The organism is Natronococcus roseus (assembly GCF_043677095.1).
Lineage (GTDB): Archaea > Halobacteriota > Halobacteria > Halobacteriales > Natrialbaceae > Natronococcus > Natronococcus roseus.
Window position 1 is genome coordinate 337,448 of the sequence record NZ_JBHLJR010000002.1, and the last position, 227,039, is coordinate 564,486.

215 protein-coding genes, 1 tRNA gene and 2 pseudogenes (2 of these 218 running past the window's edge) are annotated in these 227,039 nt (G+C 65.1%); 110 read left to right on the forward strand and 108 right to left on the reverse strand.

Annotated elements, in window-relative coordinates; genetic code table 11:
- Positions 1-92, forward strand: partial view of a universal stress protein gene (locus ACFEMD_RS06270; protein ID WP_394740112.1) — the 3' portion only. It extends 22 nt beyond the left edge of the window; only the last 92 of its 114 coding nucleotides appear in the window; its start codon lies beyond the left edge, outside the window; its stop codon occupies positions 90-92.
- A gap of 367 nt (positions 93-459) precedes the next feature.
- The gene (locus tag ACFEMD_RS06275) at positions 460-723 is read left to right on the forward strand and encodes a hypothetical protein (RefSeq protein ID WP_394740113.1); all 264 of its coding nucleotides are present in this window, start codon (positions 460-462) and stop codon (positions 721-723) included.
- Between the two features lie 1,704 nt (positions 724-2,427).
- Here ACFEMD_RS06275 and ACFEMD_RS06280 read toward each other — a convergent pair.
- From ACFEMD_RS06280 to ACFEMD_RS06290, 3 genes are all read right to left on the reverse strand, one after another.
- A complete protein-coding gene (locus tag ACFEMD_RS06280; protein WP_394740115.1) occupies positions 2,428-3,723 on the reverse strand; it encodes a hypothetical protein in 1,296 nt (431 codons plus the stop codon).
- A gap of 1,045 nt (positions 3,724-4,768) precedes the next feature.
- Positions 4,769-5,218 carry a hypothetical protein gene (locus ACFEMD_RS06285; protein ID WP_394740116.1) on the reverse strand — a complete coding sequence of 150 codons (450 nt, stop codon included), beginning with the start codon at positions 5,216-5,218 and terminating at the stop codon, positions 4,769-4,771.
- 739 nt (positions 5,219-5,957) lie between these two features.
- A complete protein-coding gene (locus tag ACFEMD_RS06290; RefSeq protein WP_394740117.1) occupies positions 5,958-6,692 on the reverse strand; it encodes a hypothetical protein in 735 nt (244 codons plus the stop codon).
- Between the two features lie 247 nt (positions 6,693-6,939).
- On the opposite strand from ACFEMD_RS06290, the gene ACFEMD_RS06295 reads away from it, so the two are divergent.
- Entirely contained in the window at positions 6,940-7,089 is a 150-nt protein-coding gene (locus ACFEMD_RS06295; RefSeq protein WP_394740118.1) for a DUF2080 family transposase-associated protein, read from the forward strand.
- Positions 7,090-7,092: 3 nt separating this feature from the next.
- Complete coding sequence (locus ACFEMD_RS06300; RefSeq protein WP_394740119.1) at positions 7,093-8,322, forward strand: RNA-guided endonuclease InsQ/TnpB family protein; 1,230 nt, start codon at positions 7,093-7,095, stop codon at positions 8,320-8,322.
- Positions 8,323-8,921: 599 nt separating this feature from the next.
- Here ACFEMD_RS06300 and ACFEMD_RS06305 read toward each other — a convergent pair.
- The 3 genes from ACFEMD_RS06305 to ACFEMD_RS06315 all read right to left on the reverse strand — a co-directional run bounded on the left by ACFEMD_RS06305 (position 8,922) and on the right by ACFEMD_RS06315 (position 11,429).
- Positions 8,922-10,154 carry a thiol-disulfide oxidoreductase DCC family protein gene (locus tag ACFEMD_RS06305; RefSeq protein ID WP_394740120.1) on the reverse strand — a complete coding sequence of 411 codons (1,233 nt, stop codon included), beginning with the start codon at positions 10,152-10,154 and terminating at the stop codon, positions 8,922-8,924.
- Entirely contained in the window at positions 10,151-10,801 is a 651-nt protein-coding gene (locus ACFEMD_RS06310) for a hypothetical protein (RefSeq protein WP_394740122.1), read from the reverse strand. The genes ACFEMD_RS06305 and ACFEMD_RS06310 overlap by 4 nt, the downstream gene beginning before the upstream one ends.
- Before the next feature lie 280 nt (positions 10,802-11,081).
- A complete protein-coding gene (locus ACFEMD_RS06315) occupies positions 11,082-11,429 on the reverse strand; it encodes a hypothetical protein (protein ID WP_394740124.1) in 348 nt (115 codons plus the stop codon).
- Positions 11,430-12,454: 1,025 nt separating this feature from the next.
- On the opposite strand from ACFEMD_RS06315, the gene ACFEMD_RS06320 reads away from it, so the two are divergent.
- Positions 12,455-13,549 (forward strand): glycosyltransferase family 4 protein, encoded by a 1,095-nt coding sequence (locus ACFEMD_RS06320; RefSeq protein ID WP_394740503.1) that lies wholly within the window; start codon positions 12,455-12,457, stop codon positions 13,547-13,549.
- A 243-nt stretch (positions 13,550-13,792) separates the two neighbouring features.
- Here ACFEMD_RS06320 and ACFEMD_RS06325 read toward each other — a convergent pair whose 3' ends face one another.
- From ACFEMD_RS06325 to glmS, 3 genes are all read right to left on the reverse strand, one after another.
- Positions 13,793-14,041 carry a hypothetical protein gene (locus tag ACFEMD_RS06325; RefSeq protein ID WP_394740125.1) on the reverse strand — a complete coding sequence of 83 codons (249 nt, stop codon included), beginning with the start codon at positions 14,039-14,041 and terminating at the stop codon, positions 13,793-13,795.
- Positions 14,042-14,602: 561 nt separating this feature from the next.
- Positions 14,603-15,682 carry a mechanosensitive ion channel family protein gene (locus ACFEMD_RS06330; protein ID WP_394740126.1) on the reverse strand — a complete coding sequence of 360 codons (1,080 nt, stop codon included), beginning with the start codon at positions 15,680-15,682 and terminating at the stop codon, positions 14,603-14,605.
- Positions 15,683-15,892: 210 nt separating this feature from the next.
- Entirely contained in the window at positions 15,893-17,680 is a 1,788-nt protein-coding gene (gene glmS, locus ACFEMD_RS06335; RefSeq protein ID WP_394740127.1) for a glutamine--fructose-6-phosphate transaminase (isomerizing), read from the reverse strand.
- Between the two features lie 450 nt (positions 17,681-18,130).
- Here glmS and ACFEMD_RS06340 point away from each other — a divergent pair, with 450 nt between their 5' ends.
- Positions 18,131-18,586, forward strand: a complete 456-nt coding sequence (locus tag ACFEMD_RS06340; RefSeq protein ID WP_394740128.1) for a hypothetical protein — start codon at positions 18,131-18,133, stop codon at positions 18,584-18,586.
- 634 nt (positions 18,587-19,220) lie between these two features.
- Here the strand turns inward: ACFEMD_RS06340 and ACFEMD_RS06345 are convergent.
- Positions 19,221-19,445 (reverse strand): hypothetical protein, encoded by a 225-nt coding sequence (locus ACFEMD_RS06345; RefSeq protein WP_394740129.1) that lies wholly within the window; start codon positions 19,443-19,445, stop codon positions 19,221-19,223.
- 294 nt (positions 19,446-19,739) lie between these two features.
- Between ACFEMD_RS06345 and ACFEMD_RS06350 the strand changes: the two genes are divergently transcribed.
- Both ACFEMD_RS06350 and ACFEMD_RS06355 read left to right on the forward strand, forming a co-directional pair.
- Positions 19,740-20,909: a mechanosensitive ion channel family protein gene (locus tag ACFEMD_RS06350; protein ID WP_394740130.1), complete on the forward strand. Its 1,170-nt coding sequence runs from the start codon at positions 19,740-19,742 to the stop codon at positions 20,907-20,909.
- Between the two features lie 128 nt (positions 20,910-21,037).
- Positions 21,038-21,490, forward strand: coding sequence for a hypothetical protein (locus ACFEMD_RS06355; RefSeq protein ID WP_394740131.1), 453 nt, complete (start codon positions 21,038-21,040; stop codon positions 21,488-21,490).
- A gap of 170 nt (positions 21,491-21,660) precedes the next feature.
- On the opposite strand, the gene ACFEMD_RS06360 is transcribed toward ACFEMD_RS06355, so the two are convergent.
- Positions 21,661-23,013 (reverse strand): polysaccharide deacetylase family protein, encoded by a 1,353-nt coding sequence (locus ACFEMD_RS06360; protein WP_394740132.1) that lies wholly within the window; start codon positions 23,011-23,013, stop codon positions 21,661-21,663.
- A 553-nt stretch (positions 23,014-23,566) separates the two neighbouring features.
- On the opposite strand from ACFEMD_RS06360, the gene ACFEMD_RS06365 reads away from it, so the two are divergent.
- Positions 23,567-23,767: a DUF7835 family putative zinc beta-ribbon protein gene (locus tag ACFEMD_RS06365; protein ID WP_394740134.1), complete on the forward strand. Its 201-nt coding sequence runs from the start codon at positions 23,567-23,569 to the stop codon at positions 23,765-23,767.
- Positions 23,768-23,885: 118 nt separating this feature from the next.
- Here ACFEMD_RS06365 and ACFEMD_RS06370 read toward each other — a convergent pair whose 3' ends face one another.
- The 3 genes from ACFEMD_RS06370 to ACFEMD_RS06380 all read right to left on the reverse strand — a co-directional run bounded on the left by ACFEMD_RS06370 (position 23,886) and on the right by ACFEMD_RS06380 (position 28,177).
- Entirely contained in the window at positions 23,886-25,190 is a 1,305-nt protein-coding gene (locus ACFEMD_RS06370) for an acyl-CoA thioester hydrolase/BAAT C-terminal domain-containing protein (protein ID WP_394740136.1), read from the reverse strand.
- Positions 25,191-25,344: 154 nt separating this feature from the next.
- Complete coding sequence (locus ACFEMD_RS06375) at positions 25,345-26,766, reverse strand: O-antigen ligase family protein (protein WP_394740137.1); 1,422 nt, start codon at positions 26,764-26,766, stop codon at positions 25,345-25,347.
- A gap of 181 nt (positions 26,767-26,947) precedes the next feature.
- A complete protein-coding gene (locus ACFEMD_RS06380; RefSeq protein WP_394740138.1) occupies positions 26,948-28,177 on the reverse strand; it encodes an outer membrane protein assembly factor BamB family protein in 1,230 nt (409 codons plus the stop codon).
- 709 nt (positions 28,178-28,886) lie between these two features.
- Between ACFEMD_RS06380 and ACFEMD_RS06385 the strand changes: the two genes are divergently transcribed.
- Together ACFEMD_RS06385 and ACFEMD_RS06390 are read left to right on the forward strand one after the other, a co-directional pair.
- Entirely contained in the window at positions 28,887-29,867 is a 981-nt protein-coding gene (locus tag ACFEMD_RS06385) for a TackOD1 domain-containing metal-binding protein (RefSeq protein WP_394740139.1), read from the forward strand.
- Between the two features lie 636 nt (positions 29,868-30,503).
- Positions 30,504-30,640, forward strand: a pseudogene (locus ACFEMD_RS06390) (IS6 family transposase); the annotation flags it as partial.
- 38 nt (positions 30,641-30,678) lie between these two features.
- Here the strand turns inward: ACFEMD_RS06390 and ACFEMD_RS06395 are convergent.
- The 3 genes from ACFEMD_RS06395 to ACFEMD_RS06405 all read right to left on the reverse strand — a co-directional run bounded on the left by ACFEMD_RS06395 (position 30,679) and on the right by ACFEMD_RS06405 (position 33,169).
- Positions 30,679-31,353, reverse strand: coding sequence for a hypothetical protein (locus ACFEMD_RS06395; protein ID WP_394740141.1), 675 nt, complete (start codon positions 31,351-31,353; stop codon positions 30,679-30,681).
- A 51-nt stretch (positions 31,354-31,404) separates the two neighbouring features.
- Positions 31,405-31,674, reverse strand: a complete 270-nt coding sequence (locus ACFEMD_RS06400; protein ID WP_394740143.1) for a hypothetical protein — start codon at positions 31,672-31,674, stop codon at positions 31,405-31,407.
- A 274-nt stretch (positions 31,675-31,948) separates the two neighbouring features.
- Positions 31,949-33,169, reverse strand: coding sequence for a Cdc6/Cdc18 family protein (locus tag ACFEMD_RS06405; protein WP_394740144.1), 1,221 nt, complete (start codon positions 33,167-33,169; stop codon positions 31,949-31,951).
- A 171-nt stretch (positions 33,170-33,340) separates the two neighbouring features.
- On the opposite strand from ACFEMD_RS06405, the gene ACFEMD_RS06410 reads away from it, so the two are divergent.
- On the forward strand, positions 33,341-33,484 hold the full coding sequence (locus ACFEMD_RS06410; protein ID WP_394740145.1) for a hypothetical protein: 144 nt from the start codon (positions 33,341-33,343) through the stop codon (positions 33,482-33,484).
- 204 nt (positions 33,485-33,688) lie between these two features.
- Here the strand turns inward: ACFEMD_RS06410 and ACFEMD_RS06415 are convergent, their stop codons facing one another.
- Positions 33,689-33,943: a MarR family transcriptional regulator gene (locus ACFEMD_RS06415; protein ID WP_394740146.1), complete on the reverse strand. Its 255-nt coding sequence runs from the start codon at positions 33,941-33,943 to the stop codon at positions 33,689-33,691.
- A 231-nt stretch (positions 33,944-34,174) separates the two neighbouring features.
- On the opposite strand from ACFEMD_RS06415, the gene ACFEMD_RS06420 reads away from it, so the two are divergent.
- Together ACFEMD_RS06420 and aglM are read left to right on the forward strand one after the other, a co-directional pair.
- Positions 34,175-35,215 (forward strand): hypothetical protein, encoded by a 1,041-nt coding sequence (locus ACFEMD_RS06420; RefSeq protein WP_394740148.1) that lies wholly within the window; start codon positions 34,175-34,177, stop codon positions 35,213-35,215.
- Positions 35,216-35,725: 510 nt separating this feature from the next.
- Positions 35,726-37,012 carry a UDP-glucose 6-dehydrogenase AglM gene (aglM, locus tag ACFEMD_RS06425; protein WP_394740149.1) on the forward strand — a complete coding sequence of 429 codons (1,287 nt, stop codon included), beginning with the start codon at positions 35,726-35,728 and terminating at the stop codon, positions 37,010-37,012.
- Positions 37,013-37,186: 174 nt separating this feature from the next.
- Here the strand turns inward: aglM and ACFEMD_RS06430 are convergent, their stop codons facing one another.
- The 4 genes from ACFEMD_RS06430 to ACFEMD_RS06445 form a co-directional block, all read right to left on the reverse strand.
- Positions 37,187-37,363 (reverse strand): hypothetical protein, encoded by a 177-nt coding sequence (locus tag ACFEMD_RS06430; protein ID WP_394740151.1) that lies wholly within the window; start codon positions 37,361-37,363, stop codon positions 37,187-37,189.
- The gene (locus ACFEMD_RS06435) at positions 37,360-37,617 is read right to left on the reverse strand and encodes a hypothetical protein (protein WP_394740152.1); all 258 of its coding nucleotides are present in this window, start codon (positions 37,615-37,617) and stop codon (positions 37,360-37,362) included. The genes ACFEMD_RS06430 and ACFEMD_RS06435 overlap by 4 nt, the downstream gene beginning before the upstream one ends.
- Before the next feature lie 139 nt (positions 37,618-37,756).
- Complete coding sequence (locus ACFEMD_RS06440; RefSeq protein WP_394740153.1) at positions 37,757-38,077, reverse strand: DUF7344 domain-containing protein; 321 nt, start codon at positions 38,075-38,077, stop codon at positions 37,757-37,759.
- 41 nt (positions 38,078-38,118) lie between these two features.
- Entirely contained in the window at positions 38,119-38,250 is a 132-nt protein-coding gene (locus ACFEMD_RS06445; protein ID WP_394740154.1) for a hypothetical protein, read from the reverse strand.
- A gap of 292 nt (positions 38,251-38,542) precedes the next feature.
- Between ACFEMD_RS06445 and ACFEMD_RS06450 the strand changes: the two genes are divergently transcribed.
- The 5 genes from ACFEMD_RS06450 to ACFEMD_RS06470 all read left to right on the forward strand — a co-directional run bounded on the left by ACFEMD_RS06450 (position 38,543) and on the right by ACFEMD_RS06470 (position 41,513).
- A complete protein-coding gene (locus ACFEMD_RS06450; protein ID WP_394740155.1) occupies positions 38,543-38,668 on the forward strand; it encodes a hypothetical protein in 126 nt (41 codons plus the stop codon).
- 154 nt (positions 38,669-38,822) lie between these two features.
- A complete protein-coding gene (locus ACFEMD_RS06455; RefSeq protein ID WP_394740156.1) occupies positions 38,823-38,975 on the forward strand; it encodes a hypothetical protein in 153 nt (50 codons plus the stop codon).
- 731 nt (positions 38,976-39,706) lie between these two features.
- Positions 39,707-40,270 carry a DUF7342 family protein gene (locus tag ACFEMD_RS06460; RefSeq protein ID WP_394740157.1) on the forward strand — a complete coding sequence of 188 codons (564 nt, stop codon included), beginning with the start codon at positions 39,707-39,709 and terminating at the stop codon, positions 40,268-40,270.
- Complete coding sequence (locus ACFEMD_RS06465) at positions 40,267-40,713, forward strand: hypothetical protein (RefSeq protein WP_394740158.1); 447 nt, start codon at positions 40,267-40,269, stop codon at positions 40,711-40,713. The genes ACFEMD_RS06460 and ACFEMD_RS06465 overlap by 4 nt, the downstream gene beginning before the upstream one ends.
- A gap of 323 nt (positions 40,714-41,036) precedes the next feature.
- Positions 41,037-41,513: an FKBP-type peptidyl-prolyl cis-trans isomerase gene (locus ACFEMD_RS06470; RefSeq protein ID WP_394740159.1), complete on the forward strand. Its 477-nt coding sequence runs from the start codon at positions 41,037-41,039 to the stop codon at positions 41,511-41,513.
- A 95-nt stretch (positions 41,514-41,608) separates the two neighbouring features.
- Here ACFEMD_RS06470 and ACFEMD_RS06475 read toward each other — a convergent pair whose 3' ends face one another.
- The 3 genes from ACFEMD_RS06475 to ACFEMD_RS06485 all read right to left on the reverse strand — a co-directional run bounded on the left by ACFEMD_RS06475 (position 41,609) and on the right by ACFEMD_RS06485 (position 44,398).
- Positions 41,609-42,757: a glycosyltransferase family 2 protein gene (locus tag ACFEMD_RS06475; protein ID WP_394740160.1), complete on the reverse strand. Its 1,149-nt coding sequence runs from the start codon at positions 42,755-42,757 to the stop codon at positions 41,609-41,611.
- 677 nt (positions 42,758-43,434) lie between these two features.
- Positions 43,435-43,686 (reverse strand): hypothetical protein, encoded by a 252-nt coding sequence (locus tag ACFEMD_RS06480; RefSeq protein ID WP_394740161.1) that lies wholly within the window; start codon positions 43,684-43,686, stop codon positions 43,435-43,437.
- Between the two features lie 310 nt (positions 43,687-43,996).
- On the reverse strand, positions 43,997-44,398 hold the full coding sequence (locus tag ACFEMD_RS06485) for a ribbon-helix-helix domain-containing protein (RefSeq protein ID WP_394740162.1): 402 nt from the start codon (positions 44,396-44,398) through the stop codon (positions 43,997-43,999).
- Positions 44,399-44,672: 274 nt separating this feature from the next.
- Between ACFEMD_RS06485 and ACFEMD_RS06490 the strand changes: the two genes are divergently transcribed.
- From ACFEMD_RS06490 to ACFEMD_RS06500, 3 genes are all read left to right on the forward strand, one after another.
- Positions 44,673-45,050 carry a hypothetical protein gene (locus ACFEMD_RS06490; RefSeq protein ID WP_394740163.1) on the forward strand — a complete coding sequence of 126 codons (378 nt, stop codon included), beginning with the start codon at positions 44,673-44,675 and terminating at the stop codon, positions 45,048-45,050.
- A 116-nt stretch (positions 45,051-45,166) separates the two neighbouring features.
- Positions 45,167-45,451 (forward strand): HalOD1 output domain-containing protein, encoded by a 285-nt coding sequence (locus ACFEMD_RS06495; RefSeq protein ID WP_394740164.1) that lies wholly within the window; start codon positions 45,167-45,169, stop codon positions 45,449-45,451.
- A 212-nt stretch (positions 45,452-45,663) separates the two neighbouring features.
- Entirely contained in the window at positions 45,664-45,801 is a 138-nt protein-coding gene (locus ACFEMD_RS06500) for a hypothetical protein (RefSeq protein WP_394740165.1), read from the forward strand.
- Positions 45,802-46,169: 368 nt separating this feature from the next.
- On the opposite strand, the gene ACFEMD_RS06505 is transcribed toward ACFEMD_RS06500, so the two are convergent.
- The 4 genes from ACFEMD_RS06505 to ACFEMD_RS06520 all read right to left on the reverse strand — a co-directional run bounded on the left by ACFEMD_RS06505 (position 46,170) and on the right by ACFEMD_RS06520 (position 49,379).
- Positions 46,170-46,475: a HalOD1 output domain-containing protein gene (locus ACFEMD_RS06505; protein WP_394740166.1), complete on the reverse strand. Its 306-nt coding sequence runs from the start codon at positions 46,473-46,475 to the stop codon at positions 46,170-46,172.
- Positions 46,475-47,641: a DUF7344 domain-containing protein gene (locus ACFEMD_RS06510; RefSeq protein WP_394740167.1), complete on the reverse strand. Its 1,167-nt coding sequence runs from the start codon at positions 47,639-47,641 to the stop codon at positions 46,475-46,477. The genes ACFEMD_RS06505 and ACFEMD_RS06510 overlap by 1 nt, the downstream gene beginning before the upstream one ends.
- A 223-nt stretch (positions 47,642-47,864) precedes the next feature.
- On the reverse strand, positions 47,865-48,719 hold the full coding sequence (locus tag ACFEMD_RS06515) for a VOC family protein (RefSeq protein ID WP_394740168.1): 855 nt from the start codon (positions 48,717-48,719) through the stop codon (positions 47,865-47,867).
- A 165-nt stretch (positions 48,720-48,884) separates the two neighbouring features.
- Positions 48,885-49,379, reverse strand: a complete 495-nt coding sequence (locus ACFEMD_RS06520; RefSeq protein WP_394740169.1) for a polymer-forming cytoskeletal protein — start codon at positions 49,377-49,379, stop codon at positions 48,885-48,887.
- A 778-nt stretch (positions 49,380-50,157) separates the two neighbouring features.
- Here ACFEMD_RS06520 and ACFEMD_RS06525 point away from each other — a divergent pair.
- The 4 genes from ACFEMD_RS06525 to ACFEMD_RS06540 all read left to right on the forward strand — a co-directional run bounded on the left by ACFEMD_RS06525 (position 50,158) and on the right by ACFEMD_RS06540 (position 52,934).
- On the forward strand, positions 50,158-50,613 hold the full coding sequence (locus ACFEMD_RS06525; RefSeq protein ID WP_394740170.1) for a DUF7575 domain-containing protein: 456 nt from the start codon (positions 50,158-50,160) through the stop codon (positions 50,611-50,613).
- Between the two features lie 93 nt (positions 50,614-50,706).
- Positions 50,707-51,873: an acyl-CoA dehydrogenase family protein gene (locus ACFEMD_RS06530; protein WP_394740171.1), complete on the forward strand. Its 1,167-nt coding sequence runs from the start codon at positions 50,707-50,709 to the stop codon at positions 51,871-51,873.
- Between the two features lie 105 nt (positions 51,874-51,978).
- A complete protein-coding gene (locus ACFEMD_RS06535) occupies positions 51,979-52,500 on the forward strand; it encodes a DUF7342 family protein (protein ID WP_394740172.1) in 522 nt (173 codons plus the stop codon).
- Positions 52,501-52,502: 2 nt separating this feature from the next.
- Complete coding sequence (locus ACFEMD_RS06540) at positions 52,503-52,934, forward strand: hypothetical protein (RefSeq protein ID WP_394740173.1); 432 nt, start codon at positions 52,503-52,505, stop codon at positions 52,932-52,934.
- Positions 52,935-52,947: 13 nt separating this feature from the next.
- Here ACFEMD_RS06540 and ACFEMD_RS06545 read toward each other — a convergent pair whose 3' ends face one another.
- The 3 genes from ACFEMD_RS06545 to ACFEMD_RS06555 all read right to left on the reverse strand — a co-directional run bounded on the left by ACFEMD_RS06545 (position 52,948) and on the right by ACFEMD_RS06555 (position 56,373).
- Complete coding sequence (locus ACFEMD_RS06545) at positions 52,948-53,493, reverse strand: hypothetical protein (protein ID WP_394740175.1); 546 nt, start codon at positions 53,491-53,493, stop codon at positions 52,948-52,950.
- A gap of 369 nt (positions 53,494-53,862) precedes the next feature.
- Positions 53,863-55,638, reverse strand: coding sequence for a PAS domain-containing protein (locus ACFEMD_RS06550; protein ID WP_394740176.1), 1,776 nt, complete (start codon positions 55,636-55,638; stop codon positions 53,863-53,865).
- A 105-nt stretch (positions 55,639-55,743) separates the two neighbouring features.
- Entirely contained in the window at positions 55,744-56,373 is a 630-nt protein-coding gene (locus tag ACFEMD_RS06555; RefSeq protein WP_394740177.1) for a cupredoxin domain-containing protein, read from the reverse strand.
- A 123-nt stretch (positions 56,374-56,496) separates the two neighbouring features.
- On the opposite strand from ACFEMD_RS06555, the gene ACFEMD_RS06560 reads away from it, so the two are divergent.
- A complete protein-coding gene (locus ACFEMD_RS06560) occupies positions 56,497-57,432 on the forward strand; it encodes an alpha/beta hydrolase (protein ID WP_394740178.1) in 936 nt (311 codons plus the stop codon).
- Positions 57,433-57,473: 41 nt separating this feature from the next.
- Here ACFEMD_RS06560 and ACFEMD_RS06565 read toward each other — a convergent pair whose 3' ends face one another.
- Entirely contained in the window at positions 57,474-59,087 is a 1,614-nt protein-coding gene (locus ACFEMD_RS06565; protein WP_394740179.1) for a sodium/phosphate symporter, read from the reverse strand.
- A 374-nt stretch (positions 59,088-59,461) separates the two neighbouring features.
- Between ACFEMD_RS06565 and ACFEMD_RS06570 the strand changes: the two genes are divergently transcribed.
- The 4 genes from ACFEMD_RS06570 to ACFEMD_RS06585 all read left to right on the forward strand — a co-directional run bounded on the left by ACFEMD_RS06570 (position 59,462) and on the right by ACFEMD_RS06585 (position 65,173).
- Entirely contained in the window at positions 59,462-60,808 is a 1,347-nt protein-coding gene (locus tag ACFEMD_RS06570; RefSeq protein ID WP_394740504.1) for an RNA-guided endonuclease InsQ/TnpB family protein, read from the forward strand.
- 80 nt (positions 60,809-60,888) lie between these two features.
- Positions 60,889-61,659, forward strand: coding sequence for a CPBP family intramembrane glutamic endopeptidase (locus ACFEMD_RS06575; protein ID WP_394740180.1), 771 nt, complete (start codon positions 60,889-60,891; stop codon positions 61,657-61,659).
- Between the two features lie 173 nt (positions 61,660-61,832).
- A complete protein-coding gene (locus tag ACFEMD_RS06580) occupies positions 61,833-63,539 on the forward strand; it encodes a hypothetical protein (protein ID WP_394740181.1) in 1,707 nt (568 codons plus the stop codon).
- Positions 63,540-63,622: 83 nt separating this feature from the next.
- Positions 63,623-65,173, forward strand: coding sequence for an outer membrane protein assembly factor BamB family protein (locus ACFEMD_RS06585; RefSeq protein ID WP_394740182.1), 1,551 nt, complete (start codon positions 63,623-63,625; stop codon positions 65,171-65,173).
- Between the two features lie 299 nt (positions 65,174-65,472).
- On the opposite strand, the gene ACFEMD_RS06590 is transcribed toward ACFEMD_RS06585, so the two are convergent.
- Positions 65,473-66,147, reverse strand: a complete 675-nt coding sequence (locus ACFEMD_RS06590; RefSeq protein WP_005558310.1) for a helix-turn-helix domain-containing protein — start codon at positions 66,145-66,147, stop codon at positions 65,473-65,475.
- Positions 66,148-67,018: 871 nt separating this feature from the next.
- Between ACFEMD_RS06590 and ACFEMD_RS06595 the strand changes: the two genes are divergently transcribed.
- From ACFEMD_RS06595 to ACFEMD_RS06615, 5 genes are all read left to right on the forward strand, one after another.
- Entirely contained in the window at positions 67,019-67,306 is a 288-nt protein-coding gene (locus tag ACFEMD_RS06595; protein ID WP_394740184.1) for an HPr family phosphocarrier protein, read from the forward strand.
- A gap of 2 nt (positions 67,307-67,308) precedes the next feature.
- Positions 67,309-69,009, forward strand: coding sequence for a phosphoenolpyruvate--protein phosphotransferase (ptsP, locus tag ACFEMD_RS06600; protein WP_394740185.1), 1,701 nt, complete (start codon positions 67,309-67,311; stop codon positions 69,007-69,009).
- A 259-nt stretch (positions 69,010-69,268) separates the two neighbouring features.
- The gene (locus ACFEMD_RS06605; protein ID WP_394740186.1) at positions 69,269-71,110 is read left to right on the forward strand and encodes an outer membrane protein assembly factor BamB family protein; all 1,842 of its coding nucleotides are present in this window, start codon (positions 69,269-69,271) and stop codon (positions 71,108-71,110) included.
- 179 nt (positions 71,111-71,289) lie between these two features.
- Entirely contained in the window at positions 71,290-72,105 is an 816-nt protein-coding gene (locus ACFEMD_RS06610) for a hypothetical protein (RefSeq protein ID WP_394740188.1), read from the forward strand.
- A 101-nt stretch (positions 72,106-72,206) separates the two neighbouring features.
- Entirely contained in the window at positions 72,207-73,601 is a 1,395-nt protein-coding gene (locus tag ACFEMD_RS06615; protein ID WP_394740190.1) for a hypothetical protein, read from the forward strand.
- Positions 73,602-73,609: 8 nt separating this feature from the next.
- Here the strand turns inward: ACFEMD_RS06615 and ACFEMD_RS06620 are convergent, their stop codons facing one another.
- From ACFEMD_RS06620 to ACFEMD_RS06630, 3 genes are all read right to left on the reverse strand, one after another.
- On the reverse strand, positions 73,610-74,875 hold the full coding sequence (locus ACFEMD_RS06620; protein ID WP_394740191.1) for a carboxypeptidase-like regulatory domain-containing protein: 1,266 nt from the start codon (positions 74,873-74,875) through the stop codon (positions 73,610-73,612).
- 90 nt (positions 74,876-74,965) lie between these two features.
- Entirely contained in the window at positions 74,966-76,858 is a 1,893-nt protein-coding gene (locus ACFEMD_RS06625; RefSeq protein ID WP_394740192.1) for an N-acetylneuraminate synthase family protein, read from the reverse strand.
- Positions 76,859-76,908: 50 nt separating this feature from the next.
- Positions 76,909-77,841, reverse strand: coding sequence for an NAD-dependent epimerase/dehydratase family protein (locus tag ACFEMD_RS06630; RefSeq protein WP_394740193.1), 933 nt, complete (start codon positions 77,839-77,841; stop codon positions 76,909-76,911).
- Positions 77,842-77,951: 110 nt separating this feature from the next.
- On the opposite strand from ACFEMD_RS06630, the gene ACFEMD_RS06635 reads away from it, so the two are divergent.
- On the forward strand, positions 77,952-78,656 hold the full coding sequence (locus ACFEMD_RS06635) for an acylneuraminate cytidylyltransferase family protein (RefSeq protein WP_394740194.1): 705 nt from the start codon (positions 77,952-77,954) through the stop codon (positions 78,654-78,656).
- Positions 78,653-79,972 carry a polysaccharide pyruvyl transferase family protein gene (locus ACFEMD_RS06640; protein ID WP_394740196.1) on the forward strand — a complete coding sequence of 440 codons (1,320 nt, stop codon included), beginning with the start codon at positions 78,653-78,655 and terminating at the stop codon, positions 79,970-79,972. The genes ACFEMD_RS06635 and ACFEMD_RS06640 overlap by 4 nt, the downstream gene beginning before the upstream one ends.
- Here ACFEMD_RS06640 and ACFEMD_RS06645 read toward each other — a convergent pair.
- The 4 genes from ACFEMD_RS06645 to ACFEMD_RS06660 form a co-directional block, all read right to left on the reverse strand.
- Positions 79,960-80,940, reverse strand: coding sequence for a glycosyltransferase family 2 protein (locus tag ACFEMD_RS06645; RefSeq protein ID WP_394740197.1), 981 nt, complete (start codon positions 80,938-80,940; stop codon positions 79,960-79,962). The genes ACFEMD_RS06640 and ACFEMD_RS06645 overlap by 13 nt on opposite strands.
- Before the next feature lie 187 nt (positions 80,941-81,127).
- Positions 81,128-82,027: an O-methyltransferase gene (locus tag ACFEMD_RS06650; RefSeq protein ID WP_394740198.1), complete on the reverse strand. Its 900-nt coding sequence runs from the start codon at positions 82,025-82,027 to the stop codon at positions 81,128-81,130.
- Positions 82,028-82,201: 174 nt separating this feature from the next.
- The gene (locus tag ACFEMD_RS06655; RefSeq protein ID WP_394740199.1) at positions 82,202-82,474 is read right to left on the reverse strand and encodes a HalOD1 output domain-containing protein; all 273 of its coding nucleotides are present in this window, start codon (positions 82,472-82,474) and stop codon (positions 82,202-82,204) included.
- 148 nt (positions 82,475-82,622) lie between these two features.
- On the reverse strand, positions 82,623-83,489 hold the full coding sequence (locus ACFEMD_RS06660; RefSeq protein WP_394740201.1) for a hypothetical protein: 867 nt from the start codon (positions 83,487-83,489) through the stop codon (positions 82,623-82,625).
- 121 nt (positions 83,490-83,610) lie between these two features.
- Here ACFEMD_RS06660 and ACFEMD_RS06665 point away from each other — a divergent pair, with 121 nt between their 5' ends.
- The 3 genes from ACFEMD_RS06665 (at position 83,611) to ACFEMD_RS06675 (ending at position 87,259) form a co-directional block, all read left to right on the forward strand.
- Positions 83,611-84,549, forward strand: a complete 939-nt coding sequence (locus ACFEMD_RS06665; RefSeq protein WP_394740202.1) for a hypothetical protein — start codon at positions 83,611-83,613, stop codon at positions 84,547-84,549.
- A complete protein-coding gene (locus ACFEMD_RS06670; protein WP_394740204.1) occupies positions 84,546-85,397 on the forward strand; it encodes a hypothetical protein in 852 nt (283 codons plus the stop codon). Before ACFEMD_RS06665 ends, ACFEMD_RS06670 begins: the two co-directional genes overlap by 4 nt.
- Positions 85,398-85,471: 74 nt before the next feature.
- Positions 85,472-87,259: an ABC transporter ATP-binding protein gene (locus tag ACFEMD_RS06675; protein WP_394740205.1), complete on the forward strand. Its 1,788-nt coding sequence runs from the start codon at positions 85,472-85,474 to the stop codon at positions 87,257-87,259.
- A gap of 75 nt (positions 87,260-87,334) precedes the next feature.
- On the opposite strand, the gene ACFEMD_RS06680 is transcribed toward ACFEMD_RS06675, so the two are convergent.
- The 5 genes from ACFEMD_RS06680 to ACFEMD_RS06700 form a co-directional block, all read right to left on the reverse strand.
- On the reverse strand, positions 87,335-88,246 hold the full coding sequence (locus ACFEMD_RS06680; RefSeq protein WP_394740207.1) for a glycosyltransferase: 912 nt from the start codon (positions 88,244-88,246) through the stop codon (positions 87,335-87,337).
- A gap of 789 nt (positions 88,247-89,035) precedes the next feature.
- On the reverse strand, positions 89,036-89,341 hold the full coding sequence (locus ACFEMD_RS06685; RefSeq protein WP_394740209.1) for a hypothetical protein: 306 nt from the start codon (positions 89,339-89,341) through the stop codon (positions 89,036-89,038).
- A gap of 467 nt (positions 89,342-89,808) precedes the next feature.
- Complete coding sequence (locus ACFEMD_RS06690) at positions 89,809-90,840, reverse strand: hypothetical protein (protein ID WP_394740210.1); 1,032 nt, start codon at positions 90,838-90,840, stop codon at positions 89,809-89,811.
- A gap of 242 nt (positions 90,841-91,082) precedes the next feature.
- The gene (locus ACFEMD_RS06695) at positions 91,083-92,705 is read right to left on the reverse strand and encodes an outer membrane protein assembly factor BamB family protein (RefSeq protein ID WP_394740211.1); all 1,623 of its coding nucleotides are present in this window, start codon (positions 92,703-92,705) and stop codon (positions 91,083-91,085) included.
- Between the two features lie 294 nt (positions 92,706-92,999).
- The gene (locus ACFEMD_RS06700) at positions 93,000-93,434 is read right to left on the reverse strand and encodes a universal stress protein (protein WP_394740212.1); all 435 of its coding nucleotides are present in this window, start codon (positions 93,432-93,434) and stop codon (positions 93,000-93,002) included.
- Positions 93,435-93,579: 145 nt separating this feature from the next.
- On the opposite strand from ACFEMD_RS06700, the gene ACFEMD_RS06705 reads away from it, so the two are divergent.
- From ACFEMD_RS06705 to ACFEMD_RS06715, 3 genes are all read left to right on the forward strand, one after another.
- A complete protein-coding gene (locus ACFEMD_RS06705) occupies positions 93,580-93,885 on the forward strand; it encodes a DUF7577 domain-containing protein (protein WP_005558290.1) in 306 nt (101 codons plus the stop codon).
- A gap of 131 nt (positions 93,886-94,016) precedes the next feature.
- Positions 94,017-95,768, forward strand: a complete 1,752-nt coding sequence (gene ggt, locus ACFEMD_RS06710) for a gamma-glutamyltransferase (protein ID WP_394740213.1) — start codon at positions 94,017-94,019, stop codon at positions 95,766-95,768.
- A 201-nt stretch (positions 95,769-95,969) separates the two neighbouring features.
- A complete protein-coding gene (locus ACFEMD_RS06715; protein ID WP_394740214.1) occupies positions 95,970-96,197 on the forward strand; it encodes a hypothetical protein in 228 nt (75 codons plus the stop codon).
- Positions 96,198-96,315: 118 nt separating this feature from the next.
- Here ACFEMD_RS06715 and ACFEMD_RS06720 read toward each other — a convergent pair whose 3' ends face one another.
- Together ACFEMD_RS06720 and ACFEMD_RS06725 are read right to left on the reverse strand one after the other, a co-directional pair.
- Positions 96,316-97,659 carry an RNase J family beta-CASP ribonuclease gene (locus tag ACFEMD_RS06720; RefSeq protein WP_394740215.1) on the reverse strand — a complete coding sequence of 448 codons (1,344 nt, stop codon included), beginning with the start codon at positions 97,657-97,659 and terminating at the stop codon, positions 96,316-96,318.
- 215 nt (positions 97,660-97,874) lie between these two features.
- Complete coding sequence (locus ACFEMD_RS06725; RefSeq protein ID WP_394740217.1) at positions 97,875-99,347, reverse strand: hypothetical protein; 1,473 nt, start codon at positions 99,345-99,347, stop codon at positions 97,875-97,877.
- Between the two features lie 228 nt (positions 99,348-99,575).
- On the opposite strand from ACFEMD_RS06725, the gene ACFEMD_RS06730 reads away from it, so the two are divergent.
- Together ACFEMD_RS06730 and ACFEMD_RS06735 are read left to right on the forward strand one after the other, a co-directional pair.
- Positions 99,576-100,949: an LVIVD repeat-containing protein gene (locus ACFEMD_RS06730; protein ID WP_394740219.1), complete on the forward strand. Its 1,374-nt coding sequence runs from the start codon at positions 99,576-99,578 to the stop codon at positions 100,947-100,949.
- Positions 100,936-101,292: a hypothetical protein gene (locus ACFEMD_RS06735; protein WP_394740220.1), complete on the forward strand. Its 357-nt coding sequence runs from the start codon at positions 100,936-100,938 to the stop codon at positions 101,290-101,292. The genes ACFEMD_RS06730 and ACFEMD_RS06735 overlap by 14 nt, the downstream gene beginning before the upstream one ends.
- Positions 101,293-101,376: 84 nt before the next feature.
- On the opposite strand, the gene ACFEMD_RS06740 is transcribed toward ACFEMD_RS06735, so the two are convergent.
- The 3 genes from ACFEMD_RS06740 to ACFEMD_RS06750 form a co-directional block, all read right to left on the reverse strand.
- The gene (locus ACFEMD_RS06740; RefSeq protein ID WP_394740222.1) at positions 101,377-102,573 is read right to left on the reverse strand and encodes an MFS transporter; all 1,197 of its coding nucleotides are present in this window, start codon (positions 102,571-102,573) and stop codon (positions 101,377-101,379) included.
- Positions 102,574-102,651: 78 nt separating this feature from the next.
- Positions 102,652-104,010 (reverse strand): polysaccharide deacetylase family protein, encoded by a 1,359-nt coding sequence (locus ACFEMD_RS06745; RefSeq protein WP_394740223.1) that lies wholly within the window; start codon positions 104,008-104,010, stop codon positions 102,652-102,654.
- A gap of 197 nt (positions 104,011-104,207) precedes the next feature.
- Positions 104,208-105,437, reverse strand: coding sequence for an outer membrane protein assembly factor BamB family protein (locus ACFEMD_RS06750; RefSeq protein WP_394740225.1), 1,230 nt, complete (start codon positions 105,435-105,437; stop codon positions 104,208-104,210).
- 268 nt (positions 105,438-105,705) lie between these two features.
- Here ACFEMD_RS06750 and ACFEMD_RS06755 point away from each other — a divergent pair, with 268 nt between their 5' ends.
- The 4 genes from ACFEMD_RS06755 (at position 105,706) to ACFEMD_RS06770 (ending at position 111,462) form a co-directional block, all read left to right on the forward strand.
- Positions 105,706-107,421: an aldehyde ferredoxin oxidoreductase C-terminal domain-containing protein gene (locus ACFEMD_RS06755; protein ID WP_394740227.1), complete on the forward strand. Its 1,716-nt coding sequence runs from the start codon at positions 105,706-105,708 to the stop codon at positions 107,419-107,421.
- A gap of 429 nt (positions 107,422-107,850) precedes the next feature.
- Positions 107,851-109,113: a four-carbon acid sugar kinase family protein gene (locus ACFEMD_RS06760; RefSeq protein WP_394740228.1), complete on the forward strand. Its 1,263-nt coding sequence runs from the start codon at positions 107,851-107,853 to the stop codon at positions 109,111-109,113.
- Positions 109,100-110,140 (forward strand): 4-hydroxythreonine-4-phosphate dehydrogenase PdxA, encoded by a 1,041-nt coding sequence (gene pdxA, locus ACFEMD_RS06765; RefSeq protein ID WP_394740230.1) that lies wholly within the window; start codon positions 109,100-109,102, stop codon positions 110,138-110,140. Before ACFEMD_RS06760 ends, pdxA begins: the two co-directional genes overlap by 14 nt.
- Complete coding sequence (locus ACFEMD_RS06770; RefSeq protein WP_394740231.1) at positions 110,137-111,462, forward strand: DUF362 domain-containing protein; 1,326 nt, start codon at positions 110,137-110,139, stop codon at positions 111,460-111,462. The genes pdxA and ACFEMD_RS06770 overlap by 4 nt, the downstream gene beginning before the upstream one ends.
- 4 nt (positions 111,463-111,466) lie before the next feature.
- Here ACFEMD_RS06770 and ACFEMD_RS06775 read toward each other — a convergent pair whose 3' ends face one another.
- Complete coding sequence (locus ACFEMD_RS06775; RefSeq protein ID WP_394740232.1) at positions 111,467-111,904, reverse strand: universal stress protein; 438 nt, start codon at positions 111,902-111,904, stop codon at positions 111,467-111,469.
- Positions 111,905-112,029: 125 nt separating this feature from the next.
- On the opposite strand from ACFEMD_RS06775, the gene ACFEMD_RS06780 reads away from it, so the two are divergent.
- Positions 112,030-113,397, forward strand: coding sequence for a GntP family permease (locus ACFEMD_RS06780; RefSeq protein WP_394740234.1), 1,368 nt, complete (start codon positions 112,030-112,032; stop codon positions 113,395-113,397).
- 39 nt (positions 113,398-113,436) lie between these two features.
- Here the strand turns inward: ACFEMD_RS06780 and ACFEMD_RS06785 are convergent, their stop codons facing one another.
- Together ACFEMD_RS06785 and ACFEMD_RS06790 are read right to left on the reverse strand one after the other, a co-directional pair.
- A complete protein-coding gene (locus ACFEMD_RS06785; RefSeq protein WP_394740235.1) occupies positions 113,437-114,213 on the reverse strand; it encodes an IclR family transcriptional regulator in 777 nt (258 codons plus the stop codon).
- A 273-nt stretch (positions 114,214-114,486) separates the two neighbouring features.
- Positions 114,487-115,719, reverse strand: a complete 1,233-nt coding sequence (locus ACFEMD_RS06790; protein WP_394740237.1) for a hydroxyacid-oxoacid transhydrogenase — start codon at positions 115,717-115,719, stop codon at positions 114,487-114,489.
- Positions 115,720-116,065: 346 nt separating this feature from the next.
- On the opposite strand from ACFEMD_RS06790, the gene ACFEMD_RS06795 reads away from it, so the two are divergent.
- From ACFEMD_RS06795 to ACFEMD_RS06805, 3 genes are all read left to right on the forward strand, one after another.
- Positions 116,066-116,827: an IclR family transcriptional regulator gene (locus ACFEMD_RS06795; RefSeq protein WP_394740239.1), complete on the forward strand. Its 762-nt coding sequence runs from the start codon at positions 116,066-116,068 to the stop codon at positions 116,825-116,827.
- Positions 116,828-117,055: 228 nt separating this feature from the next.
- Positions 117,056-118,630, forward strand: a complete 1,575-nt coding sequence (locus ACFEMD_RS06800; RefSeq protein ID WP_394740240.1) for a sodium:solute symporter family protein — start codon at positions 117,056-117,058, stop codon at positions 118,628-118,630.
- A gap of 85 nt (positions 118,631-118,715) precedes the next feature.
- Positions 118,716-119,294, forward strand: a complete 579-nt coding sequence (locus ACFEMD_RS06805) for a hypothetical protein (RefSeq protein WP_394740241.1) — start codon at positions 118,716-118,718, stop codon at positions 119,292-119,294.
- Between the two features lie 13 nt (positions 119,295-119,307).
- Here ACFEMD_RS06805 and ACFEMD_RS06810 read toward each other — a convergent pair whose 3' ends face one another.
- On the reverse strand, positions 119,308-120,081 hold the full coding sequence (locus ACFEMD_RS06810) for an SDR family NAD(P)-dependent oxidoreductase (protein WP_394740243.1): 774 nt from the start codon (positions 120,079-120,081) through the stop codon (positions 119,308-119,310).
- Between the two features lie 129 nt (positions 120,082-120,210).
- Here ACFEMD_RS06810 and hisD point away from each other — a divergent pair, with 129 nt between their 5' ends.
- Positions 120,211-121,512: a histidinol dehydrogenase gene (gene hisD / locus ACFEMD_RS06815; RefSeq protein ID WP_394740245.1), complete on the forward strand. Its 1,302-nt coding sequence runs from the start codon at positions 120,211-120,213 to the stop codon at positions 121,510-121,512.
- Between the two features lie 308 nt (positions 121,513-121,820).
- Positions 121,821-122,777 (forward strand): 3-hydroxyacyl-CoA dehydrogenase family protein, encoded by a 957-nt coding sequence (locus tag ACFEMD_RS06820; RefSeq protein WP_394740247.1) that lies wholly within the window; start codon positions 121,821-121,823, stop codon positions 122,775-122,777.
- A 38-nt stretch (positions 122,778-122,815) separates the two neighbouring features.
- Here ACFEMD_RS06820 and ACFEMD_RS06825 read toward each other — a convergent pair whose 3' ends face one another.
- From ACFEMD_RS06825 to pdhA, 5 genes and pseudogenes are all read right to left on the reverse strand, one after another.
- Positions 122,816-125,071, reverse strand: a complete 2,256-nt coding sequence (locus ACFEMD_RS06825; RefSeq protein ID WP_394740248.1) for an NADP-dependent malic enzyme — start codon at positions 125,069-125,071, stop codon at positions 122,816-122,818.
- A gap of 526 nt (positions 125,072-125,597) precedes the next feature.
- Positions 125,598-126,544, reverse strand: a pseudogene (locus ACFEMD_RS06830) (ABC transporter permease).
- Positions 126,545-126,682: 138 nt separating this feature from the next.
- Positions 126,683-126,913, reverse strand: a complete 231-nt coding sequence (locus ACFEMD_RS06835) for an ABC transporter permease subunit (protein ID WP_394740250.1) — start codon at positions 126,911-126,913, stop codon at positions 126,683-126,685.
- A 188-nt stretch (positions 126,914-127,101) separates the two neighbouring features.
- Positions 127,102-128,070 (reverse strand): alpha-ketoacid dehydrogenase subunit beta, encoded by a 969-nt coding sequence (locus tag ACFEMD_RS06840; protein WP_394740251.1) that lies wholly within the window; start codon positions 128,068-128,070, stop codon positions 127,102-127,104.
- Positions 128,067-129,149 carry a pyruvate dehydrogenase (acetyl-transferring) E1 component subunit alpha gene (pdhA, locus tag ACFEMD_RS06845; RefSeq protein ID WP_394740252.1) on the reverse strand — a complete coding sequence of 361 codons (1,083 nt, stop codon included), beginning with the start codon at positions 129,147-129,149 and terminating at the stop codon, positions 128,067-128,069. The genes ACFEMD_RS06840 and pdhA overlap by 4 nt, the downstream gene beginning before the upstream one ends.
- 397 nt (positions 129,150-129,546) lie before the next feature.
- Between pdhA and nasA the strand changes: the two genes are divergently transcribed.
- Complete coding sequence (gene nasA / locus ACFEMD_RS06850; RefSeq protein WP_394740253.1) at positions 129,547-131,655, forward strand: assimilatory nitrate reductase NasA; 2,109 nt, start codon at positions 129,547-129,549, stop codon at positions 131,653-131,655.
- Positions 131,656-131,692: 37 nt separating this feature from the next.
- Here nasA and ACFEMD_RS06855 read toward each other — a convergent pair whose 3' ends face one another.
- Complete coding sequence (locus ACFEMD_RS06855) at positions 131,693-132,208, reverse strand: hypothetical protein (RefSeq protein WP_394740255.1); 516 nt, start codon at positions 132,206-132,208, stop codon at positions 131,693-131,695.
- A 272-nt stretch (positions 132,209-132,480) separates the two neighbouring features.
- On the opposite strand from ACFEMD_RS06855, the gene ACFEMD_RS06860 reads away from it, so the two are divergent.
- Positions 132,481-132,705: a hypothetical protein gene (locus ACFEMD_RS06860; RefSeq protein ID WP_394740256.1), complete on the forward strand. Its 225-nt coding sequence runs from the start codon at positions 132,481-132,483 to the stop codon at positions 132,703-132,705.
- Here ACFEMD_RS06860 and ACFEMD_RS06865 read toward each other — a convergent pair.
- Positions 132,702-134,024 (reverse strand): MFS transporter, encoded by a 1,323-nt coding sequence (locus ACFEMD_RS06865; RefSeq protein ID WP_394740258.1) that lies wholly within the window; start codon positions 134,022-134,024, stop codon positions 132,702-132,704. The two genes, ACFEMD_RS06860 and ACFEMD_RS06865, sit on opposite strands and share 4 nt — an antisense overlap.
- Positions 134,025-134,331: 307 nt before the next feature.
- Positions 134,332-135,132 (reverse strand): hypothetical protein, encoded by an 801-nt coding sequence (locus ACFEMD_RS06870; protein WP_394740260.1) that lies wholly within the window; start codon positions 135,130-135,132, stop codon positions 134,332-134,334.
- A 171-nt stretch (positions 135,133-135,303) separates the two neighbouring features.
- On the opposite strand from ACFEMD_RS06870, the gene ACFEMD_RS06875 reads away from it, so the two are divergent.
- From ACFEMD_RS06875 to ACFEMD_RS06905, 7 genes are all read left to right on the forward strand, one after another.
- Complete coding sequence (locus ACFEMD_RS06875) at positions 135,304-135,660, forward strand: hypothetical protein (protein WP_394740261.1); 357 nt, start codon at positions 135,304-135,306, stop codon at positions 135,658-135,660.
- A gap of 122 nt (positions 135,661-135,782) precedes the next feature.
- Positions 135,783-136,133: a cupin domain-containing protein gene (locus tag ACFEMD_RS06880; RefSeq protein WP_394740262.1), complete on the forward strand. Its 351-nt coding sequence runs from the start codon at positions 135,783-135,785 to the stop codon at positions 136,131-136,133.
- 132 nt (positions 136,134-136,265) lie between these two features.
- Positions 136,266-136,424: a DUF7563 family protein gene (locus ACFEMD_RS06885; protein WP_394740264.1), complete on the forward strand. Its 159-nt coding sequence runs from the start codon at positions 136,266-136,268 to the stop codon at positions 136,422-136,424.
- A 97-nt stretch (positions 136,425-136,521) separates the two neighbouring features.
- On the forward strand, positions 136,522-137,409 hold the full coding sequence (locus tag ACFEMD_RS06890) for a DMT family transporter (protein ID WP_394740266.1): 888 nt from the start codon (positions 136,522-136,524) through the stop codon (positions 137,407-137,409).
- A gap of 90 nt (positions 137,410-137,499) precedes the next feature.
- Positions 137,500-137,841, forward strand: coding sequence for a CBS domain-containing protein (locus ACFEMD_RS06895; protein WP_394740505.1), 342 nt, complete (start codon positions 137,500-137,502; stop codon positions 137,839-137,841).
- A gap of 46 nt (positions 137,842-137,887) precedes the next feature.
- A complete protein-coding gene (locus ACFEMD_RS06900; protein WP_394740506.1) occupies positions 137,888-138,292 on the forward strand; it encodes a hypothetical protein in 405 nt (134 codons plus the stop codon).
- Positions 138,293-138,880: 588 nt separating this feature from the next.
- Positions 138,881-139,825 carry a glycerophosphodiester phosphodiesterase gene (locus tag ACFEMD_RS06905; protein ID WP_394740268.1) on the forward strand — a complete coding sequence of 315 codons (945 nt, stop codon included), beginning with the start codon at positions 138,881-138,883 and terminating at the stop codon, positions 139,823-139,825.
- 468 nt (positions 139,826-140,293) lie between these two features.
- Here ACFEMD_RS06905 and phnE (ACFEMD_RS06910) read toward each other — a convergent pair whose 3' ends face one another.
- The 8 genes from phnE (ACFEMD_RS06910) to ACFEMD_RS06945 all read right to left on the reverse strand — a co-directional run bounded on the left by phnE (ACFEMD_RS06910) (position 140,294) and on the right by ACFEMD_RS06945 (position 148,380).
- The gene (gene phnE, locus ACFEMD_RS06910; protein ID WP_394740270.1) at positions 140,294-141,091 is read right to left on the reverse strand and encodes a phosphonate ABC transporter, permease protein PhnE; all 798 of its coding nucleotides are present in this window, start codon (positions 141,089-141,091) and stop codon (positions 140,294-140,296) included.
- The gene (phnE, locus tag ACFEMD_RS06915) at positions 141,091-141,915 is read right to left on the reverse strand and encodes a phosphonate ABC transporter, permease protein PhnE (protein WP_005558226.1); all 825 of its coding nucleotides are present in this window, start codon (positions 141,913-141,915) and stop codon (positions 141,091-141,093) included. The genes phnE (ACFEMD_RS06910) and phnE (ACFEMD_RS06915) overlap by 1 nt, the downstream gene beginning before the upstream one ends.
- Positions 141,916-141,947: 32 nt before the next feature.
- On the reverse strand, positions 141,948-142,781 hold the full coding sequence (phnC, locus tag ACFEMD_RS06920; protein ID WP_394740273.1) for a phosphonate ABC transporter ATP-binding protein: 834 nt from the start codon (positions 142,779-142,781) through the stop codon (positions 141,948-141,950).
- Positions 142,782-142,817: 36 nt separating this feature from the next.
- Positions 142,818-143,936, reverse strand: coding sequence for a phosphate/phosphite/phosphonate ABC transporter substrate-binding protein (gene phnD / locus ACFEMD_RS06925; protein ID WP_394740276.1), 1,119 nt, complete (start codon positions 143,934-143,936; stop codon positions 142,818-142,820).
- Positions 143,937-144,046: 110 nt separating this feature from the next.
- Entirely contained in the window at positions 144,047-144,739 is a 693-nt protein-coding gene (locus ACFEMD_RS06930) for an NHL repeat-containing protein (RefSeq protein WP_394740279.1), read from the reverse strand.
- A gap of 80 nt (positions 144,740-144,819) precedes the next feature.
- A complete protein-coding gene (locus ACFEMD_RS06935) occupies positions 144,820-146,064 on the reverse strand; it encodes an MgtC/SapB family protein (RefSeq protein ID WP_394740281.1) in 1,245 nt (414 codons plus the stop codon).
- Complete coding sequence (locus ACFEMD_RS06940) at positions 146,061-146,858, reverse strand: HAD-IIA family hydrolase (protein ID WP_394740283.1); 798 nt, start codon at positions 146,856-146,858, stop codon at positions 146,061-146,063. Before ACFEMD_RS06940 ends, ACFEMD_RS06935 begins: the two co-directional genes overlap by 4 nt.
- A gap of 1,081 nt (positions 146,859-147,939) precedes the next feature.
- Entirely contained in the window at positions 147,940-148,380 is a 441-nt protein-coding gene (locus ACFEMD_RS06945; RefSeq protein WP_394740284.1) for a hypothetical protein, read from the reverse strand.
- A 184-nt stretch (positions 148,381-148,564) separates the two neighbouring features.
- Here ACFEMD_RS06945 and ACFEMD_RS06950 point away from each other — a divergent pair, with 184 nt between their 5' ends.
- A complete protein-coding gene (locus ACFEMD_RS06950; RefSeq protein ID WP_394740286.1) occupies positions 148,565-149,929 on the forward strand; it encodes a TIGR00341 family protein in 1,365 nt (454 codons plus the stop codon).
- A 408-nt stretch (positions 149,930-150,337) separates the two neighbouring features.
- Here the strand turns inward: ACFEMD_RS06950 and ACFEMD_RS06955 are convergent, their stop codons facing one another.
- The 6 genes from ACFEMD_RS06955 to ACFEMD_RS06980 form a co-directional block, all read right to left on the reverse strand.
- Positions 150,338-150,715 carry a PhlB family protein gene (locus ACFEMD_RS06955; protein ID WP_394740287.1) on the reverse strand — a complete coding sequence of 126 codons (378 nt, stop codon included), beginning with the start codon at positions 150,713-150,715 and terminating at the stop codon, positions 150,338-150,340.
- The gene (locus ACFEMD_RS06960) at positions 150,712-151,881 is read right to left on the reverse strand and encodes a thiolase family protein (protein ID WP_394740289.1); all 1,170 of its coding nucleotides are present in this window, start codon (positions 151,879-151,881) and stop codon (positions 150,712-150,714) included. Before ACFEMD_RS06960 ends, ACFEMD_RS06955 begins: the two co-directional genes overlap by 4 nt.
- Positions 151,878-152,465 (reverse strand): HTH domain-containing protein, encoded by a 588-nt coding sequence (locus tag ACFEMD_RS06965; protein ID WP_394740292.1) that lies wholly within the window; start codon positions 152,463-152,465, stop codon positions 151,878-151,880. Before ACFEMD_RS06965 ends, ACFEMD_RS06960 begins: the two co-directional genes overlap by 4 nt.
- Positions 152,452-152,685: a helix-turn-helix domain-containing protein gene (locus ACFEMD_RS06970; RefSeq protein ID WP_293033240.1), complete on the reverse strand. Its 234-nt coding sequence runs from the start codon at positions 152,683-152,685 to the stop codon at positions 152,452-152,454. Before ACFEMD_RS06970 ends, ACFEMD_RS06965 begins: the two co-directional genes overlap by 14 nt.
- Before the next feature lie 287 nt (positions 152,686-152,972).
- Complete coding sequence (locus ACFEMD_RS06975; RefSeq protein WP_394740294.1) at positions 152,973-153,638, reverse strand: ABC transporter ATP-binding protein; 666 nt, start codon at positions 153,636-153,638, stop codon at positions 152,973-152,975.
- 90 nt (positions 153,639-153,728) lie between these two features.
- On the reverse strand, positions 153,729-156,785 hold the full coding sequence (locus tag ACFEMD_RS06980) for an FtsX-like permease family protein (protein ID WP_394740295.1): 3,057 nt from the start codon (positions 156,783-156,785) through the stop codon (positions 153,729-153,731).
- A 163-nt stretch (positions 156,786-156,948) separates the two neighbouring features.
- On the opposite strand from ACFEMD_RS06980, the gene ACFEMD_RS06985 reads away from it, so the two are divergent.
- The 4 genes from ACFEMD_RS06985 to ACFEMD_RS07000 all read left to right on the forward strand — a co-directional run bounded on the left by ACFEMD_RS06985 (position 156,949) and on the right by ACFEMD_RS07000 (position 159,710).
- A complete protein-coding gene (locus tag ACFEMD_RS06985) occupies positions 156,949-157,251 on the forward strand; it encodes a HalOD1 output domain-containing protein (RefSeq protein ID WP_394740297.1) in 303 nt (100 codons plus the stop codon).
- 85 nt (positions 157,252-157,336) lie between these two features.
- Complete coding sequence (locus ACFEMD_RS06990) at positions 157,337-157,618, forward strand: hypothetical protein (protein WP_005558196.1); 282 nt, start codon at positions 157,337-157,339, stop codon at positions 157,616-157,618.
- Positions 157,615-158,709 (forward strand): DUF4350 domain-containing protein, encoded by a 1,095-nt coding sequence (locus ACFEMD_RS06995; protein WP_394740299.1) that lies wholly within the window; start codon positions 157,615-157,617, stop codon positions 158,707-158,709. Before ACFEMD_RS06990 ends, ACFEMD_RS06995 begins: the two co-directional genes overlap by 4 nt.
- Positions 158,706-159,710: an AAA family ATPase gene (locus ACFEMD_RS07000; protein WP_394740301.1), complete on the forward strand. Its 1,005-nt coding sequence runs from the start codon at positions 158,706-158,708 to the stop codon at positions 159,708-159,710. Before ACFEMD_RS06995 ends, ACFEMD_RS07000 begins: the two co-directional genes overlap by 4 nt.
- A 241-nt stretch (positions 159,711-159,951) precedes the next feature.
- On the opposite strand, the gene ACFEMD_RS07005 is transcribed toward ACFEMD_RS07000, so the two are convergent.
- The gene (locus tag ACFEMD_RS07005; protein WP_005558186.1) at positions 159,952-160,377 is read right to left on the reverse strand and encodes an EamA family transporter; all 426 of its coding nucleotides are present in this window, start codon (positions 160,375-160,377) and stop codon (positions 159,952-159,954) included.
- A gap of 513 nt (positions 160,378-160,890) precedes the next feature.
- Here ACFEMD_RS07005 and ACFEMD_RS07010 point away from each other — a divergent pair.
- A complete protein-coding gene (locus ACFEMD_RS07010; protein WP_394740303.1) occupies positions 160,891-161,556 on the forward strand; it encodes a helix-turn-helix domain-containing protein in 666 nt (221 codons plus the stop codon).
- A 138-nt stretch (positions 161,557-161,694) separates the two neighbouring features.
- Here ACFEMD_RS07010 and ACFEMD_RS07015 read toward each other — a convergent pair whose 3' ends face one another.
- Genes ACFEMD_RS07015 through ACFEMD_RS07025 form a run of 3 tightly spaced genes read right to left on the reverse strand, consistent with a single transcriptional unit; the run spans position 161,695 to position 164,626 of the window.
- Positions 161,695-162,657: a hypothetical protein gene (locus tag ACFEMD_RS07015; protein WP_394740305.1), complete on the reverse strand. Its 963-nt coding sequence runs from the start codon at positions 162,655-162,657 to the stop codon at positions 161,695-161,697.
- On the reverse strand, positions 162,654-163,166 hold the full coding sequence (locus tag ACFEMD_RS07020; RefSeq protein ID WP_394740306.1) for a hypothetical protein: 513 nt from the start codon (positions 163,164-163,166) through the stop codon (positions 162,654-162,656). The genes ACFEMD_RS07015 and ACFEMD_RS07020 overlap by 4 nt, the downstream gene beginning before the upstream one ends.
- Positions 163,163-164,626 (reverse strand): DUF58 domain-containing protein, encoded by a 1,464-nt coding sequence (locus tag ACFEMD_RS07025; RefSeq protein WP_394740308.1) that lies wholly within the window; start codon positions 164,624-164,626, stop codon positions 163,163-163,165. Before ACFEMD_RS07025 ends, ACFEMD_RS07020 begins: the two co-directional genes overlap by 4 nt.
- Positions 164,627-164,718: 92 nt before the next feature.
- Between ACFEMD_RS07025 and ACFEMD_RS07030 the strand changes: the two genes are divergently transcribed.
- Positions 164,719-166,818, forward strand: coding sequence for a hypothetical protein (locus ACFEMD_RS07030; protein ID WP_394740310.1), 2,100 nt, complete (start codon positions 164,719-164,721; stop codon positions 166,816-166,818).
- 50 nt (positions 166,819-166,868) lie between these two features.
- On the forward strand, positions 166,869-167,957 hold the full coding sequence (locus ACFEMD_RS07035; protein ID WP_394740311.1) for a DUF1616 domain-containing protein: 1,089 nt from the start codon (positions 166,869-166,871) through the stop codon (positions 167,955-167,957).
- Positions 167,958-168,343: 386 nt separating this feature from the next.
- On the opposite strand, the gene ACFEMD_RS07040 is transcribed toward ACFEMD_RS07035, so the two are convergent.
- The 3 genes from ACFEMD_RS07040 to ACFEMD_RS07050 form a co-directional block, all read right to left on the reverse strand.
- Positions 168,344-169,663 (reverse strand): polysaccharide deacetylase family protein, encoded by a 1,320-nt coding sequence (locus tag ACFEMD_RS07040; RefSeq protein ID WP_394740312.1) that lies wholly within the window; start codon positions 169,661-169,663, stop codon positions 168,344-168,346.
- Positions 169,664-169,809: 146 nt separating this feature from the next.
- The gene (locus ACFEMD_RS07045) at positions 169,810-170,676 is read right to left on the reverse strand and encodes a UbiA family prenyltransferase (RefSeq protein WP_394740314.1); all 867 of its coding nucleotides are present in this window, start codon (positions 170,674-170,676) and stop codon (positions 169,810-169,812) included.
- 215 nt (positions 170,677-170,891) lie between these two features.
- A complete protein-coding gene (locus tag ACFEMD_RS07050) occupies positions 170,892-171,014 on the reverse strand; it encodes a hypothetical protein (protein WP_005558169.1) in 123 nt (40 codons plus the stop codon).
- A 161-nt stretch (positions 171,015-171,175) separates the two neighbouring features.
- On the opposite strand from ACFEMD_RS07050, the gene sucC reads away from it, so the two are divergent.
- The 3 genes from sucC (at position 171,176) to ACFEMD_RS07065 (ending at position 173,916) form a co-directional block, all read left to right on the forward strand.
- Entirely contained in the window at positions 171,176-172,327 is a 1,152-nt protein-coding gene (gene sucC, locus ACFEMD_RS07055; protein ID WP_394740316.1) for an ADP-forming succinate--CoA ligase subunit beta, read from the forward strand.
- Complete coding sequence (sucD, locus tag ACFEMD_RS07060; protein ID WP_394740318.1) at positions 172,324-173,196, forward strand: succinate--CoA ligase subunit alpha; 873 nt, start codon at positions 172,324-172,326, stop codon at positions 173,194-173,196. Before sucC ends, sucD begins: the two co-directional genes overlap by 4 nt.
- A gap of 564 nt (positions 173,197-173,760) precedes the next feature.
- Positions 173,761-173,916 carry an FmdB family zinc ribbon protein gene (locus tag ACFEMD_RS07065; protein ID WP_394740320.1) on the forward strand — a complete coding sequence of 52 codons (156 nt, stop codon included), beginning with the start codon at positions 173,761-173,763 and terminating at the stop codon, positions 173,914-173,916.
- A gap of 5 nt (positions 173,917-173,921) precedes the next feature.
- Here the strand turns inward: ACFEMD_RS07065 and ACFEMD_RS07070 are convergent, their stop codons facing one another.
- Entirely contained in the window at positions 173,922-175,691 is a 1,770-nt protein-coding gene (locus ACFEMD_RS07070; protein ID WP_394740322.1) for a GMC family oxidoreductase, read from the reverse strand.
- Between the two features lie 72 nt (positions 175,692-175,763).
- Complete coding sequence (locus ACFEMD_RS07075) at positions 175,764-176,771, reverse strand: gluconate 2-dehydrogenase subunit 3 family protein (RefSeq protein WP_394740324.1); 1,008 nt, start codon at positions 176,769-176,771, stop codon at positions 175,764-175,766.
- Between the two features lie 156 nt (positions 176,772-176,927).
- On the opposite strand from ACFEMD_RS07075, the gene bioB reads away from it, so the two are divergent.
- From bioB to bioD, 4 genes are all read left to right on the forward strand, one after another.
- On the forward strand, positions 176,928-178,049 hold the full coding sequence (gene bioB / locus ACFEMD_RS07080; RefSeq protein ID WP_394740326.1) for a biotin synthase BioB: 1,122 nt from the start codon (positions 176,928-176,930) through the stop codon (positions 178,047-178,049).
- A gap of 28 nt (positions 178,050-178,077) precedes the next feature.
- Entirely contained in the window at positions 178,078-179,130 is a 1,053-nt protein-coding gene (locus tag ACFEMD_RS07085; protein WP_394740327.1) for a transcriptional regulator, read from the forward strand.
- A 77-nt stretch (positions 179,131-179,207) separates the two neighbouring features.
- The gene (locus ACFEMD_RS07090; RefSeq protein ID WP_394740328.1) at positions 179,208-180,416 is read left to right on the forward strand and encodes an aminotransferase class I/II-fold pyridoxal phosphate-dependent enzyme; all 1,209 of its coding nucleotides are present in this window, start codon (positions 179,208-179,210) and stop codon (positions 180,414-180,416) included.
- Positions 180,413-181,099 (forward strand): dethiobiotin synthase, encoded by a 687-nt coding sequence (gene bioD, locus ACFEMD_RS07095; RefSeq protein ID WP_394740330.1) that lies wholly within the window; start codon positions 180,413-180,415, stop codon positions 181,097-181,099. The genes ACFEMD_RS07090 and bioD overlap by 4 nt, the downstream gene beginning before the upstream one ends.
- Positions 181,100-181,106: 7 nt before the next feature.
- Here the strand turns inward: bioD and ACFEMD_RS07100 are convergent, their stop codons facing one another.
- Entirely contained in the window at positions 181,107-181,292 is a 186-nt protein-coding gene (locus ACFEMD_RS07100) for a hypothetical protein (RefSeq protein WP_394740331.1), read from the reverse strand.
- 98 nt (positions 181,293-181,390) lie between these two features.
- Positions 181,391-182,887 (reverse strand): replication factor C large subunit, encoded by a 1,497-nt coding sequence (locus tag ACFEMD_RS07105; protein WP_394740332.1) that lies wholly within the window; start codon positions 182,885-182,887, stop codon positions 181,391-181,393.
- Positions 182,888-183,358: 471 nt separating this feature from the next.
- On the opposite strand from ACFEMD_RS07105, the gene ACFEMD_RS07110 reads away from it, so the two are divergent.
- The 4 genes from ACFEMD_RS07110 (at position 183,359) to ACFEMD_RS07125 (ending at position 186,381) form a co-directional block, all read left to right on the forward strand.
- Positions 183,359-184,543: a S8 family peptidase gene (locus tag ACFEMD_RS07110; protein ID WP_394740333.1), complete on the forward strand. Its 1,185-nt coding sequence runs from the start codon at positions 183,359-183,361 to the stop codon at positions 184,541-184,543.
- A gap of 99 nt (positions 184,544-184,642) precedes the next feature.
- Positions 184,643-185,398 (forward strand): competence/damage-inducible protein A, encoded by a 756-nt coding sequence (locus ACFEMD_RS07115; RefSeq protein ID WP_394740334.1) that lies wholly within the window; start codon positions 184,643-184,645, stop codon positions 185,396-185,398.
- An 80-nt stretch (positions 185,399-185,478) separates the two neighbouring features.
- Complete coding sequence (locus ACFEMD_RS07120; RefSeq protein ID WP_394740335.1) at positions 185,479-186,189, forward strand: helix-turn-helix domain-containing protein; 711 nt, start codon at positions 185,479-185,481, stop codon at positions 186,187-186,189.
- A gap of 3 nt (positions 186,190-186,192) precedes the next feature.
- Positions 186,193-186,381 carry a hypothetical protein gene (locus tag ACFEMD_RS07125; protein ID WP_394740336.1) on the forward strand — a complete coding sequence of 63 codons (189 nt, stop codon included), beginning with the start codon at positions 186,193-186,195 and terminating at the stop codon, positions 186,379-186,381.
- A gap of 13 nt (positions 186,382-186,394) precedes the next feature.
- Here ACFEMD_RS07125 and gcvH read toward each other — a convergent pair whose 3' ends face one another.
- Together gcvH and gcvT are read right to left on the reverse strand one after the other, a co-directional pair.
- Entirely contained in the window at positions 186,395-186,778 is a 384-nt protein-coding gene (gene gcvH / locus ACFEMD_RS07130) for a glycine cleavage system protein GcvH (RefSeq protein ID WP_394740337.1), read from the reverse strand.
- 2 nt (positions 186,779-186,780) lie between these two features.
- Positions 186,781-187,878 carry a glycine cleavage system aminomethyltransferase GcvT gene (gcvT, locus tag ACFEMD_RS07135; protein WP_394740338.1) on the reverse strand — a complete coding sequence of 366 codons (1,098 nt, stop codon included), beginning with the start codon at positions 187,876-187,878 and terminating at the stop codon, positions 186,781-186,783.
- Between the two features lie 147 nt (positions 187,879-188,025).
- Here gcvT and ACFEMD_RS07140 point away from each other — a divergent pair, with 147 nt between their 5' ends.
- From ACFEMD_RS07140 to ACFEMD_RS22050, 5 genes are all read left to right on the forward strand, one after another.
- A complete protein-coding gene (locus tag ACFEMD_RS07140) occupies positions 188,026-188,481 on the forward strand; it encodes an NYN domain-containing protein (RefSeq protein WP_394740339.1) in 456 nt (151 codons plus the stop codon).
- 69 nt (positions 188,482-188,550) lie between these two features.
- Positions 188,551-189,402, forward strand: a complete 852-nt coding sequence (locus ACFEMD_RS07145; protein ID WP_394740340.1) for a TatD family hydrolase — start codon at positions 188,551-188,553, stop codon at positions 189,400-189,402.
- A 75-nt stretch (positions 189,403-189,477) separates the two neighbouring features.
- The gene (locus ACFEMD_RS07150) at positions 189,478-190,059 is read left to right on the forward strand and encodes a DUF2150 family protein (RefSeq protein ID WP_394740341.1); all 582 of its coding nucleotides are present in this window, start codon (positions 189,478-189,480) and stop codon (positions 190,057-190,059) included.
- Between the two features lie 175 nt (positions 190,060-190,234).
- Positions 190,235-191,572, forward strand: coding sequence for a hydroxymethylglutaryl-CoA synthase (gene hmgB, locus ACFEMD_RS07155; protein ID WP_394740343.1), 1,338 nt, complete (start codon positions 190,235-190,237; stop codon positions 191,570-191,572).
- Between the two features lie 199 nt (positions 191,573-191,771).
- Complete coding sequence (locus ACFEMD_RS22050) at positions 191,772-192,152, forward strand: DUF7344 domain-containing protein (RefSeq protein WP_449560118.1); 381 nt, start codon at positions 191,772-191,774, stop codon at positions 192,150-192,152.
- A 285-nt stretch (positions 192,153-192,437) separates the two neighbouring features.
- On the opposite strand, the gene ACFEMD_RS07160 is transcribed toward ACFEMD_RS22050, so the two are convergent.
- On the reverse strand, positions 192,438-192,887 hold the full coding sequence (locus ACFEMD_RS07160) for an ester cyclase (protein ID WP_394740344.1): 450 nt from the start codon (positions 192,885-192,887) through the stop codon (positions 192,438-192,440).
- 134 nt (positions 192,888-193,021) lie between these two features.
- Here ACFEMD_RS07160 and dpsA (ACFEMD_RS07165) point away from each other — a divergent pair, with 134 nt between their 5' ends.
- Together dpsA (ACFEMD_RS07165) and dpsA (ACFEMD_RS07170) are read left to right on the forward strand one after the other, a co-directional pair.
- Entirely contained in the window at positions 193,022-193,597 is a 576-nt protein-coding gene (gene dpsA, locus ACFEMD_RS07165; RefSeq protein WP_394740345.1) for a DNA starvation/stationary phase protection protein DpsA, read from the forward strand.
- A gap of 2 nt (positions 193,598-193,599) precedes the next feature.
- Complete coding sequence (dpsA, locus tag ACFEMD_RS07170) at positions 193,600-194,169, forward strand: DNA starvation/stationary phase protection protein DpsA (RefSeq protein WP_394740347.1); 570 nt, start codon at positions 193,600-193,602, stop codon at positions 194,167-194,169.
- Between the two features lie 18 nt (positions 194,170-194,187).
- Here the strand turns inward: dpsA (ACFEMD_RS07170) and ACFEMD_RS07175 are convergent, their stop codons facing one another.
- Positions 194,188-194,409, reverse strand: coding sequence for a hypothetical protein (locus tag ACFEMD_RS07175; RefSeq protein WP_394740348.1), 222 nt, complete (start codon positions 194,407-194,409; stop codon positions 194,188-194,190).
- A 209-nt stretch (positions 194,410-194,618) separates the two neighbouring features.
- On the opposite strand from ACFEMD_RS07175, the gene ACFEMD_RS07180 reads away from it, so the two are divergent.
- The 5 genes from ACFEMD_RS07180 (at position 194,619) to gcvPB (ending at position 202,247) form a co-directional block, all read left to right on the forward strand.
- The gene (locus ACFEMD_RS07180) at positions 194,619-195,413 is read left to right on the forward strand and encodes a sulfite exporter TauE/SafE family protein (RefSeq protein ID WP_394740349.1); all 795 of its coding nucleotides are present in this window, start codon (positions 194,619-194,621) and stop codon (positions 195,411-195,413) included.
- A 3-nt stretch (positions 195,414-195,416) separates the two neighbouring features.
- Positions 195,417-197,891 (forward strand): heavy metal translocating P-type ATPase, encoded by a 2,475-nt coding sequence (locus ACFEMD_RS07185; protein ID WP_394740351.1) that lies wholly within the window; start codon positions 195,417-195,419, stop codon positions 197,889-197,891.
- 137 nt (positions 197,892-198,028) lie between these two features.
- Positions 198,029-199,288 (forward strand): AI-2E family transporter, encoded by a 1,260-nt coding sequence (locus tag ACFEMD_RS07190; RefSeq protein WP_394740352.1) that lies wholly within the window; start codon positions 198,029-198,031, stop codon positions 199,286-199,288.
- Between the two features lie 131 nt (positions 199,289-199,419).
- Positions 199,420-200,757, forward strand: a complete 1,338-nt coding sequence (gene gcvPA, locus ACFEMD_RS07195) for an aminomethyl-transferring glycine dehydrogenase subunit GcvPA (protein ID WP_394740354.1) — start codon at positions 199,420-199,422, stop codon at positions 200,755-200,757.
- Positions 200,754-202,247 carry an aminomethyl-transferring glycine dehydrogenase subunit GcvPB gene (gene gcvPB, locus ACFEMD_RS07200; RefSeq protein ID WP_394740356.1) on the forward strand — a complete coding sequence of 498 codons (1,494 nt, stop codon included), beginning with the start codon at positions 200,754-200,756 and terminating at the stop codon, positions 202,245-202,247. Before gcvPA ends, gcvPB begins: the two co-directional genes overlap by 4 nt.
- 8 nt (positions 202,248-202,255) lie before the next feature.
- Here the strand turns inward: gcvPB and ACFEMD_RS07205 are convergent, their stop codons facing one another.
- Positions 202,256-203,107 (reverse strand): thioesterase family protein, encoded by an 852-nt coding sequence (locus ACFEMD_RS07205; protein WP_394740357.1) that lies wholly within the window; start codon positions 203,105-203,107, stop codon positions 202,256-202,258.
- A 251-nt stretch (positions 203,108-203,358) separates the two neighbouring features.
- Here ACFEMD_RS07205 and ACFEMD_RS07210 point away from each other — a divergent pair, with 251 nt between their 5' ends.
- A complete protein-coding gene (locus ACFEMD_RS07210) occupies positions 203,359-203,880 on the forward strand; it encodes a DedA family protein (protein WP_394740358.1) in 522 nt (173 codons plus the stop codon).
- 24 nt (positions 203,881-203,904) lie between these two features.
- Here ACFEMD_RS07210 and ACFEMD_RS07215 read toward each other — a convergent pair whose 3' ends face one another.
- A complete protein-coding gene (locus ACFEMD_RS07215; protein WP_394740359.1) occupies positions 203,905-205,602 on the reverse strand; it encodes an inositol monophosphatase family protein in 1,698 nt (565 codons plus the stop codon).
- A 124-nt stretch (positions 205,603-205,726) separates the two neighbouring features.
- Positions 205,727-205,891 (reverse strand): DUF7838 family putative zinc beta-ribbon protein, encoded by a 165-nt coding sequence (locus ACFEMD_RS07220; protein WP_394740361.1) that lies wholly within the window; start codon positions 205,889-205,891, stop codon positions 205,727-205,729.
- A 107-nt stretch (positions 205,892-205,998) separates the two neighbouring features.
- On the opposite strand from ACFEMD_RS07220, the gene ACFEMD_RS07225 reads away from it, so the two are divergent.
- From ACFEMD_RS07225 to ACFEMD_RS07250, 6 genes are all read left to right on the forward strand, one after another.
- Positions 205,999-206,532 carry a cob(I)yrinic acid a,c-diamide adenosyltransferase gene (locus ACFEMD_RS07225; protein WP_394740362.1) on the forward strand — a complete coding sequence of 178 codons (534 nt, stop codon included), beginning with the start codon at positions 205,999-206,001 and terminating at the stop codon, positions 206,530-206,532.
- 65 nt (positions 206,533-206,597) lie between these two features.
- Positions 206,598-206,672 (forward strand) — tRNA-Val (locus ACFEMD_RS07230).
- A gap of 542 nt (positions 206,673-207,214) precedes the next feature.
- Positions 207,215-207,679 carry an HTH-type transcriptional regulator Lrp gene (gene lrp, locus ACFEMD_RS07235; protein WP_394740364.1) on the forward strand — a complete coding sequence of 155 codons (465 nt, stop codon included), beginning with the start codon at positions 207,215-207,217 and terminating at the stop codon, positions 207,677-207,679.
- A gap of 415 nt (positions 207,680-208,094) precedes the next feature.
- Positions 208,095-208,769 carry a helix-turn-helix domain-containing protein gene (locus tag ACFEMD_RS07240; RefSeq protein WP_394740507.1) on the forward strand — a complete coding sequence of 225 codons (675 nt, stop codon included), beginning with the start codon at positions 208,095-208,097 and terminating at the stop codon, positions 208,767-208,769.
- A gap of 133 nt (positions 208,770-208,902) precedes the next feature.
- A complete protein-coding gene (locus tag ACFEMD_RS07245) occupies positions 208,903-209,667 on the forward strand; it encodes a pirin family protein (RefSeq protein ID WP_394740365.1) in 765 nt (254 codons plus the stop codon).
- 575 nt (positions 209,668-210,242) lie between these two features.
- Positions 210,243-211,313, forward strand: a complete 1,071-nt coding sequence (locus ACFEMD_RS07250) for a DsbA family protein (protein ID WP_394740367.1) — start codon at positions 210,243-210,245, stop codon at positions 211,311-211,313.
- Between the two features lie 186 nt (positions 211,314-211,499).
- On the opposite strand, the gene ACFEMD_RS07255 is transcribed toward ACFEMD_RS07250, so the two are convergent.
- From ACFEMD_RS07255 to ACFEMD_RS07275, 5 genes are all read right to left on the reverse strand, one after another.
- Positions 211,500-211,838, reverse strand: a complete 339-nt coding sequence (locus ACFEMD_RS07255) for a DUF7853 family protein (RefSeq protein WP_394740368.1) — start codon at positions 211,836-211,838, stop codon at positions 211,500-211,502.
- A 118-nt stretch (positions 211,839-211,956) separates the two neighbouring features.
- Entirely contained in the window at positions 211,957-212,241 is a 285-nt protein-coding gene (locus tag ACFEMD_RS07260) for a hypothetical protein (protein ID WP_394740369.1), read from the reverse strand.
- A complete protein-coding gene (locus tag ACFEMD_RS07265; protein ID WP_394740370.1) occupies positions 212,241-213,044 on the reverse strand; it encodes a succinylglutamate desuccinylase/aspartoacylase family protein in 804 nt (267 codons plus the stop codon). Before ACFEMD_RS07265 ends, ACFEMD_RS07260 begins: the two co-directional genes overlap by 1 nt.
- A 110-nt stretch (positions 213,045-213,154) precedes the next feature.
- The gene (locus ACFEMD_RS07270) at positions 213,155-214,255 is read right to left on the reverse strand and encodes a sensor histidine kinase (protein WP_394740372.1); all 1,101 of its coding nucleotides are present in this window, start codon (positions 214,253-214,255) and stop codon (positions 213,155-213,157) included.
- Positions 214,256-214,295: 40 nt separating this feature from the next.
- Positions 214,296-215,744, reverse strand: coding sequence for an ATPase domain-containing protein (locus ACFEMD_RS07275; protein WP_394740508.1), 1,449 nt, complete (start codon positions 215,742-215,744; stop codon positions 214,296-214,298).
- 204 nt (positions 215,745-215,948) lie between these two features.
- Here ACFEMD_RS07275 and ACFEMD_RS07280 point away from each other — a divergent pair, with 204 nt between their 5' ends.
- Both ACFEMD_RS07280 and ACFEMD_RS07285 read left to right on the forward strand, forming a co-directional pair.
- The gene (locus ACFEMD_RS07280) at positions 215,949-217,010 is read left to right on the forward strand and encodes a zinc-dependent alcohol dehydrogenase family protein (RefSeq protein WP_394740373.1); all 1,062 of its coding nucleotides are present in this window, start codon (positions 215,949-215,951) and stop codon (positions 217,008-217,010) included.
- An 841-nt stretch (positions 217,011-217,851) separates the two neighbouring features.
- Positions 217,852-218,067: a hypothetical protein gene (locus tag ACFEMD_RS07285; RefSeq protein ID WP_005558092.1), complete on the forward strand. Its 216-nt coding sequence runs from the start codon at positions 217,852-217,854 to the stop codon at positions 218,065-218,067.
- 33 nt (positions 218,068-218,100) lie between these two features.
- Here ACFEMD_RS07285 and gvpM read toward each other — a convergent pair whose 3' ends face one another.
- The 8 genes from gvpM to ACFEMD_RS07325 all read right to left on the reverse strand — a co-directional run bounded on the left by gvpM (position 218,101) and on the right by ACFEMD_RS07325 (position 222,592).
- Entirely contained in the window at positions 218,101-218,394 is a 294-nt protein-coding gene (gene gvpM / locus ACFEMD_RS07290; RefSeq protein ID WP_005558090.1) for a gas vesicle protein GvpM, read from the reverse strand.
- Positions 218,391-219,296 carry a gas vesicle protein GvpL gene (gvpL, locus tag ACFEMD_RS07295; protein WP_394740375.1) on the reverse strand — a complete coding sequence of 302 codons (906 nt, stop codon included), beginning with the start codon at positions 219,294-219,296 and terminating at the stop codon, positions 218,391-218,393. The genes gvpM and gvpL overlap by 4 nt, the downstream gene beginning before the upstream one ends.
- Complete coding sequence (locus ACFEMD_RS07300) at positions 219,293-219,637, reverse strand: gas vesicle protein K (RefSeq protein WP_394740376.1); 345 nt, start codon at positions 219,635-219,637, stop codon at positions 219,293-219,295. Before ACFEMD_RS07300 ends, gvpL begins: the two co-directional genes overlap by 4 nt.
- Positions 219,638-219,640: 3 nt before the next feature.
- Positions 219,641-220,153 carry a gas vesicle protein GvpJ gene (gene gvpJ, locus ACFEMD_RS07305; RefSeq protein ID WP_394740377.1) on the reverse strand — a complete coding sequence of 171 codons (513 nt, stop codon included), beginning with the start codon at positions 220,151-220,153 and terminating at the stop codon, positions 219,641-219,643.
- 134 nt (positions 220,154-220,287) lie between these two features.
- Positions 220,288-221,208 carry a hypothetical protein gene (locus ACFEMD_RS07310; protein ID WP_394740378.1) on the reverse strand — a complete coding sequence of 307 codons (921 nt, stop codon included), beginning with the start codon at positions 221,206-221,208 and terminating at the stop codon, positions 220,288-220,290.
- On the reverse strand, positions 221,205-221,708 hold the full coding sequence (locus ACFEMD_RS07315; protein ID WP_394740379.1) for an Hsp20/alpha crystallin family protein: 504 nt from the start codon (positions 221,706-221,708) through the stop codon (positions 221,205-221,207). Before ACFEMD_RS07315 ends, ACFEMD_RS07310 begins: the two co-directional genes overlap by 4 nt.
- On the reverse strand, positions 221,709-221,963 hold the full coding sequence (gvpF, locus tag ACFEMD_RS07320; protein WP_278302653.1) for a gas vesicle protein GvpF: 255 nt from the start codon (positions 221,961-221,963) through the stop codon (positions 221,709-221,711).
- 2 nt (positions 221,964-221,965) lie between these two features.
- Positions 221,966-222,592 (reverse strand): GvpL/GvpF family gas vesicle protein, encoded by a 627-nt coding sequence (locus ACFEMD_RS07325; protein WP_394740380.1) that lies wholly within the window; start codon positions 222,590-222,592, stop codon positions 221,966-221,968.
- A gap of 232 nt (positions 222,593-222,824) precedes the next feature.
- Between ACFEMD_RS07325 and gvpA the strand changes: the two genes are divergently transcribed.
- The 5 genes from gvpA to mutS all read left to right on the forward strand — a co-directional run.
- Positions 222,825-223,109 (forward strand): gas vesicle protein GvpA, encoded by a 285-nt coding sequence (gene gvpA / locus ACFEMD_RS07330; RefSeq protein WP_005558079.1) that lies wholly within the window; start codon positions 222,825-222,827, stop codon positions 223,107-223,109.
- A 5-nt stretch (positions 223,110-223,114) separates the two neighbouring features.
- A complete protein-coding gene (gvpN, locus tag ACFEMD_RS07335; protein WP_394740382.1) occupies positions 223,115-224,167 on the forward strand; it encodes a gas vesicle protein GvpN in 1,053 nt (350 codons plus the stop codon).
- Positions 224,168-224,171: 4 nt separating this feature from the next.
- Positions 224,172-224,729 carry a gas vesicle protein GvpO, halophile-type gene (gene gvpO / locus ACFEMD_RS07340; RefSeq protein WP_394740383.1) on the forward strand — a complete coding sequence of 186 codons (558 nt, stop codon included), beginning with the start codon at positions 224,172-224,174 and terminating at the stop codon, positions 224,727-224,729.
- Positions 224,730-224,837: 108 nt separating this feature from the next.
- Complete coding sequence (locus ACFEMD_RS07345) at positions 224,838-225,170, forward strand: CHY zinc finger protein (protein WP_394740384.1); 333 nt, start codon at positions 224,838-224,840, stop codon at positions 225,168-225,170.
- Positions 225,171-225,232: 62 nt separating this feature from the next.
- Positions 225,233-227,039, forward strand: partial view of a DNA mismatch repair protein MutS gene (mutS, locus tag ACFEMD_RS07350; protein ID WP_394740385.1) — the 5' portion only. The gene runs 884 nt beyond the window's last position; only the first 1,807 of its 2,691 coding nucleotides appear in the window; the start codon lies at positions 225,233-225,235; its stop codon lies off the right edge, out of view.

Here is a 227,039-nt window from a genome sequence, read left to right on the forward strand (position 1 = left end):
CGGGCTTCGAGCGCTACAGCCTCGGTCGTGTCGCAGAGAAAGTGGTCCGAACATCACCAGTTCCGGTCCACATCGGGGATCGCGATGGCTGAGGGATGCAAGTACGCCGTTTGTGGATGTAGACTGAAGAGGGTGGGGTTCCGGTGCAGTACTTTCGTGGCACCTTGGCCCTCCCTCTGTCTGCTGCCTTTCGCGTGAGAAAGCCATAGCCCCGTCAAACCGTTCGATACCCATGAGATCAACCGCCGTGTGCCGACAGTACAGAGTCACCAGTCCCCGTGAACCCAGCTGGTCCCCTCAGCCTCGGGTCGTCCTCGCTGAGCACTGTCGCCGGGCGCTCGCGGGAGTCTCATCCGTGTTCGGGAGGGTTGGGACACCGCACCAAGGGCCTGTGTGTAGGATCCTAAAACTACTGTATTTATAATAGAGAGACCACCTGTGCAGTGGTGGGAGCCGACAATGAGCAAGGAAGGGGCCATGTTCCAAGAAACGGTAAAGTTGACCGATGCCGCCCGCCATTCTTTCATATCCCGTGAGTTCTTAGCTCAACGTAGGTGGGGGATCCTCTTGCTCGGCATTACGTACGCCATCATAGTCGCTCTACTCCCGCTCGCCGTTATCTCTGACTTCTGCCGACTCTTGACCTACGGGACAAATGCCGCGCAGACGGACGACAGTCTTCCCTCCAGGAAGTCGGGTGAAATCATGGGTGAATCGGACTGAGACGATATCAATACCGTCTACACTCCGATCAGTCACCTCATGTGTCCGTTCCTCTCCTGCTCGAGAGGCAGTAGGGGAGAAGGCGATACTGGCGAGGCAATCAAGAAGCCGTGATCTGCACCGATATGCTCCTCTATTCATGTTAGTAGTAACATATTAGTCGGTGAGACTGAGATGGTTACATGGCTGGTAGGTCCTACTATCCCACTAGCACCCCTGGGGAGTACTACTGGCTTGCCTGATCCCTTCAGGACATGATAGGTTGGTCTCCCTACCCACCAACCTCACACCGACGTGATCTCGTGGACGTCACGAGGGCCAGACTCACCCTCTGGCCTTCCCATTCCCCTGCATTCGACGGCGTGTGACCCTCTCTGTAGGGGGTCTGGTTGGTTGTTGTACCACCACCAGTACTGACGTCGAGCAGCCGGGGGACGGACACTCGTCGGTCTCGACGGCGTTACTCTCGGTCAGACGACCGCGATCAGACGCCGACTACGTCGGCCTTTTGGATAGGAGTTGAAGGTGTGTTTTCACTTTGCATGCGGGGTGGAGGAACTAGGAGCCCTACTCCCCGAGCGAGTGTTGAGCAACGCCGCGAGACGGATGGTGCGCTTCGATCCGTTCAGTGCAGCGCTCGCACAGTTGGTCGGCCTTGAGCGTTCGTCCCGACGGTTCGGTCCACAGCGGTGGTACTCCGCTCTCGGCCGGACCACCTGAGCCGAGCGTCAGATAGAGCGAGTTTCCGAGCGTCTCGGTCGGCTCATCGACGACGGACGCCCAGAGCAGCGGGACACCGTTGTCGGAGCGAATCTCGAGTTTAACTCGATCAGTGGCATGTCGATGACCACACTCGAGCGCAACCGCATCGTGACGTGCTCCCACGACTAAAGTCGTGGGTTTCCCACCCGGTGTTGGCCGGGCAGGTCACTCCTGAAGGTTGGGAATCTACGCTTTGTGACCGACGGCACTGGCTCCGCCACGAAGCCGGTACTCGTACCCCGTGTGGGGCTTCGAGGTATCTTGTTTTGTGGCGGTCGGCGCGGTCGGCTCACTTGTTTGATTCCGGCTTTCGCCGTGGCAAACACCGAGTCAACTGCCAGTTTTCCGCGCACAACGACTGTTACGGTCGGTTGACCAATCAAGCTTACGGCGCGTATCCCACGACTGAAGTCGTGGGTTTTGCGCCTGCTTCACGCTATAACGTGTTCCGCGTCGACGACGAGGACGGTGGGCTCGACTGGATCAACGAGTGCCACGACATGGTCGACGCCCTCGGCCACGAACTGGTCTTCGCCACTCGATCGGCGTGTGGCTCGTCGGCGGACTGGTGGTTTGTTGCTAGTATTCTACATTGGGAAATTATTAGTAGTGCAAGCAGAAAGCCGTCGGACGTCGGAGGTAGCGACGTGTCTCCCGTGACACTTCCTGCACCAATTGCCACCTCTGACACGTCTGGTCGCCTATCAGTTAGCCACAGAGTGTAGGTTACTTGCCTGTCATTTCCTCAGTTCAGGTCCTGCAATTGTCATACACAGACGGATAGCGAAACCGCAGTCCGTAGGCATGCATCGAGTGGACAGAGGTGATCTCACGCAGCGGGGAACATGAGCGGGTATCTGAGCGTGTGTTGAAGTGAACGCACACGGGTACTCTCAGTAATCCGATGAGGTAGCCACCATCAGTCGTATCGGTCAGATCGCTCTACACGGATACGTCACTGCGGTGGGCGATGCTGAGCGAAAGCCGGTAATCAGCTGCCTCATCGCATCCGTATGCTTCAAGATGGCCACTTGAAGACTCACCAGGCGCCAAAAACGCCATATCATCCATATTACTAATCACTCCGCCGTTTTCATCCAGCAGCTCCCCTGCGTAGTGAACGTTCATCTCTTCGGAGTCGGACACATTTTCAAGCGAATAGTTGATCAGACAATCGTCTTGTACATCGGAATCGGCCCACTCTATCCCGTGGTCAGTAACCTCAAGCACCTCTTCGTCCTCGGCATCGGTGTACTGAATCTGTCCCTCCATGTCTTCGGGCGAGATTCCAGTACCAGTGTCTTCAGCGGAGTCGTCGTCCTCGCTCTCCTCGTCGCCGCCGTCTTCATCCGAGTCCATGTCTCCTTCCTCGCCCTCATCGGAGTCATCCGCTCCGTCCTCATCCGTCTCCTCATCACTGTCGTCCCCACTCTCGTCACTCTCCTCTTCGTCGTCTGTCTCTTCAGAGTCCTCACCTTCTTCGTCCTGCTCTTCCGACTCGGTCTCCTCTTCTGATTCCTCCTCGTCTTGGTCCTCCTCTCCCTCGTCCGTTTCTTCAGAGTCCTCGTCTCCTCCGTCCTGCTCTTCTGGTTCGGACGCCTCTTCGGACTCTTCGCCTTGGTCCTCCGACTCGGTCTCCTCTTCCGATTCCGCTTGGTCCTCTTCTTCGTCGTCTGCTTCTTCAGGGTCCTCATCTTCTTCGTCCTGCTCTTCTGGTTCGGACGCCTCTTCGGACTCTTCGTCTTGGTCCGCTGGCTCCTCCTCGGACTCTTCGGTTGGGTCCTCCGTTTCCGACTCCTCGTCTTCTGTCTCGTCGGGTTCTTCGTCTTGGTCTTCTGATCCAGCGTCCTCATCTTCTTCGTTCTCAGACCCGTCAGGTTGTTCCTCAGAGTCTTCACCCTCCTCTTCGGAAGCGGGCTCCTCATCGTCTTCTTCTGTCTCGTCTCCTTCCTCGGGCCCATCTTCTTCGGGTTCGTCTTCTTCTTCCTCCGGGGGCTGTTCTTCGTCCTCTCCTGGTTCTTCGAGTTCCTCTTCTTCCGTTTCAGATCCGTCATCTGACTCTTCGTCGTCTTCCTCATCACTCTCGAGTTCCCCTCCAGAATCGTCGGTAGATCCGTTGTCTTCGTCATCGCCTGTACCCTCACTCTCCGACTCATCGTCATCAGATAGTTGAGAGCACCCGGCAAGAGTTGCAGAAACCACAACACCAGACCCAGTTAGAATAGTTCGTCTGTGCATAACTCATATCTAGCGTACTGTCCGATAATCCTAGCCCCAAAGCATATTGGGAGACATTTGTATTGCTAATGCCATTTTTGAAATTGAAATTCAAAGGCACAGTCAAGCAAGTTCACATTTAAATAGAGGGTCCCATACCAACGACGGCTGATCTATGAGTCAGTCGTACCCTCACCGACAGACCCAACAGTTGGCATAGATCAGGGGTTGGTCATCGGGGCTGTACGAACTCGAGGTGGCGCTGGATCGTCGACACACTCGATAGCGCTCCGCTGACGGACTCGGGGGCTGATTTATGCGCGGCGCCGACGGACGCCGTGTCCGGTCCGGTAGGCAACGGCGTAGTTGACGACCGTCAACCCGACCCCAAGGCTAACGTTGCCGACGAGCAGTCGTACGAGCACGTCGGCGCCGGCATCGAGCCCGCTCTCGACGTGGACGGCCCCGTCTCCATCGTGAACGTCGCGGGCGCCACCGACGGCTCGAGCGGGGTCGACCGTCTGTGTGTTTGGTCGGTCGGGGACACCTCGAGGGCTACCGCCCCGCGGTCACGGCCGGACTCGCTCAGGCCTCCCCCTCCCCACGTCGATGGGCCCCGGTCCGTTCGGCTTCACCATCCCGACGAAAAACCGTGAATTTTAAACGATTGGACTCGAAAGATACGGATGGCGTGCGATGGACCGATCCACTGCGCGCTTCCTTCCCTCATCCCATCGCTGCAATACTGAGCGAGAGTGTTGACGACCGATACCGCCGTGTTCGACCCGCGACGCCTCGGTCGATCAGCCGCTGTGTGGTGTCTCGGCCCGTCCGCAAGTGAGCGCGAAGAGCCACTACAGAGAGCGAGCACACTCGCCAGCCACTCCTTCGGTCCGCCGTCTGTTCGTCGGGATGACTCATCCTCTGGTAATCCTGCCCTGCAGTGGTCGCTCTGGATGGACCGACTCCCGTCTCGACTCGGGAAGCTCCCTGGTTACCACGTCAGAAATCTGCAGCCGCGTGGCCCCCCTAACACGGCGGCCATAAATTGAGGGGCCGCTACTGATTATTCGTCCTCGTCGTCGAAGGCGTCGTTATCCTCATCGAGGGCTTCGTCCTCATCGTCCTCGTCGTCTTCGAGGTCATCGTCGCCGTTCTCGTCGAGGTCGTCGTCCTCCTCAAGGCCGTCCTCTTCGTCGTCGTCCATGGCATCGTCGTCCATAGCGTCGTCGTCCTCTTCGAGGTCGTCCTCGTCGTCATCCATGGCATCGTCCTCGTCGTCACCGTTCTCGTCGAGGTCGTCCTCGTCGTCATCCATGGCATCGTCCTCGTCGTCACCGTTCTCGTCGAGGTCGTCGTCACCGTTCTCGTCGAGGTCGTCATCGCCGTTCTCTTCGGGATCGTCCTCCAGGTCCTCCTCTTCTTCCTCTTCATCGCCACACCCGGCCAGGGCGACCGCAGCACCGGTACCAGCGATCGTTACGAACCGTCGTCGATTTAACGAGTTCTCTGACATATTCCAATCGGAGAGATATCGAGATGATATATATAGATGCACGTCTGACGGACCGACCAGTGCCTTTATGTATGGCAGACAGATTCCTGGTCGTAAGCGTTCACCCGAGCGGCTCTCGGGTGGCCAACTGCTGATGGAGGATAACCCAAAAGGGAGAGAGAGAGCGCGCCCACACCCGCTTCAGCACCTCGCCGTTGTCCTCCATATCGTCGGTGCTGGCAGTGGCTCCCGCTCACCGGGTGATGTACTCGAACGCGTGTCGACCGTCGGCGCCTCGAGTCCGAGGGATCGCCGACGTTCCATGTCAGTCGCCGTAGTGGTCGGCCGCAACGAACACGTCCCTTGCCGGTCGTAGCAGCGACGAACCCGCGTCCCTCGAAGCGCTCGCCGGGTTTCGCCGGCAAAACGGGACCTGGTGCGTCGGTTCCATCCGACTTAGGCGATCTATCGACCGTTCGTGCGTGTCGAACCACGAGTTCTCATGGGGGCCTCCCGGCCGACTCGGACACCTGAAGTGATGGGATGTGTCCCGACCGCCTCACAACGTGTCGAATCGCCGAGAGCGTCCCGCTCAGCCCGGTGTCGGCTTCCGTTGCGGCCACTGATCGCACTCGAATCGGGGTCGTCACACGCGCTAGCTCGTTTGCCCGCCCGTTCGACACCTCGGGCACCGGTGAGGTGGTCTACCAACACCTGAAAAGAACCGCTACAGGTGACCGGATGGTTCGAGTCGCCTCAGCTAGCAGTCCTTCTTTCGCCCGCGGGACTTCCGGCCGTACTTCTCGGCTTTCTCCGTGTACTTCGTGGCCTTGCGGCCGTACCTCTCGGCCTTTTCGGCGTGTTTGCAGGCCTTCTTTGCGTACCGCTCGGCCTTCGTCGCGTACCTGCAGGCTTCGCCGCCGTACGTGCGCTTCTTCTCGGCGTACTGAGCTTTCTTCTCGTCGTACTTCTCGGCCTTCGTCACGTACCGCTCTTTCTTCTCCGTCTTGCACTTCTTGCCGAGATACTTCTCGGCCTTCTCGGCGAACGCCCGTGTTTTCTCGCCGTACCGGTCGCGCTTCTCAGCGTAGCCACCAGCCTTCTTGGCGTAGCCATCGGCCTTCTCGGCGTACTGTTCCGCCCTCTCACCGTACCGATCGGCTTTCTCGGCGTGTTTTCGTTCCTTCCGTTCGTACTTGTCGGCCTTCTTCGCGTACCGGTTGTGCTTGCGGTCGTCTGCTTTCTCGTCTTTGGCGTCCTTGTCGTCCTTCCCGCCGTCGGCTTTGTCGTCCTTCCGATCGTCCTCTTTGTCGTCTTTCGCGTCTTTCCGGTCGTCGGCTTTGTCGTCTCCCCGATCGTCGTCCTTGCCGTCCTTCCGATCGTCGTCTCGGCCGTATCCGTCCTTTTTGTCGGTCTCTGTGTCCTTTCGGTCCGTCGCGCTGGCAGCCGCAGCGCCGCCGAGCGCCAGTGTCCCTGTTGCCGCCAGCCCCTTCACGTAGGATCGCCGTCCGAATCGGGAGTCGTCAGCCCGTTTACCTAAATCGAGGCGCTAATGCCCCTTCCTCAGCGAGCGTCGAAGACGCGAGCAGGGAGGGGATACAGCGTCCCCAGAAATCTCCGATTTCTGGTGTGCGAACGAGACGCTCTGCGTCTCGTCAACGCCGCAAGGCCTTCTTGGACTGTTCTACAGCAGGCCCACGCTATCGGCAGCTTTACGAGTATCTACCTCGCAGATACACTCAATGGATCGGTACGAAGTCGAAGGACACGAAGTCCTCGAAGCCGAAGTCAAACCGACCGGCAACGGCGCGCACATCTACGTCCCGAAAGCGTGGACTGGCGCGACCGTCAAAGTCGTCCGCGTCACCGATCCAAGCGACGAAAACGAGTAGATTATGCGCTACAACTACAGGTATCGCCTCAACCCGACCAACGAAATCCACGAACGGTTAGCGTGGACTGTCGATACCTGCAGACAGGTCTACAACCACTTCCTGCACCGACTCAACCGAGAGGACGGCACGTCAGCCTACTCCGAGCAGTCGGTGCTCCCCAACCTCAAGGACTGGTGGACCGACCTGAAGCAAGTCCATTCGAAGGTGCTGCAGAAGGTCGTACAGCGGCTGTATGACAATCTCTCGACGTTGAAGGGCCGAAAGGACAACGGCTACCGCGTCGGCGAACTCAAGTGGAAGGCCCCGCAGGAATATCGCTCGATCAAGTACAGTCAAACCGGCTTCGAACTCAACAACACGAGTGGCCGTACTGTGCTTTCTCTTTCAAAAATCGGCGATATTCCGATGATCTACCACCGCGACGTTCCCGACGAAGCCACGATCAAAGAGGTCGTCGTCAAGCAGGAACCCACCGGCGAGTGGTTCGCCGTGCTCGGGATCGAAACTGAGGACGACGCACCGCCGAAGCCCAAGAAACTCGAGGACTGTGTCGGGATCGACGTGGGTATCCTGAAGTACGCCCACGACACCGACGGTACCGCAGTCGAACGTCCCGGCTTGTCCGACGAACGCGACCGGTTGGAACGCGAGCAACGCAAACTCTCGCGGAAAGAACACGGGTCGCAGAACTACCGCAAGCAACAGCGAGTCGTCGCCAAACGTCACGCCGACCTCCAACGGAAACGCTGGGACTTCCTGCACAAGCTCTCGAACCACTACGCTCGAGAGTACGACCTCGTTGCAGTCGAAGACCTCGACGCGAAGGGGCTAATTGAACTCCCGTCGAACAGCCGCAACCGCGCCGGGGCAGCGTGGGGAACGTTCCTCCGAATGCTCGAGTACAAGTGCGAACGCGAAGGGGCGCACTTCGTGACTGTCGATCCGGCCGGAACGACCAAAGAGTGTGGGGCCTGCGGTGCCGATTCAGACAAGCCGCTGTGGGTCCGCGAACACTCCTGTCCCTCCTGTGGATTCACGGCCGACAGGGACTGGAACGCGGCCTACAACATCTTGGTGCGCGGACTGAAGCAAGTAGGGACGGGCTGTCCCGAATCAACGCCTGCGGAGACTGCGCTCCCTACGGGAACCGATTCGGTTCCTGCAAAGCGCGTCGTGGAAACAGGAAGCCCCACCCTCAAGGAGCGAACGGCGCGAGCCGTGAGCGAGTAGGGTGGGTGGATGTCACCGTCTGGTTTTTCTGCCATTGCAGTTCTCACAAATTCCGGTTGTTTGTATTGTAGTGAGTCGTCTACTATACATAAGTTCAAACTACTGAGAGGATAAATACTGCCTGTAGCTATCATCTCTCCGCGACGCGAGCTGTGTTCGACCGCACAATGGACCGACAGGCTCGAGCGCTAGAAGAGGGGCCGGATCGTGGCTATGGAAATCCACTCTTCGACGGGCAGCTTCGCCACCCAGAAGAATACACGTTTATGTAGAAAGGTTCGCCTTCTCGGAACGTCGGGAGGAGACGGCGTGCTCGAATCTTCCGTGACACACCACATCGGCCCATCGAGCCGTCGTGACTCCCCTCCCGACGCGGTCTACGATACGGCGTGTTGGTACCGCTCCAGTTGGTACGAACAGGCGACCCGGTGTTCAGTCGCTCTCCCCCTAACAGCTCCGGCTGCCCGGAACCACCGCTCTCGAGTCCGAATCGAAGGGAGACACGACTGCCGTCTTGCCACCAGCGGACCTGCACAGGTGACATGGAGAGATCCACTTGGTGAGTCAATCTGTGCTTCGACTGGCGTATCCGGTGTGCGTCAGTCGGTCTCGTCGACGAGGGATCGAGTCCGAGCGGGAGCCGCCGCCGCATAGAGTCGCGTCCCCAGCGCTCTAACTGGCGGTGTCGCCATCGCGACCGCCAGCGGGGCACACAGCCGAAACTGGCTCAGCAGTTGGCGACCCGCCTCGTAGCCATGGTAACCCGTTCCGTCCCGTACGAGCACCAGTCCCTTTTCCCGGTCCGTCAGGGCCGACGGCGCATCCGACTGCGGGACGAACTCCACCGAGTCGGTGACGTCGAGATGAGCCAGGACGGCAAGCGTCCGCACACAGCCCGACCAGTGGTCGTCGTAGCCCACCCGAACCGGCTCGTCGGCGGCCGCCACAAGCCGCCGGTAGGCCCCGTCCCAGGCGGCAAACAGCGAGAGGACGAGAAGCATGTCGATGAAGTACAGCCCTAGCGTGAGGATCACCGAGATGTGAAAGCCGAGTATCCCGAGAATCGGAAGCGTCACCGAGACGCCGAACACAACGGCAGCGAACAGTGAGACCTGTATCAGCGCGGTCCCGACAAACCCGACCCACGCGAGCCACTCGTGTTCGACGATCGGGGCGCCGAGCGCTCGGTCGATGCCGGTCAGCTCTCCATAAAAGAGGATGTCCCGCTGGAGTTCGGCACCCGAGAGCCAGATCTCGAGTGGGCCGTTCAGCGCCTTCCCCCAGGCCGAGCCGACGTAGATGATCGCAACCGCGAGCAGTCCCCACTTGAGCGCGCGCATCCGGTAGGCCCGGTCGGTCCCATCGGTCAGGACGGTGTTCAGCTCCGCGAGCGAGCGCTCGCCCGTCCGGCGAAAGCCGTCGACCGACAGCGGGTCGTCCTCGGCGAACAACGCAAAGAGAAGGAGCAGATACCCACAGATGAACAGCGACTCGACAGTTCCGGCGAGGTAGATCGTTGCCTTGACCGACAGCATATGCATCAACAGGAGACTTGCGAGGCCACCGGTCCAGCGGGTCCGGTAGCCAACGATAAACAGCACCAACAGGGCGGTGACGACCCACTGTTGGTAGGGCAACAGTGCGAAGAGGAGGTCCTGGTGGAGAAAACCGATCGTCTCGTCGACGTGGAAGTCCGGCCACTCACCGTAGGCCGCCCACTCGAGGGAGAGTACGCGCCAGATGACGTACGTCCCCAGCAAGACGCGGACGACAGCGAGGTTCAGCGGTGACCCGCGTGCGTCGTCGGCGACGTAGTTGACGAACGCGCTCATCGGCTCTCCTCGTGGTCGGTAACCGTGCCGTCGGTCGGATCGATCGTCACCCGAGGCCGCTCCTCGGTCGAGTCGACCGCCGTGTTGTCGTCGCTGTAAACCACCGTGTGCTCGTAGATCCGGATCGCCTCGAACGCCTCGTACTCCTCGAGCTCGGCGGCGGTCCAGGCCCGGTCGTCGACGTAGCGCGGCGGCTGGAGCCGGTCGGTCACCGATCGCTCGCCGGCCTCGACCGTCTGGCGGTGTTCCCTGACGTTTTCGAGGTAGAACTCACCCATCTCGAGGCGCTGTTCGTCGGTGTACTCGTCGGCCAGCTGTCCGCCAACCGTCGACGTTCGCGTCCCCGTCACCGGCGGCGTCGCGCGGTCGTCGACCCGGAGCTCCTCGCCCGACGCGTCGACCATCCGAATCTCGTAGTAGGTTTCTTCCTCCTCGGACGGCTGGGCGAACTTATGCATATCGACGACCGGCAACAGCGGCATGCCCACCAGCGTGACCGCCAGCAGCGTCGTAAAGAACCCCGCGAGCCAGACCTCTCGAGCGTATCGACGACGAGCGACCGCCAGAATCCCGAGCGTGCCCAGAAAAAACAGTACGTACACCACCGGAAAGAGGAGTCGCGTTCCCTCGGAGAGGACAGCTACCAAGGCGTCGTCACTCCCTTATATTTCTATAACCTATCACATATACTTTTGGGCTGCTAACTTCGCTGTATGAATAATCCGCCCTGCATTAGAAAAGAAGCCCGTTTTGAACGCTGCCAGTCGGCGGACGAACGGAGGGTAGATGCTCTGTGAACGGCAGACGTCGGACACGCGTCGGTTTTCTGCTCTCGATGGCGGTCCAACCAACGGAGGTGCCGGCAAGAAACAGTGGAGAGATGAGTTGATCTGTATGGGTTCTGGGTCAGTAGCCGCGTAATCGAGCTTACTCGGATCCCAGAAACGCTTTCCACTGGTCGATCTCGTCATCCGAGAACGTCCCTTGCTCGTTCATCTCGAGCAGGAAGGGCTCCATCTCCTCGTACGTGATATCGGCAAAGAGCTTCTCTTTATCCAGTTGCCCGGTTTTGATGTACTCAGCTTCGGCTTTCGAGACAATCCCCTTCATTCGGAGAACTGCGGTCAGGCGATTGATCTGCTCTGCCGCCTCGGTCGCCTCCTGTCGTTGGTCGAGATAGTCCATTGTCTCTCCGAACCGGTCGGAGGAGTCGCCGTCGTCCTCCAGGATTTCGACACCAGTGTCGTCGCCTCGAGACTCGCTCTCGTTGGCCATACCCAGCGTTTCGCGTACTCCTTCAAAAATCTTCTTTAGAACCTCTCTTGTCGTGGTAGCAGTCTGTCTTCGCAACTAGAAGCCGTTGTCGAGTTCAACGGAGGTTTTTAAATAGATTTAGTACGCCCCGCTGCTCCGCTTTATGAGATACATCAGGCTGCTGCAGTGAGGGTCCCATCCGAGACGGTATGGTGGACCTATGGACCGGGTTCGTCGTCGGAGCAACTGTCGTGGTTTTCTCTATGGGGGTTCGAGTCGGTCTCTCTGGATGGTCTTAGCGTCTTGGTGGTCACGATTATTACGGGATTCGTAGCGTCCGCTCTTACGATACCAAGACCGGTCGCGGAACAGGTCGTTCCCCCGGTTGCGCTTATCGGTGGCTGTGTTGGCGTTGCGCTAATCCGCTGTACACCCCCCGATCCCGGTCGGTGCCATGCTCAGACAGACCAGCCAACAGGTCGGACTCGCCTGTTTCGTGCTCATCGGCTTTGCAGCCGTGACGTGCGCCCGGTGTACCGTCGGTGGTGACGGCCCTCGCAACTGGCGGCCCCCGTCGTTGCTCTGCCGGTCTAGTATCGTATCTGTCGGTGTCGGACTCGGTCCCGTCGTATCCTTGTTATCGGCGACGAGTCGCGGTTGCTCGAGTCGGCGACGATCGGTACCGGCGTCACCGGGCTCGAACCCGAGACGAAACTCGGGTACATGCGACAGCGATCACTCTGGTTCGATATCAAACTCGTCTGCCTGCAGCTCTGGCTGATCGTCGCGGACGCAACACCGCTTAGGCCACAGTGCGGGCGTACCGATGAGGACCCCGAGCGGCGCCGACAATAGCCCTACGAGTCAACCGACCCCGACGGACAACACTCGGTAAACACCTACCGCCTGTACGATCACTAATAGAGTGTCGATGATTTTTTCACAGTTCGCATGAATTTAGACATGGTTCAGTTCCGACGCCTACCGCTGATAGAGCAAGTGAGACGGGACCGATGACAGACGAACCATCCACAACAGATCGGCAGCTGCGAATCCTTCGGGTCGCACAGACCACATACCCGGATGTGAAGGGCGGCGGTGCCTATCACGTCCACGCGCTGAGTCGCGACCAAGCAGCGATGGGACACGACGTCACAGTACTGACGATCCGTCGCGATCCCGATACGCCATCCGTCGAAGAGCGCGATGGGTACACCGTCGTCCGGTACGACCCGTCGGTAACGCTGCTCGGGAACGAAATCTCAGCCGGTGTCGCTCGATATCTGAAGAACGCTGCCGGGTTCGACGTCGTCCATGCCCACTCACATCTGTACTTCTCGACGAACCTGGCGGCACTGAAACGGCGGCTCGGAGACGTTCCACTTGCCATCACTAATCACGGTCTCTACTCCCAGACCGCCCCGGAACGAGTGTTCGAGTGGTATCTGAAGACGATCGGACGATGGACGTTCAATCAGGCGGACACCGTCTTCTGTTATACGGATGTCGATAAACGGCGGCTCCGCGAGTTCGGCGTCCAGACGGAGATCACGGTCGCCGCGAACGGCATCAACACCGAGCGTTTTACCCTGGAGGGGCCAACGAGCGAGCTGATCGACGCGGACGGACCGGTGGTGTTGTTCGTCGGCCGACTGGTCGAGGGCAAACGACCACAGGACGTCCTCGATGCCGTTGCGACCGTTCGTGAGGACTACCCCGAGCTGACGGTGTACTTCTGTGGCGAGGGGCCGTTGCGCGACGAGCTCGAGCGGCGGGCGAGTGAGACGGTCGACGACAGCGCCTCCTTTCTCGGCCACGTCCCGTACGACGAGATGCCCCGGATCTATCGCTCGGCGGACGTGCTCGTTCTGCCAAGTCGCGCCGAAGGCGTCCCGCGAACGATCCTCGAAGCGATGGCGTCCGGAACGCGCGTCGTGTGCTCGGACCTCGAGCAGGTCGCCTCGGTTGTCGGAGACGGTGGCGCCGTGGTGCCCGTCGGCGATGTCTCGGGGTTCGCTGCCGAAATCCGGGCACAACTCTCACACCCAATGCGAGGGGATGGCGGCGTCACACCGAACTACGACTGGCGGACGACTGTTGCTGCTGTTACGGAGACACTCCAGCAACTCACCCAGCCCTGACACCCCCCGCGACAACGGAGGCGCCTTTCGTCGTTCGTGTTCCTGTCTCGCCGGATCAGGACTGACAGCTCCCGTCGGCGCCGTCGAACGCAACCGTCGCTGCCAGGACACGATGATTTAGGCCAAAGTGGTCGTCAGCTCTCTGCCACACGGTCGCCCGCGACCGGTGAACACAAATCCGACGAGTGGTAGCAGACGGTTCGTTCGGTCACAGAACAGCTGCATCGAATTGTTGACCCGTAACTAGGGGATCTGGTTTGTCCCCTCTCTTTCCGCAGTTTGGGAAGTGTCGGGAGAGACCGTCGGCAGCTCGCGCCGTTTATACGCGTAAGCAACGACGATTCCGAGCCCACCGAGTGGGACGAGGACCCCAAGTTCGTACCGCCCGGGATGCTTGAGTTTGCGCTTTTTGGCATCGAAGTAGACCATCGCTGATGCCGGAATTTGCAGAAAGAAAACAACAGCAAGAACGAGGTAGATGAGCGGGTCCATTGGCAGATAGCTGGCTACTCAAGTGTAAAAGGATGTTCATTTTGATGACTCACTGAGAGAGAGCGTCTTGCAACACACACCATACGCCCGAGGGACCCGACGCAGCAGCTAGCAGTGAGAGCGATCCTGTCGGTGCGGACAGAGCGGACGGTTCCATGCGCTGTCAGGAAAGGAGATCTACGGCATGCGCCGGTTTCTACCGCCTTCGGTCATATGGAGTGATATCTATCAATGCGTTTTCATTTCATAACAGATCATCACTTCTACTGTAACCTCCTACAATTGCTTCAACGTACAAGAGATGTATACTACCAATTCAAGATAGACAATTTAGATATACTGGCCAAGTATTAATACACTAGGGAATAGGGAAAAAGGTATGAGCGAGGTGATCCCTCCGCAGTGTCCGGAATGCGGCTCGACGAATCTCGAACTCTCGCGTGTCTCACCGAGTGAACACAGCCGAGGCGACGAGTGGGTTACACACGCAGCATGCGAACACTGTGACCAGTACACGGAGTGGTTCGACTGACAGCCGCGCTCGAACATCGGTGGCCACCCTCACTCGGGTGGTGGGTTCTGTGATGGGACCGTGTCCCCAGTTGAGGACTCCGACCGTCGGTTCGGCTCCCCTTCTTGCTCGAGAAAGGAGAGTTCGCGCTGTGGGAACGGGATCGCAATCCCTTCCGCTGCAAATCGGTCATAGATGCGCCGGTTGAGCTGATCGATCGCCGGCTTTTCAGTGAGCGGATGAGCAACGTATACCTGCACCTCGAACAGGAGTGCGGAATCACCGAACTCGGTAAACAGGACGCGTGGCCGTGGCGAGTCCCGAACCATCGGGGCCTCCTCACAGACCTCGTTGGCGATCCGCTCGACGGTCTCGTAGTCGGTCCCGTACGCTACAGAAAGGGGAACGTCAAGCCGGATGTGTCGCTGTGGTGCCGACTGGTTGACCACCTGGGTCGAGTTCAACACTGCGTTTGGGACGGTCACCATCGTGTTATCGGGAGTCAGCACGCTCGTTGACCGGATCCCGATATTCGTGACGGTGCCCCGCATGTCGTCTTCGAGTAAGACGACGTCGCCGGGATGATACGTGTGGTCGAACGAGAGCGAGATCCCGCCGATCAGGTTTCTGATGGCGTCCTGAGCGGCAAAGCCGATAACCACACCGAGAACACCAGCAGAGGCCAGAAACGGCGTTACTTGGACGTTCCACACCCCGATGACGAACAGCACTCCAACGACAACGACCGTGATCGTCCAGAAGTTCTGGACGATCGGTGCGAACTCGTAGCGCTGTTCGCGCTCGTTTGCGACCTCGAGCCACTGTTCTCCGACCCGGATCGCAGCGCGTGCCCACACCACAGCCAGCGCCGTCAACACCATGTTGCTGAGGAGTGATCGCGACGTGATGAGGCCGAACGTCTGGAGTGCAAGGGAGACGCCGACAAACAGAACCGAGAGCGAGAGCGGCGTATAGCTCTCCTTCGCAATCACCCGCCGCAGCGATGTGGACTCGTTGGTCGCCGACCGGCGAAGGTACCAGCGACCACCCCAGTGGACGAGTCGCGACAACAGATACGTCGTCAGCAGAACCAACGAGAGCACCAGCCACTCCCATTCGGGTAGTGCCACTGTGAGAACGCCGGAGCCGAGCGAATCGAGCCACAGAGACCGTGAAGGAAGTGGACCGAGCATTCGAACCGTCTCACTGAGTGTGTCGACCAGTGGACTGTTGTTCACTCTATCCGTATATGAATTAACCGGAAAAGTTCATAGCGTTAGTCAGTTTGGTGGAGAGCAAACAGCGACGAGATCACACGGCGCTGGCTGTCGCTGGTGTCCTTATTCGACGGTGACGCTCTTTGCGAGGTTCCGTGGTTTGTCGATCGAGCGCTCCAGGCGGTTCGCGATCCAGTACGACGCCAGCTGCAGCTGAATGTTGGCCAGAATCGGCGTCAGATGGGGATGCGTGGAGGGCACCTCGAGGACGTGGTCGGCCGAGTGACGAACCCGATCGGGGACGTCGGTGACCGCGATGACGGGGGCACCCCGGGCCTGGACCTCCCTGACGTTGCCCAGGGTTTTCTCCAGACACGAGCCCGCGGTCAACAGTGCGAACACCGGCGTCCGTTCAGTGACCAGCGCCAACGGGCCGTGTTTGAGCTCGCCGGCAGCGAACCCCTCGGCGTGTTTGTACGTGATCTCCTTCATCTTCAGGGCGCCCTCGAGGGCGACCGGAGCGGTGTACTCCCGGCCGATGAAGAAGTAGGCGTCGGCGTCGACGTAGGCGTCGGCGATCGCCCGCGCCTGGGAGTCGCCGAGGACGGTCTGGATCTGGGCGGGCAGCTCGGCCAGGGCATCAAGCAACGCCGGGTCGGGGGTATCGACCAGCGCGTTGGTAACTAGCACCAACGCGACCTGCTGACTCGCAAACGTTTTCGTCGCCGCAACACCGATCTCGGGGCCGGCTCGGATGTAACAAACGTGATCACACTCGCGGGCAGCCGAGCTCCCGACGGTATTGGTCAGTGCAAGCGCCACCGCGCCGGCGCTGTTCGCCTCCCGGAGCGCCCGCATCGTGTCGGCGGTCTCGCCGCTCTGGGTGACGCCGATGACGAGCGTCTCGCCGCCGACCGGGACGGTCTCTGCACGGTACTCGCTGGCGAGAAACGCCTGGGCCGGGATGTCGTGTTCGCGCAACAGTCGTGCTCCGTAGCGGGCGGCGTGATACGAGGTCCCGCAGGCGACGAGCTGGACTCGGCTGGGCGCCTCGAGGTCGGCCAGTTCCTCGAGGGTGAGGCGACCCGCGGCGGCGTCGACCCGGCCCCGCAGGCAGTTCCGGATTGCACGGGGCTGTTCGTGGATCTCCTTTTTCATGTAGTGATCGTAGCCGCCCTTGCCGGCGTCCTCGGGTTCCCAGGCGACCTCGTCGACCGTTGGCTCTACGACGGCACCCGACGCGTCGGTGACGGTGACGCTGTCGGGCGTTAGGGTCGCGAACTCGCCGTCATCGAGGTAGATCACGCGGTCGGTGTACTCGATGAACGCGGGGACGTCACTCGCGAGGTAGTTCCCCTCGTCGCCGAGGCCGATGACCAGGGGCGACTCGTGGCGTGCCGCGTAGATGGTGTCAGTATCCTCGAACACTACCGCGACGGCGTAACTCCCCTCGAGGCGGTCGACGACCTGACGAAACGCCGTCTGGCGGTCCGCGCCCGCGGCGAGCCGCTCCTCGATCAGGTGGGGAATAACCTCGGTGTCGGTCTCGCTGGTGAAGGCGTGGCCACGCGCAGCGAGCTCGTCCCGAAGCGTCCGGTAGTTTTCGATGATCCCGTTGTGGACGACCGCGACGCGGCCCTCGCAGTCGGTGTGGGGATGGGCGTTCTCGTCGGAGGGCGGTCCGTGGGTGCTCCAGCGGGTGTGGCCGAGGCCGGCCACCCCGTCGAGTCCCTCCGCGGGGAGGGCTGACTCGAGCGTTGCGACGTCGCCCTCGCGTTTGGTGACGGCTATCGGGTCCGCCGCGAGGGCGACGCCCGCCGAGTCATACCCCCGGTACTCCAACCCGTAGAGTCCCGTCAGGAGGACCTCACGCGTGTTTCCCTCCCCGGTGTAGCCGATGATCCCACACATTAGCTCTCCCTCTGTGAATTAATTGGCTCCCCACTCATGATAAGATGTAGGTCACAAATAGTCTGCACACTCGACATACTATTACCAACGGGAGTGTTCCTGTTTATTTGTTTTGATCAGTACTGAGTGAAGTATTTCCGTCGGCAAAAGCGAGCGAGCGGGAGTCGGGTAGAGCGTTGTGCCCCAGTGGCGAAACAGGACCCCGATCGGATTCAGTCTCGTTGCGCTGACTCGTGGACGTTTCGGGCGCCAGCGGCTCCATGAGCGGCGGGCATCCTCCCCTGGAACTGTCGTTCTAATGTGTGTGCCAAGACTGTCTCGAGACTCGACAGCGTACTAGCTGGCGAGAATCGGTCGACGATAGCTCGCCCGTCGACTGACAACTGGTCGACGGTAGTCACCTCTTTTCTAGACAAGTTTCAATAGCACCCAATCAAAACAACACGAGAGATGCGACGGCTCGTCTCTCGGCTGTTCTCTGGGCTGCGTAGATCGCGAACCGATGGAGCAACCGAGACGAAGTCGTCGCAGCAGACGAGCTTGGTCGAGGAGATCATCCGAGAGCAGTTCGGGTTTGCTCGGATCGAGGAACAGCCCTACACTCGTCCGACCCATGCGATCGCCGACGTCAAACAACTTAAGCGTAAAAGACGTCACGGCGAAGCCGAGGAACTACTTCTGTGGTGTATCGATTTTGTGGAGGCGGAAGCGGAGGGGAAGGGGTACGACACGCCATCACACAGCTATTATCGGCATCTGGCGATCATCTATCGGAAGGATTTCCGATACGACGACGAAATCGAACTTCTCGAGCGGTATCTACGAGTCTGTGAGAGCCTCGGCGGCGAGCCGTCGACAGTGATGCTCGAGCGCCTCGACCGTGCCCACGAACTGGCCGTCGACTAGACCGCAAACCGAAAACGGGTGGTAGGCCGTAGGAGGTGTGGGTGGACCTGAGATGGTACCGCCGGAACCCATCCTGTGACTGTCCGCCGAACACCCGGTCGCGCCGCTTGATCCGGACGACGCCCGACAGCTGCCTGGGAGGCCCGTAGACGGGCCCCTTCGAAACGGACCCCGATCGGAACGACCCGCTGTGATCGCGGGCTTCGATTCGGTGACGTTCGGGTGATTCGACGAGCGATCGCGAACCCAACTCAGGGACCACGGTAGGTATCGACGCCGTGGTCGCCGCGAGGGTCCCGTGGTGGACACTCGAGTCGTACGTCGGTGACGAACTCCTGTGTAACGATTTGCCAGCTCCCGTCTTGGCGCTTCTTTTGGGTGCGAAGCCATCTCTCACCCTTCTGTGGTTCAAAAACATATCGCTGACTACAGGTATCTTCGGGAGACCACTCGATAATAATTGTCTCGTTCATTCTACCTTCTCCTTCTATTGAGTCTATACTTCTGAATACAGTTATTATTTTGGTTATTATTATCTATAGAATTGGCTTCCACGGAGTTAATTCTGCCACCAGTCATATGCAACTATTACGACTGGAGGATAAAATAAGTATTGGAAAGGAGGAGTCCCTGTCTAAGCTTCTCCCTCAGTCCGGTCCGTTCGTTCGCCGGTGGGCCCACCGTCGTCCTCGGTATCCGGTTCCCCCTCGGCACCGACGGGTGTGGCTGGGAACTCGGCGTTTGGTCTCTCGTCCGCCGACTCTGAATCGCCCCCCCAGAGGTACGCAGCTCCCATCCAGAGCAATCCGACGATCATAATCGCGATACCGAGCGCCGCCAGTCGTGGTTGCTCGATCATGGCGGCTGGCAGGAATCGCAGTGGGGGTGGTCGTCGCACAGGGTTCGCGTCGAAGGTGGGTACAAGCTGTGGCTGCACTATCATCGAAGCGACATATAGCCGTTACTATCCGCGACGCACAGTCGGTTTCTCGCCGCCGGACCGCCCCGTAGCTCCCAGTCGTTTCACCGTCGGCTGTGGGTGGAACACGGGCCAGTCGGCGGTCAACTCCCCACACGGATCGTCGCCGGGAGCGCGCCATCCCAGTCACTTCGTTTCAGTAGATGTTTGGGGCTGTGACTGCTACCGCGGCCAATGAGCGATAGCGGTCAGACAATCGCCGACGAGACGGTCTCCTCCCTGCCGTTCGTCACGACCCAGGAACAGCTCCTCGGTCTGACGGTCGCGGTCCTCCTCGTGACGGGGCTCCTCCTGGCGGTACTTCCGCGTGGCATCCAGCGGCTGAAGGCGACACTCGAGAACGCAACTGAACGTGAATGGGGCGAGACGCTCGAGGGCTATCTCCCGGTCGGCCGGCTCACCCACGCGATCGTGCGGCTCAGCCAGCTGGCCGTCGTGGTCGGTGGCACCGTCGGCGTGCTTCACCTCTGGGGGTACGAATCCCCCATCTGGTACACGATCGAGATCCTCACCGCCATGTGGCCGACCCTCTCGCGGATGGTCGCGAGCGGGGTCGTGCTGATCACGGCGTATTTCGGGGGGTTGGCGGTCTCCTCGTGGATGGACTCGCTTTCGGCGAACACCCCCGGAATCGATCGCCACGACCGGGAGATCATCACGCGGGTCCTCCAGCTCACGCTGTTGCTCACAGCGGTGCTGTTCGTTCTCACCCTGTGGAACTTCGATATCTCGGGACTGCTCGTCGGCGCGGGCGTCATCGGAGTGATTCTCGGCTTCGCCGCACAGGAAACGCTCGGCTCGGTCATCGCGGGGTTTATCCTCATGTTCTCGCGGCCGTTCGAGATCGGTGATTGGATCGTCGTCGGCGACGACCGAGGGATCGTCACCGACATCACGATCGTCCACACCCGGATCCGGGGGCCAAACGGCGAACACGTTATCATCCCGAACGAGGTGGTCGGCAGCCAAACGATCCGCAACCGCAGCAACGAAAACCGGCTCCGGTTCGCCGTCGATGTCGGTGTCGACTACGACGCCGATCTCGAAACCGCCCGCGAGGTCGCACGGGAGGCGGTCGACTCGCTCGAGATCGTCGAGGAAACCCCGTTTCCGTCGGTCCGCATCGAGGAGTTAGACGACTCGTCGGTCGTCCTCCGAATCCGGTTCTGGGTCGATAGACCCAACACCGAAAAGATGTGGAAGGCCGAAGACGAGGTGCTCGAGGCGGTGAAAACGGCGCTCGAGGACGCCAGAATCAACATTCCGTACCCACACCTCCGCTCGGTCACGGACGCGAAACCGACGAGGGACAGGCAGATGGTCTCCAGCTACGAACAGGATTGAGGCTACGGCTATGAGGGCGGTCACACCCTGGTGACCACAGTTGGTTCGCCATACTATCTGCTAGGATATGATGATTAATTCGATTACCAGAAGAGGATTAATATATATCGACATTGAACGGGCGGTCAATGCCAGTTGACGTCGAGTCGGATCGGTGGGCACAGAGTACGCGAGTCGATACGCTGGAGGTAGAACTCGAACGGTTCCTCCGGGCACGGTCGGAGATGGCGTACACGCCCGCAGAGATCACGGAGTCCCTTGTAGAGACGACACCCGAGGTGTTTCCGGACGCGTTGCTCGCCGAGGACGCCACCACCGCATCGCGGATCGCGCTCGTGGCGTGTCGACTGGAAAAACTCGCCTGGCACGAGCGTCTCAAAGTCCACTCCCTCGACGGGACGCTGTACTACACCGACTGCGAGGGCGGGCAGTTTCCGGTCGCCGACCTCGAGCGCAAGATTCCCGAACGGTTCATTGGGGTCGAACAACGAATCGAGGAACTCGATGCCGAGGTGGACCGGCTCCGCCACGCGTTACAGGCACCCGATGAAGAGCATCCTGACAACGCGGACCTCCAGTAGCGACTGCCTCGCTCCACCCGTCTGGCTATCGGGGTGACCGACTGCTCGAGTGCTGTCGTACACACGACCGGATACCTGACTCTCCTGTGGTCGCTGTCCACCAGCGACGGTCGTCACCTCGTGTTTGTAGTCGTCGGGAGACGGCTCGGTCGGTTCTGAGCCGCCCCGTTTTAGTGTCCTGCTCGGCGCATTGCCCAGAGGTCGTCGAAGTCGATGGCCTCGACGCCGTCGGTCTCCGCGATATACTGGACCAGGTCCTCGTAGTCGTCGGCGTCCATCGTGTTGTCCTGATCGAAGGCATGGAAGTTCAGGATCGTACACTGCCGGTGGGCGACAGCGGCGTCGACACACTGTGCCGCGATCTCGAGGTCGTGGCCGATCGTCCGCGGGAGGACAAGCGGATCGTAGCCAGTGACGCCGGTGAGGTTGACGTTCCCGGCCTGGTTGAAGCCACCAGCATAGTAGTAGTCCGACACCAACTCGAGGACCTCCCGATTGAAGTTGTTGTGAGGGAACACGAGGTAGTGGCCGCCCTGGAACTCGTTCTGGACCGCCCAGTTCTTGTCGATCTCGATGGAGTCGCGCAGCTCGTCGGGCTCCATGTCGGCGAACTCGGTGTGAGTGCCGTGGGCGACGATCTGATCGCCGACCTCCTGGCGCTCGAGGAGCTGGTCGGTCGTCATAATGCCGTCACGTTGATCGCGGGTCCACTGACGAACGGCCGCCTGGACCGCGGTGACGTCGTACTCGTCGTGGATCGGCCCCGCCGGCTCATAGAAGTCCTCGAACCCATCGTCCCAACAGAGGATGACGTACCCCTGGTCGGGCTTCTCGTGTGTACGAATATCATCGACCCAGACCTCGGCCTCGTCACCGGTGTTGTGAACCACGACACGCAGTTCGTCGATCGCGTCCTGTTCGACGGGGGTCGTGCTCTCGTCGGCGAAACCGGGGCAGGTTCGGAACCAGCCGGGTTCGTCGCTGCCGTAGGAGACCGACTGCAGCATGTAGCTCGCGTAGCCACCGTAGATATCCCGAAGCTGGATCTCGAGGGCGATGTTCGCCGGCGTCGTCGTCCGGACCGCCATCGAGACGTCACGGTCGCTCAGATCCGTCGCCTCGAACTCCGTCGCCACGACGGCGTTGTCCTCGTCCTCGGCGGTCAGCCGCAGGCTCTGGCTCCCCTCGAAGACGACGTCCGTCTCGGCGTCACCCGAGCCCTCCAGTAGCTCCCACTCCTCGAGGTTCTCGAAGTCGACGAACGCCTCGCCGGGCTGTCGGTACTCCTCGCGGCTGTTGTACTCCGTCTCGACGGTAAGTTCGGGCGAGTCGACGTCGTCGGAGTCCGCACTCTCGGCGTCTTCGGTCTCAGTCTCCCCCCCGTCGGTCTCGTTCGACGACTCGTTGCCCTCGTCGTCCGAAGAGCCGGAACTGATCTGATCCATACAACCGGCCAGAGCCATCCCCATTGTCGCACCGGACGCTGCCAGAAACTGTCGTCGGAACCGCGAACGTTCCACCATTGGATAGGTGTTAGGAGATGTATTATTTTAGTATTTTGGAATCAGAATGAAGATTGAAAGAGTGTGTCCTTGAGCAACCGGGAGAGAACGACCATCGAGAACCCGACCGTCGCCGGTCGGAGTTCTGCTGCAGGCGTGTCCACTCCTCACGAGTGGAAGTCCGACCGGAGCCCGGTGTCGTCGAGTCGACACGCCTGTCGCAGTGTTGGTGCCCGAGGGCGAGGGATCGACCGCAATCCCTCGCTTTCGGACCTACCTGACAGGGTAGTCGGGGGCGGATCGCCTGAACAGGCACCGACACCCCGACAGTATACACTCTACTCGCTCTTACACTAATAACTTTTGTAAGAAACGAATATTAATCTTGTACTTACAGACGTATCCTGAACGCTATTTATCGGAAGAATCTATCGACCAGGTGGGAACGGACGGGACCTCCCTAACCGAGATTTGTTTCCGCTGCATCTCATCCTGGTTCGTATACGATGGTTCAATTATAGATATCTGTGTCCTAAAGAAACACTCATATTTGTTCGGCCGAAAGCTATCGACAATGGCAACAACGGATCACCCTTTCGATGGGCTGACAGAGTACTGTATGCGGTGTGACCGTGAGACGCTCCACAGTGTGTCCATCCAGATCCGCACTGAGAGCACAAAACAGCGGAATACGGCGTTTTCTCGAGAACCGTACCGCGTCAGCGAGTGCCAAGAGTGTAACGCACGAGAGAGCCAACGGATGAACAACGCCTGACCGATCCACTGACGGCACTCGGTCGTGACCTGCCCGCGTCTATACGGGGCAAACACAAGATCCACGACGTTCGTCGTGAACACAGCATTCCCAGGGAGCTCGTTCCACCAGCGGGTGGCTACGGGAGTGTCGAGAGCGCCCCGAGGACACGCGGCCAGTGGGCGTGTGCAGCCTCGGCGTTGCCAGCGAGGGTGCCGCCGTACGTTGGCCCTGTTGTCCCTCGAAGAGGGAGGTAGGGCTGCAGGATCTGTCGGCCCGCGTCGGCGTACCGGAGGTGGTCGAACGAGGGGTGGCCGCGTGCCGCGAGGCGGTCGGCTGCGAGGGCGTGAAGGCGCGCGCTGGGCCAGACCCCGTCATCGTCGCCCGAGACGAGCAACACCGGTCCATCGATCCGTTCGACCGGGATCGTTGCAGTCTCGGTCTCGAGCTCGCCGGCAGCCCCGAGCGCCTCAGCGTAACGCGTCGGGCGGTCCGCACCCTCTCCCGTCGCCACTGAAAGATACGACCGCGAGCTATCGTCGACCGCCCAGGCAGCGGTCCCCGTTGGGCGACCACGCACCGCCCCACCCTCCCAGAGGATTCCGCTGCCGCCGACCGAGACGACCGCCCCAACCCCATCGTACAGACTGCCCGCGAACAGTCCGAGCTCACCACCCCGCCCGATCCCCCAAATCCCGATCCGGTCGCCGGTGACCCGTTCGCGGTCGCGCAGCCAGTCGATCGCGGCCTTGACGTACGCCATCGGGACCTCGACGACCGCCTCCGGGAGTCCCGGGCCGCCGACGTACTCGAGGGCAAACGCCGTAAACCCGTGTCTGGCTAGTAGTGCGGCGACGTGTTCCTGGGGTGTGCCGTCCGCGCCGTGGAGGACGAGCACGCCAGGTCCGGGTCCACCGCTCGAGGGTTCGAAGACCCGGCCGACGAGGTCGCCCGCGGGTTCAACGACGTTCGTAACGGGACGCTCTCGGGAGAGGGTCAACGCACCGATCGATCGGTCGTCGGCTACGAGATGGTAGGTCATGCTGGTCTCGGGGGGCCACCGCTCCGGGTCGACAGTCTCGCCGGCGTACGCCGCCCACGGGATGTCGGCGAACTGGATCAGGGCCCCCGTGGTTGGAACGTCGAGCCCCGCGGGGACGTCGCCGCCGACGATCGGCGCCTCGTTCAGCGACAGCGTCGACGTCTGGGCTTCGACGGTGACGGTGGCGCCGAACGTCTCGCCGGTCGTGTACTCGCCGTCGAGGACGACCTCGAGTTCCGATCCCACGGGGACGCCATGGAGCGTCAGCTCGATCGGTTCGTCGACGCGAACCGGCGCCGGGTGATCGACCGCCAGCGACTCCTCGGGAGCCAGCGTCCCCCCGGTGAGCGCAACGCTGGCTGTCCCACCTAGCAGCGCCAGCACCTGGCGCCGCGAGCGCACACGCCGCGATTCCCTGCCGGTCGCCGGTGATCCGTCGCTGGGCATCGAATCACAGATCCGTCATCGATTCGTTCGTACCGGCGACGGTATAAGGACTTTTTGAACCACTATCATACTCGAAAATAGACAGCATCTGCGGACTTGTAAAACTCGACTAGCTCGCTCGCTCCCCGAACAGCAGGTACCCGACCGAGAGGGTAACCACCACCGAGCCCAGCGACCAGTGAAACATCGTGTACGACTCGAACAGCTGGTGGATCGCCCAGCCGGTCACGAACGCGAGCATCGCAGCGTCGAGTTCGCCAGTGTCGAGCATTCCGGCGACGATGCTGCCGCCGAGGAGGCCTATATAGGCGAGCCCGCCAACGAGGCCGGTCTGGATCACGACCGACAGATAGGAGTTGTGCGGCGACGGTGCCGTCTCGGTTGCGAGATAGGGCTCGATCACAACGCTGGCTGGGCCACCGCCGTGGCCGATCAGCAACGGCCCGTCACGGATCGCCTGCAGGCTCGCCGACCAGAGCTCGAACCGGTTCGCCGAGGAGATATCGATGAGGCCGACGGCCATCCCCGCAAGCACGGCGACCACGCCAAAGACGGTCGAGGCGAGCGTAAGCGCCCCGAGACGGCGTCCACCGAGGACGTATCCCGCATAGACCACGACGACGACCATCGCGGCAAGTATCGAAGCCCGGGCGTTCGAGAGCAAGACACCGAGTCCACAGAGGCTTCCGGCGACGATCGCCAGTCCCGCTCCCAGAGGTCGCCGGGCGACAAGGGACCGGTGGAACTCGACGACTGCTGCGACGAACCCGGCAAACGACAACAGCCCGAAGCCGTTCGGATTCGGGAATACCGACTGGAGCGTCGTGTCGACACCGGGAATCGGCGGCGTGCTCGACCACTGGCGGACCTCGAAGATCCACACAGCGTACTCCCCTATCCCGTAGGTGGCCAGCCCGAGGAGGACAACGAGTGAACCCAGAGTGGACAGCAGCCAGAAGAACACCCGTCTGGGGACGAGCCGTGGAACGACCAGCAGATTCGTCCCCATGACGAATAGAGCCCAGATCGGCCAGCGAGACTGCGAGCTCGAGGGGTCGAACGCGAGCGTATGGACGAGATAAAGCATCGAAAGCGTCATAAAACAGCCGATAGCGCCCCACTGGACCGGCGTATACCGGCGGGGGCCAGTTACAGCCAACAGGAACGACAGAAACAGCACGAAGACGACGGTGATCGCAAGCGGCCGGCTTGGCCCGAGGCCGAGACCGGGCGAACTGCTCTGGTAGATCATGGCGAACACGGCCAAGGCAAAGCCGAGCACCGACAGGAGTGCAGCCTGGCGGTGCTCCGAGTCCCGATAGCGGTCGACGGCAAGACGAACACCAAGCACCGCCCCCAGCAGGACGGCAACCGCCGCGAGCTGCCACGCCAACACCAGGTCGGTCGCGTACGCGACGATTACGAGCCCCAGATACAGCCCGAACAGCCCATAAATCACGCCGGCTACGAGCCGGCTTACGCTCCGGTGGCGCCCCTGCGACGTCCCTGGTCTCCGTGTGACCGTTCCCATGAATGTACTAGTCAGAAGTCTTGGGTAAAGGTTTCCTTTGGCCACCGAACGAGCTATCGGGAGTCACCGCCCCACCCCAGACACGAGCCGGGTAGCGTCGACGGAGATCGGACGCCACAGCGCTGTTGGCCGCACACGCTATCGGGGCGATCGCGGTGTGATCCGGAATCAGTGGGCTGTCCTACTGGGAGCGCTTGCCACGCGGGCAAAGCGCTGTCAGCCCTCCGTTACGGTCGACGTAGACCGCGTCCTCAGTGACGAGACACTCCTCGTTGAACCCATCGGACCACTCGGTCTCATCGAAGGTGAAACACCACTCCTCGTGGCCGTCCTCGAGACAGTAGCCGACGACCTCGTCGGGACTCGACGAGCCAGGGTTGCTGTGGGCGACGACGACCGTGTCGTCGATGATCGCTGGCGGACCGTACGCGTGCGATCCGTTCTTACACCACTCCGACTCGGGGCCCGTCATCTTGAGTTCGTACCGGCCACGGGTGACGGTCCGGTCGCCGACGGCTGCGGTCGTCAGCGCATCGGAGATAAACCCCTCGCGCTCTTTCGTATCGTCGAGGCTGGTAACGCCTTCTTCTCCGCTGTTCTCGATAAGCAGCGCCTCGTCGGTCGCCGCAAGCCCGTTTCCGAAGTCGCCGGCTCGAAGCTGAGCCGAACGCTGGGTCGTCCCCGACAGTGGGTCGAACGCCGCGACAGCGTCAGCGTCGATCGACTTCTCGCTCCGGCGGCCGTCGAGCAGTGCGATCACCGAGCCGTCGATCGCGGCGATCGTGGAGGGCTGCGTGCTGAACACGTAGCTGACGGTATCTGAGTCATCGGTATGTTCCGGCGTGACTCGGACGGTCTCGCACGTCCACCGAAGTGAGCCATCGTCCGCTGCGAAGGCATAAAGCGTGCCGTCGACGGTGAGATAGGCCGAATCAAACGCAGCGACCGGCGCCGACGTCGCAACCTCGTCGTCGAGTTGTTTGCTCCACTTGACGTCCCCGCTGTCGGCGTCGATCGCGGTGAGCCGGGAGCCGGCAACGAACACGGTCCCGTCGGCGACCGCGGGCGTTCCTGCGGCCTCGATCCGTTCACAGGTCCATCGACGCTCCCCGGTTGTCGCATCAAGCCCGTGAACGCCCGTTCCCGTTCGGAGATAGACCATCTCGTTGGTTGCGACTGCGTCCCCGGTTTCGCCGTACTGCCAGTCGATGAGATCCGGTTCCTCGAACCCGTCGTTCGCGGCGACAAACCGGGTATTTCCCGTGTTCCCGGCGTAGGATGACCACCCCTCGGGCTCCGCGAGCGGCGTTTTCTCCGTTGAGTCTGTCCCGCTCCCAAGCGAGGCAAGAAGCCCACCAGCCGTAAGCGTTGCACCTGTCGCCAGTACCGATCGACGTTGCCAGTCTGCCATCTCCTGTTTGACACCTACTGAGTATCTGTTTCTCTAACAATTACATAATACTTGTGTCTGGTCGTCAGCTAAAACTGATTCTAAGAAGAAGTCGATATTTAGAACGGTCCACGCTGAACGGAACCAGCCGTGGCACGGCTGTGCCGAAAACGGCTCCCAAAAGCTCCCGATGTCGGTAGATTGGCGAGTCTCCACTTCGGGTTTCGGGGACGATTGAGCGAATCGTTTTGCAAGAGGGACACCGCAGCGGGAACCGACACCCTCGGTCTAGAACGGGCCGGTAACCAATAACACCTGGAAGGCCAGTGTGTGTCTCCGCAGACAGCGCTACTGAGAGCGGACCACCCAGATATGTACGAGTCAGCAGCTATACCATAATGGGAATGGCCGGAGGTGGTCAGCTCGTTGGGGGGTGAACGGGTGTGCCGGAGAGAGGGCACGCTGTGTCCTCCAGCCGTATGAAGTATTATCGTAGGAGTATTAATATTTTTCTATTGATAGTATAGCTTAGAGTAGATTTATTCTGGAAAGAGAGCTTCATCCACGCGGGTCGTCCGAGTGACCGTCGGCCGGTTCCCGAGGCGTGTGCCGAATATTTTTGGGAGATAGCGTCGGAACGGGTCCTCCATGACTATCGGCAGACTGTAATTTGTAGCTTATATCTAAGAAGAAAAATATATGCTGGTTCAGTAGAGAGTTACCTCAACCGATGGCTTCACCAGGAGAACTTCGTCTGATCGAACGACTGACCAGCACTGAGGCGTTCGAACCAGAGATCGCCGACGACGGCGCCGTGAGCTACAACGACGCAGACCAGTGTCTCGATGCAACCGACGACGAACCGGTGGCCGTCCTCGAGCGGTTTACCGCCCGTGGCGTGCTGGCAGACGAGTTCATTACGAAGGTGTACGTCTGTCCGGACTGTGCGACCGAGGGGCTCCAGTATACGACCGCCTGTCCGGCCTGTAAGGATCCCCACGCGGTCCAGACCTCGTTGGTCGAACACAGCTGTGGACATACGGGACAGGAGTCGGAGTTCGAGACCGACGACGGCTACCGCTGTCCCGAGTGTGAACAGGACCTCAAATCAGTCGATATCGAGAAGAAACACCAATACGTCTGTAAGGCGTGTTCCGAGCGGTTCCAAACGCCCGATGACCGACTGCGGTGCCGGGAGTGTACGAACCATCTCCCGCCGCTGGAGGCGATCGAGCGCGTGCTGTACCGCTACAGCCTCACCGATAGCGGCAGGCAGTGGCTCGACCGGCAGAAACGGGCCCGACAGACCGCCAGGGAGACACTCGAGGAACGACGGTTTACGACGGAGGTCGACACGACGGTGACCGATGGGGGAACGTCCCAACCGGTCCACCTTCTGGCTCGAGACGAGTTGATGGGTGAGCAACGAGTCGTCTCGATCCACGAGACGCCGGCGATCGACGACGTTGACAGGTTCTGTGCGTTCGCAAACGAGTCGCTCGATGCTCTCCCGGTCGTGATTACGACGTCGGGAGCCGTCGAAACCGACGTCGCGACGCGGGCCGAAGAGACCGAGTTGACGGTGCTCGCGTTCGACGGGGACGGGGAGGGGACGCTCGAGGCTGAGTACGAGACCGTCGAGAACGCGCGTGCCCACGAAAGCGGTCTCTTCCAACGCCTGAGTGCGGTGCTCGAGATTCCTAGCCGATAGCGAACTACCTCGGAGTCGACCCTCGTGACATTCAGCTTGCTTTTTTCATTTGAAGGAACAGTATCGCGCAGCAAGACACGAAACTCAGTCATGTCCTATGCTACTACCTTACAGCAACATTCGCTATTGTAAATAGGGCGATGGTAAGATCGACAAAAATCTTTCCGGAATTGACATCAGCCTGAGTGTGGCAATTAACAACAGTATCGCACTGAGGCCAGCGGAAGCGAAATACCAGTTACTGACCTTTTGCTTGTCAGAAGCTACCGTACCAGAACCGAGCACTGTTCACTTGACTAGGAGGAATCCCGAGATACCAAGGGAAGACATCTAACTGTTCAGTTGGCTCCGCAAGCCCTATGGTCGAATCGAATCGGATAACTCCTGCTTGATCAAGTGTTGGGAGATAGACTGATAGAGTGTGGTATAGGCACGTTGACACTGCACCTACGTCATGTCGTTGACAGAGATCTCGTGTTCAGTGCTGCAACGTATTTGGCGAGTTTTAGCAACTGAGTTTAAGGCCTCGTTTTGAGTGAATACCGAATTACTTCTTATCGACGACTGGTGCTCAATAGAAGCACTGTCTAATTGAATCAGTTTGAAAAGAGCAAGTCGTTGAATTGATTTCCACTAATGCTCGTAAACCTGCTCAGCAAGAGCAACAACGCGAATTTAGAAGAATCTTGGGAGAACGAACGGACGGCGATTGCCACAGGGTGTTCACTGTCCGCCTCCATCAGACCGGTCATTCGCTTCAAGAGACAACAACGACTTTCCTGAATTAGACGCTAACTCGGCAGGTCGTGTACTATACTTCCCACGAAGGAGAAGTGTCATTCCCGATGTCCTCAACAATATCGTTCCAGAGGTCGACATATTGTTCATAACGGGTCGTTGTGACCTCATCAAGCGTTGTCCAGTCATCACCTTCTGGCTCAGTTTTGGAGTTGTTCAGTTCCTCTGTCGCGAGTTTGCGCCGTGTAGGGTCCGCAAGGATCTCGTCAATAGTTTCTCCAACAGACGGCCCGTTCGGATGTGAACCAAACCATGTTTTGATATTGACTCCAAAAATATCTTTGGCAAATCGGTCGTAGGCATGATACTGCGTATGTAATTCGACAAAGAGAAGATTGATTTGCTCGGTATACTCACAGGATTGCTCGAAAGACGCTTCACTGATTGCTTCCTCGGCGGATAGCTCGTTTATTCGCACCGCTTGCTGCATCATCTTCTCCAACTGGTACTCTAAGAGACAGGTATGGAGCTCATAGAGTGCATGTAAGCGGAACTGCAACGCGATCCAACCGCGCTTAGTATACGCCGAGTGATCGTCCCGAGGAGTAGACTCTTGGAGCAACTCCATCCACCCTTCGTTACTCTCGTTCGCTGCCTTCAAGAACACTTCGAGGCGCTCTTCAGGAGAGAGTGTTGTGAGATTTTCACGGTACTTTTCCAACTGCCGTTTGATCTGACGCTTTGTCATTTGGCACCTCGTTCGGAGTTGGTCTGTGAGCGTACCTGCACGAGTCGTTGATTAATCATTAGATTGAGCCTCTTCAGCTAACTGAAGAAAATCCAGTTCATCTTGCATTTCGTCAATATCCTTGTCTTTTGTCAGCAGCCGATATTGTCCGGAAAGTGATCCAAGTGTGCGCATCCACTTGATAGCAAGTTCCTCGTCCTCTCTCGAATCTAGATCCATTTCTTCAAGATGTTCGTGAGTGAATTCAATTTGTGCAAAGAGGAAGGAGAGAATCTCCTCACGGTCACTTTGATCGTTCGTATCCCCAAACTCAGCACTCATAGGCACCCATCTATCGAAAGCAATGGTGATTGAGTGGTACTTTTTTCGAGCAGAGCCAATTCTTCAATGAGAGCTATAGATATCGTACAATATGGATTCTCCATATCTATCTGAAACTATTATAGCGAGTGTGGATAAAAACTTGCAAACCACAGCGGAAGTAATCGAATAGTAAACTAAGAGCGCAGATACCGGCATGAGAGCCCTCGCTTACGATAGTTCCTGGTGCAGAGTCGCGATCCAACGCGTATAGAAAGTCTATTTGCTCTAAGATCTACAGATTGATAACGGACGCAAGATACGATGATTCACTTAAATATTCGTCTACTGTATCGTGAACTAACTGTGGATCAAACGCCGTCTCAATCTGCTTTACTCGTCCTCTCCGTCCCTTCGAGTTAATCCAGGTATTGACAAGACCCATCGTCTCAAGATCGGTGATGAGACTGCGGATTGTACGTTTACCGATATGGAACTCCTCTGGGTGACTATCTTTACAAACATATTCGTGAATCTGTATAGTAGTCACAGGTTGTTCGATCTCATCACCCTGTTGTCGGGCGGTAATCGCGATCAGCACCAGGAAGTGGTTGAACGGCAGGTCGAGCAGCGTCTTGACGGTCGCTTCGCGATCCGCTTCCTCGAGGTTCGCCGCGACACACTCCCTTGTCACTTCCTCGAGGCCGCGCTCGCTTGCGGTCTCGCCGGCTTGCCGAAACAGGGTGAGCGCCTTTCGCGCATCGCCCCACCGGCGGGCGGCCTCCCGCACTCCGTACTCGAACGCCGCTTCGGATACTGCCCCCTCCCGGAACGCTCGTTCGAGGCGGGCCTCGAGAATCGCCTCGAGTTCGTCCTCGCAGTAGGGCGAGAAGAAGACGGCCTCGTCGCTCATCGCGCTCTCGACACGGCTATCTAACCGCAGATCGACCTCGAGCAGCTCGTTGCTCACCAGCCAGACCGAGAGGTTGATCCCCCGTTGCAGTTTCCCCTCGCCGCGCAGCAGTCGATAGAAGAAATCGCTGGGGTCGTAGTTGGTGTCCTGCCGAATATGGTCAATCTCGTCTAACAGCAACACCGTCCACGCGGGGTAGTCCTCGAGAGCTTCCCAGATGCCCTCGAACACCCCATCCAACCCCTCGTAGGCGCCCTTCTTCTCGTCGGCGAGCTGAAAGAGGATCTCGTTGGCGGCGCTGAACAGCGTGTGACATCCTTTTAGGTTCACGTACTCGACGGCGACCGACTCGGTTCTGGCGGTGAACTCCCGACAGACCCGTCGCGTCGTCAGCGTCTTCCCGGTCCCCGGCGGGCCGTAGATTGAGACCGTCGGCGGGAGATACCCGTCGTGAACACCGTTCAAAATCGTCGCCAGCTCGCGTTCTTGATCGTCGCGGGCGACGATCTCCCGGGCGTCGGCGAGCGGATCGAGCGCGCCCTTGTCGGTAAAGAGGCTCTCACCCGGCGCCGTCTCGTCGAACAGGTCGTCGTACTTGTCCATGTTTCAGCAGAACTACGTGTATACCCGTCTCAGCGAGAGACCCATAACGGTTCGGGAGCCCAACATCGTCGGTCCAGCGGTCTCGAACCGATACTGTCCTCGAGTCTCCAGCAAGTGGGGCCCTTTGCCCTCGAGGTGTTCAGACGGGGACGAGAACGACCCCTGGGGCGTGTGAATCCCCGCTACGTGATCGACGGGATGGAACTCGAGAAGCACACCGCCGAGTACTACCCGCGACGGCTCCACGACACGAGCTGGATCCGAAAGGCGAGTCGCGGACGCGACGAGGTCGTCGAGGATACTCGAGAATCGTAGCTCGATTCCCACACCACTACTGCCCGAACCATCCCATCACCTACCGACTACAGCTCATCGACCAACCACCACGGGTGGGAATGAAAGGGGCTGGCGGTGTAGGCTCGCGCGCCTCGCTGCGCTCCTCGCTTCGCTGCGGTGCTTATGTCGGCGTGCTTCGCCTACACCGCCAGGGGCTTTCGGAGTGTCTGCGTTCCGAACGCGCTACTCCTCGAGGGCACTCCCATCGAGCTCTCCGTCCAGATACGCCTCCCCAGACTCAGACAACCGATAGAGTCCAGTATCGACCGACTCGAGCAATCCGGCCTCGACCAACCTCCCACATCGCTTGCTCAGATACTGCCGATCGTACTCGATGTTCGCAGCGAGAACTTTCGGAGAGACCTGGATCGGGTGCTCGTCGAAAAAGAGCATGATCTCGTAATCGACGGGCGACATCCAGGAAACCCGTTCTACCATTCGTGGTGCTGTGGTGCTCGCAGCACGGAAAAAGCAGTACTATCTCCGATACGCAGCACTACGAGCGTAGAAACTAAAACACGACGTACGTAGTCAAGATTTATGTCGCGGGAGCCACCTATTCGTACCACGGACGCTACGCACGGCTCTCGAGCACTGAGAGTCGCAGAATAGCGGATCGGTGTTGAGGCCACCGAATCCGCGCGAGCCTCCGTATTCACCTACGGAAGCATGCATACAGACGATTCACGGGCTAATGAAACTCCCGACCGACAGGACGCACCGACAAACGACCACACCCTCGAGGACGTCCTCGCCGAACTCCGCGAGCTCCGAGCACAAAACGACCGGCTCACGACGCGCGTAACCAATCTCGAGAACGAGATCGACGACCTCGAGCGTCACGTCGAGAAACTAGAAACCGAACGCGACCAACTCACCGAACAACTCGAGTGCCACGAGTCCACGCTCGACGAACAGCGGTCGACCCTCGAGACACACGACTCGACCCTCGAGACGGCCACGAACCAACTCGAGGCCCACGACACCACCCTCGAGAGCCTCGAGACGACCACGAACGAACTCGAGACGACCACCGACAACGTCAAAGCGCTCACCGAAGCCATCGGAAACCGAACCGGAGCCAACAAACAAAGAATCGAGGAGCTCCAGGCCCGCGAGCTAGAAAAGGGCGCCCACCTCCGCGAGTCCAACGTCAACCCCCACGACCTACACCTACAACAAGCCCACCTCGAGCGGTTCACCAAGACCGACGGACCCTACTACAGACTCCCCGACGCCGAGGACCCCCTCGAGCGGACCGACACCACGCTCGCCCACGGCGACCTGCTCCCGATCCAGCAACTCGCCCGACTGGACGAGGACATGCGCCGATCGACGACCAACGCCCTCCCGACCAGACTGGCCGCGAAGCTCTGGAAGGCCCGCACCGACTCGACGGTCGGCGACGATCCCTGGACGGACGGCTGCAAGAACGTCCAAGCCTACGTCGCCGCGAGCGACCTGAAACACTGGATCCGCCGGCAGGAAAACGGCATCAGCGACAGCTACGCCAAAAAGCTCGTCTCGAGGACGATCGACGCGGTCCTCGAGCTCTCCAAGAATCGCCTCGCGGTCCACAGAACCTCCCAGCGCAAGAACGGCCTTTCCTACACCGAACGACGGCTCGTGTTGCCGACCGACGCCGACGTCCCCGGCGACCCCGCCACGACACCGACGCCGGAGACGGCCGACGTCCACGGAGAAACCTGAACCCACCTCGAGAACACACCCGCACCACCGAACGCACACGCTCGAGCGAGCACACACCCGCTCCCAACGCACCACCACCGCGACACGGCCGCCGTGAACGACTGGACGAGTAGCCGTAGGACCGTCCTCGATCGGTCGTCGTCGGTCCGAGCTCGAGACGGCCCCGACTGGGCCGTCCGAGGACACCAGCTGTCACCGGACGACCGCCCCCACACGCGTTGCAGGTCGACTCGTCGTTCGTTCTACTCTCCCTCCAGTGCCAACCGGATCGCCGAACGGGTGTTCCTCGAGGACGCCCGCTGCCCTCGAGACGCCCCGACCGCCAACCCACCGCGGGTGGGACTGAAAGGGGCTTTCGAGGTGTTCGCGGACCGACGAGTCGTCGATCCCGCACTCGAGACGACACCCCCTCGAGCCAGGACTCGACGCTCCCTCGAGCGCACTCGAGACGACCCCTGCGAGCAACCCGGTACCAGAACGTTCTTACAGATTCGCGCGGGCAATCAACCCATGCACATCTCCGTTATCGGCAGCGGCTACGTCGGAACGACCGTCGCCGCCTGCTTTGCCGACCTGGGCCACGAGGTCACGGCGATCGACATCGACGAGGCCGTCGTCGACGCGCTCAACGAGGGCACGGCCCCGATCGACGAACCCGGCCTCGAGGAGCTCCTCGAAAAACACGCCGGCGACCGACTCGAGGCCACCACGTCCTACGACGCGGTGCCCGAATCCGACGTTACGTTCCTCGCGATCGGCACCCCCTCGAACGAGGACGGCAGCATCGACCTCACAGCGTTAGAAGCGGCCGCCGAGGCCACGGGCGAGGCCCTCGCCGATAAGTCCGAGCGTCACCTCGTCGTGATCAAGAGCACCGTCACGCCGACGAGTATCGAACGAACCCTCGAGCCGGCGATCAAGCGAGGCGCCAGCGACAACCCCAACGTCGAGGTCGGGATGAACCCCGAGTTCCTCCGCGAGGGGACCGCCGTCGAGGACTTCATGCACCCGGACAAGGTCGTCTACGGAACCAACTCCGAGTGGGCGACGGAACGACTCCACGAGGTGTTCGCCCCGCTGCTCGAGGAACACGAGGCCGATATCGTCGAGACCGATCCCGCGACGGCGTCGATGATCAAGTACGCCAACAACGCCTTCCTCGCCTCGAAGATCAGCCTCGTCAACGACCTCGGAAACATCTGCAAGGAGTTCGGGCTCGACGCCTACGAGGTGATGGACGCCGTCGGCCTCGACGACCGCATCTCCGAGCAGTTCCTTCGCAGCGGCGTCGGCTGGGGCGGCTCCTGTTTCCCGAAGGACGTCAACGCGATCATCGCGGCCGCCCGAGACGCGGACTACGACCCCGCGCTCCTCGAGGCGACCGTCGAGGTCAACGACCAACAGCCCGATCGCCTGCTCGCCCTCCTCGAGGACCACGTCGACCTCGCCGACGCCCGCATCGCCGTTCTCGGCCTTGCGTTCAAACCACAGACCGACGACATCCGGAACTCGCGGGCCATCCCGACTATCGAAAAACTCCAGCAGCGCGGCGCCGAGGTCGTCGCCTACGACCCCGTCGCCGCCGACAACATGCGCGAGCGGTTCCCCGAGCTCGAGTACGCCGCCTCGGCGGCCGACGCCCTCGAGGGCGCCGACGGCGCCGTCGTCGTCACCGACTGGGACGAGTTCGCCGCCCTCGACGAGGCGTTCGACGCGATGGCCGACCCCGTCGTCGTCGACGGACGCAGAATCATTCAGCGACGCGACGGCCTCACCTACGAAGGGCTGACCTGGTAACCCACCCTCGAGACCGACTCACGACGTTCGACTGCCACGAGATCGACGCGTTTTCGCAGCCGCTATCGACCGCGTCCCGATCGGTCCGCCGCGAGCGGGACTGAAGAGAGCTTTCGGAGTGTCCCACTCCCCAACCACTTCTCTCTCCTCGAGACCACCTACCAGCGCGGCCAGCTACGCCCCGCCTTTCGAACGAACCGCCCCCTCGAGCGGGTCGTGGGAGTCGACTCGAGCGGGGAAGCGCCGGCTGCGTCGGCGGTCGCGTTTGGGTTCGCAGCCCAGGTCGCTGGCGACCGACTCGAGGCGATCGTCGGCCCCCTGCTCGCGGCTCCGATACGCGTCGAGCGTCACGACCGGTTCCGACGAACGGCGTGTGCGGTCCGGTAGGCGACGGCGGCGACGAACGCGACCTTGTTGGCCCAGACGAACCGCTGGCTGGCCCACGCGAGCACCGGCAGCCCGGCGCCGAGGGTCGGAAGCGCCGTGACGAAGATCCCGAGGGCGAAGCTGCTCGCGATCCACTGCGGTGGGTGATCCTCGGTGAACGCCACCCGGAACGCGCTCCGGACGCGGAGTACCGGGCGCGTGACCCAGCTGGAATCCATCACGGTGGTCGCCCCGAACGACGCTGAGCTACAAAGCCCTGTGCACCGGTAGAGCCGGATGCGACGTGATAGCTCGAGGAGGGGCCCCAGCCCCTCGCGACCCACGGCACATCTCGATCGCCGCACCCGAACTCGTCGCCTACGAATCGAGCGGGATCGTCCGCTTTCGCGTCGGGTCGGTCAGATACGGCTCGAGGTCGGAGACCTCCTTCAGGACGACCTCGCCGCTCGCGCGGTCGTACGCGAGGACGCCGTGGTCGGCCAGCCGCGGGAGGTGGTTGTGGAGCAGCCGAAGCTCGGCGCGCTCGCGCTCGAGTTCGTCGGCGTGGTTTCGCCGGCGAGCGGCGAGCTGGTCGGCCAGGATGCCCACCGTGGAGCGGCCATCGTTCTCGAGCAGCTCCGTGACGATGTGCTGGCGGTCCGTGTCAGCCAGGATGGCGAACGCCTCGTGGGTGTCCATACCCGTCCTGGGGACAACGCGGCCAAAAGGCCCGCTCCAAATCACGTGGGACCCGTCAGCGAGACGATCCAGCTCGCGATCAGGTCCGCCACCACAGCGCCGACCAGTCGGCCGTGTCGGTTCGTCTCGGAGGGGTCGTGTCCGCAACCAGGCGCTCGAAGGGACGGTGGCATCGGCGAACTCCTCGCTTCCGCTCGTCTCCAGCGGAACTACGTGTGTCCGTGTCCGAACCACGACGAGTACAGCGGTTCGCAGAACGGGCCGATCCGCGGCTGCGACGGACTCCCGGTCTGGATCGACGAGCCGAACCGTTCTCGAGGTTCAGGTGGCACCGAACCGGATTCCCCGAGGGACTCCACGACCCCTGTGTGTCGACACCTGCTGCAGCGTGCGGCGGGCGCTCCTCGGAGCGGTGACCATCACCACCAGACCTAAGCGTGATACTATCTAGCATGGAAACGCAGTATGACACTCCCACCCATCCACACGGACAAATCGGCGTTCGACCGAGTCCGAGAGGCGATCCTCAACCGCGAGGATCCAAGCGAGAACGACGCGCCGACGGGGCCCGACTCCCCTACACCCGGCTGAGCGGGACCCGAAGCGAGACTCGATGGCTCGGTTTCACACCCCCGTTTTTCCCGGAACGGTTCGAACTCGAGCGCTCGAGGCCGACTCCGCGCTCGTTCTCACCGTCCGGAATCATGCCATCCTGTTACAAGGGTCCCCGAGGAACGAACGGGAAATGAACGAGGCCATCCCCGCCCAGTGTCCCGACTGTGGCGCGACGGAGCTGAACCTCGCTCGCGTCCCGCCGACCGACCACGATCGCGGCCAGGAGTGGGTGGTCCACGCGACGTGCGAGCGCTGTGACGAGTACACCCAGTGGTTCGAGTGAGTTTCGGCCACTTCGATGACGGTCCGATCTCCGTTCGGCGTTCGACCGCCGACAGCTCTCCGCTCGCCTCGGTCGCCGAACGACGGCTCGAGACGGTTGCTACTGGCCTGGTTTCGATACCGACCCCGACCCTTCGATACGCCGCGACCACGTGACAGGAGGCAACCCAGAATCGACAGCGAAACGGACAGTCGGTAACGGCGATCTATGACACGTTTCCAAACGACCGCTTCTGCCTGCCGAACCCAGGTCGCCCGGTCGTACCGTCTCGAGGCGTACACTAAAGCCTACATGTTTCGTCAAAGGTTGTGAGAATCGGGGACGCGGGCCGAGAGACGGTTTCGTCCGTTCCGGTCTCGGATCCGTCCCTCCAAGTACCGTCCCGTGGCAGTGGACGGCACTCCGAGTTCGACTCGACCTCGAGCATCGAGACGAACTCGAGCGACCGGGCAGCGAAGCACGGAGGAGGTGTCCGCTCCCGCCGAGACCCGCAGCACGGCCCGTCTCGAGCGCCAGACGACGCCGAGCGAACGACGCGACCGAAGACGAAGCGACGATACCGCTGTCGGTCGTGCTCGAGGCTCCCCTCGAAAGCGGATACGGAGGGTCGGAGAATCGCCTGACAGAGCGGTATCACCGATCCAACTCCGTCTCGAAGCAGCCCGCGTCGACCAGCGACGGAATAATCCGTCCTGGAAAGAGTTATTCCGCTCAAGACCGAGAGGAGGAGTATGAAGGACCCCCATCCCGAACGGCAGACGGATGCCGAACCACCGACGTTCGACGCCCTGACGTCCCCCGACGAACTCGTCCGCGGGGATCGAACGCGAGACGACTTCTTTGACGCGGTGCTCGGACTCGAGACCCCGGCCACGGCCGGAGAGGTGGCGGAGCGGGCTGGTCACGGGGTCGACGCGGCCAGGGAGTATCTCGAGTGGTTCGGCCGAATGGGAATCGTCACGCGGGTTACCGAGTCGCCCGCGACGTACGAGCGCAACCAGGCGTACCTGAACTGGCGACGCGTACAGCACCTTCGGGACGAGTACTCGAGCGAAGAGCTCCTCGAGTTTCTGCAGGCGGAAACGGAGCGTGCCGAAGGGATCGCCGAGGCGTTCGACGGAACGTCGCCCGACGAGATCTCGATCACGGACCACGCGTCCGAAACGGGACAGTCGGTCGATGACGTCTGGGAGCGGGTCACCGACTGGAAGACGGCTCGTCGCCGGATCGCGCTTCTCGAGCGAGCGCTGACGAGCGAGTCCGGCGACGCTGCCGACCAGCGGCCCGCGGTATGACCGGCGAGGACGAAGCGACCGCGCCCGACTCGGTCGACGGCGCGCCGATCGATTTCGACCGACTCGAGCTCATCGAGAAGCGGCTTTCGACCGACGAGCGGTTCGCACGGATAGACAAACGACCCGATTTCGCGCCCGATCGGCTCGTCTGTCGCTACGAGCAGCGATTCTATCCGAACAGCGTTCGGGCGGCTCGTCTGGAGATCGTCTGGTTCGAAAACGGAGATTTCTCGCTTCACTACCACGAAGATCATACCGACGGAACGTTCGATCATCGGTGGGATCGCCATCCGTCCGATCACAAGGCCCGCGACCACGTCCACCCTGGACCGAACGCACCGACGCCTGGTGATGACGCGTCTCATCCAGTGGACTGGCGAGACGTCCTCTCGAGGATCCTCGAGGAGATCGAAGATCGACAGCGGGCCTTCTGGGAGGGGTAGCCGACGAGTCGGAACGGGACGATCGGATCCGTTCTCGTCCCCGTACTGTCTCGAGACGTTCCTCGAGGCCGACAGCCGACCTCGAGAGTCGACCCGGAGACATCGCGACGACGACCCGACCGACCACCACGGGCGGGAGTTTCGGGGTATCGACTCTCCCTCGAGTCTCCGCTATCCACTTCGAGCTACCACCAGCTACCTCGAGCACTCTCCTTCCACCTCGAGCATCACTTCTCTCGAGCCTTGAGCCCATCACTCGCACTCGCCGACCGCGATCGACTCGGCGTCGAGCCCTTTATCCGCCCCAACGCCGACGATTACCCATGTCGATCGAAGCCGGCGACTCGGTCACTATCGAGTACACGGCCCGGTTCGCCGACGGCCCCGTGTTCGATACGACGGACGAACAGGTCGCCGAGGAGACGGGGCTGGTCGAGCACCTCCCCGACCGCGAGTTCGAGCCGCTGACCTTCGCGGTCGGCGATAGCGAGCTCATCGAGGGGGTCACCGACGCGCTCGTCGGGATGGACGAGGGCGAGGAAAAGACGGTCACGATCCCGCCGGAGAAGGCCTACGGCGAGCGACGCGACGACCGGGTTATCGAACACAACACCGTCGAGTTCGACCGGATGCTCGAGTCGGAGGGGCGCTCCCTCGAGATGGGAACCCGAATCGAGACCAAAGACGGCAGCGTCGGCGAGGTCACGCACATCGATCCGGAGATCGTCCGCATCGACTTCAACCACGAGCTAGCGGGCGAGACCCTCGAGTTCGACCTCGAGGTCCTCGAGATCCACTGAGTCCCTCGAGGGCACATCCACAGCAGAACGGCGAGCGAACCGGCACGACGAGTCCGAGAGTTCGACGAGCCCGACCGAGCCGAGAAACGGACGCGTTACTCGCTCGAGGACGCCGCCCGGACGACCCAACGGGAAACCGCCGCGACGCTCACCACCGCCGCGCCGAGCGCCCCGTAGAACAGCGCCGGTCGACGCTTGGGCATCGATCTGGCGAGAAACAGCGCGACGCTGAGGCCGTGGTGGACCGGGTTCAGCGTCTGCCCGTCGACGTCCTCGTACCGGACGTCGATCGGACGCTCGGTGATCTCGAGGTCGGCGTCCTGGGCGTCCATGATGAGCTCGCTCTCGACGCCCATCCCGGTCGTTTCGATCGAGAGCGTCTCGACGGCGTCCCGCGAGAACGCGCGAAAGCCGCTCTGGGTGTCCGAGAGCTTCGTCCCGCTCGAGCCGAACGTGAGGTAGTCGAGCACCTGCTGGCCGACGCGTCGGTACCTCGGCGTCTCGTCCTCGTCGGCCTCGAGGTATCGGCTGCCGATGACCATGTCGGCGCCGGCCTCCTCGACGGGTTCGGCGACCGTCGGGATCTCCTCCGGGAGGTGTTGGCCGTCGCCGTCGAGGATCACGAGCGAGTCGCAGTCGGTCGTTCGGACGTACTCGAACAGCGTCCGCAACGCCGACCCCTTCCCCTGGTTGTGGTCGTGCTCGAGCAGCGTCGCGTCGGTTTCGTCGACGACCTCGACGGTGTCGTCGCTGCTCCCGTCGTCGACGACGACGACCTCGGCGGCGAACTCGGCTGCCTGATCGACGATAGCTTCGATACTGGCCCCTTCGTTGTACGCCGGAATTCCGATCAGACGGTCGGAGTCGGCCGAAGACGCCGTGGTGACGGCCTCGGTGCTGAACGACGACGACGCGATGCTCCGATGGCGGCTCGCGTCGAGGTCGACCCGGTCGCCGCTTCCCGTGACGACGAGTCCGTCACAGCCGTCGGTCTCGGCGGCCGAAGCCAGCTTCGACCGCCGACTCTCGCCGTCGTCGGGGGACTCGAGGACGGTGGCCCCCAGCTCCTCGAGGGAGGAAACGAGGTCGGCCTCGAGGCCCGTGTCGAGGACGAAGACGGCGTAGTTGCTGGCACGTGCTCGGGAGACGGTCCGGAGCGAGACCCGACCGTCGTCGGGAATCAGTCCGAGACCGAGCTGTGCTTCTGGGGACGCTATCGGTGAGTGCTGTTGTGGGGTGATCATTGGGTGAACGAGATGTGCTCTGCGTCGGCTGCCGGGTGTCGGAACGATCGCTTCGAGACAGTTGGCTGGCCGTACCGCGGTTTCGTGAGACCGTCGACGGCGATAAAGCGGCTCTCGACCCCGAGACCCGATCGGAACGCGAGCCGGATACGTGGAGGTCGGTTCTGTATGCCGCTGTACACTTTCTCTCGGTGCCCATTTTCTGCACAACCGGTAAATAATTACTGCTTTAATTGATCAGTGCTGCATCATAGTTATATTTCGTCTATCGATTTGTTGGTACACTGCAAAAATAACTGGATAAGATATATTTCAATATAACCTACTATTTCCGATGTCTGACACCCGAATCGGTCGCCGGTCCCGCTCCTCCACCCGTAGGGGCGCGGGCCCGGACACCGCGCTTACCCACGAAAGCGGAGAACGGGAGGTCGATACGCACTGTCGTTAGACTGCCAACAACCTCCTGACGGACCTCGGCGACGGCTCGCTCTCGAGCGTCTCCGGCTGTACGGTTCGTTCACGAACCCCTCCACTCGAGCCCGTCACTGTGGGTCGATCACGCCGTGGGCCTCGAAACGCGCTCCTTTCGAACCGGCGTCGAACCACGGGATTCGGCGATAACTAGCCGCTCGAGCACGGGAGATCCTCGACGCCGATCCTGCCGCCGACTCGTGTCAGAGGCGAGTATCGTTCGAGTGGTCCTCGGATCTGAGCCCGATCTGTCCCGGATGGAACTCGATGGTCGCGCCCTCGGGAACCTGCTCGGTGATGACGTCGTCATCCTGGAGGAGGCGGACGACGTCGTTGTCGGTCTGGTAGAAGGCGATCGTCTCCTCGGAGATTCCCGCCGCTTTCCGCAGTACCGTGATCGTCGTGTTCTCCCCCACCAGAATCTCCTCCCCGTTGACGATGACGGTCTGTGGCATACGACGTGTGAAACGCCTGTCAAGTAAAACGTTTCTATTGCATGTCACTACTCGAGAGTGGCCGAGACGGGAGCAGAGTCCGAGACAACACGCTCCGGAGGAGGGGGACGAGGTCAGAACAACGAGAACGGTATCGCGGAATCGATCGGATCTGAGAGCGACGAGAACGATGCCGGGAAACGATCGAACTGGACCCGAGGAGACGACACACTGTACCGAGTTAGACCCAGTGTCGGGCTTCACCGACCGGGTAGCTCGTCGGACTGACGGCGTCGACGGTACCCCACCGACTGCAACGGCGCGTCTCGTCTCACTCGCCGCGAACCCGGTTCGGCGTCGCTCCCTCGACGATCAGGTCCAGCAACATCGCCTTCGGACTCGAGGGCGGGTACCGCGTATCGATCAACTCCCGCGCCGTCTCGAGGTCGCCCCGGACCGCACACTGTCGGACGCGACCCGCCGTTCGCAGGAAGTCCGACGAGTCGGCCTCGTCGATGTACTCGGTTGCCTCGGGGACGGTCGGACCGAGCGCCTCCCCCCTGATCTCGTCGAACTCCTCCAAGAGCGGGTCGTACTCGTCTTCGAGATGGGTCAGCAGGTACTCCACGGCGAAGCGCTGGAACTCCGATTTGTTCGCGAACGCCCCCTCGTCGATGTGCTGCTGGACGATCTCGAGGACCTCCTCGGGGAACCGGACCGTCGATTTGACCATAGTGTCACACGTTGCGAACGAGTGGTATATCTTTGGGGGTACCACGCAGCCCCGTCCGCCGAGGAGTCGGACGCCGCCGACGCAACCGTTGTCTCGAGCGCTCGAGGGTACTCGTCCCGGTTTCCGCGAGGGAGAGCCACGACGTGTCACACGGGCGTCTGACTGAGATTGATGAGCGTCGCGCGTGATGGAAACGGTATGACACCCTCCACGCGACCGCCCGAACCGACCAGCCGCGACCGCCCGCGACCCGGTACGCGGAGGCGGTGACCCGATGCCGTCGACGCGACCCCGGACGCTGCTGTCGCGGGGAACGGACGTCGCGACCCGAAACCGAACCTGGCCGGCGTACGCACTCGCCGTCGTGATGCCCGGTGCGGGACACCTCTACGCGGGCCACTGGCGGCGCGGACTCGTCTGGGCCGTGCTGTGTGTCGCCGCCCTCGCGTTCCTCAGCACGGGCGCGATACTCGTCGAGCGCACGGCCGCGGAGCCGTTCCTCCTCACCGCGCTTCGCCTCGAGCACGCCGGCTTCGCGGACGTCGCGTTCCCGCTGGCCGTGCTCGTCCTCAGCGTCGTCGACCTGTACGGGCTCGGCGGGCTCGAGGACGCCGCGGTCGACGCCCCGCTCGCGAACCGAACGCGGTCGTAGCCCGGCCGCGGGCGATCCGGCGCGAACGAGCACGCGAGCTCGCGCATCGGTCCCACCGTTCTCATCGCGAGCATGTCTGACTGAAGTTCAAGTGTTCGGTCGGGGTGGGAACCGGTATGGCCCCTGCAGAACTCGGCGTCGAGATCGCGCGACGGATCGCCGCCCGCGAGGGTGTCGATGCGACTGCACTGGATCCGCCGTTGCACGCGGTGATCGACGTCGACGCCCTCGAGTCCCTGGTTCACCCGCGACCGGACGAGCGTACCGACTTCACCGGCGTCGTCTCGTTCGCCTACGGCGACTACACGGTCACCGTCGACGGGACGGGGACCGTCTCGATCACCCCGGTGGAGAACGCGGATTCGAACCCCGACCGACAGTTCGAGTACAATCCGCAGTAGGACACACGGCCGTCCTACCGCCGTTCTCACGGCTCGCTCCTTCAGCCACTACCGAGCGATATCGTCCGCCCTCCAGACCGATCGGCCCTCCAGACCGGCTGCCGCCCTCGGTATGCACTACCCCGATACACTTTCACAATAACGATTGTTTGTTTCGGTTTCCACCAACTATTATTGCGAATATGTAAATAGCCCCGGACCCAAACAAGTGTATGAACGACGCCGAACCCAGAGAAGCCGTGACGGACGTGCCGGTCGACGCCGCCGAACCCCCGCTTCACCTCCCCGGAACGCCGACGACCTCGTTCGCGAGGACGCTCGAGCGCCTGTACAGCCGCTTCCTCCGCTGAGCTGAACGCGACGCACTCGATACCGACGGCAGAGTCACGTCACTCGACTCTCATCGCATCGACGAAACGACAGCCACGCGGGCTCTTCCTGGCCGACAAACGGGAACGACGAGCGGTGCCGGTAGCGTCCGACTGTATGAGGCTGGTTCTCGAGCACCCGACGCTGCGAGCGGACGCCCCGCGGCGACGCCGTCGACCAGTCCCTTACCTATGCCGTCGACCAGTCTCTCACCCATCTCACCGTCGCTCGAGACCGCTCGAGCGGAACGGTCGCCGTCGCTCGTTCCCGAGTGACCCGCCGTCCCGGTCGAGACGAAGGTGGCCCTCGAGCCTCCTCACCCCGACGAGCGAACGCGACCCGCCGACCGTCACCCGCCGTCGCACTTGTCGCCGCCGTCGCCGTCGCACTCGAGCGCGCGGACCCGAACGGCGTCGCTCGTTACCGTGATCGTGTAGCCGGCGTACTCGAAGGAGACGTGGTCGGTCGCAGTCTTGCCGGTGAACGCGGCGTCTAAGGCCTCCGGATCGATCGTTTCCGCAAGCGACGGGAGCTCCGGCGGCGGGCAGTCCTCCAGTACGGCGACGACCGACCAGACGCCGCGGCTCGGAGATTCGTCGGGGGCCAACCGGTACTCGTGTGCCGCCGCCGAGGGGGGCCGATCGGTGTCGCTCATCAGAAGGGGATCTCCTCGAGGAAGTCCGCGCTCTGTTCGTCGAGGTGATCCAGGCGCGAACCCAGCAGCTCGCGGACCAGCATGACGAGGGCGTTGTCCTCGCCGGCACCCGTGATCGCGGTCTCGTTCTGAATCCCGTGGTCGTTGTGTTTGCTGAGCGTGCCGAGCATGATCGCTTCCCGGTCGGCGAAGAGCAGTCGGCCGACCTTCTCGCGCTCGGGCGAGATGTTCATCCAGTCGCGCTGGGGTTCCCACAGCGTGACGCCGGGTACCTGCTCGCGGACCCGATCTCGGATCGCCGGGGTCTGCGTGCCGACGTAGACGTCGACGCCGCGGTCGACGGCGTCCTGCAGACACCGGAGACACGCCGCCTCGATGAGGTCCTCGTCGGTGTACAGCAGGAACAGCTCGTCGTCGGCGTACTCACAGAGCGCGCGGCAGTGCTCGATCACGTTCGCGCGCCCGTCGAGTCGCCAGATGTCCTGTGAGGGCTCGGCGACCGAGAGGACCGCTCGCGGCGCCTCGGGAAGGTGTAGGTCGAACCACTCGGTGTCCTCGATGAGGGGATGGCCGCAGTAGCTGACGGCGCCGCTCCGAGCGTCGTACGAGGCGAGGCCGGCCGCCGCGAGCTTCGGAAGGTGGACGTGATGGAGGGCCGCACAGCAGTTCTCGACCGGATCGGCGTCGGCGGTCTCGACCGTTTCGGTACCGGGTTCCCGCTCGACGACCGCGCGAGCGAGGGCGACCCGGGACAGCGCCGTGTCGTAGTCGGCAAGCACCGACAGAGCGATGCGCCGTCGGCGGTGAACGAGTGCCCCGAGGATCTCGTCCCAGTCGACTCGGTCCGTCTCGAGGATGCGCTCGAGCGTCGGGCTCTGCAGCGCCGGGTGCGTCGAGACCGCGACGGCGTTCGTCTCCCCGCCCCAGTCGATCAGTCCCGCCTCCTCGAGTACCGGAAGGTGAGTCTGCTGGAGGGAGACGCGCCACTCCGCCAGCTCACCCTCGGTGACGTCGAGCAGTCGCTTCTCCGCGTCCGCGGCGGCGAGATGGATGGCTACCTCCTCCTCGGAGATCGGCTCGGTTCGGTTTCGGAGGAGCCGCAGGACGGCCCGACGCCGTCCGTCGCGTAACGCGTGTAGCACGTCGTTCGTTTGCTCGCCTCGCATTCTTGTTGATAGCTTGTCGAGTTAGGAGCTGATAAAACTCCCGGTAATAGCTATCTACTAGCCGATCCCGGAGAGTATCCGTTCCTGACGAGTTCACATCTCCGACGAACGAGCGCGGAATCGATCGACGGGGACGGCGACACGCGGCCTCGCGTGAGCGCCCCTCTCGGCTTCGGCGCCGTACCGTTCTGCCGCGACGGGCACTCGCAGTCCACACGGGCGATCAGCTGGGGTCGTCCCGGCGGAACCGAAGCTCGATCCCGTCGGGATCCGTCGTCTCGAACGCGCCGTCGTCCCGCGCGCTCGAGGTCGCGTGTCCCGCCTCCTCGAGCCGCGTTCGAAGCGCGGCGAGCCCGTCCTCGTCCGGAACGACGACCTCGACGCGCTCGAGCCCGCGTCCCTGCGGCGGTGCCGACCGACGCCGCCAGACGTTCAGCCCCAGGTGGTGGTGGTAGCCGCCGGCGGCGACGAACAGCGCACCGTCGACCCGGTGTTTACACCCGAAGCCGACGGCGTCGACGTAGAACTCCCGCGCGTCGGGAAGCGACGACACCTCGAGGTGGACGTGCCCGACGGTCGTCCCGTCCGGAACCCCGCCCCGACCCCGTCCCGCGCTCCGAACGCCCTCGACGTCGAGCGGTTCCGTGCCGATGCCGACCGTGCCGTCGTCGGCGACGGGCCACTCCTCGCGCGGTCGATCGCGGTAGACCTCGATCCCGTTGCCCTCCGGATCGGAGAGGTACAGCGCCTCGCTCACGACGTGATCCGCCGTCCCCTCGAGCCGCCAGCGCCGTTCGATCCGCTCGAGGGCGTCGCCCAGCGCCGCTCGAGACGGGACGAGCAACGCCGTGTGAAACAATCCCGTCTCGTCGTCCCGTCGCGGCCGCGCCGTCGACTCCTCCCGGAGCACGACGAGCGGGGTCCCGCCCGCGGCGAGCACCGTCCGATCGTCGCCGACCGCTCTGGCCTCGAGTCCGAGCACGTCCTCGTAGAAGCGAGCGACTCGCTCGAGGTCGCTCACTCGGAGCGAGACCCGTCCCATCCGCGTTGCCGTCGGTAACATCCCTGCCGTGGTCATGGCCGGTGTTGGCGTCCAGTACGGGAGACGGTTCCGGCCCGAGTGACACTTTTCTGGAACTACGAGATGCGTCCATCTGCCCTTTCTATTTTTTGCGGGGCGAGTAGCCAGCAGCCGCTCCGAACGGGCGCGAACCCTGAGAACAGGAAAACCCCGCTCGGACCGTCAGTCGTTCTCCTCGATCTCGCCGTCGACCTCGGCGTCGCCGCTGACCTCGACGGTCGCCCCGGTCGCGTCGCCGTCGATTTCGGCGTCGTCGCTGAGCGTAATGTCGCCCTCCGCGGTTACGTCGCCCTCGACCTCCGCGTCGTCGCTCATCGTCACGTCGCCGCCGGCATCGACGTCGCCCTCGACTTCCGCGTCATCTTCGAGGGTGACGTCCCCGCTGGTCGAAATATCGCCGTCCTCCTCCTCGTCGCCCGACAGGGTGACGTCCTCGTCGTCGTCGTACTCCGCTTCGGCATCCTCGTCTTCGTCCGCGTCGCCGTTCTCGTCGTCACCGAGGTCGCCGTCGTCCTCGCCGTTCTCGTCGGCACCGTTGTCCTCGGCCGCGTCGTCCGTCTCTTCGTCGTCATCGTCGTCGGCACAGCCTGCCAGGCCGACCGCTACTCCACTGCCGAGCACTGCCAGATACTGTCGTCGAGTCGCCGGTCGTTCCATGGTTACCCCTCGAGATCGGAGTCACTAAGAAACGCGAGTAGGAGTAGTGTTTTCCTGCAGGGAGTGATTTTAAACAAACTTCCGGTCTCAGCCCCGGGCCACTCCTCGAGCCGTCGGAGCTCCCGTCGTCGGAGCTCCCGTCGTCGTCGGACCGCAAAGCGTGTCCCGACGGGGTTCGTTCCTCGAGTTCGACGCTGCAGTAGACTCTTCCGTCTCGACGCCGCCGCGAGCAGTCTCGCCCGGAGTGGTCGACACGGGCACCGTTCAGACTCCCCCTTTCGGCCTCGCGAGTCCGCGCTCCGCGCGGAATCGTTACGGCGCAAAACGAGGTTTACGCCAAACCTCGCACGAACAACTCGCCTCCCCACCGACTGCGACGAGATTCGTCCGACGGCTTCCGCACTCGCCTCGAGCCAACCGGGTCCTCATCCGTCGATCTCGCTGGGTCTCCACTCGGCGATCCCACTCCGGGAGCGTGACACTCGAACCGTCCCGATTGTACGACATCCAAACCGTCTCAACGGCTCGAGGCTTCGGAAACGGTGGGGTGTCCGTTCGAGAACGTCCGTAGACATCCTCGCTCGAGGGTTATCGCGGAACCGCAGTATCCGAGACGTCCGAGCGGATCGAAATAGACGACTCCATCGCTCTCGACGCCGATCGCTTCAGGACCGGCGTGTAGTCGATTCGGCCGCGACGGCGTCCTCGATCCGACCGCCGTCGGCGCGGATCGAACCGAAGGGAGAGCACTTATCCTTACTGACCGTCTAGTCAGGACATGTCCCAGTCGACGTCCCGGAAGCGACCGTGGCTCGCAGCGCTCCTCGCAGCACTCGTCACCGGGCTGGGCCACCTCTACCTCTGGCGGCTGCGTCGCGCCGTCGGCTGGCTCGCCGCATCGGTGCTCGTCACGTTCCTCCTCGTCGACCAGGCGGCCTTCGAGACCCTCGCCGGCGGGAACCCGGACACCGACGCACTGCTCGCCGTGTGGCCGATGTACGCCATCGTCGCGCTCAGCGTCGTGGACGCGTACCTGATCGCCCGGCGGCCAGCCGCCGGGAGCGAGTCGTCCGCTCACGGCGAGCCGACCGCCCCCTCCGCGGACGAGGACGCCGCCCCCTCCTGTCCACACTGCGGGAAGGAGCTGGATCCCGACCTCGAGTTCTGCCACTGGTGTACGACCCAGCTCAAGGCGGGCGAGGACGACGAGGAGGCGAACGACGCCCCTCGCTGAGAGCGGCCCCTCGAGCGCCGTGTCGGAACGCTGGCGATCCCGCTGCATCCGGTGTGGCACAGAACTACGTCCGCCCGCCCGCAACGGGAGGGCGTGAACGCGTTCGAGACCACCATCGCCGACAGCGTGCTCAGCACCGAACACCGGATGCTCCGGGACGAGACCCGAACGTTCGTCGAAAACGAGGTCCGTCCCGAGGCCCGCGAGCGCGACCCCGACGGCGAACGCATGTCCGACGACCTCGTCCGCCAGCTCGGCGAGATGGGATTTTTCGGGATCCTCATCGACGAGGAGTACGACGGGCTCGGCCTGGACCTGAAGGCCTACGCCGTTCTCGCGGAGGAGCTGTCCCGCGGCTGGCTCAGCGTCGGGAGCATCATCGCCCGCGGGCAGAGCCTCGCCGGGGCGACCGAGGCCCAGAAGGAGCGATACCTCCCGAAGATGGCCCGCGGCGACCTGCTCAAGAGCATCGCGATCTCCGAGTCGGACGCCGGCTCCGACGTCGCGAACATGCGCACCCGCGCCGAGAAGGACGGCGACGAGTACGTCCTGAACGGCCAGAAGATGTGGACCACGTTCGCGAAGGGCTCCGACTTCATCCTCACGTACGCCGTTACCGATCCCGACGCCGACCCGGCCCACGCCGGAATCTCGGGGTTCATCGTCGAGAAACCCGCCGGTACCTTCGACCGAGACGGGTTGAGCGGGCAGCCGATCGACAAGATCGGCTACCACGGCTGGGACACGTGGACCGTGAACTTCGACGACGTGCGAGTCGGCGAGGACAAGCTCGTCGGCCGCGAGGAGGGTCAGGGGTTCTACCAAATCATGGAGTTCTTCGAGGAGGGCCGCGTCCACACCGCCGCGCGGGCCGTCGGCCTCGCTCGCGGCGCCCTCGAGGACGCCGTATCCTACGCCAAAGAGCGCGAGCAGTTCGACCAGCCGATCGCGGAGTTTCAGGCGCTCCGATTCAAGCTCGCCGAGATGGCGACCCGGACCGAGGCCGCGAGGGCGCTGACGCTGCTCGTCGCGCAAGCGGTCGATCAGGGCGAGCGCGCCGACGCCCAGGCCGCGATGGCGAAGCTGTTCGCCACCGAGGTCGCCGAGGAGGTCACCAGCGACGGGATCCAGGTCCACGGCGGCTACGGCTATACGACGGAGTTCGACGCGGAGCGATACTGGCGGGACGCCCGCCTCACGAAGATCTTCGAGGGGACGAACGAGATCCAGAAACGCATTATCGCCGATCGGTTGCTCTGAGCGCTCGTTCGGGGCGCCTCGACGTCGGCATAGCAAGTCAGTGAACGCGATCTAATTATTTGACTTCCAAGAAGCTTTATTGAGGTATCGATCGTAGGAGGGAGCATGTCCGATCCGGGTCCCGGTATCGAAGCGTGGAAGGAGCACACGAGTGCGTTCGATCGCGTCCAATCGATCGCCAGCACAGTCTCGCAGCCCCGTTCGGCGTCGGTTATCGCGGACGAGGCAGCAGTCGCGGAGAACACAGCTCGAGATCATCTCGAGCGACTCGTCGATCTGAACGTGCTACTGAAAAGCGAACGAGCGGGAACGACGCACTATATGCCCGACCCGCTCCACACGCGGATGCAGACGCTCCGAGAGCTGCTGGACCGATACGATCACGACGAACTCGTACAGCTGAAAGCTGACCTCCAATCCGAGATCGAGGGGTGGCGCGAGGAGTACGGCGTCGACTCGCCTGTCGACCTCCGTGACCGCGCTGCGGACACGGAAACCGCCGAACAGACGCGGGAGATTCGGACGACTGCAAGCGACTGGGAACTCGTGGCATACCGGCTCACTATCGTCGAGGACGCGATCGAGAACTACCGGACGTACAGCCAAGACTTCCGCGCATCGGCGTAGAGATGGGTGACACGTACGACTCGGCGGCGGCATCTCACCGGGCGCTTCGCGCCATCCAGCAAGAGCTCGAACGCCACCCGATAGTCACCGAGGTGCGGGGGTTTCCAGCGGGCGAGTTTACACGGGTTGTCGCACGGCTGGAAACGAAACGATGGGGGCGCGACAGCGAAGACGCCACGTTCACCGTCCGCTGGTTTGCAGGGGAGACTGCCGACGCCATTCCCGAGTTCTCGTTCCACTACAGCGACGCGACGGCCGATTTCGGATGGCACCATGAACCGAACCCGCACGTCGACGGATGGGGTCATTTCCAGGAACGAAACGCTACCGGAACGGCGTATTCGTACGAACCACATTCCTTCGGCTCGCTCACCCCTGCACGCCTCGTCTGGGAGGTCATGTCTCTCACTTCGTCGAGGCTGAAAACGACGTGACTCCGAATCGGGTTCAGAACTCGTCGCGCTCCTCGAGCTCGCTCAGCTTCTCGATCGCCGTCATCGCGACGGCATCGTCCGTTTCGTCGGCTCCGAAAAACACGATCACGTGCTCGTCGTCCGGCTCGGCGACCTCGACGGAGTCCTCGAGTACCCGGTCGTCGAGCGTGTCCTCGTCCCCATCATCGCCGAGTGCGTCCTTGTCCCCGTCCTCGTCGTCGAGTTCGAGCGTCACGGCGTACTCGCCCGAGTCGGTCAACACGTCGTCGTACGTAGCCTGTGCGTCCTCGCCGGCGTCGTCGCCGCCCGGAGCGAGATCGAACCGATCCTCGAGGACGAGCGAGCCGTCGGGACCTGTTACCTCGACCGAGCCGGCGAGACCCTGCTCCCCGCCGTTCAACACGTTGACGTCCTCGAGAACTAGCCCCGCGAGGAAATCCACGGCGGTCGAGCAGCCGGCAACGGCTGCCGTTCCGACGGTAGCGCCGACGGCGAGATACCGACGGCGGCTCACGGGAGGCGTCACCGGAGTACCCGTTCCGGTACGATTGGACGTCATCGTACGCAGCCACTCGAGTCGGCAGATAAGTGCTTTGTGCGGTGCGAACGCGGTCCGCTCGGCCGTCGCGTCGGTCGTCGGTCCGGCGATCGGAGTCACGCTCCGGCGAACTCCCGATCGTGGACGGTCCTTTCAGGGAGTGAGTGCAGACGATAGTTTCAACGCCCCGTCCGAAATAGGTGGGACCGAGGGGATCTCGACGCGCGGTGGCACAGACGGGGTGTGTCAAAAACCGTCGCGTTCCCGCGCGAGGACCCTCGGTCCCTATTAATAGTTATCGTTCAGTCGGCATAAGTTTCTTGATCGACTCGAGGGGGCCAGCGCAGGCGAACCGACAATCCACGTCGAACGCCCAGCATACCCGAGAACTCAGTTTCGGACGGAGCGGACGCCGTCGACGTCACACAGGATGTCGAATCGAGCGCCGTCCGAACCGTCGCCGAGCCGAACGTCCCAGCCGTGAGCGTCGGCGATCCGCTCGACGATCCGCAGCCCGAACCCGGTTCCGCCGTCGCTCGTCGAGTAGCCGCCGGCGAACACGTCCTCGCGCCGGCTTTCGGGTATCCCCGGGCCGTCGTCCTCGAGGTAGAACCCCCGATCGGTCGTTCCGACGGTGACGGTCACGTCCTCGCCGCCGTGGTCGATGGCGTTCCGGAGCAGGTTCTCGAGGAGCTGCTGGAACCGGTCGCCGTCGGCCTCGACCGTCGCCGAGGCGAGATCGTCGTCGTAGCGAAGCTCCGCTCGGTCGGTTCCGTCGGCGACGAGCTCCCAGGCGGCGTCGACGGCGTCGCGGAGCCGAACGGCGTCCCGGGAGCCGATATCGCGTCCCTCGCGCGCCAGCCAGAGCACGTCCTCGGTGATCCGATCGATCCGATCGAGGGCGGTCTCGATCCCGTCGAGGTGCTCGCTGTCGCACTCCTCTCGAGCGAGCTCGAGCCGTCCCGTCGCGACGTTCAGCGGGTTTCGGAGGTCGTGACTCACGACGCCCGCGAACTCGTCGAGTCGGTCGCGCTGTCGTTGCAGCGCCTGCTCTCGTTCCATCAGCTCGGTGATGTCCCGACCCTCGGGGATGAGAAGCGTCACGGTCCCCCGTTCGTCGGTCAGCGGTCGCATGGAGAAGTCGATGATCGCCTCCCGATCGGCACCCCGTACCGGAAGCTTGTGTCGAACGAACTCGCCGTTTGCCGCCCGCTCGACGGCGTCCCGCGCTCGTTCCCGGGTGTCCGCCGAGTGCTGGAACCACGCCGTCTCCCACATCTTCTTCCCGACGACGTCGTCTCGCTCCAGCCCGCCGAACTCGAGTGCGGTCTCGTTCGCCTCGACGAGCGTGCCGTCCGGTTCTAACAGCCCGGTGAACTGGTAGGTGTTCTCGAACACCGCGCGGTAGCGTCGCTCCCGTCGCTTCTGTTCGGTAATATCGTGAAAGAGAACGGTGAGTCCGTTCTCCGACGGGTAGATGTGTTCTCTGTACCACCGGTCCCACGGCTCGAAGTACTCCTCGATCGTTCGGGGCTCGTTGGTAGCCTTCGCCTCCCGGTAGTGGTCGTAAAACGGGGTGTCCGTCGCCTCGTCGAAGGTTTCCCACAGCGAGTTGCCGAGCAGTTCCTCCCCGGCCGTTCCGAAGACGGCTTTCGCCCGTTCGTTGACGTACACGACCCGCCAGTCGTCGTCGAGCGCGAGGAACGCGTCGTCGATCCGCTCGAGGATTCCCAGCGGATCGTGGCTCGTAACCCGTTTGAACCGTCTCGCCGTCGACGCCGTCACCGTCTCCTCGATCCGGTTCGCCAGCGTGACGTACTGACTCGCTCCACCGTCCTTCCTGACGTACTCGGTCACGCCGGCCGAAATCGCCTCGCTGGCGATTGCCTCGTTACCATCCTCGGTGAACAACACGAACGGGAGCGCCGGATACTCCTCGCGAACCGCGTTCAGCAGCTCGATCCCGGTCCCGTCGACCAGCTCGTACTCCGAGACGACGCAGTCGACGGTCGCAGTCGAAAGCCGCGCTATCGTCGCCGCAACGCTCGACGCCGTCTCGACCGCGAGCCCGTCGGCAGCTTCCTCGAGCGCACTCGCGATTGTTTCCGTGGCGTCCGCCGCTCCATCGACGTACAGCACGTCGACCGTGTCGGAAAGCCCTCCCATCACGGCTGATACTATTCAGTAGTTCGAATCTGTGAATATAAATTCCTTGCCTCACAGACACCGTCAGGGCTCGCGGTCTCGAGCACCGCACGCGTTCGAACCTGATTAGGGGTGCTCGATCTCGATCCGCCCGCGCTTTTGCCACCCGGCGTGGATCTCGCAGACGTACTCGGCCATCTCCGCGGACGCCTCGAACTCGAGCGACTGGATCGACCCCTCCGTCTCCATCAGCTCGGTCCCGTAGTCGTCGACGCGCTCGCCGTTCTCGTCCCAGATCTCGATGTTGTGGGGCTGGCCGTCCTCGTTTTTCCAGCTGAGGACGTACTCTCGGCCCTCCTCGAGTACGATGGACGGATTCTTCTCGCCCTCGATCGGCTCCGGTTCGACTCCTTTCCATCCGGCGGTCGTAGCGCTCAGTACGATCTCGTCGACGTCGGTCCACGCCTCGCTTCCGTCGCGGGAACCATCGTCTTCGTCCTCGTCGTCGGTGTTCGGCTCCGACGTCTCGGCTTCGTCCTCGTTGCCTCCGTCTATCGGGCCCTCTCCGTCGTCACTACCGCTATCGGGCGCCTCGGTCCGACTCTCGTTGCCGTCGTCGCCGGAGTCGTCGTCGACGTCCCCGTTTTCGTCGCTCGTTTCTCCCCCACCGAGACAGCCGGCAGCGAGAGCGGCCATCGCCGTTCCACCGGAGAGCCCCAGCGCCTGGCGTCGGGAACAGTCTACTGATTGTCTCATAATGTGAGTTTCAGTTTTCGCTACTATAGATACCATGCAGATAACAGCCGGTTAACAAGTCACCAACCACAGCACGAACGCCCGAATCGGAACACCTTCCCTCGAGTCGACGAACGATCGGCTATGCACGCCGACCGGATCGATCCGCAGGCGAAGGCGGCGCTCGAGCGCCAGAACCGGTTTTCGCTACCGCACAGCCGTCGCGGCCTGAAGCTCCTCCGATACGTCACCCGCGTGACGATGTGGGTCGAGAACCGAAACCCGCCGCAGGTGGGACGAACGGTCGACCGGACGATTCCCGGACGCGCTGGCGACCTCGACGCTCGTCTCTACCTGCCCGAGGCGGACGGACCGTTCCCGACGATCGCGTTCTTCCACGGCGGCGGGTACGTGCTGGGGAGTATCGCCACGCACGACTGGCTGTGTCGCCAGCTCACGCGGGAGAGCGGCTGTGCCGTGCTCTCGGTCGACTACCGCCTCGCCCCCGAGCACCCGTTTCCCGCGGCCGTCGAGGACGCTTACGCCGCCGTCGAGTGGGCGGCCGCCAACCCGGACGCCATCGCCGGCACCGGACGCCTCGCGGTCGCGGGCGACTCCGCCGGCGGAACTCTCGCGGCCGTCGCCGCGCTCATGGCCGCCGAGCGCGACGGTCCCGAGATCGCCCACCAGGCGCTGCTCTATCCGAGCGTCGGGATCGATCCCGATCAGCCCTCGATGCGAGAACACGCGGGGATCGTGCTCGAGGCGGAAGATATGGAGTGGTTCCGGAACTGCTACTACGAGAGCGACGTTCACGAACGAAACCCCTACGCCGACCCGACGAACGCCGGCGACCTCTCCGGCGTCGCGCCGGCGACGATCGTCACCGCGGGGTTCGATCCCCTTCGTGACGGCGGGAAGGCCTACGCCGAACAGCTCGTCCGTGACGGCGTCGCCACACGCTACGAGAACTACGAGGCGATGGTCCACGGGTTCATGACGATGCGCGACGTCGACCGTACCCACGAGGCTATCGCCGACGTCGCCGCGGATCTCGCCGATGCGTTCCGATCCGACTGACTGCGGCAAGCTACGGCTGCCGTGGCACCTCTCAGATCCGATCAGCAGGCCACCGTTCCCGTCGGCACGACAATCGTCACCGGATCGCTCCCGGTCGTCGCGTAGATCGCGTGTCCGCCGTCGATCGCCGCGTCGTACGCCGGCTGCGAGATCGTAACCGGCGCCTCCGGATACTGCTGGGCGCCGACGGTCTGCCACGACGACTGCAGGGCCGTCGGACAGTGCAGTTCGCCACCCCCTTCTCGCAGCCAGTCCGCGGCCGGCTGGGACGACCCGCCGGCCTCGTAGTAGTTGCCGGCGATCCGGGTGAGGTGATCGTCGCTCGTCCACTCGGCCTCCAGCGTCGTCGTCGCGAACGTCGCGGCCGCGAACTCCTCGCCGGTCGTCGTCCCCTGGTAGGACAGCGCCTCGAGCCCGAGGAACGCGATCGGAAGCGAGGCCAGCGCACACAGACAGAGGACGAGCGCGAGCGAGACGGCGACCGTTCGCCGCGCTCGAGGGCTCGCACGGCCGACGAGGTCGACAATCGCGACGCCGGCGCTGACGACGACGGCGAGGTGGGCGAACGTCTGCCCGCGCTGGACGAAGATCTCGATGGCCGGGTCGACACCCCGCGTGAGCGAGAACCCGACCCAGACGAGCGGGGCGAGCAACAGCGCCAACACGACCGCTCGAGGGCCATATGGCCCGGTCGCGCTCGGAACGCCCCAGCTTCCGAGCGCGGCGAGCACGACCAGTGGCGCGAGGAGAACGAGCAACAGCGACGGCGGTGCCATCGTCCCCGGGAACACGCCCCAGACGGCGTCCGCGACTACGACCGCGAACCCGAACAGCAACCCCCCGCCGACCGTCCCGCGAACGACGGCCGGAGCCGCGGTCGACAGCCAGTACGCGAGCGCACACAGCAACACGATCCAGGCGACGAACAGCCCGTACTGCTCGACGGGTTCGCCCGTGTACGACGGGTCGACGACCCAGTAGTACGCGCCGACGTAGGCCCACACGACGACGAGAAGCACCACACTGAGCGCCCGACGCCGCCAGGTTCTCAGTCCGGCCAGCACGCAGACGGCCGTCAGCGTCAGCGCGGCCACGATCGCGCTCAGGTGGTGCGTGATCGGGAGCACGAGCAGGAACGCGCCCGTCACGAGCCCCCAGCGCCGCCGCTCGGTTCGGAAGAAACGGTACGCCGCGATCGCCACCAGCGGAACGAACAGGATGCCCAGGACCTCGTAGCTCACGGCCACCGTGCGCCGAAGGAACACGCCCTCGAGCGCGAGGGTCGTTCCGGCCGCCAGCGACGCGACGGCGGTCACCGAGGGCGTGGTCCCGCGCCGGTCGGCGATCCGCCAGGTCAGCACCACCGCGATCACCGACGGGACGGCGCCGACGAACGCGATGGTCGGCTGTGCGATCCACAGCGGTGCGACCGCGGTGACGAGCGCGACGATCGAGAGCAGCGTCGGGAACGTGTAGCCGTAGGGCTCGACCGTCTCGACGAGCGAGCCGGCCGCGATACTGTCGCGGGCCTGGGCGGCGAACACGAACCCGTCCGGATTGAACGGGTACGGCGTCCACAGCGTCGGCGCCATCCGAACCGCGAACGCGACCGCGAAAACGGTGAGGGCTACGATCGCGAGTCGCCGACGGACCATCCGACTGTACGCGGTCGCGGTACCGAGTTAACGATTCCGACTCCGGACCGGAAATTTATTCGAATGCTCGACAGCCGTCTCGAGCTCTCGTCCGGCGCGGATCTAACTACCTTTCAACAGCGAGAGAGTCCCGCCGTTCACGGCGGGCGTGAATCGCGTAAGCTCCGGTGAGAAACCACCGAGTTACTGCTGCTCTTGAGTCTCCAACGAATCAAGGCCTGCTTCGATAACTTCTCGGTACGCTTCTTCGAGGGTTTGATCCTGTTGCTCGGCATAATCTTTCACCCTCCCGTTTAGAGTATGTGAGATGTCGATGTTCGGTCTCATCTGTGTCCAAAAGACATTTAGACATAGGGGCACAAATGTCTGTTGTCGTGAAGCGTACCAACACGTTCGCAGTCCGCCCGCTTTCCGAAACCGGAGAGCAACTGCTACGCGATCTGTTGGACGCTTCCGCCGCTCTCTGGAACGAAGTCAACTATCAGCGACTCATGCGGTACAACGACGAGGACGGCTTCGAGGGCGACGTATGGGACGCGGACACCGGGCGACTCGAAGGCCGATACAAAGGCGTTCTCGGTGCGTCCACTGCCCAACAGGTGATACGGAAAAACAGCGAAGCGTGGCGCGGGTTCTTCCGCCTGAAAGACCAGTACCACGACGAGTCAAACACATCGGTTACTGAACACCCGGAACCGCCGGGATTCCGTGGTAATGAAGACGATGGACGGCAACTCAAGACCGTCATCCGCAACACGTCGTACACCGTCGAATGGGGCGACCGCTCCCGACTCGAAATACTGGTTGGAAGTGAACTGAAAGACCGCTACGACCACACCGGACGACTCCGGCTCGAAATCACTGGCAACCCGAGCTGGCCCGAGTACGAGAAACAGGGCCGACTTGACCTGTGGTACGACGAGACAGACAGTACCTTCCGAGCTTCACAACCCGTGACTGTTTCTGACGAAACACGGGACGCTCCACTGGCCGACGAGAAGGCCGCTCTGGATATTGGTGCAAACAATCTCGTCGCCTGTACCACGACGACCGGCGAGCAATACCTGTACGAAGGCCGCGAGCTGTTTCACAGGTTCCGCGAGACGACCCGAGAAATCGCCCGGTTACAGTCCAAGTTGCGGGAAGGCCGATACAGTAGCGAGCGTATCCGGCGGCTGTACCGGAAACGAACTCGCCGCCGCGACCACGCTCAGGAAGCGTTGTGTCGTGACCTGGTCGAACGGTTGTACGCCGAAGGCGTGGATACTGTGTATATCGGTGGCTTGACCGACATCCTCGGGACGCACTGGTCGGTCGAAACCAACGCGAAAACGCACAACTTCTGGGCGTTCAAGCAATTCACCGAGCGACTGGCCTGTACCGCCGAGGAATACGGCATCTCGGTTGAAGTTCGGTCGGAAGCGTGGACCAGTCAAGAGTGCCCGCAGTGCGGTTCAACAGACCGAACGACAAGGAATCAGGACACGCTCACCTGCCCGTGTGGATTCGAGGGGCACGCCGATCTCACAGCGTCAGAAACGTTCCTGAGACGGCACACAGAACAGGCAGTCAGGCCGATGGCACGGCCCGTGCGGTTCGAGTGGGACGACCATGATTGGTCGGAGTCACCACGCTCTCATCGTCCCAAAGAACAGCGCACAGACCCGAGTACCGTCCACCGTGACGGGAATGTTGCCTCCGGGGAATCTCAGACTGTCTGAGACTCCCACGTCGGAGAGGAAACCCCGTCGTTCACGACGGGGAGGATGTCAGTTTGCTGCCGGATCGCATACAAGGAGGTGTGGGTACCGAAACGGACTCGAGCGCCGACCGACAACCGACTGGAGAGGACCTGATCCGCCGACGGCGTCGCCTCGAGGAGACGGTCGAGCCGCTGGCGGACTGCTCCCTTCTCCGTGCGACCTTCCTCCCGCTGGTGGCGATCCTGACCGCTGCGCTCGTGCTGACCATCGGGATCGCCGCCCACCGGGGTGCGGATCCTGGCTGGCCGGACTGGACGTCACTGGTGCCACTCGGTGCAGCGTACGTCGCCGTCGTTGCCGGGCTGTACTGGCGGTGGGACCGGACGACCTGGCGGGCGGCCGCGGTCGTCCGCTCCCCGACGCCGCAGGAACTCGGCGTTGCAGTAGTGGCTACAGCCGTCGGGGTCGGGATCGTCATCGTCGGGAACGTCGCCGCGACGGCGGTCGGTCTCGACCCCCACGCCCGCGCTCCGGTGAGGAGCACCGCCGGGATCGCGGCCCTGGTTCTGACGTCGCTCGTGATCGCCCCGGTCGCCGAGGAGATCCTGCTCCGCGGACTGGCTCTCGGTCACTTCCTCGCACGCGGGTACGGTGTGGTGACTGCGAGCGTCCTGTCAGTCACGCTGTTCGCGCTCGTCCACGTCTTCGTGGCCGGCGCGGTCAGCATCGCCATCACTGGCGCGCTCGGCGTCGTACTGACGGCGCTTCGGCTGTGGTACGACAGTCTCGTCGCGCCGTGGCTGATGCATCTCCTCGTCAACGCCTGGGGTCTCACGGTGACGATCGGGTTGGTACCAACTCCGTGGTGACAGCTTAGTAACCAGTTAACGCCGGGTTTGGTCTCGAACTCTCGCTTGCAGCCGACCCTCGACGCGAGTGACGGGTGACGGTATTTGAGCCCGGGGCTGGTACTCCGGAGCATGCACTACACAGGACCGACAGTCCGTCTCGAAGCATCGCCTCGCGTGCGTTCGTCCGACCGATGGACGGCCCGCCGGACGTGACCGCCGACGCGCTGTTCGGTCGGAACGACGAGGCCGCTTTCGACCGGCTCGAGGACGCGCTGGAACTCGGCGAGGATCACTCCCTTCCAGACGAGCGCGGCGCGGGTCGAATCGATAACCCGAACGGGGTCCGAATCGAGCCCCGCGAGGACCTGCAGGGGCTCGTCTGCCGACTGTCCGAAACGCTCGAGGAACAGCTTCGAGCCCGCCTCGTCCACGAGGGGACCGTCCTCGAGCGCCAGACGATCGGGACGCTCGCGGCCGGCGACGCGTTCGCGTTCCGGACGCCGCTTTCGGCCGGCCAGCAGTACGACGTGCTGATCGACGCCGGGGCGGACCGCGAGTACACGCGCGGGCGCGCCGAGGTCGAGTATCCCGTCGAGGGCGAGCGACTCGCGGCCGTCGCGGGCGTCTACTCCCGCGACGGGGCGACCAGTGACGCGTACCGGTACAACGTCGCGGCGATCGCCCCGCTCGAAACCCCGTACGACCCGGTCGCGGACGCCGATTTCGACAGACCCGCGGCGACCGAAACGGTCGACGTCGTCGAGAGCGACGCGATCGACCACGACGGCGATCTCGCCGCCGAGATCCGGGCGTACGTCGGGACCGGGACCGAACCCGTCGCGTTCGTCCTCCCGGCGGGGAGCTACGACTGGTCTTCGGGGCTCGCCCTCTCGCAGCCGATCGAGTACGTCGAGATCCGCGGCGACCCCCGGGCCTCCCTCGAGGTGCGATCCCACGAGCCCGACGCCGCCTTCGAGTTCGGCGAGTGGGACGCCTCGGATCCGCCACAGAAGGTCGTCGTCAGGAACGTCGACGTCGACATCGCGGACGCCGAAAGCCGGGACTGCGGGCTAATCCTCGCGAACGTCGGACGCGCGGTGATCGACAACGTCGAACTCGTCGGCACCCGGTGGCGCCACGGCCCCGACGGTGGCGATCGCTATACGCTCCTGGTCAACACCTGGGACGCCGACGCCGAGAGTCTCGTCCGAAACGTCTCCCTGCCCGACGGCGCGGTCGCCGACGCCGAGGAGGGGTCGGTCGGCCACGAGATCGGGTTCAGCGCCGATCCGCCTCACGAGGGACGCAACGTCTGGCAGCGGTGTTTCGTCGCCGGCTACGTCGACAACGGGTTCTACACGGCGAACTCGCCGGGCGAGAACGTCCTCGAGGAGTGTGTCGCCGCGAACTGCGGGAACGGGAACGTCCGCCCGGGTATCAACGACGCGGTTCGGGACTGCAGGATCGTCCTCGATCGAGGCTCCGATCAGCGCTACCCTGGGGCCGGCCTCTGGCTGAACGGCGGCCGTCCCGTCGCCGAACGCATCACGATCGCTGCGCCGGACGCGGGAAACGACGTCGTCCGGGTCAACAGCGGCGCCGACGGTGGCGTGATCACCGATCTCGACGTCGCGACCGGTGCCGACGCGCCGTCGCCGACGCTTCGCTGTACGGCCACGTCGGAGACCGATCCCGCCGGCATCCGAATCGAGAACTTCGTCCTCGAGGACGCCAGCGCGGTCACGACGACCGACGACGGCGATTCCGTTCCGTCGGCCCGGATCGCCCGTCCGGACGTCGAACTCGCCGACGGGGTGATCGAAGCGGTCCACCGGGACCCGATCGGCGGCGATCGCGATCCCGTCCTCGAGAACGTCGACGTACGCGAGGGTCAGTAGCCCGATGGTTAACACAGTTGTAGAGTAAGCAATTCTGATATATACGGTCGATAGTAATGCGCCCGCTCCGGATTCGAACGGGTATGGAAAACTGGAACCGGCGATCCGTGCTCGCGACCGGCGCGATCATCGCGGTCGGAACGGGTGTCGCGACGGCGAAGCCCAAACGTACCGACGACCTACCGACGATGGGGGAAAGCGACGGCTGGTCGTCGGTCGATGGCGGTCCCGGGAACGCCCGTCGCGCGGACGCGAACGCACTCGAGGCGCCAGACACCGTCGCCTGGCGGGACGAGGGAGGCGGCGAACCCGCCGTTGTCGATGGAACCGTCTACCTCGCTGGCGACGAGGTTCGCGCGCTCGATGCGGCCGACGGCTCGCTCGAGTGGGAGACGGCGATCGGCGGGCAGAGTCCGACCGTGACCGTCGCGGACGACACCGTCTACGTCGGCGGCGAGGAACTGGTCGCACTCGAAGCGGAAACGGGGAGCAAGGAGTGGTCGACGACGGTGGGCGACAACTCGGTATCGGCACCGCTCGTCGCGTTCGGGACCGCGTACGTCCTTTCGGAGGGAGCGTTGTACGCGTTCGATTCGACCGACGGCTCGCTTCGCTGGGAGCGCGAGTCCGTCGACGTCGACGGCTACGGCGGCGGACCGATGGCGTTCCAGACCCACCAGAGCCAGGTCGTCGCGACGGACGACGCGGTCTGGGCGGTCCTCGAGGGAGCCGGGCAGGACGGGCTGGTCGAACTCGAGCCCGCGACGGGCGAGACGCGATGGAGCGGCCCCGTCGACGCCGGCACGGGTAGTCTCGCAGCTGCCGACGGAACGCTTCTCGTTCAGAACAACAGCCTCGAGAGCGTCTACACGTTCGACGCGGAGCAACGAGAGACCGAGGAGAAGCTCAGCGACGCCTACGTGCTGTCGATCGACGACGGCGTGGCGGTCACGCAGGGGCGGTACGATCTCCAGGCCGTCGCGCTCGACGACTCCGGGCGGACGACCGGGTGGACCCACAGCGGGTCGTACACGTACGGGCTCCCGGTGATCGTCGGCGACACCGTCGTCGTCACACACTCGAGCCCGGATCCCGAAGCCGACGACGACGCGATCCTCGGCCTCGACCTCGAGGACGGCAGCGAGAGCTGGGCGTACGAGTTCGATGACGACGAGCGCTGGACCGACGGCGCCGACGCCGGGTTTCTCGCGGTCGAGAACGGGACGGTTTACGCACAGCGGGGGCAGGATCTCGTCGCGATCCGACCGACCGACTGGGAGGAGAGCGGCGACGACGAGGAGGGCGACGAAACTGACGACGGGAACGACACGAACGGCGACGACGAGGAGTACGAACCGGACGAGGACGACGGCAACGACTCCGAGGGGAACGAAAGTACCGGCAACGAGTCCGACAGCAATCAGTCGGATGGCGACGAGAACGGTGGGCTCGAGGATGACGATGGTAGTGACGACGGCAATGGCGACGATGCGAGCAACGAGACCAGTGAGGACGACGGCGACGACGCCGACGGGATGCCCGGATTCACGGCCGGTGCCGGGATCGCCGGCGGCGCGCTCGGTCTCGAGTGGCTGCGCCGGCGCGCAAACGTAGAGAACGATCTCGAGGGCTGATCACGGAGTCTCCGTCTCGGGCGCGACGGTTCGCTAATCGGACGGAATTAACTCGGCCGGTCGGAACGTGTTCGGCTCGGAGAGCGTCACGATCGTGTGTCCCGTCTCGGTGAAGTGATCGATCGTTTCACGCGTTCGCTCCTCTTTCGGCTGTCTCTCTGCGCTGCGAATCTCCCAGTTACAGTTCAGACACCGCTTTTGCATTGTCCGCGGTAAGCGGGGCTATCGAAATCAGTTCTCGGGTTCCATTTGCAGGGTTGCCGACTCCGAGTGAACGCGGGACCTCGATCCGCCGGCGGTTAGTCCGAGAGCGTCGACGAGGGCGTGGGCTCTGCTTCCTCCGTCGTGACGTCGAGCTCCGAGGTAACCAGCGACCGGTACGCGCGGCGGAGTCGCTCGGAGAGCGCCTGGTGGGAGACCTCGAGCTCCTCGGAGAGCTCCTGCATCGAAACCTCCCGCGGGATCTCGAAGTAGCCGTGGTTCGCGGCCGCGACCAGGGTCTCGTACTGTCGCTCCGTGAGCCCCGCCTGCGAGCGGTTGCCGTTATCCGTTTCGTAGAGACGGATGATTGTCGGCTCGAGCTCGCGATCCTCCAGTTCGTCGTAGATCGAACTCGCGTCGCTTCGATCTTGGACTCGAATGTTGAGGACCCACGAGCCGTCGACGGCCGAGGCGTCGAGGATGGTGCCGTCTTCCTCGAGAACCAGCTCGAAGAGGTCGGTAGTCTCCGAACTGAACCGAACGTTGTACAGCCACTCCTCCTCGCTGCCGTTGATTAGCGTGTACTCCTCGATCGGCGAGGCCGCCTCGAGGCCCGCCTCGAGCTCCGATCGCGATGCTCCGGAAAGCCACAGGTCGTATCCGTTCGAGACGATAGCGGCCTCCGCTTCGCAGGTGAGCGACGGGACGGCGTCGAACAGTTCCGCCAGTCCGGTCCCATCGCCCGAAATCTCGAGGTTGACGATCGAGGTCATGAGTTGATTCTACCAAGAGTGTGAACCGGCATAGTCCCGTTTCCAAACTAATTGGGAGCCGTAGTAGAGAATGTATTATTATAGTATGAATGCCGTACTGGGTATTTGAGAAGATCGGTACCGGCACTGACTCGACCCCTTGTTTCAGGTCACACTGGAAGCGTCTCGAGCCCTCTCGGGTTCGATTTGGTGCGTCGTATGCTGTGAAGCACCACCTCTCACACAAATTATGTGCTCTAAGGGTTACGATGGCGCTGATGAGCGGGATTCGATCGGACCGGGACGGCCGAACGAGCGCTCCCGCGTCGGGGGCGTCGCCGAACCGGGTCTTCGGCTCGGGGCCGGCCCTCGGTTTCCTTTCGGTAGCGTGGCCCGATTCGATCCGTCACCGCGACTCCGTGCGGTCGTTCCGACGGTCGGATTACCACCTGCTGATAGCCCAGTTCGGCAGGAAGAAGACGACTACTGCCGCCACGAACAGGAAGCCTGCCGCGAGAACTGCGAGCATATCCCATCCAACAACGTGTCCGGAAACCAGTACGTCTTTCGCTCGGACGAACCGACGAACGCGGCTACCGGTCGAGTCCGTCGCGGGTGGTTCGGTACGAGATGGGTACGGACGATACTGTTTAACCCGACTGCGTACTCCGTTCCATCGAATGCGACAACCAACCGAGATACCGTTCGTACGGGGCGAGGGGATGCCCACCGTCAGACACGATCACGGGCCCGACGCGTTCGACGACGTTCCGAAGCGGCCGAATCCGCGAACGGTCCTCGAGAGAGGGACTCGCGATGCAACAGTCCGGTCGACGCGTCCCGGCACGGAGACCTCGGTTCGGGGTCGGGCCGTGTCGAGGGAGGTGTCGACATGAGCAGCGAACGCACCGTGACGATCGTCCCCGAGGCGGGACTGCACGCCCGTCCGGCCGCGAAGTTCGTCCAAACGGTCAACGAGCATGACTCGGACGTGCAGGTCGCGTACGGCGACGACGACCCGATTTCCGCGGGCAGCATGATCGCGGTGACGAGCCTCGGCGCCGAATCCGGCGAGGACGTTCGGCTCGTCGCCGACGGTCCCGACGAGGAGGCGACGCTGGACGCCCTCGAGCGCGTCCTGACCACACCCGAGGACGAACTCGCCGGCGCCGAGGAGTGACGATGGCCGAACGCACGCTCACCGGCACCGGCGCGACGCCGCGCTCGGGCGTCGGGACCGTCGTCTGGTACAGCCCGGACGCCGACCTGCCGGATCCCGAGGACGAGACCGTCGATCCCGAGGCCGAACGCCGGCGGTTCGCGGACGCACGCGAGACCGCTCGGACCGAGCTGGAGGCCGAACGCGAACGCACCGCCGAGCGCGTCGGCGAGCAGGAAGCCGAGGTCTTCGACGCACACCGCCAGTTCCTCGCGGACCCGCAGATCGAGGACGGCGTCGAGAGCGCGATCGAGGACGGACTCCCCGTCGAGCACGCCGTCCAGCGGGCGTTCGCCGATCCGATCGAGCAGTTCGAGGGGATGGGCGGACGTACGGCGGAGCGAGCCGACGACCTCCGGGACCTCCGGGATCGACTCGTTCGGATCCTCGCCGGGGACGATCGGGTCGACCTCGGCGAGCTACCCGAGGGTTCGGTCGTCCTCGCCGAGCGACTCACGCCGAGCGATACCGCCCGGCTGGATCCCGATCGGGTCGCCGGCTTCGCCACCGTGACCGGGGGACGAACTTCTCACGCCGCGATCTTCGCCCGATCGCTGGCGCTCCCGGCCGTGGTCGGCGTCGGCGACGACCTGCGCGACGTCGCCGAGGGAGCAACGGTCGTCGTCGACGGCGAGACGGGCGAACTGGTCGTCGGCCCGAGCGACGAGCGCCGCGAGGCCGCACGCGCCACCCGCGACGTCGAGATCCGCGAGGAACCGGTGACGACCGCCGACGGCGTCGACATCGAGGTCGCCGCGAACGTCGGTCGGCCGACCGAACTCGAGGCGGCGAAAGCCCGGGGCGCCGACGGCGTCGGACTCTATCGAACCGAGTTCCTCTTCCTCGATCGCGACGCACCCCCCGACGAGGACGAGCAGTACGAGACGTACCGCGAGGCCCTCGAGACGTTCCCGGAGGGCCGCGTCGTCGTTCGAACGCTCGATATCGGCGGCGACAAACCGATCCCCTACCTCGAGCTGCCCGACGAGGAGAACCCGTTTCTCGGGGAGCGCGGCATCCGACGCTCGCTCGGCCCGGACGCGGACCTCTTCGAGACGCAGCTCCGGGCGCTGCTCCGGGCGGCCGTCGACGGGGAGGGACGGCTGGCGATCATGTTCCCCCTCGTCGCGACGCCCGAGGAGCTGACCGACGCGCTCGAGACCGTGAGCGCGGTCGCCGACGCGCTCGACGAGGAGGGCGTCGACTACGCGATCCCCGAACTCGGCGTCATGATCGAGACCCCCGGCGCCGTCTTCACCGCACCCGAACTCGCCGCGCAGGTCGACTTTCTTAGCATCGGGACGAACGACCTCACCCAGTACGTTATGGCCGCAGCGCGCGAGAACGAGCGCGTCGCCGAGCTCCGGGAGCCGCGCCACCCCGCCGTGTTGCGAGCTATCGCCCGAGCCGTCGAGGCGGCCCACGAGCACGACGCCTGGGTCGGCATGTGCGGGGAGATGGCCGGCGATCCCGAGCTGACCGAGCTCCTCGTCGGGCTGGGACTGGACGAACTCAGCATGAGCGCGGTCACCGTCCCGGAGGTCAAAGCCGCGGTCCGGGAGGTCGACACCGAGGACGCGGCCGAGCGCGCGTCGGGCGCGCTCGAGGCGGCGACCAGCGTACAGGCTATCAAACGTATCGAATCCGGCGCCACGAACCGGTGACGTTCGTTGCGGTCACGTCCCGTCCGACGTCCAACCAGTGTCGCACGTCCGCGGCCGCTTCTCGAGTCCGGGCTGTAGTAGCCTGCAGGCGATGTCCCGGCAACTCGATCGCCATCTCTCGTTTTCACGATCCAACCCTCGGTCCCGGAAAGCGACGTGTCTCCCTTCGATTCTACCGATTTGCTGCATCGGCCGAGGTTCAAGTACGATAATGATGTATAGCCTGAAAGTATTTGTAGACTACATAATATGAGAGCGTATGAGCGATTGGAGCCGGCGATCGGTACTGACGACGGTTGCGGCGCTCTCGGCGGGGACGGTCGCGTCCGCGGGAGCCGTCGGCGTCGATCAGGGGGAAAAACTCCCGAATCCCGATCTCGAGGCGACCCCGAATTCGGACGCGAGCTGGCCGTCACACCGCGGCGGCGCCGGACACGCCAGGTTCGTCGCGGACGGCCCCGAGTTCGAGGGCGGGACGCTCGAGGCGGCGTGGTCGATCGACCACCACGACGAGGTCGCCGTCGCCGACGGGACCGTGTACGCGACGATCGACGACGGCGTCGTCGCGCTCGACGCCGCGGACGGGGCACTGGTCTGGGAGAACCCCGACGTCGCGGCGACCGCGCCCTCGGTCGACGGCGAGCGGGTGCTTCTCACCGGAGCGGAGGTCGTCGCGCTGGACCGATCGAACGGGCGGGTACGCTGGCGAACGGATTTCGGGACGGACGAGGCGGCCGCCTGGCAGACGGTCGCGTACGGCGGCGTCTACGTCGTCGTCAACGAGGTGCTGTACGCGCTCGAGCCCGAGGACGGCTCGGTCCGGTGGGACGTCGCCTCGATCGACGAGGACGGCGACGGGAGCGGGTTCGTCGCCGGAACCGCGGCGGCGAACGGCGTCGTCTACGCCGCGACCGAAAGGACGATGCTCGCGTACGATCCCGACACCGGCGAGGAGATCTGGCGCCGCGAGTCCGACGGCTCCGCTCGCGGCTCGACGATCCAGGCGAACGCGACCGCCGTCGTCTCCGCAGCCGGTTCGGACGGCGACCGGCGACGGTACGACGCGCGGACGGGCTCGGTTCTCGGTACGAGGACGGCAGAATCCGACGACAAGGTCGCGCTCGGCGAGTCGGTAGCCGTCACCCGGACGGACGACGCGTACCGCGGCCGCTCGCTCGAGGACGACGGGACCGTGTGGACCCTCGAGGCCGACGACACCTACGGCTCGGCCGCTGTTGGCGGCGATACCGCGTACGTCGCGATCGCTGCGGACGGCGAGGAGGGACGACGACGGCTCCTTGCGCTGGACTCGAGTGACGGCGGCGAACGGTGGTCGGTCGCGGACGACGAGGTACCGATCGGACCGATCCAGGCCCTCACCGAGGACGCGATCTACGTCGACAGCGACGGCGAACTCGTCGCGCTTCGAGGGCGATCCGCGGCTGACGATGACGGTCGGGACGACGATGGCGACAACAGCGATGACGACGAGAGACGGGACCGCGACGACAGCGACGATGGCGAGGACGACGCGGACTCCGGCGACCGGGACCGCGACGACGGGAGCGAACACCAGCCCGATGACAGCGAGGAGACGAACGGCGATTCCGACGACGAAGAGGCGAACGGCGACTCCGGTGACGACGAGGGGACGGACGGCGAATCGGACCAGGAAGAGACGACGGACGAAGACGGGAGCGACGGCGATACCGACGATAGTGACGAGACAGTCGGCGATAGCGACGACGAGACGGCGGTCGACGACAACGAGACCGACGGCGACGACGATCGAGACGACGGAACGGAGACAAACGAGACCGACGACGGAGCCGACGGAAGCGAGGACGACGGGAGCGAAGCCGAATCCGAGTCGACGGACGAAGGCGGGAACGACGGCAACGGTATCTCCGAGTCCGACGGGGACGACTCGGACGACACAGCCGAACCCGCTTCGAACGGAAACGGAGCCAACGCCGACGACCTCGAGGACGACGCCGAGGGAATGCCGGGGTTCACCGCGGGGGCCGGAATCGCGGGCGGCGCGCTCGGCCTCGAGTGGCTTCGCCGTCGTGCGGGTGCTGACGACGAACTCGAGGGCTGACCGGTCGGGCTCGAGCGCACCCTGTGGTCGAATCCTCGACGAACCCCTGAGGGGACTCCCTCTCGAGTTCGACGTGTGCCGGAGACGGACCCTAAACGAGGCGAGGCGGGCCGAACGTGGTGGTTCGGACGCTGCTTGCTCCTCAAGACTTTTGCCGGTGTGCGGACGAACGGCGCGTGATGAGTGAGTCGCCGCTTCGGCGAGGGTATCGGACGTTCCGACGCGACGGACTGCGGTGGCTGTCGGTCCGCGGGCTCGGCTACGCGGTGTTCGGACGGGAGGGCTGTCCCGAACCGGTCCGCTGGCGACTCGGACGTCGGTACTACAGACGAGCGATGTCGTTCGACACCGACGAGTACGCCGCGCCGCTCGACCCGTTCGAGATCACGTACGTCGACCCGTCGCGCATCACGCACACGACGATGCGCGAGTACCCACCCTGGGGGAGCAAGGAGCGACTGTTCGGCGCCGTCGAAGACGGCGACTGGGACCGACCCGATCCGGACGCAAAGCTCCCCTACGAGTTCTGCGAGCGGCCGATCTACCAGATCTTCCACGCTCGGTTCGAGGAGGGGAAGGCGTGGGCGGAGATCGACGGGATTCAGCGCCGGCTGCGGTCCGTCGAGGAGGGGAAGTCGACGTGGCGGAACTGCACCTCCCGCGAGGACGTGTTCCGACGGTGTGCGTACTGCGACGCGCTCTACGAGAGCCTCCGGGCCGAGGGCTGTCGAACCCAGCGCGAGCTCGGTCCGCGCGACCGAGAACCGGGGTTCATGCCGGCGATGGGCGAGGAGATCCTCGTCGATATCGGCCGGAACGGCGAGTTGCTCCACGTCGGCGGCATGCACCGGCTCGCGATCGCCAAACTCCTGGATCTCTCCGAGATCCCCGTCGCCGTCCTCGTTCGCCACGCCGAGTGGATGGCGTACCGTGATCGGGTCTACGAGCGCGGTCGCGCCTCCGACCATCCTGATCTGGAATCGCTCGCGAGGTAGCGACGATACCTGAGAAGCGGCGTCCGTCCCCGGATCCCACTCCGCGGGCGATCCGCCGCCGGACCGAGGTATTTTCCTTCCGGCGCGTTCCCATTGAATCGATGGAGTATCAAGCGGTCCACGAGCGGTTTCTCGAGCTGGAGGCCGAGCTCGACCTGTTCTCCCGTCGGATCGACGGCGTCCCGTTCTGGGAACGGGTCCGCTTCGAGGTCCACAAGACGGTCGTCCGCGAGACGACCGCCTTCGGGCAGGCCCACGCCGACGTCGGGCTACAGCACGGCCGCCTTCGAAAGCTCTCCGGACTCGTGCGCAACCTCTTCGTTCGCAACCCCTACCTCTCGCCGCAGCGAGAGATCGCCGTTCTCGGGCACGGCCGCCGGAAGCAACGCGAGGACGGCCAGTGGTGGGATCTCTACACCGATCCGATCCTCGAGGCGCTCGAGCTCGACTCCGTCAGCCTCGAGAAGCCCCACCAGCACACCCACCGCAAGCCGGCCAAAACGGAGTCGCTCCGGTACCTCGATCTGGTCAAGTACGGCGGGGATCTCCGCCGGAAGGTCGCCGCGCCGACGGTACTGACCGACGGCGACGAGCGGTTCCTCGAGGACGTCGCGGACGCGTTCGAAGCCGAACTGGGCGTCGACCTCGATCTCGCCGAGCGGGTTCGAAACGAGCTGGTGACGCGACGCTGTCGGCGCCCGCTCTACCGTCGGCTGTTCGAGCGGATCGATCCCGACCTCGTCCTCGTCGTCGTCAGCTACGTCAGAGAGACCGCGATCGAGGTCTGCAAGGAGCTCTCGATCCCGGTCGCCGAACTCCAACACGGCGTGATCAGCCCCTACCACGCCGGGTACGCATTCCCCGGCGAGCGTCCGAAGACGACGTTTCCCGACTACGTCCTCACGTTCGGCGAGTTCTGGGGACGAACGGTCGAGTTCCCGATTCCCGAGGAACGGTGCTACCCCGTCGGCTACCCGTACCTCGAGGCGCAGGCGACGGAGTACGACGAGCGGACCGAGGACCAGCTCCTGTTCGTTTCCCAGGGGACGATCGGGGCGGAGCTCTCCCGGTTCGCGGTCGAACTCGAGGCGCTGGTCGACGACGACGTCGTCTACAAGCTCCACCCCGGCGAGTACGACCGCTGGCGCGAGGACTACCCGTGGCTGGTCGACTCCGACGTCGACGTCGTCGCCGACGCCGACCTCTACGAGCTGTTCGCTCGCTCCCGCGCGCAGGTCGGCGTCTACTCGACGGCGATCTACGAGGGGCTGTACTTCGGGCTCGAGACGTACCTGCTCGACTGTGCCGGCGTCAGCCAGTTATGGCCGCTCGTCGAGGAGGGAGCCGCCACGGTCGTCGACTCCCCGTCCGAGCTCGCGGATCGGCTCGCCGTCGACGCCTCGAGCCCGACCGTGGACGTCGAGCGGTTCTTCGAACCGAACGCGATCGACAACGTCGCGAGCGCGCTCGAGCGGATTCGACGCGAGACGCGGTAGGCGCCGCATTACTCGACGTCGAGCCGCAGCTCGTACGATTCGAGTTCGGCACAGATGCGGCTCCCGGCGTTGAACGAGCGCTCCTCTCCCGGCTCGAGGTCGACGTCGAACGAGCTCGATTCCGTCTGTGCCCCGTCGACATCTGTTACACCGGCGCCATACATCACGATCTCGATGAGTCCCGTTATCTGTTCATCGGAGTCGTTTACCGTGTCGGCGCTGACGCGACACTCCGACTCGTCGAACTCGTGGTCCTCGACCACGAAGACTCCCTCCGCCTCCGGGGTCGTCGTGATCTCCCCGTCGACGGCGCCGTCCTCGTGGTCGACCTCCTGGGCGTTCCACAGTTCGAGCGTGATCCGCGTCGCCTCGGTACACGGATCGAGATCCTCGAACTGCGCCGAAAGATCCCTGCTACTGTCCGCGTCGATGCTCTGGGGAGAGGCGGTTTCGGCTACCACGTCGGCGCCGTCGTAGGCGGTGAACCTGTAATCGAACTGTAAGTAGCCCTCGTCGGCGTCCTCGCGGGAGATCGGGACACCCACTCTACAGCCCCGAACGCCGTATCCGTCGTACGTCTCGAACTCCGATACCTCGAGTGGCGTTTCGTTCACGATCTCGGTTTCGTACCCCTCGGCCTCGAGTTCGACCGTGAGTTCGGTCTCGCCGTCGTGGACGTGCTCGACCGTCGCCGAGTCGTAGTCGGGATGGTCGACCGTGATCGTGTACTCGTTTTCGTAGATCGGCGTCGAGGCGACGCCGTCCTCGTCGGTCTCCGTATCGAACTCGAGGGGGATGTCGGCCTCGTGTGGCTCGCCCTCGCCGTCGATCTCGGCCCCTGAAACCGGTTCGTCCGCCGTGTCGGTGACTCGAATAGTGATCTCGGCGGTCGGCGGCTCCTCGGCGTCGCTGCCGTCCGTGTCTTCGTCGTCCGTCTCCTCGCTGTCCTCGTCGTCTGTCCCCTCGTCGTCTCCGTCTTCGCCATCCGTCGCCTCACCGTCCGCCTCTTCGCCATCCGCCTCCTGGCTGTCCTCGTCTTCGTCGCCCGCCTCCTCGTCGTCGTCAATATCCCCGTCCGTCCCGTCGTCCGCCTCGTCCTCGCTCGACTCGGTCCCGCCGTCCGCTGGTTCCTCGTCGGATTCCGACTCCCCATTGTTGGCGGTCCCGTCGGTCTCGTCCGCCGTGTCGTCCTCGGACCCGTCGTCCTCCGTACACCCGGCGAGGACACTCCCCGTACCGACGCTGACTCCGGCGATGAACGTCCGTCGCTCCATAGCGATTATCGACAAACCCCGTCCTAAAGTCTACTCATTGATGTGTCGGCTCAGTTGGAAGCGATGCTCGACGAACGGGAACGAGACGGGCTACCGAACGTGCTGGCGAATCTCGCTCAACCTCTGGGCGGCTTCCTTGAACCCGGCGCCCCGGCGCTCGTGGCCGCGCCAGATCTCGGTGATGATCGGGCCGTCGAAATCCTCGTAGACCGGCATGAGCCGCTCGAAGTCGATCTCCCCGTCGCCGATCTGGAGCCCCTCGCCGTCGACGCCGGCCGCGTCGGCGACGTGTAAGTACGCCGTGTAGGGCCGGAGGGCGCGGGCGTGCTCGACCAGGTCCACGCCCGCGTAGTTACACCAGAGCTTCGCGTGGGAGGTGTCGTAGCAGATCCGGCGTCCCGTCCGCTCGCAAAACGCCGCGATCTCGTCGGCGCCCATGAAGTTGTTGTGGTACTGTTGGCCCCCGTAGAGCCACGGCAGCGGAGGCATGTTCTCGACGAGGACTTCGACCCCGTCCTCGTCGAGTTCGTCGAGGCTCCGCTCGAGCGCCGCGTTGAGCTCGGGGACGTCCTCGCGGTGCATCGCGTCCCGCGTGACCCCGCCGGGGTGGACGACGATCGGCGGTCGCTCGGTCGCCGGGAACCGGGGACTGATCTCCTCGCGGGTCAGGTCGATCGTCCGCTGGACGATCTCGACCGCCCGTTCGCGGGCCGCCTCGTCGGTCGCACTCGGATCGACGAGTCCGTGACCCACCTGCTCGGGGGCGTGGATGCCGAGCTCCTGGGGGTAGGTGTCGAGATCGAACTCGGCGTCCAGATCCGCCCCGTTGACCCGGAACTCGAAGAGGTCGGGCTCGCCCCAGTCGTGATCGTCGATATCCGAAAAGCGGACGACCACGCCCCAGCCGTCGAGCTCGGGATCGTACGTCTCATCGACGCTGCGATCGAGGTCGTCCCACTGGAGGGTCTCGTCGACCCCGATCGGTCGGGACGCCGTCGCTCCGACGACCCCCTCGTACTCCTGGGGCGAGATCCCCTTCGCCGGGCTCTTCGCGGTGAGGTCCTCGCGAGCGATCGTCTCGCCGGCGTCGACCGCGCGGGTCGTGACGAGACTCTTCGCCAGCGAGACGCGGTTGTTGTACTCCCCACGGGTCAGATACCGCCGGCGGCTGCCACGGCTCGCCTCGACGGCGCGGACGTCCTCGACGAGGGCGGCGAACTCGTCGGGTTCGAGGCTCGCGTCGTGGTCGGGGCCCTCGAGCTCCCGGTCGAGGGTGAGGTGGCGCTCGAGGATCGTCGCGCCCATCCCGACGGCCGCCGCCGAGACGGCGGTGCCGCGCTCGTGACCCGAGTAGCCGACGGGCACATCGTAGCGGTCGTCGAGTTCCTCCATAAATCGGAGATCGAGGTTGTGAAACGGTGCGGGGTAGGTGCTCCGGCAGTGCAACAGCGCGTAGTCGGCGCCTCGCTCCTCGAGGACGTCGACGGTTCGGTCGATCTCGGACTCCTCGGCCATCCCGGTCGAGAGCACGAGCGGCTTGCCCGTCTCGAGGACGCGCTCGAGCAGAAACAGGTTCGTCAGATCCGGCGAGCCGATCTTGTAGGCGGGGAGGTCGAGCGTCTCGAGGAAGTCGACGCTGGCCTCGTCCCACGGCGAGCAGAGGAACTCGAGGGACTGCTCGCGGGTGTAGGCCGCGAGCTCCCGAAACGCCGCGTCCGAGAGCGTGACTCGCTTGAGGTTCGAGACGGTGTACTCGACGCCCAGCTCCGCCCGCGAGGGCCGTTCGACGACGTCCTCGCGGTAGGTTTCCGGGAGCGATCGCTTCTGAAACTTCACGGCGTCGACGCCGGCGTCCGCGGCGGCGTCGACGAGCCGTTTGGCCCGGTCGAGACTACCGTTGTGGTTGATACCGGCCTCGGCGATTAGATACGCGGGTTCCCCGTCGCCGACCGCCCGCCCGCCGAGAGACAGCTGCGAAGACATAGCTTCACCCAGTAATTCTCGCTACAAAACAGTTCTTGGATCGGTCGGGCTCAGGCCTCCGGGAGCGTCTCGAGGTACGGCCCACAGACTCGGCGAACGCCCTCCTCGAGGTCGATCTGTGGCTCCCAGCCCGTCTCGGCGGTCATCTTCCCGGCGTCGGCACACGTGTCGTGGACGTATACTGACTCGGGAATCGGGTTCTCGACGTACTCGGGCTCGACGTCGGTGCCGAGTTCCTCGTTGAGCAGGCCGACGAGCGTGTCGAAGTCGTGTGCCGTCCCCGTCCCGAGGTTGTAGCGCCCGTGTAGCTCGTGGTCGGCTGCCAGCTCGAGCCCGCGGACGACGTCCTCGACGTGCGTGAAATCCCGCGTCTGGGTTCCGTCGCCGTAGATCGCCGGCCGGCGCCCGTTCGCGAGGTCGTCGGCAAACTGCGCGATCACGTTCGCGTACTCCTCCTTGTGGGCCTCGGCGCCGTTGTACCCCTGGTAGACGGAAAACAGCCGCATCCCCGCGAGCGACAGCCCGTAGTGGTTCCGGAAGTACTCGGCGTACCGTTCCCGGGCGAGCTTCGAGCTCTCGTAGCCGGTGTTCGCGGCGATCGGCGCGTCCTCCGCCGACGGCCGCGCTCCGTCGTAGATCGAGGACGTCGACGCGTAGACGACGGTTTCACAGCCGTCCTCGCGGGCCTGCTCGACGACATTGACGAACCCCTCGACGTTGACACGGGCTCCCTGCGCGGGATCGTCCTCGTGCATCGCGTACGAGGACAGCGCCGCGAGGTGAAACACCGCGTCGACGTCGGTCGGGAGGTCGTCCTCGAGGACGCTTCGTTCTCGGAGATCGACGGCCGGCTCGAGGTTCGACGGCGTCCCGAGCGAGCAGTCGTCGACGACGACGACGTCGTTGTCCTGCACGAGATGGTTCGCGAGATTCGAACCGATAAACCCGGCGCCGCCGGTTACGAGAAGACGCTGGTCGTTCACGATCATTCGTGCTCGCTGATGTTTCATAAGTTTCCCGCTCCGCACACGAGGCGGTCGGAGTATGTTGCCGGGCTTTATGTTGCCGCTCCGAGGACCGTTGTTCAAACAGTATGATCGCCGCCATCATTCCCGCTCGCGGTGGCAGCAAGGGGATTCACAAGAAAAACATCGTCCCCTTTCTCGGCTCACCCCTGATCGCCCATACGATCGTACAGTCCCTCGAGAGCGACCTCGTCGATGCAACCTACGTTTCGACCGACGACGACGAGATCGCGACGACGAGTCGCGAGGCCGGCGCGAGCGTCATCGAGCGCCCGGCCGAGATCGCCGGCGACCGCTCCCCGACCGAGGCGGCGCTCCTTCACGCCGTCGAGGAGCTCCGGGCCGCCGAAACGGAGCCCGATATCGTCGTCTTACTCCAGTGTACCTCGCCGCTGCGCCGACCGACGGATATCGACGAGACGGTGGCGCTGCTCACCGAGGAGGGGTACGACTCGGCGCTGAGCGCCTGCGAGGACCACGCCTTCTTCTGGAAGGACGGCGACGGCGGCGCGGAGCCGATCAACTACGATCCGGCGGATCGGCCGATGCGCCAGGAGATGGACGGCTGGTACCGCGAGAACGGCTCGATCTACGCGGTCCACACCGACCTCCTCGAGCGCGAGGCCTGCCGCCTCGGCGGCGAGATCGGGATCCACGAGATGCCGCGACAGCTCAGTAGCGAGATCGACACCCCCGAGGACCTCGAGCGCCTCGAGGCGATCGCCCGGACGAGCGGGTTCGAGCCGCTTCTCAGCGGGGCGCCGTCGCAATGAACGTCTTCTTCGTCAACGACACGACGACGAGTTCGAACTGGGGCTGCCGGGGGACGACCCGCGCGCTGCGGCGGATGGTGACGGACGCCGGCGGCGACATTACCCACACGCTGCAGTTAGAACGGATGGACGACCCCCGTCGACTGGGCGAGGCCGTCACCGAGCCGGGGGCGTTCCCCGCGCGGTTGAGCAAGTTCGCGTTCCAGCAGGCCGGCGTCAGGCCCAGAGCCCTGCGCGCGCTCCGGGCGCTGCCCTCGAGCGACCGCCGCGGCGCCTACAAGCGGTACAAGTCCCTCGTGGGGCGGTGGGACGACCTGCCCGTGACGTTCGAGGAGTACCCCGACGCGGCTGACGCGGTCGACCGCGGCGAGCGCTTCGAGCGCGAACGCGACGCCATCCAGGCCTGCGACGTCGTCCTGATCAACGGCGAGGGGAGCATCTACGACCGACAGCGGAAGGGTCGGATGATGTTCTTCCTCGCCTACCTCGCGACCCAGCGCTACGATACGCCCTGCCTGCTGGTCAACCACACTGCGGACCTCCACGATCCGGTGATGCGAGAGCTCGCCGAGAACGTGTACCCAATGCTCGAGGACGTCGTCTTCCGCGAGCCGTACTCGGCGCGGGCGGCCGAGCCCTTCCTGCCGAACAGCGCCGAGGACCACCTGGGCGCCGACGCGGCGTTTACCTACGACCCGGTCGCGGATCGCGAGCGGTGGGCGTCGGTGGTCGGGCGCGAGGGGTACTTCGACGTCTGGCCCGACTCGGCGAGCGGGTTCGACCCGGGCGAGCCGTACGTCTGTGTCGGCGGGAGCTCGATCTTCAACCGTCCCGACCGTCCTGCGTACGATCCCGAGCCGGCCTTCGAGGAGCTCTGTGCGCGTCTCGAGGAGGAGATCGCTCCCGTCGTACTGACCGCGTCCTGCTCGAGCGACGCCGAGCTGTTCCGCCCGATCGCAGAGCGTCACGGCTACCCGTTGATCGGGCCACACACCCCGGTTCGGCAGGCGATCGACGTCCTCTCGCAAGCCGAACTCTACGTCAGCGGGCGGTGGCACCCGAGCATCTACGCGCTCGTCGGCGGGACGCCGATCGTCACGCTGACGGCGAACACCCACAAGACGATGGGGCTGATCGAACAGGTCGGTCTCGACGCGCCGACGTTCGACGCCCTCGAGCTCCACGAACACGTCGAATCCATCGTCGAACTCGCCGAGTCGTACGCCGAGGAGGGTGAGGATCGTCGCGAGGAACTCGCCGAGCGCAGCCGCGACCTCGCCGATATCGCGCGGCGAAACGTCCGTTATTTCGAGTAACCGAGCCCGAACCGGCGTTTCAGCACGTCCTTCACGCCCTCCGGAAGCACCCGGGCGCCGACGCCCTTCGCGTGCTGTATCCCTTGCTCACTCAGTTTCTCCCGTCTACTCGTCCGCTCGAAGCGCTCGAAGTACCGCCGTTCGTACTGGCGGTCGGGCATGACGTGGCCCGGCCCCTCGTACCACGGCGTGTGTTCGTACCGCGGGATCTCGGCGAGGTCGGAGTCCGGATCGGTCGTGTGAATCCCGCGCTCGTCGAACCCGACGTTCGAGACGAGGTTTTTGGAGGGGATCACCGAGAGCCCGTTGTTGACCGTGATCGCGAAGCGCCAGGGCTTGCTCCAGGCGATCGAGCTCCCCTCGTACCGTTTCTGAAAGCGCTCGTACTGGTAGGCGAACTGCTCGTCGTCACAGACGACGTCCCGAACGCGGTCCCTGACCTCCGGCTCCGCCCACTTGCGCATCTCGGGATCGTACTCCTTCCAGGCGCGCCGCCAGGTCGCCCACCCCCACACCCCCTGGTAGGTGACGAAGTGGTAGTCCTGGCGATCGTCCTTCCAGGTCTCGAGACGGTTCGTCCCGTTGACCGACATAATCCGCTCGTCGTCCCGGTAGCGCTCGAGCATCGCCTCACAGAAGGTGAAAAACGAGTCGTTGGGCACGCAGTCGTCCTCGAGGACGATCGCCTCCCGCTCGCGCCCGAACACCCAGTCCAGCCCCTTGGCGACGCTCGAGACGCCGTGGTTGCGATCGCGGTACCGGCGGTGGAGCTCGCAGGGCCAGTCGATCCCCTCCTCGACGACGGCGCGTGCGGCCCGACAGCGCTCGGCGTCTTCGGCGTCGACCGGCCCGTCGGCGACGACGTAGACGGTTTCGGGTTCGACCGCCGCGAGCCGCTCGACTACCTGTGCCGTCGTATCCGGTCGGTTGTAGACCAGCAAAACGACGGGGGTCTCGCAGTCACTCACCGTTTGCCCCGGGAGTTCCTGTCGGTCCGGCCTCCGCCGTTTGGCCACTCATCGTTCATCGGTACTGGACATACAGAGCGACCGGAACTAAACGATTACCATGAGCGACGGCCCCGAGGGAGCTCCCGCGTGGTCTCGGCCACCCCCTTCCGTTCAGTATCCGCGTGGTCCCACCCACCCCGTCCGCTTAGTACGGCAGCGAAACCCGCTCGGCTTCGGAGATACTCGAGTTTACGACGGCGAACCCGACCCTGTCCGTCAGCACCGAGAGATCGACCCGCGGATCGGCGCTGATCTCGTCCCACGCCTCGTCCATCCCCGCCGAGTAGTCGTTCACGTCGTCGAAGACGACGATCGCGCCCTCGTTCGCGACGTCGTACAGCGCGTCGAAGTACTCGAGAGTCGCCTCTTTCTGGTGGTGGCCGTCGAGGAACGCGACGTCGAAGTTCGGCACGCTGCCGTCTCCCAGCAGGACATCCTGAAAGAGGCCCTGTCGGACCGTCACTCGCTCCTCTAACCCCAGCTCCGAAATCGTCTCCCGGGCGATCTCGACCTGTGGCTCGCCGGCCTCGACGGTCGTGAGGTGGCCGCTGTCCAGCCCCGTCCCGATGTAGGCGGCCGACGTCCCGAGACAGGTTCCCAGCTCCAGGACGCTGGGAGCGTGGTACTGCGTAAGCAGCGCCGTCAGCAGCCGTCCGTACCTCGCTGGGCAGTGTGGAAACGCCGAGACGGTGACCGTGCTGTGTCGGCCCTCGTACGTCTCTTCTGTCAGCCCTTCGTCGTTCGGCCCGTGAAACGAGTACGTAACCTCCGTCTCGTCGCTTTGCAGCGCGGACGTGCGCTCCGAAATACGCTCGAACGTCGCCCGCTGCTCGGCGGTGAACGAGTCCCGTAGTGCGACCCGGAACCCGTCGGCGATCCGCCGGGCGGATCGGTCGTCGACCGCCTCGAGTTCCGCGAGCGTCCCGTGGATTCGGCGTCTGCGGATCGGCTCAACGGCACGGCTCTTTGCCCCCTCGAGCAGCTCGTCGTACTCGCCTTCGCTGGCTAACCGCCTCGCCTCGAGCAGATCGGATCGGAGGTCCATCGACTCGATATCGTTTCATACGGTTATTTTCCTGGCGGTTTCAAACTCGAACCGCCGACCGACAACGAGTAGAGTCGATAGCCAGATCCAGGTCTGCGAGCCGACCGAGATCGACCTCTCGTGAGCGCTCCAGGTGTCCCTCGCGTCAGGCGACGCGTAGCTCGGACGCCGACCTCAGGCGGTCGAGGCCACGCTGATATCGCCGTCGCCGGTAACCGTGACGGTGTAGCCGCAGTACTGGAAGGAGATCGTCCGAAGCGCTCCGTCGTGGCCCCCGGCGACGAGGTCGTTCAGCGCGTCGGTGTCGATCACGTCGTAGAGCGGTGGGAGGTCGACGGGGTCCGTATCCGAGACGTCCGCGACCGTGTAAACCACGTCCGTCGTGAGTTCTCGTTTCGTCGTGCGTTCCGCCGCAGTGCACTGATCGGAGATCCGTGTCTCAGTCATTGCACTCTCTTCCACCGTCGGCACCCATATTCCTTGACCATGATGTTGAACCGTCGGCGACGGTAGTGGCCGCTTACTAACGTACCCGTTCCACTCTCGCCCACAGCGAGGGATCCAGCAGGATAATCCGATCGCGTTTCCCCACCGGTCAGTGGGATGGCCCCCTTCTACGAAGCGCTCGAAGATCGGGATGCGCTCCGGCGGCGGCCTCACCACTGGCGACGCGGTCCCGATAGGTCATCCAGTTGGGGTGTCGAGCCAGGAACAACACCGGGACGTGACTCACGCCGAGCAACGAGGCGACAGTAAAGCGGTGTTTGCCACACACCAGGAACAGTTCGCCGTCCCGACCGACGTCGACGGCGATCTCGCCGCGCAGCCAGGCCGGAACCGTCAGTCCCCCCTCTCGCTCGAGTCGGGTGTACGCCGACTCGAGACCGTTCTCGGCGACGTCCGCGTACAGCTCCGCTAACTCGGCGAAGCGATCGTGGAGCTCCGCCTCGGACCGACAGCCGTGCCAGACGTGTCGGCGATCGCCGGTCTCGAGCAGCTTCCGGGTGGTCTCGTACAGCGGCGTCTCCGTCCATGCGGCGTCCTCGACGAAGCGCTGGCGCAGCGAGCGATACAGCACGGATTCCGAGAACCGGTCCGCGACGAACAGTTCCGCGGGGGCGCCGTCGTAGGTCGGGTCGATCGGCGGGCGATCGCGTCGGTCCCAGTCCCCGGGGACCACGGATCCGAACCGTCGTTGCCGGTGCTTGTAGGGCGGGTAGGTCCGTCGAGTGTGGCGAACAATCCGGTCGGTCCGCACCCACTCGAGTTTGAACGGGTCCGGCGGGGCGTCGTACGGCGCTCGATCGGCGGCCGTCCGCGATCCGTAGTACCGGCGGCCGAGGCGCCAGTGAAGCGCTTCCGACGGGCGTGGCTCCCGAAGGTACCACTCGATCGTCTCGCGGGCCAGTCCGTCGACGCCGCCGTCTCGGAGGTTCTCGTAGGCGGTTCGAAGGCGGCTCACGCTGGCCTGCCTCGAGTTCCGATCCGTTCGCGATCACGCGTTGCAACCATCACAGCTATCAGTCACCAACGACAGATATTCAAACCATACGATACAGCTCCTCGCTCCGTATGCAACCGTCATGCTCCACTCAAAGTACAACCTCCACAACGTTCGGAAAGCGATCAGGGACCCCTCGCTGCTGTTCGTCGAGACACAGCGGTGGGCCAGACGGGCGAATCACGCGATTCACGACCGCTACTCCCGTGAGGAAGCCACTCGAGTGATGGACGAGGACTGGGACAGCCTGGTGATCCTCGACGGCTGTCGGTACGACGCCTTCCAAGTGCGATGCGAGATCGACGGTCGCCTCGAGAGTCGACGCTCCCTCGGCAGTCACAGCGAGGAGTTCCTCCAGCAGAACTTCCCCGAAACGTACCACGATACGATCTACGTCACCACGAACCCCTTCGCGCCAAGTATCGTCGACGACGACACGTTTCACGCGATGGTTCCGCTGCTCGAGGAGTGGGACGCCGACTACGAGACGGTCCACCCCGAAACGGTGACCCGCCGGGCGAGCGAGATCGCCGAGGCCTACCCCGACAAGCGGCTGATCGTCCACTACATGCAGCCCCACTACCCGTTTATCGGCGATATCGGGGATCGACTCGACCACCGGGGACACAACAGCCGGATGGACGACCCCGCCTTCGAGACGCCTTCGATCTGGAAACGGCTGCGAAACGGCGAGGACATCGATCTGGAGCTGGTGCGAGCGGCCTACACGGAAAACCTGGACATCGTCCTCGAGTACGTCGAGGAGCTCCTCGAGGCGCTGTCGGGTCGAACCGTGATCACCGCGGACCACGGCAACCTCATCGGCGACCGGATGTCGCCGATCCCGGTCAGGGGCTACGGTCACGAGCGCGGGCTTCGATCGCCGGAGCTCGTCGAGGTTCCGTGGCTGATCGTCGACGATGGGGCCAGACCGGAGATCCGCGCCGAGGAACCCGAGCGACGCGATCGGATCGAGGACTCGGTGGTCGAGGAACGCCTCGAGAGCTTCGGCTATGTATGACCGGCGCCGCGCTTCCGTCGCCGATCGATCGCCTCGCGGAGCGCTACCGCACCGACGGCGCCCGCGCGGTCTGCCGGCTGACCGGTCGCCATCTCGCCGACCGCTACCGGGATGAACGGGCCCGGCTTCGGTGGAAATGGGCGAAACAGGTCGCGCGGGAGCCGATCGCGGAGCCGTCGCTGATCCGAATCGATCCGAACGACGTCGACCACGTCCTCGCCCACTACCCCAGCGGCGTGGACGGACACTACCCGCTCGGTGTCTTCGGCGGGCCGTGGGATCGGGATCGAACCCGGATCGACGCGCTCGCCGTCTACCGCGCGCTGCACGTTCACTTCGGCCAGGACGTTCCCTGGGTCGAGACCGACGGGTACCGACGGGCCCGCCGCCGGATCGAGAACGGTGGTACCGGCTGGAAGGGTGCCGAGACGGTCGCCGAGCTCGACGAGCGCTGCGCCGAGACGGATCGGCTCTACGAGTCGATCCGAGACGAGGGGTACCGCTCGCAGGCCGATCTCGACGCGGCCGTCCGAGCGGGGGAGACGGTCCCGTCTCACGGAACCTCGACTCAGGATCCGCGCGTTCCCGACGAACTCAAACTCGCGATCGGCCGAAACGGCGTCCCGATCCGAGCCGCGGGCGGGAAACACCGGCTCGCGATCGCCCGGCTGCTCGACTGCGAGGCGATCCCCGCGGCCGTGATCGTCCGCCACTCCCGGTGGGAAGCGATTCGAGCGGAGGTCGCCACAGCCAACTCGCTCGAGGGGTTGAGCGATCGAGCACGGATCCACCTGGATCACCCCGACCTGCGGGAACTCGTTCCCGGTTCGTGGGTCAACGGCCGATAGCGGTGGGTCCCCGGGAGCGAGATAGATTGATAATCTTATAGTAGCTCGGTAATCAATCGATTTGCAGTAACCGAATGGATACGCAAGATCTTTCTCGTCGGGAGAAGCTTCGCGGCCTCTACAAGGTCGCGACGTTTCGCCCCTTACTTACCGTGGCCATCATCCTCGCCAGCGTCGTCACCGCGATGCTCGAGGGGATCGGGATCAGCTTCATCATCCCGATCGTCGAGATCGTTCAGTCCCCGGGCGATCCGGCCGCCGACGCGAGCGGAGAGGTTGCCGTCTTCGTCGCGGTGTTCGAGTTCCTCGGGATTCCCTTCGAACTCGGCACGGTCGTCCTCGGCGTGATCGCCATCATGGCGGTTCGTTTCGCGACGACGTTCCTCGTCGAGTGGCTCCGGATCGCCCTCCAGACGCAGTACGTCCGCTACCTCCAGACCGAGGCGTTCGAAAACGCCCTCGACGCGGAGGTCGCCTACTTCGACGAGGAGGGGTCCGACGACATCCTCAACGCGATCGTCACGCAGGCCGAACACGCGGGCAACGTTATCCGAGACACGATCAAGTTCAGCAAGGAGCTGCTTCTCTCCGGGGTCTATCTCGGGATCGCGCTCTACCTCGCACCGACGCTGACGCTGGCCGCAGCCGTGTTGCTCGGCGGGCTGACGCTCTTCGTCAGGAAGATCGTCGAACCCGGCTACACGATCGGTGACCGGGTCGCCCAGGCCAACGAGGAGATTCAGCGGTCCGTCCAGGCGGGAACACAGGGGATCCGGGACGTGAAGCTGTTCACGCTGAGCGACGAACTCCTCGAGCGGTTCTCGACCCATATCGAAACCTACACCGAGTCCTCGATCAAGCTCGGCCGCAACGAGGCGCTCATCGACAACGTCTACAACTTCACCGCGGCGGCGATGGTGTTCGGGCTCATCTACGTCGCGATCGGGTTTACCGGACTCTCGTTGGCCGCGCTCGGGATGTTCCTGTTCGCGATGTTCCAGCTCGCGCCGCGACTGAGCCAGGCGAACAACTACTTCTACCGGGTCGAGGGCAGGTTCCCACACCTCATTCGGACGCAGAACTTCGTCGAGGAGCTCGAACGGCGCGAGGAACCGACCGGTGGCGATCGACCGGTTCCGGACAGCCCCTTCCCTATCACCTTCGACGACGTCTCCTTCGCCTACGACGAGGAACCCGTGCTTCGGGACGTCTCGTTTCGCATCGATTCCAACGAATTCGTCGCGTTCGTCGGCGCCTCCGGAGCCGGGAAGTCGACGGCTGCGGTGTTGCTCGCGCGGCTGTACGACCCCGACAGCGGACAGATCACGGTCGCCGGCAGACCACTGGAGGAGTACGACCTCACCGAGTGGCGCTCCCGAGTTGCGGTCGTGCGCCAGAAGCCGTTCCTGTTCAACGACACCCTCCGGCACAACGTGACGATCGGCAACCGGGACGCGACCCAGAGCGAGATCGAGCGAGCCTGCGAGATCGCTCACGTCAACGAGTTCCTGGACGAACTCCCCGAAGGCTACGACACTGAACTCGGAGACGACGGCGTCCGCCTCTCGGGCGGCCAGCGCCAGCGCGTCGCGCTCGCCCGCGCGCTGTTGAAGGACGCGGACCTCCTCATCCTCGACGAGGCCACCAGCGACCTCGACTCGGGGATCGAGGACCGGGTCCACACCGCGATCGAGGAGATGGACCGGGACTACGCGATCCTCGCGATCGCCCACCGCCTCTCGACCGTCCGCGGTGCGGACCGGATCCACACCCTCGAGGACGGACGGATCATCGAACAGGGCGACCACGGCGAGCTCCTCGAGGAGGACGGACGGTACGCCGACCTCTACGCGATGCAGTAACGACCGCGATCCGCTCGTCGCACGCTGGTTCTCCTTTCGAACGCGGGCGCACGCGGCAGCTCTGAGACGAAGTCCCTACTCCGATCCGGCCGTTCGATCCCGTACCTCCCGAAGCTGGCCCGCTCGCTTCGAGAGATCGAGCACGTAGCGCAGCCCGAAAAACAGCAGCTTCTCGAGGGCGGATAGCTCCGTCCAGACCTCGAGCAGTTCCGCGCGAACCGTCGACGGCTTCGGCGGGAGGTACTGGCGCGGATTGGTAAGCCCCCGGCCGTGATCGAGTTCGGGGTGAAGGCGACGTTTTTGCTCGATACCCCGCCCGATCCGAACGTACTTCTGGACCATCGACCGGAGCGTCGATCGGGGTGGGTGGAAAACGGCGACGCTCGGTTCGTAGTGGAGCTCCCAGCCGGCCCGTCGAACCCGACGGCCGAACTCGAGGTCGCCGCCCGAGACCAGCCGCCGATCGAAGCCGCCGACGGACTCGAGGACTTCACGACGGACCAGCAGACAGGTCGTCGGGGCGTACCCGACCTCACGGACGTACCGCTCGACCGGGAACCCGGTCAGCCGATTGTAGCGTGCGATGATGCCCTCGTCGGCCTCCCGGGGGATCTCGACTCGACAGCCCATGTAATCACTCCCCTCGTCTTCCATCGCGGCGACCGCGCGCTCGAGCCAGTCGTCGTCGACGGTCGTATCGGCGTCGAGGAAGGCGAGGATCTCGCTCTCGGAATCGGCGGCCCGGACACCGGCGTTTCGGGCCGCGTACGAGCTCTGAATCTCGGATTCGGTGACCAGAGTAAGCAGGTTCGGGTACGAGTCCCGGTACGAACGGGCGGTGGTCGGGGTGGCGTCGGTCGAGCCGTTGTCGGCGACGACGATCTCGTAGTTGGCGTACGTTTGATCGACGACCGCCTCGAGGGTCCGCCGGAGCCCCGTCGAGTCGTTGTAGACGGGAACGATCACCGAGACTCGAGGACCGCTCATAACTGGGCGAGGGCGGTTCGTTCGCTTTCGGTCGCTTCGTCGTCACTGATCACGACCGGTGTCTGGTCGTTCGCTGTCCGAACACCGGATCCGTTCGCAAGCCGCGCTGTGAGACCAGAGCCGACCTCTCTGAAAACGCTGTGCTCGTTACACCCTTCGTTCGATACGTGGTTGTCGCCAAAAGTACCTCCCGTAACGGGCGTTTGGAGGAAACGCGGGGAACCCATACAGGACGTTCAGGTCTGCGGGACAATAATATTACGTTCAGAACACCCCTGCGAACAAAGGATCGAGTTCGAGGGATAGCTCGCTTCTCGACCGGGACGCCCCCCTGTCTCGAACGGCAGCTATCCGCACCTGGTTGTTATCGACCGACACTATGTCTGACGAAAGTATTTACGGTAGAGTGTCCGACTGTCAATCGGCAGATCGGTACCATCGGTGGGATGCCTGTTACTATCGCCGCGTCCCGGCACTCGAGAGTCGTGGTGGGCTTGCTCGAGGTCGGTTCGTACGGACCGGTCGAGGATTCCGATCTCGGTCGGTTTCGCCACCCGCATATCTGTTGCTCGAGCCATGTGTTCACCTGAACTCCGAGCCGACGTTTCGAGACGAACTCGACGACGACGCACCAACTGACTCTCGGCAACGGGACCACCAGTTCTATTCATTCTATAGCTAACAGAAAGTATTTATCGAACCGCTCCGGAGTCGATACTGGCCGGCGGAATATGCTCGACAGCCATAGTACGCGGACTCCGGTCCGGCCCTCAGCCCTTTTCGGTGACGCTACATCTCGACACTCTCGAGCAGCGACTCGAGAGCCGCGGGTTCGTTCGTTCGATCCAGCCGATCGACGACGTCGTTGTCGCCGTCCCGACGTATCCGCCGAAGGAGAAGCTTCGACTCCCGAATTTCGACGACGTAACTCACTTCGGTAGTGCCCTCGAGAACGTCGAAGAGCGATTCGTGGTACACTACGGCATCGACCGTCCCCCACGTCCAGTTCGGATCGTATCGCCACCCCATCGGAAGATCGGTCGCAGAGAGTCGCTCCCGGATCTCACCCCCCTGATCGGAATCTGAGCCATCCATTATTGATTATTGCATTCTCCGACTACTACATAAATGGTTCATACTGAGACGGCGGTTCTTGCACCGGTAGCGGAAGCGTCGGAGTTCACCCGTGTCGCGTTCGTTTCGAGGACGATAGGAACACTGAACCTGCCGCCACCACGTACTCACGGTAGAGAACGTATTTATCCCCTCTCTCTATAGAAATCAGCCGGAGGGTCCCGCCGCTGACGCTCTGTCGTTCGCATGCGTCTCCGACTACCCTACTCGTCCAACCCAACTCTCGGATTTTCGAGTTCTGGTATTCAGGTGTGGTCCGGTCCACTCACACCGTACAACAGCGGCACGACGCCACCGACGAATGCGTTCGGCGTCCGAAATCCGTCCGACCGCCGAATCTCGAGTCTCGTTCCGAAGCCGAGACACTCGCCTCGCATATTTGTAGTCCGGTGTGCATCGAGTCGAGGGGATTCCGTTCCGAGGAGCCCTTACTGATCGAAGACGTCGCCGCGAAGCTCGTAGGCACGAACCTCGCCGCAGTTCTGTGCGCCGAACATGATCGTCTCGGTATCGCCGGCCTCGAGATCGATCTCGGTACTTTCGGTTTGCTCGTCACGGTCGCCCCGGAGACCGACCCAGACGAAGCCCGTGATCTCGCCGTCCGTCTCGTTGTACACGTCGACCTCGACCTGACAGTTCTGTCCGTCGAACGCGTGAGACTGGATCGAGAAGACGTTGTCCGTTCCGCCCTCCATGCTGACGTGTCCGTCGACGTCGTTGTCGGCGTCACGGTCGATCGCCTCGTAGCCGTGAAGCTCGAACCCGTAGTGGGTCGCCTCGTCACACCCCTCCAGTACGGCAGTTAGCTCGTGGCTCGAGTCGTCGCCGTCGAGTTCGTACTCGTTGTTCCGGGACTCCGAGAGGATCTCGTCACCGTAGTAGACGACGAAATCGTACTGAATTTCGGCGGTCTCGTCCTCGGGTCGGGTGATCCTTGCGGTCAGTTCACAGCCACCTTCGGCCCCGAACTCCGCAACCTCGAGCGGGCTGTCGTTGGCGATTTCGTCCTCGTAGTCGTCCGGATCGAGTTCTTCGGTTTCCTCGTCGTCGCTGTCGTCGTCATCCTCCTCGTCGTCGCCATCGCCGTCATCGTCATCATCTTCGTCATCGCTGTCGTCGTCCTCCGAGTCGGTTTCTCCGTCTTCGTCGTCGGTTTCGTCCTCGTCGTCGGCCTCTTCGCCACCGAACTCGTCCTCGTCGTCGGCCTCTTCGCTATCGTACTCGTCGTCGGTCTCGTTGCCGTCGTCCTCCGTTTCGTTTCCGTCGTTCCCGTTCTCGTCGTCGGCATCGTCCGTCTCATTGCCGACGTCGTCGCTTTCGTCAGTGTCCGTCGTGTCGTCTTCGTCCGCTGCGCCGTCGTCCTCGGGCGCGTCATCGTCGCCGTTCTCGTCGTTGTCGCTACAGCCGGCCACCACGGCTGCTGCACCCGTTGCACCAATTAGGAACTTTCTCCGATCCATGAAAACAATGGATGTTCCTGGATAAAAAATATACCGGTGATCTAGTGAATAAAGGGTGCCGGTCAGCTACGTACGACCGTTCGCTGCTCGAGATACTCCGCGCTTGCCATCCGGTATGAAGGGAACCCCACAGCGAAGAGAGCGACGATAACTGTGGTCCGGCGTCCTTGAAAGGTGAAGCTGCGGCCTCGGCTCGGAGTTCTGTCCAGACAAACGGCCTGATCGAGGGTACCCGGTGGCCGTCAGTCCTGTCGTTCTTCGGGGCTCGCACGTCGGCGTAGCCACTCGAGGCCGAGCACGCCGCCGGCGATCCCGGCGCCAGTCGTGAAGCCGGGTGTGCCCTCGGCGTCGTCCTCGGCTTCGGGGTCGCCGTCGTCATCATCGTCCTCGTCGGCATCGTCGTCCCCCGTGCCATCGTCGCTCGCGTCGTCGGTTTCGTCCGTGGGGGAGTCGTCGCTCGCGTCGTCCTCCGTTCCCTCTCCCTCGGCTTCTTCCTCGTCTTCTTCTCCGTCGTCAGCGTCTTCGTCCGGCTCTTCCGCTCCCTCGTCATCCTCGTCGCTTTCGGATTCCTCCTCTGGCTCGTCCTCTTCTTCGTCACCGTTTTCCTCGCCGTCTTCTGGCTCGTCCTCTTCCTCGCCGTCTTCCGGATCGTCGTCCTCCTCACGCTCCTCGAGTTCGGCCTCCGAGCGGATCGCGAGCAGTCGGTCGCGGCTTCGTCCGTAGACGGTTCCCTCGACGAGGGTCGCGTCCAGTCGGGGTACCCCGTTCTCATCGTCCGGGACGACGGACCACTTCACGGCGCCGTCCTCGTCGAACACGAACAGGCCGTGCTCGTCCTCCTCGTCGAAATCCTCCTGGCTGCCGTCGATGCCGACGTAGATCCCGTCGTCCGCGACGACCGGCTGCTGGGCGTGTTTGATCGGTTGGTCGGGCTCCCACACCCGTTCGCCCGTTTCGCGATCGAAGCCGGCCGCGTCGTACGTCGGGTTGGTGTAGACGCGATCCTCGGTGATCGTCGCGGGAACGTTGCCCTCGTACCGCTCCCCTTCCTCGCCGGTTTCGGTATCGTACAGGACGACGTCGCTGGGGTACGGCCCCTCGCCGTCGTCCATGGCGACGGCGACGGAGCCCTGGCCTGCGACGATCGGGTCGTGGCTGACGATCCCTACCATCTCGTCGGAAATCTCGGTCGTCCAGCGCTCGGAGCCGTCCTCGAGTTCGCGTGCGAAGACGTACGACTCGCTGCACGCGAAGACCGCCCCGTCGGCGACGGGCGGGGCGCCGTTCGTGTAAAACTCCTCCTCGGCCTCGAAGCTCCAGCGCTCCTCACCGTCCGAATCGAACGCGTACAGCGCCGCCTCGGAGAGGGTATACACGTCCCCGTCGGAGACGTTCGGCGGCGTGAGCTCCCCCTCGTCCTCGAGGTCGGTCTGCCAGCGAACGCTCCCGTCGTCGGCGTCCAGCGCGGTCAGCGAGTCGCCGCCGACGTAGAGGGTCTCGGCGTCGATCGCCGGGGTCCCGGAGGCACCGACAGCGTCGCTCTCCCACAGTATCGACCCGTCTTCCGCGTCCAGGGCGTGAACCTTCTCGTCTGTCGTCTGGTACACCGTCCCGTTCCGAACCGCGATCGGACCGCCGTGGTCGCGTTCCCAGTCGACCGCGACGGGCGCCTCGGGCCCGGACCGATCGGGGAAGTAGGCGTTGTTGTTCGGCGCTCCTCTGCTCGAGGTCCAGCCGTCTTCGGACTCGACGTCCGGTTCATCGCTCTCGGCTGTGGCGGCCGTTCCGACCGACCCGAGAATCCCGCTAACGGCGAGTGCTCCGCCGCTCGCCGCGAGCAGCTTTCGGCGCGTTGACGACAACATACGTCGGGTGTCTGTGGAGACCGATCATAATTACCGGGTGGATAGACTCTTTTCGACTCGAAACGATCGGGCCGGACGGTCGTGTCGTCGATCGAACGGGAGACGATCGCCCGGTTACGGCGAACCCGTCCCATTGAGGCCGATCGAGTCGAGCGACGAGAGCCTACCTTCGTCGCCAGCGGGGCGCTCGAGGAACGGTACCCTTCGACGGACCGTCTCCGCAGATCGGCGAGACGACCGCCGCTCCATCGGCCGAACGGACGTGAAACAGTTGTCACGAGCCGAACCGTCCGTTCACCGAACGATCGTTACCGGTACCGGCGATCGTCGGGCGACCGACTCGGCGATACTGCCTAGCAGGATTCGACTCGCACCGGTTCGGCCGTGGCTGCCGAGTACGATATGATCCACGCCGTGGTCCTCGACGTAGTCGACGATCGTCTCGGAGATGTCTCCGATGGCGTGTTCGGTCTCGAGTTCGACCCCGGCGTCTGCGGCCCGTCTGCGTGCGGTTTCGAGCAGGTTCTCCGCCCGCGTTTTGTGTTCGTCACGGATCCGTTCGTAGTTCGACAGCGATCCAGTCTCGAGCCCGGTCACCGCGTAGATCTCGCTGGGGTCGACTACGTGGAGGGCGGTGAATCGAGCCGACGGATACTCCTCGAGCGCGAACTCGAGGGCCTCGGTCGACCGATCGGAGTCGTCGATGGGGACCAGAACGTGGGAGGCCATGCCTCCTGGTTCAGTCGGGACCGTCATAAACCTCCGTCGTCAGCAGAGTCCAAAACGTCGGTCTCGGCTACGAAACGCTCGTAGGGACAGTCACGCTCGACGCAAAATGTGCTAAGTACTCTCACGAGGTACGCCCAGACATACCATGGACGCCATCATCATCGCAGTGGTGGTCATCCTGCTCGGTGCGTGGTGGGCCAGGCTCTTGGTCCGCCAGCGAGACGCCGACAACGACGACACCGCTCCCGAATCCGGCGACGGCGAGGACTCCCTCGACGGGCTTGCGTCCGGCGGCTACCACCCCGCGGGCGTGGAGTACTGGGGCCAGGCCAACGAGCGGACGGTCGAGCCCCGGCCGCCCGCACCGGGAGTCTGCCCGACCTGCGAGACCGAGAACGATCCCTCCTACACGTACTGTCGGAACTGCGTCGGGCGGCTTCGACCTGCGTAACCGATGTCCTCCTCTCAGGAGTGCCTTTGCTTAGAGTCTCTCCTGTATGGACATCAAGGGTAATAATTCAAGGTTAGTTTTTATTATCCTCTCTATGATATTCAATTGGTGTGTCAAACAGACGCACGTTTATGCGACGAGTCGGGTTGACGGCCGCCGCGACGAGTGCAGTTACCGTCGGCCACGCAAGCGCGGGGACGGACGGTCACGACCCGGCGACTGATCCCGAAGCGGTTGACGATAGCGCCGGCGCCGGTGCCGAAACCGAGTTCGACTACCCCTGGCAGTTCATCGGCCGTCGATCGGCCACGATGTCGACGAACGGGATGGTCGCGACGAGTCACCCGATCGCAGCCCAGGTCGGCACGCAGATCCTCCAGGACGGCGGAAACGCGGCCGACGCCGCGGTCGGGACCGCGGTTGCGTTGAACCTCGTCGAGCCACACATGACCAGCATCGCGGGCGACATGTTCGCGCTCACCCACTTCGACGGGGAGTACGAGGCGCTCAACGGAAGCGGCCGAGCGCCCGAGGCAGCAGACATCGACACCTACTGCGAGCGGACCGACGCTACCGAGGACGGCGAACCGGTCGTCCCGACCGAGGGCGGACTGCCGGTAACCGTTCCCGGCGCGCTGGACGGGTTCCACGAACTTTCCGAACGCTACGGGACCCTCGCGTTCGAAACGCTGCTCGAGCCAACCATCGAATACGCCCGAGACGGCGTCCCCGTCACCGAGTACGTCGCCTCGCAGTGGGAGGCCGCCGCACCCCGCGTCGAGGAGTTCGAGAGCTTCAGCGAGACGTTCCTGATCGACGGCGAGGTTCCGAGCCCGGAGCAACTGTTCACCAACCCCGATTTCGCGGACTCGCTCGAGCGCATCGCGAGCGAGGGGATCGAGACGGTCTACGGCGGCGAGTTCGGCGCCGAGATCGTCGAAGCCGTCCAGGACCACGGCGGCGTCCTCGAGCTGTCGGACCTCGAGAACCACGAGAGCACGTGGGACGACCCCATCAGCGCCGAGTATCGCGGAATGGAGGTCCTCGAACACCCGCCGAACACGCAGGGCGTCGCCGCCCTGCAGGCGCTGAACGTCCTCGAGGAGTTCGACCTCGCGGCCGATCCCACCGACCCCGAGCGGCTCCACCGCCAGATCGAGGCGATGAAGATCGCCTTCGCCGACACCGAGAAGTTCGTCACCGATCCCGAGGCGTACGATATCCCCCTCGAAACGATGCTCTCGCCGGAGTACGGACGTCAGCGCGCCGGCGAGATCGGCCCGAACGTCGGCACGTACGAACCTCGGGCAGATCGTCACAGCGATACCGTCTACCTGACGGTCGTTGACGGCGACGGCAACGCCGTCTCGCTGATCAACAGCGGTTTCTGGCCGTTTGCGAGCGGGATCGTCGTCGGCGGCTTCCCGCTGCAAAACCGCGGCTCCTCGTTCAGCCTGGACCCGAACGACCCGAACGCGCTCGAGCCGGGAAAGCGTCCGTTCCACACCCTGGTTCCCGCCATGCTCGCCGAGGACGGCGAGTTCCGCGCCTCGTTCGGCGTAATGGGCGGCGACACCCAGCCCCAGGGCCACGTCCAGGTCGTCACGAATCTTGTCGACTCCGGGCTCAACCCGCAAGCCGCAATCGACGCCCCGCGGTTCCGGTTCATCGAGGACCACGAGGTCACCCTCGAGACCTCGAGACTCCCGGAAGCGACGGTCGACGATCTTCGCGAACGAGGCCACGACGTGATCACCGAGGCGGAGTACTTCGAACCCGACGCGAACCACTACGGCGGCGCCCAGCTGATCTACCGTACCGACGACGGCGTCCTGATCGGAGGTTCCGAACCTCGACGGGATGGACAGGCGATCGGGTTCTGATAACGGCCAACCGACGGACTGCGCCGCGACACCGATCGCTCTCTCGAGGAAACTACCCCGAACACGTCGTCGATCGTCCTCGCTCTCGAACGGGCCACGCAGGATCGGCTACTAATATTTCTTTCTCGGTCGGGGACGGTTCGCGCACGGCCGCGTCGGTTCTTCTTTTCCCCTCCCCTTACTGCGACTCGCAGACATATCATGAACGACGACACGCCAGAACGCGACACCGAATCGCCCCGTTTCTCACCCGTCACGCGCCGGACGGCCCTCGGCGTCCTTGGCACCAGTGCGGTCGGCCTCGGCTGGGAGGAGTGTCGGAACTACGAGAACAGCTGGCTGGACTGGGGGCACCCCTCCGAGGACGGCGGCTACTACTACAGCTCCTGTGTTGATTCCGGCACCGTGATCAATACGTTCGCCGATTGAACCCGTCCCCGTTCGAAACGAACGGAAACCGGCTGCAGCCCTCGAACGACGAACCCGGACGCGATGTCCAGAACGCGGGTCCGCTACGATCGTGAGGATCGAACGGCGGAGTCGTCGTTTACACCAACTCGATGATGTTCCCGTTGCGGGTCACGTGCAGGTCGCGGCCCATCCTGTATCCCTCGCTCTCGCAGAGGTCGACGTAGCTGGAGAACCCTTTCAGGTCCTGGTGGGCGGGGATGATGTGCTGGGGCTGGAGCGCGTCGAGCATCTCGTAGTGGCCCTCCTGGCAGAGGTGACCCGAGACGTGGACGTCGTCGTAGACGCGGGCACCCTGCATGCCCAGCAGCTTCTCGGCCTGGTAGCGCTGGCCCTCGTTGGTCGGCTCCGGAATCACGCGAGCGGAGAAGACGACCTTGTCACCCTCGTCCAGCTCGTAGGGGGTCTCACCGCGGGCCATCCGGGTGAGCAACGCGCGAGGCTCGCCCTGGTGGCCCGTCACGATCGGCAGGAAGTTGCCCTTCCCGTCGTTCATGATCCGCTCTAGGGTCTGGTCGATGGATCGGCGATAGCCGACCATCTCGACGTCCGACGGGAAGTCGATACCGACCTGCCTTGCGGTACCGGAGTACTGCTCCATCGATCGGCCGAGCAAGATTGGCTGCCGGCCGATCTCTCGCGCGAACTCGATGATGGATTTGACCCGCGCGATGTGACTCGAGAACGTCGAGGTGATGATCCCACCGTCGTAGTCCTCCATGCTGTAGAGGACGTCCCGGAGGTGTTCGCGGGCGACGCTCTCGCTGGGGGTCCGTCCCTTTTTGTTCGCGTTCGTACAGTCCTCGATGTAACACAGCACGCCGTTGCCCTCGCGACCGATCTCGCGGAACCGCTCCATGTCGATCGGGTCACCGATGACGGGCGTGTGGTCCATGCGCTTGTCTAGTCCGTAGACGATCGCTCCCTCGGGCGTGTGAAGCACGGGGTTGATCGCCTGGACGATCGAGTGGGTGACGTTGACGAACTCGAGTTCGCAGCCGTGATCGCCGATCGACATCGTTCCGCCGGCGTCCATCTCGACGATGTCGTTGTCGAAGCCGAACTTCTGCTCGTCCTCGACCTCCTCCCGGACCAGTTCGCAGGTAAACGGCGTCGCCACGACCGGTGCGTCGTACCGGTGGGCCAGTTTGGAGATGGCGCCGATGTGATCCAGGTGGCCGTGGCTCGGGACGATCGCCTGAACGTCGCCCTCGAGGTCGCTCATGACTCGATCGTCGGGGATCGCGCCCATGTCGATCAGATCCAGACTGTGCATCCCCTCGGTCCGGAGGTTGTCGTGAATGAGGACCTTCGACAGGTTCAGTCCCATATCGAAGATCACGATGTCGTCGCCGGCGCGAACCGCGGTCATCTGTCGGCCGACTTCCTCGTATCCGCCAATCGTTGCAATTTCGATTTCCATTGGTAGACCCGATCATAGCAGTCCCATCGAACAGTCCCGGAGCCCGAACGGCTGCGGTCGGAGGAACGAAACGGCCGGTGACGTGAGAATTCACGTCCTTGGCGTTACGCTGTTCCCGACTGTGCCAAGGACAGCGCCTCTTTCGGTTACTCGGACGATGACGTCCCAGACGTAAGTACTCCCGGGATCCCACCGAGAAACTGTGCAGCGATCGGTCAGCCGAGCCAGTCGGCGAACGGTTCGCCGGCAGTCGCCCGCCGGATGTACGTCCGCTGCATCCCCGCGACGGCGCTCTCGAACGTCTCCCCGTCCTCGAGCCGGCGTCGAACCTCGCGGCGTTTCCACGCGCTCGGGGCCGTCCGGGCCTCCCACCGAGCCTCGATCGGCTCGAGCAGAGCGTCGACACGCGTGGACTCGAGGCCGCGGTCGCCGAGTCCGAGTCGAGCCAGTTCGAACAGCTCCTCGTAGATTTCGTCCGGTTCGCCGGTTCGGGTTCCGCCGCGGGTGACCCACTCGAGATCGGCCTCGAACCCGTTCTCGACGGCCGCGTAGAACGACTCGCGGGCGGCCGTCCAGGGGAGCGTCGCGACGGGGTGGTCGGTCGCGACGATTCCATGGACGAGCCCGGCGACCAGCGCTTGAAGGCCGATCACGTCCGCAACGGTGGGCTGGGCCGCGAGCGGTCGGTACTCGAGGCGGGGGCCGTCGGGACCGAGGATCGGTCGAATCCACCGCCAGCAGGTGCCCTGCTTGTGCAACAGCTCCCAGTAGTCGTCGGCGAACCCCTCGCGGGGCTCGTCGAGGTTCCACTCGCGCAGCGCGGGGACACACGGACGGTCCGCGACAATCCGATCGATCGCGTCGGCGGGCGTCTCGAGGTCCCGGGGGAACCGGACCTTCCCCGGGTCGCGGACGTTCATGGACTCGAACACCGGGACGCGAAGCTCGACCGGTCCCTCGAGGGCGGTCTCGGGGTCGTCGTACAGCTCCGGCGGCAGGAACGGCGCGTTCGCCGCTAGGGCGAGTACGGGACCCGCCGTACGCAACGCGGCGTTGAAGGTGTCGGGAAAGCTCGGAGTCGGCACCTGGAGGTGTACCTGCATCGAGGCGGCCAGTGACTCGACGAGGATCGTCGGGAACGACCGCCGACAGCCCGCGACGTCGAGTTCGACCGGGCCGTGAGCGGTGATATCGGCGTCGAGCGCGTAGTAGCGCGGCCTGGGTGCGACGTTCGTCGGAACGCGGCTGCCGTCCGCGTCGCGGTCGATCGCGCTCAGGTAGACTCGAGCCCCCTCGGACGACGGGATCGTCCACATTCCGTCGGTGACAAACCGCAGCTCCTCGCGTTTGCACGCTCGCCCTACCGCGTCGACGCGATCGGCGAGCTCGCCCGCCTGCGTCTCGAGACCCGTCGAATCGAACGGCGAGGCGGGGGTGTTCACCTCCGCGTTGTGTCGGCCGAGCTCGCGTTCGCAAACGCCGTCGAACGCCGGCTCGGGAACGGTCGCGAGTCGCCCCTCGGCGTCGACGGCGTATCCCTCGAGCTCGAGACCGAGACGGTATCCGCCCTCGAACGCGCCCGCCGCGAACGCCTCGCGAAGCGCGTCGGCCTGTGCGTCTACCCGGCGGGCGAACTCGGCGCGGGTGCGGTCCCGCCGCGTCGCGCGAACGAACTCCCCGGGGTCCATCCCTCGTATATGAAGTGTGTTAGCACATTAATCTACTCGGTCGACGGAGTTGGAATGGGCCTCGAGCGAACGGGCAACCACCTTCGCTCGGATGTGGACCCCGTTTCGGCAGCTCCAAAGCTGTCATGAGTTAACTACTGGCAGTGGATTACTGTTCCGGCTTCCTTCATAGGATGAAACCGGACGTCGCGATTTACCAGCCGTCGGTTCGGTTCAACGAGTGGACCGATGGTCGACACACCACGACGGACGTTCGTACGACGGCTCGGCGCTGCCGGTATCGCAACGACGGGACTTGCCCAGGGCGTGGCAGCCGAGGACTCGGAGACGAATCGGAGCGGCGATCGGACGCGCGGCCGACTCGACAAGCTCGGACAGGCGCTCCCGCCGGGAGCGAATCCGGACCACGTCACCTACACCTTCGGCCACGTCAGCCCGGACGGAACGTGGGGCGCGGTCAGCAGCTTCCCGGAAGACGGGAACGTGATAAGCTCGCTGTACGACCTCTCGGACCTCGAGGACCCAGAACTCGTTCACGAACTCGGCCCGCCAAACGACATGACCCGCTCGAACGATATCAAGTTCGACCCTCACCGCGAGGGGATCTATATTCGGTCGCTCGAGGCCGACGACGAGGGGCCGCTCGACGATCCCGTCGCCGACACCGAGGGGCTCGAGGGGATCGAGGTCGTCGACTTCAGCTGCGAGGAGGGAACGCCGACCGATCCCGAGGTCGTCGCCACCCTCGAGACGCCGTACACGGGCGTCCACAAGCTCACCGACCATCCCGAGGAGACGGTGCTGTACCTGGTCGACAAGCGACCGGACGGCCCGGGGATCATCGGGGTCGATTTCAGCGATCACCGGAATCCGACCGTCGAGGCCCAGTTCGGGCCGGACGGCTACTGCCACGACATGGAAGTCGACACCGTTCGCGACGCGCTCCACGCCGCCTACATCTTCGGGGACAACGTCGGCTACGCTACGTTCGACATCTCCGACCCGCTGAACCCGACGCAGCTGGGCTTTTTCGACTACGACGACCAGCCCGACTACGAGACCGTCGGCGAGCCCGGCTTCGAGCTGGCCCACCAGATCCACCCCGAACCGAAACGCGACCTCGCGATCATGGGTGACGAGGTGTTCGATACGATCCCGGGCGGGAAACACGTCTTCGACATCGGCTGGGGCGAGGGGAGCCTCGAGGACCCGAAGCCGATCGCGTTCATGGGCTCGCCGGACGCCCGCGAACAGGAGGAGGGCCAGGGCGTCTGGACGACACACTTCCACGACGTGATCTACGACCGCGGCGAGGTCCTGCTGGTCGACGGGGGCTACACCCAGGGAACGTGGGTCGCCAACATCACCGATCCCTGCGATCCGACCCCGACCGAACGCTACGCCACGGACGACGGGATCGACGACGTCGAACCCTACTGCTGGTCGGCCTACTACAACGAGGCTCGCGAGTTCGCCTTCGCGGCCGACTCGGGAACCGGCGCCTACACGTTCGAGGTCTCGGCGCTGCCGGCCCGCGGCGAGGACTGTGGCGGCCCCGACGGCCACTTCGACCTCGACGCGATCCTCGATGACGAGGCGTGACCGGTTCTCGGCCCGATTGCTCGAGGACCGAGGCGTCGCTACGGCGCTCGAGAGCGAACGACGACGTTCGGCCGAAGATGGGACCGAACTCGCCGAAAGCGGTAGGAAAGAGCAGAAAGAGAGAGGCAATCGTTGCCGTCCTCACTGCGTGACGGCCCACACCGTCTCAGTAGCCGAAGTAGACGTCGAGCGCGAGACCGGTCGTGACGAGGAGGGTAAACGCGATGACGAAGGCGAGCAGCGCGGTCTGACGCTGGAGAAGCGGTTCGTACGATTCAACATCAGGAGTGCCTGGAAGATAGGGCTTTGTCCTCATGTATGGATAAAGGAACTGCAGGCATAAAGTGTTATTTCGAGCTGCGTCACCACTACTCACTTGCGAAACCGTGTTTTGAGAATCGTCAACACATCCCTGAGTGATCGGCGATTAGTATTCGATCGAGACGAACACGACGAGGAAGATCACGCCGGCGAGGGCGCCGATACCGAGGAACGCCTCGTCGAAGTAGCCGCGGTCGGCGATCGCACCGAAGACGACCGGACTCGCCGCGCCGATCGCGAGGTAGACGGTTCGAAGCGCGCCCAGACTCGTCCCCTGGGTCCCGTCCGGCAGTCGCTGCGTGAGATCGGAGATCACGACCGTCTCGAACCCGAGGAGGCTGCTCGCGAACACGGTCACGAGGACGAACGCCCAGAGGGTTCCGACGAACGGAAGTACGAGGAGGGCCAGCCCGGCTGAACTGACGACCACCAGCAGCGGGACTCGGACGCCGAGACTATCGTAGGCGCGGCCGGCGATCGGCTTCAACAGGATCCCGAGCGCGAAGAAAAAGCCGAACAGCGCGGCCGCCGTCTGCGCCGAGAACCCGCGCTCGTCGATCAGGTACGTCGGGTAAAACCCCATGAACGCCTGGATGATCACTCCCCACAGCACGAGCAGCAGGGTTCCGCGAAGCACCACCGGCTGCGACAGCGTCGGGGCGATGTCCTCGAGCGAGAACTGCTCGCGAAGCGGCGTCGACGCGGTCGGCTGGCTCGGAAGCGTCCACCAGAGCCCGACCGCGGCGACCGCGAAGAGGGGAACGGCGAACCCGAACCCGTACTGCCAGCCGACCGTGACGGCGAGGACTCCGGCGAGCGGCGGCATCACCGCGTTGCCGACGTCGCCGGCGGCCATCGTCGCACCCGTCGCCGTGCCGAGCTGGTCGGGGTAGATCTTGTCGAGGATCGTAAACCTAGAGACGCCGTACAGGGCGGTTCCGGCGCCGAACAGGGCCGTGGCAGCGAAGAGGACGACCCCCGAATTCGCGAGGACGACGAGCGCGAGCATCGCCGCCGCGAGCACGGAGCTGGCTATCAGCAGAATGCGTTCTCCCGCCCAGTCGGCGAGGATACCGCCGGGGAGCTGTCCGAACGCGTACGCGATCCACAGCACCGTCAGGAGGAAGCCGGCGGTCGTGAGCGTGAGCCCGTACGAATCGCGGATGTGGGGCAACAGCGTCGGGTAGATCATCCGAACGCTGATCGACAGGAACCAGCCGAACGCGACGGCGAGCAGAATCTTCCCGCGCCCGTCACTTCGGAGGTCGGCAATCGCGTCCGTCACCGTCGATCGATAGTCCACGACGGGGAACGCTCGGTTTCGGTATTGAGTCTTGCGACCTCCGTCGGCCACCGGCGGACAAGCCGACGCCGCGTTCGCTCAGTGTCCGCTTCGGCGCATCGTCCAGAGATCGTCGAAGTCGATCACTTCGACGTCGTCGCCCTTGTCGTCGATGTGCTCGAGCAGGTCCTCGTACGCCGATTCGGACATCGTGTTGTCCTGATCGAAGGCGTGGAAGTTCAGAATCGTACACTGACGGTGCTGCGCTGCGAGGTCGACACACCGCTTTGCGATCTCCAGATCGTGGCCGATCGTCCGGGGCATCACCAGCGGATCGAAGCCGGTGACGCCGGTGAGGTTGGCGTCGCCAGCCTGGTTGAACCCGCCCGCGTAGTAGTAGTTCGAGACGATATCGAGCACCCGATCGTCGAAGTCGTTGTGCGGGAAGACCAGGTAGTGACCGCCCTCGAGTTCCTCCTGGACGGCCCAGTTCTTGTCCGTGCGCAGTGCGTCGTCGAGATCCTCGTCGCTGAGGTCCGAGAACTCGGTATGGGTCCCGTGGGCGACGATCTGGTCGCCAGCATCCTGGCGCTCCTTGAGCTGGTCGACCGTCATGATTCCCTCGCGCTGGTCTCTGGTCCACTGTCGGACGGCGGCCTGGACGGCGTTGACGCCGTACTCGTCGTGAAGCGGGCTCGCCACGTCGTAGAAGTCGTCGAAGCCGTCGTCCCAACAGAGCATCACGTATCCCGCTTCGGGTTTCTCGTGGGTGCGAAGGTCGTCGACCCAGACCTCCGCGTCTCCGGTGTTGTGGACGATGATCTGAACGGTGTCGACGGCATCGCGCTCGAGCGGCGTCGAGCTCTGCTCGAAGAAGCCGGGACAGGTGCGGAACCAGCCGACATCGGACGTCCGATACGTGACCGATCGAAGCTGGTGGCTGGCGTACCCGCCGTAGATGTCCTGGATCTGGATCTCGATCGCGACGTTGCCCGGCGTCGACGTCCGGACGGCCATCGAGAGATCGAGATCGCTCATATCCGTCGTCTCGAACTCCGTTTCGACGACGGCGTTTCCGCCGTCCTCGGCCGTCAGCCTGAGACTCTGGGAGCCGTCGAAGTACGTCTCCTCGTCGGGTTCGGCCGATCCGTCGACGACGTCCCAGTCGTCGAACTCTTCGAAATCCTCGAGCCCGTCGCCGGGCTGTCCGTACTCCTCGCGGCTATCGTACTCCGTCTCGAGCGCAAGTTCGGGAGGTTCGACGCCGTCTTCGGTGTCCGTTCCGGTACCGTTCGAATCGTCGCCATTGCCGTCTCCGTCTCCGTCTCCGTCGCCGTCCCCGTCGTCGCCGTTCGAGAGCGCGGAGTTCATCTGGTCTACGCAGCCGGCCATAGCCGCGAGCGCCGTCACACTCGAGGTAGCGAGGAACCGTCGTCGGCCGTTGGGTTTCTCCGTCATCGTAATAGTAGAATTTCCTGACAGTCTATTTGTTATATAGTAATTATCAACCGAGAGCGCGGCTCCTATATATCAATCAAAGTCAGTCCGAAAAATGGAGGCATAAAATTTCTCGAGCACGATACTCCAAGAGTAAGTTCGGGTTTGCTTGTCGTTCGCGGAGTTAGTTTCTTGTTATTTACGGTCCTGTTCCGGGCTCATCGGGTCGGTGGGAGTCGATACGTCCTCGCTCCGAACGCGATCCGACCGGTGACTACGAGCCTGTGCCGGATCGTGGCGAACCCGCTGAAACGTCTCTCGGAAGGGACGTGGCCGCACCGGTCGTCGCCCCGGACGTCGACGAGCAGGAACGCTCGAGACGCGTCCCCCGTTTCCGGCTCGAGTTCGGTGTAGACGCCGCGCTGGTCGAGGGCGCCGACGACGTCGGCTCCCGCCTCGAGTGCGGCGATACGCTCGGGACCCTCGTACCGCCAGCGTTCGGATCCGTCGGCGTCGTACGCGGTCACGCCGCCGTCCCGGTCGCCGACGTACAACGCCTCGTCGGAACCCCGGACTGCCTGTACGAAGCCGTCGGTCTCGTCGTCCCGTTCGTCGTCCGCCCGGTCGCTGGAAATCCGATCCCGAATCGAGCCGCGTTCCGGATCGAACGCAACCAGCATCCCGTCTTCGCGGGGGAGCCACGCGTTCCCGGCGAACGAAACCGGTCTGGAGCCCCAGTCGACGGCTCCCTCGAGGTCGGTCTCCCACTGTCGGTCCCCCGTCGCGGGATCGATACCGATCACGGTTCCCGCCCGCGTGGCGACGACGACCGTCCCCTCGAGCAGCGCGAGCCCGTTCGAGACCGGTGCGTCGAGCTCGACCGCCCACCGGAGTTCGCCCTCGCTCGCCGAGACGCCGACGACGGCGTTCGATCCCTCGAGCTCGTCGTGATCCGGATCGGTGACGGAGGCGACGACGGTGTCGTCTCGGACGAGCGTCGCGACGCCCATGTGTCCCTCGACGTTGCCGCCCGCGTCGAACTCCCACTCGAGGCCTCCGGTCTCGCGGCCGAACGCGAGCAGCGTGTTCGCGCCGGTCGAGGCGAACACGCGGTCGTCGGTCGGTTGGGGGCGTCCGATCCCGCCCGCGAGTTCGCGCCTGGCGACCCACTTCGGCTCCCCGCTCGGCTCGAGCGCGAGCAGCCGGAACATCCGGGATCCGGAGCTCATCTGTACGATTCCCGCACCACCGCCGACGAAGACCGTCCCGCCGTCGACGACCGGTTCCGACCAGGCGTCGGACGTCGACTCCCAGAACTCCCGGTCCGGCTCGAGGTACTCCGGGCAGTCCGGTGCGCCGGAGCCGCGGACGTACCAGTACCCACCTCCGGCAGCGGCGGTCCCGGCGCCCAACACGCCGAGCAGCTGCCGTCTGCTGAGCGACTCCATACCCTCAAAATCACACATAACAATGAAAGTCTTCTGAAAATATAGGTCTGGGCGGATCGAAGGGGAAACGCGCGCTGCGTTCCGTTCGGCCCGCCTCGAGTCACCCCACGGGCACGGTAAACGGCTCTCGAACCGGAACCCGGGCCACAGATGCGCTCCCGAAGGCGGGACGGTCTCGATGCGTACTCGTCGCCTCACGGACGGCGTGGGTCTACGCTCCACGGAAGAGCGGCGAACGCTTAAGCCTCTCATTCGTGATTGGTCGTTCATGCTCCGCGCGAAAGGGCCACTGCTGACCGTTGACGTGGGCGAGCGAACCGCGACCGAGACGACCATCGACGACCATCTCGAGGCGTGCGTCGGCGGCCGGGCCGTCGCGACGGCGCTGGCTCACGACCGCATCCCGTTCGAGGCGGATCCGTTCGGACCGGAGAACCGACTCTACCTCTCGACCGGACCGCTGCAGCAGTCGAAGATGTCGTTCACCGGTCGGATGAACATGACGGGGCTGTCGCCGCTGACCGACGGACTCGTCTCGACGAACGCCGGCGGCTACCTCTCCCGGAACTTCGTCGACACGGGGATCAGCGCCCTCGAGATCGTCGGCGAGAGCGACGAGCTGCTGGCCGTTCACGTGACCGACGGGGTCGACGAGTCACACTCGTCGGGCGGCGAGACGGCGTCTCGTCCGCGCGTCGAGTTCGAGACGGTGCCGGAGCTCGAGGGGGCGACGGTTCCGGAAACGTCCGATTACATCGAAGAGCGCCACGGGCTCGGCCCCGAGCACTGCGTCGTCGTCGGGCCCGCCGGCGAGAATCAGGTTCGGTTCGCCTCGGTGATGACGTACGATCACCGCGCGTTCGGCCGCGGCGGGCTGGGTGCGGTTCTGGGCTCGAAAAACGTCAAGTGCGTCACGTTCGAGGGCGAGTCGGCCCCGTCGGTCGAGATTCCGAACCCCCCGGAGATGAACGTCCACAGTGAGGCGGCGCAATCGGAGGATCTGATGCGCCGACAGGGGACGACCGGCAACACCGAGATGATCAACGAGGCGTTCTCGTTGCCTACCCGGTACTTCGCCGAGTACGAGTTCGAACACGCCGACGCGATCGGCGGCGACGCCGTCGAAGAGAAAAAGTACAAGAAAGGCGCCTGTTCGGCCTGTGCGTACGCCTGCAAACTGCCGACTCGAGACGAAGAAACCGGACTCGAGACGGAGGGTCCGGAGTTCGAGACGGTCTACGCGTTCGGCTCCCTGCAGGGCGTCGGCGACATCGTCGACGTCATGAAGAGCAACGATCTCTGTGACACCCTCGGGATGGACACCATCTCCGCGGGCGTCACCGTCGCGGCCTACCTCGCGAGCGAGGACGAGTTCGGCAACGCGGATCTCGCCCACGACGTGACCGAACGGATCGCCCGCCGGGAGGGGATCGGCGACCTGCTCGCCGAAGGCGTCGAGCGCTGTCACGACGAGCTGGGAGTCGACAGCTACGCCGTCAAGGGCCTCGAGCTGGCCGCACACGACGGACGCGTTCTCAACGGACAGGGACTCTCGTATGCCGTCGCAAACCGCGGCGGCGACCACATGTACGAGTCCCGGGTGATGTCCGCCGAGTACGGCGGCCGCATCGATCCCGAGGGAACCCTCGGCAAGGTCGAGGCCCTCGTCGAGGGGGAGAACGAAGCCGCGTTCCGGGATACGGGGATCGTCTGCGCGTTCGGCAGCGGCTACGTCACCGACGAGCGCCTCGAGGCGCTGTTCGACGCCGACCGCGAGGACCTCCTCGAGATCGGCGCGCGGACGGTCGAACTCGAGCGCCACTTCAACAATCGGCGCGGCTTCGACCGGGAGGACGACCGGCTGCCCTACGAGCTCCCCAACCTCGAGGCGGCCATCTCGGAGTACTACGAGGCTCGCGGGTGGAACGACGACGGAACGGTGCCGTCTTCGGCGATCGAATCGGTGGCGACGGCCGACGACTGACAATCGAGTCTCGAACTTCCGCCGAAATACCAGAAAGAGTACGTGATCTGTAGTTATTATATTGTGGGAAATACGAATTATACCGTGGATTCGACAGCGAAGCGACCGATTGACCGCTCGCAGGAAGACCGGCTCTAATAGCGCTCTATATCCTCGAATCACGGGCTGTGGAATCGGACGACTCGAGCGGAGATCGGTCCCCCCTCCTCAACGGAACGACGATGCAGACAGCCAATCTCTACGGACAAGAGACGGTGAACGGCCGACCAAACGTGAACCACTCCGACTCCACTATTCTGGTGTATATTCCCCTAATCGCGAACAACTACTTTAGAAAGAAATGCAACTCGATGGTTCAGCTATCGAACCACTGAACGTCCGTAGCTCGAGAGGTGAACCGTTTTGTACGCGCAGTCGAGAGACCTCGCCATGAGCAGCGTACTCGTCCTCGCCGACGATTTCACCGGCGCGATGGACACCGGACACGGGTTCGCCGCCCGAGGCTGCGCCGTTCGGGTCGTCGTTACGGATCCGAAATCCGACGACACCGATCGACCGTCCTCGAGTGACGCAGACGTCCTCGCGGTCGACCTCGACAGCCGCGATCTCGAGCCCGAAGCCGCGGCCGCAGCCGTTTCGTCGTTCCTCGAGCGCGGCCCCGTTCCCGAGGTCGTCTACAAGAAGGTCGACTCCACGCTACGGGGAAACGTCGTCAGGGAGGTCGACGCCGCCCTCGAGGCGACCGGGGCGGAGCTGGCGGTCGTCGCGCCCGCCTTCCCCGGAACCGGCCGCGTGACGGTAAACGGGCGCCACCTCGTCGAGGGACGGCCGCTCGAGGACGCCGGCTACGGGACCGACTCCGATCTTCCAGCGCTGTTCGAGCGTTCCGAGTACGACGTCACGACACTCTCCCTGGAGACGATCCTCGAGGGGACTGACGCCGTCGCGTCGACGCTGGCGAACCGAGGACGCGACAGCCCAGAGATCGTCGTCTGCGACGCGGTCCACGATCGTCACCTCGAGGCGATCGCGGCGGGCGCGCGGCGCTGCGATCGCGAGGTCCTCTCCGTCGGCAGCGGCGGGCTGGCGAGCGCGATGTCGGTGCCGAATGCCTCGCGGTCGCCCCCGGAGGCGACCCCCGAAGGCGAGGGCGCCCTCGGGATCGTCGGCAGCGTCAACGAGCGCACGCTTGAGCAGCTCGAGGCCGTCCCCGATGACCGGCTCGTCGAACTCGATCCCGCCACGGCCGTCGCGAATCCCCGCGAAGCGGGCCGGGAGGCCGCGACGGAACTCGAGTCGATCCGTCGGAAACACGGGCGGGCCGTCCTCACGGGAGCGACCTCGCGAGTCGACGTGGATCGCGCGAGCGAGGCCGCAGTCGAGCACGGTGTCGACGCGGGTCCGAGGGTCGCGCAAGCGCTCGGCGTCGCGGCCGCGAACGCGACCGAGACCGATCCGCCCGCGGGACTGCTGCTGACGGGCGGAGCGATCGCCCGAGCCGCACTCGAGGAGCTCTCCGCGAGCGCGATCGCCCTCACCGGCGAGGCGGTCGTCGACGGCATTCCGGAGGGCGTGATCGAAGACGGCCCCGCCGCGGGTACCCCGATCGTGACGAAAGCGGGCGGGTTCGGCGACCGGAGGAGTATCGTTAACTGTCTGAACTTCCTTGATCGAGTCGATGAGCCAGAGTGAGCGACCAGTCGTCGCTGTAACGATGGGCGACCCCGCCGGCATCGGGAGCGAGATCGTCGCCGCCGCCTACTCGGCGTTGCTTGAGCACGCGAACCCGATCGTCGTCGGCGACGCGAGCGTGATGCGCGCCGGCGTCGACGTCTCGGAAAGGGATCTCGAAATCGAGGCCGTCGACGCGGTCGCAGACGCGACGTTCGCCGAGGACGCGATTCCGGTACTGGATCTCGACGCCGTCGAGGACCTCGAGTACGGCGTCGTCCGCGAGGAGTATGGCGAGGCCAGCCTCGGGTACATCGAACGCGCGATCGAACTCGCCGTCGACGGCGAGGTCGACGCGATCGCGACGGCGCCGATCAACAAGCAGTCGACCCGGCTGGCCGGCAGCGAGTACGCCGGCCACACCGGGATGCTCGCGGACTACACCGACACCGAGAACTACTCGATGATGCTCGTCGAGGACGACCTCGTCGTCACCCACGTCAGCACCCACGTTCCGCTGCGGGAGGCCTGCGATCTGGTGACGACCGAGAACGTCCTCGAGACGATTCGGGTCACCGACGAGGGGCTTCGCGACCTGGGGATCGAGGAGCCGACGATCGCCGTCGCAGGCCTCAACCCCCACGCCAGCGACGGCGGCCTGCTGGGCGAGGAGGACGACGCCGAGATCCGACCCGCCGTCGAGCGCGCCGCCGAGGAGGGGATCGACGTTCACGGTCCCGAGTCGCCCGACACCGTCTACGTGCAGGCCGCTCGCGGCAGCTACGACTGCGTCGTCTCGATGTACCACGATCAGGGCCACATCCCCATCAAGACGCTGGGCTTCTCGAGCGACGACGCCGTCTCCGGGGTCAACGTCACGATCGGGCTGCCGATCGTCCGAACGAGCGTCGACCACGGGACGGCCTTCGACATCGCCGGCGAAGGGATCGCCAGCGAGGCGAGCCTGATCGACGCGGTCGAGGTCGCCGCCGAGATGGCCGAGCGACGGCGCGAACGGGGCAAAGTACCGCCGGGGGGTGAGAGATGAACCTCGAGTTCCCCGACGCGGACGTCCTGCAGGCGACCAACGACCACACCGTCGCGGACCTCCCGCGGTTCGCCGTCGCCCGTCGGAAACGCGACCTCGAGGGGGTCGACGACGTGGAGGCGGCCGCCAGAGGCGCCGTAAGCGAAATCGACGCCTTCGAGTCGCTCCCGGAGGGAGCGGAGGTCGCCGTCACGGCCGGCAGCCGCGGGATCCACGACATGCCCGCGACGCTTGCCGCCGCCGTCGACGAGCTACAGGATCGCGGTCTCGAGCCGTTCATCATCCCCGCGATGGGGAGCCACGGCGGCGCGACCGCCGAGGGCCAGCGCGAGACCCTCGAGGCGCTCGGCGTTACGCCCGAGCGGATGGGCTGTGAGATCCGCTCGTCGATGGCCGTCGAGGCCGTCGGCGAGGACGCGCTGGGGCGACCGGTGTACGCAGCGAAGGACGCCCTCGCAGCCGACGCCGTCCTGCTGGCAAACCGCGTGAAGGTCCACACCGACTTCAACGGCGCCGTCGAGAGCGGACTCTCGAAGATCGCGGTTATCGGCCTCGGCAAACACCGCGGCGCGGAGTCGCTGCACAACGCGGCGATCGCCACCGAGTTCGCCGACGTCATCCAGGATCGGGCGGGAATCCTGCTCGAGGAGACGCCGATCGTCGGCGGGATCGCCCTGCTCGAGAACGCTGCCGACCGCGCGGCCCACATCGAGGGCGTACCTGCCGCCGAGATCCCCGAGCGCGAGCCCGAACTGCTCGAGAAGGCCCGGGGCTACTTCGCACAGCTCCCCGTCGACGATCTCGACCTGCTCGTCGTCGACGAGGCCGGGAAGGAGAAGTCCGGCACCGGGATGGACACGAACGTCCTCGGGCGGTACTCCTTCCACGGCGAGGACGAACCCGAGTCGCCGTCGATCACGCGGGTGTACGTTCGCTCGCTGACCGAACCCTCCCACGGCAACGCCCTGGGCGTCGGGCTCGCGGACTTCGTCCACCGGGAGTACGTCGAAGAGATCGACTTCGAGGACACGTACGTCAACATCGTCACGAGCGGCGAGACGGACCGGGCGAAGATTCCCTTCGTCGTTCCCGACGACGCGACCGCGTTCGTCGTCGCCTGTTCGACGACCGGGATCGCGGGACCGGAGGAGCTTCGAGCCGCCCGGATCCCGAGCACGATGGAGCCCGACTCGCTGGTCGTCTCCGAACCCGTCGCCCGCGAGCTCGCCGAGCGCGAGGACGTCGAAGTCGGCCCGCTCGAGCCCCTATCGTTCGAGGACGGACGACTGCCGTCGGACCCGTACGGACTCGAGGAGAACTGACCGATCAGCTCTCTTTTGGCTCCTCAGGGACGACGACCACCGGGCGGTCGGCCTCGAGGAGCACCGACTGCGTGACGCTGCCGAACAACGCCTTCCCGACGCGAGAGCGCTGTCGGCCGCCGATAACGACGTACTCCGCGTCGACGTCGTTCGCGTGCTCGAGAATCTCCGCCGCGGGATTGCCGCGGCGGCCGACGGCTTCGAACTCGCGGGTGAGGTCGGCCGCGGCGTTTTCGGCGGCCGTGGTGGCGATCCTCGCCCGCTCTTCCTTCGAGAGGGATTCTCCCGCATCGAGGGCTTGATTGAGGAGATGTTCATGTTCCGAGTGCTCGTAGACGGAGAGCACGTGCAGCGGTGTGTTGGATTGATCGGCCAGCCTCGCGGCCGCTTGCACGACCGCCTTCGCTCCCGTTCCGCTGTCGACCGCGGCGACAACTGTCATGAGTCAACGGACGACACAACGCTGCAAGTAAATTACGATCCGAACGTAAGACGTTGCGTTCTCCGATCAAATGTGCTATCTATTATGTTAATCAATAAGTACCCCTGATCTGATGTTCCTCGTGCATGGTACTCTCAAACCCGCTTATACCGTTCGTTATCGGGTTGGTTATCGCGGTGGTACTGCTAGTGTGGGTGAAACTGCCGGCGTTCGTCGGGTTGATCATCGCGGCGATGGCGATCGGGGTGGTGACGCCACAGATCGCGTTCGACGCGGTTCCCGCACAGGTCGCCGAGTCGTTCGGCGACGTGATGGTCTCGATCGGGATCCCGATCCTGATGGCTGCGATTATCGGAAAGACGTTGATGGACAGCGGCGCGGCCGAACGGATCGTCCGCGCCTTCCAGTCGCTCACCGGCGAGGACCAGTCCGAGTGGGCGCTAATGGGAAGCAGCTACGTGCTGTCGATTCCGGTCTTCTTCGACAACGTGTTCTTCCTCCTCGCGCCGCTCGGGCGGTCGATGAAAGCCAAGACGGGCGTGAAGTTCTCGCTGTACATCTCGGTGCTGTGTGCCGGAGCGCTGGCGACGCACATGCTCGTGCCGCCGACGCCGGGCCCGCTCGCGATGTCCGCCGAACTCGACGTCGACGTCGGGCTCGCGCTGCTTGTCGGGATCGGGCTCGCACTGCCGACGTCGCTGCTCGGCGGGATCGTCTACGGGCGTTTCCTCCACAGCCGCGAGGACTTCCCGCTCCGGGAGGCGATGGGCTCCTCGCCAGAGAGCCTCAAGGAGAAGGCCGAGACGCCGATCGACCAGCTTCCGGGGCTGTTCGAGTCCTCGCTCCCGATCGCCGTCCCGGTCGCCTTCATCGCGTCCGCGACGATCACCGACGCCCTCCTGGGAGAGGGATCGTTCGTCGCCGACCTGGCGGCGTTCCTCGGCGATCCGAACTTCGCGCTGACCGCGGCCGCGATGCTCTCGGCGTTCACGTTCTTCCGGATGGAGATGGACGGGGACCGCTCGCTGTTCAGCGACGAGCTGACCGAGTCGATCAAATCCGGCGGAAACATCATCGCGATCACCGCGGCCGGCGGGACGTTCGGCGCGATGCTCGAGATTGCCGGCGTCGGTCAGTACATCGCCGACGGCCTCGTCGAGTTCGGCCTGCCGCTGCTGTTCGCCGGCTGGCTCGTGGCTGCCGTGATCCGCGTCGCCCAGGGGTCGGGCACCGTCGCGATCCTAACTGGCGCTGCCATGATGGCGCCGCTAACGGGTGATCTCGCGGCACACCCCGTCTACATGATGATGGCCGTCGGCTTCGGCGGGATGATCGCGCCATGGTACAACGACAGCGGGTTCTGGACCGTCAGCAAGATCGCAGGTATCACGCAGGCCGAGACGTTCAAGACGTACTCCGTCGTCGCGACGATCATGTCCGTCTCCGGGCTGATCCTCGTCCTCGCGGCCTCGGTGGTCATGCCGCTCACCTAAGCGAACCTACCCCATTTACCTGGAAAACTGTCGGTTCGCTCACTCGGAGAACGTCGTTCCCAGCTCGCTTCGAAGCCGTAGTTGGACCTCGTTTGCGGTCCCGGCCGCCAGTTCGGGCAGCGTCTCCTCGAAGTACTCCCCGCGGAGCCGGTTTCTCGGACCGGCGACCGCGATCGCGCCGTACAGCCCGCTCTCGAGGACGACCGGGCTGGCGACGGCGCGCCAGCCCTCGATGTTCTCGCCGTCGTTGAGCGCGTACCCCCGTTCCGCGATCCGCTCGCGGGCCTCCTCGAGCTCCTCGCGGGTCGTGATCGTTCGCTCGGTGTGGCGCTCGAGCCCGTGCTCGGCGACGATCTCGTCGACCCGGTCATCCGGCAGGGCGGCGAGGATCGCCTTCCCGCCCGCGATGGTGTGGAGGGCGCTTCGCGTGCCGATCGAGGCGTAGGGCTGGAGCGCGTCGCGTCCGATCCCCCTCCCGGCGTAGACGCCCCGGCCGCGCTCCTCGACGATGTACCAGACGATCTCGCCCGTCTCGTCGGCGAGCTCCTCGAGGGCGGGCTCGACTCGATCCGCGTAGGCGACGCCGTTTCTCGCGTAGGTTCCGTGGGTGAGAAACGCGAGGCTGAGATCGTACTCCCCGCCGTCGTTCGTCAGATATCCGAGTCGGGTGAGCGTCGTCACGTAGTCGTGGACCGTACTCTTCGGCACGTCGAGCGCGTCGGTCACCTCGCTCACGCTGGCCCCGCCCTCCTCGCGGATGTACTCGAGTATTTCGAACGCCCTTGCGACGGTCGTCAGCGGCACGTCGGCTGTCATTGGCCGACTCTGGCCCGCTCGAGTCAATAAGCGTTCTGTCTCCGGTGGACGACATCTTGTCCGAATATTCCGGACGCTGTGGCCGATACGTCGAGCTTCGACACAGCCTCGGCCGAAAACGCGAATCTCTCGGGTAATATTCGCCTACTGACGTAGTGAGATCTCTGGTATCCGAGTTAACAGTTTACATGGATGAGAGGTCGTCCGGAATATTCGGACAGGGCAGCGGCGGTATCGGCGACGAAGTATCGGCATTGCGGTTCGAAGGCGTAGTCAGTACGCGCTCTCGAGGATTTCCTCGAGCGCCTCCCGATCGACCCGACGCGGGTTGCCGACCAGCAGCCGCTGAATCTCCTCAGTTTTCTCGGCCAGTCGCGGAACGTCGCCCTCCTCGACGCCGAGGTCGCGCAGTCCCGAGGGGATGCCGACGTCGTCCGCCAGCGCCTCGACGGCCGTCGCGGCTCGGTCGCCGGCCTCGCGGTCGCTGACCCCCTCGAGGTTCTCGCCGAGGCGGTCGGCGATCGTCCGGTAACGATCGAACGCCGTCGACGCGTTGTACCGCATCACCGCGGGCAGGAGCGCGGCGACGGTGACGCCGTGGGGCGTGTGGTTCTCGCCGGCGACGGGATAGGCCAGCGCGTGGGTCGCGCCGAGTCCGGCGTTGGTGAACGCCACGCCGGCGAGCAGACTGCCCAGCGCCATGTTGCGTCGCGCCTCGAGGTCGTCACCGTTGTTGACCGCCCGCCGCAGGTTCGACCCGATGAGCTCGATCGCCTTCTCGGCGTACAGGTCGGTCAGCTCCGTTCGCCCGCCGTAGTCGGGGCGCTCGTCGGGACGATCGGGCTCGGGCTTCGCGCTGTACCAGCGGGTCGTGTAGGACTCGATGGCGTGGGTCAGCGCGTCCATTCCGGAGGCCGCGGTCACCGCGGACGGGAGCGACGCCGTCAGCAACGGATCGACGACCGCGAGATCGGGGTAGAGGTGTCGACTCGAGATTCCGACCTTGAGCTCCCGGTCGGGGAGCGAGACGACGGCCGCGGGGGAACTCTCCGAACCCGTCCCGGCGGTCGTCGGCACCGCGACGACGGTCGTCTCGCTCTCGGGTACGGACGCGCCGTCGCCGATCGGCGGCGCGACGTACTCGAGCAGCTCTCGATCGGTACCGGCCAGCGAACCGGTGACTTTCGCCACGTCGATCGAACTCCCGCCGCCGACGCCGACGACGGCGTCGGGTTCGGCGGCGTCGGCGGCCTCGAGGGCCGCCTCGTACACCTCGAGATCGGGATCGGGCTCGACGCCGTCGAACACCGAGACCTCGATCTCCGTCGGAATCGACCCGCGAACCGCGTCGACCACGCCCGCCTCGAGGAGCCCCTCGTCCGTGACGAGCAGGAGGGTCGAAACCGACCGGCCCGCGAGCCTGTCCCCGAGCTCCTCGATCGACCCGTTCCCGAACGCGATTCGGTCGGCGATCGCGAACTCCCAGACGCTGTCGGATTCGTACACGGATCTCCGTACGGGGACGAACACTTAAAGATACGTGGAGTTCGCCTGACCGGTATCGTTCGGGAACCACGAACGAACCACCTATTACGAGCATACTTTTGTAAATACTGTCGGGAGAACCTATTTTGCGGCCTCCATCTTCGTGAGTACTTCCCACTATTGATCGATCGTGATGGAACACCGAGCCGACGGTACGTCCGACGACCGCGGACGGACGGAGCCGTTGAGGCGGACGGACCGGCCACGTTACCGGCTCCGACCGAACCGGCGTTCGGCGATCGCGGATACGCGTTCCGATACGAGGACGATCACTCGACTTATGTGACTCACTCCCATACCGGCGGGTATGACGAACGACTCGACGCGGACGGTCAAATCGGCGGCGACGCTGTTCGACGTCCTCGACGCGGTCCACCGTCTCGAGGGGGGCGGTGCGACCGCGGTCGCCGAGGAGCTCGAGATCGCCAAGAGCACCGCCCACGACCACCTCGCGACGCTGGCCGAACACGAGTTTCTCATCAAGGACGGAGGCAGCTACCGCGTCGGGCTGAAGTGTCTCCACTACGGCGTGCAGGCGAAGAGTCGGATGGTGCTGGCCGACGTCGCCAGCCCCTCCCTCGAGCAGATGGCCGAGGAGACCGGCGAGATCGCCTGGGTGATGGTCGAGGAGTACGGCAAGGGCGTCTACCTCGAGAAGGCGATGGGCGATCGGGCGGTCCAGCCCTACGGCGAGATCGGCAAGCGCGTTCCGCTGCACAACATCGCGGCCGGAAAGGCGATCCTCGCGCACCTTCCCGAGGAGCGGGTCAGGGAGATCGTCACCGAGACGCCGCTCGAGGAGCGAACCGAGACCACTGTCTCGGACCCCGACGAGTTGCTGGCGGAGCTCGAGACGGTTCGCGATCGGGGGTACGCGCTCAACGACGGCGAGACCTTTGAGGGCTTTCGTGCGGTGGCGAGCCCCGTCGTCAACGACGGCGAGCTGCTCGGCTCGATCGTCGTCTCCGGTCCGGAAAACCGGCTCAGCGACGATCGGTTCACCGAGGAACTCCCCGAGATCGTCACCGGCGCGGCGAACGCGATCGAACTGAGCATGGCGAGCCGGTAGCGCGATCGGATTGATTGGTGTTCCCAACCGGACACGAATCACAGAAGATCGTTATATTTATCAGTTCGGTAGCTGCCAATGAGTTGTAGTGATAGCAATGAACGTGATGCAGGTACTACTAGTGACGACAGTCCTATACTTCCTGATCGTGGCGGTGTGGGTGTGGAAGATCGAGGACCTGATCGAACAACGCAGCGAAAAGCGAGCGACGGCGGAGGGTGAGCGCTGATGCCGACGACCGACGCCGTGATCACCTACGGCTGGCTCTTTCTGGCGTTCTACCTCGTCGTCATCGCCGGCCTGGGCTACTGGGGATGGAAGCGAACGGGAACGCAGGACGACTACGCGACGGCTCGTGGCGGGTTCGGCTTCCTCGCGCTCGGATTCGCGTACGCGGCGACCGTCGCCAGCGGCTCGACGTTCATGGGAATCCCCGGCATGGCCTACGACATGGGATTCAAGGCGGGCTACTACGCGTTGATCTACCCGATCGGCGCCTACCTCGGAATCATGCTCGTCGCCCGCATTACGAAGAAGGTCGGCGACGAGGCCGGCTCCCAGTCCATCCCGGACTTCCTGGGCGATCGATTCAAGAGCCCGGTGCTTCGACTGATGGCGTCGCTCGTCGCCCTCTTCTTGCTGTTTTACGTCATGTCCCAGATCGTCGCCGCCGGCTGGATGTTCGACACGATCCTCGGACTCGACTACACGGTCGGCATCTGGGCGGCGGCCGGGATGCTGTTGTTGTACCTGACCCTCGGCGGCAGCCACGCCGACATCATCACCGACGCCGTTCAGGGGGCGATCATGGTCGGGATCACGATCCTGATCTTCGCGATGTTCCTGACCGGGTGGGGGTTCGACGGGGGCGTCTCGGCCGTCAACGCGAACCTGGACTCGGGCCAACAGTGGGACACCCACACCGACTCCGAGAATCCGATCTTCGCCAACTGGTGGGTAATCTTCCTGCTGTTCGTCGGCCACATCGGCTTCACCGCCCAGCCCCACCTCGGGAACAAGTTCTTCGCGATCAAGGGAACCCAGTACATGAAGAAGTTCTTCGTCGTCGCGGCGGTCGCGGGTATGACGCTGCCGCTGATGTTCCTCGGCGGCGTGCTGGGCGCGGCCCAGGGGATCGAGATCACGGATCCGGACGCGATCATTCCCGTCCTGTTCATCGAGACGCTACCCGCAGTTCTCGCCGCCTTCCTCGGCGTCGCGATCCTCAGCGCGATCATTTCCACGGCCGACGGGCTCATTATCTCGGTCGCCCAGATCTTCGCGAACGACCTCTACCGCAAGACGTACGTCCCCTGGAAGGGCGGCGATCCCTCGAGTCCCGCCGTGAACCAGCGGGCGCTGCTCATCTCGCGGGTCGCGACCGTCGTCGTCACGATCGTCGCGGTCGCCGCCGTGATGACGCCGCCGCAGTATCTGTCGGTGTTCATGTGGATCGGGATCGGCGGGATTATCTCCGCCTACAGCGGTCCGTACTTCGTCGGTAGTCTCGACGAGTCCACCTCGAAGAAGGCCGCGATCATCGGCTTCGTCGCCGGCTTCGCCGTGTACGCCGTGATCCACCTCGGCCCGCAGATGGGGCTGTACGACTCGATCGCCGGCTTCAGCCTCTACCCCTACAGCGAGAACCCCTACGCCTCGAGCGGTATCGGCTTCATCGTGAGCTGCGTCTCGACGTACCTCGGGAGCAAGTTCACCGAGCCGATGGCCGTCGAGGACCGCAACGAGGTCTTCCGGGGGAGCACCGAGCTCTCCGACGGCGGTCGGGTCGAGAGCGACGACTGACCCGCAGTCTCGGCCGCTCTCCAGTCTCGAGGACGCGACCTCGAGACGCCAACAGCTAAGTGATCGTCGCGGCTGTTCCCGTGTAATGGAACTCCCGTGTTTCGAACCGCGGCTCGAGCCGTCCGACGCCGCCGGGCGAACCGATCGGCTGACGCTCACGACGTTTCTCCGCTCGAAACTCGAGTCGCTGCTCGGTCGCGGCGGGACCGAACCGCGGGTGACCACGCTCTACTATCCCGACTACCTCGCGTACACGACGGTCGTCTTCGATCGGATCGGCCGCGGCGAGAAAACGGTCAAGTTCGTCGCGGGGATCGACGCCGCGACCGGCCGGGCGGGTGAGGTCGACGTCACGATTCCCGAGATCGAGACGCGAACCGCTCCCGACGGTCGGATCGTTCCGGCGTCGGTCGACGAGCGCGAGGCAGAGGAAACGTGGGACGACTGGCTGTTCGGCTACATCAACCGAAAGTACCGTCCCGTCAAACGACCGGAGACGTCGCTCGACCGACTCGAGCTCGTCTACACGCCCTACTACGTCGTCGACTACGGCGAGGACGGCGATCGGTACGCGATCAGCTCGCTGACGAAACAGACCGAACTGCTCGAGGACATCGGGCCGCTGGCGGACGCCTACCGAGAGCAGCCGGAGCCGGAGACGTGAGCACCACGTCGGCTCAGTACCAGGCCGTCCCCGCGTCGACGTTGATATCCTGGCCCGTGATCCGTCGCGCTTCGGGACCCAGCAGGAACGAGACGGTCTCGGCGACGTCCTCGGGCTCGACCAGCTCTCCCAGCGCCGCATCGTCGGTGAACACGACCTTCTTCGCCTCCTCGTAGGAGAGGTCGCGTCGCTCCGCCTGCTTCTCGATCACGTCGTCGATGCGCGGCCCCGACGTCGCGCCCGGACAGACCGCGTTCACCGTTACGTCGTCGTTACCCAGCTCGAACGCGAGCGTGCGGGTGAGCCCGATCACCGCCATCTTCGAGGCCACGTAGGGGGTGCGGTCCTCGAGCGGGCGCTTCCCGCTGATCGACGAGATATTCACGACGCTCGCGCGGTCGCTCTCGGCCAGCAGCGGTGCAGCGTGTTTCACGAGCAGGAACGGTCCCTTCGCGTTGACCGCCATCGTGTGGTCCCAGTCGTCGGCCGTGACCTCAGTGACGGGTGCGGTCGGTCCGGCGATTCCAGCGTTGTTCACGACGCCGTCGATGCCCCCGAACTCGGCCGCCGTCCGATCAACCAGCTCCTCGACCGAGGACTCGTCGGTGACGTCGGTTCGCACCGGCAGCGCTCGCTCGCCCGCGTCGGCCATCGCTGCCGTCTCCTCGATCCCGTCGCCCCGCGCCGCGAGGGCGACGTTCGCACCGTCCTCGAGCAGCGTGAGTGCGATCTCTCGGCCGATACCACCGCTCGCGCCGGTGACGATGATCGTCCGTTCGTCGTGCATCGGCCTCGAGTTGCGCCTCCGGGGGAATAACTGCTTGCCCACGCGGTTACCGTCGACAGTCGGCGCTCGTCTCCTGGGACCGTATCCCATGTTTTTTATACCACGATCGTGTTATTCGGACTCGATAGCATGTCCGATACAGTGGAGTATCTCAAGGAGGCGGGTAGCGCCTCGATCGAGATCGATCAGGAGGTTACGGAGTCGGTACACGACATCCTCTCGGAAGTCAAGGAACGGGGCGACGACGCCGTCCACGAATTTACCGAGCGGTTCGACGACGTCGAGGTCGACGAGTTCCGCGTGAGCGAGAGCGAGATCGAAGCTGCGGCCGAGGAGCTCACCGACGCCGAGAAGGAGACGATCGACAACACGATCGCGAACGTCCGCGCGTTCCACGAGGAACAACGCGAGCACGTCTCCGGCTTCGAGAAGGAGTTCGAGGAAGGTGTGAAACTCGGCCAGCGGGTCGTCCCCGTCGAGTCCGCGGGAACGTACGTCCCCGGCGGCCGCCACCCGCTCGTGGCCGCGCCCGCGATGTCGATCGTGCCGGCCGACGTCGCCGGCGTCGAGCGGATCGTCACCTGCGCGCCGCCCCAGGAGGACGGGAGCATCCAGCCGGCTCAGCTGTACGCGATGGATCGATCGGGCGCCGACGAGATCTACAGCATCGGGGGCGCCCAGGCGATCGGCGCGATGGCCTACGGCACCGACACCGTCCCCGAGGTCGCCAAGATCACCGGGCCGGGCAACGTCTTCACCACCGAGGCCAAACGCCAGGTGTTCGGCCACGTCGGCATCGACTTCCTCGCCGGGCCCTCGGAAGTGCTCATCCTGACCGACGAGACCGCCGACCCCGAACTCGTCGCGACGGACCTGCTCGCCCAGGCCGAACACGACCCCAACTCGCGACCGATTCTCGTCTCGACCGACCGCGACGTCGCCGAGGACGCCGTCGCGGCCTTCGACGAGCAGGCCAACGATCTGCGCACCGAGGATGTCGCCCGCGAGTGCTGGGAGGAAAACGGCGAGGTCGTCGTCGCCGACGCTATGTCGGACGCCCTCGAGGTCGTCAACGACTACGCGATCGAGCACCTGCAAGTGATGATCGACGAGCCCCGTTCGGTCGTCGACGACCTCTACAACTACGGCTCGCTGTTCCTCGGCGACCACTCGCCGGTCGTCTTCGGCGACAAGGCCGTCGGCACCAACCACTCGCTGCCGACCCTCGAGGTCGCCCGCTACAGCGGCGGCATCACGGTCAACACCTACCTCAAGATCCTCACCCACCAGGAGGCGACCGAGAAGGGCGCCGCCCGCATCGCCCCCTGGGCCGCGAAGATCTGCGAGCTCGAGGGCACCCACGCCCACCAGCTCTCCGCGGAGGCCCGCCTCCGCGAGGATATCAGTCCGGACTACGGTCCACAGGAATAGCGAGGGGGCAGCGCGTAGTGACAGCCCGCGATCGCTGACACCGGCTCGAACGCCTCAAGCCGAGCGTCGCGAAAGTAGCGTTCGGTCGGCAATCCTTCTTCCGAAATCACATATCGGTTACCTCCTTAAATATCAGACACACGTACAGGGAAGCCGGGTAATGTGCGACGCCGATCGCTCCGACTTCTCGGGGTACCCGAACGCACTACCGACGACCCTCACCCTGCAACCTCCCGATCTCGTATGGAGAGGACGGACCAACTACGAAGATCACGAATTTTAAGTGTTGTTCCGAGAAGAGGGAGACGATGGCAGATCGTTTCGATCCCGAGCGACTCGCAGTCGTAGGTGCCGGCACGATGGGGCACGGCATCGCCGCCACGTTCGCGAGCGAAGGCTACGACGTGGGGCTACACGACACGAACGAGAACCGACTCGAGACCGGTCGAGAGCGCATCCGGGAGACGCTCCAGTTGCTGCGCGACGAAGGCCGCGTAGACCGCGCGGCGTTCGATCGTGCGACCAGCGCCGTCACGTACTCGACCGAGTTAGAGCCGGTCGTCGAGGATGCCGATCTGGTCGTGGAAGCCGTGACCGAGGACCTCGAGGTGAAGCGGACGGTGTTCGAGGATCTATCGGAGCTAACGAGCCCCGAGACGGTGCTCGCGTCGAACACGTCGGGACTCTCGATTACGGAGATCGCGACTGCGACGGATGCCCCCGAGCGGGTTCTCGGCACGCACTGGTTCAACCCGCCCCACATCGTCCCGCTCGTCGAGGTCGTCAAGGGAGAGCGGACGAACGACGATCTCGCGGCGGCCGTCACGGCGTTTCTCGACGATCTCGGAAAAACGGCGATCACCGTCGAGAAGGACGTTCCCGGATACATCGGCAATCGGATCCAGATGGCGATGTGCTACGAGGCGTTCTCGTTGCTCGATCGCGGCATTGCGAGCGCGGAGGATATCGACAAGGCGGTGAAGGCTGGATTCGGCTTTCGGCTGCCGTCGATGGGGATCTTCGAGAAGGTCGACCAGTCCGGAATCGACGTCCACTACGCCATCGAGTCGTACCTCATGGAAGCGCTCGATCGCGGTACCGACCCGAATCCGGTCGTCGCGGAACTCGTCGAAGCCGGCGATCTCGGGTTGAAGACCGGACAGGGCGTCTATAACTGGGACGAGAAGAACCCGGAAGCGGTCGTCGCTGCGCGCGATTCGGAACTGCTCGAGCAACTCGAGCTGTACGAATCCATGAACGCGTAATTCTTGATATGTGGAGCCAGTACGCGCGACGAGGGTCGCTACCCCTCTTCCTGGGCGTCGACCGTCGCGACCGCCGCCAGGTTCACGATGTCCCTGACGTCGTCCTCGCGCTGGAGGACGTGGACCGGCCGATCCATCCCGGCGAGCATCGGGCCGACCGCCTCGGCGCCGCCCAGCCGCTGGAGCAGCTTGTAGGCGATGTTGCCCGCCTCGAGGTTCGGCAGGACCAGCACGTTCGCCGGCTTCTCGAGGTCGGAGAACTCGAAGGTCCCCTCGAGGAGGTCCTCGACGACGGCCGTGTCGGCTTGCATCTCGCCATCGACCGGGAAGTCGATCGCCGGATCCTCGCGCAGCTGCCGGGCCGCCTGCCGCGGTTTCCGGGTGCCCTGGTTGTCGACGCTGCCGAAGTCGGAGTACGACAGCAGGGCGGCGCGGGGCTCGACGTCGAACCGTCGGGCGATGTCGGCGGCGTGTTGGGTCACCTCCGCGAGCGTCTCCTCGTCGGGATCCTGGTTGACCGTCGCGTCAGCGAGGAAGACGACGCGGTTCTTGAAGGTGAGCATGTAGACCCCCGCGGCGTACTCGACGTCGGCGGCGGTGCCGATCACCTGCAGGGGCGGGCGCAGCGCCGACGGGTAGTGGTTGGTCAACCCCGTCAGCATCCCGTCGACGTCACCCCGTTGGACCATCACCGAGGCGAAGTAGTTGCTGTCGCCGACGAGTTCGGTCGCCTCCCGCCGCGTGACGCCCTTGCGCTTTCGCTGCTCGTAGAGCGCCTCGGCGTACTCGCCGTTCGTCCCGTCGTCGGGATCGACGACTTCGGGGTCGAACGCGAGGCCGAGGTTCGCCGCGGTGCGGTCGATTTCGGCCTCGTCGCCGATCAACACCGGCTCGGCGAGGCCACGCTCCTCGAGCTGGTAGGCCGCGCGGATGATCTTCTCGTTGTGACCCTCCGCGAGCGCGATCCGCTTGGGGTCGCTTTTGGCCTTGTTCCGGACGATCCGCGTCATCTCGCGGGATTTTCCGAGCCGAGCCTCGAGCTCCTCGACGTAGGGCTCGCGCTCGATCTCGACTCGAGCGGCCCCCGACTCCATCGCGGCCTCGGCGACCGCGGGCGCGAGCTCGAACAGCACGCGGGGATCCATCGGCTTCGGGAGAATGTACTCGGGGCCGAACTGCAGCGGCTGGTCGCCGTAGGCCTCCCGCACGCTGTCGGGGACGTCCTCGCGGGCGAGTTCCGCCAGCGCCTCGGCCGCGGCGACCTTCATCGGCTCGTTGATCTCGGTCGCCCGAGCGTCGAGCGCGCCCCGGAAGATGAAGGGGAAGCCGAGCACGTTGTTGACCTGGTTGGGGTAGTCAGAGCGCCCGGTGGCCATGATGACCGTGTCGTCGCGGGCCGACTTCGCCGTCTCGTAGTCGATCTCGGGATCGGGGTTGGCCATCGCGAAGATGATCGGATCGGTGGCCATCGACCGCACCATCTCCGCGTCGACGATCCCGCCCGCCGAGAGCCCGACGAAGACGTCGGCGCCGTCCATCGCCTCGGCGACGCCGCCCGCGGGGACGTCGCGGGCGAACTCCCGGCTGTGGGGATCGAGGTCGCCCGACTCCGCGCGCTCGGTCGTGAGGATCCCGTCGATGTCGGCCATCGTGATGTTGTCACGTCGAACGCCCAGCGAGACGTAGAACCGGGCGGTGGCGATCGCCGCCGCGCCGGCACCCGCGAAGGCCACCTCGAGCTCCTCGAGGTCCTTGCCGGCGATCTCGGCGGCGTTCAACAGCGCGGCGCCGGAGATGATCGCGGTGCCGTGCTGGTCGTCGTGAAAGACCGGGACGTCCATCCGCTCGCGCAGGCGCTGCTCGATCGTGAAACACTCCGGCGCCTTGATGTCTTCCAGGTTTATCCCGCCGAACGTCGGCCCCATGCCGGCGACCGATTCGATAAAGGCGTCGGGGTCGTCGTGCTCGAGCTCGAGGTCGAAGACGTCGATGTCGGCGAAGCGCTTGAACAGGACGCCCTTCCCCTCCATGACGGGTTTCGAGGCCTCGGGGCCGATGTCGCCCAGCCCCAGCACGGCCGACCCGTTCGAGACGACACCGACCAGGTTCCCGCGGGCGGTGTAGCGGTAGGTGTCGTCGGGATCGTCAGCGATCGCGCGACACGGGCCCGCGACCCCGGGCGAGTACGCCAGGCTCAGCTCCCGCTGGGTGTTGGTGGGTTTGGTCGTTTCGACGGCGATCTTGCCGGGCGGGTCGGCCTCGTGGTACTCGAGTGAGTCGTCCTCTAGTGACATGAGCGGTCGTTTCCCGTAGAGCACCAAAAACGTACGGTTGGTTGCCTCGCCGCTCGACGGGTGTCGGCGAATACGACGTGCATGTGGGCATTCAACACGCCTTTGGTGGCAGCAGCGAGAGTGGGAGTGGCCGTTCCGATTCCCCTCGTTGGCTCCGTATCGGTCATCGACTATGTGGAGAGTAGTCCCACTTTTGTACATACTAGGTCGGGATCTCAGAACTGGAGCGCTCGTTCTCGGGTATCGATCCGGTACAAATACGCTGCTCGCAAAAACAGCTACATCGGCTTTTTTGAGTTATAGACGGCTGTCTTCGGGGAAGGAGGCGGAGCAGCTGTCGACTCTCAGTCCGATGGAGCCGCGATCTCCGAACGACCGGGACTATTGAAGGCCGAGTGCACACCTGTCCCGCCCTGTAACGGTACGATTTACCGAACTACTGGTTCGACCGCGCCACCGCGGATCTCTCCGTGCGAGACGCATCGAACCGGTCTGACTCGAGCGCACCCTCCTCGGGACCTCCGAGCTACTCCTCGCTCTCGTAGGGCTCGCCGACCGACGACGGCATCCGCGTCTTTCCCCAGAGGGTCAGGACGACGATCACGCCGACGTACGGCAGCAGCCCCATCAGCCGGCCCGAGACCGCGATGTCGACGGTCTGGAACTGGACCTGAAGCCCCTCGAGCCCGCCGAACAGCAGGGCGGCCAGCGCCGCGCCGATCGGGTTGTAGTTCCCGAAGAGGTAGGCGGCGATGGCGATCCAGCCGCGGCCGTCGACCATCGTGTCGCCGGTGCCGATGAACGTGCCGGCGTGGGCGAGCAACACCGCGCCGCCGAGGCCGGCCATCGCTCCCGAGAACAGTACGGTGGCGTACCGAACCCGGTTGACGTCGATCCCGGCGGTGTCGAGGGCGGTCGGGTTCTCGCCGGCGGCCTGGACCCAGTAGCCGTAGCGGGTACGGTAGAGCACGACCCAGGCGGCGATAACCACGGCGAGCGTCAGTACTACGAGCGGGACTGGTTGAACAGGATCGGCCCGACGACGGGGATCTCCACCAGGACGGGAATCGAGTAGCGGTTCACGCTCTCGAGCCCCGGACACCGGACGGTTCCCCACAGCAGCGACGCGAGGAAGGGGGCGAACCCCAGTCCGATGAACCACACCGCGAGCCCGGCGACGATCTGGTCGGCCTTGTACCGGATCAGCAGGACGGCGTACCCCGCGGTCAGCGTCAGCGAGACGCCGACGGCCGCGACGATGGCGAGCCAGACGTGAAGCTGGCTCGAGGCGCCGACCAGCGACAGCGTCGCCGCCGCGGTGATCGCGCCGGAGATCATGAATCCCTCGAGCCCGATGTTGAAGACGCCGCTCTTCTCGGCGTCCAGACCCCCGACGGCGAGCGCGGCGGCGGCGAGCGCCGCGAGTCCGCCGAGCCGGAGTCGTCGTCGGCTCGCACCTGTCGCGAGACTCACCGGTTCTCACCTCCCAGACCCGTTCACTTCGCGAACATCCGGAACAGCTCCGGGGCGGCGACGAACAGCACCGACGATGCCGGCGATCGCGTCGAACCCGTACGTGCCGATCTCCGGGGTCGATGAAGTAGCCCTGGATCATGATCGCGAACACCGCCTCGACGAGGCCGGCGACCATCCCGAGAGGGTCATCGTCGCGACGATCGTCCGCTTGGGATCGACCCCGGAGAACGTCGCCGCGCTGGCCTGGTAGCCGCTGGTAACCATGTCGTAGCCGAAGCTGGTCCGGGTCATCCCGACGGCGACGGCGCCGACGACGGTCAGCGCCAGTCCCGGTCCGAGGGCCGAGAAGTTCGGATCCGAGAACACGAGCGATGGAAAGCCGACGCCCTCCGGCAGGTACTCGGTCCGAACCGAACGCGCGTCGTCGGGATAGGGAGGCCGTCGACGGCCCAGCCGACGATCCTGATCGCGATGAAGTCGAGCATGATCGACGTGATGATCCCGTTGGCGCCGTGGTAGGGGTCGGCTACCGCGACGGCCCGCGGTCTCGCGGTCTACCCGAACTCGAGGGCGTCGCGGATTCCCGCCTCGATGCGGTCGGCGTCGGGCAGGTAGTCGTCCTCGCGGGCGAACATCGGCATCGGGACGTCGTACCCGGTCACCCGTTCGATCGGCGCTTCAAGGTAGAGAAACGCCTCCTCGTTGAGCCGCGCGATGATCTCACCGGCCATCCCCGCCGTCTTCGGCGCCTCGTGGACGATCGCACAGCGTCCGGTTTTCTTCACGGAGTCGACGATCGTCTCGGTGTCGAGCGGGTACAGCGTTCGCGGGTCGATCACCTCGACGCTCGCGTCGATATCGTCGACGGCGTCGAGGGTCTCTCTCAGCATCGATCCCCAGGCAACGACGGTGACGTCCTCGCCGGGCTCGACCACCCGGGCCTCGCCGAGCGGGATCTCGTGGTCGTCGGGGACCTCCTCCCGGAACGAGCGGTAGAGTCGCGTCGGCTCCATGAAGATGACGGGATCGGGACTCCGGATCGACGAGGTGAGCAGCCCCTTCGTCTCGGCGGGCGAGGAGGGGAAGACGACCTTCAGGCCGGGGATGTGTGCGAACCCCGCCTCGAAGCTCTCGGAGTGAAGCTCCAGGGCGTGGATCCCGCCGCCGTAGGGCGTTCGGATCGTCATCGGACAGGTGATCGTTCCACGGGTTCGGCTCCGCATGCGCACGACGTGCTGGGCCAGCTGGTGGAACCCCTGGTAGAGGAAGCTCTGGAACTGGATCTCCGCGACGGGACGCATCCCGGTCGCCGCCAGACCGACGCCCGCTCCGACGATGCCTGCCTCCGCGACCGGCGTGTCGAACACCCGGTCGGGGTAGTCGTCGATCAGCCCCTGGGTCGCTCGAAACACGCCGCCGGCCTCGCCAACGTCCTCGCCGTAGACGACGACGTCGTCGTCGCGCGCCAGTTCCGCGCCGAGCGTGTCGCGGACGGCCTCGACCATCCGGAGTCGCTCGCTCATTGGCCCTCACCCCCGTTTTCGGCCTCGAACGCCGCGAGCTGTTGCTCGAGTTCGGGCGGGAGGTCCTCGTAGACGTGCCGGAACATGTCCGCGGGATCGAGCTCCTCGCGCCGTTCGTTCGCCTCGTCGATCGCCGACGCGAGCTCCGCCTCGATCCGCTCGGCGATCGACTCTTTCGTCTCCTCGTCCAGGATCCCTCGATTCTCGAGGTACCGCTGGAACCGGAGGATGGGGTCGCGAGCCTCCCACTCGGACTCCTCCTCGCTCTCGCGGTAGGCGGAGGGATCGTCGGAGGTCGTGTGCATCGATCGGCGGTAGGTCAGCGCCTCGATGAGGACCGGCTCGCCGTTGCGGGCCTTCTCGACGGCCTCCCGCGCGACGCGATAGACCCCGAGGACGTCGTTGCCGTCGACCTGCACGCAATCGATCCCCGCCGCGATCGCCTTCTGGGCGAACGTCTCCGCCTGGGTCTGTTTCTCGGTTCCTGTCGAGATGGCGTACCGGTTGTTCTGACAGACGAAGACGGTCTGGGCGCCGTAGACGCCGGCGAAGTTCATCGCCTCGTAGACGTCGCCCTCGCTGGTCGCGCCGTCGCCGAAGTAGGTGATCGCAACGTTCTCCCGGTCCTGGAGCGCCTCGCCCCAGCCGATGCCGGCGGCGTGCAGCGGCTGCGAGCCGACGGGAATCGCCGGCGGAAGCGCGCCTTCGCCGTCCGGAATCTCCGCGCCCTCCTCCATCCCCTTCGCGTACTGGAGGATCGCGTCCGGCGCCGTGCCGTGGACCAGGAGCGCGGGCTGTTCGCGAAACGACGGGACGAGCCAGTCGTCCTCGCCGAGGGCGAACGCGGTGCCGACCTGCGCCGCCTCCTGCCCGATCGCGGGGGCGTACGTGCCGAGCTCTCCCCGCCGCTGGAGCGCGATAGCGCGCTCGTCGAGGCGACGGGACCGCTTCATCTGTTCGTACACCGTCAGCAGCTCGTCGTCGCTCAGGTCCGGAACCAGTTCGTCGTCGACCGTCTCGTCCTCCGACAGTATCTGGACCGATCGGATGTGAAACTGAGCGACGGTCTCTTCGGGCATAGGGATAGTACGGGTTCGATAGTGTTAATCTACTGGTCGGTCCGGAACGGGAACGGGACGAAGAGCGACGCGGCAACCGCGAGTCGCAGGCCGACCGACGCGTCGGCGGCCGGTGGCGATTCCGCGCTATCGATCGGTGGTCCCGAAAGCGTCCGATCGGGCCGTCGAAACGCTCGCTCGCTCCGCGTTCGCGACCTTATATTGTCCATATCCGTAGGTATACGTCCGACCTTCTCGAGCGCCGTGCGAAAAGTAACGAATCGTAAACGATCACTGTTTAGTACCTCCATACGTATCCTGCACGTATGGATTTGTTCGTGGTGCGAGCAGGTCGGCTCTATTTGAGTTCCGTTTGTAAACTCGCAGCCGCGGGTTCGAGCGGCGGAGGGAAGCGGTCGTGACCGAGCTGGTGCCGACGACCTGCATGCGGTGTGCGGTCGGCTGCGGGCACGTCCAGCAGGCCGTCGACCGGGGGTACGGTCTCGAGAGCGTCCGCGGCGACGCCGCCCACCCCGTGTCGAACGGGCTCGCCTGCCAGCGCGGGATCAGCGAGAGCGCCGACCCCGACGGTGAGTGGCTGACCCGCCCGCTCGTTCGCCGCGACGGCGAGCTGGTAGCGACGACCTGGGAGACCGCCCTCGAGCGGGCCGCCGAGGGACTCGACACGGCCCTCGAGGGCGGCCGCGACCGCGTTGCGGTGCTCGGCAGCGGCCAGCAGACCAACGAGGCCGCCTACGCCCTGGGCAAGCTCGCCCGCGGCGGGATCGGCACCCGGTACTACGACGCCAACACGACGCTGTGTATGGCCTCGGCGGTGACCGCGTACTACGACGCCTTCGGCAGCGACGCGCCGCCGCCGACCTACGACGACGTCCCCGAGGCCGAGACCCACCTCGTCTGGGGGGCGAACCCGGCCGCGGCCCACCCCGTGTTGTTCCGGTGGATCAACCAGTCGGCCGACGCCGAGGACTCGGAGCTGCTCGTCGTCGACCCGATCGACAGCGAGACCGCCGAGGTCGCCGACCACCGCGTCCCGCTCGAGCCCGGCGGCGACCTCGCGCTGGCGCGTGCGGTCCTGGCTCGAATCGTCGAGACCGACCGGGTCGACGAGGCGTTCGTCGCCGACGCGACGACGGGATTCGACCAGCTTCGCGAGGAGCTTCCGGACCCCGCTCGAGCGGCCGAGCGCGCCGGCGTCTCAATGGCCGACGTCGACCGACTCGCTGCCGCGCTCGAGAACCGAACCCTCGTCTACTGGGGGATGGGGATCAATCAAAGTGTCAATGGCACCGACGCCGCGGGCGCGCTGATCGATCTCTGTCTGGCGACAGGGAACCTCCGGCCGGGCTCGGGGCCGTTCTCGCTGACCGGGCAGGCGAACTCGATGGGGACCCGGGTCTGTTCCTCGAAGGGGACCTGGCCCGGACAGCGATCGTTCGACGATCCCGCGGCCCGCGAGCTCGTCGCGGAGACCTGGGGCGTTCCGCCGTCGCGGCTGCCTACTGATCCCGGGCCGGGACCGGTCGGGATCGTCGACGCCATCGACGAGGAAGTCGACGCGGTCTACGCCGTCGCGACGAACCCCGTCGCGGGGATGCCCGACGCGACGAACGTCCGCGAGCGCCTCGATGACGCCTTCCTCGTCGTTCAAGACGCCTTTCGCAGTGAGACGGTCGAGCACGCCGACGTCGTCCTGCCCGCCGCGACCTGGGGCGAATCGGAGGGGACGACGACCAACATGGAACGGACCGTCTCCCGGGTCCGGGCCGCGACGGAGACGCCCTCGGGCGTCAGAACCGACCTCGAGCTGATCGGTGCGCTGGCCGATCGGCTCGCCCCGGGGCTGTTCGACGACCCGCCAGAACCGGAGCCCGTCTTCGACGAGCTCGCGGCGATGACCGAGGGGACCCCCGCGGATCTCTCGGGACTCTCCTACGACCGCCTCGAGGCCGAGCTGGCGGTGCGGTGGCCCGCCCCGGAGCCCGACGCCGCGGGCGGATACCGCTACTACGAGGAGCGGACGGACGCCAGCGGCGACGAAGCGGAGACGTGGTCGTTCCCGACGCCGTCGGGTCGCGCCCGCTTCTCGGACGGACAGGCCGAACCGCTGCCCGAGCCGACCGACGACGACTACCCGTTCACGCTGACGACCGCGCGCCGACCCGACGCGTACAACACCGGCGTTCGGACCCGCGAGGACGACCCGCCGACCGCGCGCGTGAGCCCGGCGACGGCCGTCGCCGTCGCGGACGACCTCGAGCAGGGGACGGACGGCCGGTACGGGCGCGTCGTCTCGAGGCGGGCGTCGATCACCGTCCGCCTCGAGGCCGACGAGTCCATCCCCGACGGCGTCATCTGGCTGCCGATCCACCACCCCGCGGTCAACGACCTCACCCTCCCCGCGGTCGACCCGCGCTCGAGGGAGCCCAACTTCAAGCAGTGTGCGGTTCGGCTCGCTCCGCCCCGAGATCCGGAGCTCGAGGCCGTCGTCGAGGCGAGCGCCTGACGGACGACCCCGTTCGGGAGGGTAAGCCGGCGACCGATCAGTCGTCGGTCGCTTCGTACCGGGCCTCGGTCCAGATCTCCTCGCCGGTGCCGTCCTCGAAGTGGATTCGGATCGCGTCGACGAACGAGTTCCGCAGCTCCCGCTTCCACTCCTCGAGGGCCGCCTCGTGGTACTCGTCGACGACGCCCTCGGTCACGTCGTCTCCGCGGTCCTCGCGGGCAGTCGCTCGAGCCTCCTCGCGCGTCGGGGCGGTCAGGTGCGTCTCGTTCGGGTGGACCCCCGCCTCGTTGCGAACGAACGTCGCGGGCTCGAGGTGGAGCGGTTCCGGATCTCGGCCGGGCGGATAACGCTTGGGGCCGTCCTGGGCGTACGGCTCCGCGCGCTGTTCCTCCTCGAAGGGCGGGACGAGCCGGAGCACGTGCGTTCGTCGGAAGTTGTCCTCCACGCGGTTTCGCTCGAACGCCTCGACGACGTCGTCGGGATCGACGACGACGACCTGAATCTCCGTCGCCGGGTGGTCGGCGAGCGGCCCGTCCGGGTTGGAATCTTGCATGCGACGTCAACTGACGGTCCGCGCGGTTACGTCGGTTACGGTCGACGGGTGCCGAAACGCGTCCACGCACGGTGTCGCCCGGGGGACCCTCTCGAGTGCGCGACGAGAGCGTCGGCGTTCGACGCCGAGGAATCTCGAAACGCGTCCCCGACGGCTCGAGCCGTCCGACCCTGACTCCCGACGCGGGCCGGCGGTCGGGTTCGCGCACCGACGCTACGATCGTGCCGTGGACGGCCGGTAGACTCTATTCCACTCGAGTCGAACGGGCCGGTATGCCAGGACTCGTCGGACTGCTCGTCACCGCGCTGATCGTCCTTCAGGTTCCGGCCGCGATCCTCGTCTACCTCGACGCGAAGCGCCTGAACGCCGAGAACCCGCTCGTCTACTTCTACGGGATCCTCGTCCCGGCCGCCGGGTTCGTGGTCGTTCCGGCCTACCTCTCGAAACGAGAGGAGCTTCCGCGCGAGTCCGCCGACTCGGAACCCGCGGATTCCTAGTCGTCGCTCGAGGGGGTCGCTCCGTCCGCGGGCGGCTCAGCAGTGACGAGCCAGCCGTCCTCGGTCGCGCGCTCGGCGACGGCGGGCTGGAACACCCAGGCGGCGAGCGCGACGATCGGAAGCATCGTGACGGCGACGACGAGGTACCCGAGGTGGAGGTTCGGGAGGAACGGCGCGGCGAACACGAGCGGGTAGACGGTGCCGCCGATCGTTCCGATCCCGCCGACGACGCCGGCGACGCTGCCGGAGCTGTCGGGGAACATCGCGGGCACCTGCGCGAAGATCGCCCCCTCGGAGAACGCACAGCCGACGCCGACGAGGAAGCCGGCGGCGACCGCGAGGTAGATGCTTCCGGAGAGGCCGGCGACGGTCATCCCGACCATCGAGACGACGACGAAGACGAGCGTCGCGAACGTCCACTGCTCGCGGTAGCGGCCCTCGAACCACGGCAGGATGTCGCGCTCCCTGCGCGCGACGACGTCGCTGATATAGCCGCCAAGCGGCCGGAGCAGCCCGGCCGCGATCGAGAACGTCGCCGCGAACGTGGCCGCGATGACGATGTCACCCTGCCCGAACCCCTCGCGGTAGTACGTGCCCAGCCAGCCGTTCATCGCGACCTCGAGGCCGAAGGTCATCACGTACGCCGCCGCGAGCACGACCGCGCCGTGGCGCGTGCCGACGTAGAGGAACTGTTTGAAGCTGGCCTTCTCCCTGGTCGCCTGCCGCTTGGCCTCGCTCTTTGCGGCGTCGCCGAAGACGTAGTAGACGACGCCGAGAACGACCGCGAGCACGCCGGTGTAAAAGAACGCAGCGCGCCAGTTCGTCGCGAACAGCGGTCCGGCGTACCCCTCGCCGAAGATCCGCGGAAGGGTGAAGTACGCGCCCAGACCTGCACCGGCGTTGCCGATTCCGGCGAAGACGCCCTCCGCTAGCCCGAGGTTCTCCTCCTCGAACCACTCGGCGACGTGCTGGATGCCGATGACGAACGTGATGCCCGCCAGCGAGGCGATCACCCGCGAGGCGGTAAACACCTCGTAGGTCGTCGCGAACGCGCTGATGATCGAGAAGATCCCGACGATCACCAGCGTGACGCTGGCGGTTACTGGTGCCCCGTACTTGTCGGTCAGCGGCCCGATCAGGATCCGACCGACCGGAACGGCGATCACGGCCGCACTTGAGACGAGCCCCAGCTGGGCGACCGAGAGGCCGAACTCGTCGGCGATTCCGCCGGTAAACGGCGCGAACGAGAACCAGATGACGAACCCCAGGTTGAACATCGCCGTCGCCAGCAGGAGGTTCTTCCACTTGCCGTGAATCATGGACGCTTACCTCCGACCGTAGTTGCGGACGTGCGTTCGCTTCTGCCACAGCTGAGTTCACAATTCGGATCGAAATTCGGTACGAGGATGACGTTCGGACTCACGTGTCTACGCTATCTGGACGTGCGACACTGTATAAACGTACTTATTACCTAAATCAAACAATCAAGTCGTCACCGGTGTCCAGTAATCAGTATATATTCCCCTATAGGTTCGACGTTCGGCGAAAAGTTGGAGGGCGTATTTCAATACCGGAAGCGAAACGGCCGCGGCTGGGTCGATCGGCAGCCCTCGTCGATCGTCCGACTCAGTCGCCGTCCGTCCCCTCGTCGTCGGTCCCCCACCTGTCGTCAGGATCGACGGGTTCGACCGCGCGAGCCAGTTCCGCCTCGGTGTATTCGCGATCCTCGAGTTGCATGCTCTGCAGGCGCCACTGCCGGCTCAGCTCGGGCTCGCCCTCGGGACCGACGCGGGCGCCGTGGGTCCGGAAGAACCGACCGTCCCGACCCAGAGCCTTCCCCTCGTAGGTGTGCTGGTCGAACGCGACGTCGTAGCGCCCGCCGGGTTCGAGCTCGTCGACGGGGTGGTCGTACCGCGGCTCTCGACCCTCCTCGCGGGCAGCCGCACGCTCGGCCGAGAGCTCGCCGAAGTAGTCGTCGGCGTGGGAGGCCTCCCGACTCGAGGGCGCTCGGGCGGCCGCCAGCGCGGCGTGGACCGCACAGAGCCGCCCCTCCCAGGAACTTTCCGACCAGCGCTCGCGGGCCAGTTCCTCGTAGCGGGCGATCAGCAGGGCGACCTCGTGGCCCGCCCGGAGATCCTCGACGACGTAAAGGTTGATCCGGTCCCAGAAGTTCCAGGCGAACCCCGATCGGGCCAGCTCCCAGGCGGCCCACGCCGCGACCTCCTCGTCCGATCGCCGCACCGCTTTCTGGAGCAGGCTCGAGACGTCGTAGCGGTTTGCGCCCGATCTCGTCTCGTTGTCGCCCCGTTCCTCGCCGAAGTCGTTGTGCTCGGGACCCGTCTCCTCCTCCTCAGTCCGATCCGCGTCGCTGTCGGTTCGAAGCTCCCCCTCGGAGCCGAACGTGGCCTGTTTGCCGTCGTCGTCCATACGTCCACTCGTAACGGTCGAGGGAAATAGCTGACTCCGTGCGAGACACCGTGTCGGCTCGAGGGCGCAGTTCGAAACTCTCGACTGCGACGGACTGCGCACTCGCCCGTTCTTCTCGAAAATACTATAATCGAAAGATAGTTTATCTCTCTCACCGTTTCTCGGAGTAGCATGCGAACGACGACGCGGTTCGGCGTTGTGGGTCTCGTGGCGGTGCTCGCGATCGGGTTGCTGTCGGCGGGCGCGGTCGCCGGCGGTAGCGGCGGTGCGGACGTGACCCAGGTCGGCAGTATCGATGCCTCGATCGAGGACGAACACGTCGAACTCGACGGTCTCGAGCTCTCCGCCGACGGACTCCCGTCCTACGAGATCGACGAACGAACGTACGACCTCGACTCGGCCGGCATCCAGAGCGACGGCGTCACCGTCGACGTCAACGACCGAACCTACGAGATCTGTTCGGTCGATATCTCGCTCGAGAACGTCTCGATAACGGTGTCGGACGTCTCGATCAACGGCGACGAGTAGGCAGCACTCGGCGGCTTCGTCCCGAACTTTTGTCGGAACCGACTCTCGAGTAGTTCGACGTCGGATCGATCGCCTCCCCGGACGAGAGAACAGTTATCGGGACTAGTGTGGTAGGTTCTGACATGGTTAGCGAACTCGCGGTCAAAGCGTTCGACGACCCCGACGAGACGGTTTCGTTCGACAACGGTCGGGGCGAACGCGTCCAACTGGAGGGGCGAACGTTCTGGCGCTCGACGGTCGAGCCCGGCTGGCAGTTCTCGAGGGACAACGCCCCCGAACTGAGGACGGACCGCTGTCCGAGCCCGCATCGGCTCTACGTGGTCGCCGGACGTGTCGTCATCGAGATGGACGACGGAGCCCGCAAGACCCTCGAGCAGGGAGGCGTCGCGTTGATCCCGCCGGGACACGACGCGTGGGTCGACGTGGACGAAGGGGCCGTCTTCTTCGAGGAGACGTTCGAGACAGAGCCCTAGTCACTCCATCGGGACGGCACCCGCTTGTCCGTCTTCGGCATCCGTCCCTCCTGTCGAACGATCGCAATACTGACGAGCGCCGATACTGTTAAGCCCGTCTGTGTTCATTGATAGCATGTAACGTGATTTGAGATGCCAACCTGCCACAACTGCGACAACCCGATTTCGGCGAACTTCGTCCGCGTCTTCGGCGACAACGACGGCTACCTCGAGGGCTGCGTTCACTGTCTGAGCTCGGCGGAACTCACCGGGGCCGACGAGGATCGGGACTCGCCGTCGCTGTTCGTCTGACCGTCCGAAATCAGTCGGTCGAGTCAGATCGATGTCGAGAGCCGACGGTTCGGGTCTGATAGCAATTTCTATGACGGTGTCCCGAGACGGCCCCGATATGGGCACCGTCTACGAATGGCCGACGCCGACCCGCGATCGGCTCGGAATCCTTCTGGTCGTCGTCTCTGCAGTGGGGTTCGGAACGCTCGGAATCTTCGGACTCTACGCCCAGGAAGCCGCACTCTCGATCCCGACGGTGCTCACGTTTCGCTTCCTGCTCGCGGCGGTCCTCGTCTGGGCGCTGCTCGCGGTACAGGGACGGCTGACGGTGCTTCGCGGACGAACGCTGGCGATCGCGCTCGGGCTCGGCGCGTTCGGCTACGCGACCCAGAGTGGGCTCTACTTCCTGGGCCTCGAGTACATGACGGCGGGACTCGTCGCGATCGTGCTCTACACGTATCCGGCGTTCGTCGTTGTCCTCGCGGTCGCGGCCATCGGCGAGCGCGCGACACCTGTGATGCTCGTTGCGCTCTGTCTGGCCCTCGGCGGTGTCGTCCTCGTCACGGGAGCCGACCCCGACGGCGCCTCGCTGATCGGCGTCGCCATCGTCCTCGGTGCCGCGACGGCTTACGCCGTCTACATCACGGTCTCCCGGGCGCTGCTCGACAGGGTCGATCCGCTGGTGTTGACCGCCTACGTGCTCCCCGCCGCGGGCGGAACGTTCCTCGCGATCGGCACCGCTACCGGCGAGTTCGCGATCCCGACCGCGCCGTCGGCGTGGCTGATCCTGCTGTGTATCGCCGTGATCGCGACGGCGCTGCCGGTGGTCACCTTCTTCGCCGGCATCAAGTACGTCGGCGCGAGTCGCGCGGGGATCATCAGTACCGTCGAGCCGCCGGTCACGGTCGCGCTCGGCGCCGCGCTGTTCGCCGAACCCGTCACGACGGCGACGCTCGTCGGCGGCACCCTGATACTGCTCGGCGTCGTCCTCCTCGAGCGCGAGTGACGCAAGATGCGCATCGGTCACAACACCAATACGGGATCGGTTCGTAACGAAGGTATGGACACTGAGAGCAGGACACAGGTTCGGGACGTAATGTCGACGCCGCTCGAGACCGTCTCGAAGGACGCGACGCTGACCGAGGCGGCATCCGCGATGCGCGACAACGAAATCAGCGCGCTGGTCGTCCGGACCGACCCGCCCTCGATCGTGACGAGCACCGATCTGGTCGCGGCCGCCGCGGAGGGCCACGATCCGACGACGATCGACGTCGACGCGGTGATGACCGAATCCGTCGAGACCGTACCCCCGGACCTCTACCTCGAGGAGATCGCCGCCATGATGACCGGGCTGGGTATTACCCACCTCCCCGTCGTCGACGGCAACGATTACGTCGGTATGATCTCCTCGACCGACGTGACCGCACAGCTTTCCTGAGCGATCGAGCGATACCTATTGTATGCTGGGCCTCGAAGCAGGGGCCATGACGGAGCAGTTCTCCCTCCTCGGCGTGTACGTCAGTCGGCCCGTCGCCGACGCGCTCTCCGAGGCCGCCTACGAGTCCGCCGGGGTGCTCGATCTCGAGGAGTACTTCGCAGAGACGACGGCGCCGGTTCCGGCGGGCGATCCCGGCGCCGAAGCGACCGACGAGATCGTCGCCGACATCCTCGCCCGGTTCCCCGAACTGTACGACGCAGCCGAGTTCGACGCGGCCGAACGGCTCGAACCCGACGCTTTCGATCTCGTCCGGCTCGCGGCCGCGCCCGATCGAACCGCGAACGCTCGAGAGCGGTTCCGCGCGGCGGCGACGGTTCGGGACGCGGATCTCCGCACCGTCCAGACGGCGATTCTCGCGGCCGCGCTCGAGGTCGATCCCGCTCCCTCGTAACGCGATGGAAACGACGTTCGCGGCTGCCGGAGTCGATCCGTCGCGTTCGAAATCGGAGAGCGGCGCTGTCGTACCGTCTCGGCGGACACACCGGTAACCGGGTCGTGTACGCCAAAAGGGTGGGGAACGGAGCGGGAATCGCGCTGGGGAACGCGATTCCGGCAGACGACAGGGGATCACGCGGCGTGGGGGTGGGGCGCCGCGTTGTGGGTGGTGGGTGCGAGTGAACGACGGTACTGAGGTCGTTCGGCTGGCAGGGTGGCCATCGGTGGGTGGGTGGTGGGTGGGTGGTGGGTGGGTGGGTGGTGGGTGGCGTCCTGCCGATTATGCGTAAGAGTGGGATCGTAAAAACGCTCATTCCAAACTGTGTTGGAACTGCACCGTGACGGAAACGCAGGTGTCCGATTCCGTTCCAGGAAGCGGTAGGCCGCGCGTGCTGAACGTTGTGATGGGTTCTCGCGTTCGGATCCGCTCACGAACCGTCATCTCTGTCGGAGAGTTAGTGTATGTAGAAACCAATAATCCATCTGGTTCTTACGATTTATTTATAAAAATGATTATAATTAATTCTGCCGTACGGGTAACGGCATGCAAGAGAATCCGAGTATGTTGAACAGGCGACGGTTTCTGGCGGGGACGGGCGCGGCCGCGGTCGGCGTAGCCGCCGCATCGGGAAGCGCCAGCGCACGAGCAGGAGACGAGGCCGAACACGACGATGGCCGGAAGGATCGGGCGACGGTGATCGCTCACCGCGGGTTCGCCGATACGTACCCGGAAAACACCGTCGCCGCGTTCGAGCAGGCGGTTCAGGGCGGCTCGAACGATGCGGCCGACCGCCGCGGCGCCGACTGGATCGAACTCGACGTCTTTCCAACGTGTGACGGCGAGATCGCCGTCTTCCACGACACGGAACTCGGTGATCTAACCGACACTGAGGGGATACTATACGAGACGCCCGCCAGCGAGGTGTTCGCGGCCGAAGTGCTCGAGAGCGGCCAGACCGTCCCCTCGTTGACCGAGGCGATGGAGGCGATCCCGTCCGACGTCGGCGTGAACATCGACATCAAGGAGGGATCGCCCGACGTCGAGTTCGGTCGGATCGACGACCCCGAAGCCGAACGCGAGGAGTGGGAGTGGCTCGAGACGGTCGTCGACGTCGCGACCGACTACGAGAACGAACTCCTTCTCTCGACGTTCTGGGAGGGTGCGCTCGCGGCGGTCCGCGATATCGACCCCGACGTTCCGGCGGCGTACCTGCTCTACGACTCCATCCAGGAGGGACTCGACGTCACCGACGAGTACGACACCGAGGGGGTCAACCCACCGCTGGAGATGATCTACGGGACGCCGTTTTTCGACGACGAGGCCTACGAGGAGATCGACGTCGTCGCCGAGGCACACGCTCGCGACCTGCCGGTCAACGTCTGGACGATCAACACCTGGTACGAAGTCGAACAGCTGATCGAGGCCGGCGTCGACGGGTTGTTCCTCGACTACTCCGAAATCGTCAGGTGGGGTGGACTCCAGAGCTAGGTTCGGTAGCCGCTCGGTTGGACTCGAGCCGGCCCTGATTCGGAAGAGATGCCGCACAACATCTCTAGTATCGGAGTGAACACAATTTATGTCTGATCGGCTAGGGCTTTGATCGACGCAATCTTGGTGCTCGCGTGCAAGCCCCTCAGATCGGCTTTACCGGCGCTTTGTAGTCCTCTCAGAGTCTTCAATCCCGTTTTGTCCCAGGGTCGTTCTGGATACGCTCCGAGGGTGACCACCGAGATCGCGAAAGAGCATTTTGGGCCACGAACGACCGAGTAAATCCGTTATGCGGACACGAGAGCTACACGAGTAGGCACTACCGATGTTCCCAGCCGAGCAGTACAGTACCACAAATAAAACCTTACTACTAATTGCTACATCGATAGTGGCTCGAGTCCGTCCTTTCGCTTGCACGGCCGGGCGCTCGAGCGGGACTCGAGCCGAGAGAAGCGAGCGATGCGGTGGTTAGCTCACTTTCTTTCGCAGGTAGGCCGAGACGACCTCGCTGACGACCACGATGCCGAGGATCGCGATCAGGATCGTGAGGACGTTCGACCACTGGAAGAAGTTGATCGCCGTGTCGAGGTAGACGCCGATCCCGCCGGCGCCGACGAAGCCGATCACCGTCGCCTCGCGGACGTTGATGTCCCAGCGGTAGGTTGCGACGCCGACGAACGCTGGTTTGATCTGCGGGACGATCCCGTAGACGACGACGTCGAGCGGCGAGCCCCCCATCGCACGGATGGCTTCGACCTGTCCGGCGTCGATCTCCTCGATCCCCTCCGCGATCAGCTTCGAGACGAAGCCGATCGAGCGGAACGCGACGGCCAGCACGCCCGACAACGCGCCGGTACCGAAGATCACGACGAAAAACAGCGCCCAGATGATCACGTTCACCGAGCGGGTGCCGACGATGAAGAACTTGCCGAGCGCGTAGGTGATGGCGTTCGGCGTCGTGTTCTCGGCGCCGATGTAGGCGATCGGCAGGGAGATCAGGATCGCCAGGCCGGTTCCCAGGATCGCGATGTTGATGGTCTCGACCAGTGGCGGGAGGATCTCCGCGCCGTAGGCGAGGTTCGGGGGGTACATCCGGAGCAGCAGGTCCCCGAGGTTCCGCGGCGCGTCGACGACGAACGTGTACTGAATGTCGAGCGCGCGCCAGGACAGCGCCGTAATCGCGATCGCGACGACGATGGCGGCGTACCTGATCGCGCGGGCCCGTCCGTCGTGTTTCCGCCACGTGGTGGATCCTTCGTACGACATTACTGGACCCTCCGTCTGGCGACCGCGCTCAGGATCTCGCCGAACATGACGACGGCGATGATCGCGAGGATGATCGCGAGACTGAAGTCGTACTCGTACCGGTCGAAGGAGTTCAGCAGAGTGACGCCGATCCCGCCGGCGCCGACGATGCCGACGATCGTACTCGCCCGGATGTTAATGTCCCAGCGGTAGATGATCAGACCGATCATCCGCGGAATCACTTGTGGTGCGACACCGTACAACAGGACCTGCACGGGGCTCCCGCCGAGCGCCCGGATCGCGTCGGCCTGTCCCTCGTCGATGTCCTCGAGCTCCTCGGCCATCAGCTTCGCGAAGAACCCCGGTGTTGCGATCACGAGGGCGATGACGCCCGCGAGCGGGCCGAGGCCAACGGCGACGACGGCGACGATCGCCAGCACCAGCTCGTGGAGCGACCGCGAGATCGAAACCAGCGCCCGACCGACGTAGTACACCGGTCGCGGAACGAGGTTCTCGGCGGCCATGACGGCGATCGGGATGCTAATCACGACGCCGATCGCCGTCGCAACGATCGACATCGCGATGCTCTCGACCATCCCGGTCCAGATTCGCCCCCGCGCCTCGGGCGTGAAATCCGGCGGGAACATCGTCGCCAGCAGGCTCGTCGCGGCGTCCGCACCGCCGATCAGGCGGGCGGGACTGGGACGTAGCTCCCAGGCGCTCCAGAGCACGAACAGCCCAATCGCGCCGTAGACGAGGTACTTGACGTTCTTGCTGTAGAACACCGTCGGCCGCTCCCAGCTCGAGGGGTAACCGCCGGTGCGCTCGGGATCCGCACTACCCATCGATCTCACCGCAGTCGTACGATCCGATCATGTTAGAACGACTTCTCCTTGCTAGCGTCGCTGATCCCGCTCGAGGACGACTCGTTCTGTGACTGGGGCTGGCTCTCGGTCCCCGTTTCCTCGCGGGACTTACCCGATCGGTAGATGGTATCCCGTGCGTTCTCGTCGAGCTCCGTCGGGGTTCCGTTGAATACGACCTCCCCGTCGGTCAGTCCGACGATTCTGTCGGTGTAGTCGAGGGCCAACTCGACCTCGTGGATGTTGATCAACACAGGGATATCTTCCTCCCTGGCGATCTCGGTGAGCATCTCCATGACCTCGAACGATGTCTCCGGGTCCAGGGCGCTGGTGGGTTCGTCCACGAGCAGGATCTTCGGACGCTGCAGGATCGCTCGAGCGATCCCAACGCGCTGGCGTTGCCCGCCGGAGAGCTCGTCGACGCGCTTGTTCTCCATTCCGCCGACGCCGACCCGGTCGAGGATCTCGTAGGCGTTCTGGACGTCTTCATCGTCGAAGTTGCGCCGGAACGCGTCCCAGCTGCCCATGTACCCCAGTCGACCCGAGAGCACGTTTTCCATGACGGTGAGGCGTTCGATGAGGTTGAATTCCTGAAAGATCATTCCCATGTCGCGTCGGGTCTTTCGGAGCTCCTTCTTCGAGAGCGTCGTGAGCTCCTCGCCGTCGAGGACGACCGAACCGGACGTCGGCTCGGTGAGCCGGTTGACGCACTTGATGAGCGTACTCTTTCCCGCGCCGCTGGGGCCGATGATCGAGACGACTTCGTTTCCGTCGACTTCCATCGAGACCCCCTGCAGCGCCTTGTCGCCGGTCGGATAGACTTTTTCGAGGTCAGTTATCGTAAGCATGAATTGAAGTAAATTTCGAGAGTGGTCCCCGCGCTGTTAGTCGATGTCGCCCGGATCGGTCAGGTCCACGTCGTTGGCCTCGTGGGTGACGAGAATGTCGTGCCAGTGGGTCGCATAATCGATCTCGGTGAACTGGCCGCGTCCGTCGAACTCCTCTGCGAGTTCCGTGTCCGAGTAGTCGTACTCGAGGAACGCTCGCTCGATTCCCTCCTGGACGTCCGGCGGGAGGTTGTGCCGGTAGGAGAACCCGGTGGTGACGATCGGGTCGCTCTGCCAGACGACCTTGATATCGTCCGGATCGACGTCGCCGCGGTCGGCGACGCGGGTCACGCAGTAGCTACAGACGGGGGCGACCTCGTGGTCCTGGTGGTACACCGACAGGATGAGGTTCTCGTGGCTTCCGATGTGTTCGACGTCGTAATCCTCGTCGGGCTCGACGCCGAACTGATCCTCGAAGATCGCCCGCGGCATCAGGTTCCCGGAGTTCGAGGACGGGTCGCCGTGTGCGCCCGCCCGGCCCTCGAAGTCCTCGACGGAGTTGATGTCGGTGTTGCTCATGTGAGTGATCGCCCAGAGGAAGTAGCCGGCGTCCTCCTCGGAGACCTGAATCGCGAACGGGACGGCCCCCGCGAGGTTGACGGCGAACGGGAGCGGGCCCGTCGAGAACCCGGCGATGTGGAGCTGTTCGCTGCGCATCGCCTCGACTTGCGCCGCGTAGTTCTCGACCAGATTGTTCTCGACGTCCCGGCCGGTCTCCTCCTCGATGTTCTCGATGAGGGGGTCGAACATCCCCTCGTAGGCCGCCGGATCCTCCGTCGGAGTCATCGCGAATAGAAGGGTGTCCGGATCGATCAGTTCGTCCTCGTCCTCGGGCGTCTCCTGGACTGGATCGCCGTACACCGGCTCGTCGCGCTCCTCGAACCCCTGAATGTCCTCGACGGTCCCGTTGTCGTAGTCCATCAGCGTCGACATTCGCTGCGGGAACTCGGGACTTTCGGGGTCCCACTCCGGGAAGTCCTCGTCGGCGTCGTCCGGAATTCCCTCGTCGTCGTCCTCGCTCACACAACCAGCCAGTGCACCCGTCGCCGCAACCCCGGCCCCCGCCAGCAGGTCCCGCCGGCAGATGCTACAGCACGGTATGTTCTCTCGAGCCATTGCGAAATGGTATTGATAAACCTGATATTTATAGCTGCCGGTTTAAAAAGAAAAGCGGGTAGAGCCGCGCTCTCGAACGGTATCGGCCGGCCCGGTCGGCGGCTCCGCTGCTACGATAGCCGGGACTTGAGCCGGGCGCTCAGCGGCTTCATCTGCCGGTACGACCGTCCCTCCCAGACGAGATCACCGTCCGGGTCGATCGCGTACAGGGGTTTCTTCTCGAAGGACTGGCTTAGGTAGACGAGCCACCCCTCGTCGCTCGAGTAGAGCCGAGCGTGGCTGGGGCTGGCCCACTTGCTCGTGTGGGTTACGCGGACCGAACCGTCCGGGACGTCGATCATGTACGTCGTCTCGTCCGGCGATTTCGTCCGAACGACGGCGATCCGACCGTCAGCGGAGAGATCGACGTCGGAGACGTTCGCGTCGAACTCCCGGACGAACCGTGATCTGCCGTCGGCATCGAACACGCGGACGGTCCCGTCCAGTCGATCCGTGGCCCCGTCCTCAAGGAATAGCCCTGTCCCGTCGTCGGCGACGAGCCCGAGCGTCGGGTGCTCGAGGGGCGTCGTCCACTCGAGGGTCCCCTCCCGGAACAGAAAGCCCCGGGACTGACCGTCCCTTCCCGGAGTACCGTACGCGATCGACCAGTCGCCGTCGGCCGACGTCGTGTGGCGACAGACGTACGTTTCGCCCTCGTGATCGACCGTCGTTCGATCGGATCGCCCGGCGCGGTCCAGCCAGGGACCGTCCCGATCCCACTCGAGTCCGGGTGTCGGGTCGTCCTCGTTGCGTCCGAAGAGCATCGATTGGCGGTAGTATCGGGCCCGCCGGCAAAACGCTGCCGATGATCCGGGGCCGGACCCGAACGCGATCGTCCCCGCACCTACAGCAGCAACACCGGTGCGCCGAAGACGATGCCGACGCCGATCAGGACGAGGTTCCAGAACAGTACCGGTCGAACGAGTTCCCGGGAGATGCTCGCGGCGAAGAACGTCTTGACCAGGATGCTCGCAGCGGTCCCGGCGATCACGCCGGCGACGGCCGCGTCCTGTGAGATCTGACCCGTGCTAACGAGCGTGACGGCCGTCGTCGTCGCGGTACCGCTCGAGACCAGCCCGGCCAGGAACGTCGTCGCGAGGAAGCCGGTCGTGCCGAACAGCTCCTCGGCAGCGACCGAGAGCAACAAGACGGCGAGAAACAGCGCACCGAAGGTGAGCGCGTTCCGGAGACTGAACGGCGAGTTGAGGTCGGCCTCGAACTCCGTCCGCCAGTCGCTTTGCCACATCGCGATCCCGACACCTGCGAGCGCGATCGCACCCAGCGGTGCACCGACGATGACGGCGGCTTCGGGAACGAACGCAACCACGATCACGGCATTTCGGACCGCCATCGCGGCGTTCGCGAGCAGGATCGCGCCGACGGCCAGCCCGAGCAGCCCCGACTGGTTGTCCGCGCGTTTGCCCATCTCGGCGACGACCGCCGTCGAGTTGACGAGCCCGCCGAAGAAGCCGGTGACGGCGATCCCGCGCCCCTGGTACTTCTTGACCAGGACGTAGTTGACGAACCCGATCGCGCTGATCGCGATCACGAGCGACCAGATCAGCCGCGGCTGGACGGCGCCCCAGGGATCGACCGTCTCGTCGGGTAGGAGTGGGTAAATAACGAACGCCAGGATGACGAACTCGACGGCGCTTCGCATCTCCTCCCGGGAGAGCCCCCACGCGAACTCGTGGAGTTCACGCTTCAGGACGAGCAGCAGCGACGACAGCACCGCCACCGTCACCGACTCGATCAGGAACCCGTTGGCGACGAGCGCGCCGATGCTGTAGGCGACCAGCATCGACACCGACGTCGTCAGCGAGAGCCCGTCGATCTCGTCCTCGATGAAACTCTGCACGGCCAGCAACACGGCGTGTGCGATGATCAGGAGGCCGCCGACGAGCAACAGTCCCTCGTGGTCGATGATCGTAAAGACCGCGGCCAGAAGGCTGATCAGCGCGAACGTTCGGATCCCCGCGGACTTCTGGGACCACTCGCGCTCGAGACCCAGGAACATCCCGAGCAGCGTCGCGATGACGATCCTGGCTACGTCCTCCTCGAGGTGAATGAGTACGTCGATATCGATCATGACTGGAGAACCGATCCGATGTCGCCGAGCGACTCGAGGACGTAGTCCGGCTCGATGGTCGACGCCGAAACCGCGTCACGGTCGGTAACGCCCGAGAGGACGAGCACTGTCGTCATGCCGGCAGAAAGACCCATCTCCACGTCGGTCTCGAGTCGGTCCCCGACGACGAGACATCGTTCGGGTGTCGTTCCGAGCCGTCGGACGGCGGCCTCGACGGCGAACCGCGATGGCTTTCCGAGGACACTGTCGAGTTCGCGGCCGGTCGTCCCCTCGATCGCGCCGACCGTCGCCGCCGTATCCGGGATTTCGCCGGTCTCAGTCGGACACGTTCTATCCGGGTTGGTCGCGTAGAATCGCGGATCGGACTCGCCCTCGAACGCCTCGAGGGCCGCGCGGATATCGGCGTACTCGAGCGACCGATCCATCGACGCCAGGACGACGGTAGCCCGGTCGGGGTCGCTCGTGACGTCGACCCCTGCCTGTCGTAGCTCCTCGACGAGGGCCGGCTCGCCGACGACGAGCGCGGAATCGTCGGGATGAGCCGTCGCGAGGTAGTCGGCTGCGATCCACGCGGCGGTGACGATTTCGTCGGTCGCCGCGTCGATCCCGAGCGAGCGAAGCCGATCGCGGTAGCCCGACCGGGAACCGGTCGGGTTGTTGGTCAGAAAGACCGGATCGAGACCGACCTCACGTAACCGCTCGACTCCCTCTCGAGCGCCGGCGACGGGCCGATCCCCACGGTAGACGGTTCCGTCGAGATCGACTACCGCACCCTCGAGTGCGCTACCGCTCATCACGCCCCGTCTGTCGATCGTTCCTTCCGAGATGATTCGTGGTGTGCATACGAACGCGAGTTCACGAACTGGTGTATGACCGGCCGTCGTACCTATATCTTACTATATAGTTCTATATAGCTCGCAGTCGGACTCCGAGGGAATCGCAGGTCGGGTCGTTCGTTCGACCTCCGCGAGCTGGCGGAGTAGAAACCGGCTCGTCGGCGAGTCGGCGCAGCCGACGGTCGAAGTCGCGGACGGACCCGACACTCGACCTCGAATCTCGCGGTTCGGCTCCCCCTCGGGACCCTGTGGATGCTTCTGTATGTAAATCCAAGATATCCTCCAGGAGATGCCTCGTTTCCCATGTCTCAGGCCAGTTGTTACCACTTCGTCACACAATTCGGATGGGTATTCCAACATCGCACCGGACAGTCTCTCTCCGGCGGCCATAATAATTTAATATGTAGAGAGTTGCTGAAATAGAACATACTCGCCGGAGCGATAGCTTCCCCAGCGGAGAGAACGGACTCTGTCGGTTGTTCGGTCGCTGTAGAGACGATATTACTACCGAATATCTCCAGAAAATAGTACTATATTCGACTACATAGTAGTATATAGTATTTGGTTTACAAAAGTATGTGTGTAAGAATATACCGTGCAGTCGGTTCCTGTCGCAACCGCTTCCAAACGACGGCGGTGTTTTGAAATGGAGTTAAAGTGTGTGAATTAGTTCACGACTCAATAGATCTTCATCATCCAAATTTGCCATACCAATAGTATTTCCAAACATGAAGAACAGTACACCCATAGTGTGTCCTTTACAAACTTCTACCCCGACGACCGAGATCCGTTTGAACTTCCTTATCCGTATTCAAACGTGCAAATTTCCCTCCTGAAGAACTGCTAGACGTCGGACGTTGTTGCCCGTTACATATGCAAATTTCGATAACAGCCATATCGAGGGTGAATCGAACCTACTTTATTACTGATACTTCTGCATTTCGCCATCTCGTGCCAAGCCATCAAATATACAATGTATATGTAGGCCCGAACGCCGCGAGGTGAGACGCGATCCGTCCAGTACTCGACGAACTGGGGCTCAACACGAACTCGCGGTCGTCGTCTCGAGCCCGTACTCGGAGACGATGATCTCGGTTCGAGCGTCCGCACAGTCCGTCGGCTGTGTGACCGAGGTCTCGCTCCGTCCGGTGTCGGTCTCGACGATCAGATCGTAGGTCCCGGTCTCGAGCAGCGTGATCTCGAAGGCGTCCTCCGACGGGAGCGTCTCCGTCCGCTCGAGGGCCGTCTCGCCGTCACGACGGAGTTCGATTCCGACCGTTCGCTCCTCCGGGCCGGCGTTTCGGACAATCACGTCGGTTCCGTCTTCCGCGTCGCCGTTTCCGACGACCAGGTGGTCCGGCGACGGCTCCTCCGTCTCTTCGGTCTCGGATCCTGTCGCATCCGAAACCGTCCCGAGACAGCCGGCCACTGTCGTGATTCCGACTCCCGCCGTCAGCCCGATCAGGGTTCGCCGATCCATACCGGAGACACACGGTCTTCGGTAAAATCCTCTTTTCACGAGAGTCGGACGTTCAGTCCGTCGAACCTGATTTTCTGACACATGTGCGATCCACGGGGATCGAATCAGCTGGAACGACGACCCGCAAACCGGACACGCACTTTCCGCCCGAGGAACTTTCGTCGTCTGTATCCAGTACGAGATAGTGCGACATATTCAGGTTACGGTGCCGGTGGGTAAGCGAGAGGCGGTGCTCGACGTACTGGAAGAAAAGGGGGTCGAGTACGTTCTCACGGAGGAACACGGGACCCGGGAGTACGACTCCATCGTCTCGTTTCCGCTGCCGACGAACGCGGTCGAACCGATCCTCGACTCGCTTCAGGACGTCGGAATCGAGAACGACTCCTATACGGTTGTCACCGACGCGGAGACCGTTATCTCGAGGGATTTTGACGAACTCCAGCAGGAACACACCACGGAGTCGGTCCAGGACGAGGAAATCTCCAGACAGGAGTTACTGACTCGAGCGGAGGAGCTGACGCCGACTTACAGCGTCTTTTTCGCGATGACGCTGATCAGTTCGATCGTCGCGACGGTCGGACTGCTGCTCGACTCGCCGGCGGTCGTCGTCGGCTCGATGGTGATCGCGCCCCTGATCGGACCCGCGTTGAGCGCCTCGATCGGGACCGTGGTCAACGACCGCGACCTGTTCTTCAGGGGACTTCGCTACCAGTTCTCGGGCGTCTTCGGCGGAATCGTTATCGCGGCGATCGTCGCGTGGCTCTTCCAGTCGATGTTTCTCGTTCCCCCCGGGGCCGAACTCACCGAGATCGACGAGGTGGCAGAACGGATCGCCCCGGAGCTGCTACTGCTGCCGGTAGCCCTGGGGGCTGGCATCGCGGGCATCCTCAGCCTCGCGACCGGCTTCTCGGTCGCTATCGTCGGCGTGATGATCGCCGCCGCGCTGGTTCCCCCGATGGCCGCGGCCGGCATCGCCCTGGCCTGGGGGATGCCCGCCGCCGCACTGGGCTCGACGGTGCTCGTGTTAGTCAACCTCCTCGGGGTCAACCTCGCCGGCCTCGCGACGCTGTGGTACATCGGCTACCGACCCGATAGCGGGTTCGGGATCTCGATCGCACAGCGCCGCGTCGTCAAACAGGCCGCCGTCTTCCTCGCCGTGATCCTCGTCCTCTCGCTGTTTCTGACCGGCGTGACCTACTCCTCCTACCAGATGTCGGCCTTCGAGGAGACGGCGACGCAGGAGTCCGAGGCGGTGCTGTCGGAGTACGACGACGCCTACCTGCTCGAGGTCGACGTCCAGGTCCGCGAGGAGGGGCTCCCGGTCGATAGCTCGCTCGATGCGACCCAGCAGATCGACGCCGTCGTCGTCGAGGTCGGCGGTCCGCCGGGAACGTACGACGCGGAGCTGATCGACAGGATCGACGAACGGATCAACGAGCAGACGACGGGCGACACCGCGGTGCAGGTTCGCTTCGTCGCGACCGGCGGGAACGACGCCTACCTCGAGGGCGACGAGCCCGGAATGGGCGACGCGGACGCCGACACCTGAGACGGTCCGTTGTAACGAGTTTTCGGGACGTCCGCAGGACGCCGTTGTTCCACTGAAAACACGTACAACGGTCCGTCCGAATCGCCTCAGACCGATTCGGCGTCGTCGGACCCACACCGCGGGCACCGCTGGGACACCGAGTCTTCGAAACTCGTCCCACAGCCTCGACACGCGTCCCGGCTCGTCTCGACCCCGCTCGTACCGCAGACGCCACACTGTCGACGGGTCGCCTTGAAGTGAGCGTTGCAGGACCCGCACTTGTACGTGCCTCGCATGGAGTACGGATCGTCCCGAACGACGAAAGGAGTTCTGCCGTCGCGAGCAGCGCTCGATCCAGCGATCGTTCGCCTCGAGCGCGAGTCCTGCCTCCCGCTGACACGTCGGGTTACGAGCGGACCGAAACGGGTCCTACACCGGTTCGAACCGGTAGCCGTCCCAGTCCTGGCTGTCGGGTTCCCTGATACCCGCGCCGGGCTCGCGCAGCTCCTCGGTGTAGACGGGTTCGACCTCGTCGCCGGTCTCGACGTCGCCGTCCGTGAGCTGTACGAGCGCCCGGACCGACGTCTCGCCGTCGTCGACGACTTCACCCACGTCGAACTCGACGATCGCGAGGTGGTTGGGCTCCCGAACGCCCGGCGGCGTCGCGGTGCTGGTCGTCCACGTCACGATCTCGGCGGTGTGCTCGCTCAGGTCGATCGTGCCGACCGGCTCCGCACCGTTCCGGCCGCGCGGGTGGCCGGGGTAGCTGATCGTGCCGTCGTCGTATCGGGTCGCTTCCATCGTCATCGTGCTGCCTCCATAATTGTCGTAATCACGCAGTTGCCGAAGCCGCCGACGTTACAACAGAGCCCGACGTCGGCCTCGACCTGGCGGTCGCCGGCCTCGCCGACCAGCTGTTCGTAGATCTCGACGCCCTGGGCGACGCCGCTGGCGCCAAGCGGGTGCCCCTTCGACTTGAGTCCGCCGGAGGTGTTGACCGGTAGCTCGCCGTCTCGCTCGGTGTAACCGTCCTCGACTAACTCCCAGGCCTCGCCCTGCTCGGCGAACCCGAGCCCTTCCATCTGCAGGAACTCGAGGATGGTGAACATGTCGTGGAGTTCGGCGACGTCGACGTCCTCGGGCCCGTAGCCGCTCATCTCGTAGGCGCCCTTCCCGCTCTCGACGACGCCGCCCATTACCGTCGGATCCTCGCGCTCGTGAACGACGTGGGTGTCGGTTGCGCCGTCGACGCCCGCGACGATGGCGTACTCGTCGGTGTACTCCTGGGCGACGGACTCCGGACAGAACAGCATCGCTGCGGAGCCGTCGGTGATCGGACAGAAGTCGTACAGTCGCAGCGGATCGGCGACGATGGGCGATTCGAGGATCGTTTCGACGTCGACCTCCTTCTGAAACTGCGCGTGGGGGTTGTCGACGCCGTTCTTGTGGTTCTTCGAGGCGACCTTCGCCAGACTCTCTCGGGGCGCGTCGAAGCGCTCGAGGTAGTGACGCGCGGTCATCCCGGCAAAGGAGGGAAGCGTCACGCCAGTTTTGTACTCGACGGGGTGGGCGATCGAGGCGATGATATCGGTTGCTTCGCCGGTCGTCCGGTGGGTCATCTTCTCACCGCCGACGAGTAGCGTCATCTCGCTCGCTCCGCTTTGAATCGACTGCCAGGCGGCGTAGATCCCTGCCCCACCACTGGAGCTCGTCTGGTCGACGCGCTGGGTGTACGCCGGGATCGCGCCGATGTCGTGGGCCAGCGCGTTCATCACGCCCGTCATCCCCTCGAACTCCCCGCTGGTCATGTTCGAGACGTACAGATGCTCGACCTCGTCGGCCTCGACGCCCGCGTCCTCGAGACAGTCGAGTCCGGCCTCGGAGAGCAGCTCGAGGATCCACTCCTCGCGCTGTCCGAACTGGGTCATCGAGGCGCCGATCACCGCGACGCGGTCCGACTCGCGTCCCGTCATCGTCGTCCCTCCAGAAGCGTCGCCTGTTCGGGCCGCCCCGTCTCGTCGGTCGGTTGGTCGACCGCAATCCCGGTGCGCTCGGCGGTCGAGAGCCACTCGTCGACGGTGCACGTCCGGTCCGTTTCCGCCGTTCGGTCCGTGTGCGGGACGACGCCGCGAACCGTCGCCGCCTCGTCGGATTCTCCTCCATCGTCGCCCCCGTAGAGTGCGAGGGTGACGATCGGAACGCGAACCTCCTCGCGCGAGTCGGCGCTCGGAGAGAGCGGCGACGACGGGAGTTCCCGCCGCCGGAACGCCGGCTCGAGCGAACGGCCTCGCTGTTCGGCCCAGCGCTCGAACTCGGCGACGACCTCGCTGCGCGTCGATTCAGGACCGTCGCCGGCGTCCCCGTCGGGCGGCCACCGAACGATCCGGAATTCGTCGACGGTGCCGTCGTCTTGCAGTCGCTCGAGGCGCTCGACGACGTGACCGATCGCGTCGTCGGCGGCGGTCGGGACGGTCGGCCGAACGTAACAGTCGACCCGAAGGCCGTCCTCGAGGTCGGCAGTTACGGCTGGATCCGCCGTTCGCTTATCGGCTGACATACGTCCCCTTCCTCCGCTGGGCGTACCCCTCAGCGACCAGCGACGAGAGGGTCGGCAGCAGTGTCAGTTTCGACAGCCCCAGCAGCTGCTGAAGTTCGCTCGCCGTCGCCTCCTCCGTCTCGAGCAGCGCCAGATAGACGAGTTTGGCCTGCGGCGATCCAAGCTCGTCCGGAACCGTTAGCTTCTGTTCGCTCGCGAATTTCTGTTCGCTCGTGGACATCACAGAGGACGGCAACGGCCTGCGATATAAATATTGGCTGAACTGTGTCCACGAACACCACGGCTGTCAGTATCGAACTGCGGAGAGAGGAACGGCAAAGGGGTGATGTCCACGAGTGGCCGTCGAACGACGGCCAGCCGTGTGCGGCGGTTCCAGAGAGCGTCTGGATAGTCCGCGTCCTATCGGATGCGAACGGAGGATAAATTTCCCACTCCAACACAGTTTGGAGGTGCGATCGACGGGCACATCCTTCGGAGAGGGCCGCCGTCAGTTCAGACGCAGTTCGCTTACTCCTCGAGCAGCCGTCCGTCTCGAAGCGTCACGGTTCGATCGAACAGCCCCTCGAGCGACGGGTCGTGGCTGATCGTCACGAGCGCGGTCCCCGCCGATTCCTGGACGTCGACGAGCAGCCCCGCCACGCGCTCGGTCGTCTCGGGATCGAGCTGTCCGGTCGGCTCGTCAGCCAGCACGACGTCCGGTCGGTTCGCGAGCGCGCGGGCGATCGCGACCCGCTGTTTCTCGCCGCCGCTGAGCGTCGCCGGATACCGGTCGGCCCGGTCGGCGACCGCGAGCGTCTCGAGCAGTTCGTCGACCCACGCCTCGTCGCGCTCGCCGCCGTGGTGCTGGGGCAACAGGGCGTTCTCGCGGGCGGTCAGGTCCGGCACCAGCTGGAAGTCCTGGAAGACGAACCCGATCGCGTCCCGGCGAAGCCGGGCCCGTCGGCGCTCCGAGAGGCCGCTGGCGTCCGTCCCGTCGACGAACACCCGTCCGCTGTCGGGCGGCTCGAGCAGCCCGAGCACCGAGAACAGCGTCGACTTCCCGGCGCCGCTCGGCCCTCGAACGAGCGTCCGCGAGCCGGCCGGGATCGACAGGGACAGCGCCTCGAGGATCGGCTGGCCCCCGCGACGTATCGAGACGTCGGTCGCGGCCAGCACGGGCTCGTCGGTGGTCACGAGGGTCGGTTGGAACCCATTGCTCAAATAGCTGTACCTCTTCGGCGAACGGCGGCGACCCGCGGACGGACTCGAGTCCAGGACGGTCCGTCAGTCGCTCGAGTCAGCTGCCGGCTCCGGCTCCCGTTGTTGCTTTCGCTCCGGCTTCGAGTCGAGCCGTGCGCGGCGGTCGGTGGTCGTCGGTCCCGCCGAGGGCTCGGACAGCAGCGAGGCCGGCGAGCGCCACACCAGGGGTAGGGTCGCGACGAGCGCCGCGAGCAGCGTCAGAACGAGGCCGCCGGCGAAGACGCCGAGCGCGACCGTCGCCGTCGGTCGCGGCTCGAGCGAGATACCGAAGGCCGTCAGCCGACCCGCCGCGGCGAGGGCCTCGAGGGCGACGATCCCGATCCCGACCGCGGCGGCGGAGGCGACGGTTCCGATCCGCGCCGCGTCCCCGAGGACGATCGCGAGCACGCGCCCCGGCGAGGCCCCCGTCGCGCGGTAGATCGCGATCGTCCGACGACGGGCGCGGATCGCCCGCGCGAGGACGGCACTGGTCGCCCCGACGACGGTCACCGCCGCGAGCCCCGTCAGCGCGCTCAGCAGGACCTGGAGGTTCCCCATCGCGTACTCGACCGCCGACTCGATACCGCCGTCGGATCGGTGGTGGCCGCTGGCGGCGAGCGCGCTCACCACGCGGTCGTCGCCGACGACCTCGTACTCCGCGGTCGCCAGCGTTCGATCTCCGGCCCCGACGGCAACGGTGTGTTCGCCGGGTGGCTGGCGGGACAGCGTCGCCGTTCGCGTCGCCGTCTCGCCGGGATCGAGAGCCACCGTCGTTCGATCGGTCGTCCCGGTGCCCTCGAGTTCGATCTCGGTCTCGAGCGGGCGGTCCCAAGGGTTCTCGAGGTCGACCGTCGCGGTCGGCTGGGCGTGAACCGAGGGCGAGGACGGGCTGATCGACAGCGACGTCGCCGGCTCGGGGTCGGTATCGTGGGCCACTCGAATCGTCTCGTTTCGCTCGCGTTCGCCCGAATAAACCGTCGCGTCGTACGTACCGGGTGCCTCCGGCAGCTCGATCCGGGCGACGCCGTCGGACCCGGTTTCGGCCGTTTGATTCCCGATTTCGACGGTTGCGTTCGAGACCGGGTCCCCGGTCGTTTCGCGGACGGGAACCGACAGCGACGCACCCGTCGGACCGGACTCCGGTAGCGAGAGCGACTCAAGCGGCGGCGCGTCGTCGACGGTGACCGTCGTTTCGTCGTCGCCGACCGACAGCTCGTACTCGCCGGCCGGCGGCGCCGACAGCTCGAACGCCACGGTCCGTCGCTCGTAGCCCCCGAGCTCGACGGATCGGCGCTGTTCGGCCTCGCCGAACGTTGCCTCGAGCTCCCGCTCGACGGTCTCGGTCGTGGGGTTCCAGACGGTTGCCTCGACGGAAACCGTCTCGCCGGGACGGACGTAATCCGGCGCCTCGAGGTCGACGACCGTCACCGACTCCGTCTCGGCTCTCTCGGCCGCGTCGGACACCCCGGTCGCGGTCGTTCGAATCTGGTTCACCTCGTCCGACTCGAGCCCCGACAGGTGGCGGGCCGTCGGCAGCGAGACCAGCAGCTGGTGATCCGCGAACCCGCCGGTTTCGACGGTGCCGGCGACGGTCACCACTCCGACTGCGGGGTCGGTGCTGCCGCCGACCGCGAGCTCGTCGCCGGGCTCGAGTTCGAGAGCGTCGGCCAGTTCGACGCCCACGACGGCCTCCTCGTCGTCGGCCGGCGGATCCCCGTCGGCGATCCGGGCGTCGGAGACCGACTCGAACGCGGCGTAGTCGACGCCGCGGACGAGGTACGGCTCCTCGCCGTGGCTCGCGAACAGCAGGATCTCCGGACTAGCGGGGACGCCTCGCTCCGCGAGGGTCTCGGCGTAGTCGGCCGACACCCGGCTCTCGGCCGGGTGCGAGGCGTCGGGATCGGCGACCGTCGCCCCGGCCGTCGACAGCGAGGCGCCGATCGTTCCGAGCGACGCGACGAGCAGGACGATCACCGCGAACGTCGACAGCGTCGCCGTCGTCGGAACGACCGTCCGTGCCGCGAGCACCGTCGGCCCGAGGCGGCCCCGGACGCCGCCACCGATACGTCGGAGCCGTCCGCTCGGGGTGCTCGAGCCCCGATCGTGGCCGTCGCGACCGACCAGTGCAGGCGGTTTCGTCGTCGCGGCGCGAGCCGTGACGTAGCCCGTCGCGATCCCGACGAGGGTGATCGCGGCGAGCATCGCGGCGACGAACCGGATGAGGTCGGGCGTCACCGTCACCGACAGGGTCGTCGGCAGGCCGACCACGATCGCGGCGGTCACCGCCGCGTTGGTGACGACGACGCCGATCGCGTAGCCGAGAACGCCGCCAGCGGCTGCGATCGCCCCGGCTCGCGCCGCGAGCGCGGTCCGGATTCGCCGCGGCGGTGCGCCCGTCGCTCGAGCCACCCGGATCGTTCGCGCGCGGTCCCGGATCGTCATCCGGACGACGCTCGAGAGCGTCGCGGCGACGATCACGCCGGCGGCGGCGACGCCCGTCCGGACGATCCCGAGGACGTCGTCGGCACCCTGCGTGAAGAACTCGAGCGCCCCCACAACCGGAGCACCCTCGCGATCTTCGTTCCCGTCCCCGTCGGCCGGCGAGACGACGAGCGCGCCCGTCGGTCCGACCTCCTCGAGCGTCGCGGGTGTCGTCCGCAGCCACGTCGGTGGGACGACCCCGTCCGAGGCGTTTGCGGGCTCGACTTCCGTCGTCGTCGTTTCTCCGCTCCCCTCGAGGCGCCACGTCTCTCCATTCGCGTCGGGCACGACGGTACCGTCGGGCTGGGCGGGGAGTCCGAGCGCCGGGGCGTCAGCGGGAATCCCGACGATCCGATCGGTGTCACCCTCGGGGCCGACGGCGGTCGCCGTCGGAAGCACGACGTCGTCGGGACCCGCCGCCTGGCTCGCGCGGTCGACCGAGTCGTAGCCGACGACCGACGCGTTCCCCTCGTGTTCGGCCGCGAGGTTGTGCGTCTGGTCGCCGGCGGCGACGACGAGCAGCGCGGCGCCGACCAGCAGCGCTACCGTCAGCGCGATAACCAGCACCGCGAGTCGGTCCCGGCGCGACCAGCGACCGACGAGCACCCGAAGATACGTCATTGAGGTCAGACAGTGCAGTTGTAGGGGAAGTGTCGCCGTAAATAAATGCCGGAGTCGCTCCGACCGGCGGCCGCGGACCGCAGCTCGTTTCTCTCGCCGAAGAAATGCAGGATGTGATACAGCACCGCTATAGCGGTGATCGTCGTAGTAGCTGCTCGGAGCTATGCCCGCAAGTAATGGGGATTCGGACGACGCGGACGAGTCGTCGGTACTCGAGCGACGCTACGGCGAGCGGACCGCGGCCAGCATCGCGGTCGTCGAATCGATCGCCGCAGTCGAGGGAGTCGATCCGACGGCGATCGAGGACGAGTACGGCACGACGCTGCTCGACAGTGTCGACCCGAAGGCGCTCGACACCCTCGTCGGCGACGGCGGCGGGACCGTCGCGGTCGAGTTCGTCTTTCTCGACTACCGCATTCGCGTCGACGACGCCGGTCTGATCCGGATCTTCGAGGACGATCGGTGACGGGTCGGCTCGACCGACGGTCTCGGATCCAAACCGGTCGCTCGAACGAGAGATTTACGGTCCCCGCGCTCGCTCACTCGAGTAGATGCCGACCCAGCGCCGGATGCGGTTCGTCCACGGACAGCTCGCCTGGATGCTCGCGACGATCGTCGCGCTGACGCTGCTGGGCAGTCTCTCCTACGAGCTGTTCTTCGTGCTCTCGCTGATCGGGCTGTTGATCGTCACCGAGCTGACCGCACCGGTCAACATCACGCCGGCCTGGCGACGGCGCCTGCTGTGGCTGATCGGGCTCGGCCTCGTCGGATTCGCGATCATCGTCGTCCGCCGGATCCTCGAGATCCTGCCGCCGGAGGTGATGCCGTTTTGAACCCCCGCGAGTACGTCACCGACGGCGACGGGATCGACTGGCCCGCCGCGTTGCTGGTCGCCCTCGGAGCCGTCGTCGTCATCGGCCTGTTCGTCGCCGCGACCACCTCCTCGGCCGCGTTCGGCCCGTACAACCCCGCGTGGGATGGGACCGACGACTTCCGGGAGGTGATCCAGACTGACGACGACGTCGAGGGCGAGCTGATCCGGGAGACCCACCGCTACGAGGAGGTCCCCGCCGAGGAGACGACGGCGATCGTCGTCGCGCCCGACGAACCCTACGGCGCGACCGACGCCGCCCGCGTCCAGGAGTTCGTCGGCAACGGCGGCACTCTGGTCGTCCTCGAGAACTACGGCACCGACGCGAACGACCTGCTCGACGCCGTCGGCGCCGACGCCCGCACGAACGGGAGCGTCCTGCTCGACGAGCAAAGCCACGATCAGGGGCCGGCGATGCCGATCACCACCGCGACCGCCAACCACGAACGGACCGCCGGCGTCGACCAGCTCACGCTCAACCACGCGACGGCGGTCGATCTGAACGGCGCGACGGCCCTGATCGGGACTAGCGACTACGCTCATCTCGCCGACTCGCCGGGAACGGAGCTCGAGGACGACACCGCGTTCGACGCCTACCCCGTCGCGACCGTCGAGGACGTCGGGGGCGGCGAGGTCGTCGTCGTCGGCGACCCGAGCATCACGATCAACGCCATGTACGGCGAACCGGATAACGCGGCGTTCCTCCAGCGACAGTACGCCGACGACGATCACGTCCTGCTCGATCTGAGCCACGGCGAGGAGCTGCCGCCGCTGGCGAGCATTACGCTGACCCTGCGGGAGCTGCCGGCGCTGCAGGCGCTGGTCGGGCTGTTCGCCGTCGTCGCCGTCATCGGCGCCTCGAACCGAACCTTCCGAAACGGCGTCGGGACCGTCCGCGATCGGCTCAGCTCCGGCGACGAGCCCGGATCGTCCCTGTCGGACGGCGAACGGGCCGAACTGCTCCGGGAGCGCCATCCCGACTGGGACGACGAGCAGGTCCAGGAAACGATAACAGCGCTTAACCGTTCCCGCTCGAAACACGGGGATCGATGAGCGAGACGGACCGGAACTGGCCCTTCGCGGACGATCCACAGACGGTGTACGAGAAGATCAGGACCGAAACCGGGCGGGTCCTGGTCGGCAACGAGGAGGCGATCGAACACCTGACGATCGCGCTGCTGACGCGGGGCCACCTCCTGCTCGAGGGCGTCCCCGGCGTCGCCAAGACGACGATCGCGAACCTGCTGGCGCGGGCGACCGGGCTCGACTACCAGCGCATCCAGATGACCCCCGACATCCTGCCGGCCGACATCACCGGCACCCAGATCTACCGGGAGCCGACCGGCCAGTTCGAGCTCCAGCGGGGGCCGGTCTTCTCGAACCTCGTCGTCGCCGACGAGATCAACCGCGCGACCCCGAAGACCCAGTCGGCGCTGCTCGAGGCGATGCAGGAACGAACCGTCACGATCGAGGGCCAGACGCTGGCCCTGCCGGAGCCGTTCATGGTCGTCGCGACCCAGAACCCGATCGAGATGGAGGGCGTCTTCGAGCTTCCGGAGGCCCAGCGGGACCGATTCATGTTCAAGCTCACGATCGGGTTGCCGGACCGCGAGGAGGAGACGGAGCTGCTACGGCGGTTCGACGAGGAGCCAGAACTGAGCCCGTCGACGATCGACCAGGCGGTCCAGACCGAGGACATCCGCGGCGCCCGAAAGGCCGTTACCGAGGTCCACGTCGCCGACCCGGTCAAGGAGTATATCCTCGACCTCGTCGCCGCGACCCGGGACCACCCCGACGTCAGCTACGGCGTCTCCCCGCGGGCCTCGCTCGCCTTCCTCGAGGGGATCAAGGCCCGAGCGGCGATCCGCGGCCGCGAGTACGCGACGCCCGCGGACGTCAAGGCTCTCACGGAGCCCGTCCTGGTCCACCGCCTCGTCCTGGACACGGAGGCGGAGCTGAGCGACGTCAACCCCGAAGACGTCGTCGAAGAGATCCTCGATACCGTCACGGTCCCGGACACCGACGATCTCGGCGGGAAACCGACCCCGAGCTAGCGGTCCGTTTTCGCGGCGATCCGCGGTCCCGATTTTCGGACCGACTCGAGGACGGTTCGCTGCCGCTCCGGAGCCTACTTCTCGGGCACGGATTCGTCGCCTGGACCCCTCCGCGAAACTCCCACTACGTATGGGCAATCTACAGGCGGAACAGGCCGAGTGCCTCGGGGTCGTACGGAAATCTTCGATTTCCGTGATGACGAGAATCGGAGATTCTCGAACCACTTGACCCCGAGGCGGTTCACTGGGAAACCAAGACGACCCCGATAATTGCGAACGTTATCCCAGCAAATCTCACTATCGTAATCTCGTCTCCGAGGATGGCCATCCCGATGAGTGCTGCGACGACGAAGTACATCGCACCGAGCGTAGAGACGACCGTCGTCGACCCGCCGGAGAGACCGACGTACATCGAAATCAGGCCGATTCCGGTGAACAATCCGGCCACGCCGGCGAGCAGCCCTCCCTTCGCAGTAATGGCGAGCGATGCGTCCGAAACGAGAACGTATCCGAGCGCGAGGGGTCCCGCAACGAGATAGGAGATCGCGGCGGCCGTCCTCGGGTCGATAGACTCCGACGCAGCGTTGCCCAGAACGACCCAGATCCCCCACGTTACCATCGTAATCGAACCGAAGAATACGGCCGAATCTATCTCGGGAAGCCCCATTATGACGACTCAGCGTAACGGCTGAACAGTGTCGCCCAGAGCCGCTCGAAATGACTGGCGTAGAACGGTGGGGTATCCCCGGCGGGGAGGTAGAAGCTCGGTTCAGTGTCGCCGCCTCGGTCGTCGGCATGGTGTCTCTGTGCCATACGTACTCCATACCATCTATACCCGGATCGGTCTCTCTCTTAATCGAATAATCCATTTATATCGGGACCGAAAGATTTCGTGCACTCCCGACTGCTTTCGAAGGTTGGTCGGTGGCTGTAGTAAGGCCGACCGGCGCACGCAGAACGGGAACGTATCGCTCGACAGCTCCACGAGAGATGTTCGACACGCGTTCGTCCGCGTCTCGAGTAGTGTTCCCAGTCCGTCGGACGACCTGCTTGTACCGTTCCTACCAGCTTCCGTTCCACTGAGTGCAAACGTCGTATGCGACAAACCTGTTCTGAGCGGGACGACTGGCTTCACCAGATATACATGCTCATATATTATAGACGCCTATTCCGTAGAACAGTGACTGACATCAAAGCGGTTGTCCGAATCGAGCACCCCGACATCGTGCTCACGAAGACAGTCACTCACGACCAGAGCGCGAACGTCAAGTCTGTGTTAGAGGCAGGAACCGACCCTACGTCGGGGAAGTTCTTCTACCGCATCCGGTCGTCCGATTTTCACCGGTTCGAGGACGGATTGCGGAGCGATCACACCATCGGCGAGTTCGAACGAGTTATCGAGACCAGAGACGAGAAGGCGATTTACAGCTTCGAGTATACGGACGAAGCGAAGGTCATCTCACCGATCATTTCGACCGCGAACGGCGTCATACTCGATATGAAGAACGACGGAAACGGGTGGATTCTAACGGTATGGGTGCCCGAACGGACGAACCTGGCTCCGCTGTGGGACTACGCGGATCGGAACGACATCGAGATCGAGTTACTGCGCGTAAACGAGTACGCCAGTTTGGGGAGTACGGACGCAGGGTTGACCGATAGCCAACGGGAGGCGCTCCTCGTCGCGCTCGAGAGAGGATATTTCGAAGATCCACGGAGCGCAACTCTCAGCGAAGTCGCCGCCGATCTCGAGATCTCTCAACCCGCAGCCAGCGGTCTCCTTCGACGTGCGACCAAACGACTCATCGTCTCTTCCCTGTTAGACGACGGTGAGAACTCGAATTGAGTAGCGGCTACTCGGTGCAGTGTCAGAGAGATCACCCCGAAGCCACGATCTGTCTTCGCCAGCGTCTCGAATACTCGCGTTCACGGCCCGGAGCGAGAAGCCAGCGGCCTATTACCGACTATAGGGACAGCAGCCGTACTACTCGCCGTCGTCGAACTCGAGGTCCTCGCCGGGTTCCTCGTCGGTCGGCTCGTTCTCGTCCGTCCCGTCTTCCTCAGTTGTGTCGTCGGGCTCGAACCGACACGTGACGAGCCAGTCGGCGCGGTCGCCGCCGGCGTCGACCTCGAGCGTGACCGGGCGGTCGAGCCCGACCGCCAGCCCGACGGCGAGAAACGAGGCGATCGGGTGATCGAACCGATCGACGGCGCCGAAGGCGCTGCCCGTGATGCCGACGGTGATCCGTCCCGCGGCCGCGTCGACGTCCGGATCGGCGCCGTCGGCGAGTTCGAACCCCTCGACGAGGCCGTCGGCGAGCTGTACCGCGAGCGGCGCGGGTCGGCTCGCGAGTTCGCCCGACAGCGTCCGCTGGAACTCCTCGAACAGCGTCGCCCCGGTCGGCGCCACGAGCAGTCCCCGCTGGTCGCGCTCGACGATCACCGGCCCGTCGGCGTCCGTCGGTGGCTCGAACGCGGCGTCGGCGGGAACGTAGAGCCGGGCGGTGTCGGTTCGCTCGTCGGGGACGTACACCCGGTCCTCGCGCAGGCCGAGCTCGGCCGCGAGCGAGTCGCCGTTGGCCGCCCAGGCGGCGTAGACGCGCTCGCCGACCGAGGCGGCGACGAACTGCCCGGGCGTCAGGTAGTAGGTCAGCAGGCCGCCGAACAGCCCCGTCGCACCGAGCGCGAGGAGGATCTCGCGGCTGCCGGGGAAGATCACGCCGCCCGCGACCGCACAGAGCCCGATCGCGACGAGCCCGATGGCCGTCCGCCGGTACTTCGAGCGACGCGCACGCGCGTGCTGGGCCCGGAGCCGTCGGTTCTCCTCGGCGAGCAGCTCCGCTCGAGCCTCGGCTTGCTCGAGTCGGTCGGCCGTCTCGGCAGCCGTCTCTTCGGTGGCAGTCTCCGTCTCGGTTCGATCGCTGGATTCGAAATCGTGTGTACTCATTCGTCGGTAGTGGAGGATGGTTCGTCGTCGACGAGTCCGAGCGCGACCAGCCCGTACCGGTACGCGCCGTAGCTCGCGAGCGCGACCGCTCCGGCGGTGATCCCGGCGGCCTGCCACAGCGACAGCGAGACGACCGCGAGCCAGCTCACGGCGCCCAGTCCGGCGACGGCCAGCAGCGTTCCGGCGGCGGTTCGAAGCGGCGCTCGAGTCCGCAGGACGGGGACGACGAGCAGCGTGACCAGCCCGGCCTCGACGATGACGAAGGAGATCGGATCGATCCCGTCCGGAAACAGCGCCAGCAACAGTACGTGGCCGACGGCGACGGCGTACGGCGTTCCGAACCCGTACCACAGCAGGGCCGTCGCGACCCCGGCGCCGACGCCGGGCGGACCGGCCGCCGCGCCGAAGGTAGCGACGAGCGCGACCGCGCCGAGGGCGGTCGACCACGGCGAGGGTCGCTCCGTGAGGAACGTCGACTCGACGTAGCTTCCCGTCGGGTAGTCGGTCATCGGATCGCACCCCGCGAGCGCGAGCGCGTCGTCTCGAGAACCGCCGACAGCCGCTCCTGCGGGGCGACCTCGAACGCCGTGACCGCATCCATTCGGTCGAGGTCGCGTCGCAGCTCCTCGAACTCGAGGTAGCTGTCGGCGACCCGGTCAGGGTCGCCGACGCCGTCGGTCGCGAACAGCACCGACGGGGTCAGCAACAGCAGGACCTCGCTCCCGCGGGCGCGGGCGAATCGGACCGTCTCGTACAGCGTCTCCGGATCCGAGTCGTCCGTACAGATAACCGTCCACTGGCGGCTGTCCTGGCCGCCGAGTGCCGTTCGGACCGCGCCCAGCAGCGGCTCGGAGTCGAACCGAACGTCGTACCGGGTTCGGGCCGCGTAGTACGGCTCGAGCGTTCGCGCGAACGCGTCCCTCGAGTTCTCGAGGGCCGACAGGGCCGTCCGTGGGCGGGTCGGCGACGGTGCCGGCCCCGGAATCGAGTGGCTGCGTCCGGCCGTCTCCGGGGGGGTTCCGTCGCCGTCCGTTCCGGTCGGCTCGAGATCGAGCAGCCGTCGCCGGATCGACAGGTACGCCGCTGGCCCCGTCGTGGGGGTGATCCGGGTCGTGATCCCCTCGTCGCCGACGGCGATCAGCCCGAGCGGGTCGTCGAGTTCGCGGGCGTTTGCGGCGACCGCGAGCGCGACCTCCCGGAGGTAGGCGAGCTTCGACTCCCCCGGCGGACCCGCCGCGAGCCCACCGCGGTGGTCGACGATCAGCATCGTCGGGCGGTGGGTTTCGGTCTCGTACTCGCGGACGTGAAGCGTGTTAAGCCGCGCGGTCGCCTTCCAGTCGATCTCGTCGGCCGAGTCGCCCGGCACGTACTCGCGCAGCTCGGCCGGCTCGAGACCGGGACCGCGCTGGCCGGCCTCGTGTTCGCCCTGGGCGATCGACACCTCGTCGCCGCCGCGGCCGACGTGGACGGTGTGGGGCCCGCGGGGTTCGACGGTCACCGACGGTCGCGACTCGGCCGGCATCGTCGCCGTGAACAGCCCGTCGCTCGCGGTCACCGACACCGGATCGAACCGGTGGCGACCCGCGACGGGCCAGGAGACCGCGGTCGTTTCGCGGGTCGTCGCCGTCCCGGGCTCGAGCACCGTCGACAGCGGCGCCGCAGCGCTCGCGCCCGTCGGCACGCCGCCCTCGAACGACAGCAGCAGGCGAGCGGGCGCGTCGAGCGTCGCCTCGAGGGTGACCGGGATCTCCGCGTTCGCCCGGACGGTGTTTGCGGCCGGCAGCTGGCGAACCGTCAGCGAGTCGACCGTATCGGCGACGCCGCGAACGAACAGGAGCTGCCGAACGAGGATCCACGCGCCGAGCAGCGCCGTCGCCGCGAGCAACAGCGGACGGGCGAAGACGGCGGCGAGGACGGCGAGCGCTCCCGCGATCGCTCCCACCGCCCAGATCTGGCGCGTCGGTCGCATACTCCAGTGGTTTTTCGGTGACGTGTTGAACCTACTGGTTGTCCGTCGGGGCGAGCAGACAGGCTTTTGTTCGGCGGCGTGAATTACCGATCGTGAACCAGGTCGTCGTCCGTGCGCTCGTCCTCGCGCTGTTGGCGTGTTCGCTGCCACTCGCGGCGACCGCCGCGGGCGCCCCCGCCGACGAGTCCTCCCAGTCGATCGCGGGCGACGCGCTCGCGAGCGCGAACGACGACCCAGCGGCCAACGAGACGCCCCGCCACCAGAACCCCGACGAGTACGACGAGGCCGGCGACGACGAGGAGCTCGAGTCCTGGCTCTCCGACCAGCTCTCCGATCAGCTCCAGGACAGTTCGGTCGCCCTGAGCGAGGGCCAGTACGACCAGGCCCGCGAGCACCTCGGCGACGACTACGACGAGCGCCTCGAGCAGTACGCCGAGGTCTCCGGCGACACCGGCGACGAGGACGATCCGGCCGAAGCCTACCGGAACGCCTCCGAGTCCCAGGAACGGATGGCGGAAACCATCGAGGAGTACCACGAGACCCGCGCGGAGTACGAGGAGGCGCTCCAGGAGGGTGACCAGGAGCGCGCCCACGACCTCGCGCGCGAGCTCGAGGCGCTGTCCGACGAGATCGACGAGGCCGGCGAGGACGCCGTCACGAACTACGAGACGATCGACAACGAGACCGACGAGGACCACTCCGACTCGGCGGCGTCGGTCAACGAGAGCCGAAGCGAGATCGAGAGCGAACAGACGGCGGTCCGCGACGAGCAGTTCGTCGAGACCGAACTCGACCTCGAGGTCGTCGACGAGACGGCGTCGCTCGAGGATCCGATGGTCGTCCGCGGCGCGGTCCAAACCGCGGACGGCGAGCCGGTCGAGGGCGACCTCGAGATTCGAGTCGAGGACGAGCCCGTCGCCGTCGGCGAGCCGAGCGGCGACTGGTGGGCCGGCGACGAGGGAGACTTCGAGTTCGAGTACCGACCGACCGATCTCGCGCTCGACGAGGAGACGGTGACCGTCGAGTACGTTCCCGACGGCGACACGAACTACCTCGGCGCCGAGCAGGAGGTCGAAGTGACGCCCGAACAGACGACGGCGACGATCGACGATCTGACGGCGACCGACGAGGTCGCCTACGGCGACCCGCTATCGGTCAGCGGAACGGTGACCGCCGCGGGAGAGCCCGTCGACGACGTTCCGGTCGCGATCACCGTCGACGGCGAACTCATCGGGACGGTAAACGCTTCGGAGGGGAACTTCGAGGGTGACGTCGAGACGCCGGCGAACGTCTCGGCCGGCGAGGGGACGGTAACGGCCTCGCTTCCCTACGAGGACCGAACGCTCACCGCGACGCCCGCCGAAGCGCCGATTAGCGTCGCCGAGACCGAAACCGAGCTGACGGCGACGGCGACGGCGATCGGCGAGGAGGAGGTCGCGATCGACGGCAGCCTCGCGACCGCCGACGGCGAGCCCCTCGACAACCAGACCCTCGAGGTCCGGGTCGACGGCGTGGCGGCGGAAACGGTCGAGACCGACGAGGACGGCGGGATCGCCGGCACCGTCGACACGGGCTCGGTCGACGGCGAGGAGGTTACGGTCGCCGTCAGCTACGACGGCGCCGGATCGAACATGGCCGCGGCAGAGGCCGAGGAGACCGTAACGATGCCCGACGGCGGCGACTCGCTGCCGGTCCCGCAGTCGGCCGTCGTCGGCATCGGCGCACTGCTGGGGATCGGGATGCTCGGACTGGCGGGCTGGTGGCGACGCCGCTCGAGGCGAGACGACCTCGATCGGGCGCCGTCGATCGCAGTCGGCGGACCCGCACGCGGCCCCGATCCGGCGATGACGCAGGACCGCATCGACGCCTTGCTCGACCGGGCGGCCGAACAGCTCGCGGACGGCCGAACCGACACCGCGGTTCGAACCGCACACGCCGCCGTCAGACACGCCTACGGAAGCGCGGTCGGTCGGCCCGGCGCGGCGACTCACTGGGAGTTCTACCGCGAGCACGCCGACGACGCGGCCGACGGGGTCCCCCTTCGGGAACTCGTCGAGACCTACGAACAGGCCGCCTTCACGCCCGACTCGGTCACCGAGGACCAGGCCGAACGCGCCCTCGAGACCGCCGAGCGGCTCTGTGAGGGGGCCGACCTCGAGGCGACGACCGGGTCGGCGTCGGCTGCCGCGTAGGGCGGTTCGATCGACCGACTTTTATTGGCCGCTCGTCAACGACGTACTGAATGGACGATCGACGGTCGCTTCGGTTGCTGATCCCTCGCCCGATCCGCAGGCTTCCCGCCGACCTCGCGGCGATGCTCGTCGTGACCCTCCTCGTCAACGTCGCCGTCTTCGTTCCCGTCGTTCGGGATACGCCGCTTCGGGTCCCGCTGGGGCTCGCCTTCGCGCTGTTCGTCCCCGGCTACGTCTTCATCGCCGCGCTGTTTCCGGAGGCCGGTGAGTCGCCGACGGCCGACGACGCGGACGACACCACCCGCTTTTCGGGCGAGTCGATCCGCGCGGGGATCGACGGCATCGAGCGCGTCGCGCTCGCGTTCGGGCTGAGCATCGCCATCGTTCCCCTCATCGGCCTCGTGTTGAACTTTACGCCGTGGGGGATCCGACTCACGCCGATCATGCTCTCGCTGTCTGGCTTTACCGTCCTCGCGACTGCCGTCGCGGCCCACCGCCGCTGGGAACTCCCCGCCGAGGAGCGGTTCGCGGTTCCCTACGGCGCGTGGTACGCCGCCGGGCGCTCGGAGCTGCTCGAGCCCGACACCCGCCTCGACGGCGCCCTGAACGTCCTGCTGGTGCTCTCGATCGTGCTCGCGGTCGGCGTGGTCGGCTTCGCGGTCGTCTCCCCGCCGGCCGGCGAGCAGTTCTCGGCGGTCTACCTGCTCACCGAGGACGACGACGGCGAGCTCGTCGCCGACGGCTACCCCACCGAGTTCACCCAGGGCGAGAGCGCCGAGGTTATCGTCGGCGTCGACAACCACGAACACGAGACGACCGACTACACCGTCGTCGCGGTCGAACAGCAGACCGAAACCGTGGTCAACGAGAGCGCCGTCACGGACTCGGCTGCCGAGGACGGGAACCAGACCGCAGTCAACGAAACTGTCGTCACCGAACAACAGGAACTCGAGCGCTTCGAGACGACGCTGGGCCACGACGAGAGCTGGCACCAGACCCACGAGCTCGAGCCGACGATGGTCGGCGAGGATATCCGGATCGTCTGGCTACTGTTCCCCGACGGCGAGGTACCCGACGAGCCGACGACCGACGACACCGAGTACCACGTCCACCTCTGGGTCGACGTCGAGGAGCCCTGATCGGCGCTCACCACCTCGAGTCCGTCCAAGGGGCTCGAACTCCCGTCTACCGATCACCGCCGCTGGAACGACGGGTCGACGAGTATGTATCGACTAAGGTTGTCATACGAACTCGTATTCCTTCTATCGGTTTCGGTCTGACTAGTGGGAAAGCTTATTACTGGACGCAGACTCGTCGAAGATACGGTGGTGATGACAACGAATACCACGCTACTCACGCGACGTGACCGATCCCGTATCGAATACCGCGATCCCCTGGTACGACTCCTGTGGCGGCCGAACGCCGACTTCGGCCACACTCGACGTGCGCGTTTTGTACACCGCTGCCGTTCGCTTTTCGAACTCGACCCCGCGTCGGAACCGTTTCACCGTCGATCGGCGACCGACTATTCGTAGACGTACTCCTCGGCCATCTCCGCGGGCGTGATCACCTCGAGCTCCCCCGCTTCGACGTGTTCCTCGAGCGAACGAAGCGTCTCCTCGAGCGCCTCGAGCTTGCTCTCCCCGTCGAGTTCGTAGAACGGGATCGCCGTGATCCCGCCCCACTCGGCGGTCCACTCGAGCAGGTCCGTCGCGTCGCCCGGGTCGGGGGTCTCGGCCATCGAGCAGAGATGGGGGTTCCCCGCGTACCCCTGCGAGCGTGAGCGGCCCGCGAAGGCGAGGTCGTAGTGCTCTTGAACGAGTTCGTAGCTCTCGTCGGTGTACCGTGAACCGGGGTAGGCAAAAACGCGGACGTCGTCCCCGTAGCCCGCCTCGGAGAGCCAGTCGCTCGGGTCGACGACGGCCTCCTCGAGGGCGTCCGAATCGACGCCGTCGAGGGGCTGGCCGTTCGCCGACTGTGCGCCGATCGTCCAGCCGGCCGCGGCGAGGTCGTCGACCTGCTCTCCGGTGAGTCGGTCACCCTCGGCGGCCTCATCCTCGCGGAGTCGAGCGGTCGGGACGAACGCCGTCGCCGGGAGGTCGGCGTCCTCGAGGCGAGGTAAAGCCTCGGTGGCGTGGGTCTCGTACCCGCCGTGGAGCTGGAGCAACACCGTTCCCTGAGTCGGTCGGGGAACGAAGTGGAAGTCGTCGACCCACTGGCGGCCCTCGGCGTCGCCGCCGAACCAGCGGATCACCTGCAGGACGACGACCTTGCTCAGGTCGGGCTCGCCCCGGATTCGGGTAATCCCGAAATTGTGACGCGTCAGCGACGTTCCGCCCGCGAACCCCTGGCTGTACTCGACGTAGTGGGCGTCTGCGTCCTGGAGCTGGATACGCACGACGCCCGAATCCGTGTCGGTGGCCAGATCGAGCCCGGGCGCGACCTCCCGAACGTCGATGGGCTCCTCGAGTTCGCGGCGAACCCGAACCTGCCCTCGCGAGTCGACCGACGACGTCAGCAGCGCCGACTGGGAGCCGAGCGAGGCGCGACTCGAGTCGGCCTCGAGCGTCCCGATGTCCTGCCACTCCCACCACTCCTCGAGCTCCTCGAAGTCGTCGAAGGTGCCGACCAGTTCGGGGTACTCCTCCTCGTCGTCGTTCTCGGGACCCCCCTCGTCGTCACCGTCCTCGGAACTCTCGTCGTCGTCCGACGTCTCGTCGGTCGGCTCCGTCCCGCCGTCGTTGGCCCGTTCGTCGCTCGTGTCCGGTTCCCCGGGGCCGCCGAGTTCGGTACAGCCGGCGAGGACGGTCGCCGCTCCGATCGCGAGGTAGGTCCGTCGGTCCATCGTTCGTCGAACCCACACCCGGGACCGGGGGTTTGTTATGCTTCCAGTATCTCCGCCGGGTCGATTCGTACGCCCTCCATACCCCGAGCGACCGGCCTCACCGCCCGAACATGGTCGTCGATCGCGGGGACGAACGTCGCCGTTCGCTACCAGACGAGCCACTCGAGTGCGAGCACGAGCGCGGCCAGGAAGACGTGTTCGCCGTCGACGATCCCGCCGTAGAACAGCGGGCCGCGACCCCGGCTCGCGAAGGGGATGTAACAGCCGACGTAGCCGTGGAACGCCAGTAGAACGAGAAACCGGGCGTCGAGGACGCCCGCGGCGACGACCGCGACGACGACCGCGACGGCGACGTTGGCGAGCTGGGCGACGATGCGTGTCCGGCGGGGCCCGAACGCCGTCGGGATCGTCGCGATCCCCTCCTCGCGGTCCCCCTCGATGTCCTTGACGTCGAAGATCGCCGCGGCGATCGTGATCATGGCGCCGATGTAGGCGGCGAGAAAGAGCACCTCGCGGGTCAGCAGCTGTTCGTAGTAGACGCCGACGCCCAGGGGGATCACCGCCCAGGCGAAGCCGACGAAGAGGTTCTTGACGAGGAAGACTCGCTTGATTCCGAGGGTGTACAGCCCGGCGACGACCGCGGGCAACAGCAGGTAGCCGACGCCGGGGAGCTCGAGGACGACCGCGACGGCGATGGCGCCGAGGTAGAGCCCGACCCCCAGCGCCAGCCAGGCGAGGCCGGCGCGCTCGACGAACGCCGCGCGCCGGGGGACGTTCTCCCGGTCCTCCTCGAGGTCGGTAAAGCGGTTTATCGTGTAGACGAACATCGCCGCCGCGAAGACGATGAAGGCGGGTAGCGCCTCGAGGGGCAGGTCGGCGAGGACGGCGGTCGTGACGACGACGCTCGCGGCCGCGAGCGAGATGAAGAGGTTGCTGTGGACGAGAAAGCGGAGCGCGGTAAGCAGCCACGCCGGTAGGTGGTGTCCCTCGCGTGCGGTCGTCGAGGTCGACACTACGATACCGCCTCCGGTCGCCGGCAATCGCGTCGGCTCCGGAGCTGTTCGTCCCGCGCGTCTCGCTTCTCGGGAGTACGGGGATACACCGCTGACTTCGGGGTAGGAGCCGTACGGAGTCAAACGCTTCGGTACACTCACTCGAGCTACCGTCGGCTACCGGGTATCGAGGGCAACAGAAACAACGCCGCGCTCACGACGAAGGGCTCGATCGACTACTGGTACTGGGACTCGCGTCGCGCCTGGTACATCAGCTCCCAGACCGCGTCCTCGATCGACTCGGGGTTCTCTTCCTCGAGCTTCTTGTACAGGGACTCGGAGACGTTTACTTCGGGCATCACCTGTGTATACCGCAGCCGAGGTAATAAAAGTACCCTAATACGGAACTGAGTTAATTTCGGCCGAGCGTCGAGGAGGCGCCGCGATACGGCAATCACTGCCGCAAATCGAACCGAAACTGGCAGGATTTAAGCAAGGCCGGGACGGCCGTTCGAATGGTATGAAACTACATGAGTACCAGGCGAAGCAAGTCTTCGCCGACGCCGGAATTCCGACGCCGGAGTCACAGCTCGCTTCGGACGTCGACGGCGTACTGACCGCAGCCGAGGAGATCGGGTATCCGGTCGCGGTCAAGGCACAGGTACAGGTCGGCGGTCGGGGGAAAGCCGGCGGGATCGAGCTCGTCGAGAACGAGGAGGAGGCCCGCGAGGCCGCCGAGTCGATCATCGGAATGGATCTCAAGGGCTACCACGTCGACCAGGTCCTCGTCGAGGGCGCGGTCGACTTCGTCGACGAGCTCTACATCGGCATCACGATGGACCGCGGCGAGGGCAAACCCGTCGCGATGGTCTCGACGAAGGGGGGCGTCAACATCGAGGAGGTCGCCGAGGAGGACCCCGAGGCGATCGCCCGCGAGCACATCGATCCCTCCTTCGGCATGCACCCCTACCAGGCCCGCAAGGCCGTCTACGACGCCGGCGTCGACAAGGCCGTCGCCCGCGACGTCTCGAGCGTTCTCACCACGCTCTACCAGCTCTGGGACGACCGCGACGGCTCCGACGCTGAGATCAACCCGCTGATGGTCACCGACGACGACGAGGTCATCGCGGCCGACGCCGTGATGAACATCGACGAGGACGCGCTGTTCCGCCAGCCCGAACTCGCCGAAATGGAAGCCGAGGCCGCAAGCGGCGGCGACGAGCTCGAGCAGAAGGCCGACGAGTACGACTTCGACTACGTTCGGCTGGAGGGTAACACGGGGATTATCGGCAACGGCGCCGGCCTCGTGATGACCACGCTGGACCTCGTCGACCACTACGGCGGCGAGCCCGCGAACTTCCTGGACGTCGGCGGCGGCGCGAAGGCCGACCGCATCGCGAACGCGCTCGATATGGTGTTCTCGGACGACAACGTCGATTCGGTCGTCTTCAACATCTTCGGCGGGATCACCCGCGGCGACGAGGTCGCCAAGGGGATCAACGAAGCCTTGGAGCAGTTCGACGAGATCCCCAAACCGGTCGTCGTCCGCCTCGCGGGGACGAACTGGGAGGAGGGGATGGAAATTCTGAACGAGGACCTCGTGACGGTCGAACAGACCCTCGAGGACGCGGTTCAGCGTGCCGTCGAGTACGCTGAGGAGGGACAAGCATGAGTGTACTAGTCGACGACGACACGCGCGTCGTGGTACAGGGCATCACCGGCGGGGAGGGCAAGTTCCACGCCGAGCAGATGATGGAGTACGGCACGAACGTCGTCGCGGGCGCCGTGCCCGGGAAGGGCGGCCAGGAGGCCGCCGGCGTTCCGGTGTACGACACGGTCCACGAGGCCGTCGAAGAGGAAAACGCCGACACCTCGGTGATCTTCGTTCCGCCGGCCTTTTCCGGCGACGCGGTCTTCGAATCCCTCGACAGCGACCTCGACCTCGCGGTCGCGATTACGGAGGGCATTCCGACCCAGGACATGGCCCGGGTCAACAAGCGTCTGACCGAAACCGACACGCGACTTATCGGTCCGAACTGTCCCGGCCTCATCACGCCGGGTGAGGCCAAGCTGGGCATCCTTCCGGGGAATATCTTCTCGGAGGGGAACGTCGGCCTGGTCTCCCGTTCGGGAACGCTGACCTACCAGGTCGTCGACAACCTCACCAACCGCGGGCTCGGCCAGAGCACCGCGATCGGCATCGGCGGCGACCCCATCATCGGGACCGACTTCGTCGACGCCCTCGAGCTGTTCGAGGACGACCCCGAGACCGACGCCATCGTCATGTGCGGCGAGATCGGCGGCGAGGACGAGGAGGAGGCTGCCGCCTTCATCGATGACTACGTCGATACCCCGGTTGCGGGCTTCATCGCCGGCCGCACGGCCCCGCCGGGCAAGCGGATGGGCCACGCGGGCGCCATCGTCTCCGGCTCCGGCACCGGTACCGCCGAGAGCAAGATCTCGGCCCTGAACGACGCGGGCGTCCCCGTCGGCGACACTCCCGAGGAGGTCGCCGACCACATCGAAGAGTTCCTCGCGTAGCCCGGGACGCCGTCGTTCCGTAGCGAGCGAACGCGATCGACGAACGGTTCGATCGTACGGCTTTCTCTCTCACGGTTCGTCTCGAGGCGAGCGCTCGAGTCCGACCCGTCCGTGAGTCCGTCGACCGTTCGCGGGGAGGGGACTCGAACCGGCCGCAGGATCGGAGAGTCGTCGTCACCCGCTCGAGATCGTCGACCCGGATCGGCAGTACCTGCGGAACGTCAGCTTTCGGGCGGCACCAGGAACCGTTCGATTATGAATCATCGCTCGAGCTGGACACATAGCTAGCAACAAAGCTTATTACAGTACACGAACTCGTCGATACTACGGTGGTGATGACAACGAATCCCACGCTACCCCCACACACTGGATACGGCGATACCGCCCCTCTGTGAGTTCGTGAGGCTCCTGACGCCGAACCCACATCTCGTTACTCATGATTCGACGTGCCGTTTTTTACCTGTTGCTCGCCTCAGAGCGACCGCGAGCGTAGCGGCCGTCCCGTACACGTCAGCGAGACGCTGCCACCTGGGGTTCATCGGATCCTGGCCCGTCCGATACGGTATGCCAGTCGACCTCGAGTGCGATACCTGTGGTCACCGCCACACGATTCCGGAGCGGCCGGACGACCCCGAGGGCGGCGGAACGGTCTGCCCGTCCTGCGGCGCGAAACCCTTCACCGTTCGCCGGGAGGGGGTTGCGTGGCACCCCGACGGCTGAACCGCCTACGACTCGGCCTCGGCGAGCAGGTCCGGACTCTCGAGGTACTCCTCGATCCCCTCGGCGGCGCGGAAGGCCAGCGCGCCGACGGTTCCGGTCGGGTTGTAGCCGCTGTTGTGGGCGAACGCCGAGGCGCCGGGGATGAACAGGTTGCGGGCGTCCCAGCACTGCAGGTAGTCGTTGACCACCGATTCGTCGGGATCGGCGCCCATAATCGCGCCGCCGGTGTTGTGGGTCGTCTGGTAGGGAATGATGTCGAAGTCGCCCTCGAGGCCGCCGCTGGCGTCGATCCTGTCGGCGCCCATCTCCGCCATGACCTCCTCGCAGACGTCGCTGCCGTACTCCGCGAGCGCGTAATCCTGGTCGTGCCAGTTGAACGTCATCCGGATCAGCGGAAGCCCGTAGTCGTCGGTGTAGTTCGGATCGAGGTCGAGGTAGTTGTCTCGAAACGGAAGGACGGCGCCCTGGCAGGAAATCTCGAGCCGGCTGTGGTTGTACTCGAGGCTCGTTTCCTTGAACTCCGACCCCCACGACGGGGTTCCCTCGGGGACTGGATTGTTAGCGATCGGGCGCTCGCCGGTCTGGTTGATCGCGACGTTGCCCCCGTGGAGGAAGTCGAGCTCCTCGTGGTCGAAGTTGTCGCCGTTGATGTCGTCGAAGGAGGCCCCGAGCGCGCCCGCACCCATGTAGAGGTTCCACTCCTCGTCGTCGAAGTAGCCGGTGGCGCTGCCGCCCATGTTCTGGTAGCAGTAGTTCTTCCCGACGACGCCCTCGCCCGTCTCGGGATCGTAGGGCTCGCCGATTCCCGACAGGAGGAGCAGCCGGACGTTGTTGAGGACGTAGGCGGTCAGCGCGACGGCGTCGGCCGGCTGTTCGTAGACCGTGTTGGTCCGCGAGTCGACGTACTTCACGCCCGTAACCTGCCGCGCGTCCTCGTCGTAGAGCAACTCGACGACGTTCGAGTGGGTCCGCAGCTCGAAGTTCCCCGTCTCCTCGGCCGCCGGCAGCACCGTTACGGTGGGATCGGACTTGGCGCCCCACTCGCAGCCGAACCGCTCGCAGTAGCCGCAGTACTCGCACCGGCCGAGCCGGACGCCGTCGGGGTTCTCGTAGGGTTCGGAGAGGTTCGCCGACGGTTGCATGAACGGCTCGTAACCGGCCGCGTCGGCGCCCTCCGCGAACCGCTCGAGTGGCGGCGACTGCATCATGGGTCCCACCGGGTAGTCGTTCGACCGCGGACCCTCGTAGGGGTTCCCGTCGTCCCTTCTCTCGCCGTCGACGTTGCCGGCGACGCCGGAGATGCCGGCGATCCGCTCGAACTCGTCGTAGTACGGCTCGATCTCCTCCCAGGAGATCCCCCAGTCCTGCAGCTGCATATCGTCGGGGATCGCCTCCTCGCCGTAGCGATCGATCGTCTCCGATTCGATCTCGAAGTCGTAGGGTAGGAAGCGAAACGTGATTCCGTTCCAGTGGACCCCCGCCCCGCCTTCGCCGGTGCCGGGGAGGAAGGCCCCGTAGCGGCGCATCGGCAGCGCCGTCTCGCCCGGCTCGTGTCGGAAGGTGATCGTCTCCCGGGAGAGGTCCTGCATCAGTTTGTACCGCAGCGCGTAACCGAGTTCGTCGTGGACCGTGAGCCAGTCCTCCGTCGATCGTTCGCCCCCGCGTTCCAGACTCACAACGTCGTACTCCGCCTGCGCCAGTTCTTTCGCGACGATACCGCCCGTCCAGCCCGCGCCGACGGTGATGACGTCGACGGGATCCAGTTCGATTGTCATTGTCTCTCGTATCGTATCGCAGTCGTTCGATCGCTCCGTGCCGCGCGTCCGTGACCGGCCGTCCCCCTCGAGTCAGTGATCGTGCTCGCCGTCCGGGTTGAGTCCGATCTCCTCGACGTCGTCCGCGATGCTGCGCGGTTCGTCGATCTCGTGGTACTCCTCGTCCTCGATGTGCGCCCGGAAGCTCCCGAGCGCGCCGGGCGTCCCGGGGAAGTTCTTTAGTCGCCAGCCGATCATCTCCTGGTTCCCGCCGTACATCGGATCCGCGAACATCCCCTCGAGGGTATTCTCGCGAAGCGTGAGGAAGAAATCGCTCGGTTCGAGCAGTTCGAACGTGTCGACCTCGTCGTTCTCTAGCGCTTCGATGACCTCGTCTTGCTCCTCGCCGTCCAGGTCGACGAAGCTGTCGCCGTACTCGCTCTCACAGTACGCCTCGACGAAGTCGATCGAGTAGGTGTAGGCCTCCGCCGGCGTGATCGGGTACTGCCAGCCCTGGCCCGCGACGGGTTCCTCGTCGGCCCACGCGACCTCGGTCTCTTCGTCCTCGGGATCCTCGGGGTCCGCTTCGAACTCGTCGGGCTGGTCAACGACCTCGTCCTCGTCCCCGTTCCCGTTCCCGTTCTCAGCCGTCTCCTCCTCGTCGCCCTCGCCGTGTTCGGGCGGCTCTCCCACCCCCTCGGCCTCGACCGGCGCGCCGGCGCGACCGGCGTCGTCGACCGCCGTGTCGAGATCGAGCTCCTCGACGCCGGGAAACGGCGGCTCCATATACCAGTTCTCACCCTGCCCCCAGTCCTGGTTCATCTGGCGGTCGATGAAGTACACTACGCCCGCCTCGGGCGCTCCCGGCCCGTTCTCGTCGGAGGGGTAGATTCGGTTGGCCATCTCCTGGACGATTTCGGCCTGCTCGAGCGTAAAGAACTGCAACCCCTGCTTTTCGATCTCGGCCTCCTCGAGGTCCTCGAGCGAGAACCCGCTCGACGCTTCGGCACGCCTGGCGACGATGCTCAGACCGATGAAACCTCCGCCCGTCGCGATCGCCTCGCGCCGGGTAAAATCCAACCGCGGGTTATCGTTCGGCATGGAACGCCCGACACCGAACCCGTATATAATGGTGAGACCCTTGATTTGCAAGCTCCGCGCCCGGATCGGCGACGGAACCCGAGCGGTGCCGCCGCCACGTCGCATCCACTGACCGTCTCCCCAATTATTATATACCCGTCAACCAGCTAGTCGTGTGTGGTTTACGAGACTGGAAATCCGACGGTCGACGACGCCCTCGAGCGGGTGGTGGCCGGCGAACGGCTCGATCGCACCGACGGGCTCGCGCTGATCGCCCAGCCGGTCGAGCCCCTCGCCGAAGCCGGCGCGGCGGTTCGGGATCGCTTCGGCGACGGCACCGTCGACGCCTGCTCGATCGTCAACGCGAAGGCGGGCAACTGCGCCGAGGACTGCGGCTTCTGCGCGCAGTCGGTCCACTTCGACACCGGGATCGACACCTACGACTTCCTCGGTCCGGAGAAGATCCTCGAGGCCGCAAAGCGGGCCGAACGCGACGGCGCCCAGCGCTTCGGGATCGTCGTCGCCGAGAAGGGCGTCTCGCGAAAGCACCGCCCCGAGGAGTGGGCCGAGGTCCTCGAGTCGATTCGACTCGTTCGCGACGAGTGTGACCTCGAGATCGACGCCTCCCTCGGAATACTCACCGAACGGGAGGCCGCGATCCTCGCCGAGGTGGGGATCAACCACTACAATCACAACATCGAGACCTCGCCGCGGTACTTCCCCGAGATCGTCGACACGCACAGCTTCGAGGACCGGGTGGAGACCCTCGAAATCGCCAGGGATGCCGGAATGGACCTCTGTGCGGGCGTCATCCTCGGGATGGGCGAGACCCCGACTGACCGGGTCGAGGCGGCCGTCGCCCTGCAGGAGATCGGAATCTCCTCGCTGCCCGTCAACGTGCTCAACCCGGTCGAGGGAACGCCCCTCGCCGAGCGGGACGTCGAGATCACGACCGAGGAGATCGTCAAGACCGTGGCGGTGTACAAGCTGCTCCACCCCGACTCGCGGGTGCGCCTGACCGGGGGTCGCGAGGTCAACCTCGCGCCCGAGGAGCAGCATCTCCCCCTCGAGGCGGGCGCCGACGGGCTGTTGACGGGCGACTATCTCACGACCGAGGGCCAGTCCCCCGGCGAGGACATAGCGATCGTCGAACGGGCGGGGCTCGAGCCCAACCGCGAGGTAAACGAGTTCGATCCCGAGGCGGTCAAGGCCCGTCACAGCGGGTCGACGGACTCGACGAGCAACGAGGGCGCGGGCAACTCGAGCCCGAGCGCGGGCGCGGAACCGAGCGACGACTGACGACCAGCGAACCGACGAGAATACACTCATGAAGGAAACGACGTTTGCGGTACTCGGCACCGGCGGTATCGGACGACGAACGCTCGAAGTGAGCCAGCACAAGGAGGGGCTCACGCCCGTCGCGGCCTGCGATCGCCACGGTACGGCGATCGATTTCGACGGGCTGGACGTCGACGAGCTGCTGGCGGCGACGGAGGGGAACATCGACAGCGAGGTCGCGACGGACGGCGGAGCGACGGCCGCCGAGGACGGCGTCAAACAGCACGGCGAGAACAGGGGAGTGGTCGCCTCCGAGCAGGCCCGCCCCAGCGACGACCCCATCCAGGACGTCATCGATCACGGCGACGGGATCGACGCGGTCTTGCTGGCGCTGCCGAACTACGAACACGACTTCATCCCTCGCGTCGCGGACCGGTTCCTCGAGGGCGGCTACGGCGGCGTGATGGTCGACGTTCTCAAGCGCTCGCGCGTGATCGGCATGCTCGACGAGCGGACAGCGGAGTTCGAGGAGGCGGGGATCACCTTCGTCTGTGGCGCCGGCGCGACGCCGGGGCTGCTGACGGGCGCGGCCGCGCTCGCGGCCCAATCGTTCGTCGAGATCGAGGAAGTGGAGATCTGGTGGGGCGTCGGCCTCGAGTCGGGATACGAGGACAACCGCGGCACCGTCCGCGAGGACATCGCCCACCTGCCCGACTACGATATCGAGACCGCACGCGACCTCTCCGCCGAGGAGATCGACGCGATCGTCGACGACCACGACGGCGTCATCGAGTTCGAGGACATGGAGCACGCCGACGACGTGTTGCTCGAGCGCGCGGGCGTCTGCGACGCCAAGGACGTTACGGTCGGCGGCCTCCTCGACGTTCGCAGCGACGAGAAGCCGACCACGACGACCGTCTCCGTGACCGGAACGACCTTCGACGGCGAGACGGGGACGAACACCTTCCAGCTCGACGACGCGACGAGCATGGAAGCGAACGTCAACGGACCCGCGCTCGGCTACCTGCGAGCCGCCGTTCGCCGCAACCGCGCCGGCGAGTACGGCGTCGTCGGCCCGGCGGAGCTGATGCCCCGGTTTTGACCGATTCGAACGAACTCCGCGGTCGCCCCGACGCGAACCGTGACAGTGAAAACACACGGCAGACTCCCTTTACTCGAATGGAAGACCGCGGGTTCGACCTCGAGGGTCGGCTCGACGCCCTCGTCGAGCACGACCTGAAACGATCGCTCGCGCCCGCCGACCGGGTCGCGGAGCGGGGGTACTTCGCGTCGCCGTCGGGAGGCGAGCTACCGGTGCTCGACTCCGAGGAGGCGCTCGTGTTCGCCTCGAACAACTACCTCGGACTGACCGCCGACAAGCGCGTCCAGGACGCCGCGCGCCAGGCCGGGGCGACCGTCGGTACGGGCGCCGGCGCGAGCCGACTCGTCACCGGCGACACGCTGGTCCACCAGGACCTCGAGCGCTTGCTCGCCGAGACCAAGGGCACCGACCGCGCGCTCGCCTTCTCGTCGGGGTACGCCGCCAACGTCGGCACGATCACCGCCCTCGAGCCGGACGTGATCTTCTCCGACGAGCGCAACCACGCGAGCATCGTCGACGGCTGTCGCCTCTCGGGCGCCGAGACGGTCGTCTACGATCACTGCGACGCCGCGAGCCTCCGGGCCGAACTGGCCGCGCGCGCCGAGCGACCGGGCGCCGCCGACGAGTCGTGGTTGATCGTCACCGACACCGTCTTCAGCATGGACGGCACCGTCGCCCCGCTCGAGTCGATCTGTGCCGTCGCCGAGGAGTTCGGCGCGTGGGTGATGGTCGACGAGGCTCACGCGACGGGGCTGTACGCCGACGGCGGCGGGGTCGTCCAGGCCGAGGGGCTCGAGGACCGGGTCCACGTCCAGCTCGGGACCCTCTCGAAGGCGCTGGCGAGCCAGGGCGGCTACGTCGCCGGCAGCGACGCGCTCGTCGAACTGCTGGTCAACGAGGCCCGTCCGTTCGTCTTCTCGACGGGGCTGACGCCGATGGCGGCCGCAGCCGCCAGCGAGGCCCTCCACCTCGCCCGTCACGGCGACGCCCGCGAGCGGCTCTGGGAGAACGTCGCCCACCTTCGGGACGGGTTCGAGTCGATGGGGTTCGAGGTGCCCGGCGAGTCCCAGATCCTGCCGATCGTGGTCGGCGACCGCGAGGACGCGCTGGCGCTCGAGGCCGGGATCCGCGACCGGAACGTGATCGCGCCCGCGATCCGACCGCCGACGGTCCCCGAGGGGACCTGCCGGATCCGCGTCGCGCCGACCGCGGCTCACGATCGTAACGACGTCGTCGCCTGCCTCGAGGCGTTCCAGGCGGCCGGGACGGAGGTCGGACTCCTGTGAGCGACTCGACGACGGTCGCCGTCGTCGGCACCGACACCGGGGTCGGCAAGACTGTCGTCACGGCCGGGCTCGCCCGCGAACTTCGCGAGCGCGGCGTCGACGCCCGCGCGATCAAACCCGCACAGACGGGGCATCCACCCGACGACGACGCAGCGTTCGTCGTCGACGCCTGCGGAACCGACGAGGCGGCGACCTGTCTGCGCTACCTCGAGGAGCCCCTGGCGCCGCGGGTCGCGGCCGAACGGGCGGACGATCCCCTCGAGTACGAGTCGCTGCTGGCCGACTGCCGTCGCGAGTGCGAGCGGGTGCCAGTCGCCCTCCTCGAGGGGATCGGCGGGCTCCGAGTTCCGCTGGCGGGCGACCGCGAAGTGGTCGACCTGGTCGCCGACCTCGCTTCGGGCGCGGTCGTCGTCACGCGCTCCGGGCTGGGCACGCTGAACCACACCGCGCTCACCGTCGACGCGCTCGAGCGACGCGGGGTCGACGTTTTTGGGATCGTCTGTAACGGGTACGAGGGAGCGTCCGTCGCCGAGCGAACGAACCCCGGGGAGATCGACCGCATGACCGACCGTCCCGTGGAGACGGTGCCGCCGCTTTCGGGTTCGGACCCGACGGCGCTCGCGGACGGCGTTCGCGACGCGCTCTCGCGGTCGTTCGCCGATCGGCTCGTCGAAAAAGCGTAGCTACCGGTTACAGCCTCGGTGCGGGTCGGTCGCCCTCCAGAACGGGGTCGTCGGTTCCCACCGCCGAGTCGGTCGTCGCCTCGACGAACTGGGAGACGATCGCCGACTTCCGGTGGTTGACCTCGAGATGGATCCGGAGATCCGTCCGTTCCTCGTAGCCGTTCGAGCAGAGCGGGCAGTCGTAGTCGGTCATTATTCTACACTCACCAGGAGTGGGTGTCCACATCGACTGCCGTAATAGTGTCGATTAGTTCACACCTGGACATGTTTGTACACCAACAGCAGCCGCAGTTACATGAAATCCGAGAGACCGGACTGGTCGTCGTCGGGTTCGGCGGGCTCGTCAGCCGCCCCCTCAGAGGGTGACTCATCGTCTCCGGTCTCGGCGACGGCCTCGAGCGACTGCTGGTCGTCCCCATCGTCCTCGTCGTCTTCGTGGTCTTCGTCGAGGTCCTCGAGTTCGTCGTCGCTCGAGGCGCTCCCGAAGAAAGCACCGCCGGAGTGTTCGACCGCCTGCTCCTCCCGGTGTTCTTCCGCGTCGGCGACGATCGACTCGACCTTGTTGGTCGTCTTCCCGCTCCCGGTGACGAAGGAGACCTCGCCCTCGTCGAGTTCGTAGATGGCGGCCATCCGAACGGTCAGCTCGCGGTTCTTGCAGTGGTGGGTCATCGCCGAGAGGAACGGCAGGATCTCCCGGCGGGCCGTCGCGACGCTGGTGCCCTCCCGCTCGGCGATGCGCTCGGCGATGGCGTCGCGGGTGTTTCTGGTCCCCTTGGTGCGGCCGAGCTTCGACCAGTAGCTGGGGGGTCCGTAGCGGGTCCAGCCGCCCTTCGGCTCTCGACGGGAGGCCGCGACTCCCGCGGTCATGTTGTCGGTGGCGTACCGCCAGAACGAGTAGTCCTGCGTGGCCCGCACCCGGCCGAGCCAGCGGTCGGCGTTCGAGAGGAACCCGTAGGCGTCGGCCAGCTCCTCGCCCGCGTAGTCCTTCGGGACGTTGTCCTCGATCCAGTTCAGCAGGTCGTCGGGCGTCTCGTCGACGTCGTAGGAGGCGTACAGCGCGCCCTGGGCGTCCTCCTCCTTGATCAGCGCGTCCAGGAAGTCGAAGATACCCTCCGTCGTGTCGCGTTCGCTCGTGACGACGTCCTCGACGGTCAGCCGTTCGGCCTCCTCGGCGACGGCCTGCAGGTCGTTGACCGCCGAGCGGAGGTCGCCGCTGGTCGACTCGGCGATCTTCTCTAAGGCCTCCTCCTCGAACTCGACGCCCTCGCGACGGCAGATGTCCCGCAACACGGGGACGATCGAGCGCTTGGAGACGTCCCGGAACTCGATCGTCTCGCAGGCGTTGCGAAGCGACTGGCTCATGTCGTAGAACTCGTTGGCGACGAGAACGATCGGCTGGTTCGCGTCCTTGACGACCCGCGTGACCTCACGCGAGCCGCCGTAGTCGGCGTTGCCGTGGAAGTTGTCCGCCTCGTCCAGGATCACGAGTCGTCGCCCCGAGCCGCCGGCGGTGAGGGTCCCGCTCTTTGCGGCCTCGCCCGCGACGCGCTCGATCACGTCGGCGCCGCGGCTGTCGCTGGCGTTGAGCTCCATTACGGGCCAGCCCATGTCGTTGGCCAGCGCGTGGGCCGCGGAGGTCTTCCCGACGCCGGGGCTGCCGTGGACGATCACCGCCTTTCGGTGGTCGTCCCAGCTCTCGGCCCACTCCTTCAGCTGGTCCCGGGCCTTGTTGTTCCCGCGTACCTCCGACAGCGTCGTCGGACGGTACGTCTCGGTCCAGTCGCTCATTACGACGTGGTTGGTGCGAGTCGCGTTTAGGGATTGCGGAGCGTCACTCCTCGGCGACCGTCCTCGGGTCGAGGCGAGACGTGATGTCCTCGTACCGCGTCGGCGCTCGAGACGATGTATCCTCGGATCGGATGAGTGCGAACGGCGGTGCCACAACTCCTCTCGGTAGGGTTGAGACACCGTTTCGGGGCGTCTCCGAGCCAGCTTTCGTCCGTCTTTCGAGAAGACGATCCGTTTCCGTGGACAGTCATCGAACGGCCTCGTCCGTGCCGTCTCACACGCCCATCCACGAAGGTTATCTACACGGAAGAGGGACAGAGCGTCTCGATGCCCGAAAGCTCGGCCCGTGGCGACGGGCTCCGATCGGATGCAAAATGGGTTCTGTTGTTTTCGGTAATAAAATTACGCATACGCTGCTTACTTTGATACTAGATCTTCATTATAAATACCTCGTCTGCTACGTAGGAATATATGGTGCACGATACCTCACGACGGGCGGTACTGATAGGAGCGGCGGGCATCGGACTGGGAGCAGTTGGGACGGCAGCCGCGGACGACGAAGCCCTCGCACAGTACATCGTCACCGGCGGCAACGCGGCACAGCTCGAGCGCGAGGGGTTCACCGTCGCCCACGAAATCCTGGACGCGAACGTCTATCTCGTCCGGGGGCCCGCGGACTCGGACCCCAGCACCGCGAACGGCGTCGACGCGGCGTTCGAGGACTTCAGCTACAGTCTCGACGTCCAGGAGTCGCCGGCCGATGCCGAGACGGACGGTGCGACGGAGGACGATCAGTGGGACAAGCACCTGATGGACGCCTTCGAGGCCCACGAGTATGCGACCGGTGCCGGAACTCGGATCGGGATCCTCGACACCGGCGTCGACCACGAGCACCCGGACCTGGGGAACGTCGATGCCGAGACGAGTCGGTCGTTTCTCGGATGGGAGGAGTCCGAGCACATCGGTGATGCACAGACACATGGGACACACGTCGCCGGCATCACCGGGGCGACCGGAGCCGAAGGCGTCACCGGCGTCGCACCGGCGACCGAACTCGTCTCGCTTCGGGTCTTCGCCGAGGAGGGGGGCGCGAACGTCGGCGACTCCTTCCTCGCCCTCGAGTACGCCGCCGAGCTCGGTCTCGACGCAGTTAATATGAGCATTGGTAGCGCACCTCAACCACCAGAGGACAATCAGGAAGGGTTCCGAATCGCCCGGCAGCGCGTCGTTCGCAGCGTCACCCAGCGCGGAACGGCCGTGATCACGAGCGCCGGCAACGACAGCCAGAACCTCCAGCAGGGCGGCTGGATCTCGCTGTGGGGGAGCCTTCCGAACGCGACCTCGGTTAGCGCGACGACGATCGATGACGAGCTCGCGGACTTCTCGAACTACGGCGCGAACGAGATCGCCGTCGGCGCGCCCGGTGCCGAGGTGCTATCGACCCTCCCGGATTCGTCGTACGGTCTGGCGTCGGGAACCTCGATGTCCGCCCCGCAGGTCGCCGGACTCGTCGGCCTCGTGCGCGAACTCGAGCCGGACGCCAACGCGAATCAGGTCGAGAACGTCATCGAGCGCGGGGCGGAGGGCGGCGGTCGAGGCGACCCCGAAACAGGTGCCGGGCGAATCAACGCACTCGAGACCGTCAGAACGATCTAAAAGCTCGGTTCGCTCTTCTTCGTCGAGCCGGACCGACCGTCGTCGAGGGCCGGAAACAGCGAGCGCAGTCGCTAACTGACTCGAGCCCCAACCCGGTCCATGAACGTCGCGATCGTCACCGTCGGCGACGAGCTGCTGGCGGGGACGACCACGAACACGAACGCCGCCTGGCTGGCCGAACAGCTGACCCAGCGAGGCGCGACCGTCGAGCGCATCCTGACGATCCCAGACGACCGCGAGCTCATCGCCGCCACCGTCGCCGACTGGAGCGAGGCCTTCGACGCCGTGCTCGTCACCGGCGGGCTCGGCGGGACGCCGGACGACGTTACGATCGAGGCCGTCGCCGAGGGACTCGACCGGGAGCTGGTCGTCCGCGAGGAGATCTACGACAGCCTGACCGAGAAGGCCCGGCGGTTCCGCGAGGAGAACCCGGATCTCGTCGCGGAGTACGACCTCGAGATCGACCTCGAGGCTGCGGCCTCACTCCCCGAGGGGGCGGTGCCGATCGTCGTCGACGAGGCCTGGGCGCCGGGCTGTACGGTCGAGAACGTCTCCGTCTTCGCGGGCATCCCCGAGGAGATGCGGGCGATGTTCCGCGAGGTCGCCGGAGAGTTCGCGGGCGAGGCTCGCTCCCGGACCGTCTACACGCCGGCCCCGGAGGGATCGCTGACGGCCGTTCTCGAGGGCGTGACCGACGAGTTCGACGTCGCCGTCGGGAGCTATCCCCGCGGGGAGGATCGGCCCGGCCGGATCCGTCTTTCGGGGTCGGATCCGGAGACCCTCGAGGCCGCCGCGAGCTGGATCGACGCGCGGATCGAGACGGTCGATCCCGCGCCGTCGGAGCCGACCGACTGACCGCGATCCCGCCGACGGCCGCCGGTTTCGGGGGACGCCGACTCCGGTAGCTACTTGGGCCGACCGGACGACCGTCGCGTATGGGCGGCCGTGGACCCAAGCGAGAGCTCGCCGAGAAGATCGCCGGAGAGATCACGCTGAGCGACGACCCCGGCGCGACGTTGCGAAAGTGGCGCACCGACTTCGGGGTCTCCCAGACCGACCTGGCCAGCGAGCTCGAGGTGTCCTCTTCTGTCATTTCGGACTACGAGAGCGGTCGCCGGGAGAGTCCCGGGATCGGCGTCGTCGGCCGACTCGTCGAGGGGCTGCTCGCGATCGACGAACGCCGCGGCGGCGACCGGATCCGCCAGTACGGCCGCGTGCTCTCGGCGGGGTTCGAGAGCGACGTCGTCTACGACCTCCGGGAGTACGCCACCTCGAAGCCGCTCGTGCAGCTGTACGACGAGATCGGCGCGACCGAGGTCGCCGCCGGCAACACGGATCGGGTCAGCGGCCACACCGTCATCGACAGCATCGGGGCGATCACCCGCCTCTCGAGCGAGGAGTTCTTCCGGCTGTACGGCCAGAGCACGAACCGCGTACTGGTCTTTACCGGCGTCACGCGAGGCGAGGCCGTCGCCGTTGCGCTCCGGGTCGTCAACCCGACCCCGAACGCCGTCGTCCTCCACGGCATCGAGGAGGACGATCTGTGGGAGCACGCCGCAGACCTCGCCCGGATCGACGGCTACTCGCTGGCCGTGACGACCGAACCGCTCGAGGAACTGCTCGACCACCTCGTCACGCTCGAGTAAGGAATGTCGGAGACACCGGCCCGCCGAAAGGATCTGTGGACGGCGGCGCTGACCGCTGTCTTTCTCGCGACGCTTGCCGTCGTCTACGTCGTCGACGAGCCGGAACTGTGGCTCGTCTGGGCAGTTCTGACCGTCGTCGTCTCCGGAGCGGTGATGGTGTTTTTCAACCGGGAGACGCCCCAGGAGCCCTGATCAGGCGATCTGATCAGGCGATCTGATCCTCGTACTCGTCGGCCGACAGCAGCTCGTCGAGCTCGGTCTCGTCGGCGCCCTCAATCTCGAGCATCCAGCCCTCGCCGAACGGATCCTCGTTGACGAGTTCGGGCGAGTCGAACAGCGCCTCGTTGACCGAGAGTACCTCCCCGCCGACCGGCGCGTACAGGTCGGAGACGGCCTTGATCGACTCGATGACGCCGAATTCCTCCTCCTGAGCGATCGACTCGCCCTCGTCGGGAAGTTCGACGAAGACGACGTCGCCCAGTTCGTCCTGTGCGAAGTCGGTGATGCCGACGCGGATTCCGTCGTCGGTCGGGAGTGCCCATTCGTGCGATTCGCGGTACCGTCGGTCGTCTGGAACGTCGAAACTCATGGTTATGCTGTGTCGATAAACGGCGTGGTCTCAACTCTTGCTTTCTTCGATCGGCCGCGAACGACGACCTGGAGCGTCGTTCCCGGGTCCGCGTACTCGACCGGGACGTAGCCGAGTCCGATCGGCTGCTCGAGGGTCGGACTCATCGTGCCGCTCGTGACCTCGCCGACGACTCGGCCCTCGGCGTTCGTGATGTCGTAGCCGTGACGCGGGACGCCGCGGTCGATCAGCTGGAAGCCGACCAGCTGCTCTTCGACGCCGTCCTCGTTCGCCTCGGCCAGGACGTCCCGGCCGACGAACTCGGTGTCGAGGTCGACCGCAAAGCCGATCCCCGCCTCGTAGGGCGTTCGCGGGTTCGACTCGAGGTCGAACTCCTGGCTGGCCAGCAACAGCCCCGCTTCGATCCGGAGCGTGTCGCGGGCGCCGAGCCCGCAGGGCTGACACTCGAGTCGGGACCAGACCGTCTCGGCCTCGGCCCACGGGACGACGAGTTCGAACCCGTCCTCGCCGGTGTAGCCGGTGCGGGCGGTCCAGCACTCGACGCCGGCGACGGTCGCATAGGTAGCCTCGAACCGACCTAGCTCGGTCGGCGCATCCTCGGAGACGTCCTCGAGCAGGTCGGCCGCGTTCGGTCCCTGCAGGGCGAACATCGCGTACTCGTCGGTCTGATTGTCGACGGTCGCCTCGAGCTCGAACTCGTTGCGGTAGCCGATCCAGCGCTCGTGGGTCGCCTCGTCGGTGCCCGCGTTGGGGACGAAGAGATACGTCGCGTGGCCGTCCTCGTCGGGAAGGCGGTAGACGACGGTGTCGTCGATGATTACGCCCTCCTCGTCGGTTATCGCCGCGTACTGGGCGTCGCCGACCTCGAGTCGTGTCACGTCGTTGGTCGTGAGCCGCTGCATCAGCGTCGTGGCGTCCGGGCCGGTAACGTGGATCTGACCCATGTGAGAGACGTCGAAGATCCCGACGTCCTCCCGGACGGCCCGGTGTTCCGTCTGGATCGAGTCGAACTCCACGGGCATGTCCCAGCCACCGAACTCCGTAAACTTCGCTCCACGATCGGCGTGGATCCCACGCAACGGCGGCGTCTGAAGCGGCATAGTCGGCCTCACACTCCGGGGGTAGTAATGTCTTTTCGTCGGTCGTGGCCGTCTCGCGAGCGCAACTCGGTTCGACGTCGCTCGAAGGGCGGGTCTACACGGCGTCGTTTCGCCACACCTTTTTTCGCGGAGGGGGTATTCGACGGCATGTTCGAGCGCCTCCGGACCCGGTTTGGGACCGGAACTGACGGACCGACGGTCGGCCTCTTCGTGGACGGGCCGAACGTCTTTCGCGAGGAGTTCGACGTCGATCTGGACGACCTGCGAACCGCCGCCGAGGAACTCGGTCGGGTGGGCGTCCTCCGACTCTACCTCGACGAGCACGCGACGCCCGGTCTCATCCAGGCCGCGGAGGCACGCGGCTTCGAGGTGATCGTCACCAGCGGCGACGTCGACGTCAAACTCGCCGTCGACGCGACCGCCCTGACCAGCGAGGATGCGATCGACCGCCTCGCGATCGCCTCCCGGGACACCGATTTCAAGCCCGTTCTCGAGCACGCGGGTCGGAACGGGGTCGAGACGATCGCCATCGCCCCGGGCAGTTACGGTCGTTCCGACGCGCTGCGGAACGCGGCCGACGACGCGGTGACGCTCGGCGAGTAACGCCGTCGGTGCGAGCCCGGACGCGAGCGAGTCGGTGACTTTTCGGCCGCGGACGCCCCAGGGTCGACCATGATCGACGACGAGACGCCGGTTCTCGACAACCACCTCCACCTCGACCCGGACAACCATCGCGGTATCGACGCCGTCCGCGACTTCGTTCGCGTCGACGGCACCCACATGCTCGTGGTGAACAAACCCTCCTGGCACCTCGGGGTCGAGGCCGACGAGGGGGAGGACTTCAGACCCGTCTTCGAGCGCACCCTCGAGATCGTCGCCGACGCCTCGGCCGAACTGCCGGGTCGGGCCTGGCCCGTTCTCGGCGTCCATCCGGGTCTGATCTCGCGGCTCGTGAACGAACGAGGGTACGCCCCCGAGGAGGCGAAAGAGATCATGCGGGGCGGGATCGACGTCGCCGCGGAGTACGTCGAGAGCGGCGACGCGCTGGCGCTGAAATCCGGTCGGCCCCATTACGCGGTCGACGACGACGTCTGGGCGGCCTCGAACGCCGTCATGCGTCGCGCGTTCGAGCGCGGAGCGGACCTGGACTGTGCCGTCCAGCTCCACACCGAGGGGAGCGAGGATCTCACCGAGGTCACGGCGTGGGCCGAAGAGGCCGGGCTCCCCGCCCACAAGGTGGTCAAACACTACGCGGGCGGGCGCCTCGAGGGCCCGATCCCGAGCGTCATCGGCGAGAAGGACGAACTCGAGCGCGCGGCCGAGCGCGGCGAGCCGTTCCTGATGGAGACCGACTACATCGACGATCCGGACCGTCCGGGCGCCGTGCTTGGCCCGAAGACGGTTCCCCGACGGGTCGCGTGGCTGCTCGAGAACGGGTACGACGACGCCGTCAGAAACGCCCACGTCGAGACCCCGAAGCGGGTGTACGGTATCGACACCGAATCGACGCTCGAGCGGGCCTGAAACGGCCGTCTCGGGATTGTCGTCGCGGAATACAGGTAGAGAAAGGCATTTCAAGCGGCCGGTGTAGGTGTCTGTATGAGCAATCCCCCCACCGAGTACTACTCGGCGGAACGCTGGCAGAACTGGATCGATCGCATCAAAGACGAGGAGATCGATCCGGAGGACGAGGACTCGGCCCGACTGCTGCTTAACCTGCAGGACGACACCGCGATCGCGATCGCGAAGATCGTTTCCGACTACGACGACGGCGAACTCGAGCAGGAGGACGCGCTGGCCGAGATCGAGGACGTCCGCGAGGTCGTCCTCAGTGAGGTCGACATCGAGGACGAGGAGAAGCTGATCCTCGTCGACGGCGTCCAGACGAGTCTGGTCTGTGTCTTTTTCGCCGCCGAGGAGTACGTCGCCAACGGTCCGGCCGAGGAGGGGACCGTCACCGACTACCTGGGCGCGGCCGCCGACGCGGAGGCCGAGGAGAACCTCGACGCGGCGCTGGGGTATGCCGCCCAGGCCGGCACGCTCGTCATCGACGACGAGGAGCTCGATATGGGCGTCGCCGAGGAGTTCGAGTACGGACTCGTCACCGAGTGGATCAACGGCCTCGACAGCCTCCAGAGCGCGATGAGCGATCCCGAGGTCGTCGAGGAAGACGAGGACTGAATTTTTCGGGCACCGTTCGACAGCCGACGAGCGATTCTCCCGCGATACCCGTCGTCCGCACCGGCCGGTTCGTCGATCGTCGCTCCCGGAGCGACTCGCACCGTCGACGCGGTGTTCGACGACCGTCGAAACGACGAACGACAATATCATATAGATCGGACAGTATTCCCGTACTATGACCACAGTCGGTATCGACGCCGTCGAGATCTGGACCGGGAACCTCAAGCTCGACCTCCCCGGCACCTTCGCCCCCCAGAAGGGCGAGGACCCGGAGAAGTACACGAAGGGGCTGGGGCTCAACGCCAGCTCGTTCCCCGACAGCTACGAGGACATCGTCACGATGGCGGCGAACGCGGCCCACCGACTGATGGACCGCAAGGGCCTCGAGCCAGACGACGTCGGCCGGATCGACGTCGCGACCGAGAGCGCCTTCGACAACTCGAAGCCCGTCTCGACGTACGTCGCGGGCTGCCTCGAGCAGGTGTACGACGGCGACTTCCACCACGCCAACAAGGGCGAGCGGAAGTTCGCCTGCATCGCCGGCACGCAGAGCCTCGACGACGCCTACAACTGGATCCGCGCGGGCCGCAACCGGGGCCGGGGCGCGATCGTGATCGCAACCGACACGGCGCTGTACGCCCGCGGCGACGCCGGCGAGGCGACCCAGGGAGCGGGAGCCGTCGCGATGTACATCGCCGAGGACCCCGACCTCGTCGAGCTCTCGCCCGAACAGGGGTACGGGAGCGCCGACGAGACCGACTTCCTCAAACCGAACCAGCAGTTCCCCTCCGTCGACGGCAAACGGTCGGTGCAGGTCTACCTCGCCCGGATGCGCGAGGCCCTGCAGGACTTCGAGAGCGTCGCGGGCGACGTCCACCCTGACGACATCGCGTTCATCCCGTTCCACACCCCGTTCCCCGGAATGGTTCGCAAGGCGGGCCTGCTGGGCTATCGCTACATCACCCGCGATACCGCCATCGAGGAGGAGCTCGCCGAGGAGATCGGCCGCCAGCCTCGAGAGGAAGCGTTCGACTCCGAGGACGACTACCACGAGGCCCTCCGGGAGTACACGGACGCCCTGAAGGGGACCGACCGCTACCAGCAGTGGTACGCCGAGACCATCGACCCGACGCTGACGGTCTCCCGCGAGGTCGGCAACTGGTACACCGGGTCCGTCCACATCGCCCGCATCAGCGCGATGAAACACGCCCTCGAGGACGGCCGCGATCTGACCGGCGAGACGCTGCTGGTCGGCTCCTACGGCAGCGGCGCCCAGGCCGAGATCCACGCCGAGACCGTCTGCGAGAGCTGGGACGAGGAGCTCGAGGCGCTGAACGTCGACGAACAGCTCGCGGCCCGCTACGACATGAGCTGGGAGGACTACGAGGAGGTCCACGACGCCCACAACCACGAGATGGACGTCGACGTCGAGGAGTTCACAACGCCCGAGGAGGAGTTCGTCTTCGACGGCTGGGGCCGGATGGGCGAGCGCAAGTACCGGTACGTCGAGTAGCGGGTTTTGTAGCAGTAGTTGGTAGTGCGGCTTCTTTATTCAGTCTGGGCTGTGAATCTGCATCGCTCGAATCGTCGCGTAGATCTGCGAACTGAGCGGGGTACGCTCAATCACTCAGTTAATCAAAACAGCCGTGGACCGTGAAAATGATACGCATTTAACGTTATGAGGGACGATAGCTGAAGGCGAGGGAGATAGAATGGTTAATTATGACAACTTGTTTGACGCATTGGCGGCCGGCCACCGACGACAGTTACTAGTAGAATTACTCTCCAGCCCCCAATACGTTTCAAAGCCGTCCGGCATTTCCCAGGAGATTGTAGAAGCGGACAAGGCCCTACTTCAGAGATATCTATCCAGTTCTCGAACGATTGTAGATGCGGATGAGTACTCGGTCAGTATGCACCACACCCACCTTCCTAAATTAGCAGAGTACGGATTCATCGAGTGGGATCGAGATGACAATCTCGTCGTACAAGGCCCCCGTTTTGACGAGATGAGTCCTCATCTCAGACTGGTGGCTGAACAGCAGGATGAACACCGTACAAAAGGTCCCGTCTTGACATCCTCCCCCGACTGAAGGCGGGACACACCGTTATGTACTGTTAGCGTAGATTTTTGCGATCCGAGCGGGACATTCGGTCCCGCTGGCCGTGTGAATAGTGCGAGACCGAAGGTTTCGCATATCGCGCGAACGGTGCGCGGTTCGGAGTGAACGCAGTGAGCGAGAACCGCGATGTGAACGGGGAACAGAGTGAGCCGTGAACGGACGCTGCGCGTCCGTGAGCAGAGGGCGCGAAGCGCCAGTGAGCGACGAGTGCTCGTGCGAGGGAGAAGAAAACGGAGACCCGCAGCCGCGGTTAGTCTACCGCTCGGCCCCAGCGGTTCTCGCCTCGAGCGCCCCCAGTTGTTCCGCGAAGCCGAGCGTATCGTACGCGAGCCACGTTTCGATCAGTTTCCCGTCCTCGATGCGGTCGAACTCCATGCCGACGACCTCGAAGGCCTCGCCGGTCGGCTCGAGGTCGAGGTCCGGAACGGGTCCCTCCTGGGTCCCCCGGATAGTGAAGTGGACCGCGACGAACTCGTCGTCGGCGATCACGTGCTCGATCGTCGCCGAGAGGTCCGGGGCGGCCTCCCGCAGGGACTCGACGTGGTCTTTCAGTCCCTCGCGGCCGCGGATCGGCTCGGGGCTCATCGGGTCGTAAAGCACGTACTCCTCGCTCACCAGTTCGTCGATCGCATCCGCGTTGTCCTCGGTGTAGGTCTCGAAGGAGACGCGCTCGACGAGTTCCTCGTTCGATTCGTTCCTCGCCATCGTTCTCACCCCACGTGTACTGGGGTCGTGTGTGGGGTTAACACACTCGTTCGAAATCCTCGCTCCCCGGGGTCGTGTCGGCAATGTGGCAGGCAGCGATGAAATATAAGTCGCCCGGGAAACGACTCCACACGATGACGAGACGAGAGATCGGGCTGGTCCGCGAACCGGAAACCGGCGACCGCCGCCAGGAGTGGGGCACCGTCGGGACGAACGACCTCCGGATCGAGCCCGAGGCGGCCGAGGCGATCGTCGACGCCCTCGGCGTCGACTGCGCCGGCTCGTTCAACCTCTTCTACCTCCTTCGAAAGCACTACTGGACGGCCGAGGGTGCCGAGTTTCGCGAGGTCGCGGCGTTTCTCGAGGGGGCGTACAAACGAGTCCGCGCGATCAACGACGATCTGGCGGTCCGGATCGTCGAACTCGGGGGGATCCCGCCGAACACGCCGCCGACGATCCAGGAGCGCGCCGCGGTCCACCTCGAGGCCGAGGATCTGTACGACCTGCGGGCCTCGCTCGAGGGCGATCTCGAGGGGTACGCGACGCTGGTCGCGAGCGTGCGCGAGCACGTCGAGCTCGCTCGGGAGGCGGGCGACTTCGGGACGGCTGAACGGCTGGACGACCACCTGACGGCCCTCGAGGACGACGCCCACGCGATCGAGCAGTTCCTCGAGGGCGATACGCTCGTACTGACGGAGGCGACGACGTAACCATGGCGAGCGAACCACATCTCCGAACTCCCGGCGCGGAACGAGTCCGTCAGGAGTGGAACACGATCGGCGAGAACGAGCTCGGAATCGACCGGGACGTGGCGGAGTGGATCGTCGACGCGCTGAACGACGAACTCTCGGGACTGTACATCCTGTTCAACCAGGTCCGGAAACACTACTGGCTGCTCGAGGGGGCCGAACTCGAGGATCTCGGCGGCGTTCTCGAGGACGCCGCCGATCGGCTCGCCGAGACGACCGACGCCCTCGCCGTTCGCGTCCACGCCCTCGGCGGGGTGCCGGTCTGCGGTCCGATGGGGATCCGCCAGCACGCCCCGCTCCACATCGAAGCGCCCCACCACTACGACGTGCGATCGTCGCTCGAGCGCGATCTCGAGGGGTACGCGACGCTCGTGGCGCTGTTGCGCGACCACGTCGAGCAGGTCGAACGACTGGGCGACACGGCTACCGGCGAACTGCTTCGCGAGCGCCTCGTCGTCCTCGAGGACGACGCCCACGTCCTCGAGCGGTATCTCGCCGAGGACACACTCGTTCGGCGCGAGGCCCTCGACTGACGGATCGTTAGGACCGACTCACTCCCGCCACCGCTCCCGCTCGGCCGCCCGCGCCCGCGACTCGAGCTCGTCGGCGTCGGCGTCGCTCTCGAGCGTGACGTCCCCGCCGTGAGCGTGGGCCACGGACGCGTCGAGTCGCGAGCCCGCGAGTTCGGAGTCGGTCTCGTCCCGGTCCGAGCCCGTCTCGTCGCGACCGTCGTCGGACCCGGGCACCACGCGCGAGATGAGGGTTCGAAGCATGCGTCCTCGTTCGGGGGCGAACGTGATAGCTGTTTGTCCGTTTCGATCGTGACGTGGTACCGGTTCGAACCCGAACGCGTACGGCCGTTCGGCCCTCGCTCCCCCGAGGCCGCGACCGAGCGTGCCTCGAGGCGAAACCGATTACCCTGTCCGGCGGATAGCTCGAGCAACGAGTACCGCCTCCCGATCGCCCTCGACTCCGACCACACATGGATCCGTTCACCCTCCTCGGCATCGACGTCGCGCTGTTTTTGCTCATCGGCCTGCTGGCCGGCGCCCACTGTATCGGAATGTGTGGGCCGCTGGTGACGGTCTACGCGGGTCGGATGGACGACGGTGGCTCCGAAAAGCGCGGCTCGCACCTCTCGACCTACGAGGTGCGCCAGCACGCGCTGTTCAACCTCGGTCGAACCGCGAGCTACACGCTCATCGGTGCCCTCTTCGGCGCGCTCGGCGGCCTCCTGTTCGTCACGACCGACTCGCTGACACCCCTGGTCGAACCGATCCGGGGTGGCGTCGGCCTGCTCGTCGGCGGGTTCGTCATCGCCACCGGGATCTACTACCTGCTCGGGCGGACCACGGGCGGGATCCACCTGCCCGGCCTCGAGCGGCTGACGGGCTGGCTGATGAGCCGCGTCGATCGGTTCGCGAACGGCCCCGGCATCGTCGGACTGGGCGCGCTTCACGGGCTGCTCCCCTGTCCGATCCTCTACCCGGCCTTCCTCTATGCGTTCGCAACCGGGTCGCCGGCCGGGGGTGCCCTCGCGCTCGCAGCGCTGGGAATCGGGACCGTTCCCGCGGTGTTTCTCTACGGCACCGTCGTCGAGTCGGTCGACGTCGTCCACCGCCAGCGGGTCCACCGCCTGCTCGGGGTCGCGTTCGTCGTGCTGGGCTACGTCCTCTTTGCCCACGGGCTGATGAGCATCGGGATCCACCTGCCCCATCCCGAACTCCCGTTCTACGACGGGATCGACGCGCCGGGCGCCGACGCCCACGATCACTAACTCATGACCGATCACACCCACGAAACCGGTTGCACGCTGTGTGAGCTTCCCGTCGAGGGCAGCGACGTCACCGACGACGAGGGGAACCGCTTCTGCTGTGTCGGCTGCCGGGACGTCTACGACGCCTTAGGCGACGTCGAGGACGTCGCCCCCGAGGACGTTCGTCGACAGCGGGCCGACGACGGGGAGCGGGCGGTGCCCGACGACCACGAGTCGACCTACCTCGAGGTCGACGGGATGCACTGTGCGACCTGCGAGGCGTTCATCGAGTCCGCGGCGCTGCGCACGGAAGGGGTCAGCAACGCCGACTCGAGCTACGTCACCGACACGGTGCGGATCGACCACGATCCCGACGCCGTCTCACAGGTCGACCTCCAGGAGGCGATCAGCGGCCTGGGCTACAGCGCCTACGACCGCGAGGACGCGTTCATGCGGCGGAAGGCCGACAACTGGATGATGGGCCGGATCATCGTCGGCGTCCTCATGGGGATGATGGTGATGATGCAGTACCTGCTGATCATCTACCCCACCTACTTCGGCGGGCTGTTCTACGACCAGCGGACGTACGAGTTCCTCAGCCAGGCGCTGGCGAGCGAGCTCGCGACGCCGTTTTACCTCATGATCGCCGCGCTGACGACGATCGTGCTGGGCGTGACCGGCAAACCGATCCTGCAAGGTGCCTACGTCGCAACGAAGACCCGGTCGCCGAACATGGACCTGCTGGTGACGATCGCGGCCGTCAGCGCCTACCTCTACAGCACGCTGTCGATCGCCGTCGGCGGCGACCACATCTACTACGACGTCACCGTCGCGATCATCGTCATCGTCTCGGTCGGCAACTACTACGAGTCGACGATCAAGGAGAAGGCCACCGAACGGCTCTCGGACCTCACCGCCGTCCAGATCGACGAGGCCCGTCGCGTCGGCCCGGACGGGGGCCACGAGGAGGTCGCCGTCGACGACCTCGAGCCCGACGATCGGCTCCTCGTTCGGGCCGGCGAGCGGATCCCCGTCGACGGCGAGGTCGTCGAGGGCGAGGTCGCCGTCGACGAGGCCGTCGTCACCGGCGAGTCCCTGCCCGTCGGGAAGACGGCCGGCGACCGGGTCGTCGGCGGCTCGCTGGTCACCGACGGCGCCGTCACCGTCCGCGTCGGCGAGGACGCCACGAGCAGCCTCGATCGCGTCACCGAACTCGTCTGGGACCTCCAGAGCTCGAGCCACGGGATCCAGAAGCTCGCGGACAAGCTGGCGACGATCTTCGTTCCGCTCGTGCTCGTGCTCTCGGTCGTCGTGACGACAGTCTACCTCTTGACCGGTGCGGGCGTCGCCGACGCCCTGCTGGTCGGGCTCACCGTGTTGATCGTCTCCTGCCCGTGCGCGCTCGGGCTGGCGACCCCGCTGGCCGTCGCCGCGGGGGTTCGGGATGCCCTCGAGCAGTCGATCGTCGTCTTCGACGACACCGTCTTCGAGCGCATCCGCGACGCCGACACCGTCGTCTTCGACAAGACGGGGACGCTGACGACCGGGGAGATGACCGTCGTCGAGACCGACCTCGAGGACGAACTGCTCGAGAACGCTGCCCGGCTCGAGCGCCGTTCGGCCCACCCGATCGGTCGGGCGATCGCCGCCGAGCGCCCCGTCGCTGACGGCGGCACGCTCGAGGCCGAGTCACCCGCGGACTCGGCTCGAGCCGACGGCGAGGCCGAGGACGCCCTCGAGGCTCAGGGGGGAGCCGACGATGGTATCGAATCCTTCGAGAGCCACCGCAACGGTGTCTCAGGCGTCGTCGACGGCGACGAGATCGTCGTCGGCCACCCCGATCTCCTTCGCGGTCGGGGGTGGACGGTTCCCGACGACATCGCCTGCCGAATAGAGGACGGTCGCGAGACGGGACGCGTCCCGGTCGCCGTCGGCAGGAACGGCGTCGCGGAAGGCGTGATCGTCGTCGGCGACGACCTCCGCGAGGGCTGGTCGGAGACGCTGTCGGCCATCGCGGAGACGGGCACCGAGGTCGTCGTCCTTACCGGCGACGACGCCAGCGCGGCCCGTCGGTTCCGGGAGGAGCCGTCAGTCGACCGGGTGTTCGCGGGCGTCCCGCCGGAGGGGAAAGCCGAGACCGTCGACCGACTCAAGAAAACGGGCCGGACGGTCATGATCGGCGACGGTACCAACGACGCGCCGGCGCTGGCCGCCGCGGACCTCGGGATCGCGCTCGGCGGCGGGACGGCGATGGCCGCGGACGCGGCCGACGTCGCGCTCGTCGACGACGACCTCGGCTCGGTCGACACCGTCTTCGAACTCGCGCGGGCGACCGACCGCCGAGTAAAGGGCAACATCGGCTGGGCGTTTTGTTACAACGGGATCGCGATCCCGCTCGCCGTGACGGGGCTGCTCAACCCGCTGTTCGCCGCGCTCGCGATGGGCGCCAGCAGCCTGCTGGTCGTCACGAACTCCTCGCGGTCGCTGCTCGAGGGCTGAGACGGGCCGCCTACCGGTTTTCCCGGAGAGCGCAGGACGGCTCGCGGTCGCGTCGGAGCTGACCGACGACGCTCCCTCGTCGACAGCGGAGCGATCTCAACGCGAACTAATTAGTCCTGGACGTCCAATCGGGGACTATGTCTACGCGCCCGGAGCTGTCGGAGTGGCTCTCCGACCGAGCGGGATTGGTCGTTCTCACTCTCATCAGCGTCCTGCTCGCGGCGCTTATCGTCCTGCCGTATCTCCAGTACGTCCTGCTCGGCGTGATCCTCGCGTACATCCTCATGCCCGCCCAGCGCCAGCTCGAGAAGTACGTCCGGTCGATGACCGCCGCGCTCGTCCTCGTCGTCGTCGCGATCCTGACGATCCTGCTGCCGGTGATGTACGTGCTCGCGATCGCGCTGGGGCAGGCGCTCGACATCGCCATGGACGTCCAGGACGGGACGCTCAACGTACAGGATATCGAACGGCAGATCGAGACGGAGTTCGGTTATCCCGTCGACCTCCAGGAGACGTATGACACCTATCAGGAGCCGATCGCGACCGGGTTACAGGAGCTCGCGACCGGTGCACTCGAGTTCGTCGGCGGGGTGCCGTCGATCGCCATCGGACTGACGGTGACGGTGTTCGTGCTCTTTGCACTCCTCCGCGACGGCGATCGGCTCGTCAGCTGGGTGCAGTACGTCCTTCCCGTCGAGGACCACGTCCAGCGCGAACTCCTCACCGAACTCGATCAGCTCATGTGGGCGTCGGTCGTCGGCAACGTCGTCGTCGCGATGATCCAGGCCGTCCTGCTGGGCGTCGGGCTCATGTTTCTCGACGTGCCGGCGGTCGTTTTGCTCACCGTCGCCGCGTTCGTCGCCGCGTTGCTCCCCCTGGTCGGCGTCTTTGCCGTCTGGATGCCGATCTCGATCTACCTGGCGGTGATCGGCGAAACCGTCCCTGCGGCGATCCTCGTCGGCTACGGCCTGCTCGTCAGCGCCTCCGACACGTACCTCCGGCCCGCCCTCATCGGGCGGACGAGCGCCTTCAACTCCGCGATCGTCGTCGTCGGCATCTTCGGTGGCCTCGTCGTCTTCGGCGCGGTCGGGCTCTTTATCGGCCCCGTCGTCCTCGGCGGCGCGAAGATCACGCTCGACCTCTTCGCCCGGGAATGGGCGATCAGCGAGGGGAACCCGCCGATCGGCCCGCTTCCCGCGGCCGACCCCGCGGCCGACACGGCCCCGAACACGGGGATCACCGACGACTCGCCGATCCCCGACGCGGAGAGCGACGACCCGAACGAGGAACCGAGGTCGGAGTCTCCGGCCGAGTCCGAACCCGAACCCGAACCGGAGTCCGGAGCCGACGCCGATCGGCCGGAGTCGACGGGGTCGGAAACTGACTCCGCCGAGTGATCGTCGCCTCCGCGAAGAGGTGCGTTCATTACCCCGTGTCCGCAACTACCACGTATCGTGTCTCGGAACGAAACCCGGACTTGCCGCGATCGCAACGGGCGAAGCCGAGACGATCGGGACCCTCGCTACACATGAACGGATCACACGCTACCGGGAGCCCCTACGCTCCCTACACGGACGACGAACGGACGGCGATGCTCGAGTCGGTCGGCGTCGACGACGTCGAGGAACTGTTCGACATCCCCGACGGCGTTCGCTTCGACGACGCCTTCGGGATCGACGCGCGAAGCGAGCGGGAGACCCGTCGACTGGTACGATCGGTGCTGGGACGAAACGACGAGCTAACCGAACTGCTTGGGCGGGGCCACTACGGCTACTACGTCCCCTCGCTGATCGACCACCTGGCGGATCGGTCGGAGTTTCTCACCTCCTACACCCAGTACCAGCCCGAGGTCTCACAGGGTTTCCTGCAGGCGCTGTTCGAGTACCAGTCGCTTTTGGTCGAGCTAACCGGTCTCGAGGTCGCGAACTGTTCGATGTACGACGCGGCCACCGCGCTGGGCGAGGCCGCGACGCTTGCGGAACGGGTTCGCTCGACGAGCGGCCACCGCGTGCTCGTCCCCGACCTCCTGCTCGAGGGACGGCGCTCGACCCTCGAGAACTACGTCGCCGGCACCGACCTCGAAGTCGAGACGTACCCGACCGACGACGCGAACGCCGATCTCGACGCCCTCGCTGACGCCGTCGACGACGACGTCGTGATGGTCTACGCCGAGAACCCGACGGTGCGAGGGACGATCGAGGAGCGACTCGCCGAGATCGGCGACCTCGCACGCGAGGCCGACGCGCTGTTGGTCCTCGGTTCGGACCCGGTCGCGCTCTCGGTGCTCCAGCGCCCTGCCGACGTCGGTGTCGACGTCGTCATCGGCGACGCCAGCGTACTCGGACTGCCGACGAGCTACGGGATGGGGCTTGGCCTGTTCGCCTGCCGCGAGGACTACCTCCGACAGGTGCCGGGCCGACTCGTCGGCGCCGGCGAGGACGCGACCGACCGACGGGCGTACACACTGACGCTGCAGACCCGCGAACAGCACATCCGTCGGGAGCGCGCGACGAGTAACATCTGTACGAACCAGGCCTGGGTCGCGTTGCGAACCGCGATGCACGCCGCGTACCTCGGACCCGACGGCATGGTCGACCTCGCGAACCGCGGAGTGACGCGCGCGGACGACCTCGCCGAACGGCTGGACGAGATCGTCGGCGTCACGGCGCCGATCCACGATCGCCACCACCTCCGGGAGTTCGTCGCCCGCGTCGACCAGCCCGCACGGGCCGTCGCCGACGACCTCGAGAAGCGCGGCTTCGCCGTCCACGTCGTCGGCGAACACGAGATTCAGGTGTGCGTCGCCGGCGTCCCCGACGAGCGGATCGATCCGTTCGTCGACGCCTTTGCGGAGGTGGCCCGATGAGCCGCGACGAATCCGAACCGGCGACCGACGACCAGGTCCGGTACGATCAGGCCCGATACGTCGAGGACGGACAGTACGAACCCCTGCTCTCGGAGAAGGATCGGACGACGGTCGAGATCGGCGGCGGCGACGACTCCCCGCTGCCCGACGACCTGACGCGGGACTCCCTCGAGCTGCCGGCCCTCTCCGAGCCCGAACTGGCGCGCCACTACACGCGCCTCTCGCAGATGATCTACGGGATCGACACTGGGCCCTACCCGCTTGGCTCGTGTACGATGAAGTACAACCCCAAGTTCACCGAGGACGTGGCGGCGCTGCCGAAGGCCGCGGTCCACCCCGACCGTTCCGAAACCTCGGTTCAGGGAAGCCTCGAGCTGCTGTACCGACTGCAGGACTACCTCGGGCGGATCGGCGGAATGGACGCCGTGACCCTCCAGCCGCCTGCAGGGGCGGCCGGCGAGTTCGTCGGAATCCGCGTCGCCGCGGCCTACCACGAACACAACGGCGAAGGCCACCGCGACGAGGTGATCGTTCCCGAGAGCGCCCACGGAACGAACTTTGCGACCGCCGCACTCGGCGGCTACGACGTCGTCTCCCTGCCCAGCGACGACGAGGGACGGGTCGACCTCGAGGCGCTCGAGGCCGCCCTGAGCGAGAACACGGCGGCGCTGATGCTGACGAACCCGAACACGCTCGGCCTGTTCGAGCGCGACATCACCGAGATCGCCGAGATGGTCCACGACGTGGGCGGGCTGCTGTACTATGACGGCGCCAATCTCAACGCCCTGCTGGGTCGGGCTCGGCCGGGCGATATGGGATTTGACGTGATGCACTACAACGTCCACAAGACGTTCGCGACGCCCCACGGCGGCGGCGGCCCCGGTGCGGGCCCGGTCGGCGTCGTCGACGAGCTGGCGCCGTTTCTGCCGGCCCCCCGCGTCCGCGAGGCTGACGACGACTCGAGCGGCTCCGAACCGACCTACGAGCTGTTCGACCCCGATCACACCATCGGCAAGGTCCACGGCTATCAGGGTAACTGGCTCGTGCTCGTCAAGGCGTTCGCCTACATCGCCCGGCTGGGCGACGAGGGCCTCCTCGACGCCAGCGCGACGGCCGTGCTCAACGCGAACTACCTCGCGAGTCGGATCGAGTACGACGTCCCCTACGAGCCGTTCCACCACGAGTTCGTCGCCAGCGCGGGCGACCAGGACGCGGCCGACGTCGCCAAACGGATGCTCGACTACGGCGTCCACCCGCCGACGACGAAGTGGCCCGAGATCGTTCCCGAGGCGCTGATGACCGAGCCGACGGAGGTCGAAAGCAAGGACACGCTGGATCGGCTCGCCGCCGCGTTCAACGCCGTCGCCGAGGAGGACGACGAGACCCTCGAGGCCGCCCCCGAGCGGACCGCCGCCCGTCGGATCGACCAGACGGACGCGGCGCGGAGCCCGCGACTGTCCTGGCACGCCCTCGAGAACGACGAGTCGTAAAGAGCGGGCTACGTCCGGAACGGCTCGAGCATCGCCTCGTCGAACGCGACTGGCGCCCCGGAGCGATCGAAACAGCCGTACTCGGTGACCCCTTCGATGTTCGTTCGGCCGTCGCTCGAGAGCTCGTGGGCGATCCGGATCCTCTCGTCGGTAACCTCGAGGACGTCGCAGTCGACCCGCAGCGTCGTCTCGAAGTGAACCGGTGTCTTGAACTCCCAGCGCCAGTCCCGGATCCGGTAGGGCTCGCTCTCGCCGCGCAGTTCGTCGAGGCTCGTTCCGCGCTCCTCGAGGTGTCGCTCGAGGGCGACGTCGGCGAAGCGCGGATACTCCTCGAAGTAGGCCAGCTCGGCGCCCTCAATGTGGGGGCTGCGGATCTCGAACGACGAGGAGAACGACGCCAACGCTCCGGTTTCGTCCTCCCCGTTCGGCTCCCTCGCGGGACCGACCGATGGATCCCGATCGACGCAGGCGTCCGCGAACGCCGCCCGAACGTCCTCGGGCAGCGCTAGCGCGGCGCCGTCGGGCCCGATCGTCACGTGAATCATTCGGGCCGTCGCCAGCCGATTTCCGTCGCCGTCGTTGACCTCGTAGACCAGCTCTACGCTCGAGTCACCGACGCGTCGGGGCACCGTCTCGACGGAGACGACGTCCCCGATCCGGGGATAGCGCTCGACGGAGGTGCTGACGACCACCGGAGCGTAGGGGATGCCGCCGTCGGCGAGGATCTCCGCGAAGGAGTAGTCGAACGCCGCGGCGACCTCCTGTGTCGAGATCAGCTGCCAGTCGAAAAACGACGCTCCGTGCGCGAGGGGGCCGGCGAACTCGCCGAACTGCACCCGACGATCGGCGATCGTTTGCATGTGTGTGGCTGTACGTCCCCGCCCGTTAGGATCGTACAGGAACCGGCAAGCGATGCTCGAGGGAAGGGAAAAGCTGGGACCGACCGTGGTCGGCGACCGCCTCCGGATCGTCCCGTCCCCGTTCGAGTCGGCCAGTTAGGTCGTTGTTAGGATCACCACAAAATAAATAACGTGTCGAGCGGGAACGGACAGTTAACGGGAATGTTGGTAGTGAAACAAATCGTCCGAACGGGGCCGGCCGAAGCTGAGCGATGATCGGATCGACGGCGACGTCCGTCGACGTCCTCCAGGCCGCGATCCGAGCCTTCGGCCTCCCGGTGCTGTTCGGGGTATTCGTGCTGAAGGGAGCGCTCGTCGGCAAGGTCTTTCCGACGAGCGTCTTCCTCCCCGGCTACGTCGTTGGGGGCGGCTTCACGGGTCGCGAGGCCGCGCTCGTCGTCGTCGTCGTCACGATCGCCCACGTCCTCGGGCAGCTGGCGCTGTATCTCGCCGTCAGTCGCTACGGCTGGTCCGTCCTCGAGGAGCTCCCGTACGTCGAGCTCGACCCGCAGTCGGTACGGTACCGTCGGCTCGATCGCTGGTTCGAACGACACGGCGGGATCGCGATCTTTACGACCAACGTCGTCCCGGTGAGTCGGGGCATCATCGCCGTTCCCGCGGCGTTGAGTTCCTACCCGGCGGGCCGGTACGCGTTTCACATGTCGATCGCGACCGTACTCTATCACAGCGTCTACGTCGGCGCCGCGGTCGCCGGCGTGGCCGTTCTGACCTGACCGCTGTCGACTCTCTCCGGCCGGCTACCGCTCGCAGTCGTCCCGTCCGCCCTCGAGATGCTCGAGCAGGGCCGGATGGAGCGGACCGTTCGAGCCCAGCAGGGCCGACCGTCCCTCCGTCTCGAGTTCGAAGACGAACGGTTCGCCCCGCTCGTCGGTGAGCCGGGCCCCGGCTTCGCGAGCGATCACCAGTCCGGCGGCGACGTCCCAGGGGTAGGTGTCGTACTCCCAGGTGGCGTCGGCGCTGCCGCTGGCGAGGTAACAGCAGTTGAGCGCGGTCGACCCGAGCCGTCGGACGCCGCGGGTCTCCTGGTAGAACCGCGTGAGAAAGGAGCCGTCCGGGTCGTAGCCGGAGATGAGCATACTCTCGTCGAGGCGATCCCGGTCGGTCGTCTCGATCGGATCGCCGTCCCGGCGGGCACCCTGTCCCGCGATCGCGCTGAACAGTTCGTCCGTTTCGGGGACGTAGACGACGCCGACGACGGGGTACTCGCCCTCGAGCAGCGCGATCGAGATCGAGTAGTTGGGGTTGCCGTGGGCGAAGTTCCCGGTCCCGTCGAGGGGGTCGACTACCCACGTGTAGCCGCCCTCGCGGACGTCTCGCGGATGTTCCTCGGAGACGATTCCGTGGTCGGGGAACTCGTTTTCGATCACCGTCGTAATGATCCGGTTGGCCTGGTAGTCGGCCTCGGTGACGATGTCGGACTTGTCGCTTTTGACCCCGACGGACTCGACCTGGCCGTGGAGCTCCCGAAGCGGTTCGCCGGCCGCCTCGGCCGCCTCGGTGGCGATCGTCCGCGCGCGCTCGAGGAGGCCGTCACCGTCGACGCCGGTTTCCGACCGCGACGCGGGAACCCGCGGGGGCTCGTCGTCGCCGCGAACGTCCCACCCGAGCTTCTTCGAAATCGCGGTGAAGAAGTGGTCGTCGTAGCTGGTGTGAACGACGTGAGCGAGCCGTTCGGCACCGGTAACCAGCACCTCCTCGCCCTCCTCGAGGAGCGCGTTGGCTCGTCCGCCGTCGACCAGCAGGCTCGCGGGTCCCTGAGTACGGATCCGGAGTTCGGTCTCGGGCGAGACGACGATCGGTCGCACCCCGAGCTGGTGGGTGTGCAACGGAACCAGCTGGAGGGTGTGGTTGTTCGCGGGGTAGTGGATCGGGCCGTTGGCCGACAGCGAGACGCCCGTCGACCCCGTCGGCGTCGAGACGGCGATCCCCGTCCCCTCGAACTCGCCGACGTACTCGTCGTCGGCGTAGACGTCCAGCCGGGTGATCTTCCGATCGATCGGGTTCTCCGGCGGGACGTGCTCGATCATGACGTCGTTGATCCCGGTCGCCTCGAGTCCCGGTCCGCGGACGGCGACCTGCTGGCGGCTGTCGATCGTCGCCCGACCGTGGATCACCTCGTCGAGGGCCGCCTCGAGGTCCTCGGGCTCGATCCGCGAGAGGAACGCGAGCGTTCCCGTGTTGACGCCGAGCTGGGGAACGCCGCGCGGGGCGAAGGTCTTGATCCCCTCGAGGAAGGTTCCGTCGCCGCCGATCGTGACGCCGAGTGTGGCCCGGTTCCCGTCGTAGACCTCGTCGATCGACTCGCCGACGTCGACCGTCGAGAGCCCGATCCCGCGGTCGTCGGCCCAGGCCGCGAGGCGAGCGACGACGTCGTCGCTGTCGGGGCTAACGATCGCGATGATCTCCTCGGTCGTCGCGAGCCGGCGTCCTTGCATCGAGTGAGTCGTCGAACCGCGAGACTATGGGTCTGGCGCTCGCCCCCGACCGAAAGCCGCGTTCGACGCCGCAAGAAGGTGCTCCGCGCCGTCCGAAACGACGAAGTCGAGCGTTCGATCCGTCTCAGGCCGCGCTCGAGTCGATGCCGTTGATCTGCACGAAGCCGTAGTCGCAGTCCGGACAGTGCCACTTGATCTTCTCGCCGAGGTGCACCGTCGTGCTCGCGGCGCGGTAGAACGTCTGCTCCTCGCCGCAGTTCGGACACTCGTGATCGAGTTCCAGAGCCATACCGGCCACTACCGAATCGAGCGTGTTTAACGTACTGATTCGACCGAGCGCCACCGACCGTCGCTGTGGACGGCGAAGTTAAGTGCGAACCGTCCGTCGATCCCGCCATGGCGATCTACACCGGTCGCGGCGACGACGGCGAGACCGACCTCCGAGACATGACTCGCGTCTCGAAGACGGATCCCCGAATCGAGGCCTACGGTACCGTCGACGAGCTCAACGCGCTGGTCGGCACCGTTCGCCCCACCGGGTACGACGACGTCGACGACCGACTGCGAACGGTCCAGAACCACCTCCACGTCGTCCAGGCCGACCTCGCGAACCCCGATCCCGACGAGGACGACCCCGAGATCCGAGTCGACCACGTCGAGACGATCGAGGACTGGATCGACGAGTACGACGAGGAACTCGAGCCCCTGACCTCGTTTATCCTGCCGACCGGCAGCGACCACGGTGCGCGGCTTCACCACGCCCGCGCGGTCTGTCGGCGCGCCGAGCGCCGCACCGTCGGGCTGGCCTCGAGCGAGCGGATCAACGAGCGGACCGTCGAGTACCTCAACCGCCTCTCGGACGGGCTGTTCACCGTCGCCCGACTGGTCAACCAACGCGAGGGCGAACCCGAGGAGGCGCCGCAGTACTGATCGCTCGAGCGAAAGTCGGGAGTGAAAGGAAGGCTTAAGTCGAGCGCACGGATATCACGGGATGCGGGTTGGTGATCTAGTCCGGTTATGATACCTCCTTCACACGGAGGAAGTCGGCAGTTCAAATCTGCCCCAACCCATTTTTGACGACACAACGACGACGAGCAGCGCGAGGAGTCCGTGTCGTCAAAAATGGTCGGCAGTTTAAACCAGGGAGTGAAGCGTAGCGGAACGACCGTGGTTCAAATCTGCCCCAATCCATTTCCGAGGAAACGAACTAACGAGCGAATCAAGTCATCGTTCCGTTAGAGATTGTACGATAATCTCGAACTGGACCGAGACTCTGCGAGCAAGGCGTGCAGGTTCTCGAGCGTCGTTCAGATCTGTCTAACCCCTTCGACGACCTGCCGACGATGACCGAGGCGTGGCGCGCTGGTCCCACGGGAACGCGAGCGACGAAGTCGTAGGTGGAGCGGGGAGTCCGTCGTGCCAGGATCGGTACCAGGGGGTCAGTGTCGTACACCCGATCGACCGCTGTGTGCAAGAACGAAGGCTGGTTCGAGTGGACGTCTCGTCAGAACGGGAACGACCGGCCGCCGATGGTAGTTGCAAATTCAAATACGAGGGCGAAAAACTGACTGTTCGTAACTGTTTAAACGGAGTGGAGAGATCGTACTACGCAGTGGCCTACGAACACCTCGATACGGAGCTAGTAAACGAACTGCTCGAGAACGGACGTGCCAGCCTTCGGAGCCTCGCCGAGGAGCTCGACGTTTCCGTCACGACCGTCTCGAACCACCTCTCGGATCTCGAATCGGAGGGCGTCATCCAGGGGTACACACCGGTCGTCAACTACGACGCCGCGGGATACGACGTGACCGCCGTCATGCAGCTCAAGGTGGAAGGAAGCGCCCTGTCGGAGATCACCGCCACGCTCCGGGACCACGCGCAGATCGTCTCCGTCTACGAGGTCACCGGCGACTACGATATCATCGCGATCGGGAAGTTCGAGGATACGGACGACATGAACGACCAGATCAAGGCCCTGATCACCGATCCCGACCTTACCCGATCGAACACCAGTATCGTCCTCGAGGCCGTCTCCGAAAACGAGCAGTTCCGTCTCGGGGCCGACGCCGACGACTGATCGGCCCCGCTTCGGCGGCATCCGTTCGCTCGGGAGCTGAAGCGTTCGGCATCTCGAAAGAACCGGAGTTTGAGACCGAAACGGACCGGGTTCTTCCCTCGTCGCTCCAGTTCGTAGAACGATCCGACACGGTGTCGATGTCGATTCTTCGTGAGGGGACTCGAGTCGTCTCTCGTCCGGAGAGTCGTTCGAGGGGCGTCGAAAAGGACACATACGATCCAGGTTCGAAACGGGCGTCTACAGTAGCCACTGGACAGTAGGCGTCCGGTCGCAAGACAGTCAGACGATCAGCATCGAATCGTCTCGGCCGTTGTTACAGCGCCGGATGTAACACAGCCGTACATTCTCTATCGGTACTACTAACAAATTTGGAGCCGCCCCTATGCAACTGGGACATGTCGTTCGAATCGAACACATGACCTCGATCATCAATCTCGAGATCTCGAGCGAGGGGACCGGACTGGCGGAACTGTTCGAATCCGTGCCGTCGCTCACGTGCGAAGCGGAGGCCGGGGTCGTCTCGAGCGGGTACGACCTGTGGCTCTCCGGTGCACCGAAAGCGGAGATCGAGACGGGCCTGGCGGAAGCCTCGACGATCGAGGAGTACGCGCTGGTCAGCGGGGACGACGAACAGTGGCTGTACAACGTCGAGTTCGCGCCGAAAACGATCGACCTCTTCGAGCTGGTGCTCGAGGAGGGCGGAACCATCCTGGATGCCTCGGCCACGGGTCGCTCCTGGGTCCTCGATATTCGAGTACAAGAGCGCAGCGACGCGAGCTCGATTCACACCCGACTCGAGGAACACGACCTCGAGCCGACGGTGATCCGCCTCTACGATACGGACGGCGAAACCGGCTCGCAGTCCGGCCTCACGCAGAACCAGTACGAAACGCTCGTCGCGGCTATCAACCACGGCTACTTCGAAATCCCGCGGGACGTTTCGATGCAGGAACTCTCCGAGGAGCTCGACGTCTCCCACCAGGCCCTTTCCGAGCGGCTTCGTCGCGCGTACCGGTCGCTGGTCGCGTCGGAGCTCGACGTCTCGGCCGAGGAGGCGGAGCCGACGCCCTCCCCGGGGCTCTCGGACTAACCGTCGTTCGGGCTTCGAGGAACGGGAGCCAGCGAAGAGCGCATACTCCTGAACACCAACGACGTGTGTTGCATCGTCCGTGGAGATCCAAACGCGCAGAACGCATTTAGCCACGGGGTCGCTAGCGCCGGTAATGGACGAGTCCGGATCGGCACGCTCGAGCCCCCAGATCCATACGGCCCCGCGAACGGCGGTTTCACAGGATCAGGGCAACTTCAGGACGCACTTCAACTTTCCCGGCCGAGCGGTTCCCGGTCACGACGATCACGGCTACGGGCCGCTGGCGACCGTCGTCGAGTCGTTCATGGATCCGGGGACGGTGATCCGAATGCACCAACACCGCAACGAGGAGATCATCTCGTGGGTTCCCGAGGGCGTAATGCGCCACGACGACCGACAGGGAAACGAACTGATTACCGATCCGGACCACCTGATGGTGATGAACGCCGGCAGCGGCTTCTGGCACGCCGAGGAAACCGCCGCCGACGATCCGCCGCTGCGGATGCTCCAGATATTCGTCCGACCCCACAGCCTCGAGCTCGAGCCGGGCATCCAGCACGAGCGGATTCCCGACGCGGTTCGAAACGAGTGGCGTCACCTGTTCGGTCCCGAAGGCGGCGAGGCCCCGCTGTCCGTCCGCAACGACGTCCACTGCTACGACTGCCGTCTCGACGCCGGAGCGACCGTTACGCTCCCCTCTCAGTCGGGATGGGACACCTACCTCTACGTGTTCGAGGGTGAGGTCACGGTGGACGGCGTGCCGGTCGGGTACACGGAGAGCGCGCTCGTAACGGGGGGAAGCGACGCGTCCGTCGCCGCAACCGAGGAATCGACAGTGGTCGCGTTTCGTATCGATCCCGACGCTCCGGTCACCCGCAGCGGAACGATCGGCCGCTGAGGTCGAGGCGTCGACGCCGGGAGGGAACCGTCTCCTTGCCGGAGAACGCGACCGTTCGGACGAACCCCACACCTTGCAACCGCTTCAGGGCGAGTCCGAACGGTACGGTAGCGGAACGGTCGACCGTCGCCGAAACCACCTCCGGACGAGCGATTTCGCCGCAGGTTTTGGTAGTCTATACGACAGGATCCGCCGCTCGAGAGTCGATACAGTTCCGGAGCTCGGTCGATGCTGACAGTCGTTACCACGACATTCGATCTCTAGATAACGGTCAGCAAAATAGAAGTTAGGACAGTCGGAAACGCCTGCTGTACTTACATCATTTCGAGAATCGAAACTCGAGTTGGGGGTGCGAGTAATCGTTCGCTCTCGCGAACAACGTCGCCTGCTTGCGGTTTGCTGGTTGCGTTGTCGACGGCTCGAGTTAGACTGAAACAGTCTCCCGATCAGTTGTGGTTCTGAGAGATGTCTGGAGCGGGTAGAAGTTTCGTAAAGTTCGGGGAAGCGTACAGAACGGCTGAGCCCGTTTATACTCCCTCCCTGATGAGAAGCAGTCGATGTCACGGAAGCCGCAGATGACACGTCGAAGTGTACTGACAACTACTGGGGCCGTCTCGCTGCTCGGACTCGCTGGGGTCGCGTCCGGAAGCGGATCGTCCGATGGGGTACCGATTCCGGACGACGCCGGCGAGCGCACGTATCCGACGATCGGATCGAACAGCGACGCGCCGACCGCAACCTTCTACGGGAACTTCAAGTGTCCGTCGAGCCAGGACTTCGTCTCCGGAAACCTCCAGGAGATCATCTCCGAGTTCGTCACTGAGGGACAGCTCAACGTCGAGTTCTGCAACCTCGCGTACGAGCCGGGCGACACCTCTCAGTCGTTCATTTCGGGCACCGATTCGCGGCTCGCGGCCGTTGGACTGGCCGTCTGGGACGAGGACCCGAACAGCTACTGGCAGTTCGTGACCGAGACCTACACCGACATGCCGTCGGGACACATCAGTTACGACGAGCTCGAGAACCGAGCGCGGGATGCCGGCGTGTCGAACGTCGACGCCGTTATCGAGCGCGCGGAAGCCGGCGAGTACGACGCGGACGTCGAGGAGGTCGCTACCCTGGCCAGCAACGACGGGATCACCTACACGCCACAGCTCGAGCTGGCCGGTGACACGACCGCGCCACACCACGGAACCCAGGCGGTCATCGACTGGCTCGACAGCCGTCTCGAGGACGCGCCCGAGGGAGAGCAGTCCGAGGGCGACTCCGACACGGACGACGACGACGACTACGACGAGGACGCTGACGACGGCGACGAGGATGTCGAGGAACCGAAGGAGGAAGCCGAGGTTGAGGACGCCGAGGACGACGATACGGACGGCGAGGAGTCGGACGACGACTCCGAGGAGTCTGACGAAGCCGACGACGACTACGACGACGAGGACTCCGACGACGATGACGAGGACGCTGACGACGATTACGACGAAGCCGACGACTACGATGACGAGGACGCTGACGACGATTACGACGCCGACGATGCCGACGATGACACCAGCGGCGGGAGTTCGGACGGCAGCATCGGCGCCGGCGAGGACTACGACCTCAGCGACGACCGCACCGTCGACGACCTTCCGGTCGACTGCTAACCCGCGATCCGTCGAGACGAGTTGCCGTCCGTCGCCCGGATTCGACTGACGAACGCCGTGCTGTCGTCCGCGGTATCGATCGCGACCGTTATCTCGTTCTTCGAACGGCCTCGAGCTGGACGCTGCCGTACCGTCACGTAGCTACAGGACATCTCGGTCGTCTCGAGACCGACTGCGCTAGCCGTCTCAGTCTGCCGGCAGCCGGTCGGCCTCGAGGGCGTTCGTAACGTGCTCGAGTAGCGACTCGAGGGCGCCGCGCTCGAGTTCCCACCAGTCCGTCGACCGCTGGTAGCTGGCGAGCGTCGTCTGGACCGCCTCGAGCTGGGGATCGGTGAACCGAACCGCTCCGCCGTCGATCGTCTCGAACGCCTGAAACAGTTCGAGGGGAGGCGAGTCGACGTCGGTCGGGTCGGTGGCGGTTTCCTCCTGTTCGATTCGGTGGAGCAACACGTGATGGAGCGTCCAGCGTTCGTCGTGTGACAGCGAGAGGGTGGTCGATCGGGGCGGTCGGGACCTGGATGGCATCGGTGTGTACGCGGGGCTATGGGTCCACCCGTCATAAGCCTTGCTAGCAGTTCGCATACAGAGAACGAAAGTTCGGCGTGAGGAGTCGGTGGAGATGGGACAGCGAGACCGAAGACCGTCAGCGCGACTCGAGCCGATCGACCAAAAGCTCGACGGCGTAGCCGAACGTTACAGCGATGCCGTAACAACCCGCCAGGAACGGCATCCAGTAGACCCAGAGTTCGAACCGCGGCGCGAGGAGGTTGCCGATCGCCGATCCGACCGTGTAGATCAGATACCCCGGCAGCGCGAGCGGTGACAGCAGGGACGTTCTGAGCCACCCCAGCGCCAGCGGGACGACCAGCAAGAGAAACGTCGCGACCGTGACGGGAGCGGTCAGCGCCCGTCGAAGCGACGGGGTCATTACCGACCCTCCTCGAGCAGCCCGTGTCGGTCGAGCACCGCTGCGGTCGCGATTCGCGTCATTTCGTTTTTTGTCTCACGATCGAGGAGGAAGTTAGTCGTCTCGAAGAGGTACGACGCGGCGTCGAGTTCCCGTGCGACCTCGTGGAACAGCACCGGCCCGGAGAGGTGGCTCTCGTGGGCGACGAACCGGTGCAAGGGAAGATACCACGGGACGGCCTCGTCGTTGAGCGTCGCCGCGATGGACGCGCCGTCCGCACCCGGCGAGTAGAACAGCGCCTGGCCGACGTACTCCTGGTGAACGCCGTAGACGCCGAGCGACCGGTGGAGATCCAGTGCGACGTCGGGATCGTGACGTTCGATCGCATCCCAGATACCGGCTGCGAGGGCGCTCGTCGGTTCCTCCTCGGCCGGAAAGTGGCGGTTCAGGTCGCCGTCGACACCCTCCCGTTCGTCGTTTTCGACCGCGACGCGGTCGGTTTCGGGAACGATGACGAGCGTTCCCGCGTCGGGACCCCAGTCGACTACCTCGTGTGCGACGTCGATCCCGTTGTACTCGTCACCGTGAACGCCGCCGAAGATCATCGCCGTCGGGCCGTCCCTCGGCGCGTCGATCTCGTACAGCGTCGTCTCGTGAACCGTCTCGGACAGCAGCGTCTCGGTGTTCGTCTCGAGCCCGCTCTCGTCGCTCGAGTCGCGGGCTCTCGCTACCAACTCCGTGCCGTCTGTCGGTCGGCTCACCGCGCCGGCGACGGCTGTTCCGGCGAGCACGCCGCCGGCAGCCAGAAAGCGACGTCGCATCATTGGTTCACGAGAATGGACCAACCCTAAAGCGCCTTCCTATCTTCGAATCAGATGGGATAACGATAGTAACAGTCACGTGTCGCCCTCGAGTCGGACCGTCGTCTCGGCGGTCAGTCCCGCCGGCTGTCGATCGCCGGGAGCGTAAACGAAAACGTCGCACCCGAACTCGAGCCGGAGTCGACCCAGATCCGTCCGTCGTGGCGTTCGACGATCCGTTTACAGAGGGCGAGCCCGATTCCGCTTCCCGCGTGTTCCTTGTGGCTGTGTAGCCGCTGGAACAGCTCGAAGATCCGTTCCTGATCCTCGGGATCGATCCCGACGCCGTCGTCGGAGACGTCGATCCGCCATTGTCTGCCCTCCCGCCGTGCACTGACCCGTATTCGAGGGGGTCCGTCGCCGCTGTACTCGATCGCGTTGTTCAGCAGGTTCTGGAACACCTGTCTGAGCTGATCGTCGTCGCCCAGCACGGTCGGGAGCGGTTCGGCTTCGATTTCGGCGTCGTGCTCGCCGATCTTCATCCTGAGATCCGCGAGCGCCTCGTCGAGGACGGCCTCGAGATCCGTCGGCTCGAGCGGACTGCCGCGGGTGTCGACGCGGGAGTACTCGAGCAGCCCCTCGATCATGTCCCGCATCCGGTTGGCGCCGTCGATGGCGTAGCCGAGAAACTCCCGACCCTCCTCGTCGAGTTCGTCCTCGTAGCGCTGATCGATCAGCTGCAGGTAGCTCGAGACCATCCGCAACGGCTCCTGGAGGTCGTGAGAGGCGGCGTAGGCGAACTGCTCGAGCGAGCGGTTCGACTCCTCGAGCTTCGAGATGTAGTGCATCAGCTCCTGGGACTGGCTGCGTCGAACGAGCAGCGTGTTCAGTCGCCGAAAGAGCAGCGTTCGATCGATCGGTGCCTCGACGATGTCGTCGACGAGCAGCGGCGGGTCGCGTTCGTCCGGGTTCGGTAGCGGAACTCTGTGATGGTCGTCGTCGCGGCGGACGAGGACGACGGGACAGAAGACCGGATCGCTCTCGTTGACGTGCTCGCGGAGCGCGCTGTGGTAGTCGTGAAACGAGTAGTCATCGACGAGATAGAGGTCGGCCTCGACGAGCGACGAGGCGGTCTCGACCTCGTAATAGTCGGTAAGCAGTTCCCGAACCGCAGCGCGATTCCCCTCCTCGTTGATGAGCAGTTGGATCGTGTTCCGCTGATCGTTCCTACTCATACGCGGACTCGGGATCTCGTCGTACTGCGGTGTGATGTGATCATTCGTTCTGTACGGGATCGACCGTTCGTCCCATCGGTGATCCCTGCAAGATACCGTGAAGGCCGGTTAGCGGCTCGCCGACGTGGATACCGTCGCCGGTGATCTCGAACTCCCGAAGCGTCTTCTCGAAGCTGCCGGTGCGTTTCTTGAGCACGCCGATGACCTTCCGCAGACTCCCGTCCATCTCGACGTAGCTGACGAACGCGATGTTGTCCGCGATGTAGCTGAGCTGATTGTCGGTCGCCTCCGTGATGCCGGTGATCTCGGAGATCTCGTTCGTGATCAACACCGTGACACCTTTGTTCTTCAGGTAGCGCGCCAGCGCGTGGAGCTCTCGAACGAGTTCGGACTCCTGTCCCTGAATCGAGATCGTGTAGCCGTCGATCCCGTCGATCATCACGATGTCGGTGCCCTCCGCTTCGACCTGCTCGATAACCATATGGGCGAACTCCTCGCTCGAGAGCGCGAGCGGTTCGACCTCGTTCACCGAGATCGTTCCCTCCTCACTCAGTTCCGTGACGGGGATGCCGATCGACTCCGAGCGGTGGGTGAACGTCTCCATGTTCTCCTCGAACAGGTAGATCGCGGAGTTGAGTCCGTCCCTGGCGGCCTGGGTCAGCAGCTGTGTTCCAGTCGAGGTCTTGCCGGCACCCGTCGGTCCGCTGATGAACGTGACGGTCCGCTGGTCGAACCCGCCGCCGAGCAGCTCGTCGAGTTCGTCGATCCCCGAGTGGATCCGTTTGGGCTTGAACGTGTGCTGCTGTGACTCGGGGATGAGCCGCGGAAAGATCTCGAGTCCGTTCTCCCGGATCGCCATCCCGTGATCGCTGCCCATCTGACCGAGCGCACGGTGTTTCGTCGCCTCGACTCGCCGACCCTCCTTGTCGCGGGTGAGCTTGATGATGCCGTCGCTGAGCGAGCGCAACTCGGTGTCGTACTCGGGTTTGGAGTTGAGCGTCGCCGTGACGAGGACGGTGATCTCGTGTTGCTTGAGAAACCGCATGAACGAGAGGATCCGCTTGCGGAACTGGTACTCGTTGGCCTCGACGTACCTGAGCTGTGAGATCGGGTCGAGGACGACGCGGGAGGGGTTGATCTCCCTGATCGCCTCGTGGATTCGCTTGGTGTAGCGATCGCGCTCGATGTCGCTCGGCTCGACTAAGTCGTAGGAGTCGTCGTCGGTGAAGAAATCCGACTCAGGTCCGAGGTCGAGAAACTCGGCGCCGCTGATATTGATGTTGACCGCGGCGCCGTTGGACAGAATCTCCTGTTTGGACTCCTCTCCGTGGATGAACAGCACCGTCTCGTCGTTTTTCAGCCCCTCCTCCAGGAAGTGCATTCCGTGCAGCGTCTTCCCGGTGCCGGGTTGACCGTGGACGAGATACATCCGTCCCTTCGCGAGCCCCCCGTTGAGGATCTCGTCCAGGCCGTTGATCCCGCTGTTCATCAGGGTAATATCGGATGCCACAGCCAAACCAAACGAAATTGAGAGGTATTAATCAATTGATTCCCGGTAGGAAGATCTGTATGAATGTCACCGGAACCGACGCGATTCCGAACGCCCTCGGACCGGGACGAACCGAGCAGTGCGGTGGCCTGCGTCCGGTCGGATCGCTCACAGTTTTGTACACGGTGTGTGTACCCCTGCCATATGAGAGCTGCAGTGCTCGCGGAGTACGGCGAACCGCTCGAGATCGAAACCGTCGACTACCCGGATCCCGAGCCCGATCAGGTCGTCGTCGAGACCGAAGCCTGCGGGGTCTGTCGGAGCGACTGGCACGCCTGGCAGGGCGACTGGGAGTGGGTCGGCGCGCAGGCCCAGCCGGGACAGATCCTGGGCCACGAACCGGCCGGTGTCGTGGCGGCAGTCGGCGAGGACGTCGAGACCCTCGCGGAAGGCGACCGCGTCACCGTTCCGTTCCACCTCGCCGACGGAAGCTGCCGCCACTGTCGGACCGGACGAGCGAACGTCTGCGAGACGGTCGTTCCGCTCGGGTTTACGAGCATCGCCCCCGGCGCGTTCGCGGAGGCGTTCCCAGTCCGGGAGGCGGACTTCAACTGCGTGAAACTTCCCGATGACGTCGAGTTCGCCGAGATGGCGGGGCTCGGCTGTCGGTTCATGACCGCCTACCACGCGCTGGCCGATCGCGCCGATCTGCGGCCGGGCGATCGGGTCGCCGTCCACGGCTGCGGCGGCGTCGGACTCTCCGCGATCCACATCGCGAGTGCACTCGGTGCACACCCGATCGCCGTCGACGTTCGCGAGGACAAACTCGAGCGCGCCCGCGAGCTCGGCGCGACCGAGACGGTCAACGCCGCCGAGGCCGACAACCCCGCCAGTGAGGTGAAGGCGCTCGCCGACGGCGGCGCCGACGTCTCGATCGACGCGCTCGGAATCGCCGAGACCTGCCGCAACTCGATCGGCAGCCTGGGCAAGCGCGGCCACCACGTCCAGGTCGGCCTCACCACCGGCGAGGAGGGCGGCGAGGTCTCCCTCCCGGTCGACGCGATGACGATGCAGGAGATCGACTTCCACGGCTCCTTCGGCATGCCGCTGGTTCGCTACGAGGAACTGTTCCGGCTGATCGCCGCGGGAACCCTCGAGCCGAGCGAGATCATCGGCGAGCGACTCTCGCTCGAGGAGTTGCCCGAGACCCTGGCCGCGATGGACGACTACGGGACGATCGGCATTCCGGTCGTCACCGAATTCTGATGCGGTTTGCCGTACCTGTTCGCCGGAGCGACCGGATGCCGCCTCGCGGTCGCTTCGGCAGTGACGTACGGCCGACTGTATGAGCCCCGGGCTCGCGAGCGTGTTGGAACCGGGTGGGGGCGGGAAACCCACCCTGGCGTGAGAGACATGAGCGTACTCGAAGCGGGGGCGAGTCCACGTCCGAGCATTCCGGGTACGACCGCACGTAGTCGGCCGGTCAGCGCGTCGGCGTCCGGGCCGAGCGCGCACCCGGCGGGGGGTATCCCCGCGGACGAAGACTCGCTCGAGAGCGACATTGTTATGCGGCGGCTTGTCACGCACTAGTACGGCCGAACTCTCGACAGGGAGCGTATACCGCAGACGTAGCGCTCGGCTACGGGAGCGAACGTCCGGTCGGTGGCGATCCGCTGCCAGCAGCGTGTGAACTGACGGGCGAACCGCCCCTCCGACGGAGGCTGACTCCGGTGCGGAAACGCGCTCTCTCCGCCGCGCCGCCGACCGATTCGACCCGCAGTCAGCCGGGTTCGCTCCGGTCGGTGGTTTGGGATCGGAGTCGCCGGCCGATCGTTCGGTCCGACGTCAGTATCTCGTCGTTCGCGTCCGGCATACCGACAGTTGTTCGGTCACTAATTCGGCTCTCGATACCCGAACGATCCCGCTCCCGTCTTGTGATTATGGCTCGTTTACTCGGAGTTTGCGCCGCTTCACAATCGCTCGAGAGGAAGGGTGTCCAGCCGGACCCGCTGCCCGTCGACGCCTGACAGGTAAGACGTCCATAGGGGGTCTCGATCCATTGGTTACAAGCCGGATAACTACAACCGGTCACGGCTACCTCACCGATATGATCACCTGTGCCAACTGCGAGACGCCGCAGTTCCTGCAGATCGTCCAGAGCCGCGTCTACTTCGAGGACGGCGAGATGATCAACGAGATTTCCGAGAACTACGAGTGTACGCTCTGTGGCGGCTCCGGACAGTACGTCTACGACGAGGACCGCGACGAGGAAACCGTCTCCGGAGAGGTCGAACTCACGACCGAGCGACCGACGTTCGCCTGACCGTTCGATCCCTCCTCCGGATCGGGCGTCCCGTTACTCGAGTTCGTCTCGCTCGCGGCCGTTGACGGTGATCGACTCGCGATCGTCGTCGCGCCCCCGACCGTACTGCCGGCGTTCGACCGCTCTGGCCCGGCGGTCGACGTCCCACTTCTGGAACAGTCCGTACTCGGTCATCGTCTCCATCCCGGCGATCGCCGCCGAGAGCTTGATCCCGACCAGCGGCACGTCCGCGACCGAGATGATCACGTCGGCCCGGAGGATCGCCCCGTCCCTGAGCACGACGTCGAGTACGTCCACCAGCGCGTCCTCGTCCTTTCTCGGTCTCATGGCTGTCGTCCCCCGTCGGTTGTTCCCTCGCCGCTGCCGAGTTCCGGCGCGAACGTGTACGGCGGCCACGGCCCCGTAAACCGGACCTCGAGCCCGTCAGTCGCCGCCACATCGTCGAGTATCGAGCCGATGGCCCCCTCGTCGTCCTCGTGGGCCAGCAGCGTGAGTCGACACAGCGTCTCTCCCTCACCGTCATCCTCGTCGGCGACCTCGTCGGAGAGCGACGCCGAAGGGGAGCGCTCGAGGGAATGCACCTCTCGGGCCTCGGCGGCGAGGCGCTCCTCGAGGTCGTCGGTCGCCGACTCCCGGCGATTGGCCCGCACCGCGGCCAGACGCTGATCGAGTTTCTTCTCGAGCAAGAACGCCGTTCCCTCCTCGGAGTCGGCGATCTTCCCGTGAAGTTCCCGGAGTCGGTCGTCCCGTTCGATCAGCGTCTCGTCGTCGACGGGGTCGACCTCGACGACCTCGACGCGGTACTCCCAGTGGTCGGCCAGTCCGGAAAGAGCGCGCTCGAGCGTGTCCCGCTCGTCGTCGATCCACTCCCGGACGCGCTCGTCGTCACCCCGGAGGATCGTGTCGAACTGGAACGGAATCGGCGTCCCGAACCGTTCGCTGGCCTCGTCGATGACCGTCTGGTGACGAACGAGCCAGCGTCTGACCTGCGCGAGATCGGCCGAGTCGTAGATCCCCTCGCAGGCGTGGACGACCGCGCCGATCCCGTCCTCAACGACGATCGACACCGGTTCGTCGTCGATCCCCGTCAGTTCGAGGTCGGCGTCCTCGTCGGCCCGAACGAGACAGTAGAGGTACCGACCCTCGTCGATCTCGGGGACCTCGTCGGCGTCGACCCCCGGTTCCGGATCTGCGCGTTCGGACCGGTCGTCGCGGTCGTCGGAACTCACTGCTCCTCACCTCCGAACACGGAGTAGCCGGGCTTGTCCGAGGCGGTCGTCTCCCCCTGGAGCTGTTCGATCGCGTCGGTGACGAGTCCGTCCAGCTCGCCCCGGAGGTCGTCGACGCCGTCCTCGATCCCCTCGTCTTCTTTGAGCTGTTCGATCTCGGCCTCGATCGTCGCGAGCTGGCCGCCGAGGCGTTCGATCTCCTCGTCGGTGAGGTCGCCCGACTCCATGCGCCGGACGGCCTCGCCCTCGAGGGCCTCGATCAGGATCTCGACGACGGCGATGACGAGCGTCAACAGCCCGTCGCGCGCGTTCTCGCCGTCGCCGACGTCGATCGTCGACACGGATCAGTCCTCCTCCGTTTCCTCTGTCTCCTCGTCGGTCGAGTCCTCCGCCGACTCGTCGGCCGAGTCGTCGCTGAGCAGGTCGAACCCCCCACTGGTCGGTCGATCGGGATCGGGGCTCAGTCCGGGATGGTCGGCCGCCACGACGTCGTCCCCGCCGTCGGATTCGGCCTCGTCCTCGCCGTTCGAATCGTCTTCCTCCCCGTCGGATTCGGCCGTCACGTTGACGCCACGGGTGGGGTCGACCGGAGCGACCGACTGTCGTTCCTCGGCGAGTTCGGGGTCGTCGACGGCCTCGGCGAGACGTTGCATGTCCGTTCCCTCGGGGAACTCGAGGCCGTACTTCGCCGCGGTCTCGAAGGAGGCGATCGCGGCCCGGAGCTGAATGCCGAGCAGCTGGGTGTCGCCGATCGAGACGGCGATGTCGGCGTTGATGACGATCCCCTTGTCGAGCAGCATCTCGACGACCTCGGCGAGGTCGGCCTTCTGGCGGCTGGGCTGGAACTCATCGACCATACCGATCACCCCCGCCGTGTCGCTCGCTGTCTCCGCTCGGCCGTTCAGCCGCGACCGTTCCGATCGCGCGAGCGTCGCCGCTCGAGGATCGGCCGGCGATACTCGGTTGCTTCGGTCGGCTGTTGGATAGGGTGTTAGTCATTGTTCTGTTGGCGTCGTTTTCGCTCGAGTTCGAGTTCGAACCGACGGCCATAGATTCGCCTGCGGGTCGGCGCCGTCGAGAGCTTGACCTGCTTTGGGACCGTCGAGTGGCGCGTGTCGCTGGTGCCGATGTCGCGTCGTTCCGTCGGCAGCGTCGAGGCGGCGGTCGGGTTTCGCGAGGACGGGCTCGTGTCCTCCCGTCGCATCTTCTCCCGGTTGGTCTCGTAGAGCCCTTGGAACGTCTCGTGGGTTTCGAGCAGGGCGTCGCGGAAGGCGTCGATCCCGCGCATCGCCTGCTGCTGGATGAACACCTGGTAGGCCTCCGGATCGTCCTCGATGTCGGGTTTCTCGAACGCCTCCATCGCGGCTTCTCTCGGATCGACGTCGTCGAAGAGCCCGTCGCCGTCCTCGTCGTCGCCGATCAGGTCCGTTCCCTCGTCGACGACCGACTCGGCGGCGTCCTCGAGGGCACCGTCGTTCTCGCCGTCGCCGAGCTCGTCGGTCGCGTCGTCGAGTTCGCGTTTCTCCTCCCAGATCTCGGTCAGGTCGGCGGCATCCCACATGCTCAGCAGGTCCAGCGCCGAGAACAGCTGGGTGAGGTCGACGACGTCGCTCGCGCCGGTCTCCTCGTCGGCCAGCGCATCGGGGATCTCGCCCGTCTCGATCGCCTCGAGCAGCTCGTCGCGGTCGACGGCCTCCGGAAGCTCCGTCAGATCCAGCGACTCGATTAGCTCGGTCGTCTCCTCGGCGATCCGAACGAGCGTATCGACGTCGCCGAGCAGCTCCTCGAGGTCGCCGTCGCCGAGCTCGTCGGGCGTATCGACTCCCTCGAGCGACGACTCGAGGTTCTCGAGGCTCGACTCGGCCTCCGAGAGCAGTTCCTCGAACGTCTCTCCGTCCTCGTCCCCGCTCATCGACGGTCCTCCACGGGTTCGACGACGACGGTGAGCACGCCGTTCTTGACCGTCGCTCGTGACGTCCGATCCGCCCAAGGGACGTCGACCCGGCCGAGCTCGTTCCCGGCGACGGCGACGACGAGTTCGTCCCCGTCGAACCCGACCGTGACGTCGCTCGAGTCCGTTCCGGCGACGTCGGCCGTGACAAGCAACTCGTCGTCGTGCAGCCGGGAGGTTACGTGGCCGTCCGGGGAGGGCGAGCTGCGTGAGCGCCGTGTTCGCTCCCGGATCCGGTTGCCGTCGGTCGGCGTCCGAACCCTGTCGATCGCTCGGTCGAGCCCGGAGCCGACGGACACGTCGTAGTTCAGGCTCATCGAACTCCGTTTTCGGCGACCGGTCGCCGGCCCGTCACCGCCCTCGAGTCGCTCGAGGGCCGACAGCAGGCTCGTCAGCCAGTGGTCGGCTCGGTCGTTGCGGTCGTCGTTCGGTTCGGTCGGATCGTCGGTGTGGTCGAACATTTATCGTTTCACCTCTACGCGGCCGCTCGAGAACCGCTCGTGGACCTCGCGAGCGATCTCGATCTCCTCCTCGAGCTCCGCTTTGCGTTCGCGGTACTCCGCCTCGGGCCGTTCGCCGAGTTCGTACAGCAGCTGGTTCTCCTTGAGCTGGTCCTCGAGTTCGTTCAGGTCGTACAGTTCGTCGAGCGCAATCGAGTGTAACGCGTCGACGATACCGATGAACGGCCGAAACAGGAGATCGTCGAGCACGAACATGGTTACTGGGCCCCGATCTTGACGTCGACGAAGCTGTACGGCGCGAACGGGCCGGTGTACTGGACGATGAGTCGATCCTCGTACTCCTCCTCGAGCTCGCCGACCGCGTCGCCGAACGCCTCCTGCTCGTTCTTTTCGACCAGATACGACCGGTTGAACACCAGCCGGTCGCTGAACAAGTCGTTCGGCACCGACTGCTCGGCGATCGGCTCGAAGCGGTCGGCGACGTCGTCCTCGACCGCTTCCCGATCGACGTCGGCGTCTTCCTCCTCGACGAGTTTGAGGCCGAGCTCGATCTTCCCGTCGATATCCCGCAGGGCGCGGCGAAACGCCGGCTGTGCGTTCCGGAGGACGTTTTTCAGCTCGCGGTTCCCCTCGAACGCCATCCCGAACCGCATCGGAACGATCGTCTGGCCGCCCTCGTACTCCATGATCTCCCGGAGTACGTCGTCGTGGCGCTGGGCGTCCTCGTCGGTCTCCTCGGGCTCGGTCGTGTCGATGTCCGAGACGACCGCCGCGTAACGGCGGTGAGAGATCGTGTAAACGCGGTCCGCGTCGCCGACCGCGTCCGTCTCGAACTCGACGTCGTCGCTCGCCTCGACGACGCCGTAGACGTACCTGTGGCTCACGACCGCATCACCGTCCGTCGTTGCGATCGGTCGTACCGTCCGAACGAGGTGTGTGTCCGTACCATAAGATAAGACCTACTGAATCGACAACTCGTCGTATCGTAGGGTTCCCGCGCGCGTCATGGTGATGCTTGCAGACGCAGCGTCGACGAGTACACCCCCCCGGAGCAAGAGTCAGCTTGCATGCGCAGCGACAGTACTTGTACGGGTCGCACGAGAACGGCGGGTTACAATGGCATCCCAACAGCGACCAAACGCTTCGAGTCTCGCGGAAGTACTGGACCGTGTTCTCGACAAAGGCGTCGTCATCGACGTCTGGGCGCGCGTCTCGGTCGTCGGCATCGAGCTCCTGACGATCGAAGCCCGCGTCGTCGTCGCCTCCGTCGACACCTTCCTCCACTACGCGGAGGAGATCTCAAAAATTGAGCAAGCGACCGCAGAGGGCGATCTCGAGGACCTCGAGGAGCTCGAGATCGAAGAGCGACCGGAGTCCTCGCCACAGTCCGCCTCCGAATAATCCACATGGGGGATTCGTCTTCGCGGGACCGCAAGGTTCGTGGCCGGAAGATCAGGTCGGATCGAAGCAAGAAGAAACGTCGGAAGGCGAAGAAGATGGCCAAGAAAGAACGCGCGTCGAACGGGACGAGCGGCGGCTCCAGCAGTTCCGGCAGTTCCGGCGGTTCGGACGGATCACCGCTCTCGAGCCCCGAGGAGATCGCCCCCGATCCGTTCATCGAGACCGACGCGGTCGCGTCGGTTCGAGACCGGATCACCGGCTGGCTCGAGGCCGACCAGCCGGTCCACCTGATCGGTCCGACCGGCTGCGGGAAGACGGCGCTCGCGTTGTCGGCGGCCGCCAAGCGCGGCCGTCCGGTGGTCTGGATCAACGGTGACGAGGCCGTCGGTACCGCCGAACTCGTCGGTACCCACTCCGGCGGCGAGCGCTACGAGGAGCGCGACCAGTTCGTCAGCGGCGTCAGCAAGACCACCGAGGTCGTCCGTGAGCGGTGGGTCGACAACCCGCTCTCGGTCGCGGTCAAGGAGGGCGCGACGCTCGTCTACAACGAGTTCTCGCGGAGCGATCCCGCGGCACACAACGTCCTGCTGTCGGTGCTCGAGGAGGGGATCCTCGAGCGACCGGGGAAACACGGCGAAGATCGGACGATCGACGTCCACCCCGAGTTCCGGCTGCTCGTGACCTCGAACGACGTCGAGTACGCTGGCGTTCACGAACAGCAGGACGCGCTGCTCGACCGGTTCGTCGGCGTCAACGTCGACTACTACGACGCCGAGACCGAGCGCGAGATCGTCGCCGCCCACGTCGACGTGCCCGAGGAGACGATCGAGCAGGTGGTCGACGCGATCCGGACGCTCCGTGACGAACTCGACGTCGTCGTCGGCACCCGCGCGGCGATCACCGCGGCGGAGGGGCTGTCGGTCTTCGCCGAGGACGGCGCCGAGGAGTTCGACGACGAGCTGCTGGTCGACGTGTTCACGGACGTACTCGCGCCGAAGATCGCCGGCGAAGGCGACGGAATCGACGAGCTCCGCGACGCGATCAGCGACGCACTTTAGGACGATGGCCGAAGCCGAATCGAACACAGCGGACCAGTGTCGGGCGCGCACCGGGGACGGGGAGCGGTGCTCCCGCCCGGCCCAGGACGACGGGTTCTGTTATCAACACGACGAGAGTGATCCAACCGTGAGCGATAGCCAATCAGCCGACGAACAGGAGCAAGAGGACCAGGACGACGACCAAGAGCAGGCGGAGGCCGAAAACGAGGCGCAGGAGGACGTTCAGTCGGCCGAGATGGCCGACGAGGAGGCGACCGACCCCGAGGACGTCGACACGAGCGACGTCGACGGGGAAGACGAGATCGCCGGCGTGCTCGCGATTCGGAAGACCGTTCAGTCGACCGCCGGCAAGCTCATCGGCCACGAGTTCGACGGCGTCAGCGAGATTTCGCCGATGGACGAGGGCTGGCGGGCCGTCGTCGAGGTCATCGAACGGTCGGCCGTCCCCGATACCCAGGACATCATCGGCCGCTACGAGATCGAACTCGACGATGACGGCGTCGTTCAGGGGTACCGACGGCTCAGTCGCTACCGCCGCGGCGACACGAAGACCTTCGAGTAGCCCCCGTCGCTCTCGAATCGGACAGCTCCCGTCGATCACTCCCCAGTCTACCGTTTTTCGCCGCAGTTCGTCGAAACGACGAAACCGTTCCCCATCCTCGAGACGACCGTGAAACTCGTCGGCGAACACCCGGTTTACGGGCTCGAGGTCGATCCCGAGACGCGCTGTGAGCACTATCACACCGAACGCGACGTCGTCGCGTTCCGCTTCGGCTGCTGCGAGCGGTACTATCCCTGTTTTCGCTGCCACGCGGCCGTCGCCGACCACGAGGGGGTCGTCTGGCCCCGCGAGCGGTTCGGCGAGCCATCGGTTCTCTGTGGCGCCTGCGGGACGGCGATGACGGCACCCGAGTACCTCGAGTCGGACTCGCAGTGCCCGGAGTGCGAAGCGGCGTTCAACCCCGGCTGCACGGATCACCTCGAGTACTACCTCGAGCGGTAGCCGACGGTACTCGGCCGGCCCGGGAAGCAAGCTATTTCCCCGTCGGGCGGCCGAGTGCGGGTATGGATTCGGCGCTTGGCCCGCCAGAGGCGATGGCCGAGAAACGCGACGAGCTGACGCCGATGATGCGTCAGTACCACGACCTCTGTGCGCGCTACGACGACGCGCTCGTGCTCTTTCAGGTGGGGGACTTCTACGAGACGTTCTGCGGCGCCGCCGAGCGCACCGCACGCCTGCTCGAGGTGACCCTGACCAGCCGCGAGGACAGCACGGGGGAGTATCCGATGACCGGAATTCCGGTTGACAACGCCGAGTCGTACATCGAGGAGCTGCTCGAGGCCGGTTACCGGGTCGCCGTCGCCGACCAGATCGAGGAGCCCGGCGAGTCCCCGGGCGTCGTCGAGCGGGCCGTCACCCGCGTTATCACGCCCGGCACGCTCACCGAGGACGAGCTGCTCGCGAGCGACGACAACAACTTCGTGGCCGCGCTCGCCAGCGCCGATGGGGCCGAACCGACGCTGGCGCTGGCCCTGCTCGACGTCTCGACGGGCGACTTCCTCGCGACGAGTTCGACGTCAGCGGAGGCGATCGCCGACGAAGTAAGTCGGTTCGACCCCTCGGAGGCGGTCGTCGGCCCCGACTCGAGCGGCGACCCCCTCCCGGACGACTGCATGGTGACGCCGTTCGACCCCGACGCGTTCGCCCTCGAGCGTGCGACCGAGACGATCTCGGAGTACTTCGGCGAGCCCGACACCCTGCTGGCCGGCGACGCGGAAATCCGGGCCTGCGGGGCCCTGCTCGAGTACGCGGAGTACGCCCGCGGCGGCGCCGAGAGCGGTACGGACGAGGACGCCGACGGGACTGCACGGAATCGCCTCGAGTATCTCACTCACCTCACCCGGTACGACCCTCGCGAGTACCTGCTGCTCGACGCCGTCGCCCTGCGGAGCCTCGAGCTGTTCGAACCCCGCGCGGTCCGCGCTCGGGAGGACGCGACCCTGATCGGCGTTCTCGACGAGACCGCGAGCGCGCTCGGCGGGCGAGCGCTCAGAGACTGGCTCCGCCGACCGCTGCTCGAGCCCGATCGGATCGAGGCCCGCCTCGACGCCGTCGAAGAGCTGACGGGCTCGGTCCAGACCCGCGAACACCTCCACGAGCTGCTGCGGGACGTCTACGACCTCGAGCGACTGATCGGCAGAATCTCCCGCGAACGAGCCAACGCCCGGGATCTGCGCTCGCTGCGGGACACGCTGGCGGTCGTCCCCGAGATCCGGGATTGGCTGGCCGACGCCGACTGCGCGCGGCTTCGGGAGCTACGCGAGGAGCTCGATCCCCTCGCCGACGTCCGCGAGCTGATCGACGACGCCGTCGTCTCGGATCCCCCGATCGAGATCACCGAGGGCGGGATCGTCGCGGAGGGGTACGATGCGGACCTCGACGACCTCCGCGGAACCGCACGAGACGGGAAACAGTGGATCGACGACCTCGAGGCCAACGAGCGCGAGCGGACCGGGATCGATTCGCTGAAGGTCGGCTACAACTCCGTCCACGGCTACTACATCGAGGTGACGAACCCGAATCTCGATTCGGTGCCCGAGGACTACCAGCGCCGCCAGACGCTGAAGAACTCCGAACGGTTCGTCACGCCCGAACTCAAGGAGCGCGAGGACGAGATCGTCGGCGCCGAGGAGCGCGCGGACGAACTCGAGTACGAACTGTTTTGCGAGGTGCGAAGCGCGGTCGCCGACGAGGTCGAGCGCGTCCAGGCGCTCGCCGACGCGCTGGCGACGGTCGACGCCCTGGTCTCGCTTGCGACCGTCGCGGCCCAGTACGACTACTGTCGGCCGGAGATCACAGCACGTAGCGAGG

Coding starts and splice junctions, on each gene's coding strand:
- ACFEMD_RS06275 (WP_394740113.1), top strand. CDS start 460: ATGAGCAAGGAAGGGGCCATGTTCCAAGAAACGGTAAAGTTGACCGAT.
- ACFEMD_RS06280 (WP_394740115.1), bottom strand. CDS start 3,723: ATGCACAGACGAACTATTCTAACTGGGTCTGGTGTTGTGGTTTCTGCA.
- ACFEMD_RS06285 (WP_394740116.1), bottom strand. CDS start 5,218: ATGTCAGAGAACTCGTTAAATCGACGACGGTTCGTAACGATCGCTGGT.
- ACFEMD_RS06295 (WP_394740118.1), top strand. CDS start 6,940: ATGGATCGGTACGAAGTCGAAGGACACGAAGTCCTCGAAGCCGAAGTC.
- ACFEMD_RS06300 (WP_394740119.1), top strand. CDS start 7,093: ATGCGCTACAACTACAGGTATCGCCTCAACCCGACCAACGAAATCCAC.
- ACFEMD_RS06305 (WP_394740120.1), bottom strand. CDS start 10,154: ATGAGCGCGTTCGTCAACTACGTCGCCGACGACGCACGCGGGTCACCG.
- ACFEMD_RS06315 (WP_394740124.1), bottom strand. CDS start 11,429: ATGGCCAACGAGAGCGAGTCTCGAGGCGACGACACTGGTGTCGAAATC.
- ACFEMD_RS06325 (WP_394740125.1), bottom strand. CDS start 14,041: ATGGACCCGCTCATCTACCTCGTTCTTGCTGTTGTTTTCTTTCTGCAA.
- glmS (WP_394740127.1), bottom strand. CDS start 17,680: ATGTGTGGGATCATCGGCTACACCGGGGAGGGAAACACGCGTGAGGTC.
- ACFEMD_RS06340 (WP_394740128.1), top strand. CDS start 18,131: ATGCGACGGCTCGTCTCTCGGCTGTTCTCTGGGCTGCGTAGATCGCGA.
- ACFEMD_RS06345 (WP_394740129.1), bottom strand. CDS start 19,445: ATGATCGAGCAACCACGACTGGCGGCGCTCGGTATCGCGATTATGATC.
- ACFEMD_RS06350 (WP_394740130.1), top strand. CDS start 19,740: ATGAGCGATAGCGGTCAGACAATCGCCGACGAGACGGTCTCCTCCCTG.
- ACFEMD_RS06355 (WP_394740131.1), top strand. CDS start 21,038: ATGCCAGTTGACGTCGAGTCGGATCGGTGGGCACAGAGTACGCGAGTC.
- ACFEMD_RS06360 (WP_394740132.1), bottom strand. CDS start 23,013: ATGGTGGAACGTTCGCGGTTCCGACGACAGTTTCTGGCAGCGTCCGGT.
- ACFEMD_RS06365 (WP_394740134.1), top strand. CDS start 23,567: ATGGCAACAACGGATCACCCTTTCGATGGGCTGACAGAGTACTGTATG.
- ACFEMD_RS06375 (WP_394740137.1), bottom strand. CDS start 26,766: ATGGGAACGGTCACACGGAGACCAGGGACGTCGCAGGGGCGCCACCGG.
- ACFEMD_RS06380 (WP_394740138.1), bottom strand. CDS start 28,177: ATGGCAGACTGGCAACGTCGATCGGTACTGGCGACAGGTGCAACGCTT.
- ACFEMD_RS06385 (WP_394740139.1), top strand. CDS start 28,887: ATGGCTTCACCAGGAGAACTTCGTCTGATCGAACGACTGACCAGCACT.
- ACFEMD_RS06395 (WP_394740141.1), bottom strand. CDS start 31,353: ATGACAAAGCGTCAGATCAAACGGCAGTTGGAAAAGTACCGTGAAAAT.
- ACFEMD_RS06400 (WP_394740143.1), bottom strand. CDS start 31,674: ATGAGTGCTGAGTTTGGGGATACGAACGATCAAAGTGACCGTGAGGAG.
- ACFEMD_RS06405 (WP_394740144.1), bottom strand. CDS start 33,169: ATGGACAAGTACGACGACCTGTTCGACGAGACGGCGCCGGGTGAGAGC.
- ACFEMD_RS06415 (WP_394740146.1), bottom strand. CDS start 33,943: ATGGTAGAACGGGTTTCCTGGATGTCGCCCGTCGATTACGAGATCATG.
- ACFEMD_RS06420 (WP_394740148.1), top strand. CDS start 34,175: ATGCATACAGACGATTCACGGGCTAATGAAACTCCCGACCGACAGGAC.
- aglM (WP_394740149.1), top strand. CDS start 35,726: ATGCACATCTCCGTTATCGGCAGCGGCTACGTCGGAACGACCGTCGCC.
- ACFEMD_RS06435 (WP_394740152.1), bottom strand. CDS start 37,617: ATGGATTCCAGCTGGGTCACGCGCCCGGTACTCCGCGTCCGGAGCGCG.
- ACFEMD_RS06440 (WP_394740153.1), bottom strand. CDS start 38,077: ATGGACACCCACGAGGCGTTCGCCATCCTGGCTGACACGGACCGCCAG.
- ACFEMD_RS06445 (WP_394740154.1), bottom strand. CDS start 38,250: ATGCCACCGTCCCTTCGAGCGCCTGGTTGCGGACACGACCCCTCCGAG.
- ACFEMD_RS06450 (WP_394740155.1), top strand. CDS start 38,543: ATGACACTCCCACCCATCCACACGGACAAATCGGCGTTCGACCGAGTC.
- ACFEMD_RS06455 (WP_394740156.1), top strand. CDS start 38,823: ATGAACGAGGCCATCCCCGCCCAGTGTCCCGACTGTGGCGCGACGGAG.
- ACFEMD_RS06460 (WP_394740157.1), top strand. CDS start 39,707: ATGAAGGACCCCCATCCCGAACGGCAGACGGATGCCGAACCACCGACG.
- ACFEMD_RS06465 (WP_394740158.1), top strand. CDS start 40,267: ATGACCGGCGAGGACGAAGCGACCGCGCCCGACTCGGTCGACGGCGCG.
- ACFEMD_RS06470 (WP_394740159.1), top strand. CDS start 41,037: ATGTCGATCGAAGCCGGCGACTCGGTCACTATCGAGTACACGGCCCGG.
- ACFEMD_RS06475 (WP_394740160.1), bottom strand. CDS start 42,757: ATGATCACCCCACAACAGCACTCACCGATAGCGTCCCCAGAAGCACAG.
- ACFEMD_RS06480 (WP_394740161.1), bottom strand. CDS start 43,686: ATGCCACAGACCGTCATCGTCAACGGGGAGGAGATTCTGGTGGGGGAG.
- ACFEMD_RS06485 (WP_394740162.1), bottom strand. CDS start 44,398: ATGGTCAAATCGACGGTCCGGTTCCCCGAGGAGGTCCTCGAGATCGTC.
- ACFEMD_RS06490 (WP_394740163.1), top strand. CDS start 44,673: ATGCCGTCGACGCGACCCCGGACGCTGCTGTCGCGGGGAACGGACGTC.
- ACFEMD_RS06495 (WP_394740164.1), top strand. CDS start 45,167: ATGGCCCCTGCAGAACTCGGCGTCGAGATCGCGCGACGGATCGCCGCC.
- ACFEMD_RS06500 (WP_394740165.1), top strand. CDS start 45,664: ATGAACGACGCCGAACCCAGAGAAGCCGTGACGGACGTGCCGGTCGAC.
- ACFEMD_RS06505 (WP_394740166.1), bottom strand. CDS start 46,475: ATGAGCGACACCGATCGGCCCCCCTCGGCGGCGGCACACGAGTACCGG.
- ACFEMD_RS06510 (WP_394740167.1), bottom strand. CDS start 47,641: ATGCGAGGCGAGCAAACGAACGACGTGCTACACGCGTTACGCGACGGA.
- ACFEMD_RS06515 (WP_394740168.1), bottom strand. CDS start 48,719: ATGACCACGGCAGGGATGTTACCGACGGCAACGCGGATGGGACGGGTC.
- ACFEMD_RS06520 (WP_394740169.1), bottom strand. CDS start 49,379: ATGGAACGACCGGCGACTCGACGACAGTATCTGGCAGTGCTCGGCAGT.
- ACFEMD_RS06525 (WP_394740170.1), top strand. CDS start 50,158: ATGTCCCAGTCGACGTCCCGGAAGCGACCGTGGCTCGCAGCGCTCCTC.
- ACFEMD_RS06535 (WP_394740172.1), top strand. CDS start 51,979: ATGTCCGATCCGGGTCCCGGTATCGAAGCGTGGAAGGAGCACACGAGT.
- ACFEMD_RS06540 (WP_394740173.1), top strand. CDS start 52,503: ATGGGTGACACGTACGACTCGGCGGCGGCATCTCACCGGGCGCTTCGC.
- ACFEMD_RS06545 (WP_394740175.1), bottom strand. CDS start 53,493: ATGACGTCCAATCGTACCGGAACGGGTACTCCGGTGACGCCTCCCGTG.
- ACFEMD_RS06550 (WP_394740176.1), bottom strand. CDS start 55,638: ATGGGAGGGCTTTCCGACACGGTCGACGTGCTGTACGTCGATGGAGCG.
- ACFEMD_RS06555 (WP_394740177.1), bottom strand. CDS start 56,373: ATGAGACAATCAGTAGACTGTTCCCGACGCCAGGCGCTGGGGCTCTCC.
- ACFEMD_RS06560 (WP_394740178.1), top strand. CDS start 56,497: ATGCACGCCGACCGGATCGATCCGCAGGCGAAGGCGGCGCTCGAGCGC.
- ACFEMD_RS06565 (WP_394740179.1), bottom strand. CDS start 59,087: ATGGTCCGTCGGCGACTCGCGATCGTAGCCCTCACCGTTTTCGCGGTC.
- ACFEMD_RS06580 (WP_394740181.1), top strand. CDS start 61,833: ATGGACGGCCCGCCGGACGTGACCGCCGACGCGCTGTTCGGTCGGAAC.
- ACFEMD_RS06585 (WP_394740182.1), top strand. CDS start 63,623: ATGGAAAACTGGAACCGGCGATCCGTGCTCGCGACCGGCGCGATCATC.
- ACFEMD_RS06590 (WP_005558310.1), bottom strand. CDS start 66,147: ATGACCTCGATCGTCAACCTCGAGATTTCGGGCGATGGGACCGGACTG.
- ACFEMD_RS06595 (WP_394740184.1), top strand. CDS start 67,019: ATGAGCAGCGAACGCACCGTGACGATCGTCCCCGAGGCGGGACTGCAC.
- ptsP (WP_394740185.1), top strand. CDS start 67,309: ATGGCCGAACGCACGCTCACCGGCACCGGCGCGACGCCGCGCTCGGGC.
- ACFEMD_RS06605 (WP_394740186.1), top strand. CDS start 69,269: ATGAGCGATTGGAGCCGGCGATCGGTACTGACGACGGTTGCGGCGCTC.
- ACFEMD_RS06610 (WP_394740188.1), top strand. CDS start 71,290: ATGAGTGAGTCGCCGCTTCGGCGAGGGTATCGGACGTTCCGACGCGAC.
- ACFEMD_RS06615 (WP_394740190.1), top strand. CDS start 72,207: ATGGAGTATCAAGCGGTCCACGAGCGGTTTCTCGAGCTGGAGGCCGAG.
- ACFEMD_RS06620 (WP_394740191.1), bottom strand. CDS start 74,875: ATGGAGCGACGGACGTTCATCGCCGGAGTCAGCGTCGGTACGGGGAGT.
- ACFEMD_RS06625 (WP_394740192.1), bottom strand. CDS start 76,858: ATGTCTTCGCAGCTGTCTCTCGGCGGGCGGGCGGTCGGCGACGGGGAA.
- ACFEMD_RS06635 (WP_394740194.1), top strand. CDS start 77,952: ATGATCGCCGCCATCATTCCCGCTCGCGGTGGCAGCAAGGGGATTCAC.
- ACFEMD_RS06640 (WP_394740196.1), top strand. CDS start 78,653: ATGAACGTCTTCTTCGTCAACGACACGACGACGAGTTCGAACTGGGGC.
- ACFEMD_RS06650 (WP_394740198.1), bottom strand. CDS start 82,027: ATGGACCTCCGATCCGATCTGCTCGAGGCGAGGCGGTTAGCCAGCGAA.
- ACFEMD_RS06655 (WP_394740199.1), bottom strand. CDS start 82,474: ATGACTGAGACACGGATCTCCGATCAGTGCACTGCGGCGGAACGCACG.
- ACFEMD_RS06665 (WP_394740202.1), top strand. CDS start 83,611: ATGCTCCACTCAAAGTACAACCTCCACAACGTTCGGAAAGCGATCAGG.
- ACFEMD_RS06670 (WP_394740204.1), top strand. CDS start 84,546: ATGACCGGCGCCGCGCTTCCGTCGCCGATCGATCGCCTCGCGGAGCGC.
- ACFEMD_RS06675 (WP_394740205.1), top strand. CDS start 85,472: ATGGATACGCAAGATCTTTCTCGTCGGGAGAAGCTTCGCGGCCTCTAC.
- ACFEMD_RS06680 (WP_394740207.1), bottom strand. CDS start 88,246: ATGAGCGGTCCTCGAGTCTCGGTGATCGTTCCCGTCTACAACGACTCG.
- ACFEMD_RS06685 (WP_394740209.1), bottom strand. CDS start 89,341: ATGGATGGCTCAGATTCCGATCAGGGGGGTGAGATCCGGGAGCGACTC.
- ACFEMD_RS06690 (WP_394740210.1), bottom strand. CDS start 90,840: ATGGATCGGAGAAAGTTCCTAATTGGTGCAACGGGTGCAGCAGCCGTG.
- ACFEMD_RS06695 (WP_394740211.1), bottom strand. CDS start 92,705: ATGTTGTCGTCAACGCGCCGAAAGCTGCTCGCGGCGAGCGGCGGAGCA.
- ACFEMD_RS06700 (WP_394740212.1), bottom strand. CDS start 93,434: ATGGCCTCCCACGTTCTGGTCCCCATCGACGACTCCGATCGGTCGACC.
- ACFEMD_RS06705 (WP_005558290.1), top strand. CDS start 93,580: ATGGACGCCATCATCATCGCAGTGGTGGTCATCCTGCTCGGTGCGTGG.
- ggt (WP_394740213.1), top strand. CDS start 94,017: ATGCGACGAGTCGGGTTGACGGCCGCCGCGACGAGTGCAGTTACCGTC.
- ACFEMD_RS06715 (WP_394740214.1), top strand. CDS start 95,970: ATGAACGACGACACGCCAGAACGCGACACCGAATCGCCCCGTTTCTCA.
- ACFEMD_RS06720 (WP_394740215.1), bottom strand. CDS start 97,659: ATGGAAATCGAAATTGCAACGATTGGCGGATACGAGGAAGTCGGCCGA.
- ACFEMD_RS06725 (WP_394740217.1), bottom strand. CDS start 99,347: ATGGACCCCGGGGAGTTCGTTCGCGCGACGCGGCGGGACCGCACCCGC.
- ACFEMD_RS06730 (WP_394740219.1), top strand. CDS start 99,576: ATGGTCGACACACCACGACGGACGTTCGTACGACGGCTCGGCGCTGCC.
- ACFEMD_RS06735 (WP_394740220.1), top strand. CDS start 100,936: ATGACGAGGCGTGACCGGTTCTCGGCCCGATTGCTCGAGGACCGAGGC.
- ACFEMD_RS06745 (WP_394740223.1), bottom strand. CDS start 104,010: ATGACGGAGAAACCCAACGGCCGACGACGGTTCCTCGCTACCTCGAGT.
- ACFEMD_RS06750 (WP_394740225.1), bottom strand. CDS start 105,437: ATGGAGTCGCTCAGCAGACGGCAGCTGCTCGGCGTGTTGGGCGCCGGG.
- ACFEMD_RS06755 (WP_394740227.1), top strand. CDS start 105,706: ATGCTCCGCGCGAAAGGGCCACTGCTGACCGTTGACGTGGGCGAGCGA.
- ACFEMD_RS06760 (WP_394740228.1), top strand. CDS start 107,851: ATGAGCAGCGTACTCGTCCTCGCCGACGATTTCACCGGCGCGATGGAC.
- pdxA (WP_394740230.1), top strand. CDS start 109,100: ATGAGCCAGAGTGAGCGACCAGTCGTCGCTGTAACGATGGGCGACCCC.
- ACFEMD_RS06770 (WP_394740231.1), top strand. CDS start 110,137: ATGAACCTCGAGTTCCCCGACGCGGACGTCCTGCAGGCGACCAACGAC.
- ACFEMD_RS06775 (WP_394740232.1), bottom strand. CDS start 111,904: ATGACAGTTGTCGCCGCGGTCGACAGCGGAACGGGAGCGAAGGCGGTC.
- ACFEMD_RS06780 (WP_394740234.1), top strand. CDS start 112,030: ATGGTACTCTCAAACCCGCTTATACCGTTCGTTATCGGGTTGGTTATC.
- ACFEMD_RS06785 (WP_394740235.1), bottom strand. CDS start 114,213: ATGACAGCCGACGTGCCGCTGACGACCGTCGCAAGGGCGTTCGAAATA.
- ACFEMD_RS06795 (WP_394740239.1), top strand. CDS start 116,066: ATGACGAACGACTCGACGCGGACGGTCAAATCGGCGGCGACGCTGTTC.
- ACFEMD_RS06800 (WP_394740240.1), top strand. CDS start 117,056: ATGCCGACGACCGACGCCGTGATCACCTACGGCTGGCTCTTTCTGGCG.
- ACFEMD_RS06805 (WP_394740241.1), top strand. CDS start 118,716: ATGGAACTCCCGTGTTTCGAACCGCGGCTCGAGCCGTCCGACGCCGCC.
- ACFEMD_RS06810 (WP_394740243.1), bottom strand. CDS start 120,081: ATGCACGACGAACGGACGATCATCGTCACCGGCGCGAGCGGTGGTATC.
- hisD (WP_394740245.1), top strand. CDS start 120,211: ATGTCCGATACAGTGGAGTATCTCAAGGAGGCGGGTAGCGCCTCGATC.
- ACFEMD_RS06820 (WP_394740247.1), top strand. CDS start 121,821: ATGGCAGATCGTTTCGATCCCGAGCGACTCGCAGTCGTAGGTGCCGGC.
- ACFEMD_RS06825 (WP_394740248.1), bottom strand. CDS start 125,071: ATGTCACTAGAGGACGACTCACTCGAGTACCACGAGGCCGACCCGCCC.
- ACFEMD_RS06840 (WP_394740251.1), bottom strand. CDS start 128,070: ATGAGCGAGCGACTCCGGATGGTCGAGGCCGTCCGCGACACGCTCGGC.
- pdhA (WP_394740252.1), bottom strand. CDS start 129,149: ATGCCCGAAGAGACCGTCGCTCAGTTTCACATCCGATCGGTCCAGATA.
- ACFEMD_RS06855 (WP_394740255.1), bottom strand. CDS start 132,208: ATGCAAGATTCCAACCCGGACGGGCCGCTCGCCGACCACCCGGCGACG.
- ACFEMD_RS06860 (WP_394740256.1), top strand. CDS start 132,481: ATGCCAGGACTCGTCGGACTGCTCGTCACCGCGCTGATCGTCCTTCAG.
- ACFEMD_RS06865 (WP_394740258.1), bottom strand. CDS start 134,024: ATGATTCACGGCAAGTGGAAGAACCTCCTGCTGGCGACGGCGATGTTC.
- ACFEMD_RS06870 (WP_394740260.1), bottom strand. CDS start 135,132: ATGGACGACGACGGCAAACAGGCCACGTTCGGCTCCGAGGGGGAGCTT.
- ACFEMD_RS06875 (WP_394740261.1), top strand. CDS start 135,304: ATGCGAACGACGACGCGGTTCGGCGTTGTGGGTCTCGTGGCGGTGCTC.
- ACFEMD_RS06880 (WP_394740262.1), top strand. CDS start 135,783: ATGGTTAGCGAACTCGCGGTCAAAGCGTTCGACGACCCCGACGAGACG.
- ACFEMD_RS06885 (WP_394740264.1), top strand. CDS start 136,266: ATGCCAACCTGCCACAACTGCGACAACCCGATTTCGGCGAACTTCGTC.
- ACFEMD_RS06890 (WP_394740266.1), top strand. CDS start 136,522: ATGGGCACCGTCTACGAATGGCCGACGCCGACCCGCGATCGGCTCGGA.
- ACFEMD_RS06895 (WP_394740505.1), top strand. CDS start 137,500: ATGTCGACGCCGCTCGAGACCGTCTCGAAGGACGCGACGCTGACCGAG.
- ACFEMD_RS06900 (WP_394740506.1), top strand. CDS start 137,888: ATGACGGAGCAGTTCTCCCTCCTCGGCGTGTACGTCAGTCGGCCCGTC.
- ACFEMD_RS06905 (WP_394740268.1), top strand. CDS start 138,881: ATGCAAGAGAATCCGAGTATGTTGAACAGGCGACGGTTTCTGGCGGGG.
- phnE (WP_394740270.1), bottom strand. CDS start 141,091: ATGTCGTACGAAGGATCCACCACGTGGCGGAAACACGACGGACGGGCC.
- phnE (WP_005558226.1), bottom strand. CDS start 141,915: ATGGGTAGTGCGGATCCCGAGCGCACCGGCGGTTACCCCTCGAGCTGG.
- phnC (WP_394740273.1), bottom strand. CDS start 142,781: ATGCTTACGATAACTGACCTCGAAAAAGTCTATCCGACCGGCGACAAG.
- phnD (WP_394740276.1), bottom strand. CDS start 143,936: ATGGCTCGAGAGAACATACCGTGCTGTAGCATCTGCCGGCGGGACCTG.
- ACFEMD_RS06930 (WP_394740279.1), bottom strand. CDS start 144,739: ATGCTCTTCGGACGCAACGAGGACGACCCGACACCCGGACTCGAGTGG.
- ACFEMD_RS06935 (WP_394740281.1), bottom strand. CDS start 146,064: ATGATCGATATCGACGTACTCATTCACCTCGAGGAGGACGTAGCCAGG.
- ACFEMD_RS06940 (WP_394740283.1), bottom strand. CDS start 146,858: ATGAGCGGTAGCGCACTCGAGGGTGCGGTAGTCGATCTCGACGGAACC.
- ACFEMD_RS06945 (WP_394740284.1), bottom strand. CDS start 148,380: ATGGATCGGCGAACCCTGATCGGGCTGACGGCGGGAGTCGGAATCACG.
- ACFEMD_RS06955 (WP_394740287.1), bottom strand. CDS start 150,715: ATGACGATGGAAGCGACCCGATACGACGACGGCACGATCAGCTACCCC.
- ACFEMD_RS06960 (WP_394740289.1), bottom strand. CDS start 151,881: ATGACGGGACGCGAGTCGGACCGCGTCGCGGTGATCGGCGCCTCGATG.
- ACFEMD_RS06965 (WP_394740292.1), bottom strand. CDS start 152,465: ATGTCAGCCGATAAGCGAACGGCGGATCCAGCCGTAACTGCCGACCTC.
- ACFEMD_RS06970 (WP_293033240.1), bottom strand. CDS start 152,685: ATGTCCACGAGCGAACAGAAATTCGCGAGCGAACAGAAGCTAACGGTT.
- ACFEMD_RS06980 (WP_394740295.1), bottom strand. CDS start 156,785: ATGACGTATCTTCGGGTGCTCGTCGGTCGCTGGTCGCGCCGGGACCGA.
- ACFEMD_RS06985 (WP_394740297.1), top strand. CDS start 156,949: ATGCCCGCAAGTAATGGGGATTCGGACGACGCGGACGAGTCGTCGGTA.
- ACFEMD_RS06990 (WP_005558196.1), top strand. CDS start 157,337: ATGCCGACCCAGCGCCGGATGCGGTTCGTCCACGGACAGCTCGCCTGG.
- ACFEMD_RS07000 (WP_394740301.1), top strand. CDS start 158,706: ATGAGCGAGACGGACCGGAACTGGCCCTTCGCGGACGATCCACAGACG.
- ACFEMD_RS07005 (WP_005558186.1), bottom strand. CDS start 160,377: ATGGGGCTTCCCGAGATAGATTCGGCCGTATTCTTCGGTTCGATTACG.
- ACFEMD_RS07015 (WP_394740305.1), bottom strand. CDS start 162,657: ATGAGTACACACGATTTCGAATCCAGCGATCGAACCGAGACGGAGACT.
- ACFEMD_RS07020 (WP_394740306.1), bottom strand. CDS start 163,166: ATGACCGACTACCCGACGGGAAGCTACGTCGAGTCGACGTTCCTCACG.
- ACFEMD_RS07025 (WP_394740308.1), bottom strand. CDS start 164,626: ATGCGACCGACGCGCCAGATCTGGGCGGTGGGAGCGATCGCGGGAGCG.
- ACFEMD_RS07035 (WP_394740311.1), top strand. CDS start 166,869: ATGGACGATCGACGGTCGCTTCGGTTGCTGATCCCTCGCCCGATCCGC.
- ACFEMD_RS07040 (WP_394740312.1), bottom strand. CDS start 169,663: ATGGACCGACGGACCTACCTCGCGATCGGAGCGGCGACCGTCCTCGCC.
- ACFEMD_RS07050 (WP_005558169.1), bottom strand. CDS start 171,014: ATGCCCGAAGTAAACGTCTCCGAGTCCCTGTACAAGAAGCTCGAGGAA.
- sucC (WP_394740316.1), top strand. CDS start 171,176: ATGAAACTACATGAGTACCAGGCGAAGCAAGTCTTCGCCGACGCCGGA.
- sucD (WP_394740318.1), top strand. CDS start 172,324: ATGAGTGTACTAGTCGACGACGACACGCGCGTCGTGGTACAGGGCATC.
- ACFEMD_RS07065 (WP_394740320.1), top strand. CDS start 173,761: ATGCCAGTCGACCTCGAGTGCGATACCTGTGGTCACCGCCACACGATT.
- ACFEMD_RS07070 (WP_394740322.1), bottom strand. CDS start 175,691: ATGACAATCGAACTGGATCCCGTCGACGTCATCACCGTCGGCGCGGGC.
- ACFEMD_RS07075 (WP_394740324.1), bottom strand. CDS start 176,771: ATGCCGAACGATAACCCGCGGTTGGATTTTACCCGGCGCGAGGCGATC.
- ACFEMD_RS07085 (WP_394740327.1), top strand. CDS start 178,078: ATGAAGGAAACGACGTTTGCGGTACTCGGCACCGGCGGTATCGGACGA.
- ACFEMD_RS07090 (WP_394740328.1), top strand. CDS start 179,208: ATGGAAGACCGCGGGTTCGACCTCGAGGGTCGGCTCGACGCCCTCGTC.
- ACFEMD_RS07100 (WP_394740331.1), bottom strand. CDS start 181,292: ATGACCGACTACGACTGCCCGCTCTGCTCGAACGGCTACGAGGAACGG.
- ACFEMD_RS07105 (WP_394740332.1), bottom strand. CDS start 182,887: ATGAGCGACTGGACCGAGACGTACCGTCCGACGACGCTGTCGGAGGTA.
- ACFEMD_RS07110 (WP_394740333.1), top strand. CDS start 183,359: ATGGTGCACGATACCTCACGACGGGCGGTACTGATAGGAGCGGCGGGC.
- ACFEMD_RS07115 (WP_394740334.1), top strand. CDS start 184,643: ATGAACGTCGCGATCGTCACCGTCGGCGACGAGCTGCTGGCGGGGACG.
- ACFEMD_RS07120 (WP_394740335.1), top strand. CDS start 185,479: ATGGGCGGCCGTGGACCCAAGCGAGAGCTCGCCGAGAAGATCGCCGGA.
- ACFEMD_RS07125 (WP_394740336.1), top strand. CDS start 186,193: ATGTCGGAGACACCGGCCCGCCGAAAGGATCTGTGGACGGCGGCGCTG.
- gcvH (WP_394740337.1), bottom strand. CDS start 186,778: ATGAGTTTCGACGTTCCAGACGACCGACGGTACCGCGAATCGCACGAA.
- gcvT (WP_394740338.1), bottom strand. CDS start 187,878: ATGCCGCTTCAGACGCCGCCGTTGCGTGGGATCCACGCCGATCGTGGA.
- ACFEMD_RS07140 (WP_394740339.1), top strand. CDS start 188,026: ATGTTCGAGCGCCTCCGGACCCGGTTTGGGACCGGAACTGACGGACCG.
- ACFEMD_RS07145 (WP_394740340.1), top strand. CDS start 188,551: ATGATCGACGACGAGACGCCGGTTCTCGACAACCACCTCCACCTCGAC.
- ACFEMD_RS07150 (WP_394740341.1), top strand. CDS start 189,478: ATGAGCAATCCCCCCACCGAGTACTACTCGGCGGAACGCTGGCAGAAC.
- hmgB (WP_394740343.1), top strand. CDS start 190,235: ATGACCACAGTCGGTATCGACGCCGTCGAGATCTGGACCGGGAACCTC.
- ACFEMD_RS22050 (WP_449560118.1), top strand. CDS start 191,772: ATGGTTAATTATGACAACTTGTTTGACGCATTGGCGGCCGGCCACCGA.
- ACFEMD_RS07160 (WP_394740344.1), bottom strand. CDS start 192,887: ATGGCGAGGAACGAATCGAACGAGGAACTCGTCGAGCGCGTCTCCTTC.
- dpsA (WP_394740345.1), top strand. CDS start 193,022: ATGACGAGACGAGAGATCGGGCTGGTCCGCGAACCGGAAACCGGCGAC.
- dpsA (WP_394740347.1), top strand. CDS start 193,600: ATGGCGAGCGAACCACATCTCCGAACTCCCGGCGCGGAACGAGTCCGT.
- ACFEMD_RS07175 (WP_394740348.1), bottom strand. CDS start 194,409: ATGCTTCGAACCCTCATCTCGCGCGTGGTGCCCGGGTCCGACGACGGT.
- ACFEMD_RS07180 (WP_394740349.1), top strand. CDS start 194,619: ATGGATCCGTTCACCCTCCTCGGCATCGACGTCGCGCTGTTTTTGCTC.
- ACFEMD_RS07185 (WP_394740351.1), top strand. CDS start 195,417: ATGACCGATCACACCCACGAAACCGGTTGCACGCTGTGTGAGCTTCCC.
- ACFEMD_RS07190 (WP_394740352.1), top strand. CDS start 198,029: ATGTCTACGCGCCCGGAGCTGTCGGAGTGGCTCTCCGACCGAGCGGGA.
- gcvPA (WP_394740354.1), top strand. CDS start 199,420: ATGAACGGATCACACGCTACCGGGAGCCCCTACGCTCCCTACACGGAC.
- gcvPB (WP_394740356.1), top strand. CDS start 200,754: ATGAGCCGCGACGAATCCGAACCGGCGACCGACGACCAGGTCCGGTAC.
- ACFEMD_RS07205 (WP_394740357.1), bottom strand. CDS start 203,107: ATGCAAACGATCGCCGATCGTCGGGTGCAGTTCGGCGAGTTCGCCGGC.
- ACFEMD_RS07210 (WP_394740358.1), top strand. CDS start 203,359: ATGATCGGATCGACGGCGACGTCCGTCGACGTCCTCCAGGCCGCGATC.
- ACFEMD_RS07215 (WP_394740359.1), bottom strand. CDS start 205,602: ATGCAAGGACGCCGGCTCGCGACGACCGAGGAGATCATCGCGATCGTT.
- ACFEMD_RS07220 (WP_394740361.1), bottom strand. CDS start 205,891: ATGGCTCTGGAACTCGATCACGAGTGTCCGAACTGCGGCGAGGAGCAG.
- ACFEMD_RS07225 (WP_394740362.1), top strand. CDS start 205,999: ATGGCGATCTACACCGGTCGCGGCGACGACGGCGAGACCGACCTCCGA.
- ACFEMD_RS07240 (WP_394740507.1), top strand. CDS start 208,095: ATGACCTCGATCATCAATCTCGAGATCTCGAGCGAGGGGACCGGACTG.
- ACFEMD_RS07245 (WP_394740365.1), top strand. CDS start 208,903: ATGGACGAGTCCGGATCGGCACGCTCGAGCCCCCAGATCCATACGGCC.
- ACFEMD_RS07250 (WP_394740367.1), top strand. CDS start 210,243: ATGACACGTCGAAGTGTACTGACAACTACTGGGGCCGTCTCGCTGCTC.
- ACFEMD_RS07255 (WP_394740368.1), bottom strand. CDS start 211,838: ATGCCATCCAGGTCCCGACCGCCCCGATCGACCACCCTCTCGCTGTCA.
- ACFEMD_RS07260 (WP_394740369.1), bottom strand. CDS start 212,241: ATGACCCCGTCGCTTCGACGGGCGCTGACCGCTCCCGTCACGGTCGCG.
- ACFEMD_RS07265 (WP_394740370.1), bottom strand. CDS start 213,044: ATGATGCGACGTCGCTTTCTGGCTGCCGGCGGCGTGCTCGCCGGAACA.
- ACFEMD_RS07270 (WP_394740372.1), bottom strand. CDS start 214,255: ATGAGTAGGAACGATCAGCGGAACACGATCCAACTGCTCATCAACGAG.
- ACFEMD_RS07275 (WP_394740508.1), bottom strand. CDS start 215,744: ATGAACAGCGGGATCAACGGCCTGGACGAGATCCTCAACGGGGGGCTC.
- ACFEMD_RS07280 (WP_394740373.1), top strand. CDS start 215,949: ATGAGAGCTGCAGTGCTCGCGGAGTACGGCGAACCGCTCGAGATCGAA.
- ACFEMD_RS07285 (WP_005558092.1), top strand. CDS start 217,852: ATGATCACCTGTGCCAACTGCGAGACGCCGCAGTTCCTGCAGATCGTC.
- gvpM (WP_005558090.1), bottom strand. CDS start 218,394: ATGAGACCGAGAAAGGACGAGGACGCGCTGGTGGACGTACTCGACGTC.
- gvpJ (WP_394740377.1), bottom strand. CDS start 220,153: ATGGTCGATGAGTTCCAGCCCAGCCGCCAGAAGGCCGACCTCGCCGAG.
- ACFEMD_RS07310 (WP_394740378.1), bottom strand. CDS start 221,208: ATGAGCGGGGACGAGGACGGAGAGACGTTCGAGGAACTGCTCTCGGAG.
- ACFEMD_RS07315 (WP_394740379.1), bottom strand. CDS start 221,708: ATGTTCGACCACACCGACGATCCGACCGAACCGAACGACGACCGCAAC.
- gvpF (WP_278302653.1), bottom strand. CDS start 221,963: ATGTTCGTGCTCGACGATCTCCTGTTTCGGCCGTTCATCGGTATCGTC.
- gvpA (WP_005558079.1), top strand. CDS start 222,825: ATGGCATCCCAACAGCGACCAAACGCTTCGAGTCTCGCGGAAGTACTG.
- gvpN (WP_394740382.1), top strand. CDS start 223,115: ATGGGGGATTCGTCTTCGCGGGACCGCAAGGTTCGTGGCCGGAAGATC.
- gvpO (WP_394740383.1), top strand. CDS start 224,172: ATGGCCGAAGCCGAATCGAACACAGCGGACCAGTGTCGGGCGCGCACC.